203 protein-coding genes, 1 tRNA gene, 1 other RNA gene, 5 pseudogenes and 4 other annotated features are annotated in these 202,648 nt (G+C 36.7%); of the genes and pseudogenes, 182 read left to right on the top strand and 28 right to left on the bottom strand.

Going from position 1 to position 202,648, the window contains the following annotated elements; genetic code table 11:
* Both GSM_RS15200 and GSM_RS15510 read left to right on the top strand, forming a co-directional pair.
* On the top strand, positions 1–236 hold a 236-nt coding region (locus GSM_RS15200; protein ID WP_010077854.1), incomplete at its 5' end, for a hypothetical protein.
* 270 nt (positions 237–506) lie between these two features.
* A complete protein-coding gene (locus tag GSM_RS15510) occupies positions 507–638 on the top strand; it encodes a hypothetical protein (protein WP_261974551.1) in 132 nt (43 codons plus the stop codon).
* A 1,395-nt stretch (positions 639–2,033) separates the two neighbouring features.
* Here the strand turns inward: GSM_RS15510 and GSM_RS04690 are convergent.
* Positions 2,034–2,408 carry an ImmA/IrrE family metallo-endopeptidase gene (locus GSM_RS04690; RefSeq protein WP_235720342.1) on the bottom strand — a complete coding sequence of 125 codons (375 nt, stop codon included), beginning with the start codon at positions 2,406–2,408 and terminating at the stop codon, positions 2,034–2,036.
* A 35-nt stretch (positions 2,409–2,443) separates the two neighbouring features.
* Positions 2,444–2,764: a helix-turn-helix domain-containing protein gene (locus GSM_RS04685; protein ID WP_003689803.1), complete on the bottom strand. Its 321-nt coding sequence runs from the start codon at positions 2,762–2,764 to the stop codon at positions 2,444–2,446.
* Positions 2,765–2,983: 219 nt separating this feature from the next.
* Between GSM_RS04685 and GSM_RS04680 the strand changes: the two genes are divergently transcribed.
* The gene (locus GSM_RS04680; protein ID WP_003689805.1) at positions 2,984–3,193 is read left to right on the top strand and encodes a helix-turn-helix domain-containing protein; all 210 of its coding nucleotides are present in this window, start codon (positions 2,984–2,986) and stop codon (positions 3,191–3,193) included.
* A 276-nt stretch (positions 3,194–3,469) separates the two neighbouring features.
* On the opposite strand, the gene GSM_RS14680 is transcribed toward GSM_RS04680, so the two are convergent.
* Positions 3,470–3,589 (bottom strand): DUF4044 domain-containing protein, encoded by a 120-nt coding sequence (locus GSM_RS14680; protein WP_003689807.1) that lies wholly within the window; start codon positions 3,587–3,589, stop codon positions 3,470–3,472.
* Positions 3,590–3,808: 219 nt separating this feature from the next.
* Between GSM_RS14680 and dapG the strand changes: the two genes are divergently transcribed.
* The 29 genes and pseudogenes from dapG (at position 3,809) to recD2 (ending at position 32,991) form a co-directional block, all read left to right on the top strand.
* Positions 3,809–5,008, top strand: a complete 1,200-nt coding sequence (gene dapG, locus GSM_RS04670; RefSeq protein WP_003689808.1) for an aspartate kinase — start codon at positions 3,809–3,811, stop codon at positions 5,006–5,008.
* Positions 5,009–5,026: 18 nt separating this feature from the next.
* Entirely contained in the window at positions 5,027–5,368 is a 342-nt protein-coding gene (locus tag GSM_RS04665; protein WP_003689809.1) for a DUF3397 family protein, read from the top strand.
* 235 nt (positions 5,369–5,603) lie between these two features.
* Entirely contained in the window at positions 5,604–6,035 is a 432-nt protein-coding gene (gene mraZ, locus GSM_RS04660) for a division/cell wall cluster transcriptional repressor MraZ (protein WP_003689810.1), read from the top strand.
* 15 nt (positions 6,036–6,050) lie between these two features.
* Entirely contained in the window at positions 6,051–7,001 is a 951-nt protein-coding gene (gene rsmH / locus GSM_RS04655; protein WP_003689812.1) for a 16S rRNA (cytosine(1402)-N(4))-methyltransferase RsmH, read from the top strand.
* Between the two features lie 20 nt (positions 7,002–7,021).
* Entirely contained in the window at positions 7,022–7,393 is a 372-nt protein-coding gene (ftsL, locus tag GSM_RS04650) for a cell division protein FtsL (RefSeq protein ID WP_003689813.1), read from the top strand.
* Positions 7,390–9,536 (top strand): annotated as a pseudogene (locus tag GSM_RS04640) (penicillin-binding protein). Before ftsL ends, GSM_RS04640 begins: the two are co-directional and overlap by 4 nt.
* 27 nt (positions 9,537–9,563) lie before the next feature.
* Positions 9,564–11,051: a UDP-N-acetylmuramoyl-L-alanyl-D-glutamate--2,6-diaminopimelate ligase gene (locus GSM_RS04635; protein ID WP_003690122.1), complete on the top strand. Its 1,488-nt coding sequence runs from the start codon at positions 9,564–9,566 to the stop codon at positions 11,049–11,051.
* Positions 11,052–12,014 (top strand): phospho-N-acetylmuramoyl-pentapeptide-transferase, encoded by a 963-nt coding sequence (mraY, locus tag GSM_RS04630; RefSeq protein ID WP_003690123.1) that lies wholly within the window; start codon positions 11,052–11,054, stop codon positions 12,012–12,014.
* 27 nt (positions 12,015–12,041) lie between these two features.
* Positions 12,042–13,409: a UDP-N-acetylmuramoyl-L-alanine--D-glutamate ligase gene (gene murD / locus GSM_RS04625; protein ID WP_003690125.1), complete on the top strand. Its 1,368-nt coding sequence runs from the start codon at positions 12,042–12,044 to the stop codon at positions 13,407–13,409.
* A 4-nt stretch (positions 13,410–13,413) separates the two neighbouring features.
* Positions 13,414–14,505, top strand: coding sequence for an undecaprenyldiphospho-muramoylpentapeptide beta-N-acetylglucosaminyltransferase (gene murG / locus GSM_RS04620; protein WP_010077851.1), 1,092 nt, complete (start codon positions 13,414–13,416; stop codon positions 14,503–14,505).
* A 22-nt stretch (positions 14,506–14,527) separates the two neighbouring features.
* On the top strand, positions 14,528–14,662 hold the full coding sequence (locus tag GSM_RS15505) for a hypothetical protein (RefSeq protein ID WP_268869522.1): 135 nt from the start codon (positions 14,528–14,530) through the stop codon (positions 14,660–14,662).
* A gap of 37 nt (positions 14,663–14,699) precedes the next feature.
* The gene (locus GSM_RS04610) at positions 14,700–15,374 is read left to right on the top strand and encodes a cell division protein FtsQ/DivIB (protein WP_010077850.1); all 675 of its coding nucleotides are present in this window, start codon (positions 14,700–14,702) and stop codon (positions 15,372–15,374) included.
* 137 nt (positions 15,375–15,511) lie between these two features.
* Complete coding sequence (gene ftsA / locus GSM_RS04605) at positions 15,512–16,831, top strand: cell division protein FtsA (protein ID WP_010077849.1); 1,320 nt, start codon at positions 15,512–15,514, stop codon at positions 16,829–16,831.
* A 21-nt stretch (positions 16,832–16,852) separates the two neighbouring features.
* Positions 16,853–18,100: a cell division protein FtsZ gene (gene ftsZ / locus GSM_RS04600; protein WP_003690345.1), complete on the top strand. Its 1,248-nt coding sequence runs from the start codon at positions 16,853–16,855 to the stop codon at positions 18,098–18,100.
* 36 nt (positions 18,101–18,136) lie between these two features.
* On the top strand, positions 18,137–18,559 hold the full coding sequence (locus tag GSM_RS04595; RefSeq protein WP_003690347.1) for a cell division protein SepF: 423 nt from the start codon (positions 18,137–18,139) through the stop codon (positions 18,557–18,559).
* Between the two features lie 21 nt (positions 18,560–18,580).
* On the top strand, positions 18,581–18,859 hold the full coding sequence (locus GSM_RS04590; protein ID WP_003690350.1) for a YggT family protein: 279 nt from the start codon (positions 18,581–18,583) through the stop codon (positions 18,857–18,859).
* 9 nt (positions 18,860–18,868) lie between these two features.
* A complete protein-coding gene (locus GSM_RS04585; protein ID WP_003690351.1) occupies positions 18,869–19,654 on the top strand; it encodes a YlmH family RNA-binding protein in 786 nt (261 codons plus the stop codon).
* 24 nt (positions 19,655–19,678) lie between these two features.
* A complete protein-coding gene (locus GSM_RS04580; protein WP_003690353.1) occupies positions 19,679–20,392 on the top strand; it encodes a DivIVA domain-containing protein in 714 nt (237 codons plus the stop codon).
* Positions 20,383–20,609: a binding site (T-box leader), on the top strand. It overlaps the preceding gene by 10 nt.
* Positions 20,610–20,660: 51 nt before the next feature.
* The gene (gene ileS / locus GSM_RS04575; protein ID WP_003690354.1) at positions 20,661–23,459 is read left to right on the top strand and encodes an isoleucine--tRNA ligase; all 2,799 of its coding nucleotides are present in this window, start codon (positions 20,661–20,663) and stop codon (positions 23,457–23,459) included.
* 274 nt (positions 23,460–23,733) lie between these two features.
* On the top strand, positions 23,734–24,711 hold the full coding sequence (gene dapF / locus GSM_RS04570) for a diaminopimelate epimerase (protein WP_003690356.1): 978 nt from the start codon (positions 23,734–23,736) through the stop codon (positions 24,709–24,711).
* A 1-nt stretch (position 24,712) separates the two neighbouring features.
* Entirely contained in the window at positions 24,713–25,264 is a 552-nt protein-coding gene (locus GSM_RS04565) for an NUDIX hydrolase (RefSeq protein ID WP_003690358.1), read from the top strand.
* A 1-nt stretch (position 25,265) separates the two neighbouring features.
* Positions 25,266–25,535 carry a hypothetical protein gene (locus GSM_RS04560; RefSeq protein WP_003690360.1) on the top strand — a complete coding sequence of 90 codons (270 nt, stop codon included), beginning with the start codon at positions 25,266–25,268 and terminating at the stop codon, positions 25,533–25,535.
* A 22-nt stretch (positions 25,536–25,557) separates the two neighbouring features.
* Positions 25,558–26,244 carry a 5'-methylthioadenosine/adenosylhomocysteine nucleosidase gene (locus GSM_RS04555; RefSeq protein WP_003690362.1) on the top strand — a complete coding sequence of 229 codons (687 nt, stop codon included), beginning with the start codon at positions 25,558–25,560 and terminating at the stop codon, positions 26,242–26,244.
* 11 nt (positions 26,245–26,255) lie between these two features.
* Positions 26,256–27,413: a cysteine desulfurase family protein gene (locus tag GSM_RS04550; protein ID WP_003690364.1), complete on the top strand. Its 1,158-nt coding sequence runs from the start codon at positions 26,256–26,258 to the stop codon at positions 27,411–27,413.
* Positions 27,413–27,763, top strand: a complete 351-nt coding sequence (locus tag GSM_RS04545) for a DUF1831 domain-containing protein (protein ID WP_003690366.1) — start codon at positions 27,413–27,415, stop codon at positions 27,761–27,763. The genes GSM_RS04550 and GSM_RS04545 overlap by 1 nt, the downstream gene beginning before the upstream one ends.
* A gap of 104 nt (positions 27,764–27,867) precedes the next feature.
* Complete coding sequence (mnmA, locus tag GSM_RS04540) at positions 27,868–28,995, top strand: tRNA 2-thiouridine(34) synthase MnmA (RefSeq protein WP_003690368.1); 1,128 nt, start codon at positions 27,868–27,870, stop codon at positions 28,993–28,995.
* Positions 28,996–29,218: 223 nt separating this feature from the next.
* Complete coding sequence (locus GSM_RS04535; RefSeq protein ID WP_003690370.1) at positions 29,219–29,872, top strand: histidine phosphatase family protein; 654 nt, start codon at positions 29,219–29,221, stop codon at positions 29,870–29,872.
* Between the two features lie 17 nt (positions 29,873–29,889).
* Positions 29,890–30,555: a tetratricopeptide repeat protein gene (locus GSM_RS04530; RefSeq protein WP_003690372.1), complete on the top strand. Its 666-nt coding sequence runs from the start codon at positions 29,890–29,892 to the stop codon at positions 30,553–30,555.
* 18 nt (positions 30,556–30,573) lie between these two features.
* Entirely contained in the window at positions 30,574–32,991 is a 2,418-nt protein-coding gene (recD2, locus tag GSM_RS04525; RefSeq protein WP_003690374.1) for an SF1B family DNA helicase RecD2, read from the top strand.
* Positions 32,992–33,059: 68 nt separating this feature from the next.
* Here the strand turns inward: recD2 and GSM_RS04520 are convergent, their stop codons facing one another.
* From GSM_RS04520 to GSM_RS04510, 3 genes are all read right to left on the bottom strand, one after another.
* Positions 33,060–34,025 (bottom strand): hypothetical protein, encoded by a 966-nt coding sequence (locus GSM_RS04520; protein ID WP_003690376.1) that lies wholly within the window; start codon positions 34,023–34,025, stop codon positions 33,060–33,062.
* A 204-nt stretch (positions 34,026–34,229) separates the two neighbouring features.
* Positions 34,230–35,906 (bottom strand): ribonuclease J1, encoded by a 1,677-nt coding sequence (gene rnjA, locus GSM_RS04515; protein ID WP_010077848.1) that lies wholly within the window; start codon positions 35,904–35,906, stop codon positions 34,230–34,232.
* Positions 35,893–36,123 (bottom strand): DNA-directed RNA polymerase subunit epsilon, encoded by a 231-nt coding sequence (locus tag GSM_RS04510; RefSeq protein WP_003690388.1) that lies wholly within the window; start codon positions 36,121–36,123, stop codon positions 35,893–35,895. The genes rnjA and GSM_RS04510 overlap by 14 nt, the downstream gene beginning before the upstream one ends.
* A 241-nt stretch (positions 36,124–36,364) precedes the next feature.
* Here GSM_RS04510 and GSM_RS04505 point away from each other — a divergent pair, with 241 nt between their 5' ends.
* Entirely contained in the window at positions 36,365–36,832 is a 468-nt protein-coding gene (locus tag GSM_RS04505; RefSeq protein WP_003690390.1) for a hypothetical protein, read from the top strand.
* A gap of 123 nt (positions 36,833–36,955) precedes the next feature.
* Here the strand turns inward: GSM_RS04505 and def are convergent, their stop codons facing one another.
* A complete protein-coding gene (def, locus tag GSM_RS04500; protein ID WP_003690392.1) occupies positions 36,956–37,510 on the bottom strand; it encodes a peptide deformylase in 555 nt (184 codons plus the stop codon).
* Between the two features lie 157 nt (positions 37,511–37,667).
* On the opposite strand from def, the gene GSM_RS04495 reads away from it, so the two are divergent.
* From GSM_RS04495 to holA, 16 genes are all read left to right on the top strand, one after another.
* Positions 37,668–37,961, top strand: coding sequence for a UPF0223 family protein (locus GSM_RS04495; protein WP_003690394.1), 294 nt, complete (start codon positions 37,668–37,670; stop codon positions 37,959–37,961).
* Between the two features lie 11 nt (positions 37,962–37,972).
* On the top strand, positions 37,973–38,752 hold the full coding sequence (locus GSM_RS04490) for an inositol monophosphatase family protein (protein WP_003690396.1): 780 nt from the start codon (positions 37,973–37,975) through the stop codon (positions 38,750–38,752).
* Between the two features lie 145 nt (positions 38,753–38,897).
* Positions 38,898–40,745: a translational GTPase TypA gene (gene typA / locus GSM_RS04485; RefSeq protein ID WP_003690398.1), complete on the top strand. Its 1,848-nt coding sequence runs from the start codon at positions 38,898–38,900 to the stop codon at positions 40,743–40,745.
* 448 nt (positions 40,746–41,193) lie between these two features.
* The gene (locus GSM_RS04480) at positions 41,194–41,469 is read left to right on the top strand and encodes a DUF1507 family protein (protein WP_003690400.1); all 276 of its coding nucleotides are present in this window, start codon (positions 41,194–41,196) and stop codon (positions 41,467–41,469) included.
* Positions 41,470–41,663: 194 nt separating this feature from the next.
* Positions 41,664–42,650 (top strand): FtsW/RodA/SpoVE family cell cycle protein, encoded by a 987-nt coding sequence (locus GSM_RS13990; RefSeq protein ID WP_010077846.1) that lies wholly within the window; start codon positions 41,664–41,666, stop codon positions 42,648–42,650.
* A 71-nt stretch (positions 42,651–42,721) separates the two neighbouring features.
* On the top strand, positions 42,722–46,150 hold the full coding sequence (locus tag GSM_RS04470) for a pyruvate carboxylase (RefSeq protein WP_003690403.1): 3,429 nt from the start codon (positions 42,722–42,724) through the stop codon (positions 46,148–46,150).
* A 3-nt stretch (positions 46,151–46,153) separates the two neighbouring features.
* Complete coding sequence (locus GSM_RS04465; protein ID WP_010077845.1) at positions 46,154–47,299, top strand: CAP-associated domain-containing protein; 1,146 nt, start codon at positions 46,154–46,156, stop codon at positions 47,297–47,299.
* Positions 47,299–47,601, top strand: coding sequence for a YlbG family protein (locus GSM_RS04460; RefSeq protein WP_003689825.1), 303 nt, complete (start codon positions 47,299–47,301; stop codon positions 47,599–47,601). The genes GSM_RS04465 and GSM_RS04460 overlap by 1 nt, the downstream gene beginning before the upstream one ends.
* A gap of 4 nt (positions 47,602–47,605) precedes the next feature.
* A complete protein-coding gene (gene rsmD, locus GSM_RS04455; RefSeq protein WP_003689826.1) occupies positions 47,606–48,163 on the top strand; it encodes a 16S rRNA (guanine(966)-N(2))-methyltransferase RsmD in 558 nt (185 codons plus the stop codon).
* 3 nt (positions 48,164–48,166) lie between these two features.
* Positions 48,167–48,643 carry a pantetheine-phosphate adenylyltransferase gene (gene coaD / locus GSM_RS04450; RefSeq protein WP_003689828.1) on the top strand — a complete coding sequence of 159 codons (477 nt, stop codon included), beginning with the start codon at positions 48,167–48,169 and terminating at the stop codon, positions 48,641–48,643.
* Entirely contained in the window at positions 48,640–49,677 is a 1,038-nt protein-coding gene (locus tag GSM_RS04445) for a SepM family pheromone-processing serine protease (protein WP_003689829.1), read from the top strand. The genes coaD and GSM_RS04445 overlap by 4 nt, the downstream gene beginning before the upstream one ends.
* A gap of 18 nt (positions 49,678–49,695) precedes the next feature.
* Positions 49,696–50,064: a DUF1304 domain-containing protein gene (locus GSM_RS04440; RefSeq protein WP_003689831.1), complete on the top strand. Its 369-nt coding sequence runs from the start codon at positions 49,696–49,698 to the stop codon at positions 50,062–50,064.
* A gap of 289 nt (positions 50,065–50,353) precedes the next feature.
* On the top strand, positions 50,354–51,055 hold the full coding sequence (locus GSM_RS04435) for a ComEA family DNA-binding protein (protein WP_003689833.1): 702 nt from the start codon (positions 50,354–50,356) through the stop codon (positions 51,053–51,055).
* Positions 51,056–51,126: 71 nt separating this feature from the next.
* Positions 51,127–51,624, top strand: coding sequence for a ComE operon protein 2 (locus GSM_RS04430; protein WP_003689835.1), 498 nt, complete (start codon positions 51,127–51,129; stop codon positions 51,622–51,624).
* 47 nt (positions 51,625–51,671) lie between these two features.
* A complete protein-coding gene (locus GSM_RS04425) occupies positions 51,672–53,888 on the top strand; it encodes a DNA internalization-related competence protein ComEC/Rec2 (RefSeq protein ID WP_003689836.1) in 2,217 nt (738 codons plus the stop codon).
* Entirely contained in the window at positions 53,885–55,006 is a 1,122-nt protein-coding gene (gene holA, locus GSM_RS04420) for a DNA polymerase III subunit delta (protein WP_235720341.1), read from the top strand. Before GSM_RS04425 ends, holA begins: the two co-directional genes overlap by 4 nt.
* Here the strand turns inward: holA and rpsT are convergent.
* Positions 54,948–55,202 (bottom strand): 30S ribosomal protein S20, encoded by a 255-nt coding sequence (rpsT, locus tag GSM_RS04415; RefSeq protein ID WP_003689840.1) that lies wholly within the window; start codon positions 55,200–55,202, stop codon positions 54,948–54,950. The two genes, holA and rpsT, sit on opposite strands and share 59 nt — an antisense overlap.
* A 279-nt stretch (positions 55,203–55,481) precedes the next feature.
* Between rpsT and rpsO the strand changes: the two genes are divergently transcribed.
* The 14 genes from rpsO to GSM_RS04345 all read left to right on the top strand — a co-directional run bounded on the left by rpsO (position 55,482) and on the right by GSM_RS04345 (position 71,930).
* Positions 55,482–55,751, top strand: coding sequence for a 30S ribosomal protein S15 (gene rpsO / locus GSM_RS04410; RefSeq protein ID WP_003689842.1), 270 nt, complete (start codon positions 55,482–55,484; stop codon positions 55,749–55,751).
* A gap of 237 nt (positions 55,752–55,988) precedes the next feature.
* Positions 55,989–57,038 (top strand): aspartate-semialdehyde dehydrogenase, encoded by a 1,050-nt coding sequence (locus tag GSM_RS04405; RefSeq protein WP_003689844.1) that lies wholly within the window; start codon positions 55,989–55,991, stop codon positions 57,036–57,038.
* 15 nt (positions 57,039–57,053) lie between these two features.
* Complete coding sequence (gene dapA, locus GSM_RS04400) at positions 57,054–57,926, top strand: 4-hydroxy-tetrahydrodipicolinate synthase (RefSeq protein WP_010077843.1); 873 nt, start codon at positions 57,054–57,056, stop codon at positions 57,924–57,926.
* Positions 57,927–57,941: 15 nt separating this feature from the next.
* Positions 57,942–59,630 carry a ribonuclease J gene (locus GSM_RS04395; RefSeq protein WP_003689856.1) on the top strand — a complete coding sequence of 563 codons (1,689 nt, stop codon included), beginning with the start codon at positions 57,942–57,944 and terminating at the stop codon, positions 59,628–59,630.
* A 173-nt stretch (positions 59,631–59,803) separates the two neighbouring features.
* The gene (locus GSM_RS04390; protein WP_003689858.1) at positions 59,804–60,694 is read left to right on the top strand and encodes a hypothetical protein; all 891 of its coding nucleotides are present in this window, start codon (positions 59,804–59,806) and stop codon (positions 60,692–60,694) included.
* Between the two features lie 210 nt (positions 60,695–60,904).
* Positions 60,905–62,092 (top strand): elongation factor Tu, encoded by a 1,188-nt coding sequence (tuf, locus tag GSM_RS04385; protein ID WP_003689860.1) that lies wholly within the window; start codon positions 60,905–60,907, stop codon positions 62,090–62,092.
* 184 nt (positions 62,093–62,276) lie between these two features.
* Positions 62,277–63,587 carry a trigger factor gene (tig, locus tag GSM_RS04380; protein WP_003689862.1) on the top strand — a complete coding sequence of 437 codons (1,311 nt, stop codon included), beginning with the start codon at positions 62,277–62,279 and terminating at the stop codon, positions 63,585–63,587.
* Between the two features lie 219 nt (positions 63,588–63,806).
* Positions 63,807–65,054, top strand: a complete 1,248-nt coding sequence (gene clpX / locus GSM_RS04375) for an ATP-dependent Clp protease ATP-binding subunit ClpX (RefSeq protein ID WP_003689864.1) — start codon at positions 63,807–63,809, stop codon at positions 65,052–65,054.
* Positions 65,055–65,333: 279 nt separating this feature from the next.
* Entirely contained in the window at positions 65,334–66,755 is a 1,422-nt protein-coding gene (gene gnd, locus GSM_RS04370) for an NADP-dependent phosphogluconate dehydrogenase (protein WP_003689865.1), read from the top strand.
* Between the two features lie 197 nt (positions 66,756–66,952).
* The gene (locus GSM_RS04365) at positions 66,953–67,639 is read left to right on the top strand and encodes a response regulator transcription factor (RefSeq protein ID WP_010077842.1); all 687 of its coding nucleotides are present in this window, start codon (positions 66,953–66,955) and stop codon (positions 67,637–67,639) included.
* Entirely contained in the window at positions 67,636–69,183 is a 1,548-nt protein-coding gene (locus GSM_RS04360) for a HAMP domain-containing sensor histidine kinase (protein ID WP_003689868.1), read from the top strand. Before GSM_RS04365 ends, GSM_RS04360 begins: the two co-directional genes overlap by 4 nt.
* 243 nt (positions 69,184–69,426) lie before the next feature.
* Entirely contained in the window at positions 69,427–70,092 is a 666-nt protein-coding gene (locus GSM_RS04355; protein WP_003689869.1) for a class A sortase, read from the top strand.
* Positions 70,093–70,326: 234 nt separating this feature from the next.
* Positions 70,327–71,223, top strand: a complete 897-nt coding sequence (locus tag GSM_RS04350; RefSeq protein ID WP_003689870.1) for a DNA/RNA non-specific endonuclease — start codon at positions 70,327–70,329, stop codon at positions 71,221–71,223.
* Positions 71,224–71,243: 20 nt separating this feature from the next.
* Positions 71,244–71,930, top strand: coding sequence for a CPBP family intramembrane glutamic endopeptidase (locus GSM_RS04345; RefSeq protein WP_003689871.1), 687 nt, complete (start codon positions 71,244–71,246; stop codon positions 71,928–71,930).
* 322 nt (positions 71,931–72,252) lie between these two features.
* Here GSM_RS04345 and GSM_RS04340 read toward each other — a convergent pair whose 3' ends face one another.
* Both GSM_RS04340 and recU read right to left on the bottom strand, forming a co-directional pair.
* The gene (locus tag GSM_RS04340) at positions 72,253–74,547 is read right to left on the bottom strand and encodes a transglycosylase domain-containing protein (protein WP_003689872.1); all 2,295 of its coding nucleotides are present in this window, start codon (positions 74,545–74,547) and stop codon (positions 72,253–72,255) included.
* Positions 74,548–74,558: 11 nt separating this feature from the next.
* Positions 74,559–75,176 (bottom strand): Holliday junction resolvase RecU, encoded by a 618-nt coding sequence (recU, locus tag GSM_RS04335; RefSeq protein ID WP_003689874.1) that lies wholly within the window; start codon positions 75,174–75,176, stop codon positions 74,559–74,561.
* 143 nt (positions 75,177–75,319) lie between these two features.
* On the opposite strand from recU, the gene GSM_RS04330 reads away from it, so the two are divergent.
* From GSM_RS04330 to GSM_RS04315, 4 genes are all read left to right on the top strand, one after another.
* On the top strand, positions 75,320–75,883 hold the full coding sequence (locus GSM_RS04330; protein WP_003689876.1) for an SLOG family protein: 564 nt from the start codon (positions 75,320–75,322) through the stop codon (positions 75,881–75,883).
* A gap of 67 nt (positions 75,884–75,950) precedes the next feature.
* On the top strand, positions 75,951–76,292 hold the full coding sequence (gpsB, locus tag GSM_RS04325) for a cell division regulator GpsB (RefSeq protein ID WP_003689878.1): 342 nt from the start codon (positions 75,951–75,953) through the stop codon (positions 76,290–76,292).
* A 24-nt stretch (positions 76,293–76,316) separates the two neighbouring features.
* Positions 76,317–76,692, top strand: an RNA gene (gene rnpB / locus GSM_RS14670) — RNase P RNA component class B.
* A gap of 75 nt (positions 76,693–76,767) precedes the next feature.
* Positions 76,768–77,907 carry a THUMP domain-containing class I SAM-dependent RNA methyltransferase gene (locus tag GSM_RS04315; RefSeq protein WP_003689879.1) on the top strand — a complete coding sequence of 380 codons (1,140 nt, stop codon included), beginning with the start codon at positions 76,768–76,770 and terminating at the stop codon, positions 77,905–77,907.
* 208 nt (positions 77,908–78,115) lie between these two features.
* On the opposite strand, the gene GSM_RS04310 is transcribed toward GSM_RS04315, so the two are convergent.
* The gene (locus GSM_RS04310; RefSeq protein ID WP_003689881.1) at positions 78,116–78,562 is read right to left on the bottom strand and encodes a ribonuclease HI family protein; all 447 of its coding nucleotides are present in this window, start codon (positions 78,560–78,562) and stop codon (positions 78,116–78,118) included.
* On the opposite strand from GSM_RS04310, the gene GSM_RS04305 reads away from it, so the two are divergent.
* The 3 genes and pseudogenes from GSM_RS04305 to GSM_RS04295 all read left to right on the top strand — a co-directional run bounded on the left by GSM_RS04305 (position 78,539) and on the right by GSM_RS04295 (position 81,372).
* On the top strand, positions 78,539–78,916 hold the full coding sequence (locus tag GSM_RS04305) for an EbsA family protein (RefSeq protein ID WP_003689883.1): 378 nt from the start codon (positions 78,539–78,541) through the stop codon (positions 78,914–78,916). The two genes, GSM_RS04310 and GSM_RS04305, sit on opposite strands and share 24 nt — an antisense overlap.
* A gap of 126 nt (positions 78,917–79,042) precedes the next feature.
* Positions 79,043–80,700: pseudogene (locus GSM_RS13985) on the top strand (formate--tetrahydrofolate ligase).
* A gap of 375 nt (positions 80,701–81,075) precedes the next feature.
* Entirely contained in the window at positions 81,076–81,372 is a 297-nt protein-coding gene (locus GSM_RS04295) for a hypothetical protein (protein ID WP_003689886.1), read from the top strand.
* Between the two features lie 553 nt (positions 81,373–81,925).
* On the opposite strand, the gene GSM_RS04290 is transcribed toward GSM_RS04295, so the two are convergent.
* The 3 genes from GSM_RS04290 to GSM_RS04280 are packed head-to-tail and all read right to left on the bottom strand — an operon-like array spanning position 81,926 to position 83,442.
* Entirely contained in the window at positions 81,926–82,621 is a 696-nt protein-coding gene (locus tag GSM_RS04290) for a beta/alpha barrel domain-containing protein (protein WP_003689887.1), read from the bottom strand.
* Between the two features lie 36 nt (positions 82,622–82,657).
* The gene (locus GSM_RS04285; RefSeq protein WP_081484429.1) at positions 82,658–83,155 is read right to left on the bottom strand and encodes a methylenetetrahydrofolate reductase; all 498 of its coding nucleotides are present in this window, start codon (positions 83,153–83,155) and stop codon (positions 82,658–82,660) included.
* The gene (locus GSM_RS04280) at positions 83,152–83,442 is read right to left on the bottom strand and encodes a hypothetical protein (protein ID WP_010077838.1); all 291 of its coding nucleotides are present in this window, start codon (positions 83,440–83,442) and stop codon (positions 83,152–83,154) included. The genes GSM_RS04285 and GSM_RS04280 overlap by 4 nt, the downstream gene beginning before the upstream one ends.
* A gap of 106 nt (positions 83,443–83,548) precedes the next feature.
* On the opposite strand from GSM_RS04280, the gene GSM_RS04275 reads away from it, so the two are divergent.
* The 3 genes from GSM_RS04275 (at position 83,549) to GSM_RS04265 (ending at position 86,252) form a co-directional block, all read left to right on the top strand.
* Positions 83,549–84,262: a YjjG family noncanonical pyrimidine nucleotidase gene (locus GSM_RS04275; RefSeq protein WP_003689892.1), complete on the top strand. Its 714-nt coding sequence runs from the start codon at positions 83,549–83,551 to the stop codon at positions 84,260–84,262.
* Positions 84,263–84,401: 139 nt separating this feature from the next.
* Entirely contained in the window at positions 84,402–84,665 is a 264-nt protein-coding gene (locus GSM_RS04270) for a hypothetical protein (protein WP_003689894.1), read from the top strand.
* Positions 84,666–85,037: 372 nt separating this feature from the next.
* Positions 85,038–86,252, top strand: coding sequence for an MFS transporter (locus GSM_RS04265; RefSeq protein WP_010077837.1), 1,215 nt, complete (start codon positions 85,038–85,040; stop codon positions 86,250–86,252).
* Positions 86,253–86,258: 6 nt separating this feature from the next.
* Here GSM_RS04265 and GSM_RS04260 read toward each other — a convergent pair whose 3' ends face one another.
* Positions 86,259–86,588, bottom strand: coding sequence for a hypothetical protein (locus GSM_RS04260; protein ID WP_003689911.1), 330 nt, complete (start codon positions 86,586–86,588; stop codon positions 86,259–86,261).
* Between the two features lie 93 nt (positions 86,589–86,681).
* On the opposite strand from GSM_RS04260, the gene GSM_RS04255 reads away from it, so the two are divergent.
* The 3 genes from GSM_RS04255 to manA are packed head-to-tail and all read left to right on the top strand — an operon-like array spanning position 86,682 to position 89,348.
* Positions 86,682–87,341, top strand: coding sequence for a histidine phosphatase family protein (locus GSM_RS04255; RefSeq protein WP_003689913.1), 660 nt, complete (start codon positions 86,682–86,684; stop codon positions 87,339–87,341).
* The gene (locus GSM_RS04250) at positions 87,341–88,345 is read left to right on the top strand and encodes a serine hydrolase domain-containing protein (protein WP_003689915.1); all 1,005 of its coding nucleotides are present in this window, start codon (positions 87,341–87,343) and stop codon (positions 88,343–88,345) included. The genes GSM_RS04255 and GSM_RS04250 overlap by 1 nt, the downstream gene beginning before the upstream one ends.
* 34 nt (positions 88,346–88,379) lie before the next feature.
* Entirely contained in the window at positions 88,380–89,348 is a 969-nt protein-coding gene (gene manA, locus GSM_RS04245; RefSeq protein WP_003689917.1) for a mannose-6-phosphate isomerase, class I, read from the top strand.
* 407 nt (positions 89,349–89,755) lie between these two features.
* On the opposite strand, the gene GSM_RS04240 is transcribed toward manA, so the two are convergent.
* Entirely contained in the window at positions 89,756–90,460 is a 705-nt protein-coding gene (locus tag GSM_RS04240; RefSeq protein ID WP_003689918.1) for a type 1 glutamine amidotransferase, read from the bottom strand.
* Positions 90,460–91,809, bottom strand: a complete 1,350-nt coding sequence (locus GSM_RS04235; RefSeq protein WP_003689920.1) for a Mur ligase family protein — start codon at positions 91,807–91,809, stop codon at positions 90,460–90,462. Before GSM_RS04235 ends, GSM_RS04240 begins: the two co-directional genes overlap by 1 nt.
* 361 nt (positions 91,810–92,170) lie before the next feature.
* Between GSM_RS04235 and GSM_RS04230 the strand changes: the two genes are divergently transcribed.
* From GSM_RS04230 to sufB, 25 genes and pseudogenes are all read left to right on the top strand, one after another.
* Positions 92,171–92,743 (top strand): thymidine kinase, encoded by a 573-nt coding sequence (locus tag GSM_RS04230; RefSeq protein ID WP_003689922.1) that lies wholly within the window; start codon positions 92,171–92,173, stop codon positions 92,741–92,743.
* 46 nt (positions 92,744–92,789) lie between these two features.
* Complete coding sequence (gene prfA / locus GSM_RS04225) at positions 92,790–93,872, top strand: peptide chain release factor 1 (protein WP_003689923.1); 1,083 nt, start codon at positions 92,790–92,792, stop codon at positions 93,870–93,872.
* Positions 93,865–94,701 carry a peptide chain release factor N(5)-glutamine methyltransferase gene (gene prmC, locus GSM_RS04220; RefSeq protein ID WP_010077836.1) on the top strand — a complete coding sequence of 279 codons (837 nt, stop codon included), beginning with the start codon at positions 93,865–93,867 and terminating at the stop codon, positions 94,699–94,701. The genes prfA and prmC overlap by 8 nt, the downstream gene beginning before the upstream one ends.
* A 14-nt stretch (positions 94,702–94,715) precedes the next feature.
* Entirely contained in the window at positions 94,716–95,729 is a 1,014-nt protein-coding gene (locus tag GSM_RS04215) for an L-threonylcarbamoyladenylate synthase (RefSeq protein WP_003689936.1), read from the top strand.
* Between the two features lie 74 nt (positions 95,730–95,803).
* Complete coding sequence (gene upp, locus GSM_RS04210) at positions 95,804–96,433, top strand: uracil phosphoribosyltransferase (protein ID WP_003689938.1); 630 nt, start codon at positions 95,804–95,806, stop codon at positions 96,431–96,433.
* A gap of 501 nt (positions 96,434–96,934) precedes the next feature.
* The gene (gene atpB / locus GSM_RS04205) at positions 96,935–97,648 is read left to right on the top strand and encodes a F0F1 ATP synthase subunit A (RefSeq protein ID WP_003689940.1); all 714 of its coding nucleotides are present in this window, start codon (positions 96,935–96,937) and stop codon (positions 97,646–97,648) included.
* Positions 97,649–97,665: 17 nt separating this feature from the next.
* Positions 97,666–97,890, top strand: a complete 225-nt coding sequence (atpE, locus tag GSM_RS04200) for a F0F1 ATP synthase subunit C (RefSeq protein WP_003689942.1) — start codon at positions 97,666–97,668, stop codon at positions 97,888–97,890.
* A gap of 46 nt (positions 97,891–97,936) precedes the next feature.
* Complete coding sequence (gene atpF / locus GSM_RS04195) at positions 97,937–98,464, top strand: F0F1 ATP synthase subunit B (protein ID WP_003689944.1); 528 nt, start codon at positions 97,937–97,939, stop codon at positions 98,462–98,464.
* The gene (gene atpH, locus GSM_RS04190; protein ID WP_003689946.1) at positions 98,451–98,993 is read left to right on the top strand and encodes an ATP synthase F1 subunit delta; all 543 of its coding nucleotides are present in this window, start codon (positions 98,451–98,453) and stop codon (positions 98,991–98,993) included. Before atpF ends, atpH begins: the two co-directional genes overlap by 14 nt.
* Positions 98,994–99,016: 23 nt before the next feature.
* Entirely contained in the window at positions 99,017–100,531 is a 1,515-nt protein-coding gene (atpA, locus tag GSM_RS04185; RefSeq protein WP_010077835.1) for a F0F1 ATP synthase subunit alpha, read from the top strand.
* Positions 100,532–100,549: 18 nt separating this feature from the next.
* Positions 100,550–101,503: a F0F1 ATP synthase subunit gamma gene (locus GSM_RS04180; RefSeq protein WP_003689959.1), complete on the top strand. Its 954-nt coding sequence runs from the start codon at positions 100,550–100,552 to the stop codon at positions 101,501–101,503.
* Between the two features lie 24 nt (positions 101,504–101,527).
* Positions 101,528–102,931 (top strand): F0F1 ATP synthase subunit beta, encoded by a 1,404-nt coding sequence (atpD, locus tag GSM_RS04175; protein ID WP_003689960.1) that lies wholly within the window; start codon positions 101,528–101,530, stop codon positions 102,929–102,931.
* A gap of 14 nt (positions 102,932–102,945) precedes the next feature.
* Positions 102,946–103,371, top strand: a complete 426-nt coding sequence (locus GSM_RS04170; RefSeq protein ID WP_003689963.1) for a F0F1 ATP synthase subunit epsilon — start codon at positions 102,946–102,948, stop codon at positions 103,369–103,371.
* A gap of 181 nt (positions 103,372–103,552) precedes the next feature.
* Positions 103,553–103,789 (top strand): DUF1146 family protein, encoded by a 237-nt coding sequence (locus GSM_RS13980; RefSeq protein WP_003689965.1) that lies wholly within the window; start codon positions 103,553–103,555, stop codon positions 103,787–103,789.
* Positions 103,790–103,823: 34 nt separating this feature from the next.
* The gene (murA, locus tag GSM_RS04165) at positions 103,824–105,131 is read left to right on the top strand and encodes a UDP-N-acetylglucosamine 1-carboxyvinyltransferase (protein ID WP_010077834.1); all 1,308 of its coding nucleotides are present in this window, start codon (positions 103,824–103,826) and stop codon (positions 105,129–105,131) included.
* A gap of 157 nt (positions 105,132–105,288) precedes the next feature.
* Positions 105,289–106,275: a rod shape-determining protein gene (locus GSM_RS04160; protein ID WP_003689977.1), complete on the top strand. Its 987-nt coding sequence runs from the start codon at positions 105,289–105,291 to the stop codon at positions 106,273–106,275.
* 25 nt (positions 106,276–106,300) lie between these two features.
* A complete protein-coding gene (gene yidD / locus GSM_RS04155) occupies positions 106,301–106,546 on the top strand; it encodes a membrane protein insertion efficiency factor YidD (RefSeq protein ID WP_003689980.1) in 246 nt (81 codons plus the stop codon).
* 69 nt (positions 106,547–106,615) lie between these two features.
* Positions 106,616–106,840 carry a DUF2969 family protein gene (locus GSM_RS04150; RefSeq protein WP_003689981.1) on the top strand — a complete coding sequence of 75 codons (225 nt, stop codon included), beginning with the start codon at positions 106,616–106,618 and terminating at the stop codon, positions 106,838–106,840.
* A 107-nt stretch (positions 106,841–106,947) separates the two neighbouring features.
* Entirely contained in the window at positions 106,948–108,147 is a 1,200-nt protein-coding gene (locus GSM_RS04145) for an FtsW/RodA/SpoVE family cell cycle protein (RefSeq protein ID WP_010077833.1), read from the top strand.
* Positions 108,148–108,350: 203 nt separating this feature from the next.
* Positions 108,351–108,704, top strand: coding sequence for an arsenate reductase family protein (locus tag GSM_RS04140; RefSeq protein WP_003689997.1), 354 nt, complete (start codon positions 108,351–108,353; stop codon positions 108,702–108,704).
* 130 nt (positions 108,705–108,834) lie between these two features.
* Positions 108,835–109,614: a Fe-S cluster assembly ATPase SufC gene (sufC, locus tag GSM_RS04135; RefSeq protein WP_003689998.1), complete on the top strand. Its 780-nt coding sequence runs from the start codon at positions 108,835–108,837 to the stop codon at positions 109,612–109,614.
* 14 nt (positions 109,615–109,628) lie between these two features.
* A pseudogene (gene sufD / locus GSM_RS13975) lies at positions 109,629–110,920 on the top strand (Fe-S cluster assembly protein SufD).
* Positions 110,901–112,139, top strand: a complete 1,239-nt coding sequence (locus GSM_RS04125) for a cysteine desulfurase (RefSeq protein WP_003690002.1) — start codon at positions 110,901–110,903, stop codon at positions 112,137–112,139. The pseudogene sufD and the gene GSM_RS04125 overlap by 20 nt, the downstream one beginning before the upstream one ends.
* On the top strand, positions 112,126–112,602 hold the full coding sequence (gene sufU, locus GSM_RS04120) for a Fe-S cluster assembly sulfur transfer protein SufU (RefSeq protein ID WP_003690004.1): 477 nt from the start codon (positions 112,126–112,128) through the stop codon (positions 112,600–112,602). The genes GSM_RS04125 and sufU overlap by 14 nt, the downstream gene beginning before the upstream one ends.
* Before the next feature lie 14 nt (positions 112,603–112,616).
* Positions 112,617–114,020, top strand: coding sequence for a Fe-S cluster assembly protein SufB (gene sufB / locus GSM_RS04115; RefSeq protein ID WP_003690005.1), 1,404 nt, complete (start codon positions 112,617–112,619; stop codon positions 114,018–114,020).
* 264 nt (positions 114,021–114,284) lie between these two features.
* Here sufB and GSM_RS04110 read toward each other — a convergent pair whose 3' ends face one another.
* Entirely contained in the window at positions 114,285–114,626 is a 342-nt protein-coding gene (locus GSM_RS04110) for a hypothetical protein (protein ID WP_003690007.1), read from the bottom strand.
* A 343-nt stretch (positions 114,627–114,969) separates the two neighbouring features.
* Here GSM_RS04110 and rpsN point away from each other — a divergent pair, with 343 nt between their 5' ends.
* The 3 genes from rpsN to GSM_RS04095 are packed head-to-tail and all read left to right on the top strand — an operon-like array spanning position 114,970 to position 115,819.
* Positions 114,970–115,239 carry a 30S ribosomal protein S14 gene (rpsN, locus tag GSM_RS04105; RefSeq protein ID WP_003690009.1) on the top strand — a complete coding sequence of 90 codons (270 nt, stop codon included), beginning with the start codon at positions 114,970–114,972 and terminating at the stop codon, positions 115,237–115,239.
* A gap of 18 nt (positions 115,240–115,257) precedes the next feature.
* Positions 115,258–115,416, top strand: coding sequence for a 50S ribosomal protein L32 (gene rpmF, locus GSM_RS04100; RefSeq protein ID WP_003690011.1), 159 nt, complete (start codon positions 115,258–115,260; stop codon positions 115,414–115,416).
* 10 nt (positions 115,417–115,426) lie between these two features.
* Positions 115,427–115,819 (top strand): hypothetical protein, encoded by a 393-nt coding sequence (locus GSM_RS04095; protein WP_003690013.1) that lies wholly within the window; start codon positions 115,427–115,429, stop codon positions 115,817–115,819.
* A 252-nt stretch (positions 115,820–116,071) separates the two neighbouring features.
* Here GSM_RS04095 and GSM_RS04090 read toward each other — a convergent pair whose 3' ends face one another.
* Positions 116,072–116,341 (bottom strand): hypothetical protein, encoded by a 270-nt coding sequence (locus GSM_RS04090; RefSeq protein ID WP_003690015.1) that lies wholly within the window; start codon positions 116,339–116,341, stop codon positions 116,072–116,074.
* 234 nt (positions 116,342–116,575) lie between these two features.
* Positions 116,576–116,831: a binding site (T-box leader), on the top strand.
* Between the two features lie 50 nt (positions 116,832–116,881).
* On the opposite strand from GSM_RS04090, the gene GSM_RS04085 reads away from it, so the two are divergent.
* From GSM_RS04085 to GSM_RS04065, 4 genes are all read left to right on the top strand, one after another.
* Positions 116,882–117,301, top strand: coding sequence for an OsmC family protein (locus GSM_RS04085; RefSeq protein WP_003690017.1), 420 nt, complete (start codon positions 116,882–116,884; stop codon positions 117,299–117,301).
* 18 nt (positions 117,302–117,319) lie between these two features.
* Positions 117,320–118,942, top strand: coding sequence for a peptide ABC transporter substrate-binding protein (locus tag GSM_RS04080; protein ID WP_003690019.1), 1,623 nt, complete (start codon positions 117,320–117,322; stop codon positions 118,940–118,942).
* Positions 118,943–119,050: 108 nt separating this feature from the next.
* Complete coding sequence (locus tag GSM_RS04075) at positions 119,051–119,395, top strand: DUF1516 family protein (protein WP_003690021.1); 345 nt, start codon at positions 119,051–119,053, stop codon at positions 119,393–119,395.
* Between the two features lie 645 nt (positions 119,396–120,040).
* The gene (locus tag GSM_RS04065; protein ID WP_003690023.1) at positions 120,041–121,018 is read left to right on the top strand and encodes a bile acid:sodium symporter family protein; all 978 of its coding nucleotides are present in this window, start codon (positions 120,041–120,043) and stop codon (positions 121,016–121,018) included.
* Positions 121,019–121,156: 138 nt separating this feature from the next.
* Here GSM_RS04065 and GSM_RS04060 read toward each other — a convergent pair whose 3' ends face one another.
* The gene (locus tag GSM_RS04060; protein ID WP_003690025.1) at positions 121,157–121,372 is read right to left on the bottom strand and encodes a hypothetical protein; all 216 of its coding nucleotides are present in this window, start codon (positions 121,370–121,372) and stop codon (positions 121,157–121,159) included.
* 166 nt (positions 121,373–121,538) lie between these two features.
* On the opposite strand from GSM_RS04060, the gene GSM_RS04055 reads away from it, so the two are divergent.
* The 3 genes from GSM_RS04055 (at position 121,539) to GSM_RS04045 (ending at position 124,900) form a co-directional block, all read left to right on the top strand.
* Positions 121,539–121,751 (top strand): DUF4649 family protein, encoded by a 213-nt coding sequence (locus tag GSM_RS04055; RefSeq protein WP_235720340.1) that lies wholly within the window; start codon positions 121,539–121,541, stop codon positions 121,749–121,751.
* A gap of 693 nt (positions 121,752–122,444) precedes the next feature.
* Positions 122,445–123,743: a WD40/YVTN/BNR-like repeat-containing protein gene (locus GSM_RS04050; RefSeq protein WP_003690030.1), complete on the top strand. Its 1,299-nt coding sequence runs from the start codon at positions 122,445–122,447 to the stop codon at positions 123,741–123,743.
* Between the two features lie 14 nt (positions 123,744–123,757).
* Positions 123,758–124,900, top strand: coding sequence for a hypothetical protein (locus GSM_RS04045; RefSeq protein WP_152134758.1), 1,143 nt, complete (start codon positions 123,758–123,760; stop codon positions 124,898–124,900).
* A gap of 365 nt (positions 124,901–125,265) precedes the next feature.
* On the opposite strand, the gene GSM_RS04040 is transcribed toward GSM_RS04045, so the two are convergent.
* Both GSM_RS04040 and GSM_RS04035 read right to left on the bottom strand, forming a co-directional pair.
* Positions 125,266–126,081, bottom strand: coding sequence for a 2-keto-4-pentenoate hydratase (locus GSM_RS04040; RefSeq protein WP_003690044.1), 816 nt, complete (start codon positions 126,079–126,081; stop codon positions 125,266–125,268).
* 174 nt (positions 126,082–126,255) lie between these two features.
* Positions 126,256–126,494: a binding site (T-box leader), on the bottom strand.
* Positions 126,495–126,570: 76 nt separating this feature from the next.
* A complete protein-coding gene (locus GSM_RS04035) occupies positions 126,571–126,894 on the bottom strand; it encodes a magnetosome magnetite crystal formation protein family (protein ID WP_003690047.1) in 324 nt (107 codons plus the stop codon).
* Positions 126,895–127,069: 175 nt separating this feature from the next.
* Here GSM_RS04035 and GSM_RS04030 point away from each other — a divergent pair, with 175 nt between their 5' ends.
* Complete coding sequence (locus tag GSM_RS04030; protein ID WP_003690048.1) at positions 127,070–127,909, top strand: phosphotransferase; 840 nt, start codon at positions 127,070–127,072, stop codon at positions 127,907–127,909.
* Between the two features lie 523 nt (positions 127,910–128,432).
* Here GSM_RS04030 and GSM_RS15015 read toward each other — a convergent pair.
* A complete protein-coding gene (locus GSM_RS15015; protein WP_155807913.1) occupies positions 128,433–128,576 on the bottom strand; it encodes a hypothetical protein in 144 nt (47 codons plus the stop codon).
* Between the two features lie 216 nt (positions 128,577–128,792).
* On the opposite strand from GSM_RS15015, the gene GSM_RS04020 reads away from it, so the two are divergent.
* The 15 genes and pseudogenes from GSM_RS04020 (at position 128,793) to recN (ending at position 139,505) form a co-directional block, all read left to right on the top strand.
* Positions 128,793–128,866: transfer RNA gene (locus GSM_RS04020), tRNA-Arg, on the top strand.
* A 119-nt stretch (positions 128,867–128,985) separates the two neighbouring features.
* Positions 128,986–129,060: a sequence feature (ribosomal protein L21 leader region), on the top strand.
* Between the two features lie 13 nt (positions 129,061–129,073).
* Positions 129,074–129,382, top strand: coding sequence for a 50S ribosomal protein L21 (gene rplU / locus GSM_RS04015; protein WP_003690050.1), 309 nt, complete (start codon positions 129,074–129,076; stop codon positions 129,380–129,382).
* A gap of 18 nt (positions 129,383–129,400) precedes the next feature.
* Positions 129,401–129,733 carry a ribosomal-processing cysteine protease Prp gene (locus tag GSM_RS04010; RefSeq protein ID WP_003690051.1) on the top strand — a complete coding sequence of 111 codons (333 nt, stop codon included), beginning with the start codon at positions 129,401–129,403 and terminating at the stop codon, positions 129,731–129,733.
* A 15-nt stretch (positions 129,734–129,748) separates the two neighbouring features.
* On the top strand, positions 129,749–130,030 hold the full coding sequence (gene rpmA, locus GSM_RS04005; RefSeq protein ID WP_003690054.1) for a 50S ribosomal protein L27: 282 nt from the start codon (positions 129,749–129,751) through the stop codon (positions 130,028–130,030).
* Between the two features lie 93 nt (positions 130,031–130,123).
* Complete coding sequence (locus GSM_RS04000; protein ID WP_003690055.1) at positions 130,124–131,185, top strand: M24 family metallopeptidase; 1,062 nt, start codon at positions 130,124–130,126, stop codon at positions 131,183–131,185.
* Between the two features lie 136 nt (positions 131,186–131,321).
* Positions 131,322–131,879 (top strand): elongation factor P, encoded by a 558-nt coding sequence (efp, locus tag GSM_RS03995; protein WP_003690057.1) that lies wholly within the window; start codon positions 131,322–131,324, stop codon positions 131,877–131,879.
* 19 nt (positions 131,880–131,898) lie between these two features.
* Positions 131,899–132,330 carry an Asp23/Gls24 family envelope stress response protein gene (locus tag GSM_RS03990; RefSeq protein WP_003690058.1) on the top strand — a complete coding sequence of 144 codons (432 nt, stop codon included), beginning with the start codon at positions 131,899–131,901 and terminating at the stop codon, positions 132,328–132,330.
* Complete coding sequence (gene nusB / locus GSM_RS03985) at positions 132,327–132,737, top strand: transcription antitermination factor NusB (protein ID WP_029327360.1); 411 nt, start codon at positions 132,327–132,329, stop codon at positions 132,735–132,737. The genes GSM_RS03990 and nusB overlap by 4 nt, the downstream gene beginning before the upstream one ends.
* 399 nt (positions 132,738–133,136) lie before the next feature.
* Entirely contained in the window at positions 133,137–133,976 is an 840-nt protein-coding gene (folD, locus tag GSM_RS03980) for a bifunctional methylenetetrahydrofolate dehydrogenase/methenyltetrahydrofolate cyclohydrolase FolD (RefSeq protein ID WP_003690061.1), read from the top strand.
* A gap of 15 nt (positions 133,977–133,991) precedes the next feature.
* Positions 133,992–135,345, top strand: a pseudogene (gene xseA / locus GSM_RS13970) (exodeoxyribonuclease VII large subunit).
* Complete coding sequence (locus tag GSM_RS03970) at positions 135,338–135,568, top strand: exodeoxyribonuclease VII small subunit (RefSeq protein WP_003690066.1); 231 nt, start codon at positions 135,338–135,340, stop codon at positions 135,566–135,568. The pseudogene xseA and the gene GSM_RS03970 overlap by 8 nt, the downstream one beginning before the upstream one ends.
* Positions 135,561–136,445, top strand: coding sequence for a polyprenyl synthetase family protein (locus GSM_RS03965; protein WP_003690067.1), 885 nt, complete (start codon positions 135,561–135,563; stop codon positions 136,443–136,445). Before GSM_RS03970 ends, GSM_RS03965 begins: the two co-directional genes overlap by 8 nt.
* Positions 136,445–137,260 carry a TlyA family RNA methyltransferase gene (locus GSM_RS03960; RefSeq protein ID WP_003690069.1) on the top strand — a complete coding sequence of 272 codons (816 nt, stop codon included), beginning with the start codon at positions 136,445–136,447 and terminating at the stop codon, positions 137,258–137,260. The genes GSM_RS03965 and GSM_RS03960 overlap by 1 nt, the downstream gene beginning before the upstream one ends.
* A gap of 94 nt (positions 137,261–137,354) precedes the next feature.
* A complete protein-coding gene (gene argR, locus GSM_RS03955) occupies positions 137,355–137,807 on the top strand; it encodes an arginine repressor (protein ID WP_010077827.1) in 453 nt (150 codons plus the stop codon).
* A gap of 15 nt (positions 137,808–137,822) precedes the next feature.
* Complete coding sequence (gene recN, locus GSM_RS03950; RefSeq protein ID WP_003690073.1) at positions 137,823–139,505, top strand: DNA repair protein RecN; 1,683 nt, start codon at positions 137,823–137,825, stop codon at positions 139,503–139,505.
* Positions 139,506–139,655: 150 nt separating this feature from the next.
* On the opposite strand, the gene lexA is transcribed toward recN, so the two are convergent.
* Positions 139,656–140,282, bottom strand: coding sequence for a transcriptional repressor LexA (lexA, locus tag GSM_RS03945; protein ID WP_003690074.1), 627 nt, complete (start codon positions 140,280–140,282; stop codon positions 139,656–139,658).
* A gap of 149 nt (positions 140,283–140,431) precedes the next feature.
* Between lexA and GSM_RS03940 the strand changes: the two genes are divergently transcribed.
* The gene (locus GSM_RS03940) at positions 140,432–140,680 is read left to right on the top strand and encodes a DUF896 domain-containing protein (protein WP_003690076.1); all 249 of its coding nucleotides are present in this window, start codon (positions 140,432–140,434) and stop codon (positions 140,678–140,680) included.
* A gap of 76 nt (positions 140,681–140,756) precedes the next feature.
* A complete protein-coding gene (locus GSM_RS03935; protein ID WP_003690078.1) occupies positions 140,757–140,981 on the top strand; it encodes a YneF family protein in 225 nt (74 codons plus the stop codon).
* Between the two features lie 129 nt (positions 140,982–141,110).
* Here the strand turns inward: GSM_RS03935 and GSM_RS03930 are convergent, their stop codons facing one another.
* The gene (locus GSM_RS03930) at positions 141,111–141,734 is read right to left on the bottom strand and encodes a lysophospholipid acyltransferase family protein (protein WP_003690080.1); all 624 of its coding nucleotides are present in this window, start codon (positions 141,732–141,734) and stop codon (positions 141,111–141,113) included.
* Between the two features lie 92 nt (positions 141,735–141,826).
* Between GSM_RS03930 and GSM_RS03925 the strand changes: the two genes are divergently transcribed.
* The 25 genes and pseudogenes from GSM_RS03925 to lepA all read left to right on the top strand — a co-directional run bounded on the left by GSM_RS03925 (position 141,827) and on the right by lepA (position 170,995).
* A complete protein-coding gene (locus tag GSM_RS03925) occupies positions 141,827–142,576 on the top strand; it encodes a tRNA1(Val) (adenine(37)-N6)-methyltransferase (RefSeq protein WP_003690081.1) in 750 nt (249 codons plus the stop codon).
* A gap of 18 nt (positions 142,577–142,594) precedes the next feature.
* Positions 142,595–142,852 (top strand): GIY-YIG nuclease family protein, encoded by a 258-nt coding sequence (locus tag GSM_RS03920; protein ID WP_010077826.1) that lies wholly within the window; start codon positions 142,595–142,597, stop codon positions 142,850–142,852.
* Positions 142,853–143,028: 176 nt separating this feature from the next.
* Positions 143,029–144,017, top strand: a pseudogene (locus GSM_RS13965) (D-2-hydroxyacid dehydrogenase).
* Positions 144,018–144,184: 167 nt separating this feature from the next.
* Positions 144,185–144,979, top strand: a complete 795-nt coding sequence (rpsB, locus tag GSM_RS03910) for a 30S ribosomal protein S2 (RefSeq protein WP_003690087.1) — start codon at positions 144,185–144,187, stop codon at positions 144,977–144,979.
* 94 nt (positions 144,980–145,073) lie between these two features.
* The gene (tsf, locus tag GSM_RS03905; protein WP_003690090.1) at positions 145,074–145,952 is read left to right on the top strand and encodes a translation elongation factor Ts; all 879 of its coding nucleotides are present in this window, start codon (positions 145,074–145,076) and stop codon (positions 145,950–145,952) included.
* Positions 145,953–146,149: 197 nt separating this feature from the next.
* Positions 146,150–146,872 (top strand): UMP kinase, encoded by a 723-nt coding sequence (pyrH, locus tag GSM_RS03900; RefSeq protein ID WP_003690092.1) that lies wholly within the window; start codon positions 146,150–146,152, stop codon positions 146,870–146,872.
* A 3-nt stretch (positions 146,873–146,875) separates the two neighbouring features.
* Complete coding sequence (gene frr / locus GSM_RS03895; RefSeq protein WP_003690093.1) at positions 146,876–147,439, top strand: ribosome recycling factor; 564 nt, start codon at positions 146,876–146,878, stop codon at positions 147,437–147,439.
* 153 nt (positions 147,440–147,592) lie between these two features.
* Positions 147,593–148,369, top strand: coding sequence for an undecaprenyl pyrophosphate synthase (uppS, locus tag GSM_RS03890; protein WP_003690095.1), 777 nt, complete (start codon positions 147,593–147,595; stop codon positions 148,367–148,369).
* A gap of 6 nt (positions 148,370–148,375) precedes the next feature.
* Entirely contained in the window at positions 148,376–149,161 is a 786-nt protein-coding gene (locus GSM_RS03885) for a phosphatidate cytidylyltransferase (protein ID WP_003690096.1), read from the top strand.
* Positions 149,162–149,190: 29 nt separating this feature from the next.
* The gene (gene rseP / locus GSM_RS03880) at positions 149,191–150,474 is read left to right on the top strand and encodes an RIP metalloprotease RseP (RefSeq protein WP_010077825.1); all 1,284 of its coding nucleotides are present in this window, start codon (positions 149,191–149,193) and stop codon (positions 150,472–150,474) included.
* A gap of 56 nt (positions 150,475–150,530) precedes the next feature.
* A complete protein-coding gene (locus GSM_RS03875) occupies positions 150,531–152,246 on the top strand; it encodes a proline--tRNA ligase (protein WP_010077824.1) in 1,716 nt (571 codons plus the stop codon).
* A gap of 182 nt (positions 152,247–152,428) precedes the next feature.
* Positions 152,429–156,766, top strand: a complete 4,338-nt coding sequence (locus GSM_RS03870) for a PolC-type DNA polymerase III (protein ID WP_003690138.1) — start codon at positions 152,429–152,431, stop codon at positions 156,764–156,766.
* Between the two features lie 146 nt (positions 156,767–156,912).
* The gene (rimP, locus tag GSM_RS03865) at positions 156,913–157,386 is read left to right on the top strand and encodes a ribosome maturation factor RimP (protein WP_003690141.1); all 474 of its coding nucleotides are present in this window, start codon (positions 156,913–156,915) and stop codon (positions 157,384–157,386) included.
* A 22-nt stretch (positions 157,387–157,408) separates the two neighbouring features.
* Positions 157,409–158,494: a transcription termination factor NusA gene (nusA, locus tag GSM_RS03860; RefSeq protein ID WP_003690142.1), complete on the top strand. Its 1,086-nt coding sequence runs from the start codon at positions 157,409–157,411 to the stop codon at positions 158,492–158,494.
* Positions 158,495–158,525: 31 nt separating this feature from the next.
* Positions 158,526–158,828 carry an RNase P modulator RnpM gene (rnpM, locus tag GSM_RS03855; RefSeq protein ID WP_003690144.1) on the top strand — a complete coding sequence of 101 codons (303 nt, stop codon included), beginning with the start codon at positions 158,526–158,528 and terminating at the stop codon, positions 158,826–158,828.
* Positions 158,818–159,123: a L7Ae/L30e/S12e/Gadd45 family ribosomal protein gene (locus GSM_RS03850; protein ID WP_003690146.1), complete on the top strand. Its 306-nt coding sequence runs from the start codon at positions 158,818–158,820 to the stop codon at positions 159,121–159,123. Before rnpM ends, GSM_RS03850 begins: the two co-directional genes overlap by 11 nt.
* 76 nt (positions 159,124–159,199) lie before the next feature.
* Positions 159,200–161,593 carry a translation initiation factor IF-2 gene (gene infB, locus GSM_RS03845; RefSeq protein WP_003690147.1) on the top strand — a complete coding sequence of 798 codons (2,394 nt, stop codon included), beginning with the start codon at positions 159,200–159,202 and terminating at the stop codon, positions 161,591–161,593.
* A gap of 30 nt (positions 161,594–161,623) precedes the next feature.
* On the top strand, positions 161,624–161,980 hold the full coding sequence (gene rbfA / locus GSM_RS03840) for a 30S ribosome-binding factor RbfA (protein ID WP_003690148.1): 357 nt from the start codon (positions 161,624–161,626) through the stop codon (positions 161,978–161,980).
* A 235-nt stretch (positions 161,981–162,215) separates the two neighbouring features.
* Positions 162,216–163,124 (top strand): tRNA pseudouridine(55) synthase TruB, encoded by a 909-nt coding sequence (truB, locus tag GSM_RS03835; RefSeq protein WP_003690150.1) that lies wholly within the window; start codon positions 162,216–162,218, stop codon positions 163,122–163,124.
* A gap of 13 nt (positions 163,125–163,137) precedes the next feature.
* Positions 163,138–164,088 carry a riboflavin biosynthesis protein RibF gene (gene ribF / locus GSM_RS03830; protein WP_010077823.1) on the top strand — a complete coding sequence of 317 codons (951 nt, stop codon included), beginning with the start codon at positions 163,138–163,140 and terminating at the stop codon, positions 164,086–164,088.
* 99 nt (positions 164,089–164,187) lie between these two features.
* Entirely contained in the window at positions 164,188–165,222 is a 1,035-nt protein-coding gene (hrcA, locus tag GSM_RS03825; RefSeq protein WP_003690161.1) for a heat-inducible transcriptional repressor HrcA, read from the top strand.
* A 15-nt stretch (positions 165,223–165,237) separates the two neighbouring features.
* Positions 165,238–165,888 carry a nucleotide exchange factor GrpE gene (grpE, locus tag GSM_RS03820; RefSeq protein WP_003690163.1) on the top strand — a complete coding sequence of 217 codons (651 nt, stop codon included), beginning with the start codon at positions 165,238–165,240 and terminating at the stop codon, positions 165,886–165,888.
* A 31-nt stretch (positions 165,889–165,919) separates the two neighbouring features.
* The gene (gene dnaK, locus GSM_RS03815) at positions 165,920–167,773 is read left to right on the top strand and encodes a molecular chaperone DnaK (protein ID WP_003690165.1); all 1,854 of its coding nucleotides are present in this window, start codon (positions 165,920–165,922) and stop codon (positions 167,771–167,773) included.
* 110 nt (positions 167,774–167,883) lie between these two features.
* The gene (dnaJ, locus tag GSM_RS03810) at positions 167,884–169,026 is read left to right on the top strand and encodes a molecular chaperone DnaJ (protein ID WP_010077822.1); all 1,143 of its coding nucleotides are present in this window, start codon (positions 167,884–167,886) and stop codon (positions 169,024–169,026) included.
* Positions 169,027–169,171: 145 nt separating this feature from the next.
* A complete protein-coding gene (gene lepA, locus GSM_RS03805; protein ID WP_010077821.1) occupies positions 169,172–170,995 on the top strand; it encodes a translation elongation factor 4 in 1,824 nt (607 codons plus the stop codon).
* 145 nt (positions 170,996–171,140) lie between these two features.
* On the opposite strand, the gene GSM_RS03800 is transcribed toward lepA, so the two are convergent.
* Both GSM_RS03800 and GSM_RS03795 read right to left on the bottom strand, forming a co-directional pair.
* Positions 171,141–171,485 carry a hypothetical protein gene (locus GSM_RS03800; protein ID WP_003690177.1) on the bottom strand — a complete coding sequence of 115 codons (345 nt, stop codon included), beginning with the start codon at positions 171,483–171,485 and terminating at the stop codon, positions 171,141–171,143.
* 13 nt (positions 171,486–171,498) lie between these two features.
* Complete coding sequence (locus GSM_RS03795) at positions 171,499–172,458, bottom strand: nucleoside hydrolase (protein ID WP_003690178.1); 960 nt, start codon at positions 172,456–172,458, stop codon at positions 171,499–171,501.
* A gap of 199 nt (positions 172,459–172,657) precedes the next feature.
* Between GSM_RS03795 and GSM_RS03790 the strand changes: the two genes are divergently transcribed.
* The 15 genes from GSM_RS03790 to GSM_RS03720 all read left to right on the top strand — a co-directional run bounded on the left by GSM_RS03790 (position 172,658) and on the right by GSM_RS03720 (position 187,380).
* Positions 172,658–173,257, top strand: coding sequence for a TetR/AcrR family transcriptional regulator (locus tag GSM_RS03790; protein WP_003690179.1), 600 nt, complete (start codon positions 172,658–172,660; stop codon positions 173,255–173,257).
* Between the two features lie 247 nt (positions 173,258–173,504).
* On the top strand, positions 173,505–174,002 hold the full coding sequence (locus tag GSM_RS03785; RefSeq protein ID WP_003690180.1) for a DUF3013 family protein: 498 nt from the start codon (positions 173,505–173,507) through the stop codon (positions 174,000–174,002).
* 41 nt (positions 174,003–174,043) lie between these two features.
* A complete protein-coding gene (gene prmA / locus GSM_RS03780; protein ID WP_003690182.1) occupies positions 174,044–174,940 on the top strand; it encodes a 50S ribosomal protein L11 methyltransferase in 897 nt (298 codons plus the stop codon).
* 3 nt (positions 174,941–174,943) lie between these two features.
* On the top strand, positions 174,944–175,702 hold the full coding sequence (locus GSM_RS03775) for a 16S rRNA (uracil(1498)-N(3))-methyltransferase (protein WP_003690183.1): 759 nt from the start codon (positions 174,944–174,946) through the stop codon (positions 175,700–175,702).
* Between the two features lie 34 nt (positions 175,703–175,736).
* Positions 175,737–176,063: a hypothetical protein gene (locus tag GSM_RS03770; protein WP_003690184.1), complete on the top strand. Its 327-nt coding sequence runs from the start codon at positions 175,737–175,739 to the stop codon at positions 176,061–176,063.
* Positions 176,064–176,210: 147 nt separating this feature from the next.
* The gene (locus GSM_RS03765; protein WP_003690185.1) at positions 176,211–178,436 is read left to right on the top strand and encodes a RelA/SpoT family protein; all 2,226 of its coding nucleotides are present in this window, start codon (positions 176,211–176,213) and stop codon (positions 178,434–178,436) included.
* Positions 178,437–178,451: 15 nt separating this feature from the next.
* The gene (gene dtd / locus GSM_RS03760; RefSeq protein ID WP_003690186.1) at positions 178,452–178,901 is read left to right on the top strand and encodes a D-aminoacyl-tRNA deacylase; all 450 of its coding nucleotides are present in this window, start codon (positions 178,452–178,454) and stop codon (positions 178,899–178,901) included.
* 12 nt (positions 178,902–178,913) lie between these two features.
* Positions 178,914–179,858, top strand: a complete 945-nt coding sequence (locus GSM_RS03755) for an alpha/beta hydrolase (protein ID WP_003690187.1) — start codon at positions 178,914–178,916, stop codon at positions 179,856–179,858.
* A gap of 15 nt (positions 179,859–179,873) precedes the next feature.
* Positions 179,874–180,488 carry an HAD-IA family hydrolase gene (locus GSM_RS03750; RefSeq protein ID WP_003690188.1) on the top strand — a complete coding sequence of 205 codons (615 nt, stop codon included), beginning with the start codon at positions 179,874–179,876 and terminating at the stop codon, positions 180,486–180,488.
* Between the two features lie 144 nt (positions 180,489–180,632).
* Positions 180,633–181,490, top strand: coding sequence for an N-acetylmuramoyl-L-alanine amidase family protein (locus tag GSM_RS03745; protein WP_003690190.1), 858 nt, complete (start codon positions 180,633–180,635; stop codon positions 181,488–181,490).
* 303 nt (positions 181,491–181,793) lie between these two features.
* The gene (hisS, locus tag GSM_RS03740; RefSeq protein WP_003690192.1) at positions 181,794–183,095 is read left to right on the top strand and encodes a histidine--tRNA ligase; all 1,302 of its coding nucleotides are present in this window, start codon (positions 181,794–181,796) and stop codon (positions 183,093–183,095) included.
* A gap of 9 nt (positions 183,096–183,104) precedes the next feature.
* Positions 183,105–184,865: an aspartate--tRNA ligase gene (gene aspS, locus GSM_RS03735; protein ID WP_003690193.1), complete on the top strand. Its 1,761-nt coding sequence runs from the start codon at positions 183,105–183,107 to the stop codon at positions 184,863–184,865.
* A 165-nt stretch (positions 184,866–185,030) separates the two neighbouring features.
* Complete coding sequence (gene msrA, locus GSM_RS03730; RefSeq protein ID WP_003690194.1) at positions 185,031–185,549, top strand: peptide-methionine (S)-S-oxide reductase MsrA; 519 nt, start codon at positions 185,031–185,033, stop codon at positions 185,547–185,549.
* Between the two features lie 33 nt (positions 185,550–185,582).
* A complete protein-coding gene (locus tag GSM_RS03725; protein WP_003690195.1) occupies positions 185,583–186,458 on the top strand; it encodes a YitT family protein in 876 nt (291 codons plus the stop codon).
* Positions 186,459–186,477: 19 nt separating this feature from the next.
* On the top strand, positions 186,478–187,380 hold the full coding sequence (locus GSM_RS03720) for a deoxyribonuclease IV (protein WP_003690196.1): 903 nt from the start codon (positions 186,478–186,480) through the stop codon (positions 187,378–187,380).
* Positions 187,381–187,747: 367 nt separating this feature from the next.
* On the opposite strand, the gene GSM_RS03715 is transcribed toward GSM_RS03720, so the two are convergent.
* A complete protein-coding gene (locus tag GSM_RS03715) occupies positions 187,748–188,557 on the bottom strand; it encodes a pyruvate, water dikinase regulatory protein (protein WP_003690206.1) in 810 nt (269 codons plus the stop codon).
* A gap of 219 nt (positions 188,558–188,776) precedes the next feature.
* Here GSM_RS03715 and rpsU point away from each other — a divergent pair, with 219 nt between their 5' ends.
* The 13 genes from rpsU (at position 188,777) to GSM_RS03645 (ending at position 202,414) form a co-directional block, all read left to right on the top strand.
* The gene (rpsU, locus tag GSM_RS03710) at positions 188,777–188,962 is read left to right on the top strand and encodes a 30S ribosomal protein S21 (RefSeq protein ID WP_003690207.1); all 186 of its coding nucleotides are present in this window, start codon (positions 188,777–188,779) and stop codon (positions 188,960–188,962) included.
* A 22-nt stretch (positions 188,963–188,984) separates the two neighbouring features.
* Complete coding sequence (locus tag GSM_RS03705) at positions 188,985–189,428, top strand: GatB/YqeY domain-containing protein (protein ID WP_003690208.1); 444 nt, start codon at positions 188,985–188,987, stop codon at positions 189,426–189,428.
* 464 nt (positions 189,429–189,892) lie between these two features.
* On the top strand, positions 189,893–190,870 hold the full coding sequence (locus GSM_RS03700; protein ID WP_003690209.1) for a PhoH family protein: 978 nt from the start codon (positions 189,893–189,895) through the stop codon (positions 190,868–190,870).
* Positions 190,871–190,874: 4 nt separating this feature from the next.
* Positions 190,875–191,354 (top strand): rRNA maturation RNase YbeY, encoded by a 480-nt coding sequence (gene ybeY, locus GSM_RS03695; protein WP_003690210.1) that lies wholly within the window; start codon positions 190,875–190,877, stop codon positions 191,352–191,354.
* Positions 191,338–191,739 carry a diacylglycerol kinase family protein gene (locus GSM_RS03690; RefSeq protein WP_003690211.1) on the top strand — a complete coding sequence of 134 codons (402 nt, stop codon included), beginning with the start codon at positions 191,338–191,340 and terminating at the stop codon, positions 191,737–191,739. The genes ybeY and GSM_RS03690 overlap by 17 nt, the downstream gene beginning before the upstream one ends.
* 12 nt (positions 191,740–191,751) lie before the next feature.
* Positions 191,752–192,654, top strand: a complete 903-nt coding sequence (gene era / locus GSM_RS03685; protein WP_003690213.1) for a GTPase Era — start codon at positions 191,752–191,754, stop codon at positions 192,652–192,654.
* Positions 192,655–192,686: 32 nt separating this feature from the next.
* Positions 192,687–193,487 carry a DNA repair protein RecO gene (recO, locus tag GSM_RS03680; protein WP_003690214.1) on the top strand — a complete coding sequence of 267 codons (801 nt, stop codon included), beginning with the start codon at positions 192,687–192,689 and terminating at the stop codon, positions 193,485–193,487.
* Between the two features lie 297 nt (positions 193,488–193,784).
* Positions 193,785–194,702 carry a glycine--tRNA ligase subunit alpha gene (gene glyQ / locus GSM_RS03670; protein WP_003690215.1) on the top strand — a complete coding sequence of 306 codons (918 nt, stop codon included), beginning with the start codon at positions 193,785–193,787 and terminating at the stop codon, positions 194,700–194,702.
* A gap of 1 nt (position 194,703) precedes the next feature.
* A complete protein-coding gene (gene glyS, locus GSM_RS03665; RefSeq protein ID WP_010077820.1) occupies positions 194,704–196,779 on the top strand; it encodes a glycine--tRNA ligase subunit beta in 2,076 nt (691 codons plus the stop codon).
* A 301-nt stretch (positions 196,780–197,080) separates the two neighbouring features.
* Positions 197,081–198,928: a DNA primase gene (gene dnaG / locus GSM_RS03660; protein ID WP_003690224.1), complete on the top strand. Its 1,848-nt coding sequence runs from the start codon at positions 197,081–197,083 to the stop codon at positions 198,926–198,928.
* A gap of 11 nt (positions 198,929–198,939) precedes the next feature.
* Complete coding sequence (gene rpoD / locus GSM_RS03655) at positions 198,940–200,064, top strand: RNA polymerase sigma factor RpoD (protein WP_003690226.1); 1,125 nt, start codon at positions 198,940–198,942, stop codon at positions 200,062–200,064.
* Between the two features lie 271 nt (positions 200,065–200,335).
* Positions 200,336–201,253, top strand: coding sequence for a PLP-dependent cysteine synthase family protein (locus GSM_RS03650; RefSeq protein WP_003690228.1), 918 nt, complete (start codon positions 200,336–200,338; stop codon positions 201,251–201,253).
* A gap of 15 nt (positions 201,254–201,268) precedes the next feature.
* Positions 201,269–202,414, top strand: a complete 1,146-nt coding sequence (locus GSM_RS03645) for a trans-sulfuration enzyme family protein (RefSeq protein ID WP_003690230.1) — start codon at positions 201,269–201,271, stop codon at positions 202,412–202,414.
* Positions 202,415–202,648 lie beyond the last annotated feature (234 nt).

Below are 202,648 nucleotides of genomic sequence, written 5' to 3'. Positions count from 1 at the left end.
CAGAAGTAACTAGGGAACGATTTCATGAAATAGGAGTTAATTTATATCCAGATATTGTTAAATGGCAAAAAGATTTTGATTTACATTTGGTAAAAAAAATTAATAAATATGATGCTAAACTGTATTCTTTAAAAGGGAGAAAATGGGAAAAGCTATTAGAAAATATTAGGTATAAGTATGTTGAAGACTCCATATTAACGGCAATGACAGAAAATGAATCTCTGTTGAACAAATGATAAGATGTAATTTTTCTATTAACTTTTTTCTTCAAAAAGGCAAACTGTTAACATTATGCCTATTTGATTTATTTTTTTATATATTTAAAAGTCTCACTCTTAATTGAGTGGGGCTTATTTTGTTTACAAATAAAAAGTCTTCATATTAAATATAACAATTATATTTTTTAATTGACAACGATATCTATATAACTACATCGAAAAATTAGTAAACCTAGTTCACTGGTTAAAATTTTGCAGAAACATCTTGGAGTGACTCAGGACGGGTACATGGGTCCAGTCACAATTAAGAAAATGCAGAAAAAACTTGGCACACCAGTTGATGGTAAGATTTCAAGTGGATATTCTAATATGGTTGCTGCCATGCAGAAGAAGTTAAATGCAGGTACTAAACCATTTTAATAACAATCCCACATTTTAGTGGGATACATAAAAAACGTTCAAGCATTGCCTTTGGCTGCTTGGACGTTAATTGTCTAGACACTACTTATGTAGTATCATAGAGAATAAGAATGAAACTGCCTTGCTTACTAGGTCAATGAGAACCCCAAGAGCAAGGGTGTAAAAGAAGTTAATCAATATGTTCATCTCGATTCTGTCTATAGCATAGAGGTAGCGACTCCTCATAGACAAAAGTAATTTTATCATAAGTTTAATTAAATTAAAATACGGTACATTTATTGACAAAAAAGGAATTACATTGTAGTATAACAATCGAAGTTAATCAATATTAATCTTGTTTTTGCTAAGGATAGCTACCTTGGCAGTCATTTTTATTCCTCCTTTCTATCTTTTCCGATAGGAAGGTTACATATTAAAAAAGCCCCACCTCCAATTAAGGAAGTGGGGCTTTTTTGCACAAATAAGCTTTTAGGGTTACAATTTACACGTAGCAGCTATACTCCCTTAAGAATAAATGTTCATTTTTCTAGTTGCTACATACAGCTGCTACATAGTCTTATTCTTAGTTGAATAGGGCTGTTTTTTTGTCTTCAATACTTTGAGTAACTCAGCAGACTTCATACTTTCGAAGTACTCATGCCTTCCGTGATTCAGGGAGAGAAAAATTAGCTCGAGCCTGAAGTTTCTAATTCTAACGTATGAATTATATATTTTATTGCCACCAACAATCTCAAAAAAACACCAGCAATTAAAATTACCATAAGTATTAATATCTTTTTCTAACGAAATAATTAGGTTATTATAAATGTTATCCTTATTTTTTATAAAGTCCATTACTATCAAACCCTTTATTTTTATAATATCACAATATAACTGTAAAATAATTATTTTTTATGATTTATTAAAAGTATATATTTTCAGTATGCAATTCAAGAATGGGTTAGCCCTAAATATTAGGGGCAAATAAGGGGCAAAAATATGAATATGATGTGAAAATCAAGCGAATGCTAAACACACATCACTTAAGTTATATAATAGGAAGAGATAATTATCTGAATATAAAAAGAGTATCAACTAAATACCTATGTTGTGTTCGTGCATTGCATGGTAAAGCAGCTCGTATTCCTGAAAGACGTCGTTAATATAACATTCAAAAAGCCTTGTTTATCAAGGCTTTTTTGTTTTGCAATATTATACTTTTCTTGCTTAAAAGGGCAAGGAAGACTGTTAAGAGATACATCATGGAAGGAGCACATGCTTGACCTGAAATTGCTGCTGAGATAACGATAATTACATAAATTACTTATGTATTGTTTATACAAGTATGAAAGGATATATGTGTATAGAGGTACTAAAGTGGTGAATGCTTCTGAATCTTAGATAAGACATACAATCTTAGAGCGTATTAATGAGAAAGCAAACACGATTTTCTAAATGTGTTGGAATTGCGTATTTTTGCATAAAAGACACTATATTTATTTTGTTGTAAGGAGTCTGGCTATATAAATGAAGAAGTATCTGAAGAGCATAATCGTTGATATGGGATTCAATTTTAAACTTTTGCGCAGGCGTACGGTTGTATAAGTGGAGGTCAAGTGGGTCACCATAGATTAGATGGGCTAACTCATGAGCTAATTGAAAAATAAATTGGTTGGGATTATGCCAATTTGAATTCATGATAATGCATCTTAAATTATAAGCAGCAACTGGCGGAGTGGTAGGAGAAAGTTCTTGTGTCCAAATAATTCTAATATGTTCTTTTTTTGCCAATTCTAATAGCTTCTCCAATACTGCATGCACCTCGCTTATTTTGAAGGCTTATTCCGCAATAGGTGACGAATTATTTCTAATTCATCTTCGGGGATTGCTTTTCCTTCAAATGTAAGTACGCCATCGGGGACGTTTGCTAAATCAATTTTTTTTATATTTTTTTCGGAAGCTCGCCCAGTTAAATAATCTAAGGAAACACCAAAATAATCAGCGACTTTTTTTACGCGCTCGATAGAAGGAATGCGATGCGACCATTGATAGATGGTATTTCTACCAAAACCTAATGTTTCTTCAAGTTCGTAAATAGACATATTTTTTTCTTTAGCAAGTTGTTTGATTACTTCCAATGTATTCATTTTAAAACTCCCACTAGATTTTTTATAACTAAAAAGTTAGAAAAAACGTTGAAATCTAACGTATAAGTTAGTATAATTTACCTAATAACATTATGAAGGAAATGAAATAATATTTAAGTTAAGGAAAATTATTTTGACATTACTGGGTTGATTCTATAATAAGATTCGGTAGTCGTCAAATAAATTAGGTAATTTATTAACGAATTGGAGTGGGTTAAAGTGAAATATGATCTTACGGATGCAATATTATTGGGTCTAAAAAGAAATAAACGGATGAAATTAAAGCCAAGTTCACAATCTGATATAGCTACTCATTTTGGCCTTTCTAAACCGTATGTGAATCAACTGATTAACGGAAGGGTTGCACCAACGGAGAATACTGATGAATGGATTAGAAAAATTTGTTTGTATGTTGGAGTGGGATCTTAGTACCATAAACTGAATGTTTGAGTTTAAACTAAGAGGATTTACTAACAGAGTTTATATTAAAGAAGAAAGAGCTACGTGAGTCGGTAAAATCTGGGTATTAATGCGAAATTATGAACATAGGGAGTCATTTGTGATGAGTAACTTAAAGTTAGACTGAGAATTTTAAATTATCGAACATATTTACAAAGTAAAAAAAGAAACCAAATCAAAGGTTGAATTTTGAGCTGGTTTCCTTTTTATGAATCGTAGTTAGCTACTGTTGTAAAATTTAATTAATTAGTATCCCATCACTGAAAAGATTGCACTCAGAACCATAGTTCCTACAGTAACAATAATCATCAGCCAAACAACTACCATTGTAATTTTCTGAAAACGTGTTTTCTTTTTCTTTGGCACAACAAAATTCACCTTTCGTATAAGCTTTACAATATACTATACTTTTTACTGTGAATTGTGTCAAATGGACTTTACCAGAAACTTTGTGTGCAAAGTCTTTCTAAAACAAATTGAATTTGTATAAACTAACAATTATAATTGAATGAGTAAATATAGTAATAAAATTTCATTTATTTGTAATTTAAATAACTAAACTGAAACGGAATGGAGTAAAAAGTAATGGAAATTATGGTACAGAAGTTTGGCGGAACATCAGTTCAAGATGATAAGGCACGACATAAGGCACTGGAACATGTGCGCTATGCCTTAGAAAAAGGGTATAAGGTTGTTGTTGTTGTTTCTGCAATTGGAAGAAAAGGGGCACCTTATGCAACTGATTCTCTCTTGAATCTTGTAGATGCGGATCAAACAAGTTTGTCAGCACGTGAATTGGATATGATTGTTTCGGTTGGTGAGATTATCTCAACTGCCGTATTTACTCAATTGCTGAAAAAAGAGGGCATTTCAGCAACAGCAATGACTGGTCCGGATGCTGGTTTTAGAACTAATAATGATTATCAAAATGCTAAGGTTTTGGATGTAAAAACTGATAATATTAATAAGGCTTTTTCCGAAAACGATGTTGTCGTAGTAGCTGGTTTTCAGGGGCTATCAAGAGATGGTCATATGGCAACTCTGGGTAGAGGAGGCAGTGACACCTCTGCAGCACTTTTGGGGGCAGCACTTTCAGCTAAAAGAGTTGATATCTTTACTGATGTTTCTGGAATGATGACCGGTGATCCAAGACTTGTGAAGAAAGCCAAATTTTTGAAGAATGTGAGTTATGAAGAAGTTGCTAACATGGCACACGAAGGGGCTAAGGTTATTCATCCACGTGCTGTTGAAATTGCGCAGCAAGCTCATGTTCCCTTAAGGATTCGTTCAACTTGGGACGGAGTGGATGAGTTAGGAACATTAATCTCAGATAAGAATCTTGCCTTACAAGACTATCGCGGTGTTACGGGGATTGCTCATCAAGTTGGGCTGACACAATTCAGTGTTTTGACGGAGAACCTTTCGGCTGATCAAGTATTTAATTTGTTAGCAGATAACCATTTAAGCGTGGACTTTATTAATATTTTACCTGAAAAGGTTGTTTTCAACTTAGACCATGAGGAGTCTCAGGTAGCTAAGAAATTGCTGCAGAATAGAAATATTACTTATACTTTAGTAGAAAATTGTGCTAAGGTATCAATTGTAGGTGCAGGTATTATGGGTACACCTGGAATAGCGGCGAAAATTGTAACTGCACTTTCCAAGCATAATATTGAAATTTTGCAAACAACAGATAGTTACACAACCATTTGGGTGCTGGTTAAAGCAGCAGATTTAGAAGTAGCGGTAAATGCCTTGCATGACACTTTTTTACTGCGAGATTAGGAAGTATGGGTGATTAAGATGGTTTGGTACTACCAACTGCTGCTGATTGTGTTAGTATTTTTATTTTTAGTAATCTTGAAGAAGCTTTTACCTAAGAAACTACGAAGAAAAATGAGAATCTCTAGTCTAATGATTATTCCTGTATTGTATTGTATTTTTATGACCTCATTAACGAAATTGGAATTGTCAGTGATTCCATTCTTATTTTTTGGGTTAGGCTTACTGGGAATTATGATGACACTGGTATATGCATATGTTGAGGGTGAGATAATTTACCGTGTCTTTTTCAAATCATACTTTCGTTTTTGTGCGCTTGCAGTATATGGGGTGTTTGTTCCACTATTTATCCTTAGTATATAAAATTATTTTTTCAAAAAGCTGTCTCAGACTTAATTGTTTGGGATGGCTTTTTTAGTACCTTAATGTATTTGAAGAAAAAAACCTAAGTACACAAGGTTTTAGACTATTGAGAAGTCGCTTTTGGGTTTGGAAAAAGAATTTAATAATTAAGTGGTAATTTATGGGTGAAAAAGTGGTGTGAAGTGGTGAAATGTGGTAGTATCAAAATATGGTAGTGTCAAGGGAGGTGTCTTACATGTTTATGGGCGAATATCGACACGCAATTGATGAGAAGGGCCGATTAATTATTCCTTCGAAATTTCGTGAAGATTTAGGTGAAGTCTTTGTAATAACACGTGGAATGGATGGATGTCTATTCGGATATCCTGAATCCGAATGGAATATCTTGCAGGAAAAATTGCAAAAACTTCCACTTACTAAAAAAGATGCTCGTTCATTTGTAAGATTCTTTTATTCTGCAGCTACTGAATGTGAGTTCGATAAACAGGGAAGAGTAAGTATCCCAAAGTCACTTCGAGTTCATGCTTCACTTGAAAAAAAGTGTGTTGTTGTAGGTGTCTCAAACAGATTTGAAATATGGTCTGAAGCGCGTTGGGATGACTTCTCGACGGAAGCAGAGACAAACTTTGATGAGATTGCTGAAAATATGATTGATTTTGGTCTTTAATAATGGAGGATTGACGTGGCAGATTTTGAACATACAACCGTTTTATTGCATGAGGCGGTAGAAGGATTAGCAATTAAACAAGATGGTATCTACGTTGACTGTACCTTAGGTGGCGGTGGACATAGTGGGCTAATCATGTCTAAGCTGTCCGAAAAAGGTCATCTTATATCTTTTGACCAAGACCAAACTGCAATTACATACAATGAGGATAGATTTAAAGATGACTTATCTTCTGGAAAGATTACGTTTGTGAAATCAAATTTCAGATTTCTAAGTACGAAACTATTGGAAAAGGACATCACTAGCGTAGATGGAATCTTATATGATTTAGGAGTTTCGTCACCACAATTTGATAATGCAGACCGCGGATTCAGTTATCGATATGATTCTAAGCTTGATATGCGCATGGATCAGACACAGGATTTGAACGCTGAGAAGATTGTCAATGAATGGCCATATGAAAAATTAGTTCGTATCTTCTTTAGATATGGGGAAGAAAAATATGCCAAATCAATTGCACGAAGAATTGAAAAAGAAAGACAAATTGCACGAATTGAAACCACCGGTCAACTAGTTGAATTGATAAAAGAGTCAATTCCTGCTAGAGCAAGACGTACTGGAGGACATCCAGCAAAAAAAGTTTTTCAGGCGATTAGGATAGCTGTCAATGATGAACTTGGGGCATTGGAACAATCATTAGAAGAAGCCCTAGAATTGATTGATGTTGGTGGAAGAATCAGTGTTATTACGTTTCAATCACTTGAAGATCGGCTAGTTAAGTCTATGTTCAAGGAAAAGAGTGAAGTAAAAGACTTACCGCAAGGTTTACCGGTGGTACCTGATGAATTTCAACCAAAGTTTAAGCTAATATCACGAAAACCAATTCTACCGAGTGAAGAGGAACTACTTAATAATCACCGAGCACACTCTGCAAAATTAAGAGTGATTGAAAGAATAAAAAGATAACAATAAAGGATGTGAAGAAAATGGCACAAAGCACGGCACGACAATTAGAAGCAATTCCTAAAAAACAAGAACAAACGGCACCGATACATAAAACATTACCTAAAGTAAGGAGCACTCGAGTACCGTTTTCGGGATTTGAAATTATGAGTGCAGCATTGTTAAGTTTATTATTCATGGGAATGATGATTCTTGTGATATCTTCTAAAGTTAATCTCTCAAGTACCCAATATGAATTACAAAATGTGAATCAAAAAATTGTTGAGATTCAAAACGATAATGTTAACACAAAACAGGAAGTCAGTGAGCTTTCGAATAAGAGTAGGTTAATGAAGGTTGCACAGGATGCGGGCTTAACCATGAATGATAATTCAATAAGGAATGTTTCAAAATGATTAAAAAGAATGAACGAGAGACAAAAAAGCGAAGACAGCAGAATAGAAAGAGATTCGGTCGATGGATTTTCTTTGGTGTTGCAATCATTTTCGCAATGTTTATCGGTCGTTTTTTTTATATTGCAGTTTTTCAATCTGTGGATCACGTTAATTTAAAAAAAGTGTGGCAAAGCTATATGCCAGTAAGACGGAGATAAAAGCCCAACGTGGAACGATTTATGATGCTGATAATCAACCGATTGCAGAAGATACATCAACTTACACAATTTACATAGTTTTATCAAAAACGGCCGTAGCATTTGGGAAAAGAGAGTATCTAGCTGATAAAGATAAGAATAAAGCAGCAAAAGTTTTGAGTAAAAATTTGTCAATCTCGTATGATAAAGTCAAGAAAATTTTGAATCCAGAAAATCAAGATACATATCAAGTTGAACTTGGGACAGCTGGGAAAAACATTTCACTTGAAACTAAAAATAAGATAGAAGCTGCTAACATAAAGGGAATTAATTTTACGGAATCACAAGCTCGACTCTATCCTAATGGAACTTTTGCTTCTCAACTGATTGGAATTGCTGAAAATAATGGTGGGAAAATGGTTGGAGTCATGGGTCTTGAAAGTCAATATAATAAATTATTGACCGGTGTAAACGGGGTAAAAAAATTTGAAAAAGACATCAAAGGAACTCCTATTCCTGGATCAAAAATAAAATCTAGGAAAGCCAAAAATGGCGACAATGTGTATACGACGATTGACTCAAGATTGCAGACTTACTTAGAAACTTTGATGTCACAAGCACAGAGTAAGTATCATGCAAAAGAAATGAATGCTGTTTTGATGAATGCAAAAACAGGAGCGATTGTTGCTGCAACTCAGCGCCCAACTTTTAATGCTCAAACCAAGGTCGGTCTGAGTGATATGTGGCGCAATACCTTAGTTGAGGATGCATTTGAACCAGGGTCAACAATGAAAATTTTGACGATGGCAGCGGCAATCAATAGTGGAAATTATAATGAAAATGCGACCTACAAATCTGGAACTTATAAAATCAACGGACAGACTGTGAGTGATTGGAACACAAGTGGATGGGGGAATATTACTTATCGTGATGCCTTTATTCGTTCATCTAATGTCGGAATGGCACATTTAGAACAGACGATGGGAGCAAAGACTTGGCTGAAATATATTAAACGTTTTGGTTTGCTTAAGTCGACAAATTCGGGGCTTTCAAATGAAGTGAAAGGCAGTATAGAATATAAGTATCCAATTGAACAAGCAAATACTGCATATGGTCAAGGAATAACTGCAACTGTATTTCAAATGCTTCAGGCATTTTCAGCAGTTACTAATAATGGTAAAATGGTGAAGCCACAGTTAGTTCGAAAAATTGTGAACCCTAATAATGGTAAAACGGTTTATAAGTTTAACAAAAAAGTTGTTGGGCATCCTATTAAATCTTCAACCGCCAAAAAGGTATTAAGCATGATGCAAGATGTTGTCTATAATCAAAATGGTACAGGAAGTGCCTTTAAGATAGATGGATATCGAATTGGGGTGAAAACCGGGACCGCACAAATTGGTAATAGTACAGGAACAGGATATCTCAAAGGGGATACGAATTATATCTTCTCCGTTGCAGGAGTGGCACCTGCGAATAATCCAAAATACATCTTGTATATTACTATGAAGCAGCCAACGACTTTTGCTGGCGAAACTTCTGGACAAATGCTAGCCAGTGTCTTTAACCCACTGTTAAAGCGAGCTCTAGATGAAAGTTCTGAACAAACAGCAAGTAATACACAAGTTGCGATAAAAAATTATATAGGCAAGAATATAACTAGTGTAAAGGTTGCATTAAGAAACGCCGGATTGTTAGTTACAACGGTTGGTAGTGGTAGCAAGATTACGGCGCAGTCTGAAACGGCAGGAAGTACATCTTTGTCTGGGGAACGGATAATTTTAGTAACAAATGGCGAAAAGATGATGCCTGATTTGACTGAATGGTCTAGAAGTGATGTTGTAAAGCTTGGTAAACTATTAGGAATTAATTTTAACATTGAGGGTTCTGGCTATGTCAGCGAACAAAGTGTGGCAGCTAATAAATCATTGAATGGGATTACAAATATTACTGTAAAGCTTAAATAGAGCAAATAGGGATAGTATGGTGAATTTATGCAAGCAAGCAAATTAATTAATAATTTAAAGTTTAAAAAAGTAATACCTGAAAGTTTTGAAGACTTTTCGGTTTCCTTATTGACACAAGATACACGCGAGGTTATTGGCGGAAGTATTTTTGTGGCAATCAAAGGAGCAAAGGCTGATGGGCACAAAATGGTACAAGAAGCTGTAAAAAAAGGTGCAGCAATGATTATTGCACAAGAAAAATTGACTGAAATTTCAGTGCCGGTTGTATATGTACAAAATACTAAAAAAGCAATGGCAATTTTGAGTAGCTTTTTTTATGAAACATCAAGCCAGGCACTTCGCATAATTGGTGTAACGGGAACAAATGGAAAAACGACCGTTACACATATTGTTGAAGCAATTTTTCGCAATCTGGGTGAGAAAACCGGATTGATTGGTACGATGTATCGCAAAATTGATGATGAGATTTTGAAGACTAAAAATACAACGCCTGATATTATCACTTTACAGCGTACTTTGAATAAGATGGTCGAAAAGGGTGTAAGTACTGTTGCAATGGAAGTTTCTTCAATTGCCTTAATTCAAGGAAGAGTATGGGGAATTGATTTTGATGTCGCTGTTTTTACTAATCTGACACAAGATCATTTGGATTACCACAAGACAATGGCTAACTATGAACATGCAAAAAGCTTATTGTTTTCGCAGCTTGGGAACAAGTATACGCACTCTGGAGATTCTAAGGTAGCTGTTTTGAATATTGATGATCCGGTTGGTGAGCGATTTGAGGCTGATACTGCTGCTGAGATTCTTACTTATGGTATTAAAAAAGAAGCAATGATCAAAGCAGGAAATATTGAAATTCATAGCGAGGGAACTGATTTTGATTTAATTGTTTTTGGTGAGAAGTTCCATCTGAGTGTTAAAATGGTGGGATTATTTAATGTATACAATATTTTGGCTGCTTTTGCTGCTGCATATGCTTGTGGAGTTGAGTCTGAAGATATTATTGGGGCACTTGAGAAATTTCCAGGTGTTAAAGGAAGACTTCAACTGATTACTTCTGCAAGCAAGGTTTCTGCAATTGTAGATTACTCACATACACCTGATGGGTTACTAAATGCTTTGGAAACAATAAATGATTTTGCAAAGGGAAAAGTCTTTTGTGTAGTTGGCTGTGGTGGTGATCGCGACAAGTTAAAGAGGCCCAAAATGGCTAAGATTGCAGTCGAGCATAGTGACTATCCTATTTTTACATCGGACAATCCACGTTCAGAAAACCCGCAAACAATAATTGACGAAATGCTTGTGGGAGTGCCTGAACAAGTAGAAATTCCGACGTTTGTCAATAGGCGTGAAGCAATTAACTTTGCTGTTGCAATGGCAAAACCAAAAGACATCATTTTAATTGCTGGAAAAGGACATGAAGATTATCAAATAATTGGGGATACAAAACATCATTTTGATGATGTTGAAGAAGCAAAGAAGGCACTCTATTTAAAGGAGCAAAGAGATTAGATGAATTCAATTGAAATGATTCTCACCGCTATAGTTAGTTTTTTAGCAACATTAATTTTCTTACCGGTCTTTATCAATTATGCACATAAGAAAAAACAAGGACAGATGATTCGTGAAGAGGGACCCAAATGGCATGAAAAAAAGTCAGGGACACCAACAATGGGAGGATTTGTATTTAATATTGCGATACTGGTAACCGCAATTATTATTCCTGCTATTTATGGACAGCTGAGTGCTAGGTTGTTGGTGCTGGACTTCATCTTGTTACTTTATGGAATATTAGGATTCTGGGATGATTCTATAAAGTTGTGGAAGAAACAAAATGAGGGGTTGAAAGCTTGGCAAAAGCTGCTTGGTCAAATAGTTGGTGGCTTAATCTTTACTGTTGTGTATTGGCATGAAAGGCTTCCACTTGCTTTGCACTTCTTTGGTAACGAGATTAATATCGGCTTTTTGTTTGTATTTTTTGTTATCTTCTGGCTTGTGGGATTTTCAAATGCAGTGAATCTCACAGATGGGATTGATGGACTTGTAGCAGGACAAGCCATCATAGCTTTTGGAACATATGCAGTGATTGCAGCTGTTCAAAGTCAAGACGATGTTTTGATTTTTTGTCTAGCAGTTATCGGTGCACTCTTTGCTTTTCTCTTATTTAATCATAAACCTGCAAAAATTTTTATGGGAGACATGGGTTCATTAGCCTTAGGTGGTGCTTTAGCTGCAGTTTCAATATTATTACATCATGAGTTATCTCTGCTTGTAATTGGAATTATATTCGTGATTGAAACTGCAAGTGTAATGCTGCAGGTTGCTTCATTCAAATTAACTGGAAAACGTATTTTCAAGATGAGTCCAATTCATCATCATTTTGAATTGAGTGGTTGGAGTGAATGGCGAATAGACATAACCTTTTGGCTAATTGGTCTAGGAGCAGGCATTTTAAGTCTTATTGTGATACTTTAAATTTTTATTGGAAAAGGGATGGCCATTATGAAAAAAATAACAACTTACCAGAATAAAAATGTATTAGTTGTTGGATTGGGAAAAAGTGGAATTAATTCTGCAAAGCTTCTTTGCAAATTAGGTTCAAAAGTAACAGTGAACGATTTAAAAGAGGCACCACAAGAAGTTAAAGACGACTTGCAAGGTGAAGGAATAAACGTAGTGACGGGAGGCCATCCGCTTTCACTTTTAGATGATACAGATTTGATTGTAAAGAATCCTGGAATTCCTTATAGCAATGTCTTGATTGCTGAGGCTGTAAAACGTGGAATGACGATTATTACTGAACCAGAATTGGCCTACGAGATTTTGGATGCACAGATGATTGGCGTGACAGGGACGAATGGTAAGACAACAACGACGACTCTTATTACATTAATGCTTAATCATGGCAGGCAAAAGGGGGAAGCATATGCTGCAGGAAATATTGGGATCCCCGCAACTATAGTGGCACAAAAGGCAACTAAAGATGATGTGATGGTTACTGAACTTTCAAGTTTTCAATTGATGGGAACAACAAAACTTCGTCCTCACATAGCTGTTTTGACTAATATTTATGAGGCTCACACGGACTATCATGGCACGCGTGCCAATTATATTAAAGCAAAAATGAATATTACAAAGAATCAGACAAAAGATGACTACTTCGTAGTTAATTGGGATTCTGAAGAGTGGCGCAACTTAAGTACACAATCAGATGCAACAATTATTCCTTTTTCACGCAAAGACAATAGTGAGTCTGGTGCTTATGAAAAAGATGGTTGGCTCTATTTTCGAGAAGAAAAAATTATGCCTGCATCTGAGATTAAGATTCCAGGGGAACATAATGTTGAGAATGCTCTTGCAGCGATAGCCGTTGTAAAAACATTGGGACAGGCAAACGAAAACATCGTAGAAGTTCTGAAGACATTCTCTGGTGTTAAGCACCGCACACAATATGTTACAACAATTAAGCAACGCAAATTCTATAATGACTCAAAAGCAACCAACATGGAAGCCACAGAAAAGGCATTAGCTGGATTTAATAACCCAGTAGTGTTGCTAGCGGGTGGTTTAGACCGCGGCTTTACATTTGAACGACTAATTCCGTATTTTAAGAATCTTAGGGGGATAATTGTATTCGGTGAAACTGCTGACTTGGTAGCACGAGCGGCAAAACAGGCAGGTATCCAACAAATAGTGAAAACTGAAAATGTTAAGTCAGCGATACCAATTGCGTATGATATGAGTAAAGAAAATGATGTGATTTTACTTTCACCGGCATGTGCAAGTTGGGATCAATATCCGACTTTTGAAGTGCGTGGAGATATGTTTATTGAAGCGGTCGAAGATCTAAAGAAAGAATTGGAGATGTAGTATAGTGCGCTTATTAATATCTGGTGGTGGTACTGGTGGACATATCTATCCAGCCTTGGCATTAATTGATACTTTAAAAAAAGATGACGACAGCAATTCATTTTTATATGTCGGAACAAATAGAGGTCTTGAAAGTAAGATTGTTCCAAATGCAGGAATTGATTTTAAAACAGTTGAGATACAGGGATTCAAACGATCTTTGTCACTGCAGAACTTTAAGACTATTTATTTATTTTTGAAGAGTGTTCATGAAGCTAAGAAAATAATTAGGGAGTTCAAACCTGATGTCGTTGTTGGCACTGGCGGTTATGTTTGTGGAGCGGTTGTTTATGCAGCATCACAAATGCACATTCCAACTTTCATTCATGAACAAAACAGTATTGCTGGTGTCACAAACAAGTTTTTAAGTCATTTTGTTGATAAGATTGGTATCTGCTTTGAGGCAGCTAAAAAGGAATTTCCAAGTCGGAAGGTTGTCTTTACTGGCAATCCGCGAGCACAACAGGTAGCTAATATCAAAGCAACTGGACGATTAGCTGAATTGGGTTTATCAGAAAATAAAAAAACAGTGCTGATTTTTGGTGGTTCAAGGGGTGCTAAGCGCATTAATGAGGCAGCAATGGATGCATTTTCTTTGTTTGATACGAATGAATTTCAAGTGTTATTTGTGACAGGCAGCATCTACTATGAGAAAATAAAAAATGAAATTGGCGAAAAAAAATTAAATAATATTGTTGTTAAATCTTATATTCAAGATATGCCAGCTATTTTACCTGAAATTGATTTAATAGTTGGACGTTCCGGAGCAACAAGCTTAGCTGAAATAACTGTGTTGGGAATTCCTTCAATATTGATTCCAAGCCCTAATGTGACACATGATCATCAAACTTATAATGCACGCAGCCTTGCCGATATCGGTGCTGCAATAATGCTTAAGGAAGATATGTTGAGTGGCCAAACATTGGCAGATGAAGTTAATGGGTTAATGAAGGATGATGAGAGAAGAACCAGAATTGCCCAAGAAGCTAAAAAGGCGGGTATTCCGGATTCTTCTACGCGAATTGAAAAGGTTTTGATAGATTTGATTAACAGATAATTAGAAGCAGATGGAGGTTGGTATGAAATTTAAATTGAATAATTTCTTTGGCAGAGAAAAAAGGATTAACCAACCTCTTACACCTTGGGAACAAGCCCAGAAAAAGAGACATAAAGGTAATTTAAAAAGAAATAGTTTTAAAAAAGAGAATGGGTAGTAAATTACCCAAATTAGTTAAACAAAGAAGGTCACTCTTGCACAAAAGAATGAGTATCAATTTATTCGTTTTTGGATTCATTACTTTAGTGTCACTTTATTTTATCCTGCCAATCAGTAGGGTCAAAGAAGTAAATGTTTCAGGTGCTGATAATGTTACACAAGAAGCAATTAAGAAAGCAAGCGGCATTAATATAAATGACTATATGCTGCAAGTATATCTGGGAAAAGGGCATTCAGCTAGATTGATTAAAAATAATATTAGTGAAGTCAAGAGTACTGCTTTTAGTTTACATGATAGAAGTGTTAACATACGAATTTCTAAGGAAAAAATTGTAGGGTATTTGTTAAAAAATAATAAATACTATGCCTTGAATAGTGAAGGTCATGTGTCAATTGTACAACGAACAGCACCTGAAGAAAATTTGCCAGTTTTCTCAAATTTTAAAACTTCTTCTGAAACTAAGTTATTAGCAAAGCAGATGAACAAGCTGTCTTCAAGTTTGTTGACAGGTATTTCGGAGATTGATGCGGTTCCTGTTTCTGTTAATCCAGAGCGGATTAGAGTCTATATGAATGATGGTAATGAGATTATTGCAACATTGTCGACATTTGCAAGTAAGATGCAATATTATTCACAAATTAAAGCGAAAGCAACGGGAAAAATCAGAATAGATTTTGAAGTTGGTGCATATTCAACAGAATTAAAATAAAAAATTAATAATTTGTACAATAAAAATGTCTGAAAAGTGTATAAATGCTATGTGTTGTGGTAAAATTCTAGTTGTTAGTTTGAGTAAAATATTAGTAATGATTTTTTGATTTTATTTTTTAGAAGGGAGCTCAACCAATGGATAATTCAGGAATTTATGTTGGACTTGATATTGGAACTACTTCGATTAAAGTAATCGTAGCAGAATTTGTCAAAGGACAGCTTAATATCATTGGGGTAGGCAGTGAGCGCTCTGATGGGTTGAGCCGCGGGGTCATCGTTGATATTGACAGAGCTGTAGATGCGATTAAGGCAGCAGTTGATCAGGCAGAGCAAAAAGCAAATATTCAAATTTCAGAAGTAACAGTTGGTATACCTGCTAATCTTTTAGAAATTGTTCCATGTAATGGAATGATAGCTGTTGGTGATGGTAATGGAAATTCTAAAGAAATCGATAGTGCTGATGTCTATCATGTAACAAAGGCAGCACTTGTACAAAAGCTACCACCAGAACGAGATATTATCGATGTCATCCCTGATGAGTTTACGGTTGACGGGTTTGACGGTATCAAAGACCCTCGTGGTATGGTTGGTGTTCGTCTTGAAATGAATGGTGTTTTATACACTGGGCCAAAGACTGTTCTGCATAACACTGTTAAGTGTGTTGAGCGTGCTGGACTTGTTGTAAAGGATACAATTGTTGCACCTTTGGCACTTGCAACACAGGCACTTAGTGATGGGGAACAGGACTTTGGAGCAGTTCTAATTGATTTGGGTGGCGGTCAAACAACGGCAGCAGTCGTACATGATCACAAGTTAAAATATACATATGTTGATCAAGAAGGCGGTAAATTCGTTACTAAGGATATCTCCGTTGTTCTGAATACATCGATTGAAAATGCCGAAAAGATTAAGCGCAACTTTGGATATGCTGCTAGTTACTTAGCATCTAAAGACGATGTTTTTCCAGTAGAAGTAGTTGGGAAAACCGAATCCGTACAGATTAGTGGAGAATATCTAAGTGAGATTATAGAGGCACGCTTGACACAAATTTTCATGAAATTGAAAGATGTTTTAGAAGAGATTGATGCATTAAAGCTTCCAGGTGGGATTATTATCACTGGCGGCGTTTCCGCATTACCGGGCATTAAGGAATTAGCGGAAGATATTTTTGAGACAAATATTAAATTGTTTATTCCGCAACAAATGGGGTTACGACATCCCTCATTTACACAAGCAATTGGATTAGTCGCATATATGACCAAACAAACCGAAATTGAGAAAGTTGTAAAGTCTACTCTGAGCAATAGTGTTCCTGAGATCGGAAATAATACTGAGGTTGAAGCACAGGAGCAACAGCTGGATTATAACAAAAATACTGTACAGAAAAAGCAAAAAATTAAAAAGAATAGTTCTTTAGAGGGAATCAAGAACTTTTTCAATACCTTTTTTGACTGAGAATAATTTGGAGGGAATGCAATGGAATTTTCACTGGATGCAAATGAAAACAAAGGAGCAACAATCAAGGTTATTGGCGTCGGCGGTGCTGGCGGCAATGCCGTGAATCGAATGATTGCTGATGATGTAAAAGGTGTTGAATTTATTGTTGCTAATACAGATGTTCAAGCTTTAGAAAGTTCAAAAGCTGAAACAAAAATTCAACTTGGACCAAAACTTACTCGTGGATTAGGGGCTGGTTCAAACCCTGAAGTTGGTGATAAGGCAGCTCAAGAAAGTGAAGAGGCCTTGGCCGAAGCTCTTAAAGGAGCAGATATGATTTTTGTTACCGCCGGAATGGGTGGTGGAACAGGAACTGGTGCTGCACCTATTATTGCTAAAGTTGCTAAGGAGCAAGGTGCTTTGACAGTGGGTGTTGTTACGCGTCCGTTTAGTTTTGAAGGTCCAAAACGTGCGCGCTTTGCAGCAGAGGGCGTTGCCCAAATGAAGGAACATGTTGATACACTGGTAATCATTGCGAATAACAGACTATTGGAGATTGTAGATAAAAAGACACCAATGATGGAAGCTTTCAAGGAAGCTGATAATGTTTTAAGACAGGGTGTGCAAGGAATTTCAGACTTAATTACTTCTCCAGGGTATGTTAACTTGGATTTTGCTGATGTAAAAACAGTCATGGAAAATCAAGGCTCTGCATTGATGGGAATCGGGTCAGCAAATGGTGAAAATAGAACGGCTGATGCAACTAAGAAAGCAATTTCTTCACCATTGTTAGAGGTTTCAATTGATGGAGCTGAGCAGGTATTGCTTAATATTACTGGTGGCCCAGATTTGAGCCTCTTCGAAGCACAGGATGCTTCAGATATTGTTGCTCAAGCTGCAACAAGTGATGTTAACATTATTTTCGGTACATCGATCAATGAGGATCTTGAAGATACTGTGGTTGTGACTGTTATTGCAACTGGAATCGATAAGAAGAAGCAAGAAAGCAGAAGATCTAGAGCAATTCAGAATAATCATAATAATATCCGTAAAAATGATGTTGGTGAACCAACAAGAGAAATCGAGAACAATGATCCGCTTAAAGATTGGGATTTACGTCGTGAAACTTCAGAAGAACGTCCAGTTTCTGATACAAAATCAAATGAATTCAGAAATGTTGAAAAGAAAAAGTTTGATATATTTAAGATGGATACTGAAAAAGAAAAAGATGATAATGATGAAGATGGGTTAAACACACCTCCATTTTTCCGTCATCGCCGCAAATAACAGGTAGGATGCAATTATGACTAGGAGGTGAAAGGAATGGCTTTAGGAGCAAAATTTGGCAAGTTTTTTGGAATATCTGAGGATCAATTTGATGAGGATGAGGATTATCAGTATGAGGAACAGCAAACTTCACAAGGTGATACGAATAAAAAAGTCGTTTCACTTGATGGAAAGAGGCGAACGATGTCTGAAAAGAAGATTGCACTTTTTGAACCAAGAGTTTATTCTGATGTCAAGGCTATAGCCACTCGTTTACTGAGTGATCAAGCTGCTGTTGTAAATTTTCAACGTATGGATGAGCAACAGTCCAAAAGAATTGTTGACTTTTTAACTGGTACTATTTTTGCAATCAACGGTGAGATTCAAAGAATTGGAGATCAGATTTTTCTTTGTACACCGGCAGGATTTGTTGTTGAAGGAAACGTTACGTCAGAATTTACAGATTCGGACTTCAATTAATTCAAGGAGTTATATATATATATGATTTTAATAATTATCGATCGCCTTTTTGAATTGTATTCATTCGCGATTATAGTGTACGTTTTGATGAGTTGGTTTCCTACAGCTCAGGGTTCAAAGTTAGCCGAAATCTTGGGCAAAATATGTGAGCCGTACTTATCATTTTTCGATAGATTTGTACCCTTGATTGGTGGAATCAGTTTTGCTCCGATAGTTGCTTTGGTTGCACTCCGTTTAATTCAGAGTGGCTTTGATTTCGTGTTTAGTTCGATTTTTGGATTTCTAGTAATTTTGGTGTGACTACTTAGCATGGATAAACAAACGATATATCAACATTTTAGAAGTGATGAGTCAGCGATTATTGATGAACTTAGTAGCTTAATGACACAAGCAGCAACTGAATATCGGCCGATATTGACTGAGTTTTTAAATCCGCGAGAGGTGTATATTGCACAAACCCTTTTGAATACTGAATCTGATTTAAAAATGAAGACTGATGGCTTGTTACAAGGAGCAGAGCGGCAAAGGGCTCTGTTTTATCCGGAATATTATGAGCCAAGCGAGGCGGATTTTGAACTTTCGCTAATTTGGATAAAATACCCCACAAAGTTTGCAACGCTTAAGCATAGCCAAATTTTAGGTGCGTTAACTCATCTCGGACTTAGACGTAATTTGATTGGGGATATTGTAACTGATGGTGAGCGGTGGCAATTTATTACTGCAGCTAACATGGTTAATTTTTTGAAAATTCAAGTTGAGACTGTTGGCAAAGTAAAAGTTCATCTTGAAGAGGTAGATAAGTCCGAGATAGTATCTCCTGTTGATGAATGGCAAGGGCTTCAAGTAACAGTTAGTTCATTAAGATTGGATACTTTGATTGCAGGGGTTTATAATTTATCTAGGAAGCATGTTAAGGATTTACTGAGCGCAGGTAAGGTAGTTCTTAATTGGATGGATATTGAGAAACCTGATGTTGAGGTAGCAGAACATGATATTGTTTCTGTGCGCGGTTATGGACGATTCAGATTGAAGGCTCTTCAAGGTGTTTCAAAAAAAGGAAAAATTCGCGTGGAATTAGATGTCTTAAAAAAATAATACATACATGGAGGTGTTGGGGATATGACTTTGACCCCACTAGATATTCATAACAAAGAGTTTCGTGTTAAGTTGCGTGGTTACGATCAAGATGAAGTAAATGATTTTTTGGATCAAATTATTAAAGACTATGAGCTGAACATCAAGGAAAATGAACGATTAACTGATGGTTTGAAACAAAATGAAGAAAAGTTGAAATATTTTAATGATTTAAAAGATTCTCTTAATCAGTCAATTATTGTTGCACAAGAGGCAGCTGATAAAGTCAAGGCAAATTCTCAACGCGAAGCGGAAATTATTAATCATGAGGCACAAAAACAGTCTAAGGATATTGTGGATGAAGCAAATGAAAAGGCAAGAAAGATTGTCGAAGATGCATCTCAAAAGGCAAAAAGATTAATATTTGAGACTGATGATTTGAAAAAACAAGCACGGATTTTCAGACAGAAGTTGCAAGTTATGATGGAGTCTCAGCTTGAGGTCGTTAAGGGCAGCGAGTGGGATGAGATTTTGCGTCAAGGCGATACAAGCAGTTATGAAGAAATTCAAGAGGCAATTAGAAGAGATTCTGAACTTGACAAAGCTGCTGCTAAAGAAGTACAATCATTTTCAAATATTGGTGTTGAAGATGAAGCTGCAGCTGATGAAGCGAATGAGAAAAAGGCTGTAGTCATTTTCCCAGAGGATGATGAAGGACAGCATTTTGATGAGAAGTCATCTTCTGAAGATATTAAGTGATAAAAAGAATACGAATAGCGAAGTTCCTGAGATAGCGAGTCAATGTATGGTGAAAGTTTGACGTTCATTTCTTCGATGTTTATCATCTTTTTACTGGTAGACTGAATTTTATAGTAAGTTTATCCGGTTGGCAATCGTTAATTAGCTGTTTAAGAGAGAAAAATACGTCTGTATTTTTCTAAATTGGGTGGTACCGCGAAAGATTTTCGTCCCTTGGGATGAGGTCTTTTTTTTGTTTAAAATAATAATTTGATAAGGAGAGATATCAATGAGAATTAAAGAAACATTGAATCTAGGCAAAACCAAGTTTCCAATGCGAGGCAACTTGCCTGTGCGGGAACTTGAACGACAAAATGTGTGGGAAGAAAATAAGGTTTATGAAAAAAGGCAAAAGTTAAATGAGGGAAAACCGACTTTTGTATTACATGATGGTCCTCCATATGCAAACGGAAATATTCATATGGGTCATGCAATGAATAAAATTTCAAAAGACTTCATTGTTCGTTCTAAATCAATGATGGGATTCAGATCTCCTTATGTTCCTGGTTGGGATACTCACGGACTTCCAATTGAGCAACAGTTGAAAAAGGCTGGGGTTGATCGTAAGTCAATGTCTGTTGCTGAGTTCCGTGAAGAATGTCGGAAATATGCACTCAAACAGGTGGACAAACAGCGTAAAGATTTCAAACGTCTGGGTGTTGCTGGTGAATGGGATAATCCTTATGTAACACTTGATCCAACTTTTGAGGCACAAGAAGTTCGTGTCTTTGGTAAAATGGCGGAGCGCGGTTTGATTTATAAAGGCAAGAAACCTGTATTCTGGTCATGGTCATCAGAATCTGCTTTGGCTGAAGCTGAAGTTGAATATCATGATGTAACATCTCCATCAGCTTTTTATGGAGAACATGTCGTTGATGGTAAAGGTGTCCTAGATAATGACACATACATGGTTGTATGGACGACAACTCCTTGGACAATCCCTGGTTCTGAAGGTATTACTGTTGATAAGGATTTTGATTATTCTGTTGTGCAGCCAGCCGGTGACGAGCGTAAATTTGTAATTGCTACAGATCTTGTTGAAGTTAATGCAGAACGTTTTGGATGGGAAAAGTTTGAAACATTGAAGACTGTTAAGGGTTCAGAGTTGGAATATGTATTGACTGAGCATCCTTTTAATCCAGAGCGCAAGTTAGTTACGATGATTGGTGATTTCGTAACATTGGATTCAGGTACCGGACTTGTTCATACTGCTCCTGGGTTTGGTGAAGATGACTTTAATGTCGGAATGCAATATAACCTTGATATTTTTGTTCCGGTTGATGATAAAGGCTACTTAACAGCAGAAGCTGGCAAAGATTTTGAGGGTGTCTTTTATGAAGATGCAAATCAAATTTCATTAGACAAGTTAAAAGCTGCTGGTCTTCTTCTCAAATATATGCCACTTGAACATAGCTATCCGTTTGATTGGCGTACGAAGAAGCCAATTATCTTTAGAGCCACGCCACAGTGGTTTGCATCAGTTGATAAGATTCGTTCTGAAATTCTTGATGCAATTGATGACGTGCAGTTCTTCCCAGATTGGGGACAAAAACGTCTTTATAACATGATTCGTGATCGTGGAGATTGGGTAATTTCAAGACAGCGTGTGTGGGGTGTTCCACTTCCAATCTTCTACGGTGAAGATGGTGAAGCAATCATCACTAAGGAAACAGTTGAACATGTTGCTGATTTATTTGAAAAGAATGGATCAAATATCTGGTTCCAGAAGGAAGCAAAAGAATTATTACCTGAAGGATTTACAAGCGAACATTCACCAAATGGCACATTTACTAAGGAAACAGATATTATGGATGTTTGGTTTGATTCAGGTTCCTCGCATCAAGGTGTCCTCGCAGCACGTGAAAACTTGAAATACCCAAGTGATATGTACCTAGAGGGATCCGATCAGTATCGTGGCTGGTTTAATTCTAGTTTGATTACGAGTGTGGCTGTCTCCGGCAAGGCACCGTATAAACAAGTTCTTTCACAAGGCTTTACACTCGATGGTGAAGGTCGCAAGATGAGTAAGTCCCTTGGTAATACAATTGTTCCTGAAAAGGTAATCAAACAAATGGGCGCCGAAATTATTCGTCTATGGGTTCTAAGTGTTGATACATCTGCCGATGTTCGTGTTTCGATGGATAGTTTTAAACAGATTTCTGAGTCTTATCGTAAAATTAGAAATACAGTTCGTTTCCTGCTAGCCAATACAACTGACTTTGATCCAGCTAAAAATACGGTTGCATTCGACGATATGGAAGCACTTGATCAATATATGGAAATCAGGATTAATAAGTTTACCAAAGAAGTTCTGGATGCTTATGCAACATATAGTTTTATGGACATCTACAAAAAACTGATTAACTTTGTTACTGTTGATCTTTCTGCATTTTACTTGGATGTTGCAAAGGACGTTGTCTACATCGAAAGCGAAGATAGCCGTAAACGACGTTCAATGCAAACTGTTTTATATGATGTTGCCGTTCGTTTGACAAAGCTTTTAACACCAGTTTTGCCACATACAACAGAGGAAATATGGGGATACTTGAAGGAGCCTGAAGATTTTGCACAGTTGGCTGAGATGCCTGCAGTAAATCATTACAACAATGAACTTGAAACAAGCAAAAACTTTGCAGACTTTCTGGATATTCGTTCAGAAGTATTCAAAGCGTTGGAGAAAGCACGCAATGAGAAATTAATAGGTAAGTCTTTTGAAGCACAGGTTGTATTGTATGCATCAGACAATGTTATTCAATTGTTAGAGAAGCTTCACACCGATGTTCGTCAAGCTTTGATTGTTTCTGCATTAGAGGTTAAATCCTTAAACGATGCACCCGCAGAGGCAGAAAGATATACCGATGAATTATCAATTGTTGTTAGACATGCTAAAGGAGAGGTTTGCCCACGCTGTCGCATGATTAAGGAAGATGTTGGATCTGATAACGACTTCCCAACACTTTGTGCAAGCTGTGCAGCAATTGTCAAAGCAGATTTTCCAGAAGCAGTGACTACTGGATTAGAGGAGTAAAGTAGTTTTATCGTTACTATGCGGAACTATGTGAGAAGTTATTAATATTAAGTCGGTAAAATCTTGACTTATGAAACGAGTTATAATAATTGATGAAAGAAACTGGGGCAAAATTAAAATTTTTGACTCAGTTTTTTTAGGTACAGCTTAATCGTAAAAGAGTGAGTTATAAAAAATAAATAAAGTTTGAATAATTGCAGGATAGAAGACTAAATTGAATAAATTCTGCTATGATAGTTGTAAGATATTGTTAAACCAGTAGGAGGTCATTCTGATGAAGATGATTAAAGTTCACGGTTCGGGAAATGATTTTTTTATTTTAGATGAAAAACAGGTAGATAAGAATTTATCTGAAGAAGAGCTCAAGGAATTGGCTAGACGCGTATGTGATCGCAAGACTGGGTTACACGGTGGTTCTGATGGAATACTTTACGTCACGAGCGGGCATGATGATTCTGTGGTTGGTAAGATGAGAGTTATTAATGCTGATGGTAGTGAGGCAAGTATGTGTGGTAATGGTATTCGTACAGTTGCAAGGTATTTAAGTGAACAAAATAATTTGACGGATTTTAAGATTGAGACAATGTACGCAGATCTTGAAGTAAAAAAAGCAAAAGACTTTGCTCCAAAAGTTACAGCATTTGATGCAGAAATATCACCAGTCAGTTTTGCTGCCAGTGATTTGAAAATGCATATTGGCGGTAAAGAAAAGTTATTTAATGAGGTAGTGCCAGAACTGTCTAAAACTTTGAAATTCTCGGCTGTAGCAGTGCCTAATCCTCATCTGATCACTTTTGTCAATCATGACGAATTAATGGGACCTGAATTAGGGAGAATTGCAACTTATTTGAATAATGGTAAGAATCCAATTTTTCCTGACGGTGTTAATGTCAGTTTTGTTGAAATCCTTGCAGATAACAATATTTTTGTTAGAACTTTTGAAAGAGGTGTCGGCTTCACAAATGCTTGTGGAACTGCAATGTCGGCTTCTTCATTGATATATTCGTTGCTTTATGCATCACACACAGATTTAGAAGATTTAATAACGGTGCGCAATCCGGGAGGAATGGTCAATACAAAGGTTCATCAAAGAGAAGATGGGTCATACTGGATGTCCCTAATTGGCAATGCAACATTTGTTGCAAAGGTTGAATTATCACAAGAACGGGCATTAATAGGTGATTTTACGGATGCTAAGTGGGTTGCTACAACTGAACAAGCTGCATATGAGAATTTTGTAGGGAGCTTATAATATGAAATACGAAGAAGAAGTAATTAGTTCCAAAGAGGTGTACCGAGGTAAAATCATTAGGGTCGAAGAAGAACAGGTTAAGCTACCAAATGGTGAAAAGGCTAAAAGAGAAATTGTACGTCATCATGGGGCTGTTGCTATTATTTGTGTAACAGCAGAAAATAAGATGATATTTGTTAAGCAGTGGCGTGAACCGATGCAGCGTGTTACTTTGGAGATTCCTGCAGGTAAAATTGAAGTAAATGAAACAGATCCTAAAAGAACCGCTATTCGGGAACTCAATGAAGAGGTTAGACTGCACCCTGAAAGTTTGGAATTGATTGCGGATTTCTATACATCACCAGGTTTTGCAGATGAAAGAATGCTGATGTATTTTGCTCATAATTTGCAACCAGTTTCTGAAGAGTTACCGCAAGATGCAGATGAATTTCTAAATACTGTAGAATTGACACTTGAAGAAGCAAAAGAGAAGATTAAGTCTGGACTAATCTGTGATAGCAAAACAATTATGGCTGTCTGGAAATGGGAGCTGCTTGAATTAAGGAGAAGTTAATTTGGGATTAAAAGATAAAATTTTCGGTAAAGTTGGACGTCATTCACAACATCCTGATGTACAAGAAACAGCAAGTGAGAAGAGAGTTTTTCAAAATGACGAAGAAACACAAGAAGAAATTCCAAGTCGTGCTCAGCAAAGGCAAAATATGAAAAATGAAGTTGCTGAGGAGAAAAAAAGAAAATTAACTAGAAGATTAAACTGGATAATTGCGGGATTAGTTGTGGCAATTATTTGTGTGTATTGTTTTATGGTGTTTGTAAACTTTTAGATAAGAGGAATGGTAACTTAAGATGAAATACGGAATTATATGTGCAATGGATGAGGAAATAAAAGCACTGAAAGCAGAACTAAAAGAAGCAAAACAAACTGATATAGCTGGAATTACTTTTTTTGAAGGAAAAATTAATGATAGTGAAGTTGTACTTGTTCAGTCCGGAATTGGTAAGGTTCAAGCTGGAATGACAACGGGTTTGTTGATTGCACAATTTGAAGTAGAGGCTGTTATAAATTCAGGTTCGGCAGGTGGAATCGGGCAGGGGTTACATGTTGGTGACGTTGTTTTGTCTACAGCCGCTGCATATCATGATGTTGATGCTACCGCATTTGGTTATTTACCAGGCCAATTGCCGCAGCAACCACAGAAATTTGCAGCTGACTCACAGCTTATTGAAGTGTTGAAAAAAGCAGCTGAACAAAATCAACAGCATGTTGAAACCGGACTGATTGTAACAGGAGATCAATTTGTTGCTTCTTCTGATAAAATAAAGGCAATCAAAGACATTTATCCTGATGTTTTATGCTGCGAAATGGAAGGTGCGGCAATTGCACAAGCAGCTTATCAGTTTAAAGTGCCTTTCGCAATTGTTCGTGCAATGTCAGATACGGGTGATGAAGAAGCAGGAATTTCATTTGACGAATTTATTATCGAGGCTGGTAAGAAGTCTGCACAAATGATTCTTAATGTTTTAGCAAAATAGGAGCGATAAAAGTGAAACATATTTATTTGGATAACGCGGCTACGACACCGATGGCTGCACCGGTTATCAAGACAATGACTGAGACCATGACTAATGTCTTTGGAAATGCTTCAAGTACGCATTTTTATGGAAGACAAGCAAGAGCCATTTTAGATGATAGCAGGCACCTGATTGCTCAGTCGATCAACGCAAAAAAAGATGATGAGATTGTTTTTACAAGTGGTGGTACTGAAAGCGATAATACTGCGATTATTGAGACGGCTCTGGCTAGGCAATCTGAAGGTAAACATCTGGTTACGACTGCGATCGAACATGAAGCTGTTTTAAAATCAATGGCGTATCTTGAATCAATTGGGTTCGAAGTTTCATATTTACCAGTTGACCAACAAGGACTGATAAGTATGGCTGATTTAAAGGACGCAATCAGACCTGACACGATTTTAGTATCCATTATGACTGGGAATAATGAAGTTGGTAGTCGTATGCCAATTCATGAAATTGGAGAAGTAGTAGAACAGACAAATGCATGGTTTCATACGGATGCAGTTCAAGCGTATGGGCTAATAGACATCGATGTTCAAGCTGATAAGATCGATTTGCTGTCAACTTCGGCACACAAGCTTAATGGGCCAAAGTTCTTAGGCTTTCTCTATCGTTCCGAAAAAGTCAAAATTCCTTCGTTGTTGAAGGGTGGCGATCAAGAATTAAAAAGGCGTGCAGGGACTGAAAATATTCCTGCAATTGCAGGTTTTGCCAAAGCAGTTGAACTGGCCGACTCGGACGAAAAAAAATTACGACAAAAGAAATATCATGAATTTAAGTTGCAAATAGTCAAGGGATTACAGGCAGCAGGAATTGAATTTGAGGTAAATGGCGAGATTACAGAAGATAATTTGCAGCATGTAATCAATATATGGTTCAAAGGATGCAAAAGGGATGCACTATTAACCAATTTAGATTTAAATGGCATATCGGCTTCTGCTGGATCAGCTTGTACTGCAGGTAGTGTCGAACCATCACATGTCTTAACCGCGATGTATGGTGCAGATAGTCCACGAATCGAAGAATCCTTGAGATTTAGTTTTGGGGTTGAAAATACATCTGAGGATATCGATTATTTGATTACACAATTAACCAAAATTATTAAAAAGGGTAGGAGGAAGAATTAATGGCATATACTAAGGAAGCTAAAATTTTAGGTGATAATCGAATATTTGCGCTAAGTACAGAGATCAAGAAGTATACATTGCGTGATGTGGGTTTTACAGAGAGTAAAGGTGGTAAATTTGTACTTGAGAGGCCATTGGATCCAACATCACCATATAACGCAAGTATAAAGTTAAAGGTCACAATTAGTAGTGATTTAAAAACATTCAAAATAGGTGTAACTAGTGCAAATGGTCTGAAAGAAATTAATATTTTTAAAGGATCAGATGTTGAAAAGCATGTAGAACAACTAAACTTTATAATTGACAACCTAAAAGAACGAGATATATTAATCGAAAAAAAATTAGATTGACTTGTCAAAGGTTAGTGAACTAGATATAATGAGATTTACTGAAATAATACGACCTTCAACTCGTAGAGATTCAGAATCTATATTGAAATGATGGTGAGAATATTATGAAGGATAACAGCCAGACTCGTGTCGTTGTGGGCATGAGTGGTGGAGTCGACTCGTCAGTTGTTGCTTATTTATTAAAACAACAAGGATATGATGTGGTTGGTGTCTTCATGAAAAACTGGGATGATACGAATGACAGTGGAGTTTGTACTGCAACAGAGGATTACGAAGATGTTGCAAAAGTTGCAAATAAGATTGGTATTCCGTATTATTCTGTGAACTTTGAAAAAGAATATTGGGATGGTGTGTTCAAATATTTCTTGGATGAATATAAGAATGGCAGGACACCTAATCCAGATGTGATGTGTAACAAGGAAGTTAAGTTCAAGGCATTTTTGGATTATGCGATGAAACTTGATGCTGATTATATTGCGATGGGTCATTATGCTCAAATTAGACGTGATGCAGATGGATACGTTCATTTGTTGCGTGGGACAGATTCTAATAAAGACCAAACATACTTTTTGAGCCAGCTTTCACAAGAACAATTAGACAAGGCAATGTTTCCCATCGGTAATCTCGAAAAACCTGAAGTTAGAAGAATTGCTGAAGAAGCTGGACTCGCTACTGCTAAGAAAAAAGATTCAACTGGCGTATGTTTTATTGGAGAACGAAATTTTAGCAAGTTTTTAAATGAATTTTTACCTGCGAAATCAGGAAAAATGAAGACGTTTGATGGTGAGATAAAAGGAGACCATTATGGCTTGATGAACTATACGATTGGTCAGCGAAAAGGTTTAGGAATCGGTGGCGATGGTCAGAGCAACGAACCATGGTTTGTCGTAGGGAAGGATTTATCTACCAACACGCTGTATGTCGGCCAAGGTTATCATAATGAGCATCTTTACGCTGATAGTCTTGATGGCAGCAAGATTAGCTTTATAGCTCCCATTGAGGATCGCGGATTAGAATTTCACTGTACTGCTAAGTTTAGATATCGACAAAAAGATACTGGTGTAACAGTTTTTCTGAATGAAGATTATTCAAAAGTACGAGTTGAATTCGATGAACCTGTTCGTGCAATCACACCCGGCCAAGAAGTTGTATTTTATGATGGTGATGAGTGTCTTGGCAGTGCAACAATTGATCGTGCATATCAAAAGGAAAAAGTATTGCAGTATGTATAAATTTGAGTATGGAAACATGATGAGTTTTGAATGTGATAAGAGTTAAGAAACCTGTGTTAGATGAGGGTAATGACTTTTAAATTCCATTTGTAAAGACTAATGTGAAGTAGCTATTTTGCATTAGTCTTTTTTTTCGTAGTTAATTGAAACAAAGTATTGAAAAAATAATGATAATAATGCAAAAGAATGGCATAATTAAATGTGACACAAAAGGAGGTTGAACATGACCAAATTATTTTTTATTAGGCATGGGAAAACTATTTGGAATCTAGAAGGTAGATATCAGGGTGCAAAAGGTGACTCGGAGCTATTACCAGAAAGTTATACAGAAATAAAGATGTTGGCAGAGTACCTCAAAAATGAGCAATTTGAAAAAATATATTGTAGTCCGATCAAACGAGCGTTTGTAACAGCCTCCGAATTGGCAGCAGCTTTACCACAAAAATTAATGGTGCAAAAGGATGCTGCGTTAAGTGAATTTAATCTTGGCGAAATGGAAGGAATGTTGTTCACAGATGTTGCCAAAAAGTTTCCTAAGGAATTAGATGCTTTTCGAAATCATCCAGATTTGTACAACGCCAAAAATGTCGCAGGTGAAAGTTTTCCAGAATTATTTGCAAGAATGACGCCAATTATCAAGAAAATCTGCAAAAAATATCCAAATGGCAATGTAATTGTTGTTAGTCATGGTGCGGCGTTGTGTGCAGAGATAAGGCATTTGTTAGGTTATTCTCTTAAAGATCTGCGAAAAGCAGGAGGTTTATCCAATACAAGTACAACAGTACTGGAAACAAGCGATGCGATGAATTTTAGCTGTATAGAGTGGAATAGAACAGATTATTTGAATAAAAAGCTTGATCAAAGTGATACAGTGTAGTCTAAGGGAGTGAATTTATGAATAGAGAGCAGATGAATGCTAGGGCAGAAAAATTAGTTCAAAAGGCAATTCAGAAAATTGACGAGCATCCGAATGATGCTAGAGCTTATTATGAGTTAGGCGTATTACTAACAGAGTTTAAGGATTATGAACAAGCAGAACAATTATTATCAAGGGCGCTAGGTCTATTTAAGGATAAAGGTGACCTAGACTTGTTGAATTATGGTTTGGGGAATGTTCTATATAGTACAAACTATTTCCAGAAAGCAATTAATTATTTTAATGAGGTCAATGGACAGGAACTTAAGGATGAAGCAATCCTGATGATTGCACAATGTGAATATGCTTTGGGTAGTTATAAAAAATCGCTAGCGTATGCTCTTACGGTAAATGAAGATGGTAAGATCAAGGATATTGGTGCCAAAAAACTAATTGCTGATGATTTTTTTTCATTAGGTGATTTTCAAAATGCAAAGAAATATTTTGACTTGATTTTAGCAAAGGAGCCACATAATTTTGAGGTGAATTTTCAAAGAGGAATAATTACACTTGTTCTTGAAGGAAAAAAGGAAGCAGATAGATACTTTGAAGTTGCACAAAAACTTGACCATAAAGCTTTCGACAAAATGAAAGAGCAGATAATAGATATTCAGAAAACGATAATTGCAAAACAAAAGAAATAGAAAAGGAGAAACGGTAAGGTGAGTCAATTGGATTTACTAGATAGGAGTGATGAGACTGAAAAGTATATCATTGGCAGTGTGGATGCCATTTTTTTTGAGAGCCCAGAAACTTTTTACAAAGTAATCCAAGTTAAGATTGCGCAAACTAATTTAAACTGGAGTGAAAAAGAGATTGTCGCAACAGGTAGTTTTGCCGATATTAATGAGGGAGTCGAATATCATTTTGTAGGTAAATTAGTAACTCATCCGCGATATGGACAGCAATTTCAAGTTTTCAATTATCAAAATGAAATGCCTTCTAGCAAGTCGGGCTTAATTGCATATCTGTCGAGTGATACTTTTACTGGAATTGGCGAAAAAACAGCTACGAAGATTGTTGAGACCTTAGGGATGGATGCAATTGCACAGATTATTGCTGATGAAAAAAAGGTAAAGAAATTGGGTCTCAGCAAAAAGCAGCAAGAAACTTTAATTGAGAATTTAAGAGCTAATAATGGAACTCAGCAAATTATTGTTGAACTCAATGGTTTTGGCTTTGGAAGTCAAATGGCAGCGGCAATCTATAACCGATATCGTGAAAAAACAGTTGAAATCATCCATGAGGATCCATATCGTTTGGCACGAGAAATTCCCGGAATTGGGTTTAAACGTGCTGATCAAATTGCAGAAAAAATTGGCTTGGCAGCAGATACGCCACAGAGAATTAAGGCAGGGCTTCTTCAAGGAATATATGATATTTGCCAAGAAAAGGGTAATACATATACAAACGCCGAGCAGTTACTCAATCAAACAATGGTTTTATTAAGCAATAGTCGCAGAGTTGAACTTTCCCCAGAACTACTTGCAGATCAGCTTTTGGAATTGGCAAATGATGGTGTGGTAGTGGGGGAAGAAAACAGAATTTACTTAAGAAAATACTATGAATCTGAATGGAGAATTGCCGAGCGAATTAAAGAGATTAAGGAAACAAAAATTAATGTTGGCAGTAATTTTGATGATGATTTTAAACACTTAATAGCAAAAGTTGAGGAACAACTTGGAATAAAGTATGGAGTTGATCAGATTGAAGCTATCAAAGAAGCACTCCAATCTAAAGTTTACTTGCTGACTGGTGGTCCAGGTACTGGAAAAACAACAATCATCAACGGGATAGTTGCAATTTACGCCGCGTTAAAGGATATTTCACTAGACATTAATGAATACAAAAATGAGCAATTTCCAATTTTACTGGCTGCACCAACGGGCAGGGCATCTAAGAGAATGAACGAGACAACTGGTCTACCTGCCAGTACGATTCATCGATTGTTGGGACTAGGTAGTGGCGATGAAGATGACAGTGAACATAATCAATTAGAGGGAAGTCTGTTGATTGTTGATGAAATGTCCATGGTTGATACTGGTTTATTTGATATTTTAATGGATGCTATACCCAAGAATATGCAGGTTATTCTTGTCGGAGATAAAGATCAACTGCCATCGGTTGGGCCTGGTCAAGTTTTTGCAGATTTGTTGGCAAGTCCTGATTTACCCAAGATTGAATTGAAGGCAATCTATCGGCAAGAAAATGAGTCTTCAATTATTACTTTAGCGCATGCAATTAAGGATGGAACTTTACCTGCCGACATAAAGGAAGGTAAAAGAGATCGCTCTTTTATTGAATGTAATTCTTATCAGATTGAAAATGTTGTTCGGCAAGTTGTCGAAAGGGCTAAGGCTAAAGGCTTTAAAACACGCGACTTTCAAGTGCTTGCGCCAATGTATCGAGGGCCTGCTGGAATTGATAAATTAAATGAAATGCTGCAAGAAATTTTGAATCCACATATTACAGGGAAAAAACAAGTTGAGTTTAATAAACAATATTTCAGAATTGGCGACAAGGTTCTACATCTTGTAAATGCACCTGAAAATAATATCTTTAACGGCGATCTTGGTGAAATTGTAGGAATTGTTACTAGTAAGGAAAGCAAGGATCATCAAGAGTCCTTGATAATTGATTTTGATGATAATGAAGTTGAGTTTAAGCGCAAAGATTGGATAAAAATTCGGTTAGCATATTGTATATCAATTCATAAAGCCCAGGGCAGTGAGTTTAAAATGGTTATTCTACCAATGGTTCAGCAGTATACTAGAATGCTTAATCGTAATCTTTTGTATACGGCAGTTACACGGGCAAGAGACTTTTTAATCTTATTAGGCGAACCTTCTGCTTATATAAGCAGCGTTAATCGGGTTGCCGTTAATCGGGAAACGACGCTGATTCAACGTCTAATGGCCGTTTTTAATCCATCACCGGCTGACAACGTTGAAAAGGCAGATAATATTTCAGAAAAAAAGGGAACTTATGAATCTGATACTATTTTAACAACAGACCTAATAAATAGTGGAAAGATTGATCCAATGATTGGAATGGGTGAAATTACACCGTCATCTTTTTAAAAGATATAACAAAAATAAGAAGACCTAACTTAAATTGGCAAGTTAGTCTTCTTATTTTTTATTCTTATTCAGAAATTATTATTCTTTTCAGAAAGAGAAACACTGTCAACATCAAACCAAAAAGGGTAGGTAAATGATTTGAGATGAGCATCATAGAACTTGTTAATAAGCTGCCTGCTATCGATCTGACTAAATTCAAGCGAATTTATTACTAGGTGAATTTGTTTTTGTTCAAAGGTATGAATGAAAGGTATCTTTGAAGAAAGATTAAATTTCTTAGCAGGAAGGATAAACCAGTAAGAAAGTGGGTTCAAGCTGGTAATAATTTCAAGCTGAAGATTATTGGCCTCCTTGGTTTTTTCGTTGTCTAAAAAAGGATGATTTTTGATGCAAATCGAAAAAGAATTTTTAAAGAAATTATACTTTTGTGAGAGCCTCGTAGTGACAGAAAAAGCCTCTTGATTAATGAAAGCTTCCGTCATCGCACAGAATTCCGCAATAAGTGATAAATGATATTTGAAAAGCAGTTTGTAGAATTTTGAGCTTTTAATAAGACTAGTTACGTAAGCTCTAAAGCCAACAATGAGTTCATCAGTGAAAATTTGTTCATCAGTATTTAGTGAGTTTTCAACCGATCCTAGGTTATAAGAAATGGAGTGAACAGAATTTAAGATTTGTTTTAAAGCAATTAAGGGATTTGATGAAACTCCAATTTTATTTGCAAAATTATTTTTTTCATTAATCAAGATAAAAGCTATTGGAATTTGCTGTGCGCTAATTTTGCGTAGTTTTGTAAGAACCTCTAGAAAAAAAGTTGAACTTCCCACTGAAACTACAACGAGATTATTTTTGAGTTCTAATGCATCATTATTAAGCTCTTTTTTCAAAATGTATTCAACTTGCCGATCATTATGAATAGGTTCAGCTTTATAATTGACGGCTTGTTTTTGTAATTCGCTTTCCAAGGTGCCCCAAACACTGCTGGAATCACTTTTTAGAAAGTGGTTGTCAATGAAGAAAAAAAAGGTCTTCAAAGTAATCCTCCTTTCTATTTCTATTTTTACTTTCCCCAAATATTATAACTGCTGAAAGGGTACTTCCGTTCAGTTTTTATCATTTTTTATAAAAATAATAAAGTTCGATATTGAGCAAATACCGGAAGTTTATTCAAGACTAGTAAAAAGGCTGCCACAAAACAATTGTTTTGTCACAGCCCTCAGTTGATACAAAAATAACAACTATACAAATACAAGCATTGGTATAATCATTGGATAGCGTTCGGTTTGTTCAAACAAGAAACCTCTTAAGTCTTCAATGATTGCGTCTTTCAACATTGATTCATTCAAATTTGGTTTACCAAGATTTTTGCGAATAACATGGAAGAGACGCTTTCGACCTCGCTCTATTAATTCACCAGATTCACGCATGTATATGAATCCACGAGATAACAAATCAGGTCCAGCAAGAATTTCTTTCTTTGAAAGGTCAATAGTTGCAACAACAATCACTAATCCTTCTTCAGAAAGGACTTTGCGATCACGTAAGACAACATTGCCAATATCACCAACACCTGAGCCATCAACGTAGACATCACTTGCATTGAAGTGTCCAGCCATTCGAGCCGAATCTTTCGTGAGTGCTAAAACATCACCATTTTCCATAATGAAAGAATGATCAAGTGGGACATCACATTTTTCAGCAAGACCCGTATGAATCTTTAACATCCGATACTCACCATGAACAGGAACAAAGTATTTTGGTTTCATTAACCGCAACATTAGTTTTTGTTCCTCTTGTCCACCATGTCCAGAAGCATGAATATTATTTACTTTACCATGAATAACTTCAGCTCCTGCTTCTTCTAATTCGTTGATGACATGATTAACGCTCAATGTGTTTCCTGGAATGGGCGAACTTGAAAAAATAACAGTATCTCCTGGTTGGATCGCAACTTGCCTATGTGTACCATTGGCAATACGACTCAATGCTGCCATCGGTTCACCCTGAGAACCTGTGCAAAGAATCATGACCTTATTTGCAGGTAAACTATTAATCTCACGTGAATCAACCAAGGCATCATCAGGAATGTCAAGATAGCCCAACTCTCGACCATTAACAATTGCGGCTTCCATACTTCTTCCAAAAACAGCAATTTTACGTCCCCTCGCAACCGCGGCTTCAGCAGCCTGTTGGACACGTGAAATATTAGAGGCAAAAGTTGCAAAAATGATACGACCCTCGACCTTTTCAAAAATATGTCTAATTGACTTGCCGACCCAGCGTTCGGACTTGGTAAAGTTAGGAATTTCGGCATTTGTACTATCAGATAATAAGCACAAAACACCATCACTGCCCAGTTTTGCCATTCGTTGCAAATTAGGTGGCTGATTTGTTACAGGTGTCAAATCGAATTTATAATCACCAGTAACAACGACCGTCCCACTAGGCGTCTTAACGGCTATCCCTAATGTGTCTGGAATAGAGTGAGTAGTTCTAAAAAAAGAAACACTCGTTTTGCGGAACTTCAGTACTGTGTCTTCATCAATCTCATGCAACTCGGTGGTTCTTAACAATCCATGTTCTTCGAGTTTTCCTTTGATGAGTGCAAGTGCTAAAGGACCAGCATAAATGGGTACATTAATTTGTTTTAGTAAGTAAGGAATACCGCCGATATGGTCTTCATGACCATGCGTAATAACAAGAGCTTTAATCTTTTGCTGGTTGGCAACAAGATATTGATAATCAGGTATAACATAATCGATACCCAATAATTCATCCTCTGGGAACTTTATCCCAGCATCGACAACAATAATCTCATCTTGAAACTGAACACCGTAAGTATTCTTTCCAATTTCCCCTAAACCACCAACAGCAAAGACTGCAGTCTCGTTGTTTTTGACATTAGGCTTCTTCATTATTATTAAACTCCGTTATTTTAAAATCGGGACTCTGTTGTTCATATTCGAGAGCTTTGGGGCTCAGCTCTTCAAGGTATTCGATATTATAGTTAGTCTGCTCTTCCACTGTACTTCTAGCAATAACTTCAGAAGCAGCTTCAACATAAAGTGATCGAGTATTTTCACGACGTGGATTATTCTTTGTAGTTGGTTGGTAAAATACTTTGTAAATCATAAAATAGTAACTCCTTAAATATATTAAATTCTGTTGTTCCTACCTTTAGCAGGACACAACAGGGTATAACTCTAATTGTAATTCCGAACATGGATTGTATACACAATAATTGTATCTATTTTAGCATAGACTCGACTATAAGTATATAAAGTAGACTTTAACTTTTGAAATTAAAACAAAGCTATTAAATGATATTTTTAATGTACGTGTTATAATTATTTCGAAAGTCGGGGTGAAATAATTGTTACACATAACAACCTGGATACTAGTGGGAATTGTTGTTTTATTTAGTGTATTGATAATTATTCGAAGTATTAAAAAAAATAAGAATGCTAAATTGCAGCAAGCAAACAAAAATATAACAGATAAGGCCTTTGCAGAGAGCCTTGAGCAACTCGGCCTCAAGAAAAATGAAATTAAATTAGAAATTAATACTTCTAGGCTTTCAGATGTCTGGGGCAGTGGAGTAATGGCCTATGAATACGAGGTTGATGTTAATCATAGGATCATTGATGATGAGTTTCGAGAAGAGCTTTCGTTACGCATGCAAGAATACGCAAAAGAGCACGGTCTGAATAGGCATGATGATTTTCCAGTTTTTGTTGTTTCTGATTTATGGCAAGAAGATAACATTTTACGGGTTGATATTACTTATGCAGTAAATGAAAAAACAGTTAATTATTTGCGTGATATTCATAGAGTAGACTAAAAAATAACTATGAAAAATAATAAAAAGCCACCATATTTTTGCCATGATCACTGTCACAAACAGTGGAAGCATTTAATTATGGTGGCTTTACTGATTTATTGTAAATAAAGTATAATCACTTAATTAACCAATTAAGATGGTTGAAGGGTCTGTTTTAAATGGATTTTCCTTATTGATATGATCATAAAAAAGGATCCCATTAAGATGGTCAATTTCGTGTTGGCATACAATTGCAACATAATCACGTAATTTTTCAACATGCTTATTTCCATCTAAATCGTACCAACGCAAAGTGATGCGATCGTGTCTTGGAACATATCCAGGTATTTCCCGATCGACTGAGAGGCATCCTTCCCCTTCTGAAAGTGCGGCCATTCTTACTGACTCGCTCAAAATAGTTGGATTAACTAGTATGTGCTTGAATAGTGGAGCATTATTTTCATCAGGAACAAGGACCGCTGTCATACGAAGAGAAACATCAACTTGAGGAGCAGCTAAGCCGACCCCAGCACGTAACTTGTATTTTTCAGCAATTTCCGGATTTTGACTATTTTCGAGAAACTCCATCATTTTTCCGGCAAGTTCCTTTGTTTCTGTACTCATAGGGAAAGTAACAGCTTTTGCACGTGCACGCAAAGTTGGGTTACCATCACGAATAATATTTTCCATGGTTATCAAAATAAAAGCCTCCGTTTTTTTCTAATCAAACTTCATTATAGCTTATTTGAAACTGATTATGAAATACTTTTTGCCAAAAGTTGTGTATATATTTTTTTAAGTTCGCTGTATGTGTATAATGTAGAAAGAAAGTAATTTATGGAAGGATATATCTATTATGCAAATACCAAATAATTTTGCTTACCCTTTGTTACCTGAGTGGAGTACGGATGAGATCATTGTAGCGACTGATTTTTATCAAGCAGTTGAACAGCTCTATACCGACAAGATCGAGCGCAAAGAATTTTTAAGAAAATATCATGCGTATCAAAAAGCTGTTCCTATGAAAATGGATCAGAAAAAAATTGATCGCGAATTTGTTGACGAAACTGGAATGAGCATTTATAAAGCTGCCAAATTTGTGCGAAGTAGTGATAAAAAAATTTTACATTTTGATAATACTGCTAGATAGGAGGTTTTAATGTGGGGAAATCACTCGAATATCTGGATATAGCAGTTAAGGGCTGGATGCATGATGCTCGGATCAAAATGCTTGCAGCTCTCGATGAAGATTTGGATGTGTGGACTAAAAGTGGGAGAAATGATTTAGTTACTAATATAGATAAGGAAATTGAGAAATTTTATATTGAAAATATTCGTTTGCTTTACCCTGATGCCAATATTATAGGTGAAGAATCTTTTACGAAAGCTGATTTGAATGTGGATGGGCTGACATGGTTTGTCGACCCAATTGATGGAACAATGAATTTTGTCAAACAACACAGTCATTTTGCCAGTATGATAGCCGTTTATGAAAACGGCAAGGGAATTAGGGGATACATTTATGACGTCATAGAGGATAAATTATATTGGGGTGGTCCTGATATTGGTGTATTTTGTAATGATGTAAGAATGAAGGAACCTAGTAACGACACTTTAAGGAATGGCCTAATTGGAATAGGAGCACCATACCTTATTCATAACTTTTGCAATCTCCAAGTCGTTGCTTTAGCAAGCAGCGGAACACGGATGTATGGGAGCGCTGGAATTCAAATTATTCACGTGATTGAAGGAAAATGTGTGGGGTACGTATCTTATTTAAGACCGTGGGATTTTGCAGCTGGTAAGATTTTGGCAGAGGTCCTTGGATTAAGTGTAAAAATGATTGACGGGGCACCCTTAAATATGCTAGTATCTAGTGATGTACTAGTAGCTACAAAGAATGCTCAAAGGGACATAGCAAAGCTTATTAAAAAAAGTTAGCTGGTCGTGGGCTGTGACTAAGGTCACAGTTTTTTTATGCTAAACAATGAAAATCAATTTTAGGTATTTTCATCTAGTTTTAGTTTGGAAATGAGAGCGAAAGTTTAGTAAAATAGAGATATAAATTTGAAGGGAAGAAATAAATTTGAAAACACGTGATGATATCCGTAACGTTGCTATTATTGCCCATGTTGACCATGGTAAAACTACTTTGGTTAATGAGCTATTGAAGCAATCGGATACTTTAGATGAACATACTGAGATTGATGATCGTGCTCTTGATTCAAACGCAATTGAAAAGGAACGTGGAATCACAATCCTTTCCAAGAACACGGCTGTTAAGTTTAAGGGCAAACAAATTAATATTTTAGATACACCAGGACATGCTGATTTTGGTGGTGAAGTTGAACGTATCATGAAGATGGTCGACGGTGTATTATTGATTGTTGATGCATTTGAAGGAACGATGCCACAGACACGTTTTGTTTTGAAAAAGGCATTGGAGCAACATTTAACACCAATCGTTGTTATTAACAAGATTGATCGTCCCGGTGCTCGTCCCGAAGAGGTTGTTGATGAAGTCTTAGATTTATTTATTGAATTGGGTGCTGAAGAAGATCAGCTAGAATTCCCAGTTATCTATGCTTCTGCAGTTAATGGGACATCTTCATTGAACTCTGATGTAGCAACACAGGAACATACGATGGATCCAATTTTCAATGCGATTATAAAAACAATTCCTGCTCCAATTGATAATTCTGATGAACCATTACAATTTCAAGTTTCAATGCTTGACTATAATGAATTTGTTGGTCGTATTGGAATTGGCCGTGTATTCCGTGGAAAGATCAAGGTTGGTGATCAAGTTACTGTTTTGAAACTTGATGGTTCGAAGAAGAATTTCCGTGTCACTAAACTCTTTGGTTTCTTTGGATTAAAGCGTTTGGAAATTGAGGATGCCAAAGCAGGGGACTTAATTGCAATTTCTGGTATGGAAGACATTTTCGTTGGTGAGACAGTATGTCCGGTAGATGCACCTGAAGCATTGCCTGTTTTACGTATTGATCCACCTACTTTGCAGATGACATTCAGAACTAATGATTCTCCATTTGTTGGTAATGAAGGAACTTCAGTTACTGCCCGCAAGTTGGAAGATCGTCTTAAGGTGCAGTTGCATACTGATGTTTCTCTGCGTGTTGAAGATACTGATTCACCAGATGCTTGGGTCGTTTCAGGTCGTGGGGAACTTCATCTTTCGATTTTAATCGAGACATTGCGTCGCGAAGGATTTGAACTCGCTGTTTCAAGACCACAAGTTATTTATCGTGACTTCGATGGTCAAACATGTGAACCATATGAAAATGTTATCATTGATACACCTGATGAATATTCTGGTGCAGTCATTGATTCATTGGCACAACGTAAGGGCGAGATGGTCAACATGGAAACAAATTCCAATGGGCAGACTCGTCTGACATTCTCTGCACCTACTCGTGGATTGATTGGATATGACTCACAATTTCTTTCAATGACACGTGGTTATGGTATTTTCAACCATACATTCTCAGAGTATAAGCCAGTTATTCGTAACTGGGAACCTGGACGCCGTAATGGTGCTTTGGTATCAATTAATCGCGGCAAGGTTACAACATATGCTGTCATGGGTGTTGAAGATCGTGGAACAATTTTTGTTGATCCAGGAACTGAGATTTATGAAGGAATGATTGTTGGCTCAAGTTCGCGTGAGCGTGATATTTCCGTTAATGTTACAAAGGGTAAGAACATGACTAATGTTCGTTCTTCTAATAAGGATCAGACTGCTTCAATTAAGAAACCAACGCATTTTACGCTGGAAGAGTCGCTTGAATTCTTAAATGAAGATGAATTGTTAGAGATTACTCCAGAAAATATTCGTTTACGTAAAAGAATTCTTGATACAAATGCCCGTGAAAAGGCTGCAAAACAAAAGAAGATTGCTAGTCGCAAAGATTAGTTAAAGAAAAAGTAGTGCGATATGAGTCGGTAAATTTGAGTACTAATCTGAAGTTACAGGCATGACAAGTATTTTGCCATGAGTGCTTCGGTTAGACAAAGAATTTTGATTTATGGAGCGCACTCATCTGGGTAAATAGAGGCTAGGTCAAAAGTTAACTTTTGACCTAGTTTTTTGTTAAATAAAAAGTGAAAAATTCTAATTACAAATGTTGCAAGAATTGAAAAAGTTTCTTTTTATTTTATATATGATAAGAAAAAAACAATAGAGTTCGTAAAATGAAGCAAATAATGATCTTTTTGATATAAATTGATTGAAAAATCCGAATTTTGGTTACATAATAAACTACGAAGCCAAATATTAATTCAACACTTAGTTTCAACGGTATATTTCAAGAGAAAATCTATTATGCTATAATTACCGTATATTTGGAAAGGGGGCAGTAACATTGCAGGAATTTGTGTCAAGACAAGAGATGTTGGAAATTCTGCAAGCTGATTCTGAGAAAATCCGGGTGTTACTAGACAAACAGCGAAATTTATTGTGCTTGTCTCAGTGCCCTGCTTTTGAAGAAGTCGCAGATACACAACTATTTGGTTTTTCAAAAGAAGTTCATTTGGCAGAGCGCTGTGGTTTGATAACCATGAATGAAGCTCAGCAAATGATTCAGGACTTAGAACATCTGCTTTCAAGTATTTATGTTTCAGTGGGAGAGGATGAGTAGTTTCTGATTGTCATGAGAAAATTTAGAGATAAGATGAGGTATTTTGATTTTTATTTATTTGTACCTTACATAATTTTGTGTTGTATTGGTGCAGTTATGGTGTATTCTGCCAGTTCAATAAACCTCTCATATGCTGGTGCGGCAACCAATACGTACCTAATGAAACAATTACTTTACGTTGTGATGGGATTATTTTGTATTTTTTTTCAATGATGATTCCAACGTATAAATTAGCTCATCGCAACTTTATAATAATTGGCTTTTTTGTGATGGTAGTTCTGTTGTTATATGCAAAGTTTTTTACCACTGCAGTAAATGGGGCTAATGGTTGGATTAATTTGAAATTATTTAGCTTTCAACCAACGGAACTTTGTAAGTTGTATCTAGTTCTTTTTATGGCACAACTTGTTTCTAATCGTGAACGTTCAATGGATACTTTGAACAGTAAACCTAATCGAAAACCGTTTTTATTAGTGCTGATATTATTAATTCTTGTTTTAGTGGAACCTGATTTAGGTGGTTTTTCAATCAATGCATTCATTGTATTGTTGATGTACTTTGCTGGAGGAAAAAATTATCGCAGATCGCTTTTTTGCTTATCAGGAATACTGGGCGCTATAATTATAGCGGTCCAACTCCTGCGTTTCTGGAATCCTGCTCCCTTGAAGGGAACAAGGTTTGAGTACATGTATGGTAGATTAACAGCATTTTATAATCCCTTTAAAGTCTCATCGACAACTGGTCAGCAATTGATCAACTCATATTATGCGATAAGTAACGGTGGCCTGTTTGGGGTTGGACTCGGTAATAGTGTTCAAAAAAGAGGATATTTGCCTGAACCGTATACAGATTTTATTATAGCAATTATTAGTGAGGAACTTGGAGCAGTTGGTGTTATGGTTGTTTTGCTTCTAATTACTTGGATTATCTTACGGATTTTTCTAATTGGGATTAGAGCAGACAGCCCATATGAGACGATGATTTGTTACGGTGTTGGAACATTTATGGGAATTGAAACTTTATTCAATGTTGGGGCTGTTAATGGACTGTTGCCAATTACGGGTGTTACTTTCCCATTCGTGTCTTATGGGGGTTCAAGTATGATTGTTTTATCACTTGCACTAGGAATAGTAATAAATATTTCGATTAATCAAAAGCGTAATCGAAAAGAAAAGATTTGATTTATTAATAGCTTATCAGCGTTTTTGTGATTTGGGAGATTCATTATTCAATTCAAGAAAGTGGGATTCTAATGAAAAAAATATTAATTGCAAACCGTGGCGAAATTGCAATTCGGATAATTCGTGCATGCCAAGAACTTAAGGTAAAGACTGTTGCTGTATATGCCAAAGAGGATGAATTTTCTGTTCATCGATTTAAAGCAGACGAAGCTTATCAAATAGGCGAAGGTAAAAAACCGATTGAGGCCTATCTTGATATGGATGATATTATTAGAGTTGCAAAAGAAACTGGGGCAGATGCGATTCATCCTGGTTATGGTTTCCTAGCTGAAAATGAAGTTTTTGCACAAAAATGTGAAGAGGCAGGGATAATTTTCATTGGACCAACTAAAGAGCAGCTATCAATTTTTGGAGATAAGGTCAAAGCTAAAAAGGCTGCACACGATGCTGGGTTACAGACAATTCCTGGGAGTGATGGACCTGTCTATAGCTTGGAAGAGGTTCAAAAATTCACTAAACAGCATGGCTATCCTATTATGGTTAAAGCTGCGTTAGGCGGTGGCGGCCGTGGAATGAGAATTATCAATAATGAATCAGAAATCAAAGAAAGTTTTAACAGAGCGCAGAGTGAGGCTAAGCAATCATTCGGTGATGAAGAGCTGTATATTGAAAAGTATTTAAAGAATCCTAAACATATTGAAGTTCAAATTCTGGCTGATCAACACGGTAATGTTGTTCATTTATTTGAACGTGACTGTTCAGTTCAGAGAAGACATCAAAAGGTTATCGAAGTGGCACCAAGTTCACTAAGTAACGAGCGCAGATTAGAAATTTGTGCAGCAGCTGTTTCTTTGATGAAGAGTGTTCATTATCAAAACGCAGGAACTGTTGAATTTTTGGTTACCGACACTGATTTTTATTTTATTGAAGTTAATCCGCGTGTCCAAGTTGAACATACAATTACTGAAATGATTACAGGTATCGATATTGTTCAGTCACAGATTTTAATTGCGGCAGGAGCAGATTTATTTGATGACTTAGAGATTCCAAGACAAGATAAATTAAATTTTCATGGTCATGCTATCCAGTGTCGTGTAACAACTGAAGATCCTGAAAATAATTTTATGCCTGATACAGGTAAGATTGAAACTTACCGTTCACCAGGTGGCTTTGGGGTGCGCCTAGATGGTGGTAATGCTTATGCGGGTGCTGTAATTAGTCCTTATTTTGACTCTTTATTGGTTAAGGCTTGTGTTCAAGCACGGACATTTAAGGGAGCAGTTTTGAAGATGAATCGTGTACTCGATGAGTTTAGAATTAGGGGTATCAAGACAAATATTCCTTTCATGCGCAATGTTATCAATCATCCTGATTTTATTTCTGGAAAGGCACATACGACATTCATTGATTCAACTCCAGAATTGTTCCACTTGACTCATCCTAAGAATACACCAAATCAGTTATTGAAATATATTGGCGATATTACTGTTAATGGTTTCCCAGGTGCAGAAAGACATGAAAAAATTTTTGTTCCTAAAATTCGGCTTGTAGATGATTTTCATGTTTCTAAGGAACATGAAAATGCAAAGAGTATGCTAGATAGTAAGGGTGCAGTTGCAGCGATGGATTGGGTAAGGCAGCAAAAAAAATTATTGTTGACTGATACTTCTATGCGAGATGCACATCAAAGCCTCTTCGCAACTAGGATGCGAACAAAAGATATGTTGCCAGTTGCTAAGGCATTTGATAATGCACTACCTAATGTATTTTCCGCGGAAGTCTGGGGAGGAGCAACTTTTGATGTTGCCTATCGCTTCTTGGATGAAGATCCGTGGAAGAGACTGAAAAAGATTCGTAAGGCTATGCCACATACTTTATTACAAATGTTGTTTAGGGGTTCCAATGCTGTTGGCTACAAGAATTATTCGGACAATGTTTTACAGCACTTTATCAAGAAGAGTGCAGTGGATGGTGTTGATGTTTTCCGTATTTTTGATAGTCTAAACTGGGTAACACAAATGGAAAAGAGTATCCAATTTGTGCGTGATACTGGTAAAATAGCTGAAGGAACGATGTGTTACACTGGCGATGTGTTGAATCCTGCTGAGCACAAGTATGACTTGCAGTATTATCGGACATTGGCAAAAGATCTAGTTTCTGCAGGTTCACAGATAATTGGTATCAAGGATATGGCTGGATTACTTAAGCCACAAGCTGCATATGAATTGATCTCAATATTAAAAGAAGACCTGAATGTTCCAATACACCTACATACACATGATACAACTGGAAATGGCGTTGCAACATATTTACAAGCTGCGCGCGCAGGGGTTGATATTGTGGATGTTGCTGCGAGTGCACTGTCAGGGACAACTAGTCAACCAAGCATGAGTAGTTTATACTATGCGTTATCGGGGAATGAGCGACAACCTGACTTGAATATTGAAAATGTCGAAAAAATTAATCGTTATTGGCTAGGTGTTAAGCCTTTTTATCAGGATTTCATGAATGGAATTACCGCACCGCAAACTGATATTTATGAAACAGAGATGCCTGGTGGTCAATATTCGAATTTACAACAACAAGCAAAAGCTCTGGGAATTAGAGATTTTGAGGAAGTCAAGAAAACTTATAAAGAAGTCAATGACTTGCTAGGTGATATTGTAAAAGTAACGCCAAGTTCAAAAGTAGTTGGCGATTTTGCGATTTTTATGATTCAAAACAAATTAGATTCAAAAAATATTTTTGAACGAGGGAAGACCTTGGATTTCCCAGAATCTGTTGTTAATTTCTTTGCCGGTGATTTAGGACAACCTGTCGGTGGTTTCCCAGAAGAATTGCAAAAAATTGTCTTAAAGGATCGCAAACCAATCACAGTTCGTCCTGGTAGCTTGGCTAAACCAATTGATTTTGCAGAGAAGAATACCGAACTAAGGACAAAATTAAAGCATTTACCTACTGAAGAAGAGTTGTTGAGCTACTTATTGTACCCAGATGTGTTTGTTGATTATGCAAAAGCTCTAGAGAACTTTGGAGACTTATCATCACTTGATACAACAACGTTCTATCAAGGAATGCGCACGGAAGAAACAGTTCATATTGAGCGCGGCAAAGGCCAGACTTTAATCGTTAAGCTAGCTTCAATCGGTGAAGCAGATGAAGATGGTAAGCGAATCCTATACTTTGTGGTAAACGGTCAGGATCAGCAAATTGTGATCAAGGATAAGAGCAAGAAGGGCAAAGTCAAAAAAATATTGAAGGCTGAGCCAACTAATCCAAAGCATATTGGAGCGACCCTTAGCGGCTCCGTTTTGAGTGTACTAGTTTCAAAAGGACAAATTGTCAAAAAAGGTGATCCATTAATCGTGACTGAAGCAATGAAGATGGAGACGACCATTAAGGCACCTTCAGACGGTAAAATAACGCATATTTATGTTAAGGCTGGAGATATTTTAGAGACGCAGGATTTGTTGATTGAAATTGAACCTATAAAAAGCTAAAAGATGAGAATAAAACTAATTCTGAGAACGATTAGAAATTTCATACTAATATTACTTTTTTCCTTGGTTATTTTGTACTGCAGTGCGATTTATAGCGATAGAAATGCTAAAGATACACAGCAAAATAGTACTGAAAAGGTACAAAAAACAAATTCACGGTTGACTACGCCCAAAATCACGCGTATCAAAACACAGGGATTTGCAAGTTACATTGGAATGGGAAGCAACAAGTTTGAAGAAAAATTTGGTCAACCGGAAGCCACTATGGATAGTGCAATAAATGTAAAATGGTTACTCTATAACCTGGATTCGTCTAATTACTTGAAAGTTGGAATTGATCAGTATACACAAAAGGTGTGTTCAATAGTCGTAGTAGGTAATATAGCAAATAACAATTCAAAACTAGAGGTCGGGATGACTTTTAAGCAGCTTCTGCAACTGTCAACTCTATATGCAAATTTTGAAGTTTCATATCGTGAGGAAAACTTTCAGTTCGAATTATCAGAAAATGACTTGAATAATCATCCATTGATTGGTTTTGCAAATGGGAGCTATGTAATACCATATTTACAGCCTAATTCTAAAAAAGTGATGGCTTTAGAATTCTTGGATACAGGGATGCTGCTAAAGAAAAATATATATCAGATTGTTTCGCGGACACCGATTCCTTCACAGTATCAAGGGGAAACTAATTGGAACCAATTGGATATTATGGTTCCTTATGACTTGATGCAGGTAATTAATGCTAAAAGACGAATATTAGCAAATACAGTACTACCTGTTGGTGACCCGCTGACGCAGAGTGCTCAAAGTATAATTGATTCGTTAGAAAAGAATCCGAAACGTTATCTTAAAACGAGTTACGCCAATTTATTAGAAGATATTACAAGTGGTGATGTCGGTCGAAATCGCTTCTTAAGCTTGAATCAGAGTGACTTTTCGAAAAAATTGTATCAGGATGTTGGTTTAAATGCTAAGAACGTTGAAGTATATGCCATTCTTCCATTCTATAGTTCAACAACTTTTTTTGAAAATACGAAATTGCAGCAAGATGTTTGGTATAGCTTGGTCGACTCGAAGACTAAGAAGATTGGTATTGCCTACGATCAAGGTTTACTTGTGATAATCATTAACAAAGGTGGGAACTAATGAGTTTAGAATTGAATGAACGACAAGGAGTAATAGTTTACTTATATCACTTGAAAAATAGTAGACAATTACGTAGATTTGGAACTATCCACTATGTTTCAAGAAAAATGAAGTATGTAGTCTTATATACTGATAGAATTAAAGTTTCAGAAACTGTTGAAAAACTGTCAGGAATGCGTTATGTGAAAAAAGTAATGGTTTCACCCTTGCCTGATGTTGAAATAAGTTTTGCGGATACTGTTGGAAAAATGTATAAGCTGACTGATGAAGACCGTGAAAAATATAAGAATAATAAAGAGTGAGATTATGAGAGTTATAGCTGGTAATTATGGTGGAAGAAGATTAAGGGCAGTACCTGGTATGAAGACAAGGCCGACAACTGATAAGGTCAAGGAATCAATGTTCAACATAATCGGGCCATACTTTGAAGGCGGGGTAGGACTTGATTTATTTGCTGGAAGCGGTGGACTAAGTATTGAAGCTGTTTCAAGAGGACTTGGGCATGCATATTTGGTAGATCGTCAGTATCAAGCAATTAAAACGATTAATGAAAATATTGCGGTTACCAAGGAAGCAGAAAAATTTACGGTTTTTAAGAATGATGCAGAGAGAGTGCTAACGAAATTGCATGCAGAAGGAATTACTGTAGATTATCTTTTTTTAGATCCACCTTATAAACAACAAAAAATCTTGTCATTGCTAACTAAAATTGTTGACCTGCAATTGCTTAACAAGGATGCGGTAGTGGTTTGTGAAACTGATCAAATTGCGCAATTACCGGATAATATTCCAAACTTTGAGTTAACCAGACGAGCCGATTATGGAATTACAGAAGTTATAGTTTACCGATACAGGGGTGAATAAGTTATGAAGGCTATATTTCCTGGAAGCTTTGATCCAATTACGTGTGGACATATTGATTTAATAAAGAGAGCTTCTTTGATATTTGACGAAATTGTGGTGTTAGTGATGACTAATACTAGTAAATCTGGACTTTTTTCAAGTGCAGAAAGAGTAGCGTTGATAAAAAATGAGATTCAGGACATTGCTAATGTTACTGCTGAAGCGCGTGAGAATGTATTAACTGTTCAAGCGGCCAAGGATTTAGAAGCACAAGTAATTTTGAGAGGTCTTAGAAGTAGTCGTGACTTTTTGTATGAAACAGACATTGCTGCGATTAATAAGAAATTGAATCCAACGTTAGAAACACTTTTTTTACCCACCAATAATGAGTATGGGCATATTTCTTCCAGCCTAATTAAAGAGGTTGCAAAATTTGATGGTAATTTGGATGGATTGGTTCCTCCAAATGTTCAAGCAGCACTGAAGGATAAACTTGTATGAAGAAAATAAAAATCTATGTTTTAACATCCTTGGGAATTATTATTTTAGCTTTCATCTGTTTCTTTCCTTTGCCGATTTATTTAGAAACAGTTGGAAAAGCTGTTAATGTAGCTGATTATGTCAGGGTCAGTGGAAAATCAGATAAGACAAAAGGAAAGCTGATGTTGACGTACGTTAGTTTGGGACGCGCTACGCCTGTGCTTTATTTGGCAAGTTATCTGGATAAGTATACGTCACGTGTTTCAGAGAATGAGATATCTGGAAATGAGACTAATTCCGAATTTGATAGAATTCAGTCGTATTATATGAGTGATGCGGTAAATCAGGCCAAAGCAGTGTCTTTGCGTTTAACACATAAGGCATATAGGCAGGAATATTTGGGAATATATGTCATGTCTGTTCTGAAAAATTCAACTTTTAAGAATAAACTTGAAGTTGGTGACACAATTACTGCTGTAAACAATAAAAGTTTTAAAAACACTGCTGGGTTTATGAATTATGTACGTTCGCAGAAAAAAGGGGCCCCGATTGAAATTACCTATCTGAGAAATGGGAAACAAAGAAGGGCAACTGGAAAAACTGTTAAATTAGCTGGAACCAATAGAAGTGGGATTGGTATTTCGCTTGCTGAAAGAACACGAATTGTTAGTTCCACAAAAATAAAAACCAATATGGATGGGATAGGCGGTCCATCTGCTGGACTGATGTTAGCACTTCAAATGTATTCACAGCTGTCCAAAACGAATCTGAAATTGGGACGCAACATCGCTGGAACTGGTACGATTTCAAGTGATGGTAAGGTAGGCGACATAGGCGGTATTGACAAAAAGGTAGTTGCGGCTAATCGTGCAGGTGCTAAAATATTTTTTGCACCAGATAATCCAGTTTCTGCAGCTGAAAAAAAAGCTGATCCACAAGCAATGTCAAATTATCTGGAAGCTAAAAAAACGGTTGATAAATTTGACTTGAGTATTAAAGTTGTTCCTGTTAAAACGATTACAGATGCAATTTCTTATTTGAAGGAAAGTAATTAACGTAAGAGGAGGCCCTTTTTGAGTATCTTAAGTTATATTTTAGTTATTTTCGTAGCTGTTGAGGCAATTTTTATAATGATACTAGAGATGTTTGCAGTACAGAGTAAAGTGGCACAAAAAGCATTTAATTTAGCACCGGAATATTTAAGACAAAAAGAAGCAAAAATAGCCATGGCTAATCAAGGACTATATAACGGGTTTATTGGAGTGGGAATTTTTGTGATATTATTTATCTTTCCCAATAATGCAATTTTTTATGGCTTGTTACTCTTTGTCGGCTTTGTTGTTGTCGCAGCAATATATGGTGCATTAACTGTAAATCCTAAAATTATTTTGTCACAAGGATTGCCTGCAATTTTGGCAATTTTGGCGTTATTATTTACTTAAGGTAACCTTTTTAGAAATCAAATCTATGCAGTAGTTACATTTTTACACAATCAAAAAGAGAATATGGTATAAGTCGATAAAATGTTAGTAATAATGTAAAATTACGAATTTAGTGAGTATTCTGCTATGAGCGATTCGAGATTAGACGGAATTTTTTGTTTTTGAACAGGTTTGTATGTAAATAAATAGGGGAGCTAGGTTAAAATTTAATTTTTAACTTGGCTCTTTTTTTATTATTTTTTGTCAAAAATAATCTTCTAACGTAGTTAATAGTATGGAGGGAGGACATGTGGATAGACTTTATGAATTATGGTTTGAAAATAGAAAATTATGCATTATAGTATTTCTGGTTTTTTTAGGATTGGGCGGTGTGTTTATCATATACACTTTAAAGGGTGATTCATCACAAGACAATGAATTATTCAATCTTTCAACAAGCAGTAGTGATACATTAATATCAGTTAGTTCAAATGCTGCAGTTAGCTCGAATTTAAAGAGTACAGCAGGAATCTCGGTGGATATTAAAGGTGCGGTGAAGTATCCGGGTGTTTATTCTTTAAAGAATGGTGCGCGTGTAAATGAAGTTGTTAAAAAAGCTGGTGGTTTGCTTGAAAATGCGGATAATAATCAGGTAAATCTAGCACTGATTTTACAAGATCAAATTGTTGTTTACATCCCATTTGAAGGTGAATTTTCTAATTCATTGACAACAACCATACAAAGTAGCGGAGACAGTATGACTAGTACAACCAATGCGACCAATGCTGTTCAATCCACTAGTGAAGCAGAAACACAAAAATATGATATTAATCAGGTTACAAAGGAAGAACTGGAAACAATTCCAGGAATAGGAGATAAAAAAGCAGAGCAGATTCTTGCTTACAGAACAGAACATGGAAGAATTAATCAACTTGATGAATTAAAGGATATCTCAGGTGTTGGAGATAAGACGTTTGAAAAATTCCAGATGTATCTCGAAGTGACCCAATAATAATAACAGTATTGCTGAAAAATAAATTCTGATATACTATTAAATTAAATTGATTGGCGAAAGGTGAGAGTATGAAGAATAAGAGAATCCCATGGAATCAGTATTTTATGATGCAGGCTGTTTTGCTATCTTTGCGTAGCACCTGTGAGAGACTTTCAGTTGGAGCAATCCTAGTGCGTGATAAGCGGGTTATTGCTGGTGGCTACAATGGCTCCGTTTCTGGTGATGAACACTGCATTGATCACGGATGCTATCTAGTGGATGGCCATTGTGTGCGAACGATTCATGCAGAGATGAATGCGGTATTGCAGTGTGCAAAATTTGGCGTCGCAACAGAGGGAGCGGAAGTTTACGTTACGGATTTTCCTTGTTTGCAGTGCACAAAAATGCTTTTGCAGTCTGGAATAAAAAAAATATATTATTTAAGGAATTATCACAATGATGCATATGCACTGAAGTTGATGAAATTAAAAAATGTTGAAGCTGAGCAAGTTAAACTTGATGCAGCCTATTTGCAAAAAGTAGCAACAGATTCCCTTTTTGAGAATATAAAGGAATTTGATTCATAGAAAATAATTCTTTTCTTTTTGCAATAACTGCAGTTGTACTCTGCTTTTTGAAATTTTCGTTTAATTGGATTGCTTTGGCAATTCTAGCAGTTCTTTTGCTAAGGATAGTTGCTCTTAGGAGTACACCTTTTTTTGTTGCATGGTTCCTTTTTGTGTCAGTTACACTATGTGTTTTTATTGCATGGCAAAGAAAGATGGACGCACGTTCTGTGATTAATGAGACAAAGATTACGGAACAGCATATGATTCTTTACCCCGATGATTTACAAATAAATGGGGATTTGCTTAAATTTTCAGCTTTTTGGATCGAAGGAAAGCAAAAAATACAATCTTTTTATATTTTTAAGTCAGAAAATGAAAGAAGACTGTTTCTTGATTATAAGGAAACCGCTATATTTTCTTTTACAGGGACAGTTAAGCAACCTGATGGACCAACTAATGAGAACCAATTTGACTATCAAAAATTTTTAAAAACAAAAAATATAGTGAACACAGTAAATATATCGGAGCTTGATGAAGGAAAGGATGATCAGTCTGAACTTAGTGGGGCATCTGCTGCTTTGGCACATGTTCATAATTTTCGTAAATATCTGCTAAATTATTTAGGACAAACATCTCAGCCGCTCGCCGGGTACAGCCAATTATTGTTACTTGGATATTATGATTCGGATTTTGGTGATCCAATCGAAATTATCAACAAATTGGGTTTATTATATCTTTTTAGCCTTTCAGGCATGCATGTTTTTTATATTATTTCGGTACTTAGATGGCTTTTTGCTAAACTATATTTATCAGACGAATTTTGCTCATGGTTTTTATTGGTAATACTGCCGCTATATACGATTCTTGGCGGACTTTCGGCTAGTTTATTACGTTCAGTGATGATGAGCTGGCTGATATTGTTCAGTCAAATATTTTTCAAAAAAACAATTTCAGGTATCACCGTTGAGTTGCTTGTTTTAATAATTAACTTATATTGGTGTCCTATGATTATATTCGCAATGGGTGCCCAATTGAGCTATTTGCTGACTTTTGTTTTAATCATGAATCGAAAAATTAGTCCAATTCGCTTAGGATTAAAATTAACGGCATATAGTATTCCGATTGTGTTATGGAATACTTATGAATGGAATTGGTTGACTACCATTCTATCAGTCGCGATAGTTCCCTTCTTCGAGTGGATAGTGATGCCAGCGGTTGTAATTGGTGCTGTGGTTCCTGTACTTGGAACTTTATGTAATGAAGTGCTGATAGTTTTTACTAAGGTATTATTTTTGTTTGGTTCTTGGCCGCTTACTTGGGATTACGGCAAACCACCATTGTTTTTCGTGGTTTTTTGGATTATTTTATTGTTCCTTTTAGAACAGAAAAAATATTCGGCGAAGGTATTAATTTGTCTAGGTACATCATTTATTTTTTGTGCATTAATGATTAGATTTCCACTGCAAGATCAGGTAATTTATTTCGATATTGGTCAAGGTGATAGTACATTGATTAGAGAAAGGTTTAACAAATGTATCACTTTGGTGGATACAGGAGGAAAAGTCACATTTAATAATGAAGAGTGGAAAAAGAGGACATCTAAGACGACAGGCGAAACTATTATTGCCAATTATCTGCTCAGTAAAGGTATTAGTAAAATCGATAATCTTTTTTTGACACATCAGGACACTGATCATGTTGGAAACTTTCCATCAATTACTCAAAAAATAAAAGTTGATCATTTGTTTGTTCCCGATGGAATGGAAGTACTGGATTCATTTCGGACTCGTTTGGCGGATTCTACTGTTGACACAAATAAAATATACCCAATTTCCACTGCTAAATCTGGTAAGATTGGAATTTTTAAAATTCTTCATCCTTTTATCAGAGGCGAAGGAACAAATGAAGATTCAATAACTTTGAATTTCAAATTAAGAAATACTACATTTATTATAAGTGGGGACTTAGCCCAAGCTGGTGAAAAAGAAATAATTAATCTCTTTAAAACAACACAAGCTGATATACTAAAAACTGGACACCATGGTAGTAAAACATCTACGTCTAAGGAATATGTAGATAAATTAAAACCAAAATTTGCGATAATTTCTGCTGGGCGTAATAATCGATATGGACACCCTAATTCAGAAACTATAAAAACTTTAAATGAATTTAATGTACCATATGTTAATACCGCGAGTGTTGGTATGGTTAAGATAGTACCCCAGGGACAGCGTAGGGCAATGATTGAAACTTTTTTAAAGGGAAATGGTGAAATAAGATGATGGTTAGCGAACTGTTTACAAGGATAGAAAAAAAACATTTTGACAATATTTATTTAATTCTTGGAAAAGAGGAATACATTCAGGAAAAAGTTGTCAAGGCATTTATAGAATGTATCCCTGAAGAGGAAAGAGCTATGAATATTAGTCAATATGATATGGAGGTTAATTTACTTACAGATGTTTTAGGCGATGCGCTTTCTGCTCCTTTTTTCGGTGAAAGAAAATTAATAATTATCAAGCGTCCTCTTTTTTTGACTGCTGAGAGTAAAAAAACAAAGTTAGATCAAAATGTGGATGAATTGGTAAATTATATAAAAAATCCTGAACCGCGGACAATTTTGTTATTTGTCGCTCCTTATGAAAAGCTCGATGAGCGCAAAAAGATAACAAAACAGTTATTAAAAAATGCAACTTTGGTCGAAAGCGGGTATGCTTCCGAAAATGATACCTTGCAGGAAGTCAAAAAAACTATTAGTCGGAATGGGTATACGATTGAAGCAAAAGCATATGAGTTATTGCAGATAAGAACTGAGGGAAAGTTATCATTAATTATGAATGAACTTCCTAAGCTTTTTTTACTGGCCTATAAAACAAAAGTTATTAATGAAGAAATGATAGATAGAATGGTCGCACGAACGTTAGAGCAAAATATTTTTGACCTAGGTAAGTTGGTATTAAGTAATAAAATAGCGGTTGCAATTGAAATGTATAATGACCTAATTGAGCAACATGAGGAACCATTAAAAATCAATGCGATTTTAATTGGTCAGGTTAGGTTACTATTACAGGTTCAAATATTGCAACAGCATGGCTATGCACAGGGAAATATTGCAAGTGCACTGAAGGTACACCCATACAGGGTTAAATTGGCCTTACAAAATAGCAGGAAATATTCAAGAAAAGCATTGAGTGAGAAATATGCAGGATTAGTAAAATTAGAAGAACAGATGAAGTCCTCGCAAAGAGATGCGGGAAAACTGTTTCAATTATTTATGTTAGGATACTTTTCAGAAAAAAATAATAAAAAAACGCATCTTCATTTCGAAGAGCGCTTTTTTATTATTTTGCTAAACGAGCTGCAAGACGTGACTTGTCACGAGCAGCTTTATTTGCTTTAATTAAACCTTTTGATTTAGCTTGGTCAACAGCCTTAACAGCTGCCTTATATAAATCTTCCACATTTTCGGCACCTGCTGTCTTAGAACTTTCGAACTTCTTAACAGCAGTACGCATTGAACTCAATTGAGAAGAATTACGGGCACTAGCTTTTTCATTAGTAACTACACGTTTAATAGCTGATTTGATAATTGGCAAAAATTTCACCTCCAACTTAACATGATTCCATACCGGTATCATAAAATATTCAACATAGTCTATTATACAAGAGCTTCGGTCACATTGCAATAAAAAAGTTAAAAAGTGTCAAGCAAATTTCCTTGACTTAATTTTATAGATTTTATGGTTGAAATTGATTCTTAAAGTGTGTATACTGTCTACTAGTGCTTAGCACAGACCCTAGACTCAGAGTGGCGATGCTCACCAACGCTATTCCGGGATAGTGGTATCTTAAATTATGGAAGGTGGGGAAACAACATGGCAATCTCAAAAGAAAAGAAAACAGAGATTATGCAAAAATATGCTCGTCACGAAGGTGACACAGGTTCTGCAGAAGTTCAAATTGCAGTTTTAACATTTGATATCAATGAACTTAACGATCATATTCGTTCACATAAAAAAGATTACGCATCACAACGTGGGTTGATGAAGAAAATCGGTCATCGTCGTAATTTGTTGGCATACTTGCGTGCAAATGATGTTCAACGTTACCGTGAATTGATCAAGAGCTTAGGCTTACGTCGTTAATTTACAGATAATAAGAATTCAGTTCTTATTCTAAAGAGGGTTTCCTTTGTCTTTTTTGTAGAGATTTTTGGAAACTTTCTTTTTTTGTATAAAAAAATGCAAAAATATTAACAAGAAATATTAATCAAATGATAAAATGATGAAAAATAAAATATAAGTATGCTTTATAAAAACGCAATTATTACATTAAATATGTTATAATTATGTTTCAATAAGAAAATAAAGAAGGTTTTTCATATGGACGGATATAATGTTGCTGTTGTGGGTGCAACAGGTGCTGTGGGCACTCGAATGATTCAAATGCTGGAAGAATCAAAGTTACCAATTGCTAGCGTTAAATACCTAGCTTCAAAACGATCAGCAGGGAAAGTTTTAAAATTCAAGGGTGCGGATGTAGTTGTCGAGGAACTTGTTCCAGATTCCTTTAATAACATAAATTTAGCACTCTTTTCCGCTGGTGGTGGAGTATCAAAAAAATTTGCTCCTGAAGCTGTAAAACGTGGGGCAGTGGTTGTTGATAATACAAGTGCTTTTCGGATGGAAGAGGGAGTTCCATTGGTTGTGCCAGAAGTCAATGAGGATGCTCTTTACAAGCACAAAGGATTGATTGCAAATCCTAATTGTTCTACAATTCAGATGGTAGTAGCTTTGGAACCATTACGTGAGGTTTACGGGCTTAAAAAAGTGATTGTTACAACTATGCAAGCTGTTTCTGGAGCAGGCAATCGTGCAATTCAAGAGCTGCATGACGAGACGCAAGCAATTCTTAATGGTGAAGAATATGAACCACAGGTGCTACCAGTGTCAGGCGATAAGAAACATTATCAGATTGCCTTCAATCCTCTTGCACAGATTGATGTTTTTGAAGATGACGGCTATTCTCACGAAGAATGGAAGATGATTCATGAGACAAAGAAGATTATGGCGGATCAAGACTTACAAGTTACAGCAACTTGTGTACGTGTACCAGTTGCTGTTGCTCATTCGGAAGCAGTATGGTTTGAATTGGAAAAAGATGGAGCTGATGTAGCAAAATTGCAATCCATTTTAAAGACTGCACCAGGAGTTGTACTCCAAGATGATCCAAAAAATCAAATTTATCCACAAGCTGTTAATGCAGAAGGGAAAAAGGATACATTTGTTGGAAGAATCAGGGCTGATAAAGAACAAGCTAATTCTTTCCATTTGTACTGTGTTTCTGATAATTTATTAAAGGGAGCTGCATGGAATTCTGTGCAAATAGCAGAAAGACTCCATGCACTTAATTTGATGAGAGTTCCAGACTAGGTAGGGGTTGAAATAATGAAATTTGATAATGCTGAAATTATTACAGCAATGGTTACACCTTTCGATGAAGGTGGACAGGTGAGTTATGAACGACTTGAAAAGTTGATTAATCATCTGTTGAATTCAGGGACAAAGGGCATTCTTGTTTCAGGAACAACTGGTGAGGCGCCCACATTGACTAGAGCTGAGAAAATTGAATTGATTAAAAAAACTGTAGAGTTTGTTAAGGGAAGGGTTCCGATAATTGCTGGAACAGGGTCCAACAGTACTGCGCAGACGATAGACTTTACCAATGAAGTTGCGAAGATTAAAGGTGTCGATGCCGTGTTAGTTGTCGTACCTTATTACAATAAACCTGATCAAAGAGGGATGATTGCTCACTTTACAGCGGTCGCTAAAGCAAGTCCATTACCAATAATCATCTATAATATTCCTGGCAGAACAGGCGTTACTATGGAAGTACCAACGATTGCGACCTTGGCAAAAAATGAAAATATTATTGGTATTAAGGACTGCACCGGAAACGTTAATTTAAGCCGAATTGTGGCTGAAACACCTGATGATTTTTTGACGTATACAGGCGAGGATGCAGATGCATTAGCAGCTAAAACTGTTGGTGCTAAAGGTGTGATTTCCGTTGCGGCTCATATCTTCGGTAATAAAATTGAAGAGATGTACACCTTAGTTGAACAAGGTAAATATAAGGCGGCTGGTTCAATAATGAGGGAATTAACTCCCAAGATAGCGGCTGTTTTTAGTGCACCATCTCCAAGCCCTGTAAAGGCAGTCCTCAATTATGAGGGAATTGAAGTAGGAGGCTGCAGACTCCCAATTTTAGAACTACCTGAGGATCGAGTTAAACAATTAGTAAAGACACTAAATATTTAAAAGAGAGGTGAAAGCATGAGTGATATAAAAATCATTCCGCTTGGCGGTGTACGTGAGAATGCAAAAAACATGTACGCTGTTGAGGTGAATGATGAGATATTTATTTTAGACTGTGGACTGAAGTATCCTGAAAATGGATTATTAGGAATTGATACGGTTATTCCAGACTTTAGCTTCCTAAGAGAGAATGCAAATAAAATTGTCGGTGTGTTTTTGACACACGGACATGCTGATGCAATTGGAGCTTTACCATATTTTTTGAGTGAATTTAATGTACCAGTTTTTGGAACCGAACTGACGATTGAATTAGCAAAAATTACGGTACATGACGAAGAAAAGACAAAGAAATTTGATGATTTCCATATTATTAATGATCAGACTGAAATCGATTTTGAAAACGCAACAGTTTCTTTTTTTAAGACTACACATTCTATTCCAGAATCTTGTGGAGTAGTTGTAAAAACAGAAAAGGGAAGCATTGTATATACTGGTGATTTTAAATTTGATCAAACTGCAACAAATGGATATCGTACGGATTTTGGAAGGCTTGCTGAAATTGGGAAAAGTGGGGTTTTAGCACTATTAAGCGACTCTGCAAATGCTGAAAATCCAAATGCACCAGTTGCAGAATACGAAATTTTTGAATTTATTAGTGAAAATTTTGAATATCGTAAAGGCAGAATTGTAGTCGCTTGTGTTGCATCCAACATAATGCGTGTGCAGCAAGTCTTTGATGCAGCCGCACAAAATGATCGCAAAATTATTTTGACCGGTCATGATGCCGAAGAGATAATTAATACTGCTTTGAGATTAGAAAAGCTGCATCTTCCAAATGACGAATTGTTAGTTCCACTTTCTGATATTGACAAAATTCCAGATGAAAATCTTGTGATTCTTGAGACTGGTCGTTCTGGTGAACCTTTGAAATCACTGCAGAAAATGGCTTTAGGGAAACATAAAAATATTTCGCTGAAAGAGGGAGATTTAGTTTTCATCACAACGACACCTTCACATGCTATGGAAACGGCAGTTGCCAAAACTAGAGATATGATTTATCGCGCAGGAGCGGATGTTAAAGCCATTTCAGATGAGTTAAATTCATCTGGCCACGCAAGCCGCAATGATTTGCAGTTGATGATGAATCTGCTTAAGCCGAAGTATGTTATTCCTGTTCAAGGCGAATATCGTCTATTGGCTGCTAACAGTAGATGTGCTCAAGAAATTGGTATTTCAAAGGATAATATTTTCATTACGTCTAAAGGTGATGTTATTGAATATGACCATGATAAGTTGTTGTTAGCTAGTTCAGTTGAGGTTGGTAACACTTTGATTGATGGAAGCGGCGTTGGCGACATAGGAAATATTGTTTTGCGTGATCGCAAGATTCTTTCGGAAGATGGTGTCTTCATTGCTGTGGTGACAATTGACAGGAGAAAGAAAAAAATTGTTGACAGTCCACAGATTACGTCGCGGGGTTTTGTTTATGTTAAAACAAGTCGTGATTTGATTTCAGAGAGTGCTACTATCGTAACTGAGGCTGTGCAAAAAAATTTGGATAACAAAGAATTTGACTGGGGGCATCTAAAACAAGATGTTCGAGACCAACTTAATCGTTTTTTGTATGAACATACAAAAAGGCATCCTGTCATTTTGCCAGTAATCATGGAGATCAATCAGCACAGGCATTTTTCGAAAAAAAAATAAAAGCAGTAGGAAAATAAAGGAAGGCTGTGCCTAGACACGAGTTTGGGGCAGTCTTTTTGTTTATTTCTAACCTGTATAGGAATTACGAAATTTTGTAATTTAAAGTTTTAATTTCTAAATACTTGGAAGCAATCAAATTTATTGTATTCTGTTTTATTTAGGAGGCGATCAGTATGGATGATAAAGAATATGAAATGAGTTTCTCAAGAGGCATTGCTTTTTTAGAGGATAAGAATTACAAAAAAGCTCAAAAACTACTGGCAGAGTGTTATTTGGAGAAAAAAAATTTCAGAACTAACTTTTTTTTGTTTCAAGCATGCTATGGGCAAAGCGATTTTAAAGAAGCAAGCAGGTTGGCTGATGAATATTTAATAGAATATTTGTCTGATAATAAGAAATTTGAATCTTTAATTTTGGCTAAAATGATGGCAGGAGATGTCATTGGAACTCACAAATTATACTTGCAAGTCAAAAAATATATGAATACTGCTGAAAAGAATCATTTTTTTGGATTGATAAAAAAAGAGGAAAGTAAAATTGAGTTGGAAAAAATGCAAGAGCTCAAAAAATCTTTACTTTACTGCGGGGCATTTTCAAAAATTCGTCAACGAAAAATTTTGCAAAAGAGCTATAACTTACCTTTAGATGATTTTAAGGAAACAGCACAAAAACTGTTATGTGATGAAAATGTTCATCAATTTGTTAAAGTAAGTATATTGGATGATTTGAGACAGCTTAATGATAACCGCGAAGCTCCATATCTCTTTATTGATGGCAAATTATATAAGATTAAACCTAGCGGACTTCATGTTTTTGAGGAAACAAAATTGTTCAGTAGTTTAAAACAGCAAATAATTTCTGAACAAAATGATAATAATGATTTGTTAAGATGGAATGAAATTAAGCTAAAGCTGAGCTTATTATATCCATTTGAAGAAAAAATCATCGGTAATTCTCAAAAATGGAAAGGACTGTTAATGTTAGAGAATATTCGAAACTATAGCATTGAGGAACAAGATTTAGCACGAAAACTTGAGGAATTACTGGTTGAATGGAGTGGTTAGTAGGTTAAATGTAGGTGAAACAAGCTTATTTTTGAATAACTATTTACAAATTACTTGTGTATCTATATAATAGCTTAAGAATTCTTCTTTGCAGGGTACTAAAAATGTTGGTATTTTTGCTTGGAAGTAGTATAATAAAACTTAAAGGATTATCAGCAAACTAATATTTGTTGCGGATTTTTCTTGCAAAACTACAGGAGGTTCGTATTAATGGCAAAAGAACATTACGAAAGAACAAAACCCCATGTAAACATCGGTACAATTGGACACGTTGATCATGGGAAAACAACTTTAACTGCTGCAATTTCAAAGGTTTTGGCTGACAAAGGTTTGGCTGAACAACAAGACTTTGCAACAATCGATGCAGCTCCAGAAGAGCGTGAGCGTGGTATTACAATCAATACTGCTCATATCGAATACGAGACAGAAAAGCGTCACTACGCTCATATTGATGCCCCAGGACATGCTGATTACGTTAAGAACATGATTACTGGTGCCGCTCAAATGGATGGTGCTATCCTTGTTGTTGCTGCAACAGATGGTCCTATGCCACAAACACGTGAACATATCTTACTTGCACGCCAGGTTGGTGTTGAATATCTTGTTGTCTTCTTAAACAAGTGTGATTTGGTTGATGATGAAGAATTGTTAGACTTAGTTGAGATGGAAGTTCGTGAATTATTAAGCGAATATGATTTCCCTGGTGATGATATTCCTGTTATCCGTGGTTCAGCTCTTAAAGCTCTTGAAGGTGATCCAGAGGCTGTTGCTAAGATTGAAGAATTGATGGATACAGTTGATGAATATATCCCAACTCCAGTTCGTCCTACAGACAAACCATTCTTGATGCCTGTTGAAGATGTATTTACGATTACTGGTCGTGGTACTGTTGCTTCTGGTCGTATTGATCGTGGTGTTGTTAAAGTTGGTGACGAAGTTGAAATCGTTGGATTAAGAGATGCACCATTAAAGACAACTATTACTGGCCTTGAAATGTTCCGTAAGACTCTTGATGAAGGTGAAGCTGGAGATAACGTTGGTGCGTTACTTCGTGGTATTAACCGTGATCAAATCGAACGTGGACAAGTTCTTGCAGCTCCTGGTTCTATCGAGACTCATAAGAAGTTCAAGGGTGAAGTTTATGTCTTGAGCAAGGAAGAAGGAGGACGTCATACTCCATTCTTCTCAAATTATCGTCCTCAATTCTACTTCCATACAACTGATGTTACGGGTGTTATCGAATTACCAGAAGGTGTAGAAATGGTTATGCCTGGTGATAACGTTACATTTACAGTTGAATTGATCGCTCCAGTTGCTATCGAAAAAGGTCTTAAATTCACAGTTCGTGAAGGTGGACGTACTGTTGGTGCTGGTGTTGTTTCAGAAATTGACGATTAATTTTTGTGAAAAAAACTCGGAAAAATCCGAGTTTTTTTTTTAGAAAAATAACTTAACAATAAAATAAATAGTATGTAAAGCTTTTTTTGGTGTAATTGTTTACAATTTGATGTAACTAAGGTACACTGATTTAGTATGCAATTGTTAAATTGGTTGTACAAAATTATTGTGCGGAGGGAAAATAATGTCTGCAAAATGGGAAAAACAAAGTGGAAATACAGGAAAGTTAACTTTCGAAATTTCACAAGATAAAATTAAAGAGGGCTTAGATGTAGCCTTCAATCGTGTAAAAAAAGATTTAAATGTTCCAGGATTCCGTAAGGGTAAGGTTCCTCGTCAGATTTTTAACAGAATGTATGGTGAAGAAGCACTTTATCAAGAAGCTTTGAATGTTTTATTGCAAGATGCATATTCTGATGCTGTAAATGAAACAAAAATTAAACCAGTTGGTCAACCAAATGTTGATGTTGAAAGCCTTGAAAAGGGTAAACCATGGGTGTTGACAGCTGAGGTTTCAGTTGAGCCAGAAGTTGAAGTCGGGGATTATAAGGGCCTTGAAGTTACACCACATTCAACACGAGTTCTTGTTGGGGATATTGAAGCAAAATTAGAAGAATTACGTCAACAACAAGCTGAACTTGTACTTAAAGAAGACGAAGCTGCTGAAAAAGGCGATACTGTTGTTATTGATTTTGAAGGTAAAGTTGATGGCGTTGCTTTTGACGGTGGTAAGGCAGAAAACCATTCTCTTGAATTGGGTTCAAATTCCTTTATTCCAGGATTTGAAGATCAGTTAGTTGGTCATAAATCTGGAGAAGATATAACTGTTACAGTTACATTCCCAGAAGATTATCAAGCCGAAGATTTGCAGGGTAAAGAAGCAGTTTTTGATGTTAAGATTCATGAAGTTAAGTCTAAGCAACTTCCAGAATTAGACGATGATTTTGCTAAGGATGTTGACGAAGAAGTCGATACCTTGGAAGAATTAAAGGCTAAGATCAAAGAAGAATTAAAAGAACAAAAAGTTGCTGATGCAAAATCGAAGATTCAAGATGAAGCTATTGACATTGCTGTAAATAACTCAAAAATTGGCGATATCCCAGCAGAAATGATTGAAGACGATGTTCATCGTCAAATTGACCAATATATGGCGGGGATGCAACAGCAAGGTATTACTCCAGAGATGTACTACAAGATTACAGGTACTTCAGAGGATGACTTGCACAAGCAGTTTGAAAAAGATTCTGAGAAACGTGTAAAGACTAACTTAGTTCTTGAGGCTATTGTGGCCAAAGAAGACATCGAAATTAGTGACAAAGAAGTTGCTAAAGAGATTAAACAGTTGGCAGAACAATACGGTATGGAAGAATCTGCAGTACGTTCATCATTAAGTGATGAAATGTTAAAACATGATATTGCAGTGCGCAAAGTGGTTGAAGAAATTACTGATTCTGCTAAGCAAACTCGTGAAAAAAAAGAAACAAAGGGTAAGTAATTTTTTACGAATTATACATGATTAGCAAGGGGCTGCCCCAAAACAATGGTTTTGGCACAGCTCTTTTGTGTTGAGTGGGTAATGGTAATATTTTTAATTGAATAGGGAAAGATAACTATGAATGAGGTAAAGTCATCGACAAAAGTTACTAGCACGTATATAATTGTTGAATGATTGGAAGCCTGTAGGGAATTAAGTCACAATTTTAGGGGGCTAAATATGTTTGAAAATACAGATAGTAATGAACCAGTGATGTGTTCTTTTTGTGGTAAGTCACAGGATCAAGTAAAGAAGATTGTTGCAGGACCCGGTGTTTATATCTGTAATGAGTGTATTGATTTATGCAAAGAAATTATAGATGAAGAATTTAGAGATCAGGCAACGGAAGAACTAACAGATGTACCTAAACCACGTGAAATAGTTGATATTTTGAATCAGTATGTTATCGGACAGGAACAAGCAAAGAAAACTTTAGCAGTTGCTGTGTATAATCATTATAAGCGAGTTAATGCTTCTCTTGAAGATGATGAAAGTGAGACTGAATTGCAAAAAAGCAATATTTGTTTAGTAGGTCCAACTGGTTCAGGAAAGACTTTCTTAGCACAGAGTTTAGCAAAAATATTGCAAGTTCCATTTGCGATTGCGGATGCTACAACTTTAACTGAAGCTGGATATGTAGGAGAAGATGTTGAGAATATTCTTCTTAAATTACTGCAAAGTGCTGACTTTGATGTTGAGCGTGCAGAACGTGGGATTATTTATATCGATGAGATCGATAAAATTGCTAAAAAGAGTGAGAATGTTTCAATAACACGTGATGTTTCAGGCGAAGGGGTCCAGCAAGCTTTGCTCAAGATACTTGAAGGGACCATTGCTAATGTTCCGCCTCAGGGTGGACGTAAGCACCCACAGCAGGAGTTTATTCAGATTGATACCACGAATATTTTATTTATTGTTGGTGGTGCATTTGATGGGATTGAAACAATGGTAAAAAATCGTTTAGGCGATAAGACCATTGGTTTTGGTGTTGATTCAACGAATAACTATAATGACCAGGCAAGTTTGATGCAGCAAATTATTCCTGAAGACTTATTGAAATTCGGATTGATTCCCGAATTCATTGGACGATTACCTATTTTATCGGCTTTGGAAAAATTAACAGAAGAAGACCTGATAAGAATTTTGACAGAGCCGAAAAATGCATTGGTAAAGCAATACAGCAGACTACTTGAACTTGATAATGTTAAACTTAAATTTGATAAGGATGCTCTTAAGGAAATAGCTCATTTAGCTATTGAGCGTAACACGGGGGCTCGTGGTTTACGTTCAATCGTTGAGAATACAATGAGAGATGTAATGTTTGAGATCCCTAGTCGTAGCGATGTTTCACAAGTAATTATCAATAAGGCAAGTGTCGATGGTAATAAGATGCCAGAGCTTATTTTAGACGACAAACAGGCTTCATAAGAATGATTGAGAGGGACTGTACCATGGTAGATGATGGTACAGTCCTTTTGTTGAATGTGTATAGATGATATTTTATAGGATCAGAGACCTTTAGTAAGCTTAGAATTATTCGTGGTAATAGAACGCGAAGTCCTTGATTTTAAGTTGAATGTTAAATATTACTAAATTACAGTACACAATCTTTTTCATATTAATAGATTTAAAATGTGGCAACGTCTTTATCTTTTAAGTTGTTTTTGGTAACATTAGGAGAGAATATTATTTGTAGGAGGTTTAATAATGAATAAACCACAAATCGGTGTAGTCGGAATGGCTGTGATGGGGAAAAACTTGGCTTTGAATATTGAAAGTCGAGGTTATAGTGTTGCAATTTACAATAGGACTGGTTCAAAGACGGAAAAGGTCGTTGCTGACCATCCAGATTTGAAACTTGTACCTAGTTATAATATTGAAGACTTTGTTGCCTCTCTTGAGACTCCTAGACGAATTATTATGATGATTAAAGCTGGAGCTCCAACAGATGGATTGATTAAACAGCTTTTACCACATTTGAGCCAAGGTGATGTGTTAATTGATGGTGGAAATACCTTTTTTGAAGATACAATGCGCAGAAATGCGGTATTGGATGAATCAGGTATTAACTTTATTGGCATGGGTGTCTCTGGTGGTGAGAAGGGCGCACTTGAAGGTCCATCATTGATGCCAGGTGGACAAGTAGAGGCTTATAAGCTTGTTGAGCCAATTCTGAATAAGATTGCTGCTAAGGCTGAGGATGGTACTCCCTGTGTAACTTATATCGGGCCAAACGGAGCAGGTCATTATGTAAAAATGGTTCATAATGGGATCGAATATGGGGACATGGAGCTAATCTCGGAAAGTTATAATCTGTTGAGGAATGTCCTTGGACTTGGAGTTAACGATATTGCGGATATTTTTAACGATTGGAACAAAGGCGAACTTGACAGTTACTTGATGTCTATTACCGCAGAAATTTTAACACGTAAAGATGATTTGGGTACTGGCAAGCCGATTGTTGACGTTATTCTTGATCGTGCTGGCAATAAGGGAACAGGTAAGTGGAGTTCACAGAGTGCACTTGAACTTGGTGTGCCACAATCATTGATTACTGAATCAGTATACGCAAGATATATTTCTGCTTTGAAAGACGAACGTATTGCGGCTAGCAAAGTTTTGCAAGGACCAGATTTTGATTCAACAAAACTTGATAAGAAAGCTTTGGTTGAAAAAATCAGGGAAGCCTTGTATTTTAGTAAAATTATGAGTTATGCACAAGGATTCGAGCAAATGCGCGTTGCTTCGGAACATTATGATTGGAATCTTAAGTATGGCGAATTAGCAATGATCTGGCGTGAAGGATGCATTATTCGTGCGCAATTCTTACAAAAAATTACAGATGCATTTAACAAAAATGATAAGTTAAACAACTTAATGCTTGATCCTTATTTCAAGAAAATTACTGATAAGTATCAAGCAGCTGTTCGCGAAATTGTAGCATTGGCTATTCAAGCAGGAGTTGCCGTTCCAGCATTTACTGCAGCAATTACTTACTTTGATCAATATAGATCGGCTAGCTTACCAGCTAATATCGTTCAAGCACAACGTGATTACTTCGGGGCACATACTTATGAAAGAACTGATAAAGAGGGTATGTTCCATTATGAATGGTATCACGAAGAATAAATTGTCTAATAGATAGTAGGATTGTTATATGCAGGCAATGTCAAAAAACGATAGATTTCTAAATAAATCTATCGATTTTTTGTGCATTATTAAAAAATAAAGTTATCAAAAAAGTGCGGAATAGTTGGTTTTGTGTTAGATTATTGTTAAATAAAAAAATTATAATATTATTATATAATTTTCTAGGAGAGTGGATTATGAATCGAATACTGATTATTGAAGATGAAAAGAATCTTGCAAGGTTTGTGGAACTTGAATTACAACATGAGGGTTATGAGACAGAGGTTCATTATAATGGGCGGACAGGATTGGATGCTGCATTAGAGAGCGATTGGGATGCCATTTTACTAGATTTGATGTTGCCCGAACTAAATGGTCTTGAAGTTTGCCGACGTGTTAGACAAACAAAAAATACACCGATAATTATGATGACAGCTAGAGACTCAGTAATCGATAGAGTATCAGGCCTTGATCATGGAGCAGATGATTACATCGTTAAGCCTTTTGCAATTGAAGAACTATTAGCGCGCCTGCGTGCTTTGCTTCGCAGAATTGATATTGAAAGCGAACAAAATGCTTCTAAGCAAACTAAGGTAACATATCGCGACCTAACAGTTGAGAAGGAGAATCGCATAGTTCGTCGTGGTGATGAAATTATCGAACTTACCAAGAGAGAATATGAGTTGCTTTTGGCTTTAATGGAGAACGTTAATGTTGTTCTTGCTCGGGATGTCTTACTGAAGAAGGTTTGGGGCTATGAGTCACAAATTGAAACAAACGTAGTTGATGTTTATATCCGTTACCTACGTAATAAAATTGATCGACCAGATGAAGAAAGTTATATTCAAACTGTTCGCGGTACAGGGTACGTGATGCGTTCGTGAAGAAAAAGAAAAAAATTTTATTCAGAACCAGAGAAAAATCTAAAAAAGGGTTCTCAATTAAATTGAAATGGGCAATCGGCACCAGTATAGGTGTATTGTTTATTTTTGCGGTTTTTGCAATCTTATTATTTCAGAGTTTCTCTAACCTAATGTTGCAGCAGGAAAGACAATATGCTAGCGATGCGGTAGCTGTGGCACAAGGGCGGTTATCGTCTTTAGAGAATGAATTAACTAATAGCAGTGCTAAACGTGAGTTAGGTTCAAATATTTCTACAGTCAAGCAGGAAAAAAATCGACCGACAAGTTTGTATTCAGATTCTGTGTTTGTCACACTGTCGCGTAAAAATATTGGTGTCGGGATTTATAATTTAAACGGCGAGGAAGTTTTCGCTTCAAGATCTTTACCGGTTAAGTTTAATATTAGTGATGATACTAATAGTACCGAGGTTCAAAAGGTTAAGGGTGTTAACATTCTTATAATTCGTAAACCTGTAGTTGCGAAGAGTACACAAAAAGTAATTGGTTATATTCAAGTTACCAATCGCTTGAGTGATTATGATAATGCACGAGAAAAGTTAGGACTAATATTCTTTGTATTTGGAATTACAGCCGCTATCGCAAGTGCAATGCTTGAGTATGCTTTGTCTGCTTGGCTATTACGACCAATTGATTTGATAAATGATACCATCGATAAGATTAATCAGGAAGATGAAGACGATCCGATTGCTGATATTAGAGTTCCGATTAAGACTGTTAAACGAAATGATGAACTATCCGATTTAAGTCAGCTTTTTAATGATATGCTTGATCGAATGCAGCGATATATTGAACAACAACAGCAGTTTGTTGAAGACGTTTCTCATGAATTGAGAACCCCAGTTGCAATTGTTCAAGGTCACATGGAACTATTGAATCGTTGGGGAAAAGATGATCCAGAAGTCTTGGCCGAGTCAATTTCGGCTTCACTTCAAGAAATCAATCGAATGAAAAGTCTGGTTCAGGAGATGCTGGATTTATCGCGTGCTGAACAAGTTGAGATTCAATATGGTAAAGAAGTTGCAGATGTCCGTGAAATTGTTTCGCAGGTTTATAATAACTTTAAGATGATTAAACCTGATTTCGTTTTTCTGCTGGACGATGATTTAAAGGGCAGAACTCCAGTTAAGATATATCGTAATCATTTAGAGCAGGTACTGATTATTTTGATGGATAATGCGGTAAAGTACTCTAAGAATCGTAAAGAAGTGCATCTATCAGTCTCACGAGACCAGAGATATGTAAATATTGCTATTCAAGATTTCGGAGAAGGTATTTCCAAGGAGAATATTCAGAAAGTCTTTGATCGTTTTTACCGTGTTGATAAGGCTCGTAGTCGTGGAAAGGGCGGTAATGGATTAGGGCTTTCGATAGCCCAAAGGTTAATTGAAGGGTATCATGGACAGATCACGGTTGAGAGTGTAATTGAAAGAGGTTCGGTTTTTAGAATATCTTTGCCTATAGCCAAAGAAGATACTGTTAAAAAAAATGACAGTCTTGAAAAATAAACAAATTTTTCTGATATTATTGATACTATTCAGTTTAGAATTCATAAATCATCATGTTTCTTAAAAATGTTACTGTTGTAGTGGCTTTTTGAAATTAATGATTTATGAATTTTTTTGTAAAAAATAGATTTAATGATTTTTGGATAATCTGGTTACGGTTAAATGCATTAAAAATGTGTTGGGTGAAGTAGTATGCTATTATTTTAAGTATCAAAGAATTTGATAGGTTGGAGTTTTATAGAGATGAAAAAAAAGATGATGTGGTTTATTGAGATTTTACTAGTAATAATCGGACTAGCTTTGGTTTTTAATCAGCAGATTTCTGACATGCTAGTAAATAAAATGACAACAACTGATCTAAAAAAAAGTGTCAGCCAAAAACATGCAAAGAAGGGTTCCTTTGATTTTAATAGGGTTAAGTCAGCTAGCGCGTCACGAGTCGTAAAGGCAAGCCTTACGTCGGAAAGTACTGGAATGATAGGGAAAATTGCTGTTCCTGCTGTTAACCTAAAGCTACCTATATTTTACGGGATTAGTAATAATAATTTATTACGAGGTGCTGGCACAATGAAGGCCAAACAGAAGATGGGTACTGGTAATTATGCCTTAGCTGGCCATCACATGAATAACCCAAATATTTTATTTTCCCCTTTAGCTAAGGCAAAAGTGGGAGATAAAGTATATTTGACAGATGGAAAAGAAGTATATGTGTACCAGATTAATGTGCGCAAATCAATTAGTAAATATCAAGTTCAGGTGATAGACGATGTGGCAGGTAAAAAGATGGTAACATTGATTACTTGTGATCCAATCAAGGGTGTTGCACATACTCCGCTCAGAATCTTATTACAAGGTAATTTACAAAAGGTTGAGAAAGTAACAAAAAATAATGCAAAGATGTTTGAATAAGTAAGTGAATAAGTTTTAATGAAAAAGTCTGAAGATGGGACACAAATGTAAGTAATAAGATAGATAGAGAATTGATTTTTTTAGAGCAGTCATAAATAGCTAATAAAAGGAGATGTCACAAAACAATTGTTTTGTTGTAGATCTCTTGTTTTTTAATTGGGGATAGCTTTTTACTACGGGTACTTTTATATTAGTACCATGGCTTGAAATTTAATGAGTTGGGGATAGGAATAAGTGAGTAGAAGAAGAAAAACAAAAAATACACCGATTTCTCTAGTAAGTATTTTAACAGTCGTAGCTGCACTACTAATCGGATATGCAACTCAAACTAATGACAATGACGAACATCGTGGAATTACAGGAAATACAGAAACAAGCTCTGTTACCAGAAGTTATTCAAGCAATAAGAGTTCGGCAGCAACAAGTTCTTCGTATTATTCGAGTTCAACAGGTAAGAATTCAGTTCCAGGTCAAGCACTTGCAGAATCCGTATTATTGCAAGATGTAAGAAAAGAGTTAGGAAATAACATTGTTTGGAATAACGCAGGGGCCTTTGTTATTAATAATAATAAAACAACATTGAATGCAAACATCAGAAGCGCGCCTTATGCAATAAACACAGTTGACAGTATGGGGAGGCCAAACGTGGGTGATGCGTGGCTGAATAAGACAACAAGACAATATCGCAATAGGAATGAAACAAATGAGGGTGCAACTTCATGGAAGCCGGCTGGTTTTAAACAGCTTTTAAATCTACAAGGTACATACAATCATGCTTATGATCGCGGACATCTACTCGGGTACGCTCTGGTAGGCGGAATAGCTAGTTTTGATGCTTCTGAATCAAATCAACGTAATATAGCTACACAGACTGCATGGGCAAATGAAGCTGCAGCAAGTTACTCTACAGGTCAAAACTATTACGAAACGATTGTTAGAAAGGGGTTAGATCAAAATAAAAATATTCGCTATCGTGTTACAGATATCTACAGCGGTAAAAATATTATACCTTCTGGTACACATATTGAGGCAAAATCAATGGATGGAACAATTGATTTTAATGTATTCATCCCAAATGTACAAAGTGGGATAGAAATTAATTATGCAACAGGTGAAGCAATGATTCATTAGTAAAAAGGAGGATAGAGGATATGTTGAAAAAAATCATTCAAAAGGCAGGGTATCTCATAATTCTGTTGATTGGCTTTGGATTATGTATGCTACCTCAAGTTGGTCTGCTTTTACAACTAAAAAATAAAAATGAATTGATGCAATATTTTGGCTTTTTACTGACAATAATTATATATATCTTGGCCATCTGGTTAATTTTAAGATTACTGCAGAAAGTTACGGGGACAAAATCATTTCAGAGACATTCTGGTAGCTTTTTTAAGAAGTATCTAGCGGGAATAGGGATGCTGTTGTTTAGTGAATATATTTTAGGCATACTAAATTTTTTGTTTAATGGTGAAAATCAAACTGAAAATAATGCAGCGATTATGCAATTATTTTCTCAACAAAATTCCGTCAAATTGACAATGGTTTTGATGGTAGTGGTCTTTGCCCCAATCTGTGAAGAATTATTTTTTAGAGCACTGATAATAAATACTATCAAATTAAAGTTTTTCAATATTAATTGGGCAGCAGTCTTGATAAGTGGACTTCTTTTTGGGCTACTACATTCAAGTGATACAATTATTAGCGCACTCATGTACGTTACAATGGGAATTATTTTAGGAGCTATCTATGTGAAATACGACAATATTAAGTTGAATATAGCAATCCATGCTACTAATAATTTGATAGCACTTATTCCAATTTTAATGATGATTTGGTAAAAAGTAGAAGCAGTTTTTTTCTTCAAAGTTAATAATTTAAAAATAGTCAAATTATGAGTAAATCGAAGTAACAGGAGGAGTTCAGTCAAAAAATAATTTTTGACTTGGCACCTCCTGTTATTTACTCCAGATATACGTATCCTATAGATCAAAATTCTCCGTCTAACCCTCTATTAAAAATAAAAAGCTTTTTTATGAATAGTGTAAAGCGATAGCTGGATAGTTAAATCTGGGTAAACAAAAATTCCTCCATAATTGTCAGAGAAATCATGGAGGAATTTTAATTTAACAGCTGAACAGCCGGCAGGTGGTTATTTCTTAATTAATTATTACGTTGTTCTGGACTCGACGAACTAGTTACACTAGAAGAACTAGAACTAGAACTTGAACTCGATGAACTACTGGATAAGGAATCCGACGAACTAGCTGGTAGACTACTTTCAGAAGATTCACTGGAAGAAACAGTACTGCTTGAAGGCAAGCTTGAACTTGATGAACTTGAGCTTAAGCTTGAACTTGACGAACTTGAGCTTGAACTGCTAAAGACACTGCTTGCGATACTAGAACTTTCAATATCCGACGATACAGTGTCAGATGAACCAGCTAGATAAAGTTCACGAACACCATTGACGGTCTTTGTGTAGACGTTACTTGGTTTCTTCCAATTTTTATTTGGCTTTCCTTGAGCAAGATACGTCATTGCGTACTTATAGAAATAAGAGGCAATTCTTGCGGATGATTGCGACAAATAATTACCTGTTTCGTACTGATGATCATAGCCAATCCAAACCGAAATAGAATAATTCTTTGTATATCCATTGAACCAAGAATCCATATCAGCTGAGCTAGGAAACTTGGAAGCAACATCTGATGGATAAGAGTTTGTTCCTGTTTTACCAGCTTGATACAAACCACTGATATTGGCATAGCGTCCAGTACCTTTAGCACTAGTAATAACGTCCTTAAGCATATCCGTAATCATGTAGGCAGTTGATGATTGCATGACTTGTTTTCCTGAACTTGAGTAGCTCTTAGACTCACCATCTGACGAAGTAATTTTATTAATATAACGCGGTTTATAATATGTTCCGCCGTTTGCAAATGCGGCATACGCAGCCGCATTTTGGAGAGTCGAAGAAGGCAACCCGATTCCATTTTGGTATTCGAGTGTTTTCTTATAGTTGAAGCCAAGCTTGCTAATAAAGTTTTGTGCCTTCGTAATACCGACTGCCTGTAAAGCGCGGATTGCAGGAATATTTCGTGACTGGGTCAGAGCACTTCTCATTGTTATTGCTCCCTGATACTCATCATCAAAGTCGTAAAGATTGATACTTGTCCCAGGATAGACATACTTGGTATCTTGCAGCTCGTGATATGTTGCCCAGCTCAAGTATTCAATTGCGGGTGCATAATCCATTAGAGGTTTTGCAGTGGAACCATTTGTGCGGTCTGTTTGAACGGCCCGATTTAAACCATAAGTTACGTCACCATTCTTCCGACCACCAATCATTGCAACAATCTTACCATTATTAGGATTAACTACAGTTGATGCAACCTGAAGTTTATCATCTGGATATGTGATACTATCATTCGTATTCGCAAGCTTATATAGATATTCCTGAGCATCCATATCTAAATTTGTATAAATTTTTAGATTGCCTTTATATGGATTGTATCCCTTTGCCTCAGCTTCTTGAATTACCTGTTTAAGGTAGGCATCGGCTACTTTTGCTTTTTCCGTTGTATTTGTTGAGCTCTCATGAGTTTTTACCAACCCTTGAGTAATACTCTCGCTTTTAGCCTTTTTAGCTTGCGCAGCCGTGATTTTTTTATTTGCTACCATTGCACTGAGAACTTCATCACGACGTTTTTTAGCCAACGTCGGATTCGCATTTGGATTGTAATCTGTTGGTGCATTCGGAATACCAGCAATTAGGGCAGTTTGGGCTAAATCTAGTTGACTTAGAGACTTATTATAGTAGTATTTTGCAGCAGTCTGCATCCCTTTAACACCATTTCCCATGTAAACTTTGTTGATATAAAATGTTAAGATTTGCTGTTTACTGTAAGTATTGTCTAATTTGAGAGCCAACCAAGCTTCCTGAGCTTTTCGCTTAAAAGTTCGATCTGCCGAGCTAGTTGAGAAATAGGCTAGCTTGATGAGCTGCTGATCTAGTGTACTACCTCCTTGCAGACCGGAAGATGATATGTTAGAGAGTGCTGCGCCAGCTATACGCAGGGGATCAATTCCATGATGCTTATAAAAGCGCCGATCTTCAATTGATACAACAGCATCTTTTAAAGTCTGGGGTATTTTATCACTATTGACGTAGATTCGATTTTGTGTACCTATACGAGTTATGATTTTACCATTAGAATCGTAGATGGTAGTCGAACCCGCACTCGTAAGTTGAGATTCACTTAGAGAAGGAGCATCCTTTGCATATACAAAGAATATTGTGGCTCCAATTGCAATAACAATTTCAACAAGCACTAACATTGTTAATAGAAATCTTTTAAAGAATTTTTTGAATTTGCCAGCAGGCTTTTTTTTCTTGATAGCCTGCCGTTTTCTTCGCATTACTCTTGAATTATTAGGATTCTGATTGCTACTCATGATTTACTCCTTTATGCATTACACAGATTTTCAATAACCTTATCTATACTTTTTAGGTATGGGATAAGCGGTGTTACATGATACTTAATTTGAAATCCATCATTAACAATAGTTTTCTTGGGAATTGACTTGCGACCCTTTTCTTGATTGTCCCAGTAATCGAAGAGAATTGAAGCAGGTAGTAAAAAAACTTCTTGTGTTGCAGTAAACTTAATAAGGGTAAAACAAATTCCTTTTTGGACAACACAAGCTTTCATATGAGCAATTTGATGCTCATGAAAATTGCTGAGTGGGAAAGAAGCCTTGTTATGTGTCTCCTTTGCCTCAAAGTCGAGATAATAACCGCGATATACACCATTGTAATCAGTGGTGGAAGCCTGTTTAAAGTAGGCTTCCTTGATCACAGCGGCACTTCTTTGCGGATAGTCAACCTGAACAATTTGAATAGGTATCGGTTTCTTGTGAATAACAGCAATACCTTGTTGCAAATAGTACTGGTTACTTTGGTTAATCTCTTCTTCCAACGACATTCCACGGTTGCCAAATATAATATTTGAATTCTTATTATTGCGTATTTTTTTTTGGGGCATTGGTTGATAAGTTTTACCGTTTGGATATCTAAGAACCATGTCGCATCACGCTCCCGTTCGACTTATTATACCAACAACACAAACACTTGGCAAAAAAGCATTATTTCTGATGAATATGATATTTGCTATTTATATTATTCTTGTTTTATGATTAGTCAAGTTACGATAGGAGTGGATAAGTAATGCGTATGTGGGTTACAGGATATCGTAGTTATGAATTAAATATTTATAAAGATTCTGATCCAAAAGTCGAAGTCCTAAAAAGCATATTAAAAGATGCAATTAGACAAAAGGCAGAAGATGGTCTTGAATGGGTACTTGTTGGTGGACAATCTGGAATTGAACAAATGACTGCTGAAGTTGTTTGCTCAATGAAAAAAGAATTTCCCGAACTTAAAGTCGCAATGATGCTGCCATATAGTGATTTTGAATCAAGATGGAAAGAAGAACGAAAAGCGACATTTGCACTCTTAAAAGGTCAAGTCGATTTCTGCGCAACAGTTAGCTCCGAAGAGTATAAATCTCCACAACAATTGCGAAATTGGCAAAAGTTTATGCTTGAACATACCGAAGAAGCATTGCTCGTATATGATTCAGAATTTGAAGGTAAACCCAAATATGATGTATTAGCAGCAAAAAAATATGCAGAAACGCACGAGTATAATATTGTAACTATTGATATGGATTGGCTTGAAAATGGAGCAAGGGAATTTTTTGAAAGAAAGAATGAAAATGATTTGCAATAATCGTAATATTTGGTATAATTAATAGAGTTGTAAACTTAGTTTTCTAAAGAATATGAGGTGCATTGCTGTGGAGAAGATAAATTTCACGCCAAAAGATATTGTAAATAAAAATTTCAAACCTAAGATGCGTGGCTATGATCCAGCAGATGTAGACGAATTTCTTGATGATGTTATCAAGGACTATGAGACGTATTCTAAAGAAACACAACGTTTGCAGATGGAAAATGATCGTCTTGTTAGTAAGGTGGACGAATTAACAAAACAGTTGGCTGTTGGAAAAAGTGGTCAGACTGGTCGCCCAGTATCTAATGTTACGAACATGGACATTTTAAAACGTTTATCTAATTTAGAGCGTCATGTTTTTGGTGCACAATTGAATGATGATGCAAATAGAGATAGTCGCTTTTAGTAAATTATTTAAGTATTTGATGTAGTTCTCTGGTAATCGCGGTCTACCTTGAGTAGGCTGAGGAAAGTCCAAGCTTGCACAGGCTGAGATGCTTGTAGTGATCGTGCTTGCTGAAAAAATAAGGCAAGGTACCTTTTGGGTAACGGCAGATAAAAGGACTAAGGCAATTGCTATGTCCGAGTAGTCTTGAAAGTGCCACAGTGACGAAGCAATATTGGAAACAATATTGATGGAACGCGGTAAACCCCACGAGCAGGTAACCCAAACTTTGGTAGGGGCGCTTCATGACGGAAATGAACAAATCATGGGGGCAGATAGGGTAAAACTTGTCTGGAGATAGATGATTACCACCGATTTCAACATCCTGTGTTGAATGACGTACGGAACGTGGCTTATAGAGGACTACATCTCAGGGAGGGGTTAGGTTTATTCCTAACCTTTTTATTTTGAAGAAATTATAAAGGAATGGGTGAACATGGAAGAATATAATTTAATTGCGACTGCTGCTGCGGGAATTGAGTCTCTTGTTGGAAATGAACTCAAGCATCTTGGTTATCATGTTGAAGTTGAAAATAGTCGAGTTAGATTTAGTGGAGATTTTACTGATATTATCAAGACAAATTTATGGTTGAGAACAGCTGATCGTATAAAAATTGTAGTCGCTGAGTTCACTGCTACTTCTTTTGATGAACTATTTGAGCAAACCAAGGCTTTACCTTGGGACAAGTATTTGCCGTTGGATGCTGAATTCCCAGTCGCTGGGAAATCACAAAAATCTAAGTTGTACAGTGTCCCAGATGTACAGTCTATTGTTAAAAAAGCAATCGTTGATAAGATGAGTACGGTTTATCATAGAAAAACTCGTCTTGCTGAAACTGGAGCAAAATTTCCTTTAGAGGTTGCAATCAATAAGGACAAAGTATTATTGACTTTAGATACAACGGGTTCAAGTCTTTTTAAGAGAGGCTATAGAATTGAGAAGGGACCAGCTCCTTTGAAGGAAAATATGGCCGCAGCATTGGTACTTCTGGCACATTGGTATCCCGAAATGCCTTTTGTTGATCCTGTTTGTGGTTCAGGAACTATTCCAATTGAGGCCGCAATGATTGGGCATAATATTGCACCTGGTTTTAACCGAGATTTTATTTGCGAGACTTGGGGATGGCATCCAGAAGAATTAGTTCAACAAATTAGGGATGAGGCTGATTCAAAAGCTGATTATGATATTGAGTTGGATATTGCTGGTTATGATATTGATGGTAAAATGATTGATATTGCGAAGCTTAATGCAAGGGAAGCTGGACTTCTTCATAGCATTAAATTTAAACAATTGGCATTGAAGGATTTCAGGACTGAAAAGAAGAATGGTGTAATCGTAGCCAATCCTCCTTATGGTGAGCGTTTAAGTGATCAGACGGTTGTGCGAGAGTTGTATAAGCAAATGGGGCAAACATATAGAGAGTTAACTACTTGGAGCAAGTATATTCTTACGAGTGACCTTGAATTTGAAAAATTTTATGGTCAAAGGGCAACGAAAAGACGTAAATTATATAATGGTTCGTTACGGACAGATTACTTCCAATACTGGGGGAAAAAGGAACGTAACAACCGCTAGTTGGCTTATGAGCATATTTTTATATGGAATTGATAGAGGGACTAGATCAAAATTAAACTTTTGCTCTAGTCCTTTTCCCACAATTAGTCAAGTGCTAGTCTGCTTATTGAATAAAATAAGGAAAACATAATTATAATTTGGCAGAAAAAGTTTATTTATACAATAATTTCGTTATTTGCTCAGATGTTTAGTATAATCAAGGTGGAACTTATTTTTTTAAGATACTGTGTAGTTTCTGTGTAGCTAGAGTGTGTGCTCCGTGGTTTTCTTTTTCTGGAATCCACTGAGTAATAACTAGTGGAAATTTTGCCTGTAGTGCGGCTAGTTGCATAAGAAGGTCATTATATTTTTTTGAGTAGTTTTTATCAATGCTCTCGGTTACGATGCGACTGTCGCTAAAGAACATCAAGGTTTCAGTGTTCCCAAACAATTTTTCTACGTATTGAAAACCAGTTAATGCTGCTAAAAATTCAGCAGTATGATTAGATGAGTCTGGCAGTGAGACGGCATATTGGAATTGTTTGCCGTCTTTGATGATGAGGATACCGGCGGTACTAGTTCCGGGATTTCCTTTTGTAGCTGCATCGGTAAAAAGTTTAATCAGTTTAATCACTCCTAGGAAGGTGTTTTTATGAACAAAAAGTTCTGGTATCAACCAGATATTGCGACTAGTATTATTTGCTGGTCATTTACACTCATGATACTACTTTTAAGTATTTTATTGTGGCTTGAAATAACTGTTTTTCAGATATGGACAGTCATTGTTTTCCTGATTTTTTGTGTCGTTTCACTTATTCAGTTTTTTTTAAGGTGGATTGAAATAAGTGATGAAAAGTTGATAGTTCATACAATAATTTCACAGAATACCAAGAAATTAGAGTTATCAGATATTGAGAATGTTAGAGTGGGAAAATATGGGATTAGTATCACTGTAAAAAAGCAAAAATATCATTTTATTATGAGAAAAAGCAATTGTGAAATTCTATATAATCTGATAGCTTTCAAGTGAAAAAGTTCGTAAATAATATTATAAATCACTAAATAATGTTTTATTTTGCGGTATTTAGGATATTATAATGACTTTTAGCGAACAATGAATTATAATTCAGTTATATTTGTTAGGAGGATGTTCTCGTTGAAAGATATTGAAATTGCACAACAAGCAGAAATGTTAAATATTAATGAGATTGCTGCAAAAGTTGATTTAGAACCAGCCGATATTGAGCAGTATGGGGATTTTAAGGCAAAGATTAAGCTGCCTATTAATAAAAAAATAAAACTAAAGAGAAATTAATCTTAGTGACTGCGATTAACCCCACTCCGGCAGGAGAAGGGAAATCTACAGTAACGGTTGGACTAGGGGATGGACTTAGTTTACTAGATAAAAAAGTAATGATTGCGTTACGTGAACCTTCATTGGGTCCAGTTATGGGGATGAAAGGTGGAGCCACGGGAGGCGGTTACTCACAGGTTGTTCCAATGGAAGAAATAAATCTGCATTTTACAGGTGACATGCATGCTTTGACAACTGCTAACAATACTTTAGCTGCTTTGATAGATAATCATATATATCAAGGCAACTCATTGGATATCGACCAACGTCGAATTATTTGGAAGCGTGTATTGGACATCAATGACCGAGCTTTGAGACATGTTGTGATTGGGTTGGGTGGAATTTCTCAAGGAATACCTCGTGAAGATGGTTTTGACATCACAGTTGCCAGTGAGTTGATGGCTGTTTTGTGTCTTGCAAAAAATATTGCTGATTTGAAACGGAGAATTGGCAACATAGTAGTTGGTTATACAACAAAGAGAAAGCCTGTGACTGTCAATCAATTAGGGGTGACAGGGGCGATTGCATTACTATTAAAGGATGCTATTAAGCCAAACTTGGTTCAAACATTGGCACATACACCTGCAATCATTCATGGAGGGCCATTTGCTAACATTGCTCATGGCTGTAATAGTGTCCTGGCTACACAGACAGCTTTGAAGTTAGCTGATTATACAATTACGGAGGCAGGTTTTGGTGCTGATTTGGGTGCCGAGAAGTTTTTGGATATCAAAACGCCGGTACTTGGAAAGACACCAGATACAATTGTAATTGTTGCAACAGTTCGAGCTTTGAAAATGCATGGCGGAGTTAAAAAGGACGAATTAGAACAAGAAAATATAGAAGCCTTAAAGAATGGTTACGTTAACTTAAGTAAACATATCAGTAATATGAAGCGTTACAACATACCGGTGCTAGTTGCAATTAATCAATTTACTTCTGACACGGAGGCGGAACTTAAGTGTCTCCAGGAGTTGTGTGCTAAGGATGTAACTAAAGCAATTGTTGCTAATGTATGGGCAAAGGGTGGTGCTGGTGCACTAGAACTGGCAAAAGAAGTAGTTTCTTCCTGTGAGGAAACTAATGAATTTACACCACTTTATTCAGAAGCAGATGATATTAAGACAAAGGTTGAGAAAATTGTTACTAATATCTATGGTGGGACAAAAGTAGAATATGGTCCTAAGGCTAAACGTCAACTTAAGCAATTTGCAGAACTAGGATGGGATCGTCTCCCAGTATGTATGGCGAAAACGCAATATTCGTTATCTGATGATGCAAAGAAATTGGGAGCACCAACTGATTTTGCAATTCATGTCCGTGAATTTGTTCCAAAGCTTGGTGCACAATTCATTGTTGCATTGACAGGTAATGTTTTGACCATGCCAGGTTTACCGAAAGTACCAGCTGCAAATGGTATGGAGTTAAGTGATGAAGGACAGATTTCAGGGTTGTATTAATTAGGTAAATATTTTTATATCAATTGGAAGCCCACTTTTTAAAGTTGTTCACGAGAAAAGCAGGTACAAGGTATCAAGAAGGATAATTTTTGGATAGCTGACTGTTAATTTTTCATAATATATGGTATAATATTACTACATTAAGCGTTATTTAATTTATAGATTGGTTTTAGGTTTGATGATCTTTCATGTTAATGGCGCAACTACAGAGTTGCAAATGTGTTATAGAGGTTGGGATAGCACCTTTGAAAGTTAGAATTTAATTTTGGTTCATGTAATAAAATTTTCGGAACAATTTAATATAATTAGCTTAGTTAGAAGGCGTCGTACAGCGGTATGGCGCCTTCGTCAATTTAAGCGGGAAGAAGGATTATAATGGAGAGAGTATTAAAAGATTTGGGGCTAATGGTAGGCAACGAAACCAATCCATGTGTCTATGTCGGTACAACGAATGATAAAACTCCTGATGGTGATGGTGCAAAGGGAAAGGGTCATATTGTTGTGGTCACAAATTACAATCCGCAAAACAGTTCAATTAAACATTCAAATGGGAAGAGTTTCTTATTGAAACCAGATATGAAAGTTTCTAAAATAGATGTTAGAAATTCATATCGAATTGATAATATAATGTATGACGATATCAGTGAGGATATCATCGAACAGGAAAATTAATTATTTTTAAAGGGCTAGAGGATTCAGCTAGCATTTAATAACATAATAGTGTTAAAATACGGGTGTGGAGTTAACTTCTTTTGTTAAGGAGGTGAGATATTGAGTGCATTTCCAACAGTGTGTTACTTTAATAACTGAAAGGAAGTGATCCTTATATCTCCTAGCAAGTAGGTAACTTGCCTTTGTCTCTTTTGAAGGAGGCTACAACCCTAAAAAAATGTTTTCCGTAAAAAAGAATATTAATTTGAGTTTCGCAATATAAAAATAAAGGATCTGCGATGAGATTTTATCTTGTCGCAGATCCTTTGCTGTATTTACTTACAGACGGTATATGTTGTTCAATTTTTAATGATGCAAATTTTTTACTGGCGAGATTAAGAAAAAACTGATGAGTTCAAAAGACTTGCTAAAACCTTTTAAATAACGTACAATGCGTGTGTCTCCTGATAGAGACGAAAGACACTGTTTAAACGCTGTTTTTGACCGCCCTTAAAACTATCTTACCTTTTTTCGGATGGTGAGAATATAAGGGCAGTTTTTAATTCGAAAAATTTTAATTTTCGCGACGGTATTTTTCCATCTTTCTCTGGAATGTTGCTTCTGTGATACCATACGCAGTGAAGGAAACAGCATTTGCACCTGCATGAATTGTTTTAAGAATTTGCTCATCTGTCTTACCACCTGATGCAATAATTGGAAAGTTTTCATCTAGTCGGAGTCGTTTTAGTTCATTTCTAACCCAGGCAACTAGTTTTGGGGTATCTTTGCCACCAGCTATGTTAAAAGCTTTCACTCCAGCATCTATTCTTTCTTTTATATCTAAATTCGAACTTACAACTGTGTAAATAATAGGAACATCGACAGCTTTCTTAACATTTCTAATTGTTTCTACAGGGGTTGGGGCATTCAACACAACAGCTTGAGCCCCATTTTCTTCAGCAAAAAGGCCAACGACAGTCGATTTTATGCCGTTCGTTAATCCACCACCGATCCCTGCAAGGATAGGAATATTTGAAACCGTAGAAACAGCTTCCAGAATACGTGTATTTGGGGTCCACGGATAAACGACAAGAACGGCATCTGCATTACAGTTTGCAATTACAGCAACATCAGTTGTATAGATGATGCTTTTGATTTTTTTTCCGAACAGTTTTAGTCCTGATGCTTGCTGGATAATTGCGGGTGTTTCAACAATATCAGCTCTTAGCTTAGAAGAAAGATTTGGAATATTTTCGCTTGAATTGTTCATTTTTCATCCTCCAAAAGTATAATTAATTAACCGTTCTCATAATACTCCGTCAATCAATAATTTAACAGTATCAAGATTGTCCATGGTAAAAAAATGAAAATCGGTTATCCCTTGTTTTTTTAGCATATTAATTTGATTGAGTGCAAACCGGACTCCAATTTTTTTCAATTGGATATCGTTTGAGGCCCGTTCAAATGAATTTGGTAATTGCAATTTCAAAATATTTTTTACAAAAGTAAGCTGTTTTTTATTAACTATTGGCATAATTCCAGCTCTAATTTGAGCTTTAATTCCAGCATGGCGGCAATGGTTCACAAACTGGACGAACATAGTGTTATCAAAGAAAATTTGAGAAATAAAAATTTTACATCCAGCAGCCTCTTTAGTTTTCATTAGAGATAATTCATTTTGCAGGCTAATCTCTGAAGTAATAGCTTCAGGATGACAACTGTATAAGATATTTAAATCAGGGAGCTTGTTGTTTAGAAATTGTGTTAGTTCAAGTGCAGAAGTGTAAGCACTATTCTTATTTATTTTTTACCAGATAGGATTAGTGCTGAATCAATAGTACTTTTCTGCAGTGCTGCTACCAACTTATCCAATTCTTCTTGTGTGAACGAAGATGCTGGCAAATGGATGACAGTCTTGTTTTTTGTTGCTTTTTTGAGCGCAAGTGCAGTTGAAAAAGTTGTTTCAAAAAAAGAAAGTGTGTGGTTAGTGTACGCAATACTTATAAATTCGGGTGCCAATTTATTGAGAGCTTGTTCTTTTGAATTTGAATTATTTTGGAGCAGTTCGAGTGAATAATTAAAAGTTGACATAAGTTGATTCCTTATCTTGTTTTTTTATCAATTGTAAATCCTTTTGAAGAATACATAAACATATTTTTATTACTATTAGTGATACTTAGTTATGGAGGAGAATAAAATGAAGAAAAAATATCAGACATTGTTTTTTGATATTGATGACACATTACTAGATTTTGGGGCAGCGGAAAACGAAGCCTTGGAAAAATTATTTAGCAGAGTAGATGGAATCAAGTTAACAGATACCATTAAGGAAGACTACAAGAAGTTCAACCAATCTCTGTGGAAGAGTATGGAACAGGGTAAATTATCGCGTGAAAAGTTAATGACCACCAGATTTACAGAGTTTTTCAACCAAGAATTTGGAATAGAAGTTGACAACAACAAAATGAGTGAACAATACTTAACTTACCTATCACAAGGACATCAAGAGGTAACGGGAGCCCATCAATTATTGAGTGAATTACAGCAGCAGTCCTTTAAATTATTTGTAGTTACAAATGGAGTTGAAAGAGTACAAACTAAAAGGTTAGCCGATTCACATTTTGACGCTTATTTTACAGATATATTCATATCAGAGCAAACAGGTTATCAAAAACCCAATAAGAAATTCTTCAACTATGTTTTTGATAATATTAGTGATTTTGATAGTGACAATTCACTGATCATAGGGGACTCACTGACATCTGATGTTGCTGGCGGAATTAATGCAGGAATTGATACAGTGTGGTTTAATCCTGAGCATAAAAGAAATTTGACAAATTATTCAGCTAATTATACAGTTCATAGACTTTCGGAGATTAAAAATTTACTTATTAATAATATAAATAGATAAACATTCAATGTGAAAATCATAAAGTTAATTAAATATTTTGTAACGTTTGTTTAAATACAAAAATGATATAATTAACTTATTGGATTATGTTGGATTGAAGTAACTGTATTTTGTTTGTAAACTCTGAGAGGTGAAGTGGATGTTTAGGGTTGTTCTAGTGATGCATGATGGAGAAAATGAATATTATCGAATGAACAAGGTTTATTTTGAGAATATGCCGGTTGCAGGTCAATATATTTATAATTCGGATGGCCTAGCGTACCGCGTCGAAGAAGTGGCAAGTTTTGCTGGGTATGTGAGTGAAAAAGGTGCAACAACAATCTTAGTTGTTCATCCAGTTGATAAGGATGAACCAGTCAGTGATATCTATGGTCTTGATATTGAAAGGGACTTAGATGATTAACAAAGGGCCGTAAGTACAAGAATATAATAAGTACAAGAATATAAATTGTTGAACGGCCGCTAATGGAAATAATTTAATTGATGGAATACGATTATACAGAATAAATAAGGGGACTGGACCAAAAAGTATATTTTTGAACCAGTCCTTTTATTTATTTTGTACCGATTCTTAGATTTTATCATCCTATGTTACAATATCTTTATGAGTATAGGTCTTTAAAAATGAGTCAAGGTAATTTTAAAGCCAAAAAATTTTTGAATATTAAAACTTTCGATAATTAGTTTTTTATGCATTCATCATAATTTTATATGCTAAAACTATCCAGAGTGTTACCATGGTAATTGTTTAATTTATAAGGGAGCTGAAATTTGGATGGGAAGAGCCACTACAAACGACAGTCGAGTTTGGAGAAGAAGTTTTCTGACACTATGGATAGGATGTTTTATAACGGCACTAGGATATTCAATGACGATGCCGTTTATTTCACTTTATATAGATACACTTGGTAAATTTTCAACATGGCAGTTGAACCTGTATTCAGGTGTAGCTTTTTCAATTACGTATCTTTCACAAGCCATTGTTTCACCATTTTGGGGAAGTTTAGCAGACCAAAAAGGGCGGAAGTTGATGTGCCTGCGTGCATCAGGAGTTATGGCATGTACGATATTTTTAGTTGGGATAGCACAAAGTGTTTGGATCGTAATACTTTTGAGATTTTTGCAAGGAGCATTCTCAGGATATATTAATAATGCAACTGCCTTGATGGCAGGGGAGACACCACATGAGCGAAGCGGTCAGGTAATGGGAAATTTGATGACGGCGAATGTTACGGGAACACTGTTAGGACCATTATTTGGTGGCCTAATCGCAGGGAGCATGGGTTATCGCATTACATTTTTTATTACTGGGATACTAATGGGACTGGTTTTCATACTGACTAATATTTATGTTAAAGAACATTTTGTTCCGATTCCCGCAAAAAAAATGAAATCTATTAAGAAAATTTTTGGTGAATTAGAGAATAAGGGATTGATTGTTACAATGTTTTTGACAACATTACTTGTACAATCGTCTTTGATGTCGATATCACCAATTATTAGCTTACTTGTCCGTCAGTTGATGCATGGACAAGGAAATATTTCACTCGTTAGTGGAATTGTAGCCGCAATGCCAGGTTTTGGGACATTATTGGTTGCCTCTAGAATAGGTAGACTAATGGATAAAACGAAACCGGAGAGGGTACTACTATTTGGACTAGTGATTACGGCGGTTGTCTTCGTACCAATGTTCTTTGTGACAAGTCCATTGCAACTGGGAATACTAAGATTTATTTTAGGTCTTTCTAGTGCAGCTATGCTGCCAGCAGTTCAGACTATCTTAACGGTTGATGTTCCAAGTGAAGCATTCGGAAGAATCTTCAGTTATAATCAATCTTTTCAGGCAACTGGCGGAGTTGTAGGACCGCTGATTGGATCACTGATTTCGAGTGTTTTTGATTATCAGAGCGTATTTTTAGTTACAGCGGCACTGGTATTAGTAAACTTTTTTATGATATTAAGATTTGTTCCATTGAGGATTCGCAGATAGGAAAGATTACTCAAAAGATAGTTCTAGGAAATATTTTTGAATGCTTTTGATATAGGCGGTTGTAACCCAAACTTCTAGGAAGTGCGGGTTATTTATTTGTCCAAAATCGAGGTAATAGTCCAAAAGTTCTCCATGATGTGCTAGAAAATCATCGGATAAACGGTTGACCATCAATTGATTGGTGGGAAAGTAAATATCGGTGTCGGAAATAGGAGTATCATTTGAAATAACCAGTCTGATTACATTATTATATGGATTTTGTAATAACTGATAATTAGATTTATGTCGTTTTAGATATGATAAGAGATTAAAGATTGAATCCGAATTACTTGCCATTTTTTATCAATCCTCCATTTATTTAACTCAATTGTAGCAGTATTTTTGGTATAATTGAACTAAATAGGGAAATTCTTTGAATGAGGTGAAAGCATGACAGTACATTTCTATTTGGTTCGACATGGTCAGACACAATTGAATAGACACCACCGACTTCAAGGAATTACAGACTCGCCTTTAACAAAAAAGGGAATACGTAGAGCAAGTAAACTAGGGATACAGCTCCGTAATATCGAATTTGCTAGTGTCTATACCAGTGATTTGAGAAGAACACAAGAGACTGCGCGTATTATTTTGAGTGAGAATCAAAAAAGATTAGCGAAAATAATTAGTGAACCTGGGTTAAGGGAAATAAGTTTTGGAAATTTTGAGGAGATGAAGAATCGACATATGGTTCCAAACGCCATCAAAAAATTAGGAATTGGTCAGATTTTTGGTGCGGCTACTTCAAAGAAGCGAGTTACAGCAATGACCAATTTATTTGGAAAGATGGATGAAGGTGCACAAATTGAAGATGCAAAGCAATTGAATGCAAGGATCACGAGAACCTTGTCTGCTATCGGCAAACAATATGCTGGACAGGATGTAAATATTTTGATCGTAGCTCACGCGTTAATACTCTCATTATTTATTGAGAATTTAAGCGGAGACGTTCCCTTGTTTCTTTTGAAGAATGCACGAGTCAGCAAAGTTGACTACGATGGCGTTAAATTTAAGATTGTCAATGTTAATAAGAAGAAGTCGATAAAATAATGAATGAAAAAACAACAAGTTTATTACACAGATTAGTCTCAGATGGGATTGTACCTGGAGTGTCTTATACCATGATTCATGGTGAAGAAGAACAGAATGAAACTTTTGGGAGACGCCAGCTAGAACCCGTTGTTAGAGAGTTAATTCCTGGGTTAAAGTATGACGTGGCATCGTTAACTAAGGTTGTAGGAACCACAACAGTAATTTTAAAATTGGTTGATGAAGGAAGATTGGCCTTTGATGATAAAGTTATCGAATATCTTCCTGATTTTTTTGATAATCGAGTAACAATTCGTCATTTACTGACGCATACTTCTGGGATTACCGGATATATTAAGAATAGGAATGAATTGGATGCACATGAATTATTAGCTGCATTGTATACATTACATGTCGGTCCAACTTTTGAAAAAGAAGTTGTTTACACTGACATTGGTATGATTTTTTTAGGCTTGATTATTGAAAAATTTTATGATGAACCGGTTCAAAGGGTAATCACGGAAGTGGTGTTGGAACCGTTAAGTCTAACTGACAGCACTTTTGCTCCACTTCAAAGTGAATGTGTACCAACGGAAATCACTAAAAAAAGAGGTTTGATTCAAGGAATAGTTCATGATCCAAAAGCCAATATTTTGCGGGAACATTGTGGTTCTGCTGGCCTTTTTATGACAATGAAGGATCTAGTAAAATTTACTAGGTGGCTATTGAGCGAGAATGTTAGAAAAAGGTTCTTCAAAACGGATATAGTGCAGGAATTATTTAGAGATCAGACGCCGACTCATAACCTAGGAAGAACATATGGGTGGGACTTGAGGTACAATCGTGCAAATGATGTCTGCATCTACCATACTGGTTATACAGGTACATTTATTTTAATAGATAAAAAGATGCAAGACGCGCTGATTGTGCTCACAAACAGAGTGCACCCGCACACGCCTAATGACAAATTTTTGGTGCGAAGAGATCAAATAATTGCTGAATATTTAGGTGAAAAAGATATATAATGTAAGCGAAGCCAAATTTGAGAGGGGTACGTCTATGTCAAAAGAACCACTTTTTTTAGAACCTGCTTTCCAAGAAAAAATATGGGGTGGCAACAAGCTGGCCAGCGAGTTCGGGTATGAAATTCCAAGTGAGCATACAGGGGAATGCTGGGCGATTTCTGCTCATCTTCATGGACCTGCAACTGTTAGAAATGGAGAATTCAAAGGAGTTAAGCTGAATGAGCTTTGGGATTCTCATCGTGAAGTGTTCGGAAATGCTAAGGGAGATGTTTTCCCATTATTAACTAAGATCCTAGATGCACGCACAGAACTTTCAGTTCAGGTTCATCCTGACGATAAATATGCAATGGAACATGAACATGAATTAGGAAAAACAGAATGCTGGTATGTAATCTCAGCCGATGAAGATTCTGAAATGATTTATGGGCACCATGCTAAGTCGCGTGGGGAATTGACAGAGCTAATTAAAAATGGGCAATGGGATAAATTATTGCGCCATGTTCCTGTTAAAGCCGGTGATTTCTTATATGTTCCAAGTGGAACTATTCACGCAATTGGCAAAGGTGTTGTGGTTCTCGAAACTCAGCAAAGTAGTGATACGACATATCGTGTTTACGATTTTGATCGTGTCGATGAAAAGACTGGACAAAAGAGAGAACTGCATATTCAACAATCAATCGATGTTACAAACGTTCCTCACAAAGATCCAGAACTTGATATAAAGGTTGATAGATTAGGTGATGGTACACTTACAACTTTTGTTCAAACGGACTTTTTTAGTGTTTACAAATTGGAATTAGAAGGAGGACAGAGTACGGGGACACGTACAAAGGCACCCTATACATTGTTTTCTGTACTTGATGGTCAAGGCGAGTTGGTAATTGAAAAGCAGAATTATCCGATCAAGAAGGGTGTTCACTTTATCTTGCCATTTGACGTGAAAAAATGGCAATTCAAAGGGAACTTAACAATGATTATCTCTGAACCTGGGGAAAAAGCATAAAAGATGTAGTGTGAGAGATAGAAACAGAACATTGCACAAAACTACTTACAAGAATTGTCAGGTTTGATTAAAGGATAAGGGAGTGTGACATAAGTCGGTAAAATTTGCTATGATTAATTCGAGGTTAGACGGAAAATTTTGACTTATGGAACACGTTTATCCGTAATAAATAGAAGAGCTAGGCTAAAATTTCACTTTTGGCCCAGCTCTTTTTTGTATAAAAATGTTCAATGAATCAATATTCTTCATCAAATTTGAACTATTCATAGTGAAAAAAGTACTACATTCATAATCTTTTGTTAGTACTCAAATATTACAGATCTATGTCATACTTTCATTATTTGAGATACTCTTTGATACATCTTAATCTTAACTAGGTTAATTTGTTGTTCCAAGATAGCAATTAATCAATACGTCGGTTTGATTTCCAACTGTTCCTGTTGCGTAAAGTCACTGGTTGGATACTTGCGTTTTAGTGCCAGTAAAAGGAGCCTTTTGGCTAATTCCCCATTGCGTGCAAGAATTGGACCATGAAAATAGGAACAAAAGACATTTTTATAAATAGCTCCTTCTGACTTATCTTCACCATTATTTCCATGACCACTAATAACTGTTCCTAGCGGTCGTTCACCATTACCCAAGAACGTCATACCATTATGATTTTCGAATCCATGATATTCTTGACCAGTTTCGGAATTCTTGATAATGATATCGCCGATAAAACGGTTGTTGTCTTGACTCTTTGTATAATGGGGAAGAGCATTGATCCCTGCTATTTTTTCGCCTTTAGCGGAGATGTAGTATTCACCAAGAAGCTGATAGCCGCCACATATTGCAAGCATTGGTCCATCATTTTCAATAAAGAAAGTTAATGCTTCTTTTTTATTTTGAATGTCCTTTGAAACGATAACTTGTTCATAGTCTTGACCACCACCAAAAAAGGCAAGATCAAACTTGGACTCCTCGAATTGCTGGTCTAAACTGACAATTTCGGAAGTTAATTCAACGTTCATTTGTTTTGCATAATATTCGAGAACGAGAATATTTCCGATATCACCATAGGTATTTAGGAGATCGCCATAGAGATGGGCAACGTTCAATTTAAGATTCATTATTCCATCCCCTCCTTAATATATCCTTGACTTGCCAACAACTTGCGTAACTGGAGCACAGCAGTATAGGTTGCCAGAACATAAATCCTATTGGAAGGCATTTTCTTAAGTGCCTCCAAAACTTCGGTAAGACTTTCACGTTCCAGAAATTGCTTATCTGAAACACCGGCAACTTTTAAACGAAAAGAGATATCACGATAGCGCTCGCCACCTGCAAGAACGTTTGGAATATTATTGAAAGGGAGGTTCTCGAAGCGGCCATCCCAAATCCAGCTTGTGTCAATCCCGTCAGCATAATTGGCATTTAACAAGACGGCAAGAGAGAAAGGTTCTGGATCAGTTTTAATCATCTCAAGCACTTGGTCTAAGCCTACAGGATTCTTAACTAATATCAAAGTGATTTCTTTATTATCAACATTTATAACTTCTTGTCTGCCAAATATTTTTTCATCATTATCATTTAATGCAGTTGCAATCAATGAGCTGCCAATAGCAAAGAATCGAGCAATACTGTACGCGGCTAGAGCATTATAAATGTTGTAAGTTCCACCGATGTGTAAATTGATTGTCGTATCGTCAACAATAAACTCAGAACTCTGAGGAGTCTGCTGAACAATTTTAGATACCGAAAAGTCCAGTTCTGGTCGCTTAAAGTCACAATTTGGACAGTAGTACTTGCCCAGATTTGCATATGAAATCTTCTTGTAATGCAGGATATGTTGACATTTAGGACATAATAAACCATCGGTATTTGGCAAAGCCTGTTGTTCTTTGTCTTCTTGTGCATCGATACCATAGTAGATAAGCCGGTTAGGAAGTGCCACACTGTTGAAAATCGGTGCGTCACCATTTGCGATAATAGTTGCTGTTGGTTCTAGTTTAATTCCTGCAAGAATTTTTGCATAAGTTGTATAAATTTCACCATAACGATCCATCTGATCGCGAAAAATATTAGTTAATACAAAAACTTTTGGTCTTACATATTTTGTCACAAGTTCTACGTTGGCTTCATCTGTTTCGAGTACAGCCAAGTTTTTACCAGATTTAGTTTTCTGTGAAGTTAAGAAGGCAGTGACTATTCCTTGTTTCATATTAGATCCGCTTGGATTAGTTAATACCTGTGGATATTTTGCTTTCAGAGCCTTGACTGTGAGTGCAGTAGTCAGCGTCTTTCCATTTGTCCCAGTTATAATAACTGTTTCATAATTTTTTGCGAGATCTTGCAGAACATCTGGATCAATTGCAAGTGTTATTTTTCCCGGCAATGCGGTACCACCATGCAAAAAGTTGTGCAAAAACCAATAGGATGTGCGTCCTGCAGTAATTGCTACTGAACTTCTGAGTGACATTGTATTTCCCCCATTTCCAAAGAAGTTGCTGCAGAATTGATGATTAGTAACAGCTTCTTTGTTAATTACGTATACGTGTGTTCCAAAAGTTGAGCTTTTCCGCACAATTTCAAATTATTATAGCAGCGAAGATAGCTACAGTCATAACTCAAAATAGTACTCAAAACTTCCAAACTTATGTCACATTATCTTGTATAATTACAAAGAAGATAATATCACAAAATCCAGGGAAAAGGTTACTGTACTGACAGATAAAAACTATTCTTAAAGTAAATACTAAAACATCTGGCATATGAATAGTGAAATTTGTGAGGAAATCATATATAATTGGTAGGAAAGTCTAAATTTGGAGTTGATAGTCATGGCACAGCTGTTTTTCCGTTATGGTGCGATGAATAGTGGGAAAAGCATCGAAATATTGAAAGTCGCACATAATTATGAAGAACAAGATAAGTCAGTTGTAATTATGACTAGTGCAGTTGATGATAGGGATGAGTTGGGGTTTATCACAAGCCGAATTGGGTTAAAAAGGAAAGCCACCCTAATTTATGAGAAAACTAATGTCTATGATTCAATTGCCAAGATAGGTAAGAAAATAGACTGTGTGTTAATTGATGAAGCACAGTTTCTAAAACAGCACCATATCAAGGAATTTGCGAGAATTGTTGATGAGCTGAATATTCCAGTTATGGCTTTTGGATTGAAAAATGATTTTCGTAATGAATTATTTGAGGGTTCAAAATACTTGTTATTATATGCTGATAAGATTGAAGAAATGAAAACAATCTGCTGGTTTTGCGCTAAGAAAGCAATTATGAATCTTAGGGTCCATGACGGTCATCCAGTGTATAGTGGTGAACAAATCTTAGTGGGCGGAAACGAAGCGTATTATCCTGTATGTCGCAAACATTATTTGAACCCGCCTTTGAATTAGCAAATCACAATTGTTTTTAAAGAAGAAGATGGAGGAGTATTTTTAAATGAATGACTTATTTGACCGCTTGCAATCTCTTGAGGATCGATACGAAGAGTTGGGCGAATTACTATCTGATCCAGATATCATCAGCGATACCAGAAAGTTCACGAGTCTCTCAAAAGAAATGGCAGACTTACGTGAGACTGTTGAAAAGTATAATCAGTATAAAGAAGTTGTGCAAACAATCAAAGATGATGAAGAGATGCTAGGTGAAAAGCTCGATGATGAAATGGCCTCGATGGTTAAGGAAGAGTTGGCAACAGCCAAGTCTGATAAAGAGGCATTGGAATCCGAGATTAAAATTCTATTATTGCCTAAGGATCCTAACGATGACAAAAATATTATTATGGAGATTCGTGGTGCAGCCGGTGGCGACGAAGCGAGCCTTTTTGCGGCGGATTTATTTGGAATGTATTCCAAGTTTGCTGAAAAAGAAGGTTGGACCATTGAAGTCCTTGATAAGAATGTCACCGAAGTTGGCGGATTTAAAGAAATTGCATTGTTGATCAATGGTGACAGTGTCTATTCGAAGCTAAAATATGAAAGCGGCGCGCATCGTGTTCAGCGTGTTCCAGTGACAGAATCTGCTGGACGGGTGCATACTTCGACAGCGACAGTGGTAGTCATGCCTGAAGAAGAAGATGTTGAGATTGATTTGGATCCAAAAGATATTCGTGTAGATGTTTACCGCTCTTCTGGTGCTGGTGGACAGCATATCAATAAGACATCTTCGGCTGTTCGAATGACACATTTACCCACGGGAATTGTTGTGGCGATGCAAGATCAGCGTTCGCAACAACAAAATCGTGAAAAGGCAATGAAAATTTTAAAGGCACGTGTTTATGACTACTATTCTTCAAAAGAACAAAGTGAATATGATCAAAATCGTAAATCTGCTGTAGGAACAGGGGACAGATCTGAACGAATCAGGACTTATAACTATCCGCAAAACCGTGTCACGGATCATCGCATTGGTTTGACACTTAACAAGTTAGACCGCATTATGAATGGTGAATTAGAAGACGTGATTGATGCTTTGATTTTGTTTGATCAAACCAAAGCACTGGAGAGTCTGCAAAATGAGTAGTATGAATTTTTTTGAGGCCCAGAAATGGGCTTTTTCTTTTATAGATAGAGATAATGAAGAAACAAAAAGCGCAATTAAATTACTTTTAATGGATATTAGAGGATGGAATGAGCTACAATTACTGCAGAATTTGCAGACAAACTTAGCCGACAGTGAACTTAGTAAATTTAAAAAAAGGGTAAAGATGTATCAAGAAGATTGGCCAGTGCAATACATTTTGGGACATGCACTTTTTTTCGGACATACTTTTCGTGTGACAGAAGATACTTTGATACCGCGATCCGAAACAGAAGAGCTGGTCGAATGGATAATATCGGATAATCCAATAATTGATGCGCAGCAGAAAGTAGCTGATATCGGCACTGGAACGGGAGCAATTGGAATATCTTTGCAACTTGAACGTCCAGATTGGGACGTGACTTTGTCAGACATTTCGGAGAAAGCCTTGGCGGTTGCGAAGGAAAATGCAATTAATTTGCAGGCGAAAGTTAAATTGGCGGCGGGTGACCTGCTGTCTGTTTTAAACGGCAAATATGATTTGATAGTTTCTAATCCGCCTTATATTGCTGCTTCTGAGATAGACTTGATGGATAGGTCGGTAATTGCTCATGAACCAAAAAGTGCGCTGTTTGCAAAAGAAAATGGTCTCCTTTTTTATCATAGATTTGCTGAAGAAATAACTAATTATCTTAAGCCGGGAGGAAAGCTGTATTTAGAAATAGGATTTAAGCAGGGACAACAAGTTGCAAAACTATTCGATAATATCGGAAAAGTTGAAATTAAAAAAGATTTTTATGGGAATGATCGAATGGTAAGAGTAACAATATGATAAGGAGAAGGAAAATGCTGATTACAAAAATTTATAAACCAGCTGAAATAAAGCAAGCTGCGGGTGAACTGAATAAAGGTGAACTGATAGCATTTCCCACTGAAACAGTTTATGGTCTTGGTGCAGATGCTACAAATGAGTTGGCAGTTAAACGTGTTTATTTAGCCAAGGGACGTCCATCTGATAATCCGCTGATAGTTACGGTCTCATCTACTGAGATGATGGAACAATTTGCAACAGATATTAGCGAGGATGCTAAGAAGTTAATCAAAAATTTTTGGCCTGGTCCATTGACATTGGTATTCAATATTAAACCTGGTACCCTTTCAAAAACAGTTACCGGTGGTTTAAAGACAGCTGCTTTTAGGATGCCACAAAATGAAGTTACTAGAAGATTGATAGAGTTAGCGCAAGTTCCAATTGTAGGGCCATCTGCTAATTCGTCTGGAAAGCCTAGCCCAACTACTGCTGAGCATGTTTACCATGACCTTGAAGGGAAAATTGCAGGAATTGTTGATGATGGTCCGACCCAAGTTGGTGTTGAGTCGACAATTATTGATATGTCGACCGATAAACCGCTCATCCTACGGCCGGGTGCGGTAACAGTCGAAGAAATAGAGGCTGTCTTACAGAAACAATTGAATACAGATCAGCATAAAGTCGGTGCAGATGAAACGCCTAAAGCCCCAGGGATGAAATACAAGCATTACGCACCAGATGCGCAAGTCTTAATAGTCGAAGAGGGTAAGTGGGATGCTGCATTGACTTGGGCAAAAAAGCAACCTGTTTCAATTGGAATAATGGTTTCAAATATGCAAGGAAAAACAATTCCTGAAAACTGTGAATTGTTTGACCTGGGTGATGATGTCAAGCAGGCAAGCCATAACCTTTTCGCAGGTCTAAGATATTTTGATGATAAAAAAGATATTAAGTGGATTTTGGCCACGGGCTTTGCAGAAGAAGGCTTGGGAATTGCTTATATGAATCGTTTAAAAAAATCGGCAGGAGATCAATTTTTTGTAGATTAATTTAAGATGAAAGAAGCTAGCCAAATTGCTTTTTTTCCGCTAAAATAATTAAGAATAAAAAAGGAGTGTCTAGATTGGGAAAATTTGAAGTACTTGATCATCCACTGATCCAACATAAATTAACGATTATTCGTGATAAGAATTGTGGAACTCGCGAATTTCGTGAGGTTGTCAATGAAATTGCCGAGTTGATGGCTTATGAAGTGTCAAGAGACATGCCGCTTGAAGATGTTCAGGTCGAAACACCTATAACTGTGACAACGAAAAAGAGTCTCGCTGGTAAAAAAGTTGTAATTGTACCCATTTTACGTGCAGGTTTAGGAATGGTTGATGGTATTCTTGAATTGATTCCGGCTGCAAAGGTTGGACATGTGGGAATGTATCGTGATGAGGAAACATTGAAGCCCGTTGAGTACTTTGTCAAGATGCCTGAAAATATGGAGAGCCGCGAAATTTTTGTGGTTGATCCAATGTTGGCAACAGGAGGATCGGCAATTATGGCTGTCGATGCATTAAAGAAGCGTGGGGCAGTCGCAATCAAGTTTGTTTGCCTTGTTGCTGCACCAGAAGGTGTCAAGGCTTTGCGCACTGCACATCCTGATATTGATATTTTTGCTGCAGCTTTGGATGATCATTTAAACGAAAATGGCTATATTGTTCCCGGTTTAGGTGATGCAGGAGATCGTTTATTCGGTACGAAGTAACTATTATCCTTCTACTATTGTTTATTATTGTTGGAAAAATTATTATATAGTTGTAAAGAAAGCATGAAGTTAAGGCACGATTAAAAAGTGCAAGAACGTCATGCTTTTTTTGATGATTAACAGAAATTTGAATATCATTAATTCGGGTCCCAAAAAAAATATATTTATATTGTACACAAGAGAAACATCCTAAATTGCAAAAAAATGGCTAATACGTATTACTTTCAAAATACCTTAAAGAATAAAAAAGTGTTTGCTAACTAATACACAAACAAGAGTAAAATTTAGCAGTTAGTGTGATAATGATAATAACTATTTGACTATAAAAGATTATTATATCATGTAGGAAAACGCTTTCCAATGCTCTAAAAACATTTTGTGTTTTTTCTTAAATGGTGGTATCATTTCATATGTATTAAAAAGCGCTTGTTATTAGGCTTTTGCACATATTTTTCTAAATTTGATGAGTCATGCCATCAAAAGGAAGAGAGGTGAGACTTGGTGAATGAGGGAGCATATGTTCAAGAAATCTTTGGAATTCCTTTCAACATTAGCAATGATCTGCCGGGTTTACTTGCGGCAATAATCGTATTTTTTACTATGTTTTGGCTATCGCGTAAGATACAACTGAAACCTACAGGAAGGCAAAATGTTCTTGAATGGATAATCGATTTTACCAACAGTATTATTAAGAGCACAATGCCTAATAAAGAAGGAAGTCAGTTTGGACTCCTGATTTTTACATTGTTTTCTTTTATATTTGTGTCGAACCAGTTAGGGTTGATGTTGCAGGTTAATGTAAATAATGTTGCTTACATTAAAAGCCCGACAGCAGATGCTATGACAACGATGACACTTGCTTTTATGGTTTTGCTTTTTGCACATTTCTTGGGAGTCAAAAAATTTGGTTTTAAAGGGTACATTAAAAATACTTACTTTAGCCCAATTCCGTTTTTGCTTCCCATAAGCATCCTTGAAGAATTTACAAACTTTCTTACACTGGCTCTTCGGTTATACGGGAATATCTATTCCGGTGAAGTTTTATTGAAATTGATTTATGAGTTTGGTAAATCATTTGGCCTAATATCATTTATTCCGGCCATTCCATTAGAACTTATCTGGCAGGCCTTTTCTGTATTTATTGGGAGTATTCAAGCCTATGTGTTTGTAACTTTGACGATGGTTTATATATCTCAAAAAATTGAAAAAGAGTAAACAAGGAGGATTTAGTTATGATTTCATTATCTTTAATAGGTGCAGGGTTAGCAGCTGCAGGTGCTGCGATTGGTGCTGCGATTGGTAACGGTCTTGTAATTTCTAAAATGATTGAAGGTATGGCACGCCAACCTGAATTGGAAGGTAAGTTACGTACTAATATGTTTATCGGTGTTGGTTTGGTTGAAGCTGTTCCAATTATTGCAATTGTTATTTCATTCCTTTTGTTGGCAAAAGCTTAAACAAAATTATTGTTTAAACTGTCAAAACAGAGGAGGTGTCAATTAAATGGGTACAGATTTTATACTTGGTGCTGTTGCAACATCTGTTAAATGGGGAGATATGTTATTTTATCTAGTTCTATTTATCGTGTTAATCGCACTGTTGAAACATTTTGCGTGGGGTCCTGTCAATGAGATGATGGATAAGCGCGCGAATAAAATTGCAAATGATATTGATTCTGCTGAAGATGCTCGGCAAAAAGCCGAAGAACTTGCAGAAAAAAGACAGAGTGCTTTGAAAGAATCACATGTTGAAGCATCACAAATTATTGAGCGTGCAAAGAAAAATGGTGAACAGCAAAAAAATATAATTGTTGAAAATGCTCATGGTGAAGCCCAATCATTCAAGGAAACAGCGAAGCAAGATATTGCACGTGAACGCCAAGATGCTTTGGAAGGTGTCAAGAATGATGTAGCTGAATTGTCACTTGAAATTGCTTCAAAGGTTATCTCGAAGAATTTACAGCTTGATGATCAAAAGGCCTTAATTGATTCTTATATCGAAGGGTTGGGGAAGCAAAATGAAGTTAAATAAGACGATAATAGCCCATCGATATGGGAGTGCACTGTTTGAATTGGCACTTGAAAAAGATGAACGCCAAGCTCTTAAAGAAGAATTGGTAGAATTAAAACAAATACTTGTCAATGAACCTAAAATGATGTTGCTTTTAACTAGTAAACAAATTTCAAGGGTTGATAAGCAAAAATTTATCAAAACTTTGGGTGATTCAGCTTCTGAAACTTTAAAGAACTTGTTGGATATGCTGTTTGACTACGATCGTATTGGTGATTTGGATGTCATTATTGATGAATACATTAGATTAAATGATGAATACGAAAAAACAGTTAAAGCAGTTGTTACAACGGCTATTCCTTTGGAAAGTGAGCAAAAAGCCAAATTGGCTGATTCCTTTGCTAGAATAGTCGGGGCAAACAAAGTAGTACTTGAAGAGAAAGTTGACTCTGACATTATTGGAGGAGTTATTCTTAGATCAAATAACTATATCTATGATGGTTCTTTAAAATTAAGATTTGCACAAATCAAAAGAATGCTTTTGAAATGATTATATAAAGAGGTGAAACTTCTATGAGCATTAAGGCTGAGGAAATAAGTGCTCTGATTAAACAGCAATTAGCAAATTATCATACTGAACTCAATGTTGACGAAGTCGGAACAGTTACATACGTCGGTGATGGAATTGCCCGTGCAACTGGACTTGATAACGCATTGGCGGGTGAATTACTTGAATTTGATGATGGAACTTTAGGAATGGCTCAAAACCTTGAGTCAAATGATGTTGGTATTGTTATTCTTGGTTCTTTTGAAGGAATTCGTGAAGGAAATAGTGTTAAAAGAACTGGAAGAATTATGGAAGTTCCAGTTGGAGAGCAGCTGATTGGACGTGTAGTTAATCCTTTGGGCCAAGCAATTGATGGTCTAGGAGAAATTAAGGTTGATAAGACTCGACCAGTTGAGAAAAAAGCACCTGGTGTTATGCAACGTAAATCAGTTAGTGAACCTCTACAAACTGGTATTAAAGCTATTGATGCATTAGTACCAATTGGTCGTGGACAGCGTGAGTTGGTAATCGGTGATCGTAAGACAGGTAAGACTTCTGTTGCAATTGATACGATTATTAATCAAAAAGATCAAGACATGATTTGTGTTTACGTTGCAATTGGTCAAAAGGAATCAACAGTTAGAAGTCAGGTAGAAACACTTCGTAGTTATGGTGCCATGGATTATACAATTGTTGTTTCTGCGGGTCCTTCATCTCCAGCACCACTGTTATGGCTTGCACCATATGCTGGGGCTGCCATGGGTGAGGAATTCATGTACAATGGCAAGCATGTTTTGATTATCTATGATGATTTAACAAAACAAGCGGATGCTTATCGTGAACTTTCTTTGATTTTGAGACGTCCACCTGGTCGTGAAGCTTATCCTGGTGATGTTTTCTATTTGCATTCACGTTTGTTGGAACGTGCTGCTAAGTTGAGTGATGATTTGGGTGGCGGTTCAATGACCGCTTTACCATTCATTGAAACAAAAGCCGGTGATGTTTCTGCTTATATTCCTACAAATGTTATTTCAATCACTGATGGTCAGATATTCTTGGATAGTAATAATTTCTATTCAGGTATTCGTCCAGCTATTGATGCTGGTACATCTGTTTCTCGTGTTGGTGGTGCTGCACAGATTAAGGCAATGAAGAAAGTTTCTGGTACTTTGCGTCTTGATTTAGCGTCATATCGTGAGTTGGAATCATTTGCACAATTTGGTTCTGATTTGGATGCTGCCACACAAGCTAAGTTGAGTCGTGGTCGCAGAACTGTTGAGGTTCTAAAGCAGCCTCTTCATGAACCACTAGTAGTTGAGAAACAAGTTTTGATTTTGTACGCATTAACACATGGTTTCTTGGATACTGTCCCAGTTGATGATATTATGCGTTATCAAGGCGAGTTGTTTGCTTTCTTTGACAATAACCATAAGGATTTATTGGATTCTATCAAGAAAACAGGTGCTCTTCCAGATACAGACAAACTTGATGAAGCAATTAAAGATTTTGCTAACGGGTTTCAAGCAACTGCTGCGAAATAGAAAGGTCGGTGAAGGCTAGTGGGGGCTTCTCTACAAGAAATTAAACGAAGAATCTCTTCAACTAAGAAGACAGAACAAATCACTGGTGCAATGCAGATGGTTTCGACTGCTAAATTGAGTCAGATTCAACGTCATACGACTAGCTATCAAGTGTATGCTAAAAAAATCCGTAGTGTTATCACTCATCTTGCTAAATCTCATCTTCTTGATGGTGGTGCGTCAATTACACCTCGCACGAAGGAAGCAAATGAAAATGATGATCAGATTGATGGATTGAGTATGTTGGTTAAGCGACCAGTTAAACATACAGGAATTGTGGTAATTACTTCTGATCGTGGATTAGTGGGAAGTTACAATAGTAACGTGATTAAGCAGACACTGGAATTAATCAGTGGTGGCAATCATTCCACAGAGGACGTAGTGATTATCGCAATTGGCGGTACTGGTGCTGACTTCTTTAAGAAGAGGGGCTACAAAGTTCCTTTTGAATTTCGTGGAGTTAAAGATATTCCAAAATTCAGAGAGACTCATCAATTAGTCAAAAAGATTATTGATATGTATGATGACGAAACTTATGATGAATTATTTGTTTGTTATAATCACTTCGTTAATTCACTGACATCGGAGTTTCGTGCTGAACCAATGTTACCGATTTCTGCTATGAATGTTGGTAATGATGATTTGACCGATGACAGCGAACAGGAGGGCTTTTCAGCTGAGTATGAGATGGAGCCTTCAGAAGATGCAATTTTAGAGGTGGTATTGCCTCAATATGCTGCGAGCTTAATTTACGGGGCAATTCTTGATGCAAAAACCTCTGAGCATGGTTCTAGTTCGACGGCGATGAAGTCTGCGACTGATAATGCAAAAGATGTTATTTCTTCATTGGAATTACAGTATAACCGTGCTCGTCAGAGTGCGATTACTACTGAAATTACGGAAATTACAGGTGCACAGGCTGCTCTTGATTAATAAGATGATTGGAGGAATGTTTAAATGAGTTCTGGTAAAGTAGTTCAAGTTATCGGACCTGTTATTGATGTTCAATTTCCTCTTAGCGAAAAATTACCTGATATCAACAATGCGTTGAATGTTGAACGAGCAGATGGCTCAAATCTTGTTGTTGAAGTTGCTCTTGAACTTGGTGACGGAGTAATGCGTACCATAGCGATGGATTCAACAGATGGTGTTCAAAGAAGTGCAAAGGTTGAAGATACTGGTACATCAATTAGTGTCCCAGTAGGTAAGGAAACGTTAGGACGTGTGTTCAATGTTCTTGGTGAATCAATCGATGGTGGTGAAAAATTTGCAGATGATGCCGAGCGTCATCCAATCCATCGTGATGTACCAGCGTATGATCAGTTGAATACAAAAATTGAAATTCTTGAAACAGGTATTAAGGTTATTGATTTACTTGCACCTTATATTAAGGGTGGAAAAATCGGATTGTTCGGTGGTGCCGGTGTTGGGAAAACTGTTTTGATTCAGGAGCTTATTCACAATATTGCCCAGGAACATAATGGTATTTCTGTTTTTACGGGTGTTGGTGAACGAACTCGTGAAGGTAATGACCTTTATTTTGAAATGAAAGAATCAGGTGTTTTGGAGAAAACGGCCATGGTATTTGGTCAGATGAATGAGCCACCTGGTGCACGTATGCGTGTTGCTCTGACAGGATTAACAATTGCGGAATATTTCCGTGATACAGAAGGGCAAGATGTGTTACTGTTTATTGATAATATCTTCCGCTTCACGCAGGCTGGTTCAGAAGTTTCAGCTTTGCTTGGACGTATTCCGTCAGCTGTTGGTTATCAACCAACACTTGCTACAGAAATGGGTCAGTTGCAGGAACGTATTACATCAACGAAAAAGGGATCCGTAACATCTATTCAAGCTGTTTATGTTCCAGCTGATGATTATACTGATCCTGCACCAGCAACAACTTTCGCTCATTTGGATGCTACAACTAACCTTGAGCGTAGTTTGACACAACAAGGTATATACCCTGCTGTTGATCCTTTGGCTTCTACTTCAAGTGCTTTGGCACCTGAAATAGTTGGTGAAGAGCATTATAAAGTTGCTACTGATGTTCAACATGTTTTGCAACGTTATCGTGAATTACAAGATATCATTTCAATTCTTGGAATGGATGAACTTTCTGATGATGAAAAGGTAATTGTTGCGCGTGCTCGTCGTATCCAATTCTTTTTATCACAAAACTTCCATGTTGCTGAGCAATTTACTGGTGTACCAGGTTCTTATGTTCCAGTTAAAGAAACTGTTGCTGGTTTTAAGGACATTTTGGATGGTAAATACGATGATCTTCCTGAAGATGCATTCCGTTCAGTTGGACGTATCGAAGAGGTAGTTGAAAAAGCTAAGAAAATGACTAGCAAATAAAGGGGGTAACTTTGATGGCTGAACAAGATTTATTGACAGTTAGTGTAGTTACTCCTGATGGCAGTGTCTATGAGGGTCAAACAAGATTAGCAGTTTTTAAGACGACTGTGGGTGAAATTGGTATTTTACCAAATCACATTCCTTTAATTGCTTCGCTAGAAATTGATGAAGTAAGGGTTAAAGTACAGGGTACTGATGACAAGTTTGATGAAATCGCAGTTAGTGGTGGTTTTGTTGAATTCTCTGATAATGTTGCGACAGTTGTTGCGAATAGTGCAGAGAAAAAGGAAAATATTGATAAAGATCGTGCTGCTAAGGCTCGTGAACGCGCGGAACGGCGTTTAGAAGCAGCTAAACAAAGCAATGATATTAATACTACCAAGCGTGCTGAGATTGCTTTGAGAAGAGCAGTTAACCGTATGAATATATCAGGACACTAGTATTAATTAAGTAAAAATATTTTTTTTAATCATCCGATTACTTTATGAATCGGATGATTTTTTTTGCGCAGCATATTAAAAGTAAAAAATGATTAAAATATTACAAACTTATTACATATTTAAAGACTTGTATTTTTTTTTATGATAATATTAAGCTGTATCTTTTAGAGGAGTGTGAATAATGAATTATTATGGTCTCACTGCATTACTTAACATTATATGTAACTTTGTATTTGTTTTTCTTGCTTTTTATTGTGTGCAAGCTTTACGTTTAGATCGTTACATATCCTCGCAAAAACAAGGTATATTCAAAATACTGATTGTAATGGTATCTATTGCAATTGGGTACATGTGCAGTTCATTTTTCTTGGACTTCATAAATAATGTACGCAATTTGTCTTATTTATTTCAAAAATAGAAGATGCTTATTATGATAACTTGGAGGAATCATTTTGGAAAAAATAATCGTTCATGGCGGTAATCGGCTTGTTGGTAGTGTTGAGATTGAAGGAGCAAAAAATGCAGTTTTGCCTATTTTGGCGGCAAGCTTATTGGCAAAAGAAGGAACAATGCAGTTGGATAGTGTCCCAGTCCTATCTGACGTTTATATGATGAATAATGTATTACGCTTTTTAAATGTTAAAGTTGAAATGGACGAAATTAACAAGACTGTGTCATTAGATGCAACTTCTAAGTTGTCGTATGAAGCACCTTTCAAATATGTTTCTAAAATGCGCGCTTCCATAGTAGTTATTGGTCCGTTATTGGCGCGTTTAGGACATGCAAAGGTTGCTATGCCTGGTGGATGTGCAATTGGCTCGAGACCAATTGACCTACACTTAAAAGGTCTTGAGGCCATGGGTGCGGTAGTTGAACATCACGATGGTTATATTGAGGCAACGACTGAGGGTCTTGTTGGTGCAGATATTTATTTGGACTTTCCAAGTGTTGGGGCTACGGAGAACATCATGATGGCAGCTACGCTTGCAAAAGGGACAACTGTTATCGAAAATGTTGCGCGTGAACCTGAAATTGTTGACTTAGCAAATGTTTTAAATAAGATGGGTGCAAATGTGGTTGGTGCGGGGACTGAACGATTGAAGATCGTTGGTGTTACTGAATTACACGGGACCGATCATACAATTGTACAAGATAGAATTGAAGCTGGCACGTTTATGGTTGCTGCTGCTGCCACTAATGGAAATGTGTTAGTGAAGAATGCGATTGCAGAACATAATCGTCCATTAATTTCTAAATTAGAAGAAATGGGGGTTTCTGTAACTGAAGAGAATGAGGGAATTAGGGTGATTGGAACAAAACATTTGAAACCTGTAACAGTTAAGACTTTACCTCATCCTGGCTTTCCGACCGATATGCAACCACAAATCTCTATTTTACAATTATTGTCAAATGGGGAAAGTGTTATAACAGAAACAGTGTTTGAAAATAGATTTATGCACTTTGGCGAATTAAGAAGAATGAATGCTGATGTTAGGATTGAAGGTAACTCCGCGATTCTCCACGGTCCAGCAAAATTACATGGTGCTGAAGTTGCAGCAACTGATTTGAGAGCTGCGGCAGCATTGGTTTTGGCTGGCCTTGTTGCAGATGGTTACACTCAAGTAACTCATCTGAAATACCTCGATCGCGGATATTACCATTTTCATCAGAAACTCGCAGCTTTAGGGGCTGAGATTACAAGAGTTAATGAAGGGAATCTTGCCATTAAAAACAGGGAAGTTTCTGAGCTCAATAATTAAGTATCTCTAAAAGTCATGGCTTAATCCTGTATTTATTATAATTCTATATGCTTGTAAAAGAATGTTTGTGGTATAATATAATAGGTTTTTTGTAGGGCAATCAAGGGGTAACCTTGCTTTTAAAATACTACATACAATTTATTAAAGGAGAATAACTATGGCTAAAGATATTGGTATTGATTTAGGAACTGCTAATGTTTTAATCAATCTAAAGGGCAAAGGTATTGTCTTAAATGAGCCATCAGTAGTTGCAATCGATACTCACACAGGAAGAGTATTAGCCGTTGGTTCGGAAGCCTATAAGATGGTTGGAAGGACTCCTAATAATATTCGAGCAATTCGTCCACTGAAGGATGGAGTAATTGCTGATTTTGATATAACAGAACAGATGCTTTCATATTTTATTAAGAAACTTAATGTTAAGGGATTTATGTCTAAACCTAATATTTTAATTTGTTGTCCAACTAACACAACTTCTATTGAGCGCAAGGCAATTAGGCAAGCTGGTGAAAAATCTGGTGGTGGGAACGTTTTTCTGGAAGAAGAACCTAAAGTTGCCGCGATTGGTGCTGGATTGGATATTTTTCAACCACATGGTAGCATGGTAATTGATATCGGTGGTGGAACTAGTGACATAGCTATCCTTTCTCTTGGCGATATCGTTGTGAGCCGTTCGTTGAGAATAGCAGGGGATCGTTTGAATTCCGATATTATGACATACACACGTAAAACACAGGGATTACAAATTGGTGAACGAACTGCTGAAAAAATCAAGATTGAAATTGGTACAGTTTTAGCGGATCATCGCAGTGATCAGATGGAAGTTCGTGGACGTGATGTTGTGAATGGTCTTCCTCGGACAATTACACTTTCATCTAATCAGATTGAGAGTGCTCTGCATGAGACAATGATGTCAGTTATTGATGCTGCTAAAGATGTTTTGGAACAAACCCCACCTGAATTAGCTGCTGATATTATTGATCGTGGAATTGTTTTAACTGGTGGCGGAGCATTGTTAAATGGAATTGATCAATTATTTTCAGAGCATTTAAAGGTTCCAGTAATGGTTGCTGATTCTCCTTTGGATGATGTTGCAATGGGAACAGGTTTCTTATTAGAACATATAGAAAAAAGCAAGAAATAATTATAAATTAAGGGGGATAATTTCGATGAAGCGGCTGTTGATTTTACTTGTGCGTGGATATCAAAAAGGAATTTCCCCTTTTTTTCCACCAAGTTGTCGGTATTATCCAACTTGTTCTACTTATATGATTCAAGCTTTAGAGAAACATGGGGTCATAAAGGGATTGTTAATGGGAACTGCTAGGATTTTAAGGTGCCATCCTCTAGTGAAGGGTGGTTATGATCCAGTACCCACAAGGTTTAATTTAAGACGTAATGATAACTCAAAATAGATTAAAGTTTAAGAAACACTTTTTTTGGACTAATAGGTATTTAGAAAATTCTCACATTGGAGGAAAATAGTGTCACGTAGAGAGAAAAACATCGAAATTAAAGAAGAAGAAAAAATCGTAGATGGTGAGACTGAAATTATATTGACGATAGGCTCAGCAACCTTAGGCAGTGTCAGGGTTTCAAAAAGAGGTTTTGTAGCATTGCTTCCAAATGGTGAAACTTTTAGGACTAGTTCACATGACGAGGCCATCAACTTGTTGATACGTGATTATCATCTTCACCATGCGAATTAGATAGAATTTTTTGTAAATCCGGTAGATATGGATACTCATACTAGCGGTTTTATTATTTAAGGTTATCTGTTTAGGTTCGCGGGTAGTATTTATAAGGAGGAGCTATATTGGCTGAAGAACAATTAACGAGAGCGGATAATAAAGATGTTCGGATTGATTATGGTATTATCTTTTCAGTTCTTGTGTTAGCGGTGATTGGGATAGCATCAATATACGTTGCTGCGAGTCATGATACAAGTACATCTAGTGTTACCAAGATGATTTTGACACAGGTAGTATGGTATGCAATTGGAACGATCGCAATCGTAATTATTATGCAATTTGATGCGGAACAGCTGTGGAAGTTGGCTCCAATCGTGTATGGTATTGGGATATTTCTGTTAGTGATGGTTTTGTTTTTGTATAGTAGATATTACTATGCTAAGACAGGTGCTAGGAGCTGGTTTGCAATTGGGAGCTTGACTTTTCAGCCTTCTGAGCTTATGAAACCTGCATATATTATGATGTTGGGTCGAGTTGTTTCTCAACATAATAATGAATATATTGAACATACTTCGAATAATGACTGGAAGTTATTATTTAAAATGATTGGCTGGACATTACCAATAGCTGTTTTACTTAAGTTACAAAATGATTTTGGAACGATGCTTGTCTTTTTTGCTATTTTTGGAGGAGTTGTGATTGTTTCGGGTATAACCTGGAAGATTATTGCACCGATAGCGATTGCTGGTGGTGCGCTAGGTGCTACCGCCATTACACTAGTAATATATGGAAGAAGTATTCTGGAACAAATTGGCTTTAAAACCTATCAATTTAACCGTATTGAAGCGTGGCTGAATCCATCAGCTGATACATCCTCAACAAGTTATCAATTGTGGCAGAGTATGAAAGCAATTGGCTCGGGTAAACTTCTTGGCAAGGGGTTTAATGTTTCAAATGTGTATGTACCCGTCCGCGAATCTGATATGATTTTTTCGGTTATTGGAGAGAATTTTGGCTTTATTGGTGGATGTGTCTTGATATTTTTATATCTGTTATTAATTTTTCAAATGATTCAAGTTACTTTTGATACTAAGAATGAGTTTTATGCGTATATTTCTACTGGGGTAATTATGATGATACTCTTCCACGTATTTGAAAATATTGGAATGAGCATAGGACTTCTCCCATTGACAGGTATTCCGTTACCTTTTGTGAGTCAAGGTGGGTCATCATTAATTGGAAATATGATTGGTATTGGGTTAATAATGTCGATGAGATACCATAACAAGAGTTATATGTTCAGTAATAGCAAAGATTTTCATTAATGTTTTTTGTTTAAAAGAAGTTTGACATGTGGAACACGTTTATCCAGAATGAATAAGGAGCTAGGTCAACAATTTTGACCTAGCTTTTTTGTGATAATTTTTTATAAAATACACATATAGTTACAATCTTGGATTACTCTTCTTTGTCACAAATTAGGTCTTGTACTATAATAAATTTTAGTATAAAAAGGGAGTTGGTTTGATTGAAGAAAATGTATTGTTACAATCGTTGCAGTACTTGTGCCAAAGCACGAAAATGGTTAGACGAAAAAAATGTATCATATAATGAAGTCGATATAGTGGAAACTCCTCCAACTAAAGAAGAATTATTGGTGCTTATTAAACAGGGCGACCATCCAATCAAATATTTCTTTAACACGAGTGGCATTAAGTACCGTGAATTAAAACTAAAGGATAAGGTTCCTTCAATGAGTGATGAAGAGGCAAGTGAACTCTTGGCCAGTGATGGTAAATTAATCAAGAGACCACTGATGATTGAAGGAACTCACTTTACTTGTGGATTTAAACCTGATGTGTATGAGACAGAATGGCTCTAAATAAACGATAAGATATTTGTCTTATTATCCGTAGTTATTTATAAAAATTAAAATTTAATGAATTTTCTAATTGAAAACGATTTGCAATTAAGCTAAAATTAGAGCGTGTTCTAAATTGGAGGAATTGATGATGTCAACACTTGAAATAAAAGACTTACATGTATCAATTGAAGGTAAAAATATACTAAAAGGTGTTAACTTAACGATGAAAACCGGGGAAATCCACGCGATCATGGGACCAAATGGAACTGGTAAATCAACTTTGTCGGAAGCAATCATGGGACATCCTGCATATAAGGTAACTAAAGGAGAAGTTTTACTTAATGGTGAAAATATTCTTGATTTACCGGTTGATGAACGTGCCCGTGCTGGGCTATTCTTGGCGATGCAGTATCCCGCTGAGATTCCTGGTGTAACGAATGCAGAATTCATTCGTGGTGCGATTAACGCTCGCAGGCCTGAAGATGATGCAATTTCGATTAAAAATTTCTTGAAACAATTGGACGAAACAATGTCAGTATTGGATATGACCGAGGAAATGGCAGACCGCTACCTTAACGAAGGATTTTCCGGTGGTGAAAAAAAGCGGAATGAAATATTGCAATTGATGATGATTAAACCCAAGTTTGCAATTCTAGATGAAATTGATTCTGGGTTGGATATTGATGCGTTAAAGGTTGTCTCACGCGGTGTTAACAAGATGAGAGGACCTGAATTTGGTTCATTAATCATTACGCATTATCAGCGTCTCCTAAATTATATTGTACCTGACGTTGTTCATGTGATGATGGGCGGTAGAATTGTAGAACAAGGTGGACCAGAACTTGCTAAGAGGTTGGAAGATGAAGGTTACGCAGGGATAAGAGATGAGCTTGGATTAGACATTAAGCTTGTTGATGAAGATGCGTAGGGATGAGGTGAATTATGACGGTTGAATTTGAGAGTTATCCTGAAATTAAAAGCTACGCAGAAAGTGTAGCTGAACCAAAGTGGTTTACTGAAATGAGAATCAAGGCTCTTGAGGCACAACCAGCACTGGAATTACCAAATTTTGAGAAAATAAGATACCAGCGCTGGCCAATTCAGGTAAAAAAACATTAAAAAAATTTTCCTCGGATAGTGATCTTCTAGAAGAGTTAGATATTGAAGAAGCAAAGCACTTAGTCGTACAGCTTGGTCAAGATACTGTACGCACAAATGGACTAACTGAATTAGAAGAACAAGGTGTGATTATTTGTGATTGGCAGACAGCATTAGAACAGCATAGTGATCTAGTTCAAAAATATTTCATGCAAAAAGCTGTAAAGTATGACGAGGATCTGCTAACTGCGCAACATGTTGCAAACTTGACAAGTGGACTATTTGTTTATGTTCCTAAGAATACTGTTGTGAAAGAGCCACTGACTACTTATTTTGTGCAGGATGCTACCACAAAGGCAGATTATGTACATCATGTAATAATTGTTACTGAAAAAAATAGTGAATTCTCATACCTTGAGAATTTGACAACTGTTGGTAGTGAGAAGACCACTGCAAATATTATTGTTGAAGTTATTGCAGGGGTTGACAGCCATGTGAAATTTGCAAGTGTTGACCGGTTGGGAACCAATACGACTACGTATCTCAATCGGAGAGGTCATCTTGAGGATAATGCCAAGATTGACTGGTCAATGGGTATGATGAATGACGGAAATATTGTTGGTGATTTTGATTCTGACCTCGTAGGGAATGGATCTCACTCAGAAGTTAAAGTTGTTGCTATCTCAACAGGTAAACAAGTTCAAGGAATTGATACACGTGTTACGAATATTGGGCGTCACACAATCGGACATATTTTGCAACATGGTGTGATTCTGTCGCGTTCAACACTTACATTTAATGGAATTGGACATATTATAAAGGGCGCTAAGGGCTCGGATGCCCAACAGGAAAGTCGTGTTTTGATGCTGTCGACCAAGGCAAAGGGCGATGCTAATCCAATATTACTGATTGATGATAATGATGTAACCGCTGGTCATGCTGCCAGTGTAGGGCGTGTCAATCAAGAACAGTTGTATTACCTGATGAGTCGCGGTTTGCCGAAAAAAGTTGCAGAACGCCTTGTTATCCGTGGTTTTTTGGGGCCAGTATTGGCGGCTATTCCATCAAAGAAGATTGAAGAACAATTAAAGGTAACTATCGAAAGGAAGCTTGTCGATGGTCAAACAGATGAATGAACTTATTAAGGATTTTCCGATACTTGATCAGAAAGTGAACGATGAACAATTGGTATATCTTGATAATGCAGCAACTACGCAAAAACCGCGTGCGGTTGTTGATGCGGTAACCAATTATTATTATCATGATAATGCTAATGTTCATCGCGGAGTGCATACTCTTGCGGAACGAGCAACGGCGCAATTTGAAGACGTTCGCAAGAAGGTTGCACACTTTATCAATGCTCCTAGCGAACAGGAAATTATTTACACGAAAGGAACAACTGAATCCTTAAATTGGGTGGCTGCAAGTTATGGCAGAACTTTTGTGAAGCCCGGTGATGAGATTGTTATTTCGTACATGGAACATCACAGCAACTTGGTACCATGGCAAATCCTTGCTAAGAAAAATGGAGCAGTACTGAAGTATATTGATTTGCTTCCTGATGGCCAGCTAGATATGGATAGTGTCAAGAAACAAATTACAGATAAAACAGCAATCGTCTCACTTGCTCATGCTTCAAATGTTCTTGGAGTCGTTAATCCTGTGGCGAAAATTGCAAAAATTGCACATAAACATGGAGCGATTATGGTCGTTGACGGTGCTCAATCTACACCGTATATGAGGATTGATGTACAGGATTTAGGCATTGACTTTTTTGCTTTTTCTGGGCACAAACTCATGGCCCCAACTGGGATAGGTATTCTTTGGGGTAAAAGTGAATTATTAGAGCAAATGCCACCACTTGAATTTGGTGGTGAAATGATTGATTGGGTACAGTTGCAAGAGACTACTTTTAAGAAGGCTCCATGGAAGTTTGAAGGCGGAACACAGAATATCGCGGGAGTTGTTGGTTTAGGTGCAGCTATTGATTATCTTGAAAGTATTGGAATGGATAAAATTGAGAATTATGAGAAATCATTGATTGCAAATATTTTGCCAGAATTGGTTAAGATTGATGGTCTGGAGATATATGGGCCACTGGATCCTTCAAAACGTACTGGAATTATTTCTTTTAATCTCAAAGGTTTGCATCCGCATGATGTTGCAACTGCTCTAGATATGGAAGGTATTGCAGTCAGAGCAGGACATCACTGCGCACAGCCATTGATGGAATACTTGGATGTTACTGCAACGGCACGTGCCAGCTTCTATCTATATAACACGGTTGAAGATGGACAACGTTTGGTAGAAGCAATCAAGGCTACGAAGGAGTTCTTTAAAAATGGGATTGTCTAGATTAGATAATTTGTATCGTCAGATGATTTTGGAACATGCGTCACATCCTCATCATCACGGGACACTTAAAAATGCTGATCATCAACTTGAGTTGCGGAATCCGACTTGTGGGGATGTTTTGGTTGTACAGGTTGCAATGAAAGCAAGCAAGGTTTCTGACGTGGCATTTTCAGGATCTGGGTGTACAATAAGTCAAGCCTCCGCAAGTATGATGACTGATGAGGTAATCGGTAAGACAGCCGCACAAGTTGAACAGATGGTAGTGACATTTTCGAAGATGGTTACTGGAGATTCAGTAGATAACGTTGATGATATTCTAGGTGATGCAGCAATTCTTGAAGGAGTTGCACAGTTTCCCGCACGAATTAAGTGTGCAACGTTAGCTTGGAAAGCAATTTATCAGGCAATTGAGAATGACAATAAGGAATCGACTATCGGTCTAATGCGACACGATGAGCTATAGGAGGGAGTTATTATATGGCAGATGCAAGTATGCTTGGTCTGGGCGGAGAATATAAGTATGGTTTTAAAGATGATATTCAGCCAATTTTGACAACTGGTGAAGGTCTCAATGAAGAAATTGTGCGGCAAATTTCAGCAGCAAAAAATGAACCGGATTGGATGCTGGATTTTCGTTTGAAGTCGTTTAGACGTTATGAACAGATGGAAATGCCTGATTTTGGGCCTGATTTGACTACGCTTGACTTGAATCACATTAATTATTTTAGGCGTGACAGTGATAAAATTGCTCGTAATTGGGAGGATGTCCCTGAAGACATTAAGAAAACTTTTGATCGCTTGGGTGTTCCAGAGGCTGAGCGTAAATATTTAGCTGGTTCTTCTGCACAGTATGAATCCGAAGTTGTTTACCATAATATGCGTGAAGATTTTGAAAAATTAGGAATTGTCTTTATGGATACGGATTCGGCCGTACAGCAATATCCAGAATTAGTAAAGAAGTATTTTGGCAAGCTAATCCCTCCTTCTGATAACAAATTTGCTGCATTAAATTCTGCAGTTTGGTCAGGTGGAACATTTATTTATGTACCAAAGGGTGTTAGAACAGAAGTGCCAATTCAGAGCTACTTCCGAATTAATGCTGGAAATAGTGGACAGTTTGAGCGAACCTTGATCATCGTCGATGAAGGTGCAAGTGTAAACTATGTTGAAGGATGTACAGCTCCTAACTATTCTGAAGACAGTCTGCACGCAGCTGTTGTTGAGGTTAATGTGTTGAAGAATGCATACTGCCGCTATACAACGATTCAAAATTGGTCAGATAATGTTTATAGTCTTGAAACGAAACGTGCGCAAGCTCTTGAGAATGGAACGATGGAATGGGTTGATGGCAATCTAGGTTCCAAGGTTACGATGAAGTATCCAAGTGTGTATATGAATGGTGAGGGTGCGAGAGGAACAATGCTCTCGATTGCTTTCGCAGGTAAAGATATTGTTTCTGATACAGGTGCCCGCATGATTCATAATGCTAAGAACACATCCAGTTCGATTGTTTCTAAGTCCTTGTGTAAAGATGGCGGACGTGTAGATTATCGTGGTAAAGTTCGTTTCGGACGTACTAGTGATGGCTCATTCTCACATGTTGAATGTGATACTATTATTCTTGACGAAAAAAGTGCAAGTGATACTATTCCATTTAATGAAATCAAAAATGGGAATGTTTCGATGGAACATGAGGCAAAGGTTTCCAAAATCTCAGAAGAGCAGCTCTATTATTTGATGAGTCGCGGGATTACTGAAGAAAAAGCAACTGAAATGATTATTATGGGATTTGTTGAACCATTTACCAAGGAACTGCCAATGGAATATGCAGTCGAACTTAACAGGCTGATTGAGTACCAGATGGAAGGTTCTGTTGGTTAAAAGGAAAAAAGCTATGACAAACGTTGATATAATAGCGTTTGTTACAGCTTTTTTATTTCGCAATTTTTTATATTGACTCACAAACGACTTAAAAATCGATATAGTCGACAAAATATTCAGCCGTATCACAGTACCGCGTTTGTTGTCTTTAGTAAAATAAGTATAGATAGCAATTGTATTTTTAGAGTTGATATCTCCAAGCATTTTTTTAACAACATGGATAGATGTGTTAACTTCGAAAATATAAGTTATAATATTAAAGCTTTAGTTTGAATATAAATTAAATATACTTGAAATAAGTGCAGCAAAGAATAGAAAATATAAGATAATAACAACAATGGCTATTATAAATTGAACAAGTCCAGCACGATTCCATGTAGACTGTACAGCTTTAAATGTTTCTACATCTTTATAATTACCTTTTTGCCATGCCCATTCATTACCCTTAAAACCACATACAAAAACCCAAATAATACTGAAAAGTGGAATCAAACATAAAAGTGGAAGATATGTTTTATTACCAATTCCCCAAAAAATATTGTACATAAAAGCACCCCAGTTCCAGCCTTTAACTCCAGCAGGTACAACTTTATCGTTTTCTTGCATAATAAATATCCCCCAAAATAAATTCAGCTTTTAAGGTCTTCAGATTTTGGACTATAGTACTTGTAATGTAAAAAACTATTATTTTAAATAACTATTATTTGTAGTTTGAACCAATTCTTTTTTATTTTCAAGTCGAGTTTAACATATTTGAAATATGGAAGCGCATTTAGAAAAATGCAGAAGTCTATAATTTTTATCATTTCTCACTATGATTACTTTTAAATGATAATGACAAATCGTCCTATAGGCAAAGATTAAAACAGTAATAATATTTACAAAAAGGCAAAAGAGGTGTAATATAAATAGTAACTGTTACTGTTTAAAAAAGAAAGAAGGAATTATTTTGGCTAAGAAGTCTAAAATAGCAAAGCAAAAGAAATTAGAGCTGCAGGTTGCTAAATATGCTGAGAGAAGAAAAGAATTGATTGCAAAGCATGATTACGAGGGATTAAGCAAATTACCACGGAATGCTTCGCCAACTCGATTACATAATCGTGATTTTTTGGACGGAAGACCACATGCCTACATGCGTAAGTTTGGAATGTCAAGAATTAGATTTAGAGAATTGGCACACAAAGGACAAATTCCTGGTGTAAAAAAGGCTAGTTGGTAAAAAAGAGGGGGAATAATTATGGCTGTTCCAGCAAGAAAAACATCAAAAAGCAAGAAAAATAAACGCAGAGGGAATAAAAAATTAACTGTACCACCATTTTCTTTAAATACTTCTACAGGTGAATATCATCGGAGTCATCATTATTCACTGGAGGAGATAAAAAACCGTAAGAAGTGAGGTATTTTTTATGAAAGTAATTTATCCAGTTCTTGTTGAACAGGCGGTTGAAGAACTTGCTGAAGGTGAAGATGTAACGTTAGATTATAAGGCACAGGTTTACCGAGCGTTAATAAAGGACAAAATTATTGATGAATTTGGTTTGCCGACAAAATATGCTTTAAAGCAAGGATACGTTGAGAGTATCACAGAAGAACCATATCTTGAGTGGGATGAGTTTCTTGATATTTATCCTATTTTTAAAAAATGTGAAAAATCAGAATTTGAAAGAATCGATGGTTTTTGGGAAGTAACAACAGATCTTCAAAAGAAGCTGATGAGTGAGTCTTATCAATCAACATTAACTAATATTGAAAAGGCTCAAATTCAAGAATTTCTGACAGGAAGACAAGAAACTATTTAGTAGATACTGTTTTACCCATCCATTTATAATTTTAATGAAGATAGTAATGGAAAGAAAAACAGAGAGTAATCGAATTTGCAAATTTTATTATTAACGTAAAATTACTAATGTCAGCTATTTTGCTGTGAGTAACGCGAAAAAAAAACAGCAAATTTTTAATCATAGAAAATAAAAAAGGTACCAGATTAAAAGTCAAATTTTGATCTGGTACCTTTTTTAAAGTGTTTTTAATTTTGTCTCGATTAGTTTATATTAGAAGTTTCCGTTATCATTAGCTTTTACGAATTCTTTGATTCTTGCCGCTTTTTCTCTCAGCAGAAATTGTTCTTCTTTCCATGATTCATATACTTGACTCGTAGCGCCAACTACATAGACAGTTGTATAATACATTTGTTTGCTCTGTGGATCAATGACCGTTTTTTGTCCAACATGAAGGAGTCTCCAGCCATTTTCAAGGTAGTCATTTGCAATATTATTACTATTAGCATCGTCGAATTCAAAAGTAAAAACAATATCTTCCATTGACATAACATTCCTTTCCAAGATAATAATCTAATTTACAGAAGTTATTCTAGCACAAATAAAAGCGTTAACATAGAGATTTGTTTATGGAATTAAAAATGCATGTATTTTTATTTTTGAATGGATTATGGATAACAAAGAGAAACACCTGATGATGAAGAATTTATGCTTAACCCCAGTAAATATTGTTGACATTGCTCCTTTAAAAATATATTATTATCTTACTTATAATTTGTAATTACCGTGAAGAGATAAGTAATGGTAGGAGTAACTTTAGAGAGCTTGCATCTGCTGAAAGCAAGTATTATGAATATCAAGAAAATGGTCTTGGAGTAATATATTGTCGAGCGGTTTCTGTAAGACAGTATTGGAGGGATCCCATTACAAATCCAGATATATCATTCTAATCTGAATGAGTATCTCTTGAGTCATTTTGATGTGAGTTAAAATGTAAATCTAGGTGGTACCACGAATACAATTCGTCCTTGAAAATATATTTTCAGGGGCTTTTTTAATTTAATCAAACAAAGGAGAGATCTTATGGGAAAGTATGTAGTTAATTCAAGTATCAGAAATATTGGTTACCAAGTTGGAACACAGGCTGGGGTTCATCGCTATTTAATGGATGAACCGACAACTGCTCGTGGAACTGATGCAGGTCCCAATCCAGTGCAGTATTTAATTGGGGCGGTGAATGGCTGTCTAACTATTACTGCCCAATCAGTTGCAAGAAAATATAAGATTAAGCTTGAAAAATTCGATATTCGTTCAGTGGGAAATGTTGCTAAGCACGAGGATGGAACTTCTGAGGTCGATGAAATTGTGGTTAACATTACATTCAAAGCTGATATTAATGGGAAAGCCAAAGATGATTTTATTGCAGAGACACTTGCTAAATGTACTGTTCACAAAACATTAGAAGCGGGGGTAAAATTCACTTTTAATTTTGAACAAGAATAGGGAAAAGCGGGGAGAATAATGGAGAAAAAAAGACTATTTAAGTATATGTTTACCGCATTAATCGCGGTATTATTTTTGAGTTCTTGCTCGTCAAGAAAGAGTTTCTCAAAGCAAAAAACGACATTGAACTTGATGCAGACATCTGATTTAACAACATTGGATAATACTAATCAGGCAACAATGTCTGAATTTTCAACTTTAACAAATTTGGATGAAGGGCTGTATAAGCTCAATTCAAAGAATGAAGTTGTCCCAGCAATTGCAAAAACAATTGCTAAGCCAACAAATAATGGGAAAACATATACAATTAATCTGCGTAAGGATGCACGCTGGTCTAACGGAGATAAAGTTACAGCTCAAGATTTTGTTTATTCATGGCGTCGTTCAGTAGATCCTGCAAATAAGCCAGTTTATACTTATGTTTTTAGCGGGATCAAGAATGCAGATGCTGTTATCGCTGGTAAGATTTCACCAAGCAAATTGGGAATTAAAGCCATAGGCAAGTATAAGTTGGAAATCATCTTGGAACACCCGATGCAATCATTTAACAAACTGGTAACAATGCCAGTCTTTTTACCACAAGATAAGGTTTTTGTTCAAAAAATTGGAACTAAAAAATATGGAAGTAACGCAAAATATACAGTATCTAATGGTGCATTTAAAATCACTAAATGGACGGGAATCAATGATTCTTACTTATTGGTCAAAAATAAGTACTACTATGCAAAAAAACGGGTTAAATTAAATAAAATTAGTTATACAACTATTAAAGATGACAATACTGCATACAATCTGTTTAAGACTAATAAGCTAGATGATGCAACGGTTTCAGGTGTGGTTGCACAGGGACTGCAAAATAATAAAAACTTAAAAAAAGTAAGTCGTGCCTGGACATACTACTTACAAGTCAACCAGAGTAAGGGGTCACCTCTAGCTAATGCTAAATTACGAAAAGCGGTCTCTTTAGTAATAAATCGCAAGGAGTTGACACAAAAGGTTTTGGGAGATGGATCGACACCAGCAGGTAGCTTTGTCAGTCCTAAAACAGCAATAGATCCGACTACAGGTAAGGATTTTAGTACAGAAACAGCAACTTCTATGCAGTCCAATGTCAAAGAAGCAAAGAGACTATGGAAGGAGGGACTGTCAGAAATTGGCAAGTCTTCCGTTACACTGAGTTTGATTGCTGAAGATACTGAAACTCAAAAAAAGGTTGCTGAATATATTCAGAGTACAGTACAAAGTAACTTGAGCAATGTTTCAGTTAAGGTTCAAAATTTACCCGCAAAGTCATTATCGAACAAAAAAACAGCAGGAGAGTTTGATTTGAGTCTATGGTACTGGTTGGCTGATTATGCGGATCCCATTAATTACCTAGGAATTTTGACAACCGGTAATTCAATGAATCCAGGAAAGTATTCGGACAGTGTATTTGACTCATATCTTGCAAACGCACAAACTGCGAAGACGAAGTCCATTTATTGGGCCAATCTACGCGATGCAGAAAAGAAATTGCAAAAGACAACTGGAATTGTCCCGCTATATTATGTCAAGGAAGATCATTTAGTTCAAAGTGGTCTAAGTGGAGTAGTTTACCACACAGCAGGATTTGCTGATTACACAAGATCTTATTGGAAGTAGTTTAGTTATGCAAAATTTTTATCAGTAAAAATCACAGTTTAGAGATGCATTTTGAAATTTTATAAACTACAATAGAATTATGGATAATTCGAAGTAGGAAGTGATTGAATGATTTGGTTATGGATGCATTTATTTTCATGGATCGTTTTACTGATTGTTGTCCTCTCAGCAGTTTTCAGTAGAAATGGTGCAGGTGAATTATTAAAGATGATTGCAAGAATTTGTTATGTGGTCGCAATTATTAGTGGAATAATGCTTTTAAAGTATGCTTGGGAAACGTCACCTGTCTTAGCAATTGTTAAGGTCGTTCTTGCAATAGGATTGATAGGTTTTTGCGAGATATACTTTAGCCGTGAGAGAGATGTTGGAAATATTATTAAGGTTTTATTGGTTGCAGCAACCATAGTTGTTGGGATTATAGGTTTTATTTTGGCGGGTGGACGTCCATTTTGAAAAAAATAAATATAGAAAACGGAAAATAAGTCGGCAAAATTTAAACATTAGTTGCAAAATTGCGAGCATAGCGGGTCAATTTTTGTTATGAGTAATTCGTGTTAGACAATTAGACTCACAAACACGTTTATCTGAGATAAATAGGGAGCTAGGTTAAAATTAAACTTTTGACTAGCTCTCTTTTTGTTTTTCCTATTGTGCAGTAAATATTTAAAAAGGTTGTGGCAAACCTTTTTAAAAACTTTTTTTTAAAAATAAATCTTGACTGTATTTGTAGTCCGATTTAGTATAAAGCTATCGATAATTAATTTTTGATGTCAAAAATGTATTTTTTTAATTGTTTTGTTATTTATTAACTTTAGAAAAGAGGAAATCTTATGCCGTACATGAACAGTCAAAGTGTGAATGTTATTGTCATTATTCTAGTTATTATTACCATGCGTGTGCGTGATTTTATGACTGGAAAATTTTGGCTTGGCTAAGATTTGAAAAATCAGAGAAACCACCGCGCGAATTATAGCACGGTGGTTTTTTGTTTGTATGGGAGGGAAAAATTTAATAGGATATTAATGCTTATATTCAGCTAATAAAAGTCTTAAGAGGGATAAATGAAATAGTTTAATAAATTAGAAGGGATTTAAAACAATGAATAAAATTGAAAAGGTAAGTAAACTAATAGGAAAGTATTTTACGTTAGCAATTGTTTTTTGGGTAGTTTTCAATTACTTTTTACCGAAGACAAGTGAATGGGTGATTCCAAATGTCGCATATTTGTTAGGAATAATTCTTTTTGGGATGGGACTAACTTTAAAATTGCAAGATTTTGAAAGAATTGCTAAGAGACCATTTCCTGTTATTGCAGGAACTTGTGCACATTACTTAATCATGCCGACAATTGCTTGGGTTTTATGTCTAGTATTTCAACTAAAGGGTGCAACTGCAGCAGGTGTGATTCTAGTAGGTTCCTGTCCAAGTGGAACCTCATCAAGTGTAATGGCATATTTGGCAGGTGGCGATGTTGCTCTCGATGTATCAATTGAGACACTATCAACATTACTTGCTCCAGTTGCATTACCTGGATTATTATTACTTTTTGCGGGAAAATATGTTGATATTCCGACGTTTTCATTATTCTTAAGTACGATAAAAATTGTTTTAGTGCCAATTCTGCTTGGATTACTAGTACATCATTTGTTTAAAGATAAGATCGAATGGGTGACGAAATTTTTGCCTGTTGTCTCACAACTAGCAATTCTTCTAATAATTGGGGCAGTAATTTCTGCTAATCACGCAGACTTGATGACAACACAAACTTTACTTGTTATTCCAGTTGTAATACTGCATAATTTATCAGGTTATGGACTTGGATACCTATTTTCAAAATTAATCAGATTAAGGACGCCACAGAGAAAGGCAATTACATTTGAAGTAGGAATGCAAGACTCAAGTTTGGGAGCAACCCTAGCCATGAAGTATTTTGTACCAGCTGCAGCAATTCCTTCTACAATCTTTAGTATCTGGCATAATATATCTGGATCTATTCTGGCAGTTAATTGGAAGAATAGGTCAACTAATGACGATGCTGCAAAGATGGAGAAAAAAGGGAAAACAGCTGTTGATTGAGTTTGAATCAACAATCGGATTCGAAACTTATAGAGTGAGTTTTTATAAGAAACAAAGAGAGAAACTGGATCAAAAATTTAAATTTTGACTTGGTTCCTTTCTTTATGCAGTTAAGAATGTCAATAAATACAAAGATTGTTAATTATTAAAGCTCTTTGAAGATGGCTTCTTACCGCTAGGCATACTTTTCAATTTTTTACCATTAGGTACACTTTTCATATTACCCATTTGAACACTGGTTTGTGCATTATGAGCCCCAAAGTAATATCCGATTCCGCCACTTGTACTCGCAATTAATAAGACAAATAAGCCAATAATTAATATCTTCCTTGTACTACGATCTTTATCTGTCATAATTGATTCCTCCTTATACCTTACATCAATAATGATATTCTAAGAAATTTTCATTTAAGGGAAGATAACTTGTCTTTTTAGTAAAAAAATATGAAAAGACAAAAATTTGTGGAATAAACTAAATATCATATAGTGTATAATTGTAATGGTGAAAGGGAGCTGAAGCATGATGATGAAGATCTATTACAAAGCAGACTATGACAAAAAAGAAATTGAATTTGAAAAGCCCGGTGATTTTGTGGGAAGTCTCTTGGTAGATGATCCTGAACTGCAAGACGGTTATGAGGTTTTTAAAGTGACGATAAATGGTAAAGAAGTAACAGATTTCACTGGTAAAACAATGCTTGATCTATTTAATTATTATTGGGAAAGAGTATAGCCATAAGGATATAGTTAGATTTTTTGTTATGTAGTATGAGTAAGTATTTGGTAGCATTCATTGATTAGTATCTAACTTGTTGAGTGATGTAAATCAAAATTTATATAACTGTGTGGATATGGGATTTCTAGGGACTTTGACGAGTTTGGTTAAAGCCCCTTTTTTATATCAAAAAAATTATTGCATAAAATTAATAAAATAAATGAGAGTGATTACAAAGAAGGACTCATGATAAAGTTATAAACAAATACAAGTCTTTGAACATTCAGAAATTTCAAATGAATACTGAAGGATAAATAATTTTAATATGCATTTTGCAAAAATACATTTTCATAATGCAATTAACTGAGAATAATGCATTAAAAGAATCTAAATGTCTTTTTTCTAGTGATTTCTAGCTTTTTGTTAGGTCATAATGGTTTATACAAAACCTATAACTTTATATACTTTTAATTAGGTATTTTATTTAAGAAAGAAGGAGATGGAGGATATATGTAATAAATAAAGTTATAGGGTGTGTTAAAGGTAGTGAGAATAAGTAATGCTTGGATAAAAACTGTGGCAAAATAGTTATTAAAGCAGGCTTTTTTGTTATACTTGAATATGATAAATTTTGTACTTTTTTCTATTGAATGTTAAAGAAAATAAGTGAATAATAATATCTATCACGAAACAAGTGGGTGAAGGGGAAAGATGAACTTAAAAAAATGGGGTTTGGCTGTTATGATCTATATTGCAGTTTTTTTTGTTGTAGCGTTTTTCCAAGAACAAAGATGGAATGCCTTCAGAAATAATCCGGTATGTCAGGTTGTTCAAGCGAATACAAAAAGAAAGGCATTGCATAAGATTGCTAGAAAAATAGCCACATATTATCAAGGATGGCAAGTACCATATGATTATCGTGTGGGATATGAGTATGATATTTCCATGCCTTGGCAAGGAGAAAATCGGTACAAATTTAATTATATTTTTAATACAGCAGTTAATAATAGAAGCATTGGGCAAAATTTTGGAGGCTCAATGTTTGATGGTTCAATGTATGCAACAAAAACATTTTATTTGCACCATACTGGAAATCACTGGTGGATTCAAAGTAATGAAAAGAAAGAAGAATTGGTTAAGTCAAAATCGGTTAAGAAAAATAAAAAAATAGCCAAAAAAGCAGTTGTTAAGTCGATTGATGCGAGCGGTAAAAGGTCATTAAGTTCAAGTAATCATTCTGCAGTTAAGCTTCCTGCGACAATAACCCATTCTAAGAAAATGCAATATTTTACACAAAATCAAACCATGTTTGTAACATATGACAATCAAAAAACAAAAATTGAGGTTCCGAATGGTTATCAGCAAGTGTTTCTAACTGTAAATAATACGTATAACGAAACACTTAATCCAGGAAGCTATATTGTTACACCGGAATTCACAGCTTTTGTTGCATATCGTGCTAAAAGTACAGGCTTACTTTATAGTTTGGATGAAGGTAAGCACTGGGAATTTTCACAATTTAAATACGAAGGTTTTCGCGGGAATGCTTTTATTTCTAAAACCAGTGACAAGGTTTACGTCACCTATGCAACAGATGAGTCACTGGGAACAGAATACTACCTAACTGTTTCGAGTGGTGATTTAAAGAATTGGGAAGAGGTCAAGTATCAAAAAAAGTTGGACCAGAGTAATGTTTCACTTGTTTATTGGGGGAATGATCACTTGGTTTATTATGCAAGTAAACTAGGTGGATTTAATTTTTCTGATGATGGAGGGCAGCATTTTCATCCCGTCACATTAGAATTTCCAGATAATATTAATAATATAACTGGAGGTAATCCTTTTACAGTTCCAACTTATATATATACAAATCAAGGCAAAATGTATTTGATTATGAAGCAAGATCAAAATGGAGATTATGCAAGGAACCATCATTTAATGCAAGCAGTTTTAACTCAGAATCTAGAATTAAGTTCATTCGTATATCAACGACAACAGGCGGAAAAATGAGAGAGGTGAGCGTATTGATAAAAACATTCAGGATAGCAAGTACAGCAATCACAGTGCTTTTTTCAAGCTTTTTTATGTACAATGCGCTTGTACTATTTGTTGGATATGGTAGTCTGATTCAGGGACTATTAATGCTTATAGCTGGGATACTAGTTGGACAATTATTTTTTCTAAATTGCTATAATTTATTTGGATATGAAAGACCAACTAGTAGTAATTTATCTGCGGAAAGCGTTTGGAGACACATTTACCGAAGCAATTATCTGGTTGCCTTTTCATATGGACTAGCTTGCACCGGAGGAGTAATTTATTTATATCGTTATTTTCCGGCTATATTTATGTTTGGAATATTAGCTCCCTTTATTTTGTATTTATTTCTAATTATATATGCATATTGGAAGAGAAACAGATTGAAGAAGTTTGACCCTTTTGGCAGAGTTTTTGAGACTTTAGAGGTTGAAGAGTTAAAGCCTAATAAGATTAAAAGTCATGAGATACTTAATCAGTTTATTAAGAAGCGATTTCAAAATCAGCTAATATTATTTGTTAATGTGAACTTAATTATTTTTGTAGGTTATTTCAGTATATATTTTAATAAGTATAGTTCTTTATTGATGTATCTATTGCTTATTTGGGAAGTTACAGCCATTATTTCCTACTTGGTGTTAAACATAAGAGAAACAATTAGAGTAAGGCAGCATATTTATGATGGCGAATATGCTGAAATTATCTTGTTCTTAAAAAATATTTACAGTATTCCCAAGGATAAAGCGGTTAGAAGTAAAGCTTTTGAACAATACCTGATTTATGCATTATATTTAGATAATCAATATAAACAATGTCTTAGAGTCTTGGAAGGGGCGGTTTTTCAAAGTGCAATAGCCATTTGGGTCGAACCATACAAGGTTTTTTGTCTATTGGAGCTTGGAAGATTTGATGAGGCAAAAGATGCGTCTGAAAAAGTAAAAATGGGCAACAGTATGATAAAGTCAAAAAGGGCCAAGAATGTGGTCATTAAGTATGAACAATATTTTACAGAGCTTTTCAAGGGAAATAATGCAGCAGCTATTGAAGTTGCAGAAAGTTTAAAGAACAAAGAACAATCTCAAAAGGAAATAATTGACCATTTAAAAAGACTTGCTAAGAAATATGAGTAGCTTTGTGATATTAATGAGATCAAGAAGGTCTCATCAAGATAGCAAATTTTACCGACTTATGTCATACTCCCTTTTTTATTTTTAAGTATACTAAAAGAGCTACACTGGAAAAATTATTACTTTTTCTGATGTAGCTCTTTAACTTAGGGACTTATGATTCAGCCGCTTTTGTATTATTGTTTCGGATAAATGTGTTCTGTAAGCTTAAAATTTTTCTGTCCAACGTATAAATACTTAGGGCAAAGGATTCACCATGTTCGTAATTTTACGTTAGTATTCAAATTTTACAAACCTATATCACGTTCCCAGTTATTTTAAACCCATTATTAAGATTAAATAGATATTAGCTATTAATGCTAGTATGTTTATTTAGTGACATTTAATTCAACATCACCCAATCCATTGTCAAAATGAGCCGACCAAGTTCCTTCTTGTAGCTTAGGAGGCAACACAAAAGTTCCAGTTGAAACATATTGACCAGCTGTTAATTTCTTACCATGTTGCTGTAATTTAGCAACTAGCCATTGCAATGATTTTAATGGATTGCCAAGAACTTCTGACGATGTACCTTTTTTAAGAGATTGATCATTGAATTTGAGGGCGCAATGCACTTCTGAAACAGCTTTGACGCTTTCAAAAACAACTGTTGTAGGGAACAAATCACCTACGACGACCAATCCACCGACAGCGGCATCTGAAACAACTAGATTTTTCTCAAGACTTGGGAACCAGTCCTTGAATCTGCAGTCGGGAACTTCAAGTGCACCCGCAACACTTGTTTTTTGCATCAGTTGTTCAAGGTCATCTTCTGGACTGAGATCCTTGTCAACACGAAATGCTAATTCAACTTCGATTAGCGGTTCTAACATATCACTGAGTGCAAAGCTAGCAGGTGAGTGTAGGAAACGACTCTCAACTTGAGCTCCATATAGGGGTGAGTCAGAATCAAACATTTTTTGTGTTTCTTCACTAGTGAGTGAGATCTTATAGCCGCCAACAGCTTCATTCTTAAGTTCCATCAGGCGGTTTTGCACGCGATAAGCACTCTCTTCATCAGGTACTTTGTTAGACCAATCTGCGACATCGAGCGATTGGTTTGTTGTGTAGGCTTGATATAGTGTATTTGCTAAGGTTTCTTCAGTTTCAGTTAAAGCAGCTAATTTGTTTTGTTGTTTTTCCATTGTGATAATCTCCTTTTATTTATGGATTTCTCACTTTGTTTAGATGAGAAATCACTATTGACCTAATCTGTATTTTGTTATCATTCTTAATAATGCCACTTGGATCATCCATAGGTCCTCATCTCCCTTCAAAATTATACGAATAAAAAACGCCCTCTAGCAGAATAACTCTGCTTAAAGGACGTTAAAAACGTGGTACCACCTTTTTTTATACCTGAATCTAAACTCAAGTACCTTAAACAAACTGTCAAAACAATTTGTTGTCTCTATAATGGGAGTACCCAGTAGAATCTACTCAAAGTTCGATCTACAACTCATAGGGGATTTTCACTAATTTAAACATAACCATCTCACACCATCCGATGACTCTCTGAATTGTTCACAAAAGCTACTTTCCTAATCAACGTTTAATATTCGTATCAACTTGTTAACCGTATTTTAGTAATACTCACATAAAATGTCAAGAGAAAATTTTAATTTTTCTATTTTTTAATCTTGTGCAAGAATTTTGATTCCTTTGTATATGTTGTAAATAAATACAATTAAGTCAATCAACGAGACTATACCAAGGGCTAAAACGACTCCCCAACCCGTTAACTGCGCTTGGTCTGTTACTATACCCGTTGTACCGACAAAGATAATTCCCATGAGGGTAAGAAAAATAGGAAGCAGGTGCAATAAAAAAGCTTTTTTTGCGTGATTACGGATGACTGGCTCGTCAGCACAGACAAACCAGACAATAAGTGGAAAGATAAACGGTGCGAAAACGATAGAAAAATAAGAAAGAGCACTTAATATTTTAATTTTTTGCATAATTTCCCCCAAAAAGTAAAAGTCATTAATTCCAGTATAATCTGAAATATAATACTATGATATACTGAAACTGTTAAGCTAACAATTAATCGTGTGTTTTTGAATAATTTTTTATACGGAGCATTTTGATAGATGATTATTTAATTTTTTATTTTGATTTAGGGGGGACGAAGGGATGCTCGTTGATTTTTTAAACGATTATTATCAAGCGAATTTAAAAAGTATTCATGATGTGGCAGGCAATCAACATCTTGTTGGAAACAGTAAGGTTTTTCATAAACCACTTTTTGTCAAGATATTTAAAGAAAAGGCAATGTTTTATGCTGAACAACATGTTAATCAATTCTATTATCCGGATATATACTTGGATAGTGTAATTTTTGAGGACAAGTACGTTGTAACTTTGCGTGACCGCAACTTAAAAGATGTGGACAACCGAAGGATGACTCCTGAAATGGCATATGAATATGGCAAGCTGTTAGGCAGTTTTCATCGGAAAGTTACTGGCAATGTTTCAGTTGAAGATAATAGACAACCATTGTCGCAACTTTTAACACAGAAAGTTGAACAGCTGCAAGGAAGCCTCTACTACGAAAATGCACAGAAGGTTCTTGAACTTTTGAAATCAGATTTCGACAAGGATAACCTTGAATATGAACAGTTGCCAAAAGTGGTACTACATGGTGATTTTAGCGTACGTAACATTATGGAATTTGAGGGCAAGGACATTTTGATTGACTTCGAACGTTCTCATGTTGGGACAAGTTATCAGGACTTTATCAAGTTCTTCTATAACGAGGTACGTGATGTCAAATTACGTAATGAGTTCCTGAGGGGATATGAACAGGAATATCCTTTTGAGATTCCTAGTAGTGATCTGCAACGCTGTTTATTATTTTTATGTGCTCTTGATATTAGTCAGTATAATATTACCCATTCGGGTGGTAAATTTGGAGATATGGCAAGTAATATGATAGCAACCATTAAAGATGGCGATGCAGTTCTGAAATTATAGCAATTATTTATTCTAAAGACATTCAGTATTTGAAAAATTTTTTTATCATTTGTACAGGATATATATATGAAAAGACATTGACATTTTTAAACTTGGAGAAGACACAGTGAGAGTATTTCATGGACATCACCAAGTTTTTATTTTGTTCTCTAGAAAAGCGTTGTACTTATTGATTATTCATAGAGAACATTTTTTTTGCAAAAAAAGTTGATAAACGGTAATTTAACAGTCTATCAACAGGAAAATATAACTTTTGTTTTAAGAATTAGGTAGTTACGATTCAGGAATTTCTCCAAATTAGGAACGTGACATAAGTCGCTGAAATTGATTGAGTACTATTGAAAAATTATGAACTTATATGAACCTAGCTTATGGATAATTTGGAGTTAGACTGAGAATTTTGACTTATGAAATCTATTTATCCAGAATAAATAGATGAGCCAAAGCAAAATATAATTCTTGACCTAGTCTCTTCATACGTACTCGATTTTTTCCAGAAACTGCTAGGACAAAGTACTCCTTATTAGTTTTCGAAGCCCTTTGGATTCCGTTGAACTTCATCATTTTTGAAATGCTTATACTCGTTTCTTTTTTGCTGCACATTTCCAAAAAATTGAACTAAAGTTGCAAAAATGAGGATCCCAATAATAGCTATGAATGTCGTCATTTAAGTCACATCCTTCTTCTTATATGTCATTATTATTACATTATTACAAAAAAATTTCAAGAAAAAAGTATCATGTGAATAAAGGCAAAGTATTAAAACAAGGGAAAAACATTTTAGAAGGACCTATTAGAATTAAAATGCATTGATTATGCACTTATATTCCAAAAGTAATTGACAGTTTATTTAGACTATCATATAATGATTGGTGTTGTTTATGGCTCGGTAGCTCAGCTGGATAGAGCATCCGCCTTCTAAGCGGACGGTCGAGAGTTCGAATCTCTCCCGCGCCATTGTTGTGATTACTTAGGTGGGGACTTGAACATTTCTATGTTTCAGGTCTTTTTATCTGTCAAAGTGATTGACGCAAGATAGAAAATCTGCTATGATTCTAATGTTGTATTTGTGCATGCCACAACTGCAACCGCACATGGCCAGTTCATAAGAGTCTTTTGACCACTTAGTCGTGGCGAGTCTGAGTAAATTAAGGAGGTGCACATATGTACGCAATTATTAAAACCGGTGGTAAACAACTTAAGGTTGAAGCCGGACAAGCAATCTACGTTGAAAAATTGACTGCAGAAGCAGGCGAGAAGGTAACGTTTGATCAAGTTGTTTTAGTAGGTGGCGAAGACACTAAAGTTGGGAAGCCATTTGTTGATGGTGTAACTGTTACGGGTACTGTTGAAAAACAGGGTCGTGCAAAGAAAGTTGTTACTTTCAAGTACAAAGCAAAGAAGCATTCACATACAAAGCAAGGTCATCGTCAACCATATACGAAAGTTGTTATTGATGCAATTAATGCATAATTATTGAGGTGGATTTGAATGATAAAGGCTTCTTTTATCTACAAGGGAAACCAACTAGTTGGTTTCGAACTTAAAGGACATGCTGAGTCAGGAGAATATGGCCAAGATATTGTGTGTGCAGCTGTTTCTGCTTTGTCAATTAGTACGATAAATGGTCTTGAGCAACTTGCAAAAGCCAGAGTACATGTTGACGCTAATGAACAAGATGGTGGGTTCATGCAAGTACAACTTGATGATTCTGCTGTTAATAATGAAGCTGCACAGTTGCTACTAGCTAATTTTAAATTAGGTATTAGTGATGTAACAACAAACTATTCTGATTATATTGAAATTACGAAAGATAAAAGCTAGGGAGGTGCACTAACTATGTTAATGAATTTACAATTCTTCGCTCATAAAAAGGGTGGTGGTTCGACTTCTAACGGACGCGACTCTGAATCAAAACGTTTAGGCGCTAAGCGTGCTGACGGACAATTTGTTTCTGGTGGTTCAATCCTTTATCGCCAACGTGGGACACGTATCTATCCAGGTGTTAATGTTGGTATGGGTGGCGACAACACATTATTCGCTAAAGTTGAAGGTGTTGTTCGTTTCGAGCGTAAAGGTCGCGACAAGAAGCAAGTGTCTGTTTACCCTGTGGCTGAATAGATTAAATAAAGCTTTTGATATAAGATCAATACGGAACGTTATGTTTTGTGTTGGTCTTTTTTTATTATTTTTCAAAGATGGGAGGAATTTTTAATGAGTTCAAAAAGAGTTGAAAATCTACGCGAATTAATGGTGAAAATGAGCATTGACAGTTTTTTAGTGACTGACCCCCTTAATATCTATTACTTGAGTGGTTTCACGGGAGATGATGGACTGCTGTTAGTTACGGAAAATAGCCAATACTTGATTACTGATAGTCGTTTTGAACAACAAATTAAAGCAAATCATTCTGACTGGAAATTCTGTAAAACTCGTAATTACTTAAAAACAGCTTGTGAACTTGTTGAAAAGGAACATTTGTCAGCAATGGCCTTCGAAGATACGATTTCATATCAAGATTATGATTTTATAGATGAGAATGCTGTTTCAGATATTGTCCCCGTTTCTGCAGTTATTGAGAAGCTGCGCGCGATCAAGGATCAAAATGAAATTAATGAAATTCGTGAGTCTTGTAAGATTGCAGGAAAAGGATACGAATTCATGCTGCAAAATGCTCATGTGTCTCAAAGTGAACTAGAACTATCTAATGAACTTGACTACTTTATGAAAAAGAATGGGACAGAGGAGAAGTCTTTTGAAACGATTGTTGCAAGTGGTGATCGAACGACATGGCCCCATGGAACAGCAACTAGAAAGCTGCTAGAAGATGGTGACCTGCTAACGGTTGACTTTGGCTACTATTACCATCATTATACTTCTGACGTAACCAGAACTTTCTCATTAGGAAAACAGACTCAAAAAGTCAAGGACTTGTATCAGATTGTCCTGGAAGCCGAGCGTAGAACAATTGAGGCAATAAAACCGGGAGTAAGCGGACGCAAGTTAGATGAAATTGGGCGTGGATTTATTGAGGAAAAAGGATATGGCAAATATTTTAATCATGGAATGGGTCATGGCATAGGACTAAATATCCATGAATTACCGAATGTTGGTTCACGCTTTCCAGATATTATGGAGGCAGGTCACATTGTAACCATTGAACCGGGAATATATGTTCCTGGTACAGCGGGTATTCGAATTGAGGATGATGTCTTAGTTACTGAGACAGGTTTTGAAATTTTAACAAATTTTCCAAAAGATTACTGTGAGATATAGATAAACTTGCTTTTTTGTGCAAAGTGTTGCTATTATAAAATGTGTTCTATTACTCTGGGAAATTTTGTGTGATGGTTATATGGTAGAATGATCTCAAGAGTAACTGCCCGGAGATATAATTTGTAGGAGGATTACAATGATTTCAGTAAATGATTTTAAAAACGGTTTAACAATTTTGGTTGATGGAGAGATTTGGCGTGTTGTTGAGTTTCAGCATGTTAAACCAGGTAAGGGTTCAGCTTTTGTGCGCTCAAAACTTAAGAACTTACGTAGTGGTGCGGTTCAAGAAAAAACATTCCGTGCAGGCGAAAAAGTAGAAAGAGCACAAATCGACAATAAGAAGATGCAGTATCTTTATGCTGATGGAACTAGCCATGTATTCATGGACATGGAAACATATGAACAACTTGAGTTGCCAGAAGAACGTGTTAAACAAGAGCTAAATTATTTAAAAGAGAATATGGTAGTAAGTATTATTATGTATGGTTCCGAAACACTTGGGGTAGAATTACCAAACACCGTTGATCTTGAAGTTAAAGCTACAGAACCAGGAATCAAAGGGGATACTGCTTCTGGTGGTTCTAAACCAGCTACTCTTGAAACTGGGTTAGTTGTTCAGGTTCCATTCTTCATTAATGAAGGTGACGTATTAACAATCAATACCCAAGACGGTAGTTATATTTCTCGTGCCTAAATCAAAGGAGGTTTCGATGATGGCAGAAAATAATAACATTATCATAGAAAGCAAGGAAGCAACACTAGGACACATTGAGATTGCACCCGAAGTAATCGAAGTGATTGTCGGTATTGCTGCAAACCAGGTTGATGGTGTTTATTCAATGCGTGGTTCGCTTGCCAATAGTGTTAATGAACTTTTTGGGCGTAAGAGCCGTGGCAAAGGGGTCAAACTCGGCCAGTCACTTGATACATTGACAGTTGAAATCTATGTTTTTTTGAACTATGGTGTCTCGGTACCTAAAGTTGCATCTGAAATTCAAGAAAAAGTTAAGCAACAACTATTATTTATGACAGGGTTAGAGTTAGCAACAGTAGACGTCTATGTTCAAGGAGTCGTTCCTGAGAAGCAAGTTCCGACCGTTGATCCTAATAATTTATTTGATGAGGAAAATGGTGGCGAGAAGTGACTATGAGTAGACACGATATGCGCAAAATTGCCTTTCAGATGTTATTTGCAATGGAGAGCAATCAAGATATTGTTGTTGATGAACTGTACTGTCAAGTCAGAGATGATGATGAAAATGAAACCGAAGAAATACCAAGTTATGTTCGTATTTTAGTTACAGGTGTTAACGAGAAAAAAGCAGAGCTTGATGCAACTATCCAAAAATATTTGGGTCAAGGCTGGACTCTTGCGCGCCTTAACAAAACAGATGTAATTATTCTGCGATTAGCAATCTTTGAAATTCAGAATGTTGATGATATTCCAAGTAAGGTTGCTTTAAACGAGGCTTTGGAGTTAACAAAGGAGTTTAGTGACGAGAAATCACGTCGTTTTGTTAACGGAGTATTGTCAAACTTGATCTCAAAGTAAAAAAGCGAAACAGTTTAACTTAACACTGAAAGATGAATGTTTAAATTTGAAACATCTAGGTTATTATCTACTTAGGTGTTTTTTTGTTGAAAAAATAATTTGATAAACGGTTATTAGACTTGAACTTATTTTGAAGGAATCCACTGAATTAGAAAAATAAGATTACAGTGCTAAAATTTTTTGAATTTAGTAAGTTCTTGTTATCAAGAATAGAGCAGTTTTTGAAAATTAACCAGAAATTTATTTTTTCATTGAGTCCACATTTATCAAGAGTAATCTGATAAATTTTACTGATTAATCATGTATGAATTTGATGAAAAGTTAGTTAGGTATGCTAAAATGGAATGCAGGTATGAGCATTAAAGTGTTCAACAATTACATAAGTTAGGATGAATGATGATGACTGAAATTCTAGATGGACGTGCACTTTCACATAAAATCAGACAACAATTAAAGCAGCGGACGGCTCGTTTGCGCGAGCGTGGAATTGTTCCAGCACTAGCGGTTATTTTAGTTGGTACTGATAGTGCAAGCCAAATATATGTACGCAATAAGCATCGTGCAGCGGCAGAAGTTGGACTCGCGACACACGATTTTAAGTTACCAGAGACAACGACCGAAGAGGAGTTATTAGCATTGATTGCTAAGTTGAATGTTGATCCTTCTATTCATGGAATTTTAGTACAACTGCCATTGCCTCCGCAAATTGATTCTGCGAAAATAACTGCAGAGATTGATCCGTCAAAGGATGTTGACGGATTTCATCCCTTAAATGTTGGACAACTTTTTCTCAATAATCCACAGTCGCTGCCTTGTACACCACATGGTATTATGAGGTTATTAGCAGAGCATCAGATTGATGTTGCTGGAAAACATGCAGTTGTTGTTGGCCGTAGCAATATTGTTGGTCGTCCAATTGCTGCGTTGTTGTTGAATGCAGATGCAACCGTTACTGTTACTCATAGCAAGACTGCTAATTTGCGTGAGTTGACACGGCAAGCAGATATTTTGATTGTTGCAATCGGTCGAGCTGAATTTATTAAGGCGGCTGATGTCAAGCCAGGGGTTGTTGTGGTTGATGTGGGGATGAACCGTAATGCAGCAGGTAAATTAGTGGGGGATGTTGATTTTACCGAGGTTGAACCGATAGCTGAAGCAATTACACCGGTTCCCGGAGGTGTAGGACCAATGACGATTGCATTATTATTAGAACAGACGGTTAAGTTTGCAGAAAGATAAAATGGAGGATAAAAATTGTCAGAAAAAGCGTATTTAACAGTGAGTTCACTGACAAAATATCTGAAGCGAAAGTTTGATGCTGATCCTTATTTGGGCAAAGTATATTTAACTGGGGAAATCTCTAATTATCGTCCTCGCCCCAATGCTCATCAATATTTTAGTCTCAAAGATGAGCATGCAAAAATAAATGCGATTATGTTCAGATCTGCTTTTGATAAGGTTAAGTTCAAGCCAGAAGAAGGAATGAAAGTTCTTGTAGTTGGTCGAATATCACTTTATGAAGCAAATGGGGGGTATCAGATATACATCGAAAGAATGGAACCCGATGGTGTTGGTGCCCTATACCAAGCTTATGAACAGCTAAAGAAGAAACTTGCCCAAGAAGGATTATTTGGTGTTGAAAAGAAATTTTTGCCAAGATTTCCTCGAAAAATAGCCGTAATTACGAGTCCATCTGGTGCCGTAATCAAAGATATAATGACCACTATCAGGCGGCGTTATCCAATTGCCCAGATTGTTTTGTTTCCAGCTCTTGTTCAAGGAGAGAGCGCTGCTGCTGATATTGTTGCACGAATTCAGCAAGTCGAAGAAATTGGTAATTTTGATACGCTCATAATTGGACGTGGAGGTGGCTCCATTGAAGACCTGTGGCCGTTTAATGAAGAAGTGGTTGCACGAGCGATTTTTGAATGTCAGATTCCGGTCATTTCTTCTGTCGGCCACGAAACTGATACGACAATTGCTGATTTAGTAGCAGATGTCAGGGCGGCTACGCCAACTGCTGCAGCAGAATTAGCCGTACCAGTGCTCAGTGATGAAATTTTGAAGATTCAACAATTACGCATAAGATTGCTGCAAAATCTGCAATCTAGGATTAAACTGAAACAGCAACTGGTTAATAAATTGATTAGTTCATATGTTTTTCAACAACCTGGACGGCTTTATGAAGGTTATCTGCAAAAAAATTGATTATCTTAAAAAACGCGCACAACAAGCACTTCAGCAAAGAATGACCGAGCATGAAAGAGTGGCTAGGTCCTTAATACAAAGGCTGCAAGAACAGGCCCCCTTTGAAAAGTTGCATTTGTACGACTCAAAAGTTGAATATTTAACACAACAACTTGATCGCGCAATTAAAAATTATTTTCAAAAAAATGAGCAGAGACTGGAAAAAGCAATCTCCGACTTGGATATGCTGAGCCCGTTGAAAATTATGGGTCGAGGGTATAGCTATGTATCTGATAATGAACAAAGAATCATAAAGTCCGTTGTGCAACTTAAAACAGATGACGTGATAGATATTCATTTGCAAGATGGCAATGCAAAAGCAAAAGTGATGGAATTAAGGAGGACAAAGAATAATGGCTGAAAAAAAGAACTTTGAAGATAATTTGAAAGACTTGGAAGAAATCGTTCAGAAGCTTGAACAAGGTGATGTACCATTGGAACAGGCTTTAGAGGAATTTCAGAAGGGCGTTTCTCTCAGCAACGAATTGCAAAAAACACTTGAAAATGCTGAAAAAACACTTGCAAAAGTGATGGATAAAGATGGAAATAAGACTGATTTTGAAAGAGATTCGACTAATGAATAAAAGAATGCAGGATTTTCAAAGCACAAATTTGCCTAAATTTGAGAAAAAAATCGCAGAATTTTTGAATAACTTATCCGCAGAAACAACTTTGAAAGATGCAATGGCTTATTCTGTCGAAATCGGTGGGAAAAGAATTCGTCCACTTATGATTATGGCAATTTGTTCATTTTATAACAGATCAATTGATGATGATGTCTTGGCCGTTGCTGGTAGTCTTGAATTTCTACATACGTATTCACTGATTCATGATGATTTACCAGAAATGGATAATGACGATCTTCGAAGGGGCAAAGCAACAAATCATAAGGTATTCGGGCAGGCTGAAGCTGTTTTAGCAGGTGATGGTTTATTAACACTTGCATTTGATTGGGTTGCAAGAACTGGATTGGACTCAAAGAGTAAAGTTGACCTAATAGCTGCTTTGGCAAAAGCTGCAGGACCTGAAGGCATGGTCAGTGGACAGATTGCAGATATAGAGGGTGAGCACAAAACACTGAATCTTGAACAATTGAAGAAAGTTCACGAAAGAAAAACTGGAGCTTTATTAAGATATGCATGTCAAGCAGGAGGAATCCTTTGTAAAACAGAAAAAGAAGAACTTGAGTTGTTGGTGAACTTTGGTGCTTCTTTTGGACTAGCTTTTCAGATATATGATGACATTTTGGATGTAGTCTCAACAACAAAAGAGATGGGAAAAGCAGTGCATAAGGATAAAGGTGAAAACAAAAACACATATCCAGTAATTTTAGGACTTGATGGTGCTTATCAAAGATTGGAACAGGCAATTGAAGAAGCAGAGGGTGCGTTGGTAAAATTAAATGCTAGTGATTGTGTTTTAGCGGATTTTCTAGAATATTTCAAGAGAAAGGAAAGCTAATGAAGAAGGAACGAGTTGATGTAATGCTTGTTCAACAAGGTCTTTTTGATACACGTGAACAAGCAAAACGGGCGGTAATGGCTGGAGAAATATTAGGTGAAAATGAAGAACGCTTAGATAAGCCCGGAATGAAAATTAATATTGAAACTGAACTGCATTTTAAGGGGAAAAAGATGCCTTATGTGAGTCGAGGCGGCTATAAACTTGAAAAGGCACTCAAGGTTTTTGATGTAGAAATTAAGAATAAAACTGTCCTTGATATTGGCTCTTCTACCGGTGGATTTACGGATGTTGCATTGCAAAATGGTGCGAAAATGAGTTATGCATTGGATGTAGGAACTAATCAATTGGCTTGGAAAATTAGACAAGATCCACGTGTAATTGTAATGGAAAATACAAATTTTCGATATAGTAAACCCGAAGATTTCACTGAAGGCTTACCAGATTTTGCTACGATAGATGTTTCCTTTATCTCCCTTGAGCTGATTTTACCGCCTTTGCATGCAATCCTGCAAGATTCAGGTGATGTGGTGGCGCTGATTAAACCTCAATTTGAGGCTGGTAAGGCTAATGTCGGGAAGAATGGTATCGTTAGGGATAAAAAAGTCCATTTGGCAGTATTAGACAAAATTATTAGTTTTGCACTAGAGGCAGATTTTGATGTCTGTGGAATTGATTTTTCTCCAATCACAGGTGGTGAAGGTAATATTGAATTTATTTGTCATCTGAAAAAAGTCGCTGGCAACGGAGTTAACAGAACAGGAATTGATAATAAAGAACTAATTGAACAAGCATATACAACTTTCGGTAAATAATCATTAATTTTTATAAGCTTTTTCTTTAATATTTATTCAAAATAGGCTATTATAATAATAAATTATGAATAAATGTGGGGGATTGGTGATTGGTATGCGGAAACAAGAGCGGCAAAAAGCGATAAAGGATTTGTTGTTACAGTACAGTATTGATAGACAAGAAGACATCGTTAAGCTTTTGAAAGAACAAGGTATTGATGTCACACAAGCAACGATTTCACGTGATGTAAAAGAAATGCAGCTGATTAAGTTACCTTCTTCAAGCGGTGAATACCAATACAGTCTCCCAACGGAGAAGAAACTAAATTCAGAGAAAAAATTACGAAATACATTAAGAAATGCATATTTATCCTCACGTATTCAAAATGAACTCTTACTAATTAAGGTTTCACCGGGAAATGGTCCAGTAATAGCTAGTTTGATAGACCAGATGCACTATGAAGAGATTTTTGGTACTTTAGGCGATGATGATACAGTTTTGGTAATTGCAAAATCAGTTGATGAGGCAAAGGCAGCACAAGAATTAGTCCTTGGGATGACCAACTAACAAAGGAATGATGAGATGTTACGCGAATTAATGATTAGAGATTTCGCTATCATTGAAAAACTTGATATTAATTTTGAATCTAAAATGACGGTTTTGACTGGTGAGACAGGTGCTGGTAAATCAATAGTAATTGATGCTTTAGGCCTCTTAGCTGGCGGAAGAGGTTCGCAGGAATTTATTCGTAAGGGAGCCAACAAAGCAGTTTTACAGGGTTTATTTGGATTCCCCAAGAGTGTCAAGATAAGACATGATGTAGAAAAACTCGGAATTACGACGGATGAGGATGCATTGATTATTCAGCGAGAGCTTTATCGCAATGGTAGGAGTGTCTGTCGTATTAATAATACATTGGTAACACTGACAGCACTGAAAAAGATTGGGAATCAGCTTATAGATATTCATGGACAGAATGAGCACCAGATGTTAATGAATTCAGAGAATCATATAGGCCTTTTAGATCAATACAGCCAAAAAACTACAGATTTGAAAGGCAAATATGACAAATTATTCAAAATTTATCATGAAAAATTAAAAATTTTAAAGAAAAGACAATCAGATGAACAGAAATGGGCTCAAAGATTGGATATGCTTCAGTTTCAGGTTCAAGAGATTGGTGATGCTAATCTTGTTTTAGGAGAAGACGAAGAGCTGGAAACTAAGAAGCAAAAACTTGAAAACTTCCAAACTATTCGTGAGGCATTGTCACAAGGTTATGAACTACTTTCGGGTGATGAGGTTGATTTTTTGGGGCGTTTAGGTGATGTTGCTGAAGCAACGCAAAAAGTGGGAAACTTATCTGAGGATTTACACAATATTGCAGATAATTTATCGAGTGCGTTCTATACGCTGCAAGATGTTGCACATGATATTTCGAATGAATTAGATGTAATGGAGTGGAATGAAGATGAGTTAAACCAGACCAACCAGAGATTGGAAATAATCAGACAGCTTGAGCACAAATATGGTAATTCAATTGAAAAAGTTTTGAATTATTACAATAAGATTGAAAAAGAATTAGCACAGATGCAAAGTGCAGATGAAGATAGTGAAGTTCAACAAAAGGCTGTTGATGAAGCTTATAACACAGCGTTACAAACGGCAGAAAAGTTGAGTCATGAGAGGACTAAAACTGCTAAACAACTATCAAAAGCGGTTGAATTACAGTTGAAGTCTCTTTATATGGATAAAGCTAAATTTGAAGTACGCTTTGTAACGGATAAGAACGTGCTATCAAGTAATGGAATTGATCGTGTGGAATTTTACATTCAAACCAATCAAGGTGAAGCTAGTGGGCCATTGGTAAAAATTGCATCTGGTGGTGAACTCTCACGCATTATGTTGGCGTTAAAGACGATTTTTTCGAGGGATCGAAACTTAACAAGTATCATTTTTGATGAAGTTGATACTGGTGTTAGTGGTCGAGTTGCTCAAGCGATGGCTGAGAAGATTAGTCAGATTGCACAATTATCTCAAGTCTTGTGTATTACACATTTGCCGCAGGTAGCCGCTATTAGTAATCACCATTATCTTGTTACCAAGGAAGTTATTAAAGGACGAACCGAGACAAACGTTGAGAAATTAGACGAAAAAAAGAGAATTAATGAAATTGCTAGGATGTTAGCTGGGACAGAGATTACAAAATTGACATTGGAACACGCCAAGGAATTACTTGAGATGGCGAAAAAAATACGAAATTAGAATAATGAATTTAAAGTAATAAAAGAAGTAATTACAACTTTATGTAATTTACAAAACTTAAAAAGATCGCCTTCTAAAGGTTAGCTTTTGCTCAAACCTCTAGGGGCGATCTTTTGTTAGGATACTACATATGATATAGCGGCTTCATCTCTATGAGATAAAGTTGCGGTATAGTCCAACAACTTTACCTAAGATGACGACTGAATCTAAAATAATTGGATCCATTGTGTCATTTTCAGGCTGTAAGCGATAATAGCCGTTTTCTTTGAAAAAACGTTTGCAGGTTGCTTCATTATCATCGTTCATTGCAATCACAATTTCTCCGTTTTCTGCGCTTTCTTGTTTGCGGACAATAACCTGATCTCCGTTCAATATTCCAGCATTGATCATACTTTCACCACGAATAGTTAGGATAAAGAGATCATCCGCAGAATTAAAGTTAGGTGGTAGTGGAAAGTATTCAGAGGCCTCTTCCACAGCAAGAATCGGCATTCCAGCTGTAACTGTTCCAAGCATAGGAATTGAATCTGCATGCTCTTCAATTCCCAATGCTTCTAAACCAATTGTCGTTAATTCAATTGCACGCGGTTTCGTCGGGTCCTTTTGGAGATATCCTTTTTTTTCAAGTCGTGCCAAATGTCCGTGTACAGTAGAAGTTGATGATAAATCAACAGCTTGACAGATCTCACGAACCGTGGGTGGATATCCCTTTTCATTGACTCGTTCATAAATAAAACGAAGAACCGCCATTTGTCTTTTTTCAGAAGCTTTTGTCATTTAAGACACCTCAATCACATTATTAATAAAATAACTCTAACACAAATAGGTATACATTACAAACAAACGTTCGTATTAGATGTTTGAAAATTGTTATTTGTTAATGTATGATTAATCTGTCCAATAATAATTAGCAGTGAGGTAATGAAATGAAGGGTAAAATTCCGCAGGAACTCATTAATCGAATTAATGAACTTTCGAAGAAGAAAAAGAGTGTTGGTTTGACAAAGGCAGAATTAGTTGAACAAAAGAGTCTTAGAGAAGATTATTTGGCTGCTTTTCGATCAACTTTTCGCAGTAATGTCGAAATGTTACAAGTTTTTAATAAAGAAGGCAAAGAAGTTACACCTGAAAAAGTTAAAGAAATTCAAAGAAAAAAGGGATTGCGTGATGATTAATCGAGTTTGAGCTTTATTTTTATTCAATAATTGTGTAAAATTGTTATTTGAAACGACATGAAAGGAGCAATTCGTGATGTCAACCACAATTTGGGTACTAATCGTTATCCTTGCGCTTGTCTTAGGCTTTGTTGGTGGATTTTTCGCTGCCCGTAAATATATGGAAAGCTATTTGAAGAAAAACCCGCCAATTAATGAAACAATGTTGAAGACTATGATGCTCCAGATGGGCCAAAAGCCTTCTGAGAAAAAGCTTCATCAAATGATGAACGCAATGAAGTCACAAGGTGCTAAGAAATAAAATGTGTGGCCTGGATCAGGATCATGATGATTCAATAAAAAGGAGTCTTGCCGAAACAGTTTGTTTTGGCAAGACTCCTTTTATCTAGATTAATTTTAGCACTCAGAATTTAAGTTACTAAATAAAGACTTAGTGTTTACTCTTATCAATGTATACATAGTTAGGATTAATTTGTGTATCCAACTTTTTAAATGAAGATACCATTTCTCCAAGAATTGCTTGTTGTTGCTCGTCTGTCAGTTTTTTACGAGAGTTGATTGTAATCGGGTCGCCAAAAGCAATAGTTACTTTTCTTCTCTTAAGCAAATCTTTCATTGTTGAGGGTCCTTGGTAGACAGCAGGTACAATTGGAACACCTGCAAGACGGGCAATCAGCAGGACACCACCTTTTAGATTCTGAGAATGCCTTGTTCCAGAAGGAAACATGATTAGAGAAAGATTACGCTTCTTTAGCCAATTGACAGGCGTCTTGATTACAGAAGGACCTGGATTTTTACGATCAACAGGAAATGCATTAGCATGAACTAGAATATAGCGCAGGATTGGATTCTTGAATAATTCTTCCTTCGCCATAAATGAGAACTTCTTTGGCGATGCACCTAGGGCAAAATAAATCATGTCAAACCAAGCACGATGAGGTCCGACAAGTATATAATTGTCCTTTGGTAACTTTTCCTTGTTAAGATAGTGTGCGTTTCCATTGATTATGAACACTATTATGCGTGCTACAATACGAATAAATGAATAGAACATCACGAGACATTCCTTTCTTATCTAAATTATTTCAAAGATAAGTATGCCTAATTTTGTGATGACATGCAAGTTAAAATGAAGGTGATATTAAAATGAAGCTTTACAAGAACGAACGAATCGATAGACTATATTCAAATGAAGTTCAGATTATTCAAAGCGCAGAAGTATTTTCTTTTTCTTTGGATGCTGTTTTATTGGCATATTTTACTAGTGCTCTGCAAAAAGAAAAGGGGATCTTGGTTGACCTATGTGCGGGAAATGGGGCAGTCGGACTATTTTTAACAAAAAAGGTTGCTGGACAAATTATCGAAGTTGAGGTTCAGGAGCGTCTGGCAGATATGGCAAGGAGAAGTATAGAACTCAATAATCTCGGGGATAGAGTTCAGATGTTAAATATTGATTTGGACAAAGCGATCGAATTCATAAAAAAAGATTCAGTTGATATCGTGACTTGTAATCCACCGTATTTTTCAAATCTACCTACTAGTAAAAAAAATAGTAATCCTTATTTGGCAATTGCACGTCATGAAATTTCCGTTAATCTTGAGCGAATTATTGAAGTTACAAGTGATTTATTAAAGATGAATGGTAAAGCGTATTTTGTACATCGGCCTGAGAGAACGGCCGAGATTTTCGAATTGATGAGAAAACACAGACTCGCACCCAAGAAAGTTCAGTTAGTCCATCCGAAAGAAGAAAAAGAGGCAAATATGATTTTGATTGAGGCTATCAAGGATGGTCGACCAAACGGTGTTAGGTTTATGCCTGCTATTGTTGTATATAACGATTCTGGTGAATACACACCATTATTGAGGGAGATTCTGTATGGAAAAAGTGAATAAGGACTATTTTTTTACGTTTTGTTATGTGCTGACTTTACACTGTATGGTGGATTCACAAACGATGTAAGTCATCGTTTAGCTGTCCATAATGCTGGAAAGGGTGCAAAATATACGCGGTTAAAAAGCAGACGTCCAGTGAAACTTTTATATTACGAAGCATTCGATAACAAATCTGCTGCATTAAAAGCTGAATATGCTTTTAAGCATCAATTAAGAGCACAGAAATTAAAATATCTTGAAGAACATGGAATTAATATCAATAAACTTAAGAAATAAAAGATATTGCTAAACGCATTGCTAAATAGGAGCGTTGAAGATATCTTTCATGCTACAATGATATGCGGACGGAGATAATATTTTATTGAGTGCGGACAACTCGCTCATTTAAAATAATTGGTTTCTTGTGTCCCACCGTAGAATAGAGATATTTAATTTTGGAGGTTCATTTCATAATGAAGTTTATAGCTTTTAATGTGCGTGAAGATGAAGAGAAGTATTTTGCTCAATGGGAAAAAGAAACTGGTAATGAGGTTTTGCGTTTACCAGACATGTTAGACATGAGTTCGGTAGAAAAGATCGAAGGATTTGATGGCGTTTTAGCACTTCAAACTGGTACCTATCCAGACGAGATGTTTACAGAATTCAAGAAATTTGGTGTTAAAGTATTTTCTATCCGCAATGTTGGTGTTGATAACATTAATCTTGATGCGGCAAAGAAAAATGGGGTAGTGGTTACGAATGTTCCTGCTTATTCACCAAATGCGATTGCTGAGTTTTCAGTGACTCAATTGATGCAGCTTCTTCGTAACACGACCATATTCAGAAACAAAGTTGCAAAACAGGATTTTCGCTGGGCACCCTACGTAGGGAAAGAGTTACGTTCATTGACCGTTGGTGTTGTCGGGACAGGGAGAATTGGACGAGCTGCAATTGATATTTATCGTGGATTTGGTGCCAAAGTTATTGCATACGATCTCTACCCTAATCCAGAATTAAAAAACAGGGGATTTATGTCGATAGCTATGATGAATTATTTTCTCAAGCAGATGTAATTACATTGCATATGCCGGCAACTCCCGATGATTATCACTTGATAGGTACAGAAAACCTTAATAAGATGAAGGATGGTTCTTATATCATTAATACTGCTCGTGGCGCACTGGTTGATACTAAAGCGTTGATTACGGCTTTGAGATCGGGAAAACTTGCAGGTGCAGCGCTAGATACTTATGAGAATGAAAGTGATATTTTTAATCATGATTTAAGTAATCAAGAAATAAAAGATGAAACCTTTAAGGAATTGTTGTCGCTTGATAATGTCTTGGTAACGCCCCATGTTGCTTTTTACACAGAGACAGCAGTAAAAAATATGGTATTAATTGCACTAAACAGTGCAAAAAGTGTTTGTGAAGATGGAACAGCAAGTACTGTTGTGAAATAATTGAATATTTCTTGCGTTTTAATTTGAAGTACGATATAATATTTCAGGTGCTTTATGATAAGTACTAATTCACACTTCGTAGGATAGTAATCATGGTGCTCAGTTGAGTTTGGTTTCAGTTGAATACGGAGGAGGAAAACAAAACAATATTGGAGGTATTTTATATTATGGCAGTAATTAGCATGAAACAATTGCTTGAAGCCGGTGTTCATTTTGGACATCAAACACGTCGTTGGAATCCTAAGATGAAGAAGTATATCTTTACAGAACGTAATGGTATCTACATCATTGATTTACAAAAAACAGTTAAGTTGATTGACGATGCGTATAACTTCATGAAAAAAACAGCAGAAAATAACGGAGTTATTCTTTTTGTTGGTACAAAGAAGCAAGCACAAGATGCAGTTGAAGAAGAAGCAAAACGCGCTGGTCAATACTTTGTAAACCATCGTTGGTTAGGTGGAACTTTAACAAACTGGGATACAATTCAAAAACGTATCAAGCGTCTTAAGGAAATCAAGGCAATGGCCGAAGATGGAACTTTTGATGTCCTTCCCAAGAAGGAAGTTGCCCTATTGCTTAAGCAAAAAGAGCGTCTTGAGAAATTCTTGGGTGGTATTGAAGACATGCCTCGTATTCCAGATGCATTGTTTGTAGTTGACCCACGTAAGGAAAGAATTGCTATCAAGGAAGCTCGTAAACTTAATATTCCTATCATTGCTATGGTTGATACAAACGCTGATCCAGATGAAATTGACGTTAAAATTCCTTCTAATGATGATGCTATCCGTGCAGTTCGTTTGATTACTGCTAAGATGGCTGATGCTGTTATTGAAGCCAACCAAGGTGAAGATGACACTGAAGCAGTTGAAGAATCATTTAAAAAGGCAGATACAGTAGATTCAATTGAAGATATTGTTGAAGCTGTTGAAGGTAAAAACAATACCAAAGATGCTGAATAGTTAAATCTTAGGCTGTCTCCAACATTGGGCACATTAATGGCCTTAAGGTTAGGGACAGCTTTTTTTATAATTTAGAAATAAGGAGGCCATAGTAATGGCAAAAATTTCTGCTTCTCAAGTTAAAGAATTACGTGATAAAACAGGCGTAGGTATGATGGAGGCTAAAAAGGCTTTAGTAGCTGTCGAGGGTGACATGCAAAAGGCTGTTGACTTTCTTCGTGAAAAAGGAATTGCAAAAGCTGCTAAGAAAAGTGATCGTGTTGCAGCTGAAGGCTTAGCTGATGTTGAGATTTCTGGTAATGTTGCAGCTGTTGTCGAAGTTAACGCTGAGACTGATTTTGTTGCGCAAAATGCACAATTTAAAGAACTGGTTAAGACTATTGCTAGCAACATTGCTGAAGCAAAGCCAGCAAATGTTGAGGAAGCACTCAAGATTTCTACAGACAAAGGCACAATTAATGATGAAATCATTGAAGCAACGCAAGTTATTGGCGAAAAAATCACATTACGCCGTTTTACATTAGTTGAGAAAACAGAAACACAAAACTTCGGTTCATATCTCCATATGGGTGGTAAAATTGCTTCATTAGTACTTGTTGAAGGTGCTGATGAAGCAACTGCAAAAGATGTTGCCATGCATGTTGCAGCAATCAATCCGAAGTATGTTGATCGTACTGAGGTACCTGCAGCAGAACTTGCACATGAGAAAGAAGTTCTGACACAAGAAGCTTTGAATGAAGGAAAGCCAGCAAAAATTGTTGAAAAGATGGTTGAAGGCCGCTTAAATAAGTTCTTGGCTGAAATTAGTTTGACAGATCAAGAATTTGTTAAAGATCCAGATCAAACTGTTGCAAAATATGTTGCTTCAAAGGGTGGAAAGGTTATTTCATTTACCCGTTATGAAGTTGGCGAAGGCATTGAGAAAAAAGAAGATAACTTTGTAGAAGAAGTTATGAGTCAAGTTAAAGACTAGTATATATTAGATAACAAGTCATTCAGTTTACTATGTCTGTTGTCAAGTTGGGGGATTGAAACTAATTAGTTTTAATGCCCCTATTTATATACATCAAACTACTTTTTTAAGATATTCAATGCTGCCTAAGTATGATAGAATGTACTATGAGTGTATTCAAAGTATGACACACAAATGATAACTATAGGAGGACCATCATGACAGATGTAAAGTACAAACGTGTGATATTAAAGTTGAGCGGAGAAGCTCTTGCAGGTGATCAAAAAATTGGGATTAATCCCTTAGAAATCCGGAAAGTTGCCGAAGAAATCAAAGAAGTTTATGCTTTAGGTGTGCAGATTGCTATAGTTGTTGGCGGTGGCAATATGTGGCGCGGTGAAGCCGGTGCTCAGATGGGTATGGAGAGATCACAGGCAGATTACATTGGCATGTTAGGTACTGTAATGAATGCTCTTGCACTTCAAGACAATCTGGAATCGTTGGATGTTCCAACTCGTGTCCAGACTTCAATTGAGATGCGTCAAATTGCAGAGCCTTATATTCGGCGCAAAGCAATTCGTCATCTTGAAAAGGACAGAATAGTTATATTTGCTGCAGGAACAGGTTCACCGTATTTTTCAACAGATACGACCGCTGCTTTGCGTGCTTCAGAGATTAATGCAGATGTTATTTTGATGGCAAAAAATGGGGTAGATGGGATTTATTCTGCTGATCCACTAAAAGATCAATCTGCTGTCAAGTTTTCAGAATTAACACATCTTGATATTATTAATAAGGGATTGCAAGTCATGGATACCACTGCTTCATCATTATCTATGGACAATAATATACCGTTGGTAGTATTCAATATGAACGAACGTGGTAATATTCAAAGAGTTGTTAAGGGTGAATCAATTGGAACAACAGTGAAAGGAAAATAAGCGATGAAAATAAATGATCCGATTTTAAAAAGCGCACAAGAAAAGATGAAAAAAGCACAAGAAGCACTGCAGCGTGAACTTGGAAATATTCGTGCAGGTCGTGCAAATGCTAGTCTTTTAAATAGAATTATGGTGGTATATTATGGTGCACCAACACCATTGAACCAGATAGCTCAGATTTCTATTCCAGAGGCCCGTGTTTTAATGGTAACTCCTTATGATAAGTCTTCACTTAAGGATATTGAACATGCTATCTTGGCTTCTGATTTGGGCATCTCTCCAGCCAATGACGGTTCAGCAATTCGACTAGTGATTCCACAGTTGACCGAAGAGCGTCGTAAGGAAATCGCAAAAGAAGTTAAGGCTGAGGCCGAAAAAGCAAAAGTAGCAGTTCGTAATATTCGTCGTGATGCAATCGATGATTTTAAAAAGGCACAAAAAAAAGGCGATTTAACTGAAGACGATTTACATAATTTGGAAGAGCAAGCGCAAAAGCTTACAGATTCTTCAGTAAAAAGCATTGACGACATTCAAGCTGACAAAGAAAAAGAAATTCTTGATGTTTAACCAACAGCGTAGTTAGTCACAGGGTACAACGGAGTGGCATGCTGGAAATTGATGTTAATTTTTTATCAATCAATTTCCTAAAAAGCAATGCTTTTTTGCTCCGTTGTTACTTTTTTGTTAAAATAAGTTTTGAACTTTAGTGGAGGTGAACTCTTGTTCTCAAAATTTATTAAGAATAATAATCTGGGGAAAATAGTTCAGAAAATGGATAAAGAACGTGTTCCTCAGCACATTGCTATTATTATGGACGGCAATGGACGCTGGGCCCAAAAAAGACATTTACCAAGAATTGCAGGACACAAAACAGCTCTAACAACGGTTAAAGAGGTTACTAAAGCTGCAAGTAATTTTGGTGTCAAGGTTTTAACATTATATACTTTTTCAACAGAAAACTGGAAACGTCCCAAAAAAGAAGTTGAATTTTTAATGAGTCTGCCAATTACTTTTTTTGATACTTTCGTCCCTGAATTAATCGAAAATAATATCCAAGTTACCGCAATGGGAGAATTGAGTGAACTTCCGACTGAAACTTTAGCGGCTGTCAATCGTGCAATTACGCAAACAAGTCATTGTACAGGTATGATTTTGAACTTTGCCATCAATTATGGTGGACGTGACGAGATAGTGACAGCTGTGAGAAACCTGGCAGCAAAGGTTGAGAAAAAGGAATTAACGGCTGATTCAATTGATGAGAGCATGATTTCAGATGCATTAATGACGAGTAATTTGAAGAAATTTGCAAATCCAGATTTATTGATTCGTACAAGTGGAGAACAAAGAATTTCTAATTTTTTACTTTGGCAGCTTGCGTATAGTGAGTTTATTTTCAGCGATGTTCTGTGGCCAGATTATACACCTGAAGATTTATGTGAAAATATTATAGAATATCAGAAACGTGATCGTCGTTTTGGCGGTCTGAAGAAAGGGTAAGTCATCATGAAACAACGTTTAATTACGGCGGTAGTTGCTCTAATTATTTTTGTTCCTCTAGTATGGTTAGGTGGAGTACCGTTTGATATATTAGCTATCCTGCTTGGTCTAATTGCATTATCTGAAGTCCTGATAATGCGCAAAAAATTATTGATATCTCCTGAAGCTGTTATCTCAATGTTAGCAGCCTTAGCAGTACTCATCCCACAAAACTGGTTGGTTTTTTTACCTAGTGATACAACACAATTTACTGTTTTTTACTTCTTTGTATTGCTTTTACTAACCTATACTGTAATCACGAAGAATCGTTTTTCTTTTGATGATGCAGGAATGTTGATTCTTGGGACAATATACTCATCTGTAGGCTTTCATTATTTAATGCAGGCGAGAAATGTGGGAATTTCAACCGTCTTTTATCTATTGTTGATTGTTTGGTCTACAGATAGCGGTGCCTATTTGGTTGGACGCAAGTTAGGCAAAAATAAACTAGCACCGCACATCAGTCCCAATAAGACTTGGGAAGGTTCAATTGGTGGTGTAATTATTGCAATGGTAATTGCGGGTGGCTTTACATTAATTTATCCGCAAAACGTGGGTCCTTTGTCAATGCTGCTTATAACGCTGATTTTATCGATTGTTGGTCAAATGGGAGATTTAGTTGAATCAGCGCTGAAACGGTTTTATGGCGTAAAAGATTCTGGAAAAATCTTACCTGGGCACGGGGGAATTTTGGATCGCTTTGATTCATTATTGTTTGTTTTGCCGGTTGCACATTTTATAGGATTGATTTGAAAGTCATTCTATTTTGAAAGGAAGCTAACATGCTAATTACGATTGTGACATTTATTATTGTTTTTGGAATTCTGGTAGTTGTTCATGAATTTGGACATTTCTATTTTGCAAAACGTGCTGGTATCTTAGTGCGTGAATTTTCAATTGGCATGGGTCCAAAAATTTTTGCACACCAAAAAAACGGCACAACTTATACAATTCGGATACTTCCTTTGGGTGGATATGTACGGATGGCAGGCCTTGAAGATGATGATGATTCATTGAAATCAGGTGCTACAGTTAGTTTGCTTTTGAATCAAGATGATGTGGTGGAAACAATTAATGCAAGTAAAAAGAAGACTTTGATTTCTGGAGTACCCGTTGAAATTGTCAAATGGGATCTTGAAAAAGAACTTTGGATTGAAGGTTATGAGAACGGCGAAGAAGATAAGTATCGGCGGTTTTCAGTGTTACATGATGCATCAATCATTGAAGAAGATGGGACAAAGGTTAGGATTGCACCAATTGATGTTCAATTTCAATCTGCTAAACTTTGGCAGAGAATGTTGACAAATTTTGCTGGCCCGCTCAATAATTTCATACTGACAATCATTGCTTTTACCTTGATTGCAGTCATTCAAGGCGGTGTAGTAACTACTGAAAATTCCACAAAAATTGGTGGCTTTGCCACGAGCTCTGTTGCAAAGAAGGCTGGTTTGAAGGTTGGCGATGAAATTGTAGCCGTTAACGGGCATAAAACTACTAGTTGGCAGAAACTTTCAACATATGTCAATGCTGCTCCAGGGGAAAAAATTAATGTTACCTATAGTCGTGATAATCAAAGAAAAACGGTTGCAATGACTCCTAGGGCTCAGAACCAAAATGGTAAGAAAATCGGTTTGATCGGAATTACTGCTAAAACGCATACTGATTCTTCATTTATGGCAATCGCGACTTATGGTTTTACGAAAACATGGACAACAATGTTGGCGTTGTTCGCGGCTATTGGTGGAATTTTCACGCATGGATTTAGTTTAAATGATCTTGGTGGGCCGGTTGCAATTTATTCTTACACTTCTGAAGCCACACAATATGGACTAACAAGTGTGATTGGTTTGCTGGCGTTTCTTTCTATTAATTTGGGAATTGTAAATCTTTTTCCCATCCCAGCATTGGATGGTGGGAAGATTGTCTTGAACATTATAGAGGGAATCAGAAGAAAACCGTTGTCGCCAGAAAAAGAAGGTATTATTACCTTAATTGGTTTTGGTTTTTTAATGTTGTTGATGGTACTGGTAACATGGAATGATATTCAGCGTTATTTCTTTAATTAAGAACATATAGTAGTCCGTAGTGATTGCTGATGTTCGTTGAAAAAAGGGGATTAGTTATGAAACAGTCAAAAATTTTGATACCTACTATTAAGGAGGTACCAAGTGATGCGGAAGCACTTAGCCATAAATTGATGCTTCGTGCAGGTTATGTTAAACAAATTACGGCGGGTATGTATGCTTACTTACCTCTTGCACATAAAGTCCTGATGAAGATTCAACAAATTATTCGTGAGGAAATGGACGCAATTGATGCTGTAGAAATGCTCGTTCCTGCTGTTATACCAGCCGAGCTTTGGCAAGAATCTGGCAGATACGAAACATACGGACCCGCTATGTTTAAGCTAAAAGATCGGCATGAGCGTGACTTTATATTGGGTCCAACCCACGAAGAGACATTTACTTCAATAATTCGGGACTCAATTAAATCTTATAAAAAATTGCCACTGACTTTGTATCAAATTCAAATGAAATATCGTGACGAAAATCGTCCACGTTTTGGATTATTGCGTGGTCGCGAATTCTTAATGTTTGATGGTTATTCATTCCATGCAACACAAGGTAGTCTAGATACTGTTTACAATCAAATGGAAAGTGCTTATCAAAACATCTTTGAACGCTGCGGATTAAATTTTCGCTCGATAATTGGTGATGCTGGTGCCATGGGTGGTAATGATTCTAAAGAATATATGGCGATTGCAGATATAGGTGAAGATACAATCGTATATTCTGATGGTAGTGATTATGCTGCAAATTTGGAAATGGCCAAGAATTTGAGAGCTTCAAAAATTTCGCATGAAAGTAAACGCGATTTGAAAAAAGTTCCGACCCCAAATGCGAAAACAGTTGAGGAAGTTGCAGAATTCCTTGAAACACCAGTTGATAATGTTTTGAAGACTCTGCTATTATATGCTGATGAAAAGCCAACGGTTGTTCTACTCCGTGGAATCGATGAACTTAACGAGGTTAAATTAAAAAACTTTTTAGGTGCCGATGAAATTAGAATGGCAACTCAGGAAGAAACTGTTAAAATTCTTGGAACTGGTTTTGGCTCAGTGGGGCCAATTGGAATTTCGAAGAACTTGAGAGTTGTCGCTGATATTGATGTCGAAAAGATGAGCAATGGTATTTGTGGTGCTAATGAAGATGGATACCATTTCATCAATGTCAATGCTCCTAGAGATTATGAAGTTGATGACTATGTTGATTTAAGGATGGTTCATGAAGGTGAGACTTCGCCTGATGGACAAGGTTCATTGAAGTTTACTAGGGGGATTGAAATCGGGCATATCTTCAAGCTAGGCACACGCTACTCCAACGACTTAAAAGCAGATGTGCTTGATGAAAATGGGCGTCAAGTTCCGGTTATTATGGGGTGCTATGGTATAGGGGTATCTCGTCTTTTGTCAGCTATTATTGAGCAAAATAGTGATGAAAATGGAATAATTTGGCCACAGACAATTGCGCCTTTTGACATTCATGTTGTACCAGTTAATTCGAAGAATGCAACACAAGTTAAATTAGCAAATGAAGTTACGTCTGATTTGCAAAGTGCCGGCTATAGTGTTCTAATCGATGACCGTAAGGAGCGCGCAGGTGTTAAGTTTGCCGACTCAGATTTGATGGGATTGCCTGTCAGAGTAACAATTGGTAAGAAAGCTGAGGAAGGCATTGTTGAAGTTAAGTTGCGACGTAATGGTGAGACAGTCGAGGTTCGTCGTGAAGAATTGCAAAATGCTATCAGTATCTTGCTTTCAGAAGAAAAAGAAGATTAATTTAAATGGGTTTTGGCTTGTTTGAATAAAAGACGGAGGTGATTGTTTTTTATCGCTTTCGTCTTTTGTATTTCCTAATTTTACAAACGAGCGCAAGAAGTTTTTACAGATAATTACTTTTAGTGATAGAATTTAGATACTATAGTTATTTTGAATGATTATGAAAAGAAAGGAAGTTCAATTTGGGAATTGATAAGAAAACACTATTTCAAAAATTACTTTTGCAATTAAATTGGAATATAAAAGATGAAGAAAAAATAATTTTTGACAGCACTCAAATTGAAAATGTGGAATTACATCATGTTTCGCAAAGATGGGATTTCGTATTTAAGACAGAGGATATTTGGCCATTTCCGCTATTTGAAGAATTTTCGCAGAGATTGGAAGAAAGCTTTAGAAATATTGCTCATGTCAAAATCTTCTTTAAAATAGAAGAACCACAAATGAATAAACGTAATCTTGGTGAATATTGGAACTGGGTACTTAAACACTGTGGTGTTACTTCTCCGTTTGTGCAGGAATTGACTTTTGGTAAAGTGCCTTATTTAGATGACCAACGGGTAATACTTGAAGCTGAGAATGAAATTTTAAAGCAATTCCTTGTTAATCAGGCGTTAGGACCTATCGAAGAGACTTATCGCCAGATGGGTTTTCCAAAATTTGCCATCCATACAATAATTGATGAATCAAAATCGCAAAAGAAAATTGCTGAATTTAAAGCACAAAAGGCAAAAGATGACGAGCAGTTAGCGCAAAAAGCGATTCAGGCAATTCAGCAGCAGAATCAACATAAACAAGAGAAATCTCTTCCAAAAATTTCAGGTTTGGTCGTTATGGGAAAGAAGATTGATGACAGAGCTGAAATTACCCAGATGATTAATATTACTGAAGAGGAACGTTCCGTTACTGTTCAGGGATATATCTTTGATAAAGAGGTGCGAACGTTACGTTCTTCCCGTAAGCTATTAATTATAAAAGTGACTGATTATAGTTCGTCAATTATTGTAAAAAAATTCTCGCGAAATGAAGAGGATGAAGCTTGCTTTGATGCAATTGATGAAGGGCAATGGGTAAGAATTAGAGGAAGTGTTCAAGAAGACAGCTTCATGCGCGACCTTGCCATTAACGCCTTCGACATTAATCAAATTTCTCATGAAGTTCGTAAGGATACGGCACCAGAGGGACAAAAACATTCAGAGCTGCATGTTCATACGAATATGAGTATGATGGATGCTACCAACAGTATTACAGATTACATCAAACAAGCGGCAAAGTGGGGACAAAAGGCGATTGCCGTCACTGACCACAGCACGCTCCAGGCTTTTCCTGAAGCATATGCTGCTGGAAAGAAAAATGGTGTTAAGGTTCTTTATGGTGTTGAAGCTAATGTTGTAGATGATGGTATTCCAATCGCCTATAATGAAGCACATGTAGCTTTAAAGGATGCTACATATGTAATTTTTGATACTGAGACAACAGGTTTGTCTGCTCGATTTGATAAAGTAATTGAACTTGCAGCTGTTAAGATGAAACAAGGAGAGGTTTTAGAAAAATTCGATATGTTTATTGATCCAGGACATCCTTTGTCACAGACAACCATTAATTTGACTAGTATTACGGATGACATGGTTAGAAATTCTAAGTCTGAAAAGGAAGTTTTCCAGTTATTTCAAGAGTTTTGCAAAGACAGCATTATTGTTGGTCATAATGCAACTTTTGATGTTGATTTCATGAATATTGGCTATGAACGTCATGGCTTACCAGAGATTGAGAATCCTTGGATTGATACTTTGCCTTTGGCACGTTTATTGTATCCAGAACTTAAGAGTTTTCGTCTGAATCGCCTTGCTAAGTTACTTAATGTTGATTTGGAGCATCATCATCGTGCGATTTTTGATGCTGAGGCGACTGGATACATATACTTTGCGATGCTCAAGGAAGCTAATGAACAATTTAAGATTGAATTTCAAGATGATTTTAATAAACATGCTGGTGAGGTCGATGCATATAAACATGGATTCCCATTTCATGCTACGATTATTGCTCAAACGCAACAGGGTCTAAAAAATTTGTTTAAACTAGCATCATTATCGATGGTCAAGTATTATTATCGCATGCCTCGAATTCCGCGCTCGGAACTTGTGAAGTACCGTGAAGGACTTCTGGTAGGCTCGGCGTGTTCCAGTGGTGAAGTTTTTGTAGCAATGATGCAAAAGGGCTTTGATGAAGCCAAGAAAAAGGCGCGTTTTTATGATTATTTAGAGATCCAGCCAAAACCGTTGTATGCACCATTGATTGAGCAAGAAATGGTTAAAGATAATAAAAATCTTGAGACAATTATTAAGAACATGGTTGACTTGGGAGAAGAGCTGCAGATGCCTGTCGCTGCCACTAGCGATGTTCATTTTCTGAATAAAGAAGATGCAATTTATCGTAAGATTCTAATTCATTCACAAGCGGGAGCTAATCCGCTTAATCGTCTGAAAGAACTACCTGATGCTCACTTTAGGACAACAAATGAAATGCTAGAAGACTTAAGCTTTTTGGGTGAAGAACGGGCTCAAAAAGTGGTGGTGACTGATCCTCAGAAAGTGGTCGATATGGTCGATGAGATCTCACCTGTTAAAGATAAACTGTATACACCCAAAATGGATGGTGCTGAAGATGAAATCCGTAATCTCGCACTGAATAAAGCACATAAGCTTTATGGAGATGAACTTCCAGCGGTTGTCCAAGAAAGGCTGGATAAAGAACTTAAGAGTATCATTGGAAATGGATTTTCGGTAATCTATCTGATTTCACAAAAACTTGTTTTTAAGTCTAATAAAGATGGTTATTTGGTAGGCTCACGTGGTTCCGTTGGTTCTAGTTTAGCGGCTACAATGACGGGGATAACAGAGGTCAATCCCTTACCGCCTCATTACCGCTGTCCCAAGTGCAGATGGAGTAAGTTCTATGAAAAAGGGGAGTATGGTTCAGGGTTCGATCTCCCTGATATGGATTGTCCAAATTGTGGAACGAAGTTAATCAAGGATGGACAAGATATTCCTTTTGAGACTTTCTTGGGATTCTATGGGAATAAAGTACCTGATATAGATTTGAACTTTTCCGGTGATTATCAGCCAATCGCCCATAATTATACAAAGGTATTATTTGGGGAGAATAATGTTTTTCGAGCAGGGACAATCGGTACAGTTGCCGATAAGACCGCTTATGGTTATGTTAAAGCCTATGAACGTGATACTGAACAAACATTTCGAGGTGCCGAAGTCGATCGATTGGCAAAGGGTGCAACAGGTGTAAAACGAACAACCGGACAGCATCCTGCGGGAATTTTGGTTGTGCCTGATTACATGGACATATATGACTTTACTCCTATTCAATATCCGGCCGATGACTTATCAGCTACTTGGAAAACGACACACTTTGATTTTCATTCAATTCATGATAATATTTTGAAACTTGATATACTTGGCCATGATGATCCAACAATGATTAGAATGTTGCAAGATCTGTCAGGAATTGATCCACAATCGATTCCGACAGATGACCCAGGTGTCATGAAGCTTTTTTCGGGAACAGACATTTTAGGCGTGACTTCTGAGCAGATTGGTTCTAATACAGGAACGCTTGGAATTCCCGAGTTTGGGACAAGATTTGTTAGGGGAATGCTTGAGGAGACAAAGCCAAAAACTTTTGCAGAATTGCTTAAGATCTCTGGGCTTTCACATGGAACGGATGTTTGGCTTGGCAACGCAGAAGAATTGATCAAGAATGGAACTGTTACGATGCCTGAGGTTATCGGTTGTCGTGATGATATTATGATGGATTTAATTCATATGGGTGTTGAAGCTGATCGAGCATTTAAAATAATGGAGAGTGTCCGTAAAGGGAAAGGAATCCCTGAAGATTGGCAAACTGAAATGCGTGAAGCAAAAGTTCCGGAATGGTACATTGGTGCTTGTCTTAAGATAAAGTATATGTTCCCTAAGGCACATGCTGCTGCATACGTTTTAATGGCATTACGAATTGCTTATTTTAAAGTGTATTTCCCATTAGTGTATTATTCTGCTTATTTTAGTGTCCGAGCAGATGATTTTGATCTTGTTGCAATGTCTCGCGGCAGTGAGACAGTTAAAGCAGCAATGAAAGAAATAAATGACAAGGGAATGGATGCCTCTACCAAAGAGAAGAATCTGTTGACTGTGCTTGAAATTGCTAATGAGATGCTTGAACGCGGTTATCAATTCAAAATGGTTGATCTGCACCGGTCCGCTGTTTCTGACTGGTTAATTGATGGTAAAACGCTGATTGCACCATTTAATGCGATGCCGGGCTTAGGAACTAATGTTGCTAAGCAGATTGTTGCAGCACGTGAGGAAAAGGAGTTTCTTTCAAAAGAAGATTTAGCAAAACGAGGCAAAGTTTCGAAGACTCTAATTGAGTTTATGACGGAAAATCATGTGCTTGATGAGTTGCCAGACGAGAATCAACTGAGCTTATTTGAATCATTGTTTTGATATAAGTGTTTATTTGTCAAAACAGACTATACATGGTACAATGAAGACGTTATTAAGTAACTCGTTGGGAGTGAGCAGTGATGCTCGCTCTTTTTATTGCAACCACTAGGGCTGTACTTTGAAGTAATAAAAAAGGAGGTTGACTTGTGAGTACTGTAGTTGAAACAGTTACTGAACTAGTTACGCCAATTTTAGAAGCTGGTAATTTCGAATTGGTGGATATTGAGTTTGTTAAAGAGGGAAAGAATTGGTATCTGAGAGTCTTTGTTGACAAAGAAGATGGTATTAACATTGAAGAATGTGCATTAATAAGTGATAAGTTGAGTGAAAAATTGGATGAATGTGATCCAGATCCTATTGAACAGGCTTATTACCTTGAGGTTTCTTCACCTGGTGCGGAAAGACCACTGAAAAAAGAGAGTGATTATGAACGTGCATTAAACAAATATATTCACGTTTCACTTTATCAGCAGCTTGCAGGTTCAAAGGTCTTTGAAGGAACAATGGTTGAGCTGTCAAAGAGCCACTTGAAGCTTGAGTATATGGATAAAACACGACATAAAGAAATTGAGATACCGCGTGATAAGATTGCAAAGGCAAGACTAGCTATTAAATTTTAGATTTGTTAAGGAGAAAATTTAGATGAGTAAGGAATTACTAAATGCGTTAGATGCATTGGAAGTCGAGAAGGGAATTAAGAAAGATGTTGTCTTAGAAGCACTTGAAGCAGCTCTTGTTTCTGCATACAAGCGTAACTATGGGCAGGCACAAAATGTAGAAGTCGAATTTGACAAAACGCGTGGCGACATTCATGTTTTTGCAGTCAAAGAAGTTGTCGCTGAAGTTTTTGACTCACGCCTTGAAGTCAGTCTCGAAGAAGCAGTTCAAATTAATCGTGCTTATGAAATTGGTGATACGATTAGATTTGAAGTGACACCCAAGAACTTTGGGCGGATCGCTGCACAGACTGCAAAGCAGGTTATTATGCAGCGTGTACGTGAAGCTGAACGTGGAATCATTTATGATGAATACATTCAATATGAAAATGAGATTGTAACTGGTGAAGTGGAACGACATGATCATCGTTATGTATATGTCAATCTTGGCAAGGTTGAGGCTGTATTGTCTCATCAAGATCAGATTCCTGGTGAGGAATACAAGTCACATGATCGCATCAAGGTCTACATTTATAAAGTTGAGAATACATCGAAGGGTCCTCAAGTTTTTGTAAGCCGCTCACATCCGGATTTGTTAAAACGATTGTTTGAACAGGAAATCCCGGAGATTTTTGATGGAACTGTTGAGATTATTTCAATTGCGCGTGAAGCAGGCGACCGTGCTAAAGTTGCTGTCCGTTCGCACAGTGAGGGCGTTGATCCTGTCGGAACTTGTGTTGGTCCCCGAGGCGAAAGAATACAGACAATCGTTAATGAACTCAAGGGTGAAAACATGGATGTTGTGGAATGGCGCGAAGATCCAGCTGAATTCATTAGCAATGCACTTAATCCAGCTGAAGTTATTGATGTTCAGTTTAATCCAGAAAATGAACGTGCTTGTACCGTGATTGTTCCAGACAACCAGTTGTCGCTTGCAATCGGTAAAAGAGGACAAAATGCTCGTTTAGCAGCAAAATTAACTGGTTTTAAAATTGATATTAAATCTGAATCGGAATTTGCGAAGATTTCTGATACTTCGGATGCTGCAAGTTCTGATACCGAAGAAGACTAATTATAAATTCTTGGACAAGGGAGATGATTAGATGGTAAAACAACGTAAGGTACCTATGCGCAAGGATATTGTTTTAGGAGAAATGAAGCCCAAAAAGGAACTCGTTCGAATTGTGAAGAATAAAGAAGGCGAGGTCAGCATTGACCAAACTGGTAAGAAGCCGGGTCGCGGAGCTTATATTTCACTAGATGTTGCAGTAGCCAAAAAGGCGAAAGAAGAGCATACATTCAATAAGGCTTTTGGAGTAAAAGTACCTGAGGAGTTTTATGATGAATTAGTAGCATTTGTTGATCATCAAGCAGCACGCAAGGAGCTTTTTGGCGATGCTCGATAAAAGACAAAGAGCTTTGCAAATGCTTGGACTTGCTAGAAGAGCTGGCAAGTTGATCACTGGTGAAGAAGGCGTTCTAAAGAAAGTCAGAGCACAAAAAGTACAGATTGTTTTTGTTGCCAGTGATGGCTCAGAAGGAACTAAAAAGAAGTTTATAGACAAGTGTAAAAGTTATCAAGTCAATATAAGTTGTGATTTTACACATCAGGAACTTAGCTTAGCAATTGGAGCGAATCGAACTGTGCTTGCAATTGATGATTTGGGTTTCAGTAAGAAAATAATGATGCTGTTGAGCTGATGCTTTTACCATAAAGGTTTGGACTATGCAATCTGTAGGGATATAAATTGTATAGTTGAGATTGGAGCGTGAATACATGGGAAAAAAGCGAATTTACGAATTAGCAAAAGAATTGAACGTCAGTAGCAAGGTGGTGATTGAAACAGCACGAAAAAAGGGTTTTGCTGTTAATAATCATATGTCGACGATTGGAGACAATGAAGAACGCCAAGTAAAAGAAGCACTTAAGAAAACTACGGACAAGGTAAAGGTAAGCACTGCTAAAAGACCTGCGGTGAATGAACAAAAAAATTCGAGAATTTCAAATCAACCAAAACGTTCTCAACGAAATAATAATAGTAAAGAGGCCGGACCAATTCAGAATAAAACAACTAACAACAATAATAAAGTTCAGCATAACAATAACAAAGTTCAGCATAACAATAACAAAGTACAAGGGAAAAGTACTACACAAAGTGGCAGAAGCCAAGCAACAACAAGTAGTAAAAAGAGTTCAACTACAAACAATTCTGCTAAGAAAAGCAATTCACGTTTTGAAAACAAATCTAACAATAACAATACGCGTTCGAATAATTTTGGACAAAATAGATTTGGTCAAAATTCTAATTCACAAAATAGATATAGCAACAAAAAGAAGCGTAGAAATAGAAAAAACAGCCGTTATCAAGAAACCAAGAAGCCCGCAGTTCCACCGCGTAAGGATAGACCGCTTCCAGAAACACTTGTCTATACAGTAGGAATGAATGTAGCTGATATAGCTAAGAAGATTCATCGTGAACCAGCAGAAATTATCAAAAAATTATTCATGATGGGTGTAATGGTTAATCAAAATCAATCTTTGGATAAAGATACAATTGAGATTTTGGCTGACGATTATGGCATGAAGGCGGAAGAAAAAGTAGAAGTGGATGTAGCTGATATTGATAAGTTCTTTGAAGATGAACAAGAAAATACGAAGCATCTCGAAACTCGTCCCCCAGTTGTAACAATCATGGGTCATGTTGATCATGGTAAGACAACATTGCTTGATAAATTACGCCACACTCATGTTACAGAGGGTGAAGCTGGTGGAATTACACAGCATATTGGTGCTTACCAAGTGAAACATGATGGTAAGACGATTACCTTCTTAGATACACCAGGACATGCGGCATTTACTAACATGCGTGCACGTGGAGCCGATATTACTGATATTACGGTACTGGTTGTTGCCGCAGATGATGGTGTGATGCCACAAACGATTGAGGCTATTAACCATGCTAAGGCCGCAGAAGTTCCAATTATTGTTGCCGTTAATAAGATTGATAAACCGGGTGCAAATCCTAATCATGTAATGGAACAATTAACTGAATATGAACTTATCCCTGAAGATTGGGGCGGTGACACAATCTTTGTTGAATTGTCAGCTAAATTTGGCAAGAATCTTGATGAATTGCTGGATATGATTTTGTTGCAGGCTGAAGTTCTTGAATTACGTGCGAACCCTAAGCAGCATGGTGCAGGCTCCGTTATCGAAGCTCGTTTAGATAAAGGAAAAGGAACAGTTGCTTCATTGTTGGTTCAACAAGGAACATTGCATGTTGGTGATCCGATTGTTGTTGGAAATACATTTGGTCGTGTTCGGACAATGATTAATGATAAAGGACAACAGATTTCGGAGGCCTTACCCGCTACGCCAGTTGAAATTACCGGTTTGAACGAAGTTCCAGATTCAGGTGATCGGTTCATCGTATTTAGCGATGAGAAAACTGCTCGTGCTGCTGGTGAGGAACGTGCAAAACGCGCATTGTTGAAAGAGCATAGCAACATTCAACATGTTACATTGGATACCCTATTTGATTCACTTAAAGAAGGTGAATTGAAGGAAGTTAATGTTATCATTAAGGCGGATGTACAGGGCTCAGTTGAAGCTCTTGCTGGCAGTTTGAAGAAGATTGAAGTCGAAGGCGTACGTGTTAACATCATTCATCAGGCTGCTGGGGCTATCAATGAAAGTGATGTTACACTTGCCGAAGCATCAAATGCTATTATTGTAGGATTCAATGTTCGTCCGACACCACAAGCCAAGTCACAAGCTGAAAGTGATAGCGTTGATATTCGTTTGCATCGTGTCATTTATAAGGCAATTGATGAGATTGAGACGGCTATGAAGGGAATGCTTGAACCTGTCTTTGAAGAAAAAATTATCGGGCAGGTTGAAATTCGTGAAACCTACAAGGTTTCTAAAGTTGGAACAATCGGTGGTGGATATGTGACTGATGGTTACATTCAGCGTGACAGCGGAGTACGTGTAATTCGTGATGGAATTGTTGTCTATGAAGGTAAATTAGCATCCTTGAAACGCTTCAAGGACGATGTTAAACAAGTTAAGCAAGGTTTCGAATGTGGTCTAATGGTTGAAAATTACAATGATATCAAGATTGGCGACCAGATTGAGGCATTTATCATGGAAGAAGTTCCGGTCGAATAGTTAATTAAGAATTAGATGGAGGAGAACGCAATGGCACAAAATTATCGTGTTGGTCGTTTATCTCAAGAAATCCAACGAGAAGTAACCGATATTTTGATGAAAAGAGTTCGTGATCCGCGAGTTCAGGGCATTACAATTACAGGGGTCGAAGTTACTGGTGACTTGCAGCAAGCAACCATTTATTATAGTATTCTGTCTGAACTTGCATCTGATGGTGAAAAAACACAGATTGGTTTGGAGAAAGCCAAGGGGCTGATTCGTCGAGAATTAGGTTCTAGGTTGAGTATCTATGTGACTCCTGAGTTGATTTTTGAACGAGATCGCTCAGTTCAATATGGAGATCATATTGATGAACTTTTAAATAAGTTAAATCATCCCAAAGATTAAGAAGTTGTTTTTTTTGAGCGTTGATGGCTTTGAAATTAAAAGAAGCGTAACAAGAGTTAGAGTCTGCTGTCCGTCATAAAATTACAAACAAAATATTTTTTGTTGTCATGAGTGATTAGGCATAATGAGGACTGACTTTTGGAATACGTTTAAAAGAAAGGGGCTGCCACAAAACGTTTGTTTTGTTACAGTCCCTTTCTTTTTAATGATTTTATAGTATTTGGGGAGGAAGAAAATGGACGGAATTATTCCAGTATATAAAGAACGTGGAATGACAAGTACTGACTGTGTTTTTAAATGCAGAAAAATCTTCAAAATGAGACGGATTGGACATAGTGGGACACTTGATCCGAATGTTGATGGAGTATTACCTATTTGTGTTGGCAAAGCAACGAAAGTAGTTAATTATTTAATGGATTCAGGCAAAATCTATATTGGGGAAATCACACTAGGATTTTCAACAACAACTGAGGATCTTGATGGTGAAATTGTTGATAAAAGATTATTGGACGAACCATTCACTAGTGAAGAAATTAATGATAAAATGGACGAGTTAACTGGTGACTTGATTCAAATTCCGCCAATGTATTCTGCAATTAAGGTTAAGGGTCGCAGATTATATGATTATGCACGTTCTGGGGATTCAGTGGAACGTCCTGAGAGAAATGTTCATATTGAGTATTTCAAACAGACTAACAAAACTGTTTTTGACTCAAAAAGTGGGTATCAGAAAATCTATTTTGAAGTCGGTTGTGGAAAGGGAACATATATCAGAACTTTGGCTGTCGACTTAGGCCGCAAGCTGGGTGTTCCAGCCGTCATGTCTGATTTATCACGCTTATCAAGTGGTGGTTTCACAATTGGGCAAGCTGTTAAAATTAGTGAGTTGGAGCAGGCTGCAAAGAGCGGTAATCTTGAGGAGCGACTTTATCCAGTTGATTATGCCTTACAAAAATATTTTCATATTGAATTAAATGAGAAACAATGGGAAATCATTAGAAATGGTGGGTTCCTATTTCCTGATGAAGTTAATGGTACAGCTGAAAAAATAGTTTTGATGTATCAAAATAGAGCTAGATGTATCTATCGTTACAATGAAGAGAAAAAAAGATATCAACCTGAACAAATGATTGATTTAACTTAGAGGAGAATAGAAAGTGCAAGTAATCAACTTAGTAGAACCTTTTAACAAGTCAATATTGCCCACAGGAGATATTGTTTTGGCACTAGGTTTTTTTGATGGTGTGCACCGTGGACACCAAGCGGTTATCCGCCGTGCAAAAGCTGAGGCCAGAAAGCGGAATGTAAAATTAGCCGTGATGACACTAAACATGCATCCCTCAATTCCTTTTAAAGGAGTGAAACCACAAGATGTTAAATATCTGACTATTTTAGAACAAAAAAATAGACTTTTTGAAGCACTGGGTGCCGATATAGTGTATGTAGTCTCATTGAATGATTTACTAGTCAAGATGGGGCCACAAGAATTTGTTGATAAATATATGGCAGGGTTGAATGCACAGGCAATTGTTGCGGGTTCAGATTATACGTATGGCAAGCAAGACATTGCAAATATGCAAATCCTTGCAGAATATGCAAAAAATCGCTTTGAAGTTATTGAAGTAAAATACTTAAATGATAAGGATCAAAAGATTAGTTCGACACGAATTCGCAAGGCACTTTTGAATGGAGACATTGAGTTTGCGAATGAACTTTTAGGTTACCATTACCAAAATAACGGTAAAGTCGTTCATGGTGAACAAAGAGGTCGTGAGCTTGGTTTTCCTACAATCAATGTTGCGGTAGATCCTCGAGAGATGCTACCGGCGGAAGGAATATATGCTGTTAGGGTCGCGATTGTTGGAAAAAATGTTTTAGGAATGGCATCAATTGGACGTAATGAAACTTTTGGTGAAGGCAGAGAGGTGACCATTGAGATTAATTTACTTGATTTTTCGCAGATGGTATACAATGAAAATGTAGTGGTTGATTGGTATAAGAGATTAAGAGGACAAGTTAAGTATAATGGTGCGGCAGGACTAATAGCACAGTTGAAAAAAGATGAAGAAAATACGCGAAATTATTTTAAGAAAGCAAGAGAAATATAAGATAAATGGGCGTCATTTCTTGACTTATTTAAGTAGTTCTTGTATATTAATAATTGACTTAGCACTCTAGGACATTAAGTGCTAATCGAGGTGATTGAAATGCTTACTGAGAGACAATTGTTAATTCTTGAGGCGATAATTCAGGATTATACGACTGTTGGAAGACCTGTTGGTTCGAAATCCTTAGGTGAACAGTTACCGATGCAAGTTAGCTCTGCGACTATTCGTAATGAGATGGTGGCATTGGAGCACTTGGGATTTATTAATAAAGAACATTCTTCTTCGGGCAGGGTACCAACTTTGAAGGGTTATCGTTATTATATTGATAATCTTGTAAAACCTGATACTGTTAATCAAGAACAACTGGAGGATATCCGTTCGTCATTTGGCAATAATTTCTACAAGATTGATGAGATTGTTGCTGAATCCGCGAAAATACTCTCTGATATGACCAACTATACTGCGATTACTTTTAAGCCCGAGGCAAAAAATATTAAGTTTCAAGGGTTCAAAGTTCTTCCACTTGGTAATCAGCAGCTGATGATGATGCTGGTTACTAGTGATGGAAATGTTGAGAGTCAACTCTTTAATGTTCCTAGAGGATTGGGTGGCGATGAAATCGAAGCAGTGATTCGTGTGGTCAATGATAGAATTGTTGGATTGCCTCTTGATCAGGTGATTGAAAGACTACATGAGACAATTCCTCTGTTATTGCATTATGTTCAAAGACCTGTGGGATTTCTCGATATTTTTGGGAATATCCTGGAGCGATCGGCGCGCGAGCAATTCTTTGTGAGTGGCAAGTTGAATTTGCTGAATTTTGTTGGTGAGGCAGATGTCAGTCAGATTAAGGAACTTTATTCTCTGATTGAGCATTCTGAGGATATCAATAACTTGATTGGTAATCCAACGGGTACGATCCAAGTGAAAATAGGAGATGAGCTGACTAATAGTTCGTTAAGTAATTATAGCTTGATTTCGACCACTTATGATGTAGCACAGCATGGACAAGGATTGATTGCTCTGCTTGGTCCGACAAATATGCCATATTCAAAGATGATTGGTCTGGTTCAGACATTCCAAGAAGAATTGGCACGTAAATTATTAGATTACTATAGTTTTTATGATGATTAGAAAAGGGGTGTCTGTTTGTCAGAACAAAAGGGAAGCGAAGAAAAGCAAACTCTGAAGACTAACGAAGAAGCTTCAGAAGAGCCTGTCAAAAACAAAACGACTCCTGAAGTTGATGAGAAGAAAGCAACTGCAGAAGTTGATGAAAAAGAAGCAAAAAAAGAGTCTTCTGAAGAACCTGCTACTGATGATGAAGATTCTGAAAAAGATGAATTAAAACAAAAAGTAGCAGAACTTCAAAAAAAATGTGATAGCTTTGAAGATAAGTATTTGAGGGCTGAAGCTGAAATGGCTAATATGCACACAAGATTCAAAAAAGAGCAGGAAAAATTATTGCGTTATGACGGTCAGAGTCTTGCTAAAGATGTTCTTCCAGTCATTGATAACTTAAATCGTGCATTGCAAATTGAAGTCACTGACGATGCCTCTAAGCAGTTAAAAAGAGGTATTGAACTTGTCTTCAATGACATGGAGAAGGCGTTGAAGGCAAATAATGTGACAAAGATTGAAGCACTTGGACAGGCCTTTGATCCAACGCTTCATCAAGCTGTCAAGTCTATTCCGGCTGAAAAAGGCCAGAAGGCTGAGACTGTGATTGAAGTATTCCAAGATGGCTATATGTTGAAGGATCGTGTATTACGACCTGCAATGGTAGTTGTTGCACAATAAATTTAAAAATTTTTGAAAGAGGTTGAAATTAATGTCGAAGATTATTGGTATTGATTTAGGAACAACTAACTCAGCAGTTGCTGTTCTTGAAGGTAAAGAAGCTAAGATTATTACTAATCCTGAAGGAAATCGTACAACTCCATCAGTTGTATCGTTTAAGAATGGTGAGACTCAAGTTGGGGAAGTTGCAAAGAGACAAGCAATTACAAACCCTGATACGATTGCATCAATCAAGCGTCACATGGGTGAGGCTGGGTATAAAGTAAAGGTTCAAGACAAAGAATATACACCACAAGAAATTTCAGCAATGATTTTGCAATATATCAAGGATTACGCAGAATCATACCTTGGTGAAGATGTTACGCAAGCAGTTATTACTGTACCTGCTTACTTTAATGATAGTCAACGTCAAGCTACAAAAGATGCTGGTAAAATTGCTGGTTTAAAAGTTGAACGTATTGTCAACGAACCAACGGCTGCTGCCTTAGCATATGGTCTTGACAAGACTGACAAAGATGAAAAGATCTTGGTATTTGACCTTGGTGGTGGTACTTTTGATGTTTCTATCCTTGAATTAGGCGATGGAGTATTCGAAGTACTTTCAACAAATGGTGATACATTCCTCGGTGGGGATGATTTTGATAACAAGATTATGGAATGGTTAATTTCTGAATTCAAGAAGGAAAATGGAATTGATCTTTCAAAAGATAAGATGGCTATGCAGCGTTTGAAGGATGCAGCTGAAAAGGCTAAGAAGGATCTTTCAGGTATTACGAGTGCACAAATTAGTCTACCATTTATTACGGCTGGTGAGAATGGCCCACTTCATTTGGAAAAGACTTTGACTCGTGCACAATTTGATAACTTAACATCTGACTTAGTTGATCGGACAAAGATTCCAGTACGTAATGCTTTAAAAGATGCTGGACTTTCGATGAGTGATATTGATGAAGTTATCTTAGTAGGTGGTTCTACACGTATTCCAGCTGTTCAAGCTGCAGTTGAGGCTGAAACAGGCAAGAAACCTAACCAATCAGTTAACCCTGATGAAGCCGTTGCTTTGGGTGCTGCTATCCAAGGTGGTGTTATTACTGGTGATGTTAAGGACGTTGTTTTGCTTGATGTTACACCATTATCACTTGGGATTGAGACAATGGGTGGAGTATTCACAAAGTTGATCGATCGTAACACAACAATTCCAACGAGCAAATCGCAAGTGTTCTCAACCGCCGCAGATAATCAACCCGCTGTTGACATCCATGTCTTGCAAGGTGAACGTCCAATGGCTGCGGATAATAAGACACTTGGTCGTTTCCAATTAACAGATATTCCAGCTGCTCCTCGTGGAATTCCACAGATCGAAGTTAAATTCGATATTGATAAGAATGGGATTGTAAACGTATCTGCTAAAGATTTGGGAACGAATAAAGAGCAAAAGATTACTATTAAGAGTTCATCTGGACTTTCAGACGATGAAATTGATCGTATGGTTAAGGAAGCTCAAGAGAACGAAGAAACAGATAAGAAACGTAAGGACGAGGTTGACTTAAAGAATGAAGTTGATCAATTACTCTTCACAACTGACAAGACATTATCAGAAATTAAAGACAAGGTTTCTGAGGATGAAATCAAGAAGGCTAAAGAAGCACGTGATGCTTTGAAGAAGGCTCAAGATGAGAATAATGTTGAAGAAATGAAGACTAAGAAGGATGATTTGACGAAGATCGTTCAGGATTTATCAGTTAAACTATATCAACAGGCTCAAGAAGCTCAGTCACAAGCTGGTGGAGAAAATTCTACAGCTGCTGATAAAGGTGATAAGACTAATGACGATACAGTTGAAGGTGACTTCAAGGAAGTTGATCCCGACGACGACAAGAAGTAGTCGCTAGCTGATAAGAAGTCAAAGACCATGTTTGGACTTTGGCTTTTTATTTAGCTATTACTATGTTACGCTAGGCTAAACAAACATCTTATTTATGATGGAGGGTAAAAATGGCAGAAATCAGAAATCCGTATGAGGTTTTGGGTGTATCCAAAGATGCCTCTGCCGCTGATATTAAGAAAGCTTATCGTAAGCTATCTAAGAAGTATCATCCAGACTTGAACAAAGAACCAGGTGCAGAAGAGAAATTCAAAGAGATTAATGAAGCATACGAAATTCTCAGTGATCCTCAAAAGAAAGCCCAATTTGATCAGTATGGTTCGACTGGTGGTCAACAAGGTTTTGGTGGATTCTCAGGACAAAATGGTGGATTTAGTGGTGGATTCGGCGACTTTGGTGGCGGCGGATTTGAGGATATTTTCAGTTCTTTCTTTGGCGGCGGTGGTTCTGCATCACGTAATCCTAACGCTCCAAGGCAAGGACGGGATCTACAATACGAGATGGATTTGACTTTTGAAGAGGCAATCTTTGGTAAGAAGACAAGTATTCAATATACTAGGGAAGCTCTTTGCAAGACATGTGGTGGCAGTGGTGCTAAACCTGGGACTACCCCAGAAAATTGTTCACACTGTGGTGGTAGTGGTGTAGTTCGTGTTAAGAGATCAACACCGCTTGGACAAGTTGTTACGCAGCAAGAATGTGATGTGTGCCATGGTACAGGTAAGATCATCAAAGATAAGTGTGAGACTTGTCATGGTGATGGTCACGTCCATGAAAAACATGAGGTTGAAGTTTCAATTCCAGCAGGAGTCGAAGACGGAAACCAGATGCGTCTGCAAGGACAAGGTGAAGCTGGTGAGAACGGTGGACCTTATGGCGATTTATATGTTATCTTCAATGTTGCTCCAAGCAAAATCTTTAAGCGAGATGGAGCAAATATCTTCTTTGAAATGCCGATTAGTTTTGTTCAGGCAGCATTGGGAGACGAAGTTACAGTTAAAACTGTTCATGGTGACGTAAAGATGAAGGTGCCAGCTGGAACTCAATCAGGAACGGCCTTTAGGCTGCGTGGTAAAGGAGCACCATATCTTCGTGGCAATGGTAATGGTGACCAGCAAGTTACCGTTAAGATTCGAACTCCAAAGGGCTTGAACCAGAAACAAAAAGAGGCATTGCGCGCTTTTGCTGAAGCCAGCGGAGAAAAAACACAAAATGAATCAATTTTTGATAGGTTAAAGAAACATAAGAAATAGTAAATAGAGTCTAGCTTGATTTTTAGTATTACTAAATTAAGCTAGGCTTTATTTGTATGTAATTTCTTGGTGCGTTGTATTTAGTATGACGGCTTGCTATAATTGAATCTAAGAACATTTCGAGTAAGAAAGTAGGAATTAATGCATGGATGTTGAATTATTAAAGGAGCGGCAAAAAAGAATTCGCAATTTCTCAATTGTGGCGCATATCGATCACGGAAAATCTACTTTAGCGGATCGAATTTTAGAATTAACCGAGACGGTATCAAAAAGAGAAATGCAGGCACAGCTTCTTGATTCCATGGAACTAGAACGTGAACGCGGAATTACAATCAAATTGAATGCTGTAGAACTTAACTATCATGCAAAGGATGGCGAAACATATATCTTTCATCTGATTGATACACCAGGTCATGTGGACTTCTCATATGAAGTTTCGAGAAGCCTTGCTGCGTGTGAAGGGGCGGTTTTGGTTGTCGATGCCGCACAAGGTGTTGAAGCTCAAACGCTGGCCAATGTTTATCTGGCTTTAGATGATGATCTAGAAATCGTGCCTGTGATTAATAAGATTGACTTACCTTCTGCACAGCCTGAAGTGGTTCGGCAAGAGATTGAAGATGTGATTGGTCTCGATGCATCAGAGGCAGTTTTGGCGAGTGCAAAGCAGGGAATTGGAATTGAAGAAATGCTTGAAAAAATTGTTCATGACATTCCTGCTCCAGAAGGCAACATCGATGGCCCACTGAAGGCACTAATTTTTGATTCTGTATATGACGATTATCGTGGAGTTGTTTTGAGTATTCGTGTCTTTGAAGGAACCGTTGAAGCAGGCGACCGGATTCGTTTGATGAATGGTCAAACAGAGTATGAGGTCGTTGAAGTGGGAGTTAATTCTCCTAAACCGATTAAGAGAGATTTGTTGATGGCCGGTGATGTTGGGTATTTGACCGCAAGTATCAAGGACATCCAAGATACGCGTGTAGGTGATACAGTAACTAGTGCAGATAACCCAGCAGAAAAGGCGCTAGAAGGTTATCGTGAGATGAATCCGATGGTTTATTCTGGACTTTATCCAACTGATAATGCTAAGTACAATGACCTAAGAGAAGCGCTTGAAAAGTTACAATTGAATGATGCAGCACTGGAGTTTGAACCCGAAACTTCAACAGCGTTAGGATTTGGATTTCGCTGTGGTTTTTTAGGACTCCTGCACATGGATGTGGTCCAAGAAAGACTTGAACGTGAGTTTAATATGGATTTGATTACAACTGCTCCATCTGTAACCTATGATGTTGAGCTAACTGACGGAAGTCATAAAACTGTTTCCAACCCTGCGGAAATGCCAGAAGCAACTGCGATAAAGACAATCAATGAACCATTTGTGAAGGCAACAATTATGGTTCCTAATGACTACGTAGGGTCTGTCATGGAGCTTTGTCAGGCAAAACGAGGGAAGTTTGTGACGATGGAATATCTTGATGATTATCGCGTGAATGTAATTTATGAGATGCCACTTTCAGAAATAATCTTTGATTTTTTTGATAAGCTGAAGTCCAGTACAAAGGGATATGCTTCACTTGACTATGACTTAGATGGTACCCGCGCGGGTGACTTGGTGAAGATTGATATTTTATTGAACGGAGACAAGGTTGATGCACTTAGCTTTATTGCTCACCGCGAGTTTGCACCACAAAGAGCACGTGTAATTACGAGTAAATTAAAGGAAATAATTCCGCGGCAAAATTTTGAGATTCCAATTCAAGCCGCAATTGGAGCAAAAATTATAGCTAGGACAAATATTAAGGCATACCGTAAGGATGTTACAGCCAGAATCCATACAGGTGATCCTGATCGACGCGCTAAGTTATTGGATAAGCAAAAACGTGGTAAGAAACGGATGAAATCGGTTGGGACCGTCGAAGTACCACAAGAAGCATTTATGGCAGTCCTAAAAACAAATGAGGAATAGTATACCTAAAGTACTGATAATATACTCTATAAGAAATAAAAAGGAATCAGGTCGAGCGCTAACTTTTGACCTGATTCCTTTTTATGAACAATAAATTAGTGCTAGGACAACTAATTTTATTTCTTTTCAATAAAACTAATCAATTCTAGAAAACGAACAAGCTTGAAAAGCCAGTTACGCAAATACCAATTAGCAATACAATCAGATTTGACCAAATTCTGCCTGCCTTAAACTTGAAATTGGCAAATGTCATAAGAATGATTATACATCCTGTGATGAAAAAGAGAAGATATATCTGTTTGAGTGGAAGAAAGATTTCGACTAGGAACAAGCCAATCAATAATATCAGAACTCTCGAATTTCGATACCAAGCAATTTTTCCAAAGAAAACACGAAAATATGAAAAAGAAGAATCCTTTTCCATCGAGATATATTTGAGTATCAACAAAATTATCCAGAAAATATATAGTCCTAAAGCAACTTTTGTCATTTTATCACCTCAATTAGTGTTCCTCAAATAATGTTGTTAGCCGCTCCATAAATTTTGTAACGAAACGATCAACATCGACATTAACAGCTGCTTGTGTTGTTGTCGCAGGTAAGTTCAAGCGAGTTTCATCCCCAATTGTACGCCCTTCATAAGGTTTTTGTGTATCTACTTTCATATTTAAGTAGATTGTTTCAAGGAGTTTTGGCTCAAGTGCGGCTGCTACAGCAAGCGGATCGTGAAGAGCGCAGCCGTTCAGATGGGGGTTTGTTTCTTTATAAGCATCAATATAGTAATCAACTAGATCAGCATAAACACTGCCGGATTTTGTCTTAAGATTGCGCCAAATCGCAGTTTCTTTATTAGTTAAGAGCGTTCGGGTAGTAACGTCCAAACCGACCATTGTTAAAGGAATATCGGATTGGAACACATCATTTGCTGCCTCTGGGTCTTGATGAATATTTGCCTCTGAAACTGGACTAACATTGCCAGGAACTGTTAGTGCTCCACCCATCAGTGTGACGTGACCAATCAATTTTGTAATTGTAGGATCCTTCTTGATTGCAGCAGCTAGATTAGTAAGTGGACCAGTTGGAACTAGCAGCAGGTCTTTTTTGTATTTGTGGACAGCATCAATTAGGAAATCAATACTGGACTGCTTTTCGACCTTTGTCGAGGCACGATTGATTTCCAAGTTTGCTACACCGTTGTTCCCATGAATTCGAGCACTAACAGGTTGCACAGTGAAGCTTGAAGTAGTTGACGAATGTGAAAATCCTTCATAGACGGGAACCCCACTTGCTCCAAGTAATGAAAGCAAGTCAAGACTATTTTGCGTGCCCTGTTCAACAAGGACGTTCCCGTAAGAACCGATGATTCCAATTAAATCACAGTCTTGATCCGCTAGTGCATATGCTAATGCTAGTGCATCATCGATGCCTGTATCTAAGTCTAATATCATTTTATATTTAGCCATTTGTTGCCTCCAGAATTTCAAATATGTATTTGGTATTTATTCATATCTTACCAAATATTAGTAAAAGTGACTAGATGTCTGGTTGCTGAATAAAGACTTAAAGATAATTGAAACTAAAAGTCTAGTGTAGTATACTTATAGTAACATAAAGTATACTGAGAGTTACCTTTTATAAAATATGAGTATAGGTGTGACGACTTTGGGACAAATTGAACGTCGATTTGAAATTCGTGAATTAAAAAAGCAAGATTTATTAGATGCAGCTGAAAGTAAGTTTTTTAAAAATGGTTTTGAAGCGACTAGTATTGCTGAAATTGCCAAGGCAGCAGAATTTAGTAAGAAGACGCTGTATACCTACTTCGATAGTAAGAATCAGATATATTTTGAAATAATGTTGCGCGGGTACAAGCAACTGTTGGAATTGATACAGCTTCAACAGCAAGAAAGTCATCCTCTAAATTCTACGCAACAATTTGCAGTCTTTTGGAAGGCGCTTGAGAATTTCTTGAGTAATTACGAGGGTTATTTGAATGCAATTATTTTTTTTGAAATTCATAGTGGACAGGTACAGAATAATTACAAGATTTCTGAATACCAACAATTAAAAAAAGAACTGACTGATAGTCTGCTGGAGTTTTTTGAAAATAAAACCGACGTAGTTAGAATAAAGAGTGGTTTAATATGGCAGTTTGTTTTAGGAACAGCGCAGAATGCACTTGGCAACCATGAAAAGAGTCAACTGATATTACAGAGTGGCTATAAGCTGTTATCTAGCATGATAAGTGCAGAATTAAGTTAAAAAAAGTTTAAATAAGGTTAAATGAAGAAATATATGAATAAATATGTTGTCACAAACAAGATGAAATATTACTATTAATTATAGTAATAACTTTTCAACTATTTATTGAGATTGGGTCATAAGTCAAAGTTTTCTGTTTAACTTTAAATTACTCATGGTGAAGATACATTACGTTCATAATTTTAGGTTAGTACTTGAATTTTAAAGGTCTATGACACACTCTCAACTTGATAAGGATGGTGAAGTGATGAAACAAAGTCTAAATGAGTTTTTGACTACAGGTTTGGCTAATCTAGGATTCGATGGGGGTTTAGACTTACTTTGGGACAAAGATGGTCATACTTTTACAGTTGACATCACTTTTAGTATTGAACAAAAGGGACAGCACTTCTTATTGGATATGACTGGTGATAGCTCTAAAGAAAATCCAATAGAATTTGTGGATACAATTCTTATATATGACAGTACAGTGCAAAATATTAAACCGGCTTGGAGTGATGACTTCTTGGCTTGTATAGCATACGATGGCAAATCTGGTTGGGAGAGAGCCCAAGGAGTAGCCTTCTTGGAGTACTTGAAAGTAATATTGTTATCTGGGCGCGAAAACTTGCAGCATTTTCTGAGTAATAGTGACCAGTTAGATTTTTTACTGAATTTTGAATTGAAATGGTCAGAAGAAACCTTCGAACAATTGGTCAGAGAAAAACAAAAAAGTATATCTGGTACACTACCTTATGAAGCTTAAGAGATAAGTATAAGAGATAAAATCAGTTTGGAGGATTTCATTTGCGCTGGGGTAAATTGACAATTAAGGCTAATAATGAATTGCAGGCACCGCTTGAGAATATCTTATTAGACCTAGAAGCACAGGGAATTGAGAAGGACGATGACGATTTTTTGACAGGTCGGAGCCATACTATTATTATTAGCGGTTTCTTTGAGTTGCAGCAAAGTATTAATGATAAAGTTGATTTAATTAAAACACGTATTAACAAGCTTGAGGAGTATGGGTTTGATACTGAAGGTGTTTCTATCAGGTATGGTATCATAGACGATCAAACCTGGAAAGATGAGTGGGAGAAGTATTATCACGCACAAAGAATTACTCGTTTTTTGACAGTTGTTCCTTTTTGGGAGGAATACAAGAAACACCAAAATTCGGAAATTGTCATTAGGTTGGATCCGCAGCAAGCATTTGGAACTGGGACACATCCGACGACAGTTCTTGCTTTGCGTGCACTAGAGGACCATATACGTGGGGATGAAGTTGTTTTTGACGTTGGTACTGGCACTGGAATATTAAGTATTGCTGCAAGTTTATTAGGTGTTAAGCGTGTCTATGCTTGTGATGTAGAAGATGAAGCAATCATATCTGCAAAAAAAAATCTAGAATTAAATAAAGACGTTAATAACGTTGAACTGGAATTGAATAGTTTATTGGATGGAGCAAAGGGACAAGCAGACCTTATACTCGCCAATATCTTACCAGAAGTGCAGACGTTATTGCTACCGCAGGTAGTGGAACATTTGAGACCACAGGGCAAACTTATCATGGCGGGAATCATTGTTGAAAAGGAAGAAGAAATGGCTGCACAGGTTCGAGCAACTGGGTTAAAGATTATTGAGACTTTGAGCGATGGAAAATGGGTCGCAATTATTGCTCAAAAAGATTTGGAGGATTGAGAAATGCAGCGTTATTTCATTGATAAGTCCGAGATAGCCGATGAATTAGTACTACCAGCAGAAATCTATCATCATGCTATTAGGGTTATGAGATTGCATGTGGATAGCCAATTTGAGCTTGTCTTGAAGACCCAAAAGGTAGCATTGATGAGAATAACACAAGTTACTAAAGAAGAGGCAAGAGCCGTGCTGATCAATTGGATTGAAACTAAGGTTGAACTACCTGTTCACGTGACGATTGCTTGTGCGCTATCCAAAAGTGATAAAGCTGAGTGGATTGTACAAAAGGGAACTGAACTAGGTGCCAGTGAATTTATTTTTTTTGCTGGAGAATTCTCTGTTGCAAAATGGGAGCAAAAAAAAGTAGCGAAAAAAGTAGAGCGTTTGAGTAAAGTTGCTCTGAATGCTGCTCAGCAGTCGCATAGAACCAAGATTCCTACTGTCCAATACAATCAAAGTCTGACCTCAATTGAGCTGTCAGGTTTTGATTATAAATTAGTTGCTTATGAGGAGTCAGCAAAAAATGGTGAAAAAAGTAACTTATTTGGATTAACTGAATCAATGAAAAAAGAAATTACAAACTCAAAACAACCTGAATTACTCGCCATTTTTGGACCAGAAGGTGGAATATCACCTAGGGAAGTAGATTATATGGAAAAAAATCGTTTTGTTTTTGCAGGATTAGGTCCAAGGATTATGCGTGCTGAGACGGCTCCTTTGTATCTGCTCTCGGCACTTTCATTCGTAATAGAATTAGGGTAGAATATAGACAATTATAATTAAGTGAGGATTTAAAATGACTTCGAAAAAAATATTTTCATTAACAACTTTATGGTATTTAGCATTTGCAACTGCGGCAGCAATTGTCGTTCCAATTATCTTCAGTTTTATTAACCTGACAGATGTTCAACAATATACTTTTTCTTTTTTTGGAATTAATGTAATTTTTACAATCATATCTGGACTGATTGTTGGTATTAAGAAACAGCCATTTATCTATTTGTTCTTTTTTCCAATTTTATATCTTATTGGGGTTAGACTATTTTTTGAGAGTTTTGCATATTACATTGCCATTGTTTACCTATTAATTGGTTTCTTAACGTATGGTGCAGTTAAGGATTAGTCCAAAAATATTATGGCAGAATTGGATTTTAAGGAAAATGTGTTTGAGAGGAACGAAAACTTTTATCACATTTCTTTTTTATGTTTGCACAACTTTAACGGAATTGGAGAAAAAGAGGAAGATTAGCTGATTTTGGGAGTGGACATTATGGAAAAAGAAACTAACTGGAGTGCGGATGATGTAATCAGAGGTGTCCAGAAATATATGAATGAAAAGCATGTAGCATTGGTGAAGAAAGCGTATGACTTTGCTAATTATGTGCATAAAGATCAACATCGCCAGTCAGGAGAGCCATATATTATTCATCCGATACAGGTTGCGGGAATACTTGTGGACTTGAAAATGGATCCGGCGACAGTTTGTGCTGGATTCCTTCATGATGTCGTCGAAGATACACCGGTTACTTTGGGAGATTTAGCTGAATTATTCGGTAAGGATGTCGAAATAATTGTTGATGGGGTTACTAAGCTTAGCAAGATTCAATATAAATCACATCAGCAGCAATTAGCTGAGAATCACCGTAAATTATTATTAGCGATGTCCAAAGACTTAAGAGTTATTATTGTGAAACTTGCTGATCGTTTGCATAACATGCGGACTTTGTCTCATTTGCGTCCTGACAAGCAACGCAGAATTGCTAATGAAACACTTGAGATTTATGCTCCGTTGGCTGATCGTTTAGGTATCAGCACAATTAAGTGGGAGTTAGAGGACGTTTCTTTGCGTTATCTTAACCCACAGCAATACTATCGAATTGTGCATCTAATGAATTCGAAGAGAACAGAGAGAGTTCAGTATATCGATAAAGCAATTGTCGATATCAAGAAATCAATTGCGGACTTAAATGTTGATTGCGAAATTTACGGACGTCCTAAGCATATCTATTCAATTTATCGTAAAATGAAGGACCAGCACAAACAATTTAGTCAGATTTATGATTTGTTGGCTGTCAGGGTTATTGTACATTCTATCAAGGATTGTTATGCGGTTTTAGGAGCAATTCATACCCAGTGGAAACCCATGCCGGGTCGTTTTAAAGACTATATAGCAATGCCAAAAGCAAATATGTATCAATCGCTCCACACAACTGTAATCGGTCCAAAAGGGCAACCTTTTGAAGTTCAGATCAGAACTTCTGAAATGCACCGAGTTGCTGAATATGGTATTGCCGCTCATTGGGCATACAAAGAAGGCAAGACTGAGGCAGTCGCTAATGATGATACTGGAACAAAACTTAATTGGTTTAAAGAAATAATTGAATTGCAAGATGAGAGCAGTGATGCTGCTGAATTTGTCGAGAGTGTCAAAGGCGATTTATTTGGGGATCGTGTTTACGTATTTACTCCTAAAGGTGATGTATTTGAGTTACCTAAGGGTGCAGGTCCGCTAGATATGGCCTATTCGATTCACACTGAAATCGGGAATAAGACTGTTGGAACAAAGGTCAATGGGAAGATGGTACCGCTCGATTATCAGGTTAAAAACGGTGATATTGTTGATATTTTGACTTCATCAAATTCCGCAGGTCCTAGTCAAGACTGGTTAAAGTTAGTGCATACAAATAAGGCACGTAATAAGATAAAACGTTTCTTTAAGCAGCAGGATCGGGTTGAAAACATCGATAAGGGTAAAGAAATTATTGATGAGAATTTACTAGAAATGGGTTTTGAGCCTAAGGCTGTTTTAACAAATGATAATATCGCAAAGGTTTTGAAAAAACGTAAATTTTCAAGTGCAGATGATTTGTTTGCGGCAATCGGTTTTGGTGAGGTTGCACCACTTGGGGTCATTAACACTCTGACTGAAAAAATTAGAGCTGAACAAGAATCGACCCGTAAGCGGCAAGAAGAAAAGGCTCTGTTGGAAGATCACCAGGAAATTACGAAGGAAAATGGCCAGAGTACACAAAAAGCCAAAAGCGATGAAGGTGTGATAATTGCAGGAGTTGACAACTTATTAGTTAGGTTGAGCCACTGCTGTAATCCGATTCCTGGCGACAAGATCGTAGGTTATATTACGAAAGGACGCGGAGTTTCTGTCCATCGTGTGGACTGTCCAAATGTGAAGAATGCCAAGCAGTCCGGGAGTCGCTTTATCGATGTTACTTGGAATATTGTTCCTGACGCCAAAACATTTTATAATGCAGACTTACAAATCCAAGGATACAACCGTTCAGGTTTACTGAATGATGTTCTACAGGCACTTAATAATAGTACTCGTCAATTGAACTCAGTCAATGGGCGAGTGGATAGTAATAAGCTTGCAACGATGGATGTGACCGTCGGAATTCGTGATGGAATTCATTTGCAGAGGGTTATTGATAATATTAAGCGTGTTCCAGATGTTTACGTAGTTAAGAGAACAATTCATTAAGGAGAAAGCTAGCTAGTGAGAGTCGTAGTGCAAAGAGTTAGTCAAGCAAGTGTTACAATCAATAATAGATTGTATAACAAAATATCTAATGGTTTTTTACTGTTTGTTGGTTTTGAAGAAGGTGATGGGGCTGATGAGATCAAGTACTTAGTTCATAAGATCAGTCAACTGCGCGTTTTTTCTGATTCTGAAGGCAAAATGAATCTCAGAATTGCTCAGGTCCAAGGGGAGATTCTGTCTATCTCGCAGTTTACCTTATATGCGGCTTTGAAAAAGGGTAACCGACCAAGTTTCACTGCGGCACAGAATCCAGAAGAGGCGAAGAAAAACTATGTGGTTTTCAATAAGGCCTTGAGTCAAGAGGGAATAGTTGTTAGAGAAGGAGTCTTTGGTGCTGATATGCAAGTGGCACTGACGAATGACGGTCCAGTAACTATCATTTATGATACAGATAATCTCAAATAGGGGGAGAGTCTATTGCGTCTAATTTCATTGGAAAAGGAAGCTCAAGAGTTCAGCCAAAAAAGAGAAAATGTTTTTGTGCCGACTACTTTTGGGGTTAAAGTAATTCGTGAACGTTTTGAATTAGAGCAAAGGACACAAGTCTATTTGCATGAAGCAGTAATTGAAAAAAGGTCTTTGGCAGTAAACGGTTCTGACGATATTCAAGTTCATATAGTTTTGCCGCCAGATATTGAAAATGAAAGAGTTCCGATACTCTTTTATGTCCATGGTGGTCAATTTATTTCAGGCGGTATCGCAACACATAATAAAATTGTACGAGAACTGGCTTGCCGGGCACATGTTGCGGTTATCTTTCCTGAGTATTCACTGGCACCTGAAGCAAAGGCACCTACAGCACTTACTGAATTAGAAGAAGTTTACCAACGGCTTCCTGAATTGGCAAGACAATTCCCATTGGATTTGTCACGGATAATGTTATCTGGAGATGATTCAGGAGGAACTCTGGCGACCTGTCTGGCTTATCGTGTCCATCGGATTGCAGGGCAAAAAATTTATAAGATTTTGTTGCTTTGCCCAGTAATGAATGCAGCTTTTGATACAAATTCATATCATCAATTTGCTGGGGGTTACGACTTGACTCGTGAACAGATGAAGTGGTCGTGGGAGCAATACTTAGCACTTGTCACTGATGCACAAAACAGCAGTATTTCTCCTTTGCAGGCTGATTTTAAGATGCTTGGCAATTTACCAGAAACATTGATAATTACTGCTGAAGCTGATGTTGTTCGAGATGAAGCAGAAGCCTTTGCACGTAAGATGCGTGATGCAGGGGGAGATGTAACACAAATTAGGTTCCAAGGAACCATTCATGAATTTATGGTACATAATGCACTGGATAAGACAAATACATGTCGTCTGGCAATGAATACTGCTGTCGATTGGATTAAGAGAAGGTAGAAAGGTGAAGGTACTGTGAAGGATTTTATATGGGACTTTGATGGAACACTTTATGATACCTATCCAGGGATGGTTGCTTCTTTCGTAGCTGCTTTTGAAGAAAACGGTATCGTTGTTGATAGTCGAGATGTTTATCGGAAAATGCGAAAATATTCGGTTGGCAGAACTTTCGGGGAATATTTTTTGGATATTTCGGCGGAGCTGCAACAAAAAATTAAGGCAAGTTATCATGTTCACGAAAACAATGCTTCTAGAAATGCGCAACCATTTGCTGGTGTTGAAGAGGTTTGTCAAAAAATAACTTCCTCAGGTGGTCGAAACTTCTTATTAACACACAGGGATAGAAGTTCACTGAAATTATTGAAAAAAGATGGTTTATTTGCACTTTTTACTGGTTTTGTAACTTCTGAAGATAACTTTCCCAGAAAACCTGATCCGGAGTCCTTACTACATTTATGTGATCTTTTCTCAATTAATCGAAAAGAAGCGGTTATGATTGGTGATCGGGTCCTTGATGTAGAAGCAGGTCATAATGCTGAGATGCAGGGTTATTTATTTGATCCAGATAACTTGATTGATGAATCTGTAATCTGTGATAAGCGAGTTGCAAGAATAAGTGAGATAATATAATTTCAGGAATTGAGTAATTTAGGTAAAGTTACTCTTTTTTTATTTTTTATGTGTTTGTTTTATGAGTGCATCTTTTGAACAGTTTCAAAAAAAACGAGTATTCTGTTATAATAAAGGGTAATTTTGATTGATGGGGAACTGCTGATGAAAAAGCAAAACAAATCTTTTATATATGAAAATAGAAGTAACTTAATTTTACTGGCAATTGTAGTTGTTCTTGCTCTAATATTGTCTGCTAAAACATTTGAATACCTGCAGCAAGTAACCATTGTGACACCGAAAACTGCCTTGAGAAGTGGACCAGGTATTGAGTATTCGAGTAAAAGTACGCTAAAAAAAGAGCAAAGGGTCACAATAATTCGGAAAAAGTATCACTGGATTTATATCAAAGATGCAAACAATAAATTTGGTTGGATCGCTGATTGGAGTGTTCCAAAGAAATATCGTAATAAGATTAGCAATGTTTCAGATGCTACGATTGTAATTGATCCAGGACACGGTGGGGCGGATTCTGGGGCATTGTCTACAACCGGTAAGATGGAGAAGACATACACTTTGAAAGTTGCACGCAAAGTAGTCGCAAAACTCCGTGCGAAGGGTGCAAAAGTTTATATGACTAGAGATTCAAATAAATATGTGGGGCTGGCCGCTAGGGCTGAACTCTCAAACAAGGTTCATGCCGATGCTTTCATTAGTTTTCATTTTGATTCCTCACCGGTTGCGAATGATGCTTCAGGAGTTACTACATATTACTACCATCAAAAATTATCTTATCGCCTAGCCAAGACTATAAACTCAGAATTTAATACACTGAGTTTAGACAATCGTGGAATTGATGTAGGTAACTTTCAAGTTATTCGGGATAATGAGTTTCCAGCAATATTGCTAGAAATGGGTTATATTAACAGTGATCGGGATTTTGCACAAATCAAATCCAATTCTTATCAAAATACAATTTCATCAGACGTTGTGACAGGTTTGACAAAGTATTTTGAAAATTAGTTATTTTGACTGTGTATCTTGACTTTATAGTAAAAATAAAGTATGTTTGTAACAGTATATTAGAACCGAATGGAAGAGGAGTAGCTGAAGATTCTTAAGCAGAGAGTGGGCGGTTGGTGAGAGCTTCACTAAGATAATCAGCGAAAGACACTTCTTAGGTGTATGCACAAATGCATACCGTTGTGGAACGTTATCCAATGAGTAGCTAGTTAAGGTGGTACCGTGCTGATTGCACCCTTGTCGAATTTCTTCGGCAAGGTTTTTTTTCGTCAAAATGTAAAAATGATTTAGGAGGAGTAAGTAATGAAATATCAACGTCCAAAGGGTACGACAGATATTATCCCTGGAGAATCTGAAAAATGGCAAAGTGTTGAAGAAAAAGCACGTAAGCTGTTTAACAAATACCGTTATAATGAAATCCGTACACCAATATTTGAAAGTTTTGAAGTCTTTTCTCGCACATCGGGTGAAACTTCGGACATTGTTACAAAGGAAATGTACGATTTCTTTGATAAGGGAGATCGGCACATTACACTGCGTCCTGAAGGAACTGCGGGAGTGGTACGTGCGTACGTTGAAAATAAATTATATGGACCAGAGATTCAAAAACCGTTTAAGACATTCTACATGGGACCGATGTTTCGTTATGAACGTCCGCAGGCTGGTAGATTAAGAGAGTTTCATCAAATTGGGGTCGAAGCATTTGGAGTTGATAATCCAGCTTTAGATGTTGAAGTGATGTCAATGGCCGTTGAACTCTTGCACAGCTTCGGCTTGAAAAATTTGAAACTTGCAATCAATACATTAGGTGATATTGAGTCTCGGACGAATTATCGCAATGCTCTGGTTGAGTATCTTGAACCATTCGAGACGCAGTTAAGTGATGATTCAAAAGAACGACTTCACAAGAATCCACTACGTGTTCTTGATAGTAAAGATCAAAATGATCAGAAAATTGTTGCAGATGCACCCGATATTCTTGATTATTTAACACCTGATGCACAGCAGCATTTTGATAAAGTCAAGATGTTGCTTGATACATTAGGAATATCATATGAGATTGATTCAAATATGGTTCGTGGCCTTGATTATTATAATCACACGATTTTTGAAATTATGAGTAACTCGAAAGCCTTTGGTGGCAAATGGACAACAGTATGTGCCGGTGGCCGGTACAATGGCCTTGTTGAGCAATTAGGCGGACCGGAAACACCGGGGATTGGTTTTGGCCTTGGTGTGGAACGCCTATTATTGGTTTTGGATGCTGAAGGAATCAATCTGAAACCCGATAATGGTTTAGATGTTTATATAGTTGGAATTGGAGAAGAGACTCTTTCTGGAACAATGAAACTTGTTCATGCAATTCGCAAAGCAGGTTTTAGTGCAGAACGTGACTATTTGGATCGCAAACCCAAGGGACAATTCAAGGCAGCTAGTCGATTGGGTGCCAAGTACACACTTACGGTTGGTGAAGAAGAACTAACAACAGGCAAGGCAAATTTGAAAGAAATGACAAGTGGTCAGGAAATTGCAGTCAGTCTTTCAGATATTCAAACAAATTTTGGTGAAGTTATACGAAACTTCAACTCTGTAAAGGGAGAATAGTAAATAACTATGAAAAGAACAGTTTATTGTGGATTAGTAGATGAATCATTTTTGGGTAAAGAAGTCACTTTAAAAGGCTGGGTTCAAAAACGTCGTGACCTTGGTAATTTGATTTTTATTGACCTAAGAGACCGTGAAGGAATCGTTCAATTAGTATTTAGCCAAGCTTTTGACGAGGCTGCTCTTAAGGTAGCTGATGAATTACGCAGCGAATATGTAATTGAAGTTACTGGTAAGGTCGTAAATCGTGCAAAAGATGCAATTAATCCCAAAATGGCGACAGGTAAGTTTGAAGTTGAAATTCATGAAATCAATCTTCTGAATAAGGCAAAGACACCACCATTTTATATTGAAGATGGGATCAATGTTGCAGACGATTTGCGCCTGAAGTATCGCTATCTTGATTTACGTCGTCCAGAAATGCAGCAGGGTTTGATTCTTCGCAGCAAGATTACGCAATCAATTCATCGCTATCTTGATGAAAATAAATTTATTGATATTGAAACGCCATATCTGACAAAGTCAACACCTGAAGGAGCACGTGATTACCTTGTGCCTTCCCGTGTTTATCCAGGACATTTTTATGCACTTCCACAGTCACCACAGTTATTCAAACAATTATTGATGGGTGCTGGATTTGATCGTTATTACCAAATTGCACGTTGTTTCCGTGATGAAGATTTGCGTGGGGACCGTCAGCCAGAGTTTACTCAGGTTGACTTGGAAACTTCATTTATGACAGCTGAAGAAATTCAAGATTTGACAGAAGGATTATTGAAGCGTGTTATGAAGGATACGCTGGACATTGATATCGAACTTCCCCTTAAGCGGATTACTTGGAATGAAGCAATGGATCGTTTTGGCTCAGATAAACCAGATGTACGCTTTGGGATGGAATTGAAGAACATGGCGGATGCAGTCAAAGACGTTGACTTCAAGGTATTCAAAAACACACTTGAAAACGGTGGGCAGGTCAAGGCAATTGCTGTACCAGGTGGAGCAGACAAATACTCTCGCAAAGAACTTGATGCCAAGCAGGACTACATCAAACGCTTTGGTGCAAAAGGAATGGCCTGGTTAAAAGTAACTGAAGATGGTTTTTCTGGACCTATTGCTAAGTTTTTCAATGAAAGTGTTACTACCCTTTGCGAAGCAGCAGAAGCCAAAATGGGAGACTTAATCTTGTTTGTAGCAGATACTAAGGATGTTGTTGCTGCTTCATTAGGATATTTACGTACGAGTATTGCTAAGGAATTAGACATGATTGACGAAAGTAAGTTTGCCTTCTTGTGGGTCGTTGATTGGCCATTATTCGAGTATAGCGAGGACTTCCATAGATACATTGCAGCTCATCATCCATTCACAATGCCTAATGAAGAAGATGTTGCTTTGTTAGAGACCGACCCACACAAGGCACACGCACAGAGCTATGATATTGTGTTGAACGGTTATGAATTGGGCGGTGGTTCAATTCGTATTCATCAACGGGATGTTCAAGAAAAAATGTTTAAAGCATTAGGATTTACAAAGGAGAAGGCTGAGGAACAATTTGGTTTCTTCATCGATGCGCTTGATTATGGTTTTCCACCTCATGGCGGATTAGCAATTGGCTTGGACCGTTTTGCAATGCTGTTAGCTAAACGTGATAATATTCGTGAAGTTATCGCATTTCCAAAGAATTCTAAAGCATCCGAACCACTTACGAATGCACCAAGTACGGTTGCACCAAAACAATTAGACGAATTACATCTAGAAACAACAGAAGATTAATTAATATCAGGGCTGTCACAAAAGAATCGTTTTGTCACAGCTCTTTTTATCGGTAAATTATTTTACAAATTATCTTTTTAAAAGCATAATTAGGAGTACTAACACTTGAAGTATAAAAATAATTAGTTTATTTTATATTTGACATGTTTACTAGGAGGAATTTTAATGAGCAAAAAGATTGATACAGCAATATTTGCTGGTGGTTGTTTCTGGTGTATGGTAAAACCATTTGATGAATATCCTGGAATTATTAAAGTGGTTTCAGGATATACAGGGGGACATGTTCCCAATCCTACTTATGAGCAGGTTTGTTCACATACTACTGGTCACACGGAGGCAGTTGAAATAACTTTTGATCCAACTGTTGTTTCGTATGAGAAGTTAGTAGAAATCTATTGGCAGCAGACAGATCCTACAGATGCGATGGGACAATTCCAAGATCGTGGGGATAACTATCGTCCAGTAATATTTACAAAAAATAAAGAGCAAAAGAAAATTGCACTTGCTTCACGGGAAAAACTCGCAAAAAGCGGAAAGTACGATAAGCCAATTGTTACGTTGATTGAAGATGCTAAACCATTCTACAAGGCTGAGGAGTATCATCAGGATTTCTATAAGAAAAACCCGGAGCGCTTTGCAATGGAAGAAATCGGCAGAATGGAATATAAGAATCATTTTTCATAATTATTTAATCAAGAGGAGAATTGAGAAAACTAAATGGATGAATTTCAGCGAATATGGAAAAGACATCAATATGTTGCGCGTGCTTCTACAGCATTTATTTATGGGATCTTAGTTTCGATTGCGATGAATTTCTTTTGGACACCTGGTAAGATTTATTCGTCTGGTGTTACGGGATTGGCACAGTTGATTGAGACTCTCACACGTCAGTACGGGCCAGTACATTTATCAACTGCGATACTTCTTTTGCTGTTGAACTTACCACTGTTTTTGATTGCTTGGATGAATATTGGACATCGTTTTACCTTTTTTACTTTTTTGGCGGTTGTCTGTTCAAGTATCATGATTAAGTCGTTGAAACCAATTACGTTGACAACAGATCCGATAATTTGTGCAATTTTTGGAGCTGCAATCAATGGATTTGGTACGGGATTAGCTCTTAAAAATGGTATTTCAACTGGCGGTCTGGATATTATTGGGTTGACTCTACGCAAGAAAACAGGTAAGAGTATTGGAACAATCAATATGATATTCAATGCGTTTATAGTATTGGCAGCAGGAGCTGTTTATGGCTGGCCCTATGCATTCTATTCAGCGTTGGGAATCGTAATTAATGCGCGTGTTATGGATATGGTTTATACTCGTCAGCAGAAGATGCAGGTGATGATTGTTACTAACAAGCCTAAGAGTGTTGTTGACTGCATTCAGAGCCACATGAGGCGAGGAATTACAATTGTACATGGTGCTGAAGGTGCCTATCGACATGATGAAAAATCAATTTTGTTTACTGTTATTTCAAGATATGAACAAGCAGATTTAAAAGCTGCAATGGAAGAGTCTGATCCATATGCATTTGTAAGTATTTCTGAAAATGTACAAATAATGGGTCATTTTTATGAACCTGAGCCTTAGACTTAAGAGGAGGATTAAAATGCTAATTGGATCACATGTTGGAATGAAGGGAAAAGATATGCTTCTTGGATCAGCTAAAGAGGCTGAATCATACGGGGCATCTACCTTCATGATTTATACTGGAGCACCACAAAATACTAGAAGAAAACCTATTTCAGAAATGAATATTGAAGCTGGACATGAATACATGGAAGAGCATAATTTGGGTAATATTGTTGTTCATGCACCTTATATCATTAATCTTGGCAATACTAAAAAGCCCGAGAATTTTGCTTTTGCAGTTGATTTTCTTAGAGCAGAGGTTGAACGTGCTGAGGCACTTGGAGCACCACAAATGACTTTCCATCCAGGAGCACATGTTGGAGCGGGAGCAGATGCCGCAATCGCAAATATTATAAAGGGACTTAATGAAGTTATTACCCCTAAACAAACACTTCAAATTGCAATTGAAACAATGGCTGGTAAAGGGACTGAGGTCGGCAGAACATTTGAAGAAATTGAGCAGATAATTTCAGGTGTAACATACAATGAAAAGTTGTCAGTTACTTTTGATACTTGCCATACAAATGATGCGGGATACAATGTCAAGGAAGATTTTGATGGTGTCTTGAATCAATTTGATAAGATAATTGGGCTTGACCGGTTAAAAGTTGTTCACGTGAATGATTCGAAGAACGAAATGGGAGCACATAAGGATCGTCATGAAAACATTGGATTTGGCACGATTGGTTTTGAAGCATTGAATTACATCGTTCATCATGAAGCATTGGTTAACATACCAAAGATTATGGAAACTCCGTATGTCGGACCCGACAAGAAGAACCAGTTTGCTCCATATGGTTTTGAGATTAAAATGTTTGAAAAGCAGACTTTTGATCCTCAAATGCAAGAAAAAGTGTTTGCACAAAAGGGTAAACAATAGACAAGAGTACTGCATAAGGCGAAAAAATTGAGAACTAATGGGAACTTACAAGCATAGCATGTTCTTCGTTGCAAGCAATTTAAGTATGATGGAAGATTTGGGTTTGTGAAGTACATTTATATGAAAATAAAAGGGGAGTGTGACATAAGTCGGTAAAATTTGAGTACTAACAAAAAATTACGAACATAGCGAGTAATTTGCTATGAGTAATTCGAGGTCAGACAGCAAATTTTGACTCATGGAACATGTTTATTTGGAATAAATAAAGGAGCTGGTTCAAAATCTAACTTTTGACTCAGCCCCTTTTTGGCAATAAAGAAAGATACATGCAATTATGCAAATTTTTTTATAATTGGTAAATCAAAAGCTAGCGGGGTAGACTCTCTATAATTAAGGTTGCAGTTTCCTCGATTGACTTATTTGAGACATTGATAATTAGGCAACCAATCTTCTTATAGAGTTCGTTTGCGTATGACAATTCAGCTTCAATATTTTCCATGTTAGAATAATTTGTATCTGGATTCAGTCCATAGGTAATCATGCGCTCACGGCGGATATTGTTGAGGACTGTTGGATCATTAGTTAGACCAAAAATCTTTTTGGGATCAACCTTCCAAATTTCGTCAGGAATACCGGCCTTTGGAACAAGCGGAAGATTAGCAACGCGGTAATTCTTATTAGCCAAATAAAGTGATAACGGCGTCTTTGATGTTCTAGAAACCCCTAAGAGGACAATATCGGCCTTCTCAAAGCCTGCAGGGTCCTTTCCATCATCGTAGGTAACGGCAAATTCCAGAGCCTCGATGCGATTGAAGTAGTTTTTGTTTAATTTATGATTTCTTCCAGATTGATATAAAGGAATCTCACCAGTTTTTGATTCAATCGTATTGATAATCTTTGACATTCCATCCAGCACAAACAGTTTATTTTTTTCACAATAGTCGTTGACATAGGAGGCTAATCCTTCTCCGACGAGCGTGTGTACAACAAAAGCATCCATCCTCTTTGCTTGTTCGAGGATTCCTGCCAAAAGTGAAGTTGTTTTTATTAATGGAAAACGATGATATTCAAATTCTACGTTTGGAAATTGTACAGTAGCGGCTTCGGCCAAATTATTACCAGTTTCGCCAAGTGAGTCCGAAATTACAAAAATAGCCATTTTCTTATCTTTTGTCATCATAAATTCCCCTTAAGTTTAGTAAATGCTACTATCCTTGATTATACATTATGAGTATAATGTACGTAAAGGAAACGATTTCAGTGTTTTTTAAGATATTAAATTTGGTGTATTGACGGTTTGTCAACGTTTATGTATAATAGTTAGGAACTGTTATTAAATTTGTGTATTTATACAAGATTAGGCGGTTACTTTAAAGCTCGGAGGGAGGGAAACAATATGTCAAAGACAGTCGTTCGTAAAAACGAATCTCTTGATGATGCTCTTCGTCGCTTCAAACGCACCGTTTCAAAAACAGGTACTTTACAAGAATACCGTAAGCGTGAATTTTACGAGAAGCCAAGTGTGAAACGTAAGAAGAAGTCAGAAGCAGCAAGAAAGCGTAAGAATAAACGTCGTTTCTAATTCCTAAGGAGGGGTAGAACTGATGAGCTTACTTGATTCATTGAATAATGATTTAAAAACTGCGATGAAGGCTCACGATAAAGAAACCTTAAGTACTGTCCGCATGTTGAAAGCTGCGGTTACTAATGAACAGATTAAGGTTGGTCATACTTTGACCTCTGATGAAGAAGTTAGTGTCTTGTCTCGTGAACTAAAGCAACGTAAGGATTCAGTTGATGAGTTTACATCAGCTGGCCGAACCGATTTAGTTCCTGCACTTGAGAAGGAAATCGAGATTGTCGAACGTTATTTGCCGGAGCAGCTTAGTGAGGACGATGTAAAGTCTATTGTTGAAGAAACGATTCGACAGGTTGGAGCAACATCTAAGGCTGATTTCGGTAAGGTAATGGGCGCAGTTATGCCTAAACTCAAGGGTCAAGCTGATGGGAAGATTGTTAACTCAGTTGTAAAATCATTGTTAAACTAATTAATATAGGTCGTAGAGAGGGTTGTACTAAAACTTTGGTTTTGGTACAATCTTTTTTCGTGGTTTGAATAATTTGGATAGGATTAAGTAAGTATTATTGTAAAATAGGCTTTGATGAGGGATGAGCGGCACAAGTAAATTCAAACGAAAAACGGTATTATGTTTGTTGTGATAATGAGGCACTTGTTTATTAGTATAAAGGAGTGAAAAAAAGCTGAGTTAAAAGTTATATTTTGAACCAGTTTCTCTATTTATTCCGGATAAACATATTGCATAATTCTTAATTTTTAAAGTGATATTTGAAGTTTTGTGCTCTACACAACAATCTTCTTTTTACCTGTCATTCACAGCGATATTTTTTATATTGGTTATCCTTTACCTAGATGGATTAGTAGACTTTATTAGATAATGGATTTATGCTATGATTTAAGCATAATATGGTTATTTGAAGGAGCCCATGCGGATTGACGGAAGAACAATTAGTTGAAAAAGAATTCAGGTTAGAAGATCCACAACAAAGTGTTGCATTATTGGGTACTCATGATAAGTACATCAAGTTGCTCGAAGAAAGTGAAGAGGTTGTTGTAAAGCCTTTTGGCGAAATTATCAAGATTAGCGGTTCGTCAGAGGCAGTTGATAAGACGATTGCGATTTTGAAACAATTGAGTGAGTTGCTTAGTCAAGGTGTTGCAGTTAGTAGTACGGATGTCCTATCAGCTATTAAGATGGCTAATCGTGGTACGTTAACATATTTTCAGGATTTGTACACCGATATACTTTTGAGAGACCAAAAGAAGAAACCGATCAGGGTTAAGAATTATGGTCAGCGTCAATATGTGCAGGCTATCACTAATAATGACCTGGTTTTTGGAATTGGACCTGCCGGGACAGGTAAAACATTTTTAGCTGTTGTAATGGCAGTGGCTGCATTAAAAAAGAATAAAGTTGAACGAATCATCCTAACAAGACCAGCGGTTGAAGCTGGGGAGTCCCTTGGCTTTTTACCTGGGGACTTGAAAGAAAAGGTTGATCCGTATCTGCGACCTGTTTACGATGCCCTTTACAGTGTTTTGGGTAAGGAGCATACTGAACGTTTGTTGGATCGTGGAGTCATTGAAATTGCACCACTCGCCTACATGCGTGGGCGTACTCTTGAAAATGCTTTTGTAATTCTTGATGAAGCACAAAATACGACAAGAGCACAAATGAAAATGTTTCTTACAAGACTTGGATTCGGATCCAAAATGGTTGTTAATGGTGATAAGACACAAATTGATTTGCCTAAGGGACACAGTCAAAGTGGACTCATAGATGCGGAGAAAATTTTAGTGGGACGACCACATATTAGTTTTGTCAATTTTGACGCGGCTGATATTGTACGTCATCCTGTGGTTGCAGAAATCATTGATGCATATTCAAAACAAGGTGAAGAAGAGGGTTAAACTAATGGATTTAGAGATTTTTGATGAAACTGATAAAGTTTCTGAAGAAAGAATTGAACTGGTGAAGAATGTATTGAATTATGCAGGAAAATACATTAAGCTACCTGATAATACAGAAATGTCAGTTACTTTAATGGATAACGCGCGGATACATGAAATAAATAAGAAGTATCGTGGTGTTGACAAACCGACTGATGTTATTAGTTTTGCGATTGAGGAAACTAGTGAGGATGATGTACCAATAATTTTACCTGATGATGAAGAGTTCGACGTTCCCAAAAATATCGGTGATATTATGGTTTCAATGGATAAAGTCAAGGAGCAAGCGGAATATCTTGAACATTCTGAAGAACGAGAGCTTGGATTCTTAGTTGTTCATGGCTTTTTGCATTTGAATGGATATGATCATATGCGCAAGGAAGATGAAGAAGTTATGTTTGGATTACAACGTGAGATTTTGGATGCCTATGGACTTAAAAAATAAACGTGCTGCGAAGTGGAAACATCATCATTTTTGGGTATCTTTTTGTCATGCATGTCAAGGATTGAAGACGGCTTGGAAAGAGGAACGCAATCTGCGTTTTCATTCTATCATGACAATTTTAGTGCTACTTGCTGGCTTAGTCTTTAGGGTCACAGTGATGGAATGGCTATGGCTGGGTTTGAGTATCACCATTGTTTTAGTATGTGAACTGATTAATACTGCAATAGAAAATATTGTTGATCTAATCGTTGGAAATCAAAGTAATAAGTTAGCAAAAAAAGCAAAAGACATTGCTTCCGGAGCTGTCTTAGTTGCCTCTTTGTTTTCCTTAATTGTCGGACTCATAATTTTCTTACCTTATTTATGGCATGTATTTTTTTCTTAGAAAGGATATTAAATGCAAACAAAAAAACATTCTGGTTTTATTGCAATAATCGGGCGGCCAAACGTTGGCAAGTCGACTTTTTTGAATCAAGTAATTGGTGAAAAAATAGCGATTATGAGTGATAAGGCACAAACAACAAGAAACAAGATTCAAGGAATCTATACAACTGATGATACACAAATTGTATTTATCGATACCCCAGGGATCCACAAACCGCACAGTCGTTTGGGAGATTTCATGGTTGAATCAGCATTATCAACTTTGAATGAAGTTGATGCTGTGGTATTTATGGTTAATGCAACTGAGAAAAAAGGACGCGGAGACGAATTTATCATTAAGCGGTTGAAACAGGTTAAGCAGCCGATTTTCTTGGTGATCAACAAGATTGATAAAATTCATCCAGATGCACTTTTGGGAATCGTTGATAGTTATCGCAAGGATTTGGATTTTGCTGAGGTTTATCCTATTTCTGCATTGCAGGGAATTAATTGTCCAGAATTGGTCAGTGCAATCAGTAATGTACTTCCGGAAGGCCCGCAATTTTATCCGGATGATCAGGTAACTGATCATCCAGAACGTTTTATTGCGGGTGAATTGATTCGTGAACAAGTCTTAGATTTGACTCACGAAGAGGTTCCTCACTCTGTAGCGGTGATTGTTGAACGAATCAGACGCGAAAATGAGGAGAAAGTATTAGTACAAGCAACCATTATTGTTGAGCGCTCATCGCAAAAGGGTATTTTGATTGGTAAGGGCGGCAAAATGCTTAAGACAATTGGAACAAGAGCCCGTAAGGAAATTGAAGCAATGCTTGGTGATAAAATTTATCTTGAGCTTTGGGTAAAGGTGCAACCTAACTGGAAAGACAAGAAGGCTGATTTACAAGCGCTTGGTTATAAACAAGATGATTATTAAAAGATAGTTTTAGAAATACCGAGGTGAAATCCGTGGGCACCACTAAAATGGCTGAATTTTCCGGAGTCGTTGTCTATCGCAAGGATTACCGTGAGCGGGATATGCTGGTTAAAATTTTAACAGATCACTATGGATTCAAAATGTTTTTTGTGAGAGGTGCACGAAAACGGGGTTTTAAGTTAGCTGCTGCTATCTTGCCATTTACTTCAGCGACTTTTATTGGAACTATCAATGATAGTGGACTTTCTTTTATCTCTGCAGTGAAAGAAGTTAAGCAGTTTCAAACTATCTGCAATGATATCGTGTTGAATGCTTATGCTTCGTATGTCCTTGGACTTGGTGAGGCTGCTTTTGGGGATGCTGTTCCATTGAACATCTGGTATGAAAAGTTAGTACACGTGTTGAAGGCAATTGATAGCGGAATTGATGCAGCGATTCTTACAAACATGGTTGAAGTGCAAATGCTTGGCTTTTTTGGTGTCAAGCCAAATCTAGTTAATTGTGTGGTTTGTGCTGAAAATCAGGGTGAATTCGATTTTTCACAGAGTCTAGGTGGTCTATTGTGCCAGAAACATTGGAATATGGATCCACAGAGAATGCACTTGGATAAAAGAACCATTTTCTTTTTGAGACAGTTTAGCGCAGTTGATATCTTAAAGATTGGCAATATTAGCGTTAAAGATGATACCAAAAAGAATTTGCGGGCAGCTCTTGATCAAATATATAATAATGAGGTCGGTCTTAACATCAAGGCTAAGCATTTTATTGATGAGATGGGAAAATGGCCGAAGGAGATACTATGTAATTCACAGGATGAACAAACTAAGGATTGACAAAACACAAATAAACGACTATTCTTACTTGGTAGATAAATGTGAAGGTAATGATGAAAAAGGGTGTCTGGTAGTTTGCTCAGCAGCGAGTTCGGATAGTGTAAGCGGACAAGGAAAAGCTTGACATTGGCGTTTTTGGAATCTTCATAACATGAATGAAGCTGCTAGCTATGCTAGAAGTAGGGTGGAACCGCGATTAATAGAAAGTCGTCCCTATGTAACCACTGATTGTGGTCGCATAGGCTTTTTTGTGTCCAGACTATTCAGTAGCTAAATAGTAAAATTAGGAGGAAGAATATGTCAAAGAAGTTAGCTTTACAAGATATTATCTTGACCTTGCAGCAATTTTGGTCAAAACAAGGATGTATGTTGATGCAATCCTATGATACTGAGAAGGGTGCAGGAACGATGAGTCCATATACATTTTTACGTGCAATTGGACCAGAACCATGGAATGCAGCTTACGTTGAACCATCTAGAAGACCGGCAGATGGCCGCTATGGTGAAAATCCAAACCGTCTGTATCAACATCACCAATTCCAAGTAATCATGAAACCATCACCTTCCAATATTCAGGAACTCTATCTTGATAGTTTACGCGCATTGGGACTCGATCCTAAGGAGCATGATATTCGTTTTGTTGAAGACAATTGGGAAAATCCCTCAATGGGTTGTGCCGGTGTTGGTTGGGAAGTTTGGCTAGATGGAATGGAGATCACACAGTTCACTTACTTCCAACAAGTTGGTGGGCTTGAGGTGCGTCCCGTTGCAGCCGAAGTTACGTATGGCTTGGAACGTCTATCGTCATATATTCAAGATGTTAATTCTGTTTTTGAATTAGAATGGGCAGATGGTGTTAAGTATGGCGATATATTTAGCGAACCTGAATATGAACATTCAAAGTATTCATTTGAAAAGAGTAACCAAGAAATGTTGTTTAACTTCTTTGATACATATGAAGAGGAAGCTAAGAAACAGATTAAAAATGGACTCGTTCATCCTGCATACGATTACATCTTGAAATGCAGCCACACTTTTAATCTGTTAGATGCAAGAGGTGCCGTTTCTGTGACAGAGCGTGCTGGTTATTTAGCACGCATTAGAAACATGGCAAAAGATGTAGCAAAAGCATTCGTAGCGGAGCGCAAAAAATTAGGATTTCCATTGATTAAGGATGAAAAGTTGCGCCAAAGTTTATTAAAGGAGGACAAATAATATGACCCATACATTTCTATTAGAGATTGGCCTAGAAGAAATTCCAGCACATGTTGTAACTCCAAGTGCGCAACAACTAACAGAACGTGTCAGTTCATTTCTAAAGGAACAACGTTTGTCTTTTGAGCATATTGAAACATTTTCGACACCTCGTCGACTGGCAGTTAAAGTTTTGAATCTGGCTGATCAACAAGCAGATATTGAAGAGGAAGCAAAGGGACCGGCTCGAAAGATTGCACAAGATGCTGAGGGTAACTGGTCTAAGGCCGCAATTGGTTTTTCTCGTGGTCAGGGGATGACGCCTGATGATATTTTCTTCAAAGAATTAAAGGGTGTTGAATATGCTTATGTAAACAAATTCATTGCTGGTAAAAAAGCAATTGAGATTCTTAGTGGTGTTAAAAATGCGATTACTGCGATGGTATTTCCTACAATGATGCGTTGGGGCAGTAATGATTTTAAATTCGTACGCCCTTTAAAATGGATCATTGCCTTATTGGATAATGAAGTTGTACCATTCAGTATTTTGGATGTGAAGTCCAGTAATGTTACGAAAGGACATCGTTTCTTGGGCAATGATGTTACGATAAAAAATGCTGATGAATATCCTAAGGCACTTGTCTCAGAATATGTGATTGCTGATAGTCAGGAAAGAAAGAACCTGATTGTTCAACAGATTAAGGATCTAGCTGCTAAGAATGACTGGAAGATCATTGTTGATGATGACTTGCTAGAAGAGGTTAATAACTTAGTTGAGTATCCAACTGTTTTTGCTGGCAGTTTTGACAGAAAATATCTGGAGATCCCTGATGAAGTTTTGATTACTTCGATGAAAGATCATCAACGTTTCTTCTATGTGCAAGATGAAAATGGAAAACTATTACCTAATTTTGTTTCTGTTAGAAATGGTGTAAAAGACCATATTGACACTGTGATTGCAGGAAATGAAAAGGTTTTGACCGCACGACTTGAAGATGCTGCATTCTTTTTCCATGAAGATCAAAAAAATTCAATTGCAGATTATGTTGAACGTCTAAAGAAAGTTATGTTCCATGACAAGATTGGAACAACTTTTGAAAAAATGGAACGTGTGCAGTTACTAAGTGCTATTCTTGCAGATTACTTGGGTTTTGATGAAGAGAGTAAGTCTAACTTGAAGCGTGCTGCACAAATTTATAAGTTTGATCTGGTAACGGGAATGGTCGGTGAATTTTCAGAATTACAAGGTGTAATGGGTGAAAAGTATGCACTTATAATGGGCGAGAAGCCAGAAGTTGCGACAGCAATCAAGGAACATTACATGCCAATTTCTGCGGAAGGTGAACTTCCGCAAACAACTGTCGGAGCCCTATTAGCAGTTGCTGATAAGCTTGATAGTATAGCGGCATTTTTTGCGGCAGGAATGATTCCAACTGGGTCAAATGATCCTTATGCACTTCGACGCCAAGCCGCTGGGATAGCTAGGATAGTGATGGATCAAAATTGGTCATTATCTGCAGTCCAGTTATTCAACGTTGTAGAAAAAAATGCGGCAGCAAATCCTGAACTATATCGAAAGATTAGTCCTGCTGATACAGAAGCAGAAGTTACGACTTTCATTGTCGAACGAATTAAGAAAATGCTTGAAGTACAGCATTATAATTTTGACGTGATTGAAACAGTAACGGCTAAAACAACAAATGGTTTTAAGGAAATGCTTGAGGCAGCCAGGGTTCTTAAAGTTCATAGCAATGATAAAGACTTCAAGGATACAGTCGAAGCGACCACGCGTGTCTTGCGACTTGCTAAAAAAGCGGATTTGGCAGCAGATGTTCAGCTTAAACCTGAATTATTTGAAAATGATGCTGAGAAAGTTTTCGCAGATAGAGTGGCTGAAATGGAGGAAAAGAATTTCAATAATGTTGAGGAAATATTCCAAGTATTACGAGGGATGCGTGTTGTTATTAACAATTACTTTGATGAAACAATGGTAATGGCAAAAGATGCAGATATCCGTAATAATCGTTTGTATCAGCTAAGTTTGTATGCTTCATTTGCCTACAAGTTGGGAGACTTAACGAAATTAAACGTTAAGTAAAGCTGATTGACTATGGAACATATCTATATTGAATAAACAGGGTGATCAAAGCAAAGCCTAATTTTTGAGACAATACCTTAATGCCAAAAGCAGAAACTTGAAGTAACTGATTTTAATCGAAATTTCTTTATTCTTTGATTTTTGTCCTTATTATTGTATAATTGTAAATGATTCTTTTTAGAGTATTTTATACGAAAAATAGCCGGTTGATTAATGAAAATCAATCGGTATTATTTCTTTAAATCTGTTTTTTAGGTGATTGATATTGCGGTGTACTGGGAGAGTTAAGTGAGGTGATTTTGTGAGCCAACGAATACCTGAACAGGTGATTGAAAATGTCAGAAACAATGTTAATATTGTCGATATTGTGGGGCAGTATGTGCAATTAAGCAAATCAGGCAGAAATTTATTTGGTCTTTGTCCTTTTCATGAAGAAAAAACACCGTCTTTTTCAGTATCAGAAGAAAAACAGATTTTCCATTGTTTCTCGTGCCATAGAGGCGGGAATGTTTTTAAATTCATCATGGAGATTGAAAATGTTAGCTTCCCTGAGGCAGTTTTGAAAGTTGCTGAACTGGGTAATATTGAAATTGATAAGGAAATTCTGCATGATTTTGATTCTTCAGATGGAGAATCGTCCAATTCGAGAAAGCTAAAGAAGGTTCATGCGGATGCGGCTCAACTTTACCATCACATCTTGATTAATACTCAAATTGGTGAAGAGGCTTTGAGTTATTTGCATGAGCGGGGCTTAAACGATGATATCATCAATGAGTTCAATCTGGGATATGCACCTGAAAAAGCAATACTCACAGCTTTCTTTAAGGAACGTAAAGTAGCCGGCGAATTACTGAGAAAATCTGGACTTTTTGTTGAATATAGCGATGGAACCATGAATGATCGCTTTCGTAATCGTGTTTTGTTTCCAATTAGAGATGCTCAGGGATCTACCATCGCTTTTTCGGGGCGCTTATTGCATAAGGATGATAAGCAGCCTAAGTATTTAAATAGTCCCGAGACAGAGCTTTTTAATAAGCGGAAGGTCCTTTTCAATTTTGATAAGGCTAAAAGTGAAATTAGGCAAAAAAAGTTTGCTATTTTGTTCGAGGGATTCATGGATGTTTTGGCGGCTTATCGTTCTGGTGTAAAAAACGGAATTGCTTCTATGGGAACAAGTTTAACTAATGAACAAATTTATCTGCTTGAAAGAACCACGAATGAATTATTTCTGTGTTATGATGGTGATGAGGCTGGTCAAAATGCGATAGCACGTGCATTAGAATTGCTTGAACCTGTAACCAAATTAAAATTGGGAGTAATCAGAATCCCTGAAAAATTAGATCCTGATGAATATGTACAAAAGTATGGTGAAACTGCTTTTGAGCAACTGATATCCGATGCACATGAGACGAAGATTGCTTTTTACATGCGGCATTATCAGCAAAATCGGAACTTAGCAAATGAGAGTGACCAACTTGCATATATTGCAGATGTGATGCAGAAATTGGCAGTTATCGAATCACCGGTGGAACAGGATTTATATCTTAATCAATTAGCAAGCCGTTTTTCACTCGAAAAGGATAGCTTGAAGTTACAGTTGCGTGAGTATATCGGAAAGTTCAAGCCTCAAAAACAATTCAGAGCTGCTAAAGAGAGCAATCTAAGGTCTTTTGGCAGCATGAGTACTGCTAATTCACAGAAATATTCGCGAATTGAACGTGCAGAAAGACTCTTATTATATCGGATATTACATGAACAGAATACGCGGATTAGACTGAGAAATTATACGGACTTTTCGTTTGTTCATGATGATTATCAGTTAGTTTACACTATTTCAGAAGGATATTTTAATGCGTATCCTGAATATGAGACTGCTAGATTTCTTGATTTTTTGGATAACGAACGGGCTAGACAGCTTGTTGTAAGTCTTGAATTGGATAATTACGCTTTGGAATCAAGTGACGAGGAATTTGAAGACTGTATGAATGTGATAAGCAAGGAGTCGCCACTTGAACAGTCCATTGCTGAAATAAAGCATAAAATAGCAGATGCAAAAAAAATTAATAATAATGAACTTGTTACTAGTTTAACAATAAAACTGGTATCATTACTTCAACAGCAGCAAACGAATAAATCTGCATCATTATAAGGAGGCCCAACATGGCAGAGAACGTAAATAAAGGAACTGAAAGTGCAGCATATACTAAAGCCGTGAATGAGTTAATTAAAGAATATAAGGCACAAAAAGAAATTAACTATGATGATTTGAGTGAGAAAATAGTTACTCCCTATAGCTTGGATTCAGGTCAGATGGATGAACTTATTCAGAAACTTGAAGATTCTGGCATTTCAGTTGTAGATGAAAAAGGTGAACCAAGTGAGCATAGTTTAAAAGCCGCTTCGAGCGTTGCTGAAAAGGCATCAAGTGAAAAGAATGTATCGGCACCTGCTGGGGTTAAGATTAATGACCCAGTTAGAATGTACCTTAAGGAAATTGGACGCGTAAATTTGTTGACGGCTGATGAAGAGGTTGCTTTAGCGTTGAAGATTGAAGAAGGTAATGAAGAATCAAAACAACGATTGGCTGAGGCTAATTTACGTTTAGTTGTTTCGATCGCTAAACGTTATGTTGGTCGTGGAATGTCTTTTCTTGATCTTATTCAAGAAGGCAATATGGGACTAATGAAGGCTGTTGAAAAATTCGATTATCGCAAGGGATTCAAGTTCTCTACTTACGCGACATGGTGGATTAGGCAGGCAATCACGCGTGCAATTGCGGATCAGGCTCGTACGATTCGTATTCCGGTTCATATGGTTGAGACAATTAATAAGTTAATCAGAATTCAAAGACAAATGCTACAAGACCTTGGACGTGAGCCAGTGCCAGAAGAAATTGGTGCTGAAATGGATATGCCAACAGATAAAGTTCGTGAGATTTTGAAAATTGCGCAAGAACCAGTGTCGCTAGAAACGCCAATTGGTGAAGAGGATGATTCGCATTTGGGTGACTTCATCGAAGACCACGACGCTACTAGTCCCGCTGATCATGCAGCATATGAGTTATTGAAGGAACAGCTTGAGAGCGTACTTGATACATTAACTGATCGTGAGGAGAATGTATTGCGTCTGCGCTTTGGTTTAGATGATGGTCGTACACGTACCCTTGAGGAAGTAGGTAAGGTCTTTGGTGTTACACGTGAACGTATTCGTCAAATCGAAGCAAAGGCATTACGTAAGTTACGCCATCCTTCACGTTCAAAACAGTTAAAAGACTTTTTAGAATAAAATATACTTGCTTTTTAGAAACAGATGGTTTATTATTCAATTTATCAAGAAAAGAGGTTTGACAAATGGTTGCACTTAACTTTAAAAAGGTGAATAACGCATGTTGCTGTCTCATTCCGCGTGTTAGTGTGGATGAAACGGCTACTTTGGGCTGGAATCTTTTTTGTAGGTTAAGTTAAGAAGAATTCCATTTGAAGAGCTTTCCAGGCTGAGGCGCGAATCTTATAAAGATTCGTGCCTTTTTCTTTTCAAAAAATAAGGAGGATTTACGATGATTTATCATACTGTTGAAGAATTAGTAGGAAATACACCACTTTTGGAACTAAACATTAATGTTGCTAACGGTTCTCATATTTTTGCAAAAATTGAGTCAACTAATCCAGGTGGAAGTATCAAGGATCGGCTTGGTTTTTATATGATTGAACAGGCAATTAAAGAGAACAAGTTAAAAAAGGGAATGACGGTAATCGAACCAACTGCTGGTAATACCGGTATTGGAGTTGCAATGGCAGCATCGCATTATGGAATGAAAACTATACTTGTTGTCCCAGAAAAATTCAGCCAAGAAAAACAGACACTAATGCGAGCTCTTGGGGCGAAGATCGTACATACATCCAGTGAAGATGGTATTGTAGGTGCAATCAAAAAAGCAAGAGAACTAGAGGCAAGTACTGAAGGCAGCTATGTTCCCATGCAATTCGAAAACCTGGATAATCCAGATGCCTATTATCACAGTATTGCTCCAGAGATTTATAATGAAATGAAAAACAATGACTTGCAGATTAATGGTTTTGTTGCCGGCGCTGGTAGTGGTGGAACATTCGTTGGTATGGCAAGGTATTTCAAAGAACAGGACAAGAATATCAAAACGGCCATTGTTGAACCTGAAGGCTCGATTTTAAACGGCGGGCCAAAGCATGCTCATCGAACAGAAGGAATCGGGGTCGAATTTATTCCACCATTTCTTGAAAAAAATAATCTTGATTATATTTATACAATTAGTGATCAGGAAGCATTTGAATTAGTTAAGAAACTTGCAAAGGATTATGGTATCTTTGCTGGAAGTTCAAGCGGTGCAGCATTAGCAGCCAGCTTGAAATTAGCTGAGAAATTACCAACTGGTAGTAACATCGTAACAGTCTTTCCAGATAGCAGTGAGCGTTATTTAAGCCAAAAAATATATGACTAAAGGGAGTTAATAAAAATGAAATTTAATACAAAGTTAATCCATGGTGGAATCAGTCAAGACAAAGCAACAGGTGCAGTTACTGTACCTATTTATCAAACATCAACATACGCACAAAAAGAACTAGGTGGGACACCAGCGTACGAATATTCAAGGACAGGTAATCCTACTAGGGAAGCTGTTGAAGACTTGGTTCGTGATCTGGAAAATGGAACTGCGGCTTTTGCTTTTGCATCAGGTTCAGCTGCGATCCACACTGTATTTACACTTTTTTCAGCAGGTGATCATATTATTGTAGGCAACGATGTTTATGGTGGAACCTTCAGACTAATTAATACAGTTTTGACAAGGCTTGGCTTGACATTCACAACAGTTGATACACGTAATATTGCAGAGGTTACTGCAGCTATTAAAGAGAATACGAAAGCAATTTACCTTGAGACACCAACGAATCCTTTAATGCGAATTACTGATATCAAGAAAGTATCGCAGTTAGCAAAAGAAAAAGATTTATTGACAATTGTTGATAATACCTTTGCAACACCGTACATTCAACGTCCACTAGACTTGGGTGCAGATATTGTTGTGCATAGTGCGTCCAAGTATTTGGGAGGACATAGCGATTTGATAGCTGGCTTAGTGGTAGTCAATAATCAGGATCTAGCTGAGCAGGTAGGTTACTTGCAAAATGCAATTGGTGGAATTTTAGGACCGCAGGATAGCTGGTTACTGCAACGTGGGATTAAGACCTTGGCAGTTAGAATGGACGCTCATCAGCGCAATGCTGAAGCAATTTATCAATTTTTAAAAGACGATGACCGAGTTGCGAAAATTTATTATCCTGGTGATGAAACCTCTGCAGATTTTGCAGTAGTCAAGAGCCAAATGAATGGATTTGGCGGGATGCTTTCTTTTGAACTAAAAAAAGGACTTTCGGTTAAGAAATTTATTGAATCGCTGCAATTAATCACGCTTGCTGAGAGTCTTGGTTCAGTTGAAAGCTTGGTCGAGGTCCCAGCAATAATGACTCATGGTTCCATACCAGAGAAAATTCGGCTGGAAAATGGAATTTCAAATGAATTGATTCGACTATCTGTAGGAATTGAGCAGGCCGAAGATTTACTAAATGATTTACAAAGAGGACTAAATGCCGCTGTAAAGTGATGTTCATCGATATTGTTAACAACTAGGATTTGTGTTACCATCAACTGAATAATTAGTTCTGCTATGGGGGTTATACTATGTTGTTAGAGAATTTTGATGCTAGTGAAGGAATGATTACACCTTGGGAAAGTGATTTAGAGAAGGCAGTGCCGATTTTACCAAAGACATTGATTATGCCATTTGATAAGGACATAAATCGGCAAATAACACAAGATCCAAGATATCAAGAAATTG

This window comes from Liquorilactobacillus mali KCTC 3596 = DSM 20444 (genome assembly GCF_000260415.1).
GTDB classification, from domain to species: Bacteria; Bacillota; Bacilli; order Lactobacillales; family Lactobacillaceae; genus Liquorilactobacillus; species Liquorilactobacillus mali.
Note: the sequence above shows the minus strand (reverse complement) of the source record. Positions and strands in the feature narration are given on the sequence as shown.

What these genes read in the sequence shown, in the direction of transcription:
- GSM_RS04250 (WP_003689915.1), top strand. Translation starts at nt 87,341, where the DNA reads ATGAATGAAAAAACAACAAGTTTATTACACAGATTAGTCTCAGATGGG.
- GSM_RS03745 (WP_003690190.1), top strand. Translation starts at nt 180,633, where the DNA reads ATGAAAAAGCAAAACAAATCTTTTATATATGAAAATAGAAGTAACTTA.
- GSM_RS04495 (WP_003690394.1), top strand. Translation starts at nt 37,668, where the DNA reads ATGCAAATACCAAATAATTTTGCTTACCCTTTGTTACCTGAGTGGAGT.
- GSM_RS03690 (WP_003690211.1), top strand. Translation starts at nt 191,338, where the DNA reads ATGGACTTAAAAAATAAACGTGCTGCGAAGTGGAAACATCATCATTTT.
- GSM_RS03785 (WP_003690180.1), top strand. Translation starts at nt 173,505, where the DNA reads ATGAAACAAAGTCTAAATGAGTTTTTGACTACAGGTTTGGCTAATCTA.
- tsf (WP_003690090.1), top strand. Translation starts at nt 145,074, where the DNA reads ATGGCAAAAATTTCTGCTTCTCAAGTTAAAGAATTACGTGATAAAACA.
- GSM_RS04255 (WP_003689913.1), top strand. Translation starts at nt 86,682, where the DNA reads ATGACAGTACATTTCTATTTGGTTCGACATGGTCAGACACAATTGAAT.
- recU (WP_003689874.1), bottom strand. Translation starts at nt 75,176, where the DNA reads ATGGTTCTTAGATATCCAAACGGTAAAACTTATCAACCAATGCCCCAA.
- clpX (WP_003689864.1), top strand. Translation starts at nt 63,807, where the DNA reads ATGTTTGAAAATACAGATAGTAATGAACCAGTGATGTGTTCTTTTTGT.
- mraZ (WP_003689810.1), top strand. Translation starts at nt 5,604, where the DNA reads ATGTTTATGGGCGAATATCGACACGCAATTGATGAGAAGGGCCGATTA.
- GSM_RS04580 (WP_003690353.1), top strand. Translation starts at nt 19,679, where the DNA reads ATGACTTTGACCCCACTAGATATTCATAACAAAGAGTTTCGTGTTAAG.
- GSM_RS04050 (WP_003690030.1), top strand. Translation starts at nt 122,445, where the DNA reads ATGAACTTAAAAAAATGGGGTTTGGCTGTTATGATCTATATTGCAGTT.
- rnpM (WP_003690144.1), top strand. Translation starts at nt 158,526, where the DNA reads ATGGTAAAACAACGTAAGGTACCTATGCGCAAGGATATTGTTTTAGGA.
- GSM_RS04355 (WP_003689869.1), top strand. Translation starts at nt 69,427, where the DNA reads ATGAAAAAAAAGATGATGTGGTTTATTGAGATTTTACTAGTAATAATC.
- rpmA (WP_003690054.1), top strand. Translation starts at nt 129,749, where the DNA reads ATGTTAATGAATTTACAATTCTTCGCTCATAAAAAGGGTGGTGGTTCG.
- GSM_RS03705 (WP_003690208.1), top strand. Translation starts at nt 188,985, where the DNA reads ATGAGCTTACTTGATTCATTGAATAATGATTTAAAAACTGCGATGAAG.
- GSM_RS04315 (WP_003689879.1), top strand. Translation starts at nt 76,768, where the DNA reads ATGGAAGAATATAATTTAATTGCGACTGCTGCTGCGGGAATTGAGTCT.
- manA (WP_003689917.1), top strand. Translation starts at nt 88,380, where the DNA reads ATGTCAAAAGAACCACTTTTTTTAGAACCTGCTTTCCAAGAAAAAATA.
- sufU (WP_003690004.1), top strand. Translation starts at nt 112,126, where the DNA reads ATGGGATTGTCTAGATTAGATAATTTGTATCGTCAGATGATTTTGGAA.
- ftsL (WP_003689813.1), top strand. Translation starts at nt 7,022, where the DNA reads ATGGCACAAAGCACGGCACGACAATTAGAAGCAATTCCTAAAAAACAA.
- GSM_RS03935 (WP_003690078.1), top strand. Translation starts at nt 140,757, where the DNA reads ATGTCAACCACAATTTGGGTACTAATCGTTATCCTTGCGCTTGTCTTA.
- GSM_RS03850 (WP_003690146.1), top strand. Translation starts at nt 158,818, where the DNA reads ATGCTCGATAAAAGACAAAGAGCTTTGCAAATGCTTGGACTTGCTAGA.
- GSM_RS04665 (WP_003689809.1), top strand. Translation starts at nt 5,027, where the DNA reads ATGGTTTGGTACTACCAACTGCTGCTGATTGTGTTAGTATTTTTATTT.
- argR (WP_010077827.1), top strand. Translation starts at nt 137,355, where the DNA reads ATGCGGAAACAAGAGCGGCAAAAAGCGATAAAGGATTTGTTGTTACAG.
- sufC (WP_003689998.1), top strand. Translation starts at nt 108,835, where the DNA reads ATGTCAACACTTGAAATAAAAGACTTACATGTATCAATTGAAGGTAAA.
- GSM_RS04040 (WP_003690044.1), bottom strand. Translation starts at nt 126,081, where the DNA reads ATGGAAAAACAACAAAACAAATTAGCTGCTTTAACTGAAACTGAAGAA.
- GSM_RS04535 (WP_003690370.1), top strand. Translation starts at nt 29,219, where the DNA reads ATGACCAAATTATTTTTTATTAGGCATGGGAAAACTATTTGGAATCTA.
- dnaJ (WP_010077822.1), top strand. Translation starts at nt 167,884, where the DNA reads ATGGCAGAAATCAGAAATCCGTATGAGGTTTTGGGTGTATCCAAAGAT.
- GSM_RS03650 (WP_003690228.1), top strand. Translation starts at nt 200,336, where the DNA reads ATGATTTATCATACTGTTGAAGAATTAGTAGGAAATACACCACTTTTG.
- rpsO (WP_003689842.1), top strand. Translation starts at nt 55,482, where the DNA reads ATGGCAATCTCAAAAGAAAAGAAAACAGAGATTATGCAAAAATATGCT.
- sufB (WP_003690005.1), top strand. Translation starts at nt 112,617, where the DNA reads ATGGCAGATGCAAGTATGCTTGGTCTGGGCGGAGAATATAAGTATGGT.
- GSM_RS04590 (WP_003690350.1), top strand. Translation starts at nt 18,581, where the DNA reads ATGATTTTAATAATTATCGATCGCCTTTTTGAATTGTATTCATTCGCG.
- GSM_RS03770 (WP_003690184.1), top strand. Translation starts at nt 175,737, where the DNA reads ATGACTTCGAAAAAAATATTTTCATTAACAACTTTATGGTATTTAGCA.
- GSM_RS03715 (WP_003690206.1), bottom strand. Translation starts at nt 188,557, where the DNA reads ATGACAAAAGATAAGAAAATGGCTATTTTTGTAATTTCGGACTCACTT.
- GSM_RS04295 (WP_003689886.1), top strand. Translation starts at nt 81,076, where the DNA reads ATGGAGAGAGTATTAAAAGATTTGGGGCTAATGGTAGGCAACGAAACC.
- GSM_RS04445 (WP_003689829.1), top strand. Translation starts at nt 48,640, where the DNA reads ATGAAGAAAATAAAAATCTATGTTTTAACATCCTTGGGAATTATTATT.
- GSM_RS03720 (WP_003690196.1), top strand. Translation starts at nt 186,478, where the DNA reads ATGCTAATTGGATCACATGTTGGAATGAAGGGAAAAGATATGCTTCTT.
- dapG (WP_003689808.1), top strand. Translation starts at nt 3,809, where the DNA reads ATGGAAATTATGGTACAGAAGTTTGGCGGAACATCAGTTCAAGATGAT.
- lexA (WP_003690074.1), bottom strand. Translation starts at nt 140,282, where the DNA reads ATGACAAAAGCTTCTGAAAAAAGACAAATGGCGGTTCTTCGTTTTATT.
- mnmA (WP_003690368.1), top strand. Translation starts at nt 27,868, where the DNA reads ATGAAGGATAACAGCCAGACTCGTGTCGTTGTGGGCATGAGTGGTGGA.
- GSM_RS04235 (WP_003689920.1), bottom strand. Translation starts at nt 91,809, where the DNA reads ATGTCACTCAGAAGTTCAGTAGCAATTACTGCAGGACGCACATCCTAT.
- GSM_RS03925 (WP_003690081.1), top strand. Translation starts at nt 141,827, where the DNA reads ATGAAGCTTTACAAGAACGAACGAATCGATAGACTATATTCAAATGAA.
- msrA (WP_003690194.1), top strand. Translation starts at nt 185,031, where the DNA reads ATGAGCAAAAAGATTGATACAGCAATATTTGCTGGTGGTTGTTTCTGG.
- GSM_RS04260 (WP_003689911.1), bottom strand. Translation starts at nt 86,588, where the DNA reads ATGGCAAGTAATTCGGATTCAATCTTTAATCTCTTATCATATCTAAAA.
- GSM_RS03645 (WP_003690230.1), top strand. Translation starts at nt 201,269, where the DNA reads ATGAAATTTAATACAAAGTTAATCCATGGTGGAATCAGTCAAGACAAA.
- GSM_RS04075 (WP_003690021.1), top strand. Translation starts at nt 119,051, where the DNA reads ATGATTTGGTTATGGATGCATTTATTTTCATGGATCGTTTTACTGATT.
- GSM_RS04530 (WP_003690372.1), top strand. Translation starts at nt 29,890, where the DNA reads ATGAATAGAGAGCAGATGAATGCTAGGGCAGAAAAATTAGTTCAAAAG.
- GSM_RS13980 (WP_003689965.1), top strand. Translation starts at nt 103,553, where the DNA reads ATGAATTATTATGGTCTCACTGCATTACTTAACATTATATGTAACTTT.
- aspS (WP_003690193.1), top strand. Translation starts at nt 183,105, where the DNA reads ATGAAAAGAACAGTTTATTGTGGATTAGTAGATGAATCATTTTTGGGT.
- dnaK (WP_003690165.1), top strand. Translation starts at nt 165,920, where the DNA reads ATGTCGAAGATTATTGGTATTGATTTAGGAACAACTAACTCAGCAGTT.
- ileS (WP_003690354.1), top strand. Translation starts at nt 20,661, where the DNA reads ATGAGAATTAAAGAAACATTGAATCTAGGCAAAACCAAGTTTCCAATG.
- GSM_RS04365 (WP_010077842.1), top strand. Translation starts at nt 66,953, where the DNA reads ATGAATCGAATACTGATTATTGAAGATGAAAAGAATCTTGCAAGGTTT.
- GSM_RS04390 (WP_003689858.1), top strand. Translation starts at nt 59,804, where the DNA reads ATGGATGATAAAGAATATGAAATGAGTTTCTCAAGAGGCATTGCTTTT.
- ftsZ (WP_003690345.1), top strand. Translation starts at nt 16,853, where the DNA reads ATGGAATTTTCACTGGATGCAAATGAAAACAAAGGAGCAACAATCAAG.
- GSM_RS03725 (WP_003690195.1), top strand. Translation starts at nt 185,583, where the DNA reads ATGGATGAATTTCAGCGAATATGGAAAAGACATCAATATGTTGCGCGT.
- GSM_RS03940 (WP_003690076.1), top strand. Translation starts at nt 140,432, where the DNA reads ATGAAGGGTAAAATTCCGCAGGAACTCATTAATCGAATTAATGAACTT.
- rpsU (WP_003690207.1), top strand. Translation starts at nt 188,777, where the DNA reads ATGTCAAAGACAGTCGTTCGTAAAAACGAATCTCTTGATGATGCTCTT.
- GSM_RS04430 (WP_003689835.1), top strand. Translation starts at nt 51,127, where the DNA reads ATGAAGAATAAGAGAATCCCATGGAATCAGTATTTTATGATGCAGGCT.
- rpoD (WP_003690226.1), top strand. Translation starts at nt 198,940, where the DNA reads ATGGCAGAGAACGTAAATAAAGGAACTGAAAGTGCAGCATATACTAAA.
- GSM_RS04290 (WP_003689887.1), bottom strand. Translation starts at nt 82,621, where the DNA reads ATGAACAATTCAAGCGAAAATATTCCAAATCTTTCTTCTAAGCTAAGA.
- rnjA (WP_010077848.1), bottom strand. Translation starts at nt 35,906, where the DNA reads ATGAAGAAGCCTAATGTCAAAAACAACGAGACTGCAGTCTTTGCTGTT.
- GSM_RS04305 (WP_003689883.1), top strand. Translation starts at nt 78,539, where the DNA reads ATGAACAAAAAGTTCTGGTATCAACCAGATATTGCGACTAGTATTATT.
- GSM_RS04470 (WP_003690403.1), top strand. Translation starts at nt 42,722, where the DNA reads ATGAAAAAAATATTAATTGCAAACCGTGGCGAAATTGCAATTCGGATA.
- GSM_RS03765 (WP_003690185.1), top strand. Translation starts at nt 176,211, where the DNA reads ATGGAAAAAGAAACTAACTGGAGTGCGGATGATGTAATCAGAGGTGTC.
- GSM_RS04095 (WP_003690013.1), top strand. Translation starts at nt 115,427, where the DNA reads ATGAAAGTAATTTATCCAGTTCTTGTTGAACAGGCGGTTGAAGAACTT.
- mraY (WP_003690123.1), top strand. Translation starts at nt 11,052, where the DNA reads ATGAATTCAATTGAAATGATTCTCACCGCTATAGTTAGTTTTTTAGCA.
- GSM_RS04065 (WP_003690023.1), top strand. Translation starts at nt 120,041, where the DNA reads ATGAATAAAATTGAAAAGGTAAGTAAACTAATAGGAAAGTATTTTACG.
- GSM_RS04510 (WP_003690388.1), bottom strand. Translation starts at nt 36,123, where the DNA reads ATGATTTACAAAGTATTTTACCAACCAACTACAAAGAATAATCCACGT.
- efp (WP_003690057.1), top strand. Translation starts at nt 131,322, where the DNA reads ATGATTTCAGTAAATGATTTTAAAAACGGTTTAACAATTTTGGTTGAT.
- hisS (WP_003690192.1), top strand. Translation starts at nt 181,794, where the DNA reads ATGAAATATCAACGTCCAAAGGGTACGACAGATATTATCCCTGGAGAA.
- GSM_RS04060 (WP_003690025.1), bottom strand. Translation starts at nt 121,372, where the DNA reads ATGACAGATAAAGATCGTAGTACAAGGAAGATATTAATTATTGGCTTA.
- GSM_RS04215 (WP_003689936.1), top strand. Translation starts at nt 94,716, where the DNA reads ATGCTGATTACAAAAATTTATAAACCAGCTGAAATAAAGCAAGCTGCG.
- GSM_RS03970 (WP_003690066.1), top strand. Translation starts at nt 135,338, where the DNA reads ATGGCTGAAAAAAAGAACTTTGAAGATAATTTGAAAGACTTGGAAGAA.
- rseP (WP_010077825.1), top strand. Translation starts at nt 149,191, where the DNA reads ATGCTAATTACGATTGTGACATTTATTATTGTTTTTGGAATTCTGGTA.
- GSM_RS04265 (WP_010077837.1), top strand. Translation starts at nt 85,038, where the DNA reads ATGGGAAGAGCCACTACAAACGACAGTCGAGTTTGGAGAAGAAGTTTT.
- GSM_RS03965 (WP_003690067.1), top strand. Translation starts at nt 135,561, where the DNA reads ATGAATAAAAGAATGCAGGATTTTCAAAGCACAAATTTGCCTAAATTT.
- GSM_RS03875 (WP_010077824.1), top strand. Translation starts at nt 150,531, where the DNA reads ATGAAACAGTCAAAAATTTTGATACCTACTATTAAGGAGGTACCAAGT.
- pyrH (WP_003690092.1), top strand. Translation starts at nt 146,150, where the DNA reads ATGACAGATGTAAAGTACAAACGTGTGATATTAAAGTTGAGCGGAGAA.
- GSM_RS04085 (WP_003690017.1), top strand. Translation starts at nt 116,882, where the DNA reads ATGGGAAAGTATGTAGTTAATTCAAGTATCAGAAATATTGGTTACCAA.
- rpmF (WP_003690011.1), top strand. Translation starts at nt 115,258, where the DNA reads ATGGCTGTTCCAGCAAGAAAAACATCAAAAAGCAAGAAAAATAAACGC.
- GSM_RS04555 (WP_003690362.1), top strand. Translation starts at nt 25,558, where the DNA reads ATGAAATACGGAATTATATGTGCAATGGATGAGGAAATAAAAGCACTG.
- GSM_RS03930 (WP_003690080.1), bottom strand. Translation starts at nt 141,734, where the DNA reads ATGTTCTATTCATTTATTCGTATTGTAGCACGCATAATAGTGTTCATA.
- GSM_RS04110 (WP_003690007.1), bottom strand. Translation starts at nt 114,626, where the DNA reads ATGCAAGAAAACGATAAAGTTGTACCTGCTGGAGTTAAAGGCTGGAAC.
- dapF (WP_003690356.1), top strand. Translation starts at nt 23,734, where the DNA reads ATGAAGATGATTAAAGTTCACGGTTCGGGAAATGATTTTTTTATTTTA.
- GSM_RS15510 (WP_261974551.1), top strand. Translation starts at nt 507, where the DNA reads ATGGGTCCAGTCACAATTAAGAAAATGCAGAAAAAACTTGGCACACCA.
- ybeY (WP_003690210.1), top strand. Translation starts at nt 190,875, where the DNA reads ATGGATTTAGAGATTTTTGATGAAACTGATAAAGTTTCTGAAGAAAGA.
- GSM_RS04240 (WP_003689918.1), bottom strand. Translation starts at nt 90,460, where the DNA reads ATGAATCTTAAATTGAACGTTGCCCATCTCTATGGCGATCTCCTAAAT.
- ftsA (WP_010077849.1), top strand. Translation starts at nt 15,512, where the DNA reads ATGGATAATTCAGGAATTTATGTTGGACTTGATATTGGAACTACTTCG.
- GSM_RS04010 (WP_003690051.1), top strand. Translation starts at nt 129,401, where the DNA reads ATGATAAAGGCTTCTTTTATCTACAAGGGAAACCAACTAGTTGGTTTC.
- GSM_RS15015 (WP_155807913.1), bottom strand. Translation starts at nt 128,576, where the DNA reads ATGACGACATTCATAGCTATTATTGGGATCCTCATTTTTGCAACTTTA.
- prmC (WP_010077836.1), top strand. Translation starts at nt 93,865, where the DNA reads ATGAGTAGTATGAATTTTTTTGAGGCCCAGAAATGGGCTTTTTCTTTT.
- GSM_RS04275 (WP_003689892.1), top strand. Translation starts at nt 83,549, where the DNA reads ATGAAGAAAAAATATCAGACATTGTTTTTTGATATTGATGACACATTA.
- GSM_RS04345 (WP_003689871.1), top strand. Translation starts at nt 71,244, where the DNA reads ATGTTGAAAAAAATCATTCAAAAGGCAGGGTATCTCATAATTCTGTTG.
- GSM_RS04030 (WP_003690048.1), top strand. Translation starts at nt 127,070, where the DNA reads ATGCTCGTTGATTTTTTAAACGATTATTATCAAGCGAATTTAAAAAGT.
- GSM_RS04545 (WP_003690366.1), top strand. Translation starts at nt 27,413, where the DNA reads ATGGCATATACTAAGGAAGCTAAAATTTTAGGTGATAATCGAATATTT.
- atpF (WP_003689944.1), top strand. Translation starts at nt 97,937, where the DNA reads ATGGGTACAGATTTTATACTTGGTGCTGTTGCAACATCTGTTAAATGG.
- hrcA (WP_003690161.1), top strand. Translation starts at nt 164,188, where the DNA reads ATGCTTACTGAGAGACAATTGTTAATTCTTGAGGCGATAATTCAGGAT.
- GSM_RS04340 (WP_003689872.1), bottom strand. Translation starts at nt 74,547, where the DNA reads ATGAGTAGCAATCAGAATCCTAATAATTCAAGAGTAATGCGAAGAAAA.
- holA (WP_235720341.1), top strand. Translation starts at nt 53,885, where the DNA reads ATGATGGTTAGCGAACTGTTTACAAGGATAGAAAAAAAACATTTTGAC.
- tuf (WP_003689860.1), top strand. Translation starts at nt 60,905, where the DNA reads ATGGCAAAAGAACATTACGAAAGAACAAAACCCCATGTAAACATCGGT.
- GSM_RS04270 (WP_003689894.1), top strand. Translation starts at nt 84,402, where the DNA reads ATGTTTAGGGTTGTTCTAGTGATGCATGATGGAGAAAATGAATATTAT.
- frr (WP_003690093.1), top strand. Translation starts at nt 146,876, where the DNA reads ATGAAAATAAATGATCCGATTTTAAAAAGCGCACAAGAAAAGATGAAA.
- GSM_RS03795 (WP_003690178.1), bottom strand. Translation starts at nt 172,458, where the DNA reads ATGGCTAAATATAAAATGATATTAGACTTAGATACAGGCATCGATGAT.
- folD (WP_003690061.1), top strand. Translation starts at nt 133,137, where the DNA reads ATGACTGAAATTCTAGATGGACGTGCACTTTCACATAAAATCAGACAA.
- atpE (WP_003689942.1), top strand. Translation starts at nt 97,666, where the DNA reads ATGATTTCATTATCTTTAATAGGTGCAGGGTTAGCAGCTGCAGGTGCT.
- rpsB (WP_003690087.1), top strand. Translation starts at nt 144,185, where the DNA reads ATGGCAGTAATTAGCATGAAACAATTGCTTGAAGCCGGTGTTCATTTT.
- GSM_RS04080 (WP_003690019.1), top strand. Translation starts at nt 117,320, where the DNA reads ATGGAGAAAAAAAGACTATTTAAGTATATGTTTACCGCATTAATCGCG.
- lepA (WP_010077821.1), top strand. Translation starts at nt 169,172, where the DNA reads ATGGATGTTGAATTATTAAAGGAGCGGCAAAAAAGAATTCGCAATTTC.
- GSM_RS15505 (WP_268869522.1), top strand. Translation starts at nt 14,528, where the DNA reads ATGAAATTTAAATTGAATAATTTCTTTGGCAGAGAAAAAAGGATTAAC.
- rbfA (WP_003690148.1), top strand. Translation starts at nt 161,624, where the DNA reads ATGGCACAAAATTATCGTGTTGGTCGTTTATCTCAAGAAATCCAACGA.
- GSM_RS03885 (WP_003690096.1), top strand. Translation starts at nt 148,376, where the DNA reads ATGAAACAACGTTTAATTACGGCGGTAGTTGCTCTAATTATTTTTGTT.
- GSM_RS03800 (WP_003690177.1), bottom strand. Translation starts at nt 171,485, where the DNA reads ATGACAAAAGTTGCTTTAGGACTATATATTTTCTGGATAATTTTGTTG.
- GSM_RS04035 (WP_003690047.1), bottom strand. Translation starts at nt 126,894, where the DNA reads ATGCAAAAAATTAAAATATTAAGTGCTCTTTCTTATTTTTCTATCGTT.
- GSM_RS04395 (WP_003689856.1), top strand. Translation starts at nt 57,942, where the DNA reads ATGAGTGATATAAAAATCATTCCGCTTGGCGGTGTACGTGAGAATGCA.
- truB (WP_003690150.1), top strand. Translation starts at nt 162,216, where the DNA reads ATGGACGGAATTATTCCAGTATATAAAGAACGTGGAATGACAAGTACT.
- dapA (WP_010077843.1), top strand. Translation starts at nt 57,054, where the DNA reads ATGAAATTTGATAATGCTGAAATTATTACAGCAATGGTTACACCTTTC.
- GSM_RS04055 (WP_235720340.1), top strand. Translation starts at nt 121,539, where the DNA reads ATGATGATGAAGATCTATTACAAAGCAGACTATGACAAAAAAGAAATT.
- yidD (WP_003689980.1), top strand. Translation starts at nt 106,301, where the DNA reads ATGAAGCGGCTGTTGATTTTACTTGTGCGTGGATATCAAAAAGGAATT.
- GSM_RS04635 (WP_003690122.1), top strand. Translation starts at nt 9,564, where the DNA reads ATGCAAGCAAGCAAATTAATTAATAATTTAAAGTTTAAAAAAGTAATA.
- era (WP_003690213.1), top strand. Translation starts at nt 191,752, where the DNA reads ATGCAAACAAAAAAACATTCTGGTTTTATTGCAATAATCGGGCGGCCA.
- GSM_RS03775 (WP_003690183.1), top strand. Translation starts at nt 174,944, where the DNA reads ATGCAGCGTTATTTCATTGATAAGTCCGAGATAGCCGATGAATTAGTA.
- GSM_RS04595 (WP_003690347.1), top strand. Translation starts at nt 18,137, where the DNA reads ATGGCTTTAGGAGCAAAATTTGGCAAGTTTTTTGGAATATCTGAGGAT.
- prfA (WP_003689923.1), top strand. Translation starts at nt 92,790, where the DNA reads ATGAATGACTTATTTGACCGCTTGCAATCTCTTGAGGATCGATACGAA.
- GSM_RS04090 (WP_003690015.1), bottom strand. Translation starts at nt 116,341, where the DNA reads ATGGAAGATATTGTTTTTACTTTTGAATTCGACGATGCTAATAGTAAT.
- murD (WP_003690125.1), top strand. Translation starts at nt 12,042, where the DNA reads ATGAAAAAAATAACAACTTACCAGAATAAAAATGTATTAGTTGTTGGA.
- recN (WP_003690073.1), top strand. Translation starts at nt 137,823, where the DNA reads ATGTTACGCGAATTAATGATTAGAGATTTCGCTATCATTGAAAAACTT.
- GSM_RS04585 (WP_003690351.1), top strand. Translation starts at nt 18,869, where the DNA reads ATGGATAAACAAACGATATATCAACATTTTAGAAGTGATGAGTCAGCG.
- GSM_RS04405 (WP_003689844.1), top strand. Translation starts at nt 55,989, where the DNA reads ATGGACGGATATAATGTTGCTGTTGTGGGTGCAACAGGTGCTGTGGGC.
- glyQ (WP_003690215.1), top strand. Translation starts at nt 193,785, where the DNA reads ATGTCAAAGAAGTTAGCTTTACAAGATATTATCTTGACCTTGCAGCAA.
- GSM_RS04230 (WP_003689922.1), top strand. Translation starts at nt 92,171, where the DNA reads ATGGCACAGCTGTTTTTCCGTTATGGTGCGATGAATAGTGGGAAAAGC.
- atpH (WP_003689946.1), top strand. Translation starts at nt 98,451, where the DNA reads ATGAAGTTAAATAAGACGATAATAGCCCATCGATATGGGAGTGCACTG.
- GSM_RS04460 (WP_003689825.1), top strand. Translation starts at nt 47,299, where the DNA reads ATGAGTTTAGAATTGAATGAACGACAAGGAGTAATAGTTTACTTATAT.
- GSM_RS04125 (WP_003690002.1), top strand. Translation starts at nt 110,901, where the DNA reads ATGGTCAAACAGATGAATGAACTTATTAAGGATTTTCCGATACTTGAT.
- glyS (WP_010077820.1), top strand. Translation starts at nt 194,704, where the DNA reads ATGACCCATACATTTCTATTAGAGATTGGCCTAGAAGAAATTCCAGCA.
- coaD (WP_003689828.1), top strand. Translation starts at nt 48,167, where the DNA reads ATGAAGGCTATATTTCCTGGAAGCTTTGATCCAATTACGTGTGGACAT.
- GSM_RS03990 (WP_003690058.1), top strand. Translation starts at nt 131,899, where the DNA reads ATGGCAGAAAATAATAACATTATCATAGAAAGCAAGGAAGCAACACTA.
- GSM_RS04280 (WP_010077838.1), bottom strand. Translation starts at nt 83,442, where the DNA reads ATGTCAACTTTTAATTATTCACTCGAACTGCTCCAAAATAATTCAAAT.
- GSM_RS04160 (WP_003689977.1), top strand. Translation starts at nt 105,289, where the DNA reads ATGGCTAAAGATATTGGTATTGATTTAGGAACTGCTAATGTTTTAATC.
- atpD (WP_003689960.1), top strand. Translation starts at nt 101,528, where the DNA reads ATGAGTTCTGGTAAAGTAGTTCAAGTTATCGGACCTGTTATTGATGTT.
- nusA (WP_003690142.1), top strand. Translation starts at nt 157,409, where the DNA reads ATGAGTAAGGAATTACTAAATGCGTTAGATGCATTGGAAGTCGAGAAG.
- infB (WP_003690147.1), top strand. Translation starts at nt 159,200, where the DNA reads ATGGGAAAAAAGCGAATTTACGAATTAGCAAAAGAATTGAACGTCAGT.
- GSM_RS03960 (WP_003690069.1), top strand. Translation starts at nt 136,445, where the DNA reads ATGAAGAAGGAACGAGTTGATGTAATGCTTGTTCAACAAGGTCTTTTT.
- rplU (WP_003690050.1), top strand. Translation starts at nt 129,074, where the DNA reads ATGTACGCAATTATTAAAACCGGTGGTAAACAACTTAAGGTTGAAGCC.
- GSM_RS04330 (WP_003689876.1), top strand. Translation starts at nt 75,320, where the DNA reads ATGCGTATGTGGGTTACAGGATATCGTAGTTATGAATTAAATATTTAT.
- rsmD (WP_003689826.1), top strand. Translation starts at nt 47,606, where the DNA reads ATGAGAGTTATAGCTGGTAATTATGGTGGAAGAAGATTAAGGGCAGTA.
- tig (WP_003689862.1), top strand. Translation starts at nt 62,277, where the DNA reads ATGTCTGCAAAATGGGAAAAACAAAGTGGAAATACAGGAAAGTTAACT.
- GSM_RS04685 (WP_003689803.1), bottom strand. Translation starts at nt 2,764, where the DNA reads ATGAATACATTGGAAGTAATCAAACAACTTGCTAAAGAAAAAAATATG.
- GSM_RS04465 (WP_010077845.1), top strand. Translation starts at nt 46,154, where the DNA reads ATGAGAATAAAACTAATTCTGAGAACGATTAGAAATTTCATACTAATA.
- GSM_RS04565 (WP_003690358.1), top strand. Translation starts at nt 24,713, where the DNA reads ATGAAATACGAAGAAGAAGTAATTAGTTCCAAAGAGGTGTACCGAGGT.
- gnd (WP_003689865.1), top strand. Translation starts at nt 65,334, where the DNA reads ATGAATAAACCACAAATCGGTGTAGTCGGAATGGCTGTGATGGGGAAA.
- GSM_RS04000 (WP_003690055.1), top strand. Translation starts at nt 130,124, where the DNA reads ATGAGTTCAAAAAGAGTTGAAAATCTACGCGAATTAATGGTGAAAATG.
- GSM_RS04170 (WP_003689963.1), top strand. Translation starts at nt 102,946, where the DNA reads ATGGCTGAACAAGATTTATTGACAGTTAGTGTAGTTACTCCTGATGGC.
- atpA (WP_010077835.1), top strand. Translation starts at nt 99,017, where the DNA reads ATGAGCATTAAGGCTGAGGAAATAAGTGCTCTGATTAAACAGCAATTA.